Below are 213,459 nucleotides of genomic sequence, written 5' to 3' on the forward strand. Positions count from 1 at the left end.
TGGGCGGCGGGGCCGCCCCCCGGGGGGCGGGACGGGCGGGCAAGGGGGCGGCCCCCGGCGGAGCCGAACCCTCCGGCCCCGCCCGGCCCCGGCCCGCTGCTCCGTACCGGAGTGGCCGCTGCGCGGGGCCTCACCCCACCCCGCCCCTTCCCGAAACCGGGGCTCCGCCCCGGGCCCCGGGTGGCGGGCCCGCCGAGGGAGAGTGCGCACGCGCGGGAGGAGTGGGGTTGCTCGCGCAGTTCCCCGCGCCCCTGAAGGGCGCGTCACGCTCGCGCCCGCGCGGCGGCAGCCGCACATCGGCACAGTCCCGCGCCCCTGAAGGGGTACTCCTGCATCGGACCCGCGCGGCGGTAGCCGCACATAGGTGCAGCCCCGTGCCCCCGACGGAGGCTCGTCCGTTCGGACGAGTGAGCGGGGGGCGTCACTCTTCCGGGGTGTTCCGCGCATCAAGGGCTTACCGGCCCATCAGGGCGGTTCTATGCTGTCAGCCCGCAAATTTCCCCGACGTGTCGTCCGCCAAAGCGCCTGACGCGTACGGGAGTTCGCAAGAATCGAGGCCGTTCGTGGCCCATTCCGCAGTTCCCCGGCAGGAGCCGGCCCCGGAGCCGAGTGCGGCCCCGGAGCCCAGTGCGGTGTCGTCCGGTGAACGGACCCCCGTCGATCCCTCGCTGAGCGAGGCGACCCGGCTGCTGTGCACCGGCGCGTACGTCCACCACGCCTTTCGCACCAAGGTCATCGAGCAGCTGTACGTCCACGAGGAGCGCTTCGCCGCCCCGTCGTACGGCATCGACGCGGTCCGCGTCCTGGCGCACGCGCTGCGCGCCCGGCGGATCGAACTCGCCTGGGCCGTCGGGATGCTGGCGCTGTGGGTGCTGGCCACCAAGCTCACCGAGGGCATGTTCCTGATGCTGCTCGCCCCGTGCGTGCTGCTGGCCCTCGCCCCGTTCGTCCGGGGGACCGGCAAGCAGGCGAACGGGACGCGCCGCGCGCTCGCCCTGCTGGTGCGCTGGTACGGCCGGGCGGTGCTGGCCTTCCTGCTGCTGACGTTCCTCTCCCGGGGCTTCGCCGGCGGCGACCCGTACGAGGGCGAGACCAGCGGGCTGGACGAGGTGCTCGGGTGGTTCCAGCTGGTGATCGACCTGATTCTGCCCGGCGGCAGCGACAGCGGCACCTTCTCCGCGCTCGAACCCGGCCTGGCCTGGCTGACGTTGGGCGCCTTCGCGCTGAACACGGCGGCGGTCGGCGCCCAGCGCGCCCAGTTCGCCCGGATCATGGACCGCGAACTGTCCGTGCGCGGCTTCGGCGACCTGCGCGGCGACCCGGCGGAGGAGTTCGCGGGCAGCAGGTTCGAGCGGCTCGGCAAGCGGATCGCCGTCGAGCAGCAGTCACCGCTGATCATGTACGGGGCCGCCGAGCCGTTCCGGGGCGCCGGACTGCCCTTCCAGACCTGGGAACTGGCGGTCGAGCTGAAGCCGCGCGAGGACACCGACCAGGTGCCGATCGACAACCGCACCATCCTGGACCGCATCCGCCCCCTGGTGGAGGCCCTGCGCAAGCCGTCCGCGCACGACACCCCGGAGCGGTCCGGCGCGGTGCGCGACCGGCTGCGCGAACTCGTCGTCGACGAGTGCGTGTTCCTGCCGGTGGCCGGTCTCGGCGCGCGCTCCCACGCCCCGTACGGCGACGACCACTTCCGCCGGCACCTCGCGAGCGCGGTCGAGGAGGGCGGCGAGACCCGCAGGCACTTCCTGCGCATCCGGGTCGGCGGCTGGAACGAGGAGGTCGTGGTCACGGTCTTCGTACGGGTGCACACCCAGGGCGGGATGCTGATGCTGGAGATCGCCCCGCACGTGCTGCTGCCGGTACTGCCCGCCTTCGCGGAGGCGGGCAGGCAGGCGCACCGGTTCCGCCGCAACACCTGGTTCGGCAAGGCCGCCTGGGCCCTCGCGCACACCCCCGCCGTGCCGTTCCGGTCGGTGGCCGCACTGGCCGGCGGTCTGGTCGGCACCTGGCAGGTGCTCGCGGGCGGCCACCGCGGGGCGCTGCCCGAGGGGCCCGAGGAGTCGGTGCGCGAACTCGGCTCGGACACCGGCGTCTCGCTCTTCCAGGGCATGGACGCCACCCGCTATCTGAAGAGCATCCAGGACCGGGTGGCGGGCGGCGTCCGGGCGGCGCTGTACGAGGCGGGCTGGCAGACCGGCGAGTTCGAACAGAAGGTCATCAACATCGGCGAGGGCGGCGTGCTCATCGGCTCGGTGAGCAACAGCGCGGTGGGCATCGGCAAGGGCGCCAGGGCCGCCACCACCAACGCGGGACCGCTGCCCGGCGGCCCGCACACCGGAGGGCCGGCCCCGGCGGGGTCCGGCCGGGGAGGAAACAGTCATGCCAGGTCCTGAACACCCCGGGGCACCCGACCCGGGCCCGGAACCGTCCGTACGGATCGGGAACGTCGACCGCAGCGCCGTCTCGATCGGCGCCCACAGCCGGGCGCGGACGCACAACGAGGAGGCGGTCGCCCCGCGCGACCCGGCGCAGGAACGGCTGCTGGCCGAGGTCCGCAACCTGCGGGCCGACCTCGCGCGCTGCCTCCGCACCGAGACGGTCGAGGTGCTCGACGCCGAACTCGTGGGCACCGAGGCCGAGATCACCACCACCGGGGCGGCCGGACCGCCCCGGCTGGCCCGGCTGCGCGCCGCACTGACCACGGCCGAGGGCGTCACCGCCATGCTCGCCTCGGCGGCTGCCGTGGGTCAGGCGGTCGGCCTGCTGGCGGGGGGCTGAGGTGTGAACAGCGGGGGCGGGGAGGGCCCGGGGTTCTGGAACGAGGAGACGCAGAGCTGGGAGACGGAGCTGCCGGGGCGCCCGCCCGACCGCCCGCCGGAGCCCCCGGCAGCGCGCCCCGCGGGAGTTCCGCCCGGAGCGCCGCCGGTGCCGCCGCCCGGGGTGCCCGGCAGGCGCCCGCCGGAGCCGCCACCGGGCCGCCCACCCGAGCGCCCGCCCGAACACCGGTCCCCGGCCCGGGATTCGTACTCGTCCTCGTACTCGTCCTCGTCCGAAGGGCTCGGGCCGCACTGGTCGTACGAGGTCACCCGGACCGCGTTCGCCGTGCCGGGGAGCGGCGGAGCGGCCGGGACCGGGCAACCGGCCCAGGAGGAGACCCGGGGTGCGGCTCCGGGCGGGGCCGCGGGGAGAGCCCGGCTGCGGGTCACCCCGGCCGGTGCGGGGCTGGTGGCCCTCGCGCTGGTGGTCGGGGCGGGGACCGCCTGGCTGGTGCAGCGGACCGTCTTCGAGGAGCGGGCGACCGGCCCGGCGGGCGTGGTGGCCACGGACAGCAGGTCCCGGGGCGCGGGGGAGCAGGGGAAGCCGGGACCGTCCGGTCCGGCGTCGGACGGCTCGTCGCCGGGTGCGTCGCCGAGCGCGTCGCCACCGGGTGAATCGGACCAGGGCGAGGGACCGTCCGCTTCCGCCTCCGTCGTGGCCTCGCCCGAGGTCCCCGACGGGTACGTGGTCACCCGGGACGGGGCCGGGATCGAACTGGCCGTACCGCGGGGATGGCGGCGGGAGCAGGGCAACGGGGACAGCGTCTTCTACCGGCACCCGGTGTCGGGGCGCGCGCAGTACCTCCAGTTCTGGGCGATCAGCGAGGTGGGGCTCACCTCGCGGGACCTGCTCGACATCACCGTGCGCAACCGCTCCACGAGTCCCGGGTACCAACTGGTCTCGCTCGGCGCGGTGCCGGGAGCCCGCCACCCGGAGACCGAGGAACTGGTCTTCGAGTACGAGAGCGGGGAGGCCGGGCGGCGGCTGCGCCTGGTGGAGTGGGTGTTCCGGGCCCGGGACGGGCAGCAGTACGCGTTCCTGGCGGCGGCGGAACCCGGGGCGTGGCCGCAGCAACGGCTCATGCTGGGCCACGTGGTGGACTTCTTCGCCCTGCCGGGGGCAGACGCCCAGTGAGGGGCGGTCGCCGGTGACCTCCGGGGACGGGCCCGCCCGCCCGTACCCCGGAAGCTCAGAAGTTGATCAAATGGTGGCCGTCCGGGCGGAAATTTCCGCACGCTGGGATTTCGCGTACGCGAATTTCCGCCTCCGTACGCGCGGGACGATCCACGTACCCGTACGCACCACGTTTGGAGCCCCCCACATGGCAGGTCTTTTCAGCAGCAGGCCCGACACCCCGCTCGTCCCGCTGAGCGACCGCGAGGTCTTCGTCGAGGCACTCCGCGCCGCCCTGGCGAGCACCGACGACACCGAGCGCCCCGGCCTGGAGCGTGCGCTGGCGATCGTCGAGGCCACCGCGAGCCCGGACCCCGCGGTGCTGCGCGGACGCTGGGCGCTGGAGCGCATCGAGGCCGCCGGGTTCGGGAGCGACCCCCAGTCCGTCTCGGCGGTGAAGGCGCTGCGTGAGGCGGAGCCGAGCCTCAGCCTCCGCCAGGCGGTCGCCCTCTCCAAGGAGGCGGTGGCCGTCTCGGCGCGCTGATCCGGCCACACGGCGTCCGCCCGCCGTTACCGCCCGCCACCCCCGCCGCCACGTCGATATCGGGCCCGATCAGGCCTTTTGTCCTTGCTGTAAGTGACTCATGGCACTTTCGGTTACCTAATCGGCATGGTTTTCGAGCCGCGGGGGAGGGGTCCTGCCGCCAGTTCCACTGGCAGGGAACAAATCGGTAACGGAAGGCGAAAACGACGTGTCGGCTGAAAAGACCATCCATGTGGGCGGGGTGTGGCAGGCAGCCATGTCCGGCGCCACGCGCGACATCCTCGACCCGGCGGACGCCAAGGCGTTCGCCGCGGTCGCCGAGGGTGGAGCCGAAGACGTCGACGCCGCCGTGGCCGCCGCGCACCGCGCGTTCGACGGCGGCCGGGGCGCCTGGCCGCAGACCCCCACGGCGGACCGCGCCGACCTGCTGCGCCGGGTCGCCGACCTCCTCCAGCGCGACCGCGAGGACCTGGGCCGGCTGGAGGCGCGGGACGCGGGCAAGACCGTGGAGGAGGGCCGCGTCGACATCGACTGCGTCACCAGCGCCTTCCGGTACTTCGCCGATCTGGTGATGAACGAGAGCGGCGGCCGGGTCGTGGACGCGGGCTCGCCCGAGATCCACAGCGTGATCGTGCACGAGCCGGTCGGCGTCTGCGCCCTGATCACCCCCTGGAACTACCCGCTCCTCCAGGCCAGTTGGAAGATCGCCCCGGCCCTCGCCGCGGGCAACACCTTCGTGATCAAGCCCAGCGAGATCACCCCCATGACGACCGTCGCGCTGATCGCCCTGCTCGTCGAGGCCGGGCTGCCCGAAGGCGTCGCCAACGTTGTCACCGGCCCCGGCGCCACCGTGGGCGCCCGGATGTCCGAGCACCCCGACGTCGACCTGGTCTCCTTCACCGGCGGCCTGCTCAGCGGTACGAAGGTGATGCAGGCGGCGGCCGAGACGGTCAAGAAGGTGGCGCTGGAGCTCGGCGGCAAGAACCCCAACGTGGTGTTCGCCGACGCCTGCGCCACCGAGGAGGGCTTCGACACCGCCGTCGACCAGGCGCTGAACGCCGCCTTCATCCACAGCGGCCAGGTCTGCTCGGCGGGCTCGCGCCTGATCGTCGAGGAGTCCGTCCGCGAGCGGTTCGTCGCCGAACTCGCCCGCCGCGCCGACCGGATCAGGATCGGACGCGGCACGGACAAGGACGTGGAGTGCGGTCCGCTGGTCTCCGCCCAGCAGCTGGAGAAGACCGAGTACTACGTCGCCGCCGCCCTGGAGGAGGGTGCCGTGCTGCGCGCGGGCGGCGAACGGCCCACTGGCTCCGGGTACGAGGGCTACTTCTACCGCCCCACCGTCCTCGACCAGTGCCACCGCGAGATGCGCGTCGTGCGCGAGGAGACCTTCGGGCCGATCCTCACCGTCGAGACGTTCACCACCGAGGACGAGGCCGTCGCCCTCGCCAACGACACCGAGTACGGCCTGGCCGGCGGGGTCTGGTCGGCGGACGCGGGCCGCGCCCGCCGGGTCGCGGCCAAGCTGCGGCACGGCACGGTCTGGATCAACGACTTCCACCCGTACCTGCCGCAGGCGGAGTGGGGCGGCTTCGGCAAGTCGGGCATCGGCCGCGAACTGGGCCCCACGGGCCTCGCCGAGTACCGCGAGTCCAAGCACATCTACCAGAACCTCAACCCCCAACCCGTCCGCTGGTTCCAAAACTGACCCCCCGTCAGTCACCCTGACACCAGCCCCCCTCGGGCGGCGGGCCCGCCCTTTCCCACTCCACCCCACCCCCGCCCGCCCCCTTGGGCGGCGGGGCCGCCCCCGGGGGCGGAACGGGCGGGCAAGGGGGCGGCCCCCGGCGGAGCCGCACCCCCGCTCCCGGACGCCCCCGCCCCCGTACCCCCCCCAACGCGACCCGCCCCGCACGGCCCCGCGCAACCCACACCCCCCACCCATTACGCGCCAGCACCTTCCCGTTCACGAACAGGAGCAGCACCCCATGCCCGACCACGTACACGAGCACGAGTACGAGTACGACTACGTAGTAGTCGGCGGCGGAACCGCCGGTTCCGTCATCGCCTCCCGCCTCACCGAGGACCCCACCCTCCGCGTGGCCGTCATCGAGGGCGGCCCCTCCGACGTGGACCGCCCCGAAGTCCTCACCCTGCGCCGCTGGATGGGCCTCCTCGGCGGCGAGCTGGACTACGACTACCCCACCACCGAGCAGCCCCGCGGCAACTCCCACATCCGCCACAGCCGCGCCCGCGTGCTCGGCGGCTGCTCCTCGCACAACACCCTCATCGCCTTCAAGCCGCTCCCGTCCGACTGGGACGAGTGGGAGGCGGGCGGCGCCGAGGGCTGGGGCGCGTCGGCCATGGACCCGTACTTCGCCAAGCTCCGCAACAACATCGTCCCGGTCGACGAGAAGGACCGGAACGCCATCGCCCGCGACTTCGTCGACGCCGCGCAGTCGGCCCTGGGCGTCCCGCGCGTCGAGGGCTTCAACAAGAAGCCCTTCGAGGACGGCGTCGGCTTCTTCGACCTCGCCTACCACCCGGAGAACAACAAGCGTTCCTCCGCCTCGGTGGCGTACCTGCACCCGTTCCTCGACCGCCCCAACCTGCACATCATGCTGGAGACCTGGGCGCACAGGCTCGACCTCGAAGGCACCCGCGCCCGCGGCGTCCACGTCCGTACGAAGGACGGCGAAGAGATCCTGGTCCGCGCCACCCGCGAAGTCCTGGTCTGCGCGGGCGCGGTGGACACCCCCCGCCTCCTCATGCACTCCGGCATAGGCCCCGCCGCCGACCTCGAAGCGCTCGGCATACCCGTCGCCGTCGACCTGCCCGGCGTCGGCGAGAACCTGCTCGACCACCCCGAGTCGGTCATCGTCTGGGAGACGAACGGACCGATCCCCGAGAACTCGGCGATGGACTCCGACGCGGGCCTGTTCGTGAAGCGGGACCCCGGGCACGCGGGCCCCGACCTGATGTTCCACTTCTACCAAATCCCGTTCACCGACAACCCGGAGCGGCTCGGCTACCGGCGCCCCGAGCACGGCGTGTCGATGACCCCGAACATCCCCAAGCCGCGCAGCCGCGGCCGGCTCTACCTCACCAGCGCCGACCCGGCGGTCAAGCCCGCCCTCGACTTCCGGTACTTCACCGACGAGGACGACCACGACGGCCGCACCCTCGTCGACGGCATCCGGATCGCCCGCGAGATCGCCAAGGCGGAGCCGCTGGCCGGCTGGCTCAAGCGCGAGGTCTGCCCCGGCCCGGAGGTCACCTCCGACGAGGACATCAGCGAGTACGCCCGCAAGGTGGCGCACACCGTGTACCACCCGGCCGGCACCTGCAAGATGGGCGCCGCGAGCGACGAACTGGCCGTCGTCACACCGGACTTGAAGATCAAGGGACTGGACGGCATCCGCATCGCGGACGCCTCCGTCTTCCCCACGATGCCTGCCGTCAACCCGATGATCGGGGTTCTGATGGTCGGAGAGAAGTGCGCAGAGCTGCTCGCCACGACGACGGGCAGCCAACCGACCGTCCCCGGAGGTGCCGCGTAATGAGTACGTCGACCGTTGTGAATCCCGATTCCGAGCCGAGCGAGCCGCCGACGCCGTCCGAGCCGGTGTTCTCCGTCAAGAACCTGTGGAAGGTCTTCGGCCCCAAGGCCGAGCGGATCCCCGCGGGCGTCGCCGCCGACAAGGAACTCGCCGGGCTGTCCGTCGCCGAGCTGCGCGAGCGCACCGGCTGCACCGCCGCCGTCCGTGACGTCTCCTTCGACGTCCGCAAGGGCGAGGTCTTCGTCGTCATGGGCCTCTCCGGCTCCGGCAAGTCCACTCTGGTCCGCTGTCTGACCCGGCTGATCGAGCCGACCTCCGGCACCCTGGCCATCGACGGCGAGGACGTCCTGGCCATGGACAAGTCCCGGCTGCGCGAACTGCGCAGGCACCGCGCCGCGATGGTCTTCCAGCACTTCGGGCTGCTCCCGCACCGCAGCGTCCTCGACAACGTCGCGTACGGCCTGGAAGTGCAGGGCATGGGCAGGGCGGAGCGCCGCGCGAAGGCCGCCGAGGTCGTCGCCAAGGTGGGCCTCGACGGACTGGAGGACCGCCGCCCCGGCCAGCTCTCCGGCGGCCAGCAGCAGCGCGTCGGTCTCGCCCGCGCACTCGCCGTGGACCCCGAGGTCCTGCTGTTCGACGAGCCGTTCAGCGCGCTGGACCCGCTCATCCGCCGCGACATGCAGGAGGAAGTGATCCGCCTGCACCGCGAGGAGGGCCGCACGATGGTCTTCATCACCCACGACCTCAGTGAGGCGCTGCGCCTCGGCGACCGCATCGCGCTGATGCGCGACGGCGAGATCGTCCAGCTGGGCACCCCCGAGGAGATCGTGGGCTCGCCGGCCAACGAGTACGTCCGTGACTTCGTCCGCGACGTGCCGCGCGAGCAGGTCCTCACGGTCGCCTCGGCGATGCGTGCCCCCGAGGCGGGCGACGCGGAGTCCGGTCCCGCGGTCGCGCCGGACGCGGTCGTCTCCGAGGCCATCGAGGCCCTGGTGCGCACCGGCGAGCCGAAGGCCCGCGTGATGCGCGGCGGCAAGCTCCTCGGCATAGTCGACCGGGCCTGCCTCCTCAACGTGGTGGCCGGCACGGCCCCCGCCCCGGCGGTGACCGCCTGATGAGGTACGCCAGTACACGCCCCACCCCCACCCCCCACCCCCGTACGCCCCGCGTCGCGCACGCCGGCGAGGTGGTGCCCGCATGAGCACCGCAACGGCAACCACCACCGCCCCCAGCTCCCGTGCGAGCGACGCGAGTTGGCGCACCCGGCTGACCGCCCGCCCCGCGCTCCTCAAACTCGCCGCCCTCCTCGTCCTCGCCGCCGTCCTGATCCCGGTCGCCCACTCCCGCTGGGCGTCCGGCACCTGGCCCGCGGCCCTGACCGTCGACCTCTCCGAGCCGCTGGCCAAGGTCAGCGACTGGATCATCGACAACCGCGACGGCCACCCCCTCTTCCTCTACTTCTTCGGCCACGTCTCCAACGCCGTGGTCCTCGCCGTCCGCGCCGTCTACCTGGTCCTGCTGGCCCTCGGCTGGGCCGGCACCACCGCCCTGGCCGCCCTCGTGGCCTGGCGCGCGGCCGGCGTGAAGCTCGCCGCCGGCACCGTCGCCGCCCTCGCCACCTGCGGACTCCTCGGCATGTGGGTGCCGACCATGCAGACGCTGGCCCTGATGGTGGTGGCCGTCGGCGCGTCCGTGGTGCTCGGTGCCCTGCTCGGCCTCGCCGCCGGTCTCTCCGACCGCACCTTCCGCATCCTGCGCCCGGTGCTCGACACCATGCAGGTGCTCCCGGCGTTCGCGTACCTGCTGCCCGTCGTGCTGGTCTTCGGCATCGGCGTCCCGGCCGCGGTCCTGGCGACCGTCGTGTACGCGGCCCCGCCCATGGCCCGCCTCACGGCACTCGGCCTGCGGGGCGCAGACAAGGGCGTACTGGAGGCCGTGGAGTCCCTCGGCGCGACCGCACCCCAGCGTCTGCTGACGGCGCGCCTGCCGCTCGCCCGCAAGCAGCTCCTGCTCGGCCTCAACCAGACGATCATGATGGCGCTCTCGATGGCCGTCATCGCCTCCGTGATCGGCGCGGCCGGCCTCGGCGACCGCGTCTACCAGGCCCTCGCCTCGGTCGACGTCGGCCAGGCGCTCGCGGCCGGACTCCCCATCGTGCTGATGGCGATCGTGCTCGACCGGGTGACCGCCGCCGCGGGCGCGGGCGACCGCGAGCCGGGCCGCTCCTGGCTCCCGGCGGCGCTCGGCGCACTCGCCGTCGCGGCCGTCGCCGTCGCCACCCGCCTCTCCGACAGCCTCCTCTGGCCGTCCTCCTGGTCGATCGAGATCGCCCCGACGGTCAACAAGGCCGTCGCCTGGATGACCGACCACCTCTACTCCGGCGTCCCGGTGGTCGGCGGCACCGCCGACTGGGCGGCCCGCTTCACCACCTGGATCCTGGACCCGGTCCGCTCGGGCCTCCAGTCCCTGCCCTGGTACGCGGTCCTCCTCCTGGTCGCCGCGCTCGCCTGGCTGATCGGCACCTGGAAGTCCGCCCTGACGGCAGTCCTGGCGATGGCCGCGATCGGCGTCCTCGGCGTCTGGAAGCCGTCCATGGACACGCTCTCCCAGGTGCTCGCGGCCGTCGCGGTCACCCTGCTGCTCGGCTTCGCGGTCGGCATCGCCGCCGCCCGCAGCACCCGGCTGGAGCGGATCCTGCGGCCCGTCCTGGACGTCATGCAGACGATGCCGCAGTTCGTCTACCTGATCCCCGTCGTCGCCCTCTTCGGCGTCGGCCGGGCCCCGGCAGCGGCGGCGGCCGTCGTCTACGCGCTGCCCGCCGTCGTACGCATCACCACCCAGGGCCTCCAGCAGGTCAGCCCCGCCGCCCTGGAATCGGCCCGCTCGCTCGGCGCCACCAGCGGCCAGCAGCTCCGCCAGGTGCAACTCCCGCTCGCCCGTCCCTCGTTGCTGCTCGCGGTCAACCAGGGCGTCGTCCTGGTGCTCGCCGTGGTCATCATCGGCGGCCTGGTGGGCGGTGGCGCCCTCGGCTACGACGTCGTCTTCGGCCTCGCCCAGGGCGACCTGGCGACAGGTCTGGTGGCCGGTGCGGCGATCGTCTGCCTCGGCCTGATGCTCGACCGCGTGACGCAACCGTCCCGCGCGGCCCGGAAGGAGGACGCGTGAATCCTCACCGTCGTACCACGCTCAAGGCAGCCACGGCACTCGGCGCGGCAGCCCTCCTCCTCACCGGCTGCGGTGCGGCCGACATGACGCAGCAGGCGTCCCCGTACGCGGACGCGGCCGGCGCGAAGACGGTCACGCTCTCCGTCCAGTCGTGGGTCGGCGCCCAGGCCGACGTCGCCGTCGCCAAGCTCATCCTGGAACGCGAACTCGGCTACCGGGTGGACACCGTCCAGGTCGACGAGGTCCCCGCCTGGGACGCCCTCAGCCAGGGCCGGGTCGACATGATCATGGAGGACTGGGGTCACCCGGACCAGGAGGCCCGTTACGTCAAGGACAAGAAGACCATCGTCCCGGCGGGCGAGGTCGGCGTCATCGGCCACATCGGCTGGTGGGTCCCGAAGTACTTCGCGGACAAGCACCCCGACGTCACGGACTGGAAGAACCTCAACAAGTACGCCGACGAGTTCAAGACGGCCGAGAGCGGCGGCAAGGGCCAACTCCTCGACGGCTCCCCGTCGTACGTCACCAACGACAAGGCCCTGGTCAACAACCTCAAGCTGAACTACCAGGTCGTCTTCTCCGGCTCCGAGGCCGCGCAGATCACCCAGATCCAGCGCTTCGCCAAGGAGAAGAAGCCCTTCCTCACCTACTGGTACAAGCCGCAGTGGCTGTTCGAGCAGGTGCCGATGGTCGAGGTGAAGCTGCCCAAGTACACGGACGAGTGCGCGGCGAAGGCCCCCGAGGCCATCGACTGCGAGTACCCGACCACCCCGCTGATGAAGTTCATGAACGCCAGGTTCGCCAAGAAGGGCGGCAAGGCGGCGGATTTCCTCAAGAACTTCAAGTGGGACGCGAAGCAGCAGAACGCGGTGTCACTGATGATCGCCGACCAGAAGATGTCGCCGGAGGCGGCGGCGGAGAAGTGGGTCGCCGACAACGAGTCCGTGTGGAAGGGCTGGCTGCCGAAGTAACCCTCCGGCCGCCGTCCGGTACCTGAGAGGCAGGAGACGTTCTCGCACGAGAGCGCCTCCTGCCTTTCGGTGTCCCGGGGGCAGGCCCGCAGACCTCGGCGGCAGCCGGTCACTCCTCCGAGGCAGCTTCCACGGCCCAGAGATCGGCCACGTCGGTGACGGTCACGGACAGATCCACCCACTGGTTGAGCACCGCGAGATCCGTGCAGGCAGTGACGCGGGCACGGTCGTCATCGGTGAGGGGCACCTGACGGAGGTCGAGGATCCGAAGGACGCTCTCGGCCTTGCCGACGGCTTCCCCGACGGCCTTTCCTTCGGCTTTTCCCTCGGCCTTTCCTTCGGCCTTCCCCTCCAGGTACGCCGTCTCGCGGTACGTGCCACGCCCGGGGAAGTAGGTGACCACGCTCATCATTTTCCTCCACGTAGCTCTGGCCGGGCTGTCACCGAGGCCGATCTCCAGCAGTTCCGAGTAGTACTCGGCGGACTCGCTGTCCGCCGAGCCGAGGGCGATAGCCAGCGCTTCCAGTATGGGCGTAGGGTCGGCTGCTTTGCCATGTGTCATTGCCGCGAAGGTGGCCAGGGCAAGATCCTGTGCAGCTTCGTCACTGTCCGTGATTGTCGGAACGTTGTCCGGGCCGAGGACGAGGGGGTGTGTGGTCTGGGCCGTCCACCCTTCGATACCCATCCGGAACGGCTCGCCGGCCCATTTCGAGGTAGCCGAATCCTGGCAGACGACCAGGAGGAGGGCCGGACAGCCGTACTTGGCGTTGAGGTAGGCCAGGTAGTAGGCCCAGCTGGATGCTTTCTCGGGCTTCTTCCCGCCTTGTGCCTCGATGGCGAGCAGGAATGTCGGACCACTACAGGACGTGATCCTCAGCACGCTGTCCACGCGTCTTTCCAGCGGCCGAATCTCGGTGGCGTCGGCCGACAGAACTTCGATGGACGCCTGCTCCGGCAGAGGTACGCCGAGCAGGCTGAAGACCGGCGTCAGCAGCTCCGGCCGCTCCTGGAAGATCCGGTGCGATGCCTCGTGGGGTGAGGAAACCATGGTCGGAACCTAGGGGTGCGGGGCCGGGGCGTCCGGCCGATGGCGGAAGGGCACTCGTTCGGGCGACCTGGTCACGCGGCAGCGGCCAGTTCGCACCACACGTACTTGCCGCCGCCCCGCTCCTCACCCGTCCGTCGGGGCTCCGGTGACGTCCAGGACCGTGCCGTACAGGCGGGACACCTTCAGGCGCAGGACGACGCGCCGCTCGGCGACCACCTCGGTGAAGAAGGCGGCCTCGTCGTCCACCGGTACGCCGCCCGCCGCCGCCATGGCGAGCAGTTCGCGCCCCACGGCGTCGCCCGGTTCGGTGGTGGGCTCGGACACCTCCACCTCGCCCTCGGCCACCGCGTAGGCCCATACGTCGCGGGCTACGTGCAGGGCTGCGTGCGGGTCGGCGCGCAGGTGGCGGGGCTTGAGGCGGTCGCGGGTGCTGGATATCCGGATCATGCGCTCCGCCGGGTCCCAGTGGTAGAGCACGGTGGCGAGGTGCGGGTGTCCGGTGCGGCGGACGCTCGCGAGGACGGCGAACTGCTGCTCGCGGAGGATGGTGTCGAGTTCGGCGTCGGTGAGGGGGCGGGGTGCGGGGCCGGGCATGGTGGACTCCTTCGGGTGGGGAGGTGCGTGATTCCCGGGCAGGTGAGGGGAGTTGAGGTCAGGCGGCCGGTGTCATGGCGTGTGCGGCGGGCGGCTCGGGGACGGGTGCGGGCGTCGTTGCCGGGGTGGGGCGGCGCAGCAGGACGGCCGCCGTCAGCAGCGCCAGCACCAGCAGGCCCGCCCCGGTGGCGAAGGCGAGGTGGTATCCGCCGGTGAGGGCCTCGGCCCTGGTGGCGCCGTGGCGGGCGAGGGAGTCGGTGCGGGCTGCCGCGAGGGTGGACAGTACGGCGACGCCCAGCGCCGCGCCGACCTGCTGGGTCGTGTTGAACAGGCCGGACGCCAGCCCCGCGTCCCGCTCGCCGGCAGCGGACATGGCGAGCTGGGTGAGCGCGGGAAGCACGAGGCCGAATCCGGCGGCGAGCAGCATCACCGGCAGCAGGTCCCGTACGTAGTCGGGGTGCGCGGGCACCCGGGACAGCAGGGCCAGCATGGCGAGCAGCAGCACCAGTCCGGCGCGCAGCACGGCCCGCTCGCCGAACCGGCCGATCAGGCGGGGTGAGACCAGGAGCGAGACGGCGCCGATGGCTACGGCGGCGGGCAGCATCGCCAGGCCGGTGCGGGCGGCACCGTAGCCGGCGACGTTCTGGAGATGCAGCGCGACGAGCACCTGGAAGGCGAACAGGGCGGCGACCGCGAGGAGTTGTACGAGATTGGCGCCGGCCACCGCGCGCACCTTCAGCAGGGCGGGCGGCAGCAGCGGGGTGCGGGCGCGGGGCTGGCGCAGGAAGAAGGCGGTGAGGAGTGCGGCGCCGGTCAGTGCCGGGGCCAGGGTGAGCGGTGAGGACCAGCCGTGCTCGGGCACTCCGACGATGCCGTAGAGGCCGGCCATCAGGCCGCTGGTGATCAGCACGGCGCTCCAGGCGTCTGCCCCTGCGCGCAGGCCGATTCCGCGGTCGGCGGGGAGCGCGGGGCCCGCCAGCGCGAGGACCGCCACGCCGACGGGCAGGTTGATCAGGAAGGTCCAGCGCCAGTCGAGGGCGTCGGTGAGCACTCCGCCGAGCACCTGGCCGAGGGAGGCTCCGGCCGCGCCGGTGAAGCTGAACACGGCGATGGCGCGGGCCCGTTCGCGGCCGGCGGGGAAGAGCGAGACGAGGATGCCGAGGCCCACGGCCGCCGTCATGGCGCTGCCGACGCCCTGGAGGAAGCGGGCGGCCAGCAGGGCGGCGGGTGAGGTGGCGAGACCGGCGAGGAGCGAGGCGGCGGTGAAGACCGCGGTGCCGGCGGCGAACATCCGCTTGCGGCCGAGGAGGTCGCCGAGCCGCCCGGCGAGGAGCAGGAGGCTGCCGAAGGCGACGAGGTAGGCGTTGACGACCCAACTCAGCCCGCCGGGGCCGAAGTCGAGGTCGCGCTGGATGGCCGGCATGGCCACGGTGACGACGGAACCGTCCAGGACGATCATGAGCGTGCTCGCGGCGATGGTGGCCAGGGCGACGCGGGGAGTCGAAGGCATGGTTGGGACCGTAGCAGATAGTTTCGTTGCAGACTATCTATTACGGCAGGACCTTGGCGTACCCTGAGGCCATGACCGCGATGTCCCCGCCCCCGCGCCGCACCCAGCCGGACCTCTCCTATCTCCTGGACCACACCGGTCACGTCCTGCGTGCCCGGATGGCGTCCGCCCTGGCGGAGATCGGGCTCACCGCCCGTATGCACTGCGTGCTCGTGCACGCCCTGGAGGAGGAGCGCACGCAGGCCCGGCTCGCGGAGATCGGGGACATGGACAAGACCACGATGGTGGTCACCGTCGACGCCCTGGAACAGGCCGGCCTCGCCGAACGCCGCCCGTCCAGCACCGACCGCAGGGCCCGCATCATCGCCGTCACGGAGAAGGGCGCCCGGGTCGCCGAGGAGAGCCGGCGCATCGTGGACGGCGTGCACGAGAGTGCCCTCGCCTCCTTCCCGGAGGGTGACCGCGAGACCTTCCTGGCTCTCCTCACCCACCTCGCCGAGGGGGACCTGAACGCGCCACCGGCCACAACGGCCCCCTCGGCCCGCCGTGCCCGGCAGCGCAACTAGGTCCGTGCCCAGGGGCCGGGTGGCGCAAGTCCCCGTCTAGCGGCGCGCGTTGAGGCAGAAGCCGGGGCGCGGCGAGCCGACCGTGTACTCCGCCTGCAGCAGATAGTCCGTGGGGCCGCAGGACGGCCGGTCCGTCACCCGGTACTCCGCCTGCGCGGAACCGCAGTCCACCTTCTCCAGCTGCTGCTCCGGCCACTTCGCCTCGTTGCGCACGCAGTCGCCCACCGACAGCGTCACCGGCCCGTCGTCCTTCGCCAGCAGGCCCACCACCATCAGCGTCGGAATCGCCAGTGCCACCAGGGCGAACGGGGTGAGGATCAGCATCGCGGGCGCCCGGTGCAGCACCCTGCGGCCCGGGTCGAGCGGGGGCCGCACCGCTCCGTGCGGTTCGGGCAGCCGTAGCAGGGCGGCGCGGGCGCCGAGGACGTTCAGCAGGACGACGAACGGCGTCACGAACAGCGACAGCAGCCCCCACCACCCGGTCACCAGCGTGCTGGAGGTCAGCTGCCGGTACACGGCGAGGCCGCAGGTGCGGCAGTAGACGCCCCGGCGCGTCACCGTCCGCATGATCACGACCATGCCCTGGTGGGAGCGGACGGTCACCGGCGTCGCCGGCTGCGCCCCGCAGACCTCGCACCCGGGCCGCGGAACGGTCCCGCCCGGGTGCCCGTAGGGGCCGGGCTGTCCGTACGGTGCGGGCTGTGCGTACGGCCCCGGCCCGCCCGGCTGTCCGTACGGCGGCGATCCGTACGGGCCCTGCTGCTGCGGGGCGTTCGGGTGCGGGTACGGCTGCGGATGCGTCATGGCGTGGTTCCCCCGTGCTTCGACGAAACCAGCACCCTAACCGGAGCCTGCGACACCGTATTGCCCCGCCCGTCGCCGCCTTCCCGGGCGGGGGGAAACGGCGGGCGATAGCCTGCCAAGCCGTTCCCCGTACAGGCCGTCTGCCCCCGCCCGCCCCCCGAAGGAGCGCCCGTGTCCCGCCACCGCGAGTGGAAGTTCCGTGCCGTCACCACGCTCCAGCGGCGGGTGGTCAACCCGCTCGCCCGCGCCAACCCCCGGCAGACCCTGCTGGAGACCACCGGCCGCACCAGCGGCCTGCCCCGGCGGACCCCCCTCGGGGGCCGCCTGGTCGGAGGGGACTTCTGGTTCGTCTCCGAGTACGGCGAGAAGGCGCAGTACATCCGCAACATCCTCGCCGACCCGCGCGTCCGCGTCCGGCTGAAGGGTCGCTGGTACGAGGGCGTCGCCCACCTCGTCCGGGACGACGACCCGCGTGCCCGTCTCAGGCTGCTCCCCCGTTCCAACAGCACCGTCGTGCGGGCCGTCGGCACCAACCTGCTCACCGTGCGGGTGGAACTGAAGAAGGGGGCTTAACTCCCCTGTGAGCAGAGGGGATTGACGGGTCCGGTCAGTGCTTGACCGAGCCCGCCGTGTAGTGGCCCGGCACCATCCGGGTCGAGACCGCGAAGCGGTTCCACACGTTGATCGTGTTGATCGCGGCGATCAGGTGCGCCAGCTCCACCTCGTCGAAGTGCTTCGCGGCCTTCCCGTACACCTCGTCCGGCACGAAGCCGTCGGTGAGGACCGTGATCGCCTCGGTCAGCTCGATCGCGGCGATCTCCTTCGCCGTGTAGAAGTGCTGCGACTCCTCCCACGCGGAGAGCTGGATGATCCGCTCCACGCTCTCGCCCGCCGCCAGCGCGTCCTTGGTGTGCATGTCCAGGCAGAACGCGCAGTGGTTGAGCTGCGAGGCGCGGATCTTCACCAGTTCCGCCACCACCGGGTCCAGGTGCTTACGGGTGGCCTTCTCCAGCTGGAGCATCGCCTTGAAGACCTCGGGCGCGTGCTCGGACCAGTTCATGCGGGGGGTGTGCTCGGGGACGGTGGTCCTGGTGGTGTTCTCGTTCGTCGTCATGCCTCCACGTTAGATCCGGTGCGGCCCGCCGGTATGGTCCATTCCCGTGACGGATTCCTGGGCCAATTTCAGAGCCGAAGTGGGCGCCGACCTGCATCTCGACCTCGCCGCGGCCCGGGGCGGCGGCACCGGGGCCGGGCTGCGCACCGGGCTGCGGGACGCGCTGCGCGAAGCCGCCCGTACCGGCCGTCTCGCCCCCGGCACCCGGTTGCCCTCCTCCCGCACCCTCGCCGCCGACCTCGGCATCGCCCGCAACACCGTCGCCGACGCCTACGCGGAACTCGTCGCCGAGGGCTGGCTCACCGCCCGCCAGGGCTCCGGCACCCGGATCGCCGAGCGGGCCACCGCGCCCGGCCGCAGGCCCGCACCCCCGCAGGGCCCCCGCAGGCCCGCCGCCCGACCCGCCGCCCGACCCGTCCTCAGCCTGTTCCCCGGCGCCCCCGAGCTGTCCTCCTTCCCGCGCGCCGAATGGCTCAAGGCGTACCGCAAGGCACTCAACGCCGCCCCGTACGAGGCCTTCGGGTACAGCGACCCGCGCGGCCGGCCCGAGCTGCGCACCGTCCTCGCCGAGTACCTCGCCCGCGCCCGCGGCGTGCACGCCGACCCCGAGCGCATCGTGGTCCGCTCCGGCTACGTGCACGCGCTGGGCTTCCTCGCCGGGGCGCTGCGCCGCCGCGCCCCGGCCACCAGGGCCGTCGCCGTCGAGTCGTACGGACTGAGCTTCCACCGGGACTGCTTCCGCGCGGCCGGACTGCGCACCCCGCCCCTCGGACTCGACGAACTCGGCTCCCGGACCGATGAGCTGAACGGCATGGGCGGGGTCGGGGCGGTGCTGCTGACCGCCGCCCACCAGTTCCCGACCGGCGTCGTGCTGCACCCCGAGCGGCGGGCCGCGGCCGTCGACTGGGCGCGGCGCACCGGCGCGCTGGTCCTGGAGGACGACTACGACGGCGAGTTCCGCTACGACCGCCAGCCGGTCGGCGCGCTCCAGGGCCTCGACCCCGACCGGGTCGTCTACCTCGGCACCGCCAGCAAGAGCCTCGCGCCGGGGCTGCGGATGTCCTGGGCGGTGCTGCCCGCCGAACTGGTCGACCTGCTGTCCCCGTTCGACAACACCACCAGCACGCTCGAACAGCTCGCCCTCGCCGAGTTCATCGCCTCGGGGGCGTACGACCGCCATGTGCGGGCCATGCGGCTGCGCTACCGGCGCCGCCGCGACGAACTGGTGGCCGCGCTCGCCGAGCGCGCCCCGGACGTACGGGTCTCCGGCATCGCCGCGGGCCTGCACGTCATCCTCGAACTCCCGCCCGGCACCGAGCAGTCGGTGATCCGGGCCGCGCACTGGCAGGGTCTCGCCCTGGAGGGCCTGTCCGCGTACCGGCACCCGGAGGCGCCCGGCGAGGGCAGGGACGGACTGATGGTCGGCTACGCGCGGCCGACGGACAGCGCGTGGGCGCCGACGCTGGAGGCGCTGCTCAGGTCGCTGCCCTGACGGGCGGAGGGGCGGGTGCGCCCGCGGGCATGGGACTGCCCCGGTCCCGTACGGCGCCGTACGGGACCGGGGCAGCGGAGGTGCGGTCCGGCCGGACCGCGCTCCGTCAGTGGTGGCTCGGTGTGCCGGGCCGGCGCGGGCTCACCAGCGCGCCTCCTCGGTCAGCAGCCTGCCGCTCCGGGTGGCGGCCAGCAGGCGCCGTACGGCGGAGGACGCGGCGGCCAGGATCAGCCGTCGGCCGCCCCGCCGCCACGCCAGCAGCGCGTTGAGGAAGCCGGAGTCGCAGAACGTCACCCGCGAGGCGTCGACCACCAGCCTGGTGTGGCCGAAGGAGGCCGCCGAGGCGAGCAGAGCGCCCAGCGGGGCGGCCGAGAAGTAGTCGATCTCCCCCTGGACGGAGACCTGGAGCGTGGCGCCCTCGGCGCGACAGGAGGCGATCACCGGTGGTGACTGCGGACGTGGGGTGCCGCGGCCCACGGGGCCGCGCCGGGTGCGGAACGGGTTCGAGGTCGACGTCGGCAGTATGTGAGAGGGGCTTGCAGTGGTGTTCACGCCGTCTGCAACGAGCCCGCGCCCCCTCGGGCACTGCCGCCGCCCGTTGATCACCCGGCCGCGCGAACCTCGGCGAACCCACGAGGTGACCCGGGCGGAACCGGGGAGAAGCAGGCGCCCCGGCCGGACGGGGGAGACCGGCCGGGGCAGTTTGGGGAGGCGGAGTGAAAATTCCGCGCATATATGAATGATAAACCATCCGCGGGGCAGTCGCGTCCACCGGGCAAACCACCCCACTTGGTGCACCGGCCCGCCGCCCGCCCGCTCCGGAGTTCCTCTGCGCCGGACGGCCCTCTATGGTGACGACGGTCCAGAGCACGACGAAGAGCGACGCGGGGGAGAGGCCGGGCATGGCACGGCGCAAACTGAGGTCCAGCACGGTGGTGCTCGGCGGCATGGGAATGCTCGCCCTGTCCCTGTCCGCCTGTGGTTCCGAACCGGACAGGCGGTGCGTGGACCCGGTCACCCAGGAAGAGCTGCCCAGCTACGAGTGCGAGGACGACGACGATGACGGCGGCGGCAGCAGCGGAAGCAGCGCCAGCCACAGCGGCGTCTACTACTACGGCGGCTCCGTGAGCAACCGCCGCGTCTCCGGCGGCAGCTTCGACAAGCAGGCCGTCGACCGCGGCGGCTTCGGCTGCTCGGGCTCCGGCGGCGGCTGAGCCGGCCTCCGGTGCGCGCGCACCGACTCGTACGCGTCACGGCCTCGTACGCGTAAAGGCAGAGCAGTGAAGCAGTACGGACGAACGGTGCCCGACGGATCATGAAGCGCCACACCATCGACCCCCGCCCCGACTGGCAGCGGATCGTCGAGGAACAGGGGGTCATCTACCCGCTGACCCGCTACCCCGACGACTCCCTGCGCCCGTACTGGGACGAGAGCGCGTACTACTCCTTCACCCTGCCCGAGGTCGAGGCGCTCGAAGAGGTCGTCGAGGAACTGCACGGGATGTGCCTGGCCGCCGCCGAGCACATCGTGGCCCACGACCGCTTCGCCGACCTCGGCATCACCGACCCCAAGCTGGCCCGGCTGATCGGCGAGTCGTGGCGGCGCCGGGCCGAACTCCCCTCCCTGTACGGGCGGTTCGACCTGCGCTACGACGGCAGCGGCCCGGCCAAGATGCTGGAGTACAACGCGGACACCCCGACCTCCCTGGTGGAGGCGGCCAGCCCGCAGTGGTTCTGGATGGAGGAGCTGTTCCCCGGCGCCGACCAGTGGAACTCGCTCCACGAGCGTCTCGTCGACGCCTGGAAGCGGCAGGCCGCCCTGCTGCCGCCGGGCCCGCTGCACTTCGCGCACTCCGAGGGCGACGAACTCGGCGAGGACCTCATGACGGTCGCCTACCTGCGCGAGACCGCCGAACAGGCCGGTATCCGCACCGAGGCGATCTCCGTCGAGCAGATCGGCTGGGACCGGCTCTCGCGCCGCTTCGTCGACGAGAAGCTCCGCTTCATCCGCAGCTGCTTCAAGCTCTACCCGTGGGAGTGGCTGGCCACCGACCGGTTCGGCCCGCACGTGCTGTCCACCCTCGACAACGGCGGCGGCACCGGCACCACCTGCTGGATCGAGCCCGCCTGGAAGATGCTCCTGTCCAACAAGGCGCTCCTGGCCATCCTCTGGGAGCTCTACCCCGGCCACCCCAACCTGCTCGCCGCCTACCTCGACGGCCCCCGAGAACTCGCCGAGGAGAAGGGGTACGTGGCGAAGCCGCTGCTGGGGAGGGAAGGCGCCGGGGTCACCGTCCACGAGCCCGGCACCCCGCCGCCCGCCCCCGCCGAGGAGGCCGTCTGCTACCAGGAGCTGGCCCCGCTGCCCGACTTCGACGGCAACCGCACCGTGCTCGGCGCCTGGGTCGTCGAGGACGAGGCGGCCGGGCTCGGCATCAGGGAGTCGTCCGGCCTGGTCACCGACGAGTACGCGCGCTTCCTGCCGCACGTCATCCGGTGAGACGCAGCTGAGACGCAGCGTCCGGTGAGGCGCCGCCCACCGGCCCGGTTGCCGGTGGGCGGCCCCCGCCGCTAGCTGCCCAGCACGGCCCTCAGCTGGTCCAGGCCCCAGTCCAGGTCCTCCTTGCCGATCACCAGCGGCGGCGCGATCCGGATCGTCGAACCGTGGGTGTCCTTGACCAGGACGCCCCGCTCCATCAGCTGCTCCGAGATCTGCCGGCCGGTGCCGATCGACGGGTCGATGTCGATCCCGGCCCACAGGCCGCGCCCGCGCACCGCCTGCACCGCACCCTCACCGACCAGCAGGTTCAGCTCCCGGTGCAGATGCTCGCCCAGCTCGGTGGCCCGCTGCTGGAACTCGCCGCCGCGCAGCATCGCGATCACTTCGAGCGCGACCGCGCAGGCCAGCGGGTTCCCGCCGAAGGTGGACCCGTGCTCGCCCGGCCGGAAGACGCCCAGCACGTCCGTGGAGGCGACCACCGCGGACACCGGCACCACCCCGCCGCCGAGCGCCTTGCCGAGCACGTACACATCGGGGACGACGTCCTCGTGCTCGCACGCGAAGGTCTTTCCGGTGCGGCCCAGCCCGGACTGGATCTCGTCCGCGACGAACAGCACGTTCCGCTCGCGGGTCAGCTCCCGCACGCCCGCCAGATAGCCGGGCGGCGGGACCAGCACACCCGCCTCGCCCTGGATGGGCTCCAGCAGCACGGCGACGGTCTCGTCCGTCATGGCCCGCTCCAGGGCGGCCAGGTCGCCGTACGGGACGATGTCGAACCCGGGGGTGTAGGGGCCGAAGTCGGCACGCGCCTCCGGGTCCGTGGAGAAGCTGACGATGGTCGTCGTACGCCCGTGGAAGTTGTCGGACGCGACGATGACGCGGGCCCGCCCGTCCGGCACCCCCTTCACCCGGTAGCCCCACTTGCGGGCGGTCTTCACCGCGGTCTCCACCGCCTCCGCACCGGTGTTCATCGGCAGCACCATCTCCTTGCCGCACAGCTCGGCGAGCTGGGCGCAGAAGTCGGCGAACCGGTCGTGGTGGAAGGCCCGGGAGGTGAGCGTCACCCGCTCCAGCTGCGCCTTGGCGGCGTCGATCAGGCGCCGGTTGCCATGGCCGAAATTGAGCGCCGAGTAACCGGCGAGCATGTCCAGATAGCGGCGACCCTCCACGTCGGTCATCCAGGCGCCCTCGGCCTCGGCGACGACGACCGGCAGGGGGTGGTAGTTGTGCGCGCTGTGCGCCTCGGCCGAGGCGAGGGCGGCAGCGGTGTCCGTGGTGATCTCCGAGGTGGTGGCATCCGTTGTCGACACGGGAACTCCGATCGTCGGTACAAGGCGTCCGGTGAGAGGCGCGGACGGCGCCCCTTTCTATCGTCGGTCACGCGGACGGCGCGGAAACCTTGCCGCCGAAGGTACGGATCCGGCCGACCGGCCGGGGGTGCCCGCGATCCGCCGTGGGTTCCCGGGGCGCGGCGAGGAGGAGGCCGGGTACCTGAGAGAATGGGGGCATGGCCTCTCGACCCCGTGTGCTTTCCGGTATCCAGCCCACCGCAGGCTCGTTCCACCTCGGCAACTACCTCGGCGCCGTGCGCCAGTGGGTGGCCCTCCAGGAGACGCACGACGCCTTCTACATGGTCGTGGACCTGCACGCCATCACCGTGCCGCAGGACCCCGCCGCGCTGCGTGCCAACACCCGCATCGCCGCCGCCCAGCTGCTGGCCGCCGGGCTCGACCCGGACCGCTGCACCCTGTTCGTGCAGAGCCACGTGCCCGAGCACGCCCAGCTCGCCTGGGTGATGAACTGCCTCACCGGCTTCGGCGAGGCGTCCCGGATGACCCAGTTCAAGGACAAGTCCGCCAAGCAGGGCTCCGACCGCACCACCGTCGGCCTCTTCACGTACCCCGTCCTCCAGGTCGCCGACATCCTGCTCTACCAGGCGAACCAGGTCCCGGTCGGCGAGGACCAGCGCCAGCACGTCGAGCTGACCCGCGACCTCGCGGAGCGCTTCAACGGCCGCCTCGGCCAGACCTTCACCGTCCCGGAGCCGTACATCCTCAAGGAGACGGCGAAGATCTACGACCTCCAGGACCCCACGGTCAAGATGAGCAAGTCGGCGTCCACGCCGAAGGGTCTGGTCAACCTGCTCGACGACCCCAAGGCCACCGCCAAGAAGATCAAGAGCGCGGTCACCGACACCGACACCGTGATCCGGTTCGACATGGAGCACAAGCCCGGCGTCTCCAACCTCCTCACGATCGCCTCGACCCTCACCGGCAGGAGCATCGCCGAGCTGGAGACCGCGTACGAGGGCAAGATGTACGGCGCGCTCAAGACCGACCTCGCCGAGATCGTGGTCGACTTCGTCACGCCGTTCCGTACCCGCTTCCAGGAATACCTGGACGACCCGGAGACGCTGGACCAGATCCTCGCCAAGGGCGCCGAGAAGGCCTGTGCGGTCGCCGCCGAGACCCTCGCCCAGGCCTACGACCGGATCGGCTTCCTGCCCGCGAAGCACTGACCCGGCCCGCCCGCGGAGGTGGTGGGCGCGGTCACACGGGCCCCGGACCTTGGACTCTGGCCCCGGGGGCCCTGCGCCCGCCACACTGCACCTGGACAGCATCACTCACCGACCCGTACCGACGACGGAGGAGAACGACGTGGGGACCGTAACGCTCGGCGTTTCGATCGCGGTCCCGGAGCCGTACGGCAGCCTGCTCCAGGAGCGGCGCGCGGCCTTCGGGGACCCTGCCGCACACGGCATCCCCACCCATGTCACCCTGCTGCCGCCGACCGAGATCGACGCGGCGGCGCTGCCCGCGGTGGAGGCCCACCTCGCCGCGCTCGCCGACTCGGTGCGGCCCTTCCCGATGCGGCTCTCCGGCACCGGCACCTTCCGCCCGCTGTCGCCGGTCGTCTTCGTGAAGGTCGTCGAGGGCGCCTCGGCCTGCGCCTGGCTCCAGAAGCGGGTCCGCGACGCCTCAGGACCGCTGGTGCGCGAGCTCCAGTTCCCGTACCACCCGCACGTCACCGTCGCGCACGGGATCAGCGAGGAGGGCATGGACCGGGCGTACGAGGAACTGTCCTCGTACGCCGCCGAGTGGTCCTGCGTCTCCTTCGCCCTGTACGAGCAGGGCGCCGACGGGGTGTGGCGCAAGCTGTGCGACTACGTCTTCGGCGGCGGCACCGAGGGCGACGTACCGCCCCAGGGCCTGCCCCAGGGCACCCCCGCCCTCAACTAGCGCCGCCGCCCGGCGGACACCCCGCCGGGGACTACACCGGCAGCCGCCGGAACAGCGGGCGCGGCACGTGCCGCAGGGCCGACATGACCGCCCGCAGCGCCCCCGGCACCCACACCACCTCCGACCGGCGGCGCAGCCCCGTCTCGATGGCCAGGGCCACCGCCTCCGGCGTCGTCGCGAGCGGAGCCTCCGCCATCCCCTGAGTCATCCGCGTCCGTACGAAGCCCGGCCTGACCACCATCACGTGCACCCCCGTGCCGTGCAGCGCGTCGCCCAGACCCTGGGTGAACGCGTCCAGGCCCGCCTTGCTGGACCCGTAGATGAAGTTCGCCCGGCGGGCCCGCTCGCCCGCCACCGACGACAGCACCACCAACGAGCCGTGGCCCTGGCTCTGGAGGGCGTTCGCGCAGACCAGGCCCGCCGAGACGGCCCCCGTGTAGTTCGTCTGGGCGACCCGCACCGCCGCCATCGGCTCCGCCTCGTCACGGGCCTGGTCGCCGAGCAGCCCGAACGCCACCAGCACCATGTCGATGTCGCCCTCGGTGAACACCTTGCCGAGCACCTCCTCGTGCGAGGCGCTGTCCAGGGCGTCGAAGGCGACCGTGCGCACGTCCGCGCCCAGCTCCCGCAGCTGCCCGGCCGCCGTGTCCAGCGCGGGCGACGGGCGGCCGGCCAGCCACACCGTACGGGTGCGGCGGGCGATCAGCCGGCGGGCGGTCGCCAGGGCGATCTCGGACGTACCGCCGAGGACGAGCAGGGACTGCGGGGCGCCGAAGGCATCCTTCACGGGGGGCTCCTCTGATCCTTTAGTTGATCCGGTGGGCAGGCCCGGGGCGGGCCGGCCCCGGGGAGGGGGAACGACTACAGGCCGAGACGGCGCGACAGGTCCGAGGTGAAGACCCCGCGCGGGTCCAGCTCGGCCCGCAGGGCACGGAACCGGTCCAGCCGCGGGTACATCGCGGCGAGCACCGCCGGGCGCACCCGGGAGTCCTTGGCCAGGTAGATCCGGCCCGCCGCGCCCGCCACCTCCTCGTCCAGCTCGTCGAGGAAGGGGCCCAGCCGCGGCATCCGCGCCGGGATGTCCAGCGCCAGCGTCCAGCCCGCCACCGGGAAGGACAGCCAGCCCGGGTCGCCCTCGCCGAACCGCTTCAGCACCGCCAGGAAGGACGGGCAGCCGCGCCGCGAGATCCGGCCCACGATCCGCCGCAGCGCCTCCTCCTGCCCGTACGGCACGACGAACTGGTACTGCACGAAACCGCTGCGGCCGTAGATCCGGTTCCAGTGCGGAACGCCGTCCAGCGGGTGGAAGAAGGTGGAGATCCGCTGCAGCTCGCCGACCCGCGAGCGCGGCGCCCGCCGGAACCACAGCTCGTTGAACAGCCCCACCGACCGCCTGCCGAGCAGCCCCTCGGGAACGAAGGCGGGCGCGGCGGGCAGCTGCGAGGGCCGGAAGACGAGGGGGTGCCTGCGGGCCCGCGGCGGCAGCACGTCCAGCGGGGCGTGGTCGCCCCGGGTGAGCACGGAACGGCCCAGCGCACGGCCCTTGGCCAGCAGATCGATCCAGGCCACCGAGTAGCGGTAGAGGTGGTCGGTCCCGGTCAGCCGGTCCATCAGGTCGTCGAGGTCGGCGGCCCGCTCGGTGTCGACGGACATCAGCGAGGTCTCCACCGGCAGCAGCCGCACCGTCGCCGACAGGATCACCCCCGTCAGCCCCATCCCGCCGGCCGTCGCGTCGAACAGGTCGGTGCCCGGCAGCACCGTCCGCACCTCCCCGTCCGCGCCCAGCAGTTCCAGCGAGGTCACGTGCCGGGAGAAGCCGCCCGAACCGTGGTGGTTCTTGCCGTGGATGTCCGCACCGATCGCGCCGCCCACCGTCACGTACCGGGTGCCGGGCGTCACCGGCACGAACCAGCCCAGCGGCAACAGCACCTCCATCAGCCGGTGCAGGCTCACCCCCGCGTCGCACACCACCACGCCCGCGTCCGCGTCGACCGACCGGATCCGGTCCAGGCCCGTCATGTCGAGGACCGCGCCCCCGGCGTTCTGCGCCGCGTCGCCGTACGCCCGGCCCAGACCGCGGGCGATTCCGCCGCGCGCCCCGCAGCCGCGCACCGCCGCGGCGGCCTGCTCGTAGGTACGGGGACGGACCACCAGGGCGGTCGTCGGGGCGGTGCGGCCCCAGCCGGTGACGGAACGGAAGGGATCGTCGAGGAGCTCGGCGCTCCCGGGTGCGGAGGTCTCAGACATGGGCGCGACGGTATCGCCCAAAGCGCACACCTATGCCCAACTAAGCGCCGTTTCGGCGGAACGGGTGGTTAATCGAGTGTCAAGGTGAAATGTCATGCATATTTGCTTCCCGCAGACACAAGGTCACCCCTGAAGTGCGCCCGGCCGGGCCACCGAAGTGCGCCCCGCCGGGCCACGCCCACCGAATCCAAGGGGTGACGGATGCGAGAAGTGGACACACGCCTGCTGGCCGCGATGCGCGACTGCGGCACGGACCCCCGGGTGGCCGCCGCCGCCCGCACGCTTTCCCGCACCGGCGAGCACGGCGCCCTGTGGCTGGCGGCCGGGCTCCTGGGCGCGGCCACCGACCGCGACCGCCGCGCCGCCTGGCTGCGCGGCACCGCACTGATCGCCACCGCCCACGCGGTCAGCCTGGGCATCAAGTACACCGTCCGCCGCCCCCGCCCCCGGCTCACCGGCCACCGCCCCCTGGTGACCACCACCGGCCGCCACTCCTTCCCCAGCTCCCACGCCACCTCGGCCGCCGCCGCCGTGGTCGCCCTCGGCGCACTGGGCCCCGCGGGCCGCCGGGTGCTGCCGCCACTGGCCGCCGCGATGTGCGTCTCGCGCCTGGTCGTCGGCGTGCACTACCCGAGCGACGTCGCCGCCGGCGCCCTGCTCGGCGGACTCACCGCACGACTCGGCACCAAGTGGCTGACCTCCGCGACCGGGCCCGCCGGCCCCCGCCGCACCCCGGCACCGGCCGCGAAGGGAGCATGAGGTGTCGGACCGCACCGTCATCCCCCTGCTGGAGAAACAGCAGGACCGCCGTGCCGCCGCCCTCCCGCCGCAGCGCCGCGCCCTGCGCCCGCTCGGCCTGCCGCTCCGCCTCCCGCTGGGCCTGCTGCGCACCGCCCGCCCCCGGCAGTGGATCAAGAACAGCCTCGTGGTGGCCGCGCCCGCCGCCGCCGGCGAACTCCTCTCCCGCCAGGCCGCCCTCCAACTGCTCCTGGTCTTCGCCCTGTTCACCGCCGCCGCGTCCGCCGTCTACCTGATCAACGACGCCCTGGACGCCGAGGCCGACCGCGCCCACCCCGTCAAGTGCCGCCGCCCGGTCGCCGCCGGACAGGTCCCGGTCCCCGTCGCACACGCCGCCGGCGCCCTCCTCGCCGTACTCGCACCGGCCCTCGCCGCCCTCCTGTGCAACCCGCTCACCGCCGCCCTGCTCACCGGGTACGTCGTCATGCAACTGGCGTACTGCCTGCGCCTCAAGCACGTGCTCGTGCTCGACCTGGTCGTCGTCACCGCCGGCTTCCTGATGCGGGCGATGATCGGCGGAGTGGCCCTGGACATCCCGCTCTCCCGCTGGTTCCTGATCACCACCGGCTTCGGCGCCCTGTTCATGGTCGGCGCCAAGCGCTACTCCGAAGCCGTACAACTGGCCGACAGCCCGCACCGCGGCGAGACCCGCGCCCTGCTCAGCCACTACACGACCGGCTATCTGCGCTTCGTCTGGCAACTGGCCGCCGGCGGCGCCGTACTCGGCTACTGCCTCTGGGCCCTGGAACACGGCGGCCCCCACACCGCCCTGCTGCCCTGGCGCGAACTCTCCATGGTCGCCTTCGTCGTCGGAGTCCTGCGCTACGCGGTCTTCGCCGACCGGGGCATCGCGGGCGCCCCCGAGGACGTCGTCCTGCGCGACCGCGGCCTGCTGCTCATCGCGGTGGTGTGGACGGCGCTGTACGGACTGTCGGTCGCCGGAGTCTGAGACGAGCGACCCGCCGGATCCGGGGTACCCGCACGACGTCTTTCCGTACACACCGGCAGGCAGCTTTCGTACACACCGGCAGGCAGGTAGACAAAAAGCATGGACTGGCTGAAAAACCTCCCGCTCATCGGGCCGCTGTTCACCCGCCTGACGCACACCCACGCCTGGCGCACGTACGAGACCCTCGACCGGGTGCACTGGAGCAGGCTCGCCGCGGCCATCACGTTCATCAGCTTCCTGGCGCTCTTCCCGCTGATCACGGTGGCCGCCGCGGTCGGCGCCGCCTTCCTCGACCAGCAGCAGATCGACGACCTCAAGGGAAAGATCGCCGAGCAGGTCCCCGGCATCTCCGACCAGCTCGACATCGACGCACTGATCGCCAACGCGGGCACCGTCGGCCTCGTCGCCGGCGCCCTGCTGCTGTTCACCGGCATCGGCTGGGTCGGCTCCATGCGCGAATGCCTGCGCGCCGTCTGGGAACTGGACGACGTCGACGAGGGCAACCCGATCCTGCGCAAGGCCAAGGACGGAGTCGTCCTGCTCGGCCTCGGCGGCGCCTCCCTCGGCTCCATGCTCGCCTCGACCGTCGGCTCCACCGCGGTCGGCTGGAGCGCCCGCGCCCTCGACATCCCGGAGTCCGGCGCGGGCGGCGTCCTGCTGCGCGCTGCCGCCCTGCTGGTCGCCGTCGGCGCCGACTTCCTGCTCCTGCTGTACGTCCTGACGCTGCTGCCGGGCGTCCAGCCCGAGCGGCGCCGGCTGATCACCGCGGCCCTCATCGGCGCGGTCGGCTTCGAACTGCTGAAGCTGCTGCTCGGCGGCTACATGAGCGGCGTCGCCTCCAAGAGCATGTACGGGGCGTTCGGCGTCCCCGTCGCCCTGCTCCTGTGGATCAACTTCACGGCCAAACTCACGCTGTGCTGCGCCGCCTGGACGGCGGCGCCGCACGCGTCCGACACCCCCGCCGACGAGGGCACCGACCCCGCGGGGGTCAGCGGCGGGGCAGCCGACGGGCCAGGGCCGGCAGCGGCCACCTCCGGTTGACCAGGAACACCGCACCGGCCAGCAGCACCAGCGCCCCGCCCGCCACCGCGAGCGCGATCCCGGCCCCGCTCGACCCCTCCTCCACGGCGGCCGTCCGCACCGGTACCGCGCTCTTCTTCGCGGCCGGCGGGGCGTTCTTGCCGGAGCTGGTGTCCACCGAACGCGGCGCGACCAGCTCACCGACCGGCTTCACCTTCCCCGACGCCTGGAACCCCCAGTCCAGCAGCTGGGCGGTCTCCTTGTAGACGGCCTGGGACTCGCCGGACTGCGGGTTCATCACGGTGACCAGCAGCACCCGGTCACCGCGCTGGGCGACCCCGGTGAAGGTGGCCCCGGCGTGCGTGGTGTTGCCGTTCTTCACCCCCGCGATGCCCGGGTAGGGGGTCACCCCGTTCTCACCCGTCATCAGCCGGTTGGTGCTCTGGATCTCGAAGGTCTCCCGCTTGCCGCCGGGCCCCACCTCGCCCGGGAACTGGGCGCGCGCCGTCGACGCGTACTCCCGGAAGTCCTTCTTCTGCATCCCGGAGCGGGCGATCAGAGTGAGGTCGTACGCGCTGGAGACCTGGCGCGGGGCGTCGTAGCCGTCCGGCGAGACGACGAAGGTGTCCACGGCCTGCAGCTCGCGGGCGTGCGCGTTCATGTCGGCGACCGTCTTGGCCAGGCCGCCGTTCATCGCGGTCAGCACGTGCACGGCGTCGTTGCCCGACTTCAGGAACACCCCGAGCCACAGATCGTGCACCTTGTACGTCAGGTTCTCCTTGACGCCCACCTCACTGCTGCCCGCGCCCATGCCCTCCAGGTCCTTCGGCTTCACCTTGTAGACCTGGTCCTTGGGCAGCCGGGGCAGCACGGTGTCGGCGAACAGCATTTTCAGCGTGGACGCGGGCGCGAGCCGCCAGTGCGCGTTGTGCGCGGCCAGCACCTCACCGCTCTCCGCGTCCGCCACGATCCACGACCGGGCCGACAACTCCTTGGGCAGCACCGGCACCCCGGGGGCGAGACGCACCTGCGTCCCCGCCTTGCCGAGAAGCTCCCCGCCGACCGACGACATGGCGGCGGGCGGCTTGGGCTTGTCGTCCGACTTGGGGTCCTTGTCGGCGGCACCGGCGGCCGGAGCGACGAGCAGCGCGGGCAGCAGGGCGGCTGAGACGACCGCGAGCGCGGTCCTTTTCACGGCAGACACGGACGTGAACGTACAGTGCCCCGCCGCACTTGCGGCCACCGCGTGCCTGACCCGCCGTGACAGCCGCCGGGACAGCCCAAGGCCGGCGGTCCCCGCAGGTCCGGCCTGTGCCGCTCGTCGGGTCGGCGTCGGCGCCGGACCCGGCACCTGGAGCTGGTTCATCTGCAACCCATTTCGCACGAAGACAACCATGTGAGTGAAGGCCCGGCGGAAGACGGCCGGGCCGCTGTGGGAGACCCGAGGGTCGGGGTATGAGCCCTCTTCTCTCTCCCGTGGAAAAAACCAAGTGGGACACCGTGCGGGCGGCTGTCTACGCCAGACAGTCCAAGGCGCGGTCCGACTCCTCCGAGACGTCCTCGGAGGCACAGATCTCGGCAGGCGAAGCGCTGGCCGCTTCCCGGCAGTGGGAGGTCACGCACCGGTTCCGGGACGTCGGCCGCTCCGGCTGGGACCCCGGGGCCGCCCGTCCCGGGCTGGAGGGGCTCATGGACGCGGTGCGGGCCGGAGAAGTGGACGTCGTGGTGGCCAACGAGCTGTCCCGGCTGACCCGGCAGGGCGCCCACGACGCGCTCCTGATCGACCAGGAACTGCGAAAGCACGGCGTCCGGTTCGTCTCCGTGCTCGAACCGTTCCTCGACACGAGCACCCCCACCGGAACGGCGGTCTTCTCGCTGATCGCCGCACTCGCCCAACAGGAGTCGGACATCAAGGCCGAACGGCTCAAGGGCGCGAAAGACGTGATCAGGGCCGTGGGCGGCCGTCACTCCAGCGCTCCGCCCTACGGAATGCGCGGACGGCGCGAGCGGATCGGCGACCTCGTCGTCACGGTCCTCGAACCGGACGGGGACCGCCCCGCCCACGTGGCGGCAGTGGAACGCATGGTCGCCGAAGCGTTCGCCGGCCGCTCGGACAACTCCATCGCCGCGGCTCTGGAAGCGGACGGCGTACCTGCCCCCGGAGCCGCGTCGAAGCGGACCGCCGAGCGGCGCGCGGTAGGGGCGGACGAGAACGGCGGTACCCCGGTGGGAACTCCCGTCCGGTGGCGCGCCCAGACGGTCCGCGGGATCCTCGGTCACCCCGCCATCGGCGGCTTCGCGGTCGAGCGGGTACCTCGCGGCCCCCGGGGAACCCTGGTCCATGCGATCGCCAGGGACGGAGCCGGTGCACCGCTCGCACCGCACACCGGCATCATCACGGGCGGCCAGTGGCTGGAACTCCAGGAGCGGCGCAGGGAACGGGCCAGGCCGGAGCGCGGGGCGGGCGGGAGCACCGTTCCCCAACTGCTCAGCGGCTGGCGGTTCTTCCGCTGCGGCGTCTGCGGCGGGCCCGTGGGACAGACCCCGGGCGCGTACATGTGCGCCAACCCCAGGGGACACGGCGGACTGGCCATCAAGCGCGCCACCGCGGACGACCACGTGGCGCGGCAGGTCTGGGCCCGGCTGTCCGCGGCCGGCGCGGGTGGCGAAGCGGACCGGGAATGGCTCGCCGCTGCCGCCGCGCGCCACTCCGAGCGGCACGGCCCGGCCGGGACCGAGGAGGCCCGGCACGAGGCGCGGGCGCAGTGGGAGCACGTGCGTGCGTCGATCGGGGGACTCCAGGAGGACCGCAGGACGGGGCTCTACCGGGGCGGCGAGGAACTGGCCGTGTGGCGCACGACCATGGAGCGGTACCGGGAGTTCGAGAACAGGTGCCGGGCCACCCTCGCGGAGCTGGAAAGCCGTGCTGCCGCCGGTGTCCGGCTTCCCGGTGCCTGGCTCACCCCGCTGCGGGGGAGCGTGGACCCGCTCGGCCCGGACACTCCCTGGGCCGGGTGGGACGTGTACGAGCGGCGCCGTTTCCTCGGCCTCTTCCTGGACGGCGTGACGGTAGGTCCGGGCCGGGACCGCCGGACGCACGCGTACATTCCCGTCCAGGAGCGGATCACCCTGGAATGGTGCGGGCCCGCCTCGGGGACCGAGGGGACGTACCGGACTCCGGAGCGCGGGGCCACGCGGTGACAGCGAGGAGTGCGCCCGGGACCGGTGCCGGTACGCGGACCCGAACCCCGGCACGGAGCCACGTCGGCCCCGGTCACATACTGGTAGGAAATCCCCCGCCGGCTCCGAAGGACGACCGATGAAACTCACGCGCCGCACCTCCTGGTTCCTCACAGCGTTCGGGGTGTGGTCCTGGGTGATCTGGATCACTTTCGTCAAGAACCTCATCAAGGACGGGAGCGGACTCGCCTTCGACGACGCCGGGGACCCGACCGGCTACTTCTGGGTCCATCTGCTGCTCGCCGTGACGTCCTTTCTCCTGGGGACGGGCATCGGCCTCATCGGGTTCCGCTCGGTGCGCGCGCTCAAGCGCGAACAGGCGTGAGGGTCCGGGGGTTTCGCGCCGCCGGAGGGCTGACCGCCGGGGCGGGGTTCGCGCTGCTGGCGGGGTGTTCGTCGTACGGCGAGATGGACTACGTGAACGACTACGCGTCGCACGAGCCACTGCGGGCCGTCGGATATCCGAGTACGGGAAGTCTGGAAATGGTCCAGCGGGTGGTCTGGCGGCTCGCCGACGGTGACGTCGAGGGGCTGGCCGCGCTCGCCGCCGAGGACCTGCCCGTGGAGGGCGGGAGCACGGACTTCGCGGACATGGCCAGGAAGACCGCCCGCAACTGGGTCGACACCTTCGGCGAGGCCGCCCGGGGCGACGTCACGGCGGACTTCTACGGCGAGGGGTCGGTGCGCCAGAGCGTGATCCTCTACTTCGGGAAGAGCGGCCGGACCAAGGAGATCAGCGTCCGGATCGGCTCCGCCCAGAAGTGGGGCGTGAACCTGACCGAGCCCGACCCCGAGGAGGCCGCGGCGGCCCCGACCGGTGCGCCGCGCGTGCCGGGCGGCTCCGGCTCGGGCAAGGGGGAGGAGGGCGGCTGACCGCCCGGCCCGCGCGGCGCGCCCCGTCCCGCCGTGCGCCACGTTTCGCCCGTTTCCACCCTGGTCACGGCCCGGCCGTCCCGCCTCGGTACGTTGAGGCATCCGCCCGGCCGGGGCGGCCGAAGGGGGTTTCGTGGTGGCCTTGTTCGTGCTGGTGGTCCTCGGTGTGCTCGGCCTCCTCGGGGCCGTCCACCGGTACGTGTGGAAACGACTGGTGCGGGACACCACGGCCCCCGGCCCCCGTGGCCGCCGGCTGCGCAGGATCGGCGCGGCGGCGGCGGTCGTGCTGCCGCTGCTCTCCCTGGGGGCGGTGACCTCCGGGCGGCTCGGCGCCCCCTTCTGGCTCCAGCAGGTGCTGGCCTGGCCGGGTTTCCTCTGGCTGGCCGTCCTCCTCTATCTGACCCTGGCCCTCTTCGTGGGCGAGGCGGTACGGCCGCTGCTCCTGCGCCGCCGCCGGGCTGCCCCGGGGGCGGCGGCGGTGGTGGTGGCGGCGGAGCCGGGTTCCGGCCCGGGGGCCAGTACGAGTCCCAGTCCGAGTCCCAGTCCGAGTCCGAGTCCCCGTCCCGTGCTCGTGTCCGGGGGCGATGGGAGCGATGGGGGAGACGGGGGAGTTGGGAGCGACGGGGGCGTGGAGACCGCGGAGGGGGGAGGGGGCGGGGCGGCGGCCGTGCGGGTTTCGGGGCCGGTCGGGGACAGGCCCGTCCCGGCCGTCTCCCGGCGGCTCTTCGTCTCCCGGATCGTCGGTGCCACCGCCACCGCCGCCGCCCTGGGCACCGTCGCGTACGGCGCGCACAACGTCCTCTCCGGGCCCCGGCTCCAGCGCGTCACCGTCCCGCTCGCCCGGCTCCCGCGCTCCGCCCACGGCTTCCGCATCGCCGTGGTCAGCGACATCCACCTCGGGCCGATCCTCGGCCGCGCCCACACCCAGCGCATCGTCGACACCATCAACGCCGCCCAGCCCGACCTGATCGCCGTCGTCGGCGACCTGGTCGACGGGAGCGTGGCGGACCTCGGGCGGGCCGCCGAGCCGCTGGCCGGGCTGCGTTCCCCGCACGGCACCTTCTTCGTGACCGGCAACCACGAGTACTACGCGGGCGCCGCCCCCTGGCTCGCCCACATCCGTGAGCTGGGCCTGCACCCGCTGGAGAACGCCCGGGTGGAGATCCCCGGCTTCGACCTGGCCGGGGTCAACGACGTCGGCGGCGAGGCCTTCGGGCACGGCCCGGACTTCGCCGCCGCCCTGGGCGACCGCGACCGCTCCCGCGCCTCCGTGCTGCTCGCCCACCAGCCGGTGCAGATCCACGAGGCGGTGCGGCACGGCGTCGGGCTCCAGCTCTCCGGCCACACCCACGGCGGCCAGCTCTGGCCCGGCAACCTGATCGCCGGGCTGGCGAACCCGACGGTGGCGGGTCTGGAGCGCTACGGCGACACCCAGCTGTACGTCTCCCGCGGCGCCGGTGCCTGGGGTCCGCCGGTACGGGTCGGGGCCCCGTCCGACATCACCCTCGTGCAGCTCGCGTCGCGGAACGCTTGACTCCGGCAAAGCGGGGCACTGCCACTTCTTTCACACGGGCCACTTCGGAAATTTGGCCCTTCCTCAGCCACAATTCGTGTGATTAGGTAAATGAATCGTGGGGTGGGCGTGTAGGTCTTCCGCTGTGCCCCTGGGTGGGGTAGCGCGAGGAGATCAACTCACATGCGGTCGATGGGATCCGTCCGTCTGCGCATCGTCGTCTCGGTGGCCGTCGTGGCAGCAGCGGCAGTCGGGGGGTGGCAGCTGCTGCCCTCGGGGGACGACGAGGTCACGGCCATCAGCGTCGGTACGACGGACAAGGTGACCTCGCTCGATCCGGCCTGGGCGTACGACGCGGGCTCCTGGGCGCTGTACAGCAACCTCTACCAGTCGCTGCTGTCCTTCAAGCCGGGCTCGCCCGAGGTCAGCCCGGACGCGGCCAAGAGCTGCGGGTTCGTGGGCCACAAGCTGACCACGTACCAGTGCGAGCTGCGCGACGACCTGACCTTCTCGAACGGGAACAGGATCACCGCCGAGGACGTCAAGTTCAGCTTCGACCGCATCCTGCGCAACAAGCCGGAGGAGGGCCCCCGTTCGCTCTTCGCCTCGCTGAAGTCGGTCACCGTCGACGGCCACAAGATCACCTTCAACCTGCGCAGCGGCGACGCCACCTTCCCCTTCAAGATCGCCTCCGGCGCGGGCGCCATCGTCGACCGCACGAAGTACCCGGCGCAGGGCGAGCGCCAGGACACCGGGGTGGACGGCTCGGGGCCGTACCTCATGGGCTCGTACGAGAAGGACAAGGTCGCGCACCTCGTCCCCAACCCCCGCTACAAGGGCACCGTGGCGAAGGCCGGCAAGCCGGTCGACGTGCGGTACTACGAGGTGTCCGAGGACCTCCAGAAGGCGTGGGAGGCCAAGGAGGTCGACGTCACGCACCGGAAGCTGCCGCCCAAGATGCTCTCCAAGCTCGCGGTCGGCGACCCGAACGTCCGGGTCAGCGAGGTCGAGGCGTCCGCCACCCGCAACATGGTCTTCAACGTCCGCAAGAACTCGCCGTTCGCGTCGGCGTCGGTCCGCCGGGCCGCCTCGTACCTGGTCAACCGGCCGCAGCTGGTCCGCGACGTGTACTTCAACACCGTCGAGCCGCTCTACGACGCCATCCCCAAGGGCATCACCGGCCACAGCACCCCCTTCTTCGACGCCAACGCCAAGCCCGATCCGCAGCGGGCGAAGGCCGAGCTGCTGAACGCGGGCGTCGAGCTCCCGGTGAAGTTCACGCTCGCGTACGCCAACAACGGCGCGACGAAGCCGGAGGCGGAGACCCTGAAGGCGCAGCTGGAGAAGGACGGGCTGTTCTCCGTCCAGCTGATCAAGAAGGACGTCTGGCAGGAGTTCCAGAAGGGGTACAAGGCCGGCGAGTACGACGCGTACAACGTCGGCTGGGTGGCCGACTTCCCGGACCCGGACAACTACAGCCAGCCCCTCGTCGGCAAGGACAACTCCAACGCCAACGCATACGTCAACCCGCGGATCGAAGCCCTGATCGTGCGCACCCAGGGCGCCTCCGAGCGCACCGACGCGGTGGAGGACTTCAAGCAGATGCAGAAGATCGTCGCCGAGGACGTACCGCTGGTGCCGCTGTGGCAGAGCAAGGACTACGTGCTCAGCAACGGCCGGATCAGCGGGGTCGAGTACCTCTCGGACGGCACCGGCATCTGGCGGCTGTGGGAGCTGGGCCGCCTGTAGCCGTGCGGGGCATGGGAGCCGCGATGGGCGGGTACGACCCCTCCCGTACGGAAGCGGGGGGAGAGTGCCCACGAGCGAGGAGTTGCGGAAGTGATTCGAAAGCTGCAGGCCGTCGCGCTGGACTGTGCCGATGCGGTACGGCTCGCGGAGTTCTACGCGGAGCTGCTCGGCGGCCGTGTCGTGCAGGACCCCGGGGAGCCGGACTGGGTCGAGGTGCACGGGTTCGAGGGGACGCCGCTGGCCTGCCAGCGGGTGGACGGCTACCAGCCGCCCGAGTGGCCGGGGCAGGGCCGCCCGCAGCAGCTGCACCTCGACTTCGACGTGGACGACCTCGAAGGCGAGGAGAAGCGGGCGCTCGCGCTCGGGGCGACCGTGCTGGAGCGCACGGACCAGGTGCGGCCGGAAGCCAACTGGCGGGTCTACGCGGACCCGGCCGGGCACCCGTTCTGCCTCTGCCTGCACTGACCGGCCCCGGCCCGCACCCGGACGTACGCGCCGGGGCCGTCCGGCCGGACCCCTCGGTTGCCGCGTCCCGGCCGGTCGGATAGGAAGCCTGCATGCTCAAAGGCAACAAGGTCGGGCTGCGGGCCCGCCACCAGGAAGACATACCGGTCCTGCACTCCGAGCTGTACGACGACGTGGTCAACGGGTCGCGGGCCGAGTCCGCGCCCTGGCGCCCGCTCACGCCCGGCACGAAGGACCCGCGCCTCGCGGTGGACGACTCCCGGGAGGGACTGGTCCAGTTCTCCGTGGTGGAGCTGGAGGGCAACACGCTGGTCGGCATGGCGACGCTGTGGGGCATCGACACCCACAGCCGCTCCGCGCACATCGGCATGGGCCTGCGGCCCGCCGCGCGCGGCAAGGGGTACGGGACGGACGTGGTCGGCGTGCTGTGCCACTACGGGTTCGTGGCGCGCGGGATGCACCGGCTCCAGATCGAGACGCTGGCGGACAACGCGGCGATGCTGGCGGCGGCCGAGCGCAACGGGTTCGTCCGGGAGGGCGTGCTGCGGTCCTCGGCCTGGGTGATGGGCGAGTTCCTGGACGAGGTGCTGCTCGGGCTGCTGGCGGAGGAGTGGAAGCCGACCCTGAAGTGGTGACCGGCGCCCGGTGACGACGGGACGCGCGGCGGCGGGGGCTCGGGCGGGTGCCGCGGAGGTGTCCGCGGGTTCGGGCGGGTGGCGCGAAGGCGGCGGCGGGTTCGGGCGGGTGCCGTGGAAGTCCCAGGGGCTCGGGCCGGGTGTTCCGGGGGGCGTCGGCCGGGCCCGGTGGGGGCTTTGGGAAGAGTCCAAGGGTCCGCGTGGGAGTGTCCCTTGACCCCCTCGGGGCGTGCTGGTTCCTTCGGGAGACCGTCCAGCCGTCCCGGAGGAATCATGCGTCTCTCCCGTCGCACGCTGCTGACCGCCGCCCCCGCCGCCGCGGGCATCGCCGCCCTGGGGGCCACCCCCGCCGGGGCCGCTCCCGGCGCCGTACCCGCCGCCCCCGCCGCCCGTGCCGGGGCCGCCGCCGAGGCCCTGGCACGGCTGCTGCCCCGGCACCACCGCCAGGTCACCTTCCGCACCGTCCCCCGCAAGGACGGTGCGGACGTCTTCCGGGTGACCGGCCGCACCGGCCGCATCCTCGTCGAGGGCAGCACCCCGGCCGTTCAGCTCACCGGGTTCCACACCTACCTGCGCACGGTCGCGCACGCGCACCTGTCCTGGAACGGCGAGCAGACCGCGCTGCTGCCCGCCCGGCTGCCCGCCGTACCCGCCCCGCTCACCAGAGCGGCGAACGTCGCCCACCGGTTCGCACTCAACGACACCAACGACGGCTACACCGGCCCGTACCACGACTGGGACTACTGGGAGCGCGAGCTGGACCTGCTCGCCCTGCACGGCTACAACGAGGTCCTCGTCTACCTCGGCGCGGACTCCGTCTACCAGCGGACGTTCCGTCAGCACGGCTACACCGAGGCGGAGCTGGCCGAGTGGATCCCGGGCCCCGCCCACCAGCCCTGGTGGCTGCTGCAGAACATGTCCGGCTTCGGCGGCCCGGTCTCCGCCCGTCTCCTGGCCGCCCGTGCCCGGCTCGGCCGGCGGATCGCGGACCGGCTGCGCGAGCTGGGCATGACCCCGGTGTTCCCCGGCTACTTCGGCACCGTCCCGCCCGGGTTCGCCGACCGCCACCCCGGTGCCCACCTGGTCCCGCAGGGCGACTGGGTGGGGTTCGCGCGGCCGGACTGGCTGGACCCGCGCGGGAAGGAGTTCCGGGCGGTCGCGGCGACCTTCTACCGGGTGCAGGAGGAGCTGTTCGGCGCCAGCACCATGTACAAGATCGACCTGTTGCACGAGGGCGGCCGGCCGGGCGACGTCCCCGTCGGCGAGGCCGCCAGGGCGGTCGAGACGGCCCTGCGCACCGCCCACCCGGGCGCGATCTGGAACATCCTCGGCTGGCAGACCAACCCGCGCCGGGAGATCGTCGACGCCGTCGACCGCAGCCGGATGCTCATCGTCGACGGCCTCTCCGACCGCTTCCCGAACGTCACCGACCGCGAGCAGTCCTGGGGCTCCACCCCGTACGCCTTCGGCTCCATCTGGAACTTCGGCGGCCATACGACGATGGGCGCCAACACCCCCGACTGGGCGCGCCTCTACGACCAGTGGCGCACCAGGCCCGGCAGCGCGCTGGCCGGCATCGCGCTGATGCCGGAGGCCGCCGACAACAACCCGGCCGCCTTCGCCCTCTTCTCCGACCTGGCCTGGACCGAGGGCCCGCTCTCCCTGGAGAAGTGGTTCCGCGACTGGTCCGTGCAGCGGTACGGAGCCCCGGACGCGCACGCCGCCGAAGCCTGGGACGTACTGCGCCGCACCGCTTATGGCACCACCCGCGCCGACTCCTGGGCGGAGGGCCACGACGGGCTGTTCGGCGCCCGCCCCTCCCTCACCGCGACCTCCGCCGCCTCCTGGTCGCCCGGCGGGTTCCGCTACGACCCCGAGGAGTTCGCCCTCGCGCTGCCCGCGCTGCTGGCCGTACCGCACCGGCTGCGGCAGTCCTCCGCGTACCGCTACGACCTGATGGACGTCACCCGGCAGACCCTCTCGCACCGCTCGCGGGTGCTGCTGCCCCGCATCAGGGCGGCGTACGAGGCCGGGGACCGGGTGCTGTTCGGACGGCTCACCGGCGAGTGGGCCGAGGCGATGCGGCTGCTGGAGCGGACGGTGTCCACCGACCCCCGCCATCTGGTCGGCCGGTGGATCGCCGACGCCCGCTCGTGGGGCGCCGACCGGGCGGAGAAGGACCGGCTGGCCCGGGACGCGCTGTCGCTGCTCACCGTCTGGGGCCACCGCTCCGGCGCCGACGAGGGCGGGCTGCGCGACTACGCCAACCGCGAGTGGGCGGGGCTGGTCGGCGGCCTCTACGCGCTGCGCTGGCAGACCTACTTCGCCGAGCTGGCGGCGGCCCTCGCCGAGGGGAGGGACCCGCGGGCCGTCGACTGGTACGCGCTGGAGGAGCGCTGGGTGCGGACGCATCCGCCGTACCGCACGACCCCCACCGGTGACATCGTCGCCATCGCCCGGGAGGTCCACCGCACCCGGTGACGGGACATGCCGAGGGCCCGCCCCCGTACACGGAGTACGGGGGCGGGCCCTCGGCGGCGGACCGGGAAGGTCAGTAGCGACGCGTGATCAGCGCGCGCTTCACTTCCTGGATCGCCTTGGTGACCTCGATGCCGCGCGGACAGGCGTCCGTGCAGTTGAACGTGGTGCGGCAGCGCCACACACCGTCCTTGTCGTTGAGGATTTCGAGCCGCTGCTCGCCGCCCTCGTCACGGCTGTCGAAGATGAAGCGGTGCGCGTTGACGATCGCCGCCGGGCCGAAGTACTGGCCGTCGTTCCAGAACACCGGGCACGAGGACGTGCACGCGGCGCACAGGATGCACTTGGTGGTGTCGTCGAAGCGCTCGCGGTCCTCGGGGGACTGCAGGCGCTCGCGGGTCGGCTCGTTGCCCTTGGTGATCAGGAAGGGCATCACGTCGCGGTAGGCCTGGAAGAACGGGTCCATGTCCACGACCAGGTCCTTGAGGACCGTCAGGCCCTTGATGGCCTCGACCGTGATCGGCTTCTGCGGGTTGATGTCCTTGATCAGCGTCTTGCAGGCGAGCCTGTTCTTGCCGTTGATCCGCATGGCGTCCGAACCGCAGATGCCGTGCGCGCAGGAGCGGCGGAACGTCAGCGTGCCGTCCTGGTCCCACTTGATCTTGTGAAGGGCGTCGAGCACGCGCTCCTTCGGGTCGATCTCCACCTCGAAGTCCTGCCACTGGGCGTCCTCGGACACCTCGGGGTTGAAGCGGCGGATCCGGAAGGTGACCGTGATGTACGGAGAGTCGGCGAAGCCCGCCTCGGGCTTGCCCGCGGCCTCCGCCTTGTCCATCGTCGGGGTAGCCATCAGTACTTACGCTCCATCGGCTGGTAGCGGGTCTGGACGACCGGCTTGTAGTCGAGCCGGATCGACTCGGTGCCGTCGGCCGCGACCTCGCGGTACGCCATGGTGTGGCGCATGAAGTTGACGTCGTCGCGGGTCGGGAAGTCCTCGCGGTAGTGACCGCCGCGGGACTCCTTGCGCGCCAGCGCGGACACCGCCATGACCTCGGCCAGGTCGAGCAGGTTGCCCAGCTCGATGGCCTCCAGCAGGTCGGTGTTGAAGCGCTTGCCCTTGTCCTGGACGGACACGTTCTTGTAGCGCTCGCGCAGCTCGGCGACCTTCTCGACCGCCGTCTTGATCGTCTGCTCGGTGCGGAACACCATCACGTTGGCGTCCATCGTCTCCTGGAGCTCCTGGCGGAGCGCGGCCACGCGCTCGGTGCCGGTGGAGTTCCGCAGCCGCTCGACCTGCTCCACGACCTGCGAGGCGGGGTCCTCGGGCAGCTCGACGAAGTCGCTCTTGTGGCTGTACTCGGCAGCCGCGATGCCCGCACGACGTCCGAAGACGTTGATGTCGAGCAGCGAGTTGGTGCCGAGGCGGTTGGCGCCGTGCACGGAGACGCAGGCGACCTCACCGGCGGCGTACAGGCCCGGGACGACGGTGGTGTTGTCCGAGAGGACCTCGCCCGCGACGTTCGTCGGGATGCCGCCCATGGCGTAGTGCGCGGTCGGCTGGATCGGGATCGGGTCCGTGTAGGGCTCGATGCCGAGGTACGTGCGCGCGAACTCGGTGATGTCCGGGAGCTTGGCGTCGAGCTGCTCCGGCGGGAGGTGCGTGAGGTCGAGGTAGACGTGGTCGCCCTCGGGACCGCAGCCGCGGCCCTCACGGATCTCGGTGTAGATGGAGCGGGAGACGACGTCACGGGACGCGAGGTCCTTCATGACCGGCGCGTACTTCTCCATGAAGCGCTCGCCGTCCTTGTTGCGGAGGATGCCGCCCTCACCGCGGGCGCCCTCCGTCAGCAGGATGCCCATGCGCCAGATGCCCGTCGGGTGGAACTGGAAGAACTCCATGTCCTCCAGCGGCAGCCCGCGGCGGTAGCACGCGGCCTGGCCGTCACCGGTCAGGGTGTGCGCGTTGGAGGTCACCTTGAAGAACTTGCCGGTGCCGCCCGAGGCGTAGATGACCGACTTGGCCTGGAAGACGTGGATCTCGCCGGTGGCCAGCTCGTACGCGACGACGCCCGCGGACTTCTTTACGCCGTCCTCCTCCACGATGAGCTGATCGAGGACGTAGAACTCGTTGAAGAACTCCACGCCCTCCTTGATGCAGTTCTGGTAGAGGGTCTGGAGGATCATGTGGCCGGTGCGGTCGCCCGAGTAGCAGGCGCGGCGGACGGGGGCCTCGCCGTGGTTGCGGGAGTGACCGCCGAAACGGCGCTGGTCGATCTCACCCTTGGGCGTGCGGCCGAACGGCAGGCCCATCTTCTCCAGGTCGAGGACCGCGTCGATGGCCTCCTTCGCCAGGATCTCGGCGGCGTCCTGGTCGACCAGGTAGTCGCCGCCCTTGATCGTGTCGAAGGTGTGCCACTCCCAGTTGTCCTCCTCCACGTTCGCCAGCGCGGCGGCCATGCCGCCCTGCGCGGCGCCCGTGTGGGACCGGGTGGGGTACAGCTTCGTCAGCACGGCGGTGCGGCTGCGCTTGGTCGACTCGATGGCCGCGCGCATGCCCGCGCCACCGGCGCCGACGATGACGGTGTCGTACTTGTGAATCTTCATCTTGGTTGCCTCAGCCCCGGGCCTAGCGGATGTTCGGGTCGAAGGTGAAGATCACCAGCGTGCCCAGAAGGACGGTGAACACCGTGGCGGTGTACAGCAGGTTCTTCAGCCAGAAGCGCGTGCCCGGCTTCTCCGCGTAGTCGTTGATGACGGTACGCAGGCCGTTGGCGCCGTGCAGCATGGCCAGCCACAGCATGATCAGGTCCCAGGCCTGCCAGAACGGCGAGGCCCAGCGGCCGGCCACGAAGGCGAAGCCGATCTTGCTGACGCCGCCGTCGAGCACCAGCTGGATCAGCAGGTGGCCGATGACCAGGACGACGAGCACGACGCCGGACAGGCGCATGAACAGCCAGCCGTACAGCTCGAAGTTCGTGCGGGTCGAGCGGGGCGTCTTCGAGGTGCGCTTGCGCGGCGGCTCGATGACCGGCGCCGGGTTGTCGACGTCGTAGAGCGACACGCCCTCGACGGGGCCGACGCCTGCGGAAGAGGTCTCAGTGGACATGGTCTTGACTCAGCTCCCGAAGACTTCGCGTACGGCGTGACCGAGCACGGGGTACAGGGCGCCCACCATCAGCACGATCCAGATGCCCAGCACGGTCCAGAGCATCTGCTTCTGGTAGCGGGGGCCCTTGGACCAGAAGTCCACGGCGATGACCCGAAGGCCGTTCAGCGCGTGGAACAGGATGGCGGCGACAAGGCCGTACTCGAGGCAGGCCACGAGCGGGGTCTTGTAGGTGGCCACGACATCGTCGTACGCCTCGGGAGAGACGCGGACGAGAGCGGTGTCGAGGACGTGTACGAACAGGAAGAAGAAGATGAGGACGCCGGTGACTCGATGAGCCACCCAGGACCACATGCCTTCCCGGCCGCGATACAGCGTTCCAGCCGGCACGGAAATACCCTCCGGGAGCGGGGATTGGGGTCGGCCGGCTCGGTATGTCGGTCTGACCCGGCCGGGTACGGTCCACCGGCCCCGGTCATCGTAGCGACGACTTGTCGGTTCCCTCGCGCGGGGGCCTCCGGTGTGATCAAACAGGCAATCAAACAGCCACGGACGGGCTACTGGAAGCCCGCCCCGGGTCCGGCCGCCGCGCCCACCGCCCTGCCGAGCCGGCCCCGGGCGAGTCCGCGCAGCTCATCGGCGGCGACCGCGCGCTCCTCGTCGGGCTCGTTGCCCAGCCGGTGGCGGATTCCGGCGAGGATCTGGTCCAGCCGCTCGGACTCCGCGAAGGCGTCCAGACAGATCACGAAAGCGTGACCAAAACGACTCTCGTACGCGGCGTGGGCGGCCCGCAGCGCGGTGAGTGCGGCCTGCGGCGTGTCCGCGCGCGGTCCGGGCGAGTCCTCGGCGGCCAGCGCGGCGGCGACCTCGGCGACGGAGAGGTCGTACGAGGCCTCGTCGGCGGCGGCGAGCAGGGCCTCCGGGTCCGGGTAGGGGCGGTGCGCGGCGAGCCGCTCGGCCCAGCGGCGGCTGTGGCAGCAGGTGAGCAGGGCGGCCTCGACCAGGTGCGCCGGGGCCGCGTTGAACCGGTCCAGGGCGGTCGGGGGCGACAGATGACCGGAAGGTGACGGCAGGCGATCGGAAGGTGACGCCGGGCTGCCGGTCCGGGGCGACTGTCGGTCACGGCCGCTCGTTGTCAGGGAGGCGGAGGGGTGCAGCGTGCTTCCTTTGTTTGAGTGGAGGACCGGGTGGGGCCGGACGGCAGGCCCGTAAACGCTATCGAGCGGAGGATGGAAGTGTCCGACGGATGCACGAATTTCATCCGAACGGGAGGGTTTATGCGCGAGTGGTAGACGGCTTTTTGACTAAGAACTCGTACTTTCGGGCTAGTTGAGTGCAGTTTGCGAGATACGCGAAAGTTGGGCACGGATGAGTAATTCCCGAGGGACGCAGGGGCCGGGGAAACGGCGGGCCCCCAGGCAGCGGCCGGCGGTGTCGCGCGGCGTGCTGGTGACCGGCGCGGTCGTCGCCCTCGCCGCCGCGACCACCGTGACGGTCGCCGCCTGGCCGGACTCCGGGGACCGGCCGCAGGCCGCGCCGTCCGTCACCGCACCGACCGCCGCCACCCGCTCCGGCGGCGACCCGCACGCCGACGGCGACTCCAAGCCGCCCGCCGTCACGCCCAGCGCCGCGCCGACCCGCCCGGTGACCGGGCCGCCGCGCACCATCCCGTTCGTCCGCGAGGTGAGCGCCCCCGCCCGCGGCGCGGGCACCGGCTGGCGGCCCGCCGCCGGCACCCGGGTCGTCGTCGCCGCGGGCAGCGAGGCCGCCCTCGCCGACGAGGGCCGGCTGCTCGCGGGCGAGCTGAAGAAGGAGTACGCGCAGGGCGTGCCGGCCGGGGCCGGTGACGTGGAGCTGGCGATGGGCCCGGCCGGGAAGCCCGAGTCGTACACCGTGACCGTCCGCGACGGCCGGGTGCGGATCACCGGCGGCGACGAGGCCGGGGTCTTCTACGGCACCCGCACCCTCAAGCAGGCGGTCCGCTCCGGCGGCGGCCTCGCGGACGGGGTGCTCCGGGACGCGCCCGCCAAGCCGCGCCGCGGGTTCGCCCTCGACACCGCCCGCAAGCACTTCGACGCCGCCTGGATCGAGGACCGCATCCGCGAGATGGGCGACCTCAAGCTGAACGAGTTCGGCCTGCACTTCTCCGACGACCAGGGCTTCCGGATCGCCTCCGCCTCGCACCCCGAGGTCGTCTCCAAGGACCACCTCACCCAGGCCGAGGTCCGCCGGATCGTCGCCCTCGCCGCCTCCCGGCACATCCGCGTGGTCCCCGAGATCGACTCGCCGGGACACCTGGGCTCGGTCATCGCCGCCCACCCCGGCCTCCAGCTGCGCAGCGTCTCGGGCAGGGCCTCGCGCGGCGCCGTGGACATCGCGAACCCGAAGTCCGCGCGGATCGTGGACGAGCTGCTCACCGAGTACGCGAAGCTCTTCCCCGGCTCGTACTGGCACCTGGGCGGCGACGAGTACCGGGCCCTGACGGTGAGCGACCCGGAGGCCACCTACCCCCGGCTGGCCGCCGAGGCCAAGCGGAAGTACGGGCCCCGGGCCCGGGTGCAGGACCTGGCCACCGGCTGGCTGAACGACCGGGCCAGGACGGTGGCGGCACACGGCAAGACCGACGTCCGGGCCTGGAACGACGGGTACTTCCGGGGCGGCGTGGTGGACGCGCCCAAGACCCGCGAGGTCGCCTACTGGACGGGCAAGGAGATCGGCGCCCGCACCCCCGAGGAGTACCTGCGCGAGGGCCGCAAGGTGCTCAACGTGAACGACGAGTACCTCTACTACGTGCTCGGCGAGCCCAACACCTTCCAGTACCCGACCGGACGGCGCATCTACGACGAGTGGACGCCGCGGGTGCTGCGGCACAGCGAGACCGTCCCGGCGCGCTACGACGCGCAGATCACCGGCGGCCAGCTCGCGGTGTGGTGCGACTACCACGACGCGCAGAGCCGGGCGCAGGTCGCCGCGGGGGTGCGGCTGCCGCTGCGCGCGGTGGCGCAGAAGCTGTGGGACCCGCGCAAGCCGGCCATGAAGTGGGAGGGCTTCCGGAAGCTGGCCGACGACGTGGAGTGACGAACCCGGAACTCTGCGGACCGGCCGACCGGTATGTACCCGGAACGGATCGGGACGGATCGGGGCGGAGTGCGATTCGGGCCGGGGGTGGGGTGTGATTCGGACCGCATCCCCGGCCTGGGCACCATGACTCCCCGTCATGTGGGCACAATGTGCCAGGACTGTGGTGGATACGTGCGCAACTGGCTGATCGGGCTCGGTCCGGGTGAGGCTTGAGCCTCTTGAGGTCAACGCGTGGGGGGAGTGGAGCAAATGGGTTTCTGGGGTTACTTCGTCGTGGGGAAGAACACCGGGCCGCTCTCGGAGTTGGAAGCATTGGCCGAGGTCAGGGACGACCTCGCGCTCTACGACGAGCGTGCGGGTGGCTGGCAGGTGTGGGAGCGGCCGAGCGAGCCGGAGGTCGGTGACATGGGTGCGCTGGCGCGCGGCGTGTGCCGGGACACCGGGGCGCCCGCGCTGTTCGCGTTCGTGATGGGCAGTGACTGCGTGGTCGTGGAGGCCGCGGCTCCGGAGGGCGGTTCGTGGTTCGCCTGCCTCGGACGCGAGGCGATGGCCGGATACCTCCAGGCGGACGGGCTGCTGCTGGAGGACCTGTTCCTGTCGGCCCGGGACGCGGCGGACAAGGCCGTGTCGTGGGCCGCCGAGACGGGCCGGGAGGTGGCGCCCGGACCGCTCGTCGACGTGCTGCAGGCCGAGGCCGACCCGGTCGCCGAGGAACTCTTCGGCCAGTTCCTGGACGCGCTGGGACTGGCGCGGCAGTGACGTTTTGGCGGGGGCGGGGTGCCGGCAGGGGCCCCGCCCCCGCGTGTGCCGCCACGCACCCCCTGTGACGTAATCCGGCCCCGGTACGCAGACGGAGGAAGAGGTCCGCACCGGGCGGGCCGTCCTGTCGTACGTGCCGTGGTGTCGAGGAGAACGCGTGAGTCTGACGCTGGGGGAACTGACGGAGCGGATCGGCCGCGCGGACGAGCGCGGTCTCGCGGTGAGCGCGCTGGCCTGCCTGGACCGCTGCATCCCGCTGCTGGAGTACGTCCCCGGAAGGCCCGCGGGCGCCGAGGACACGGACACCGCGCTGCGCCCGCTGTGGGAGGCCGCCGAGGGCGGCGAGGCCTGGCTCGGCACGCTGCGCGCGGCGGCGGCCCGGGTGGTCGCGTCCGTCGGCGACACGGACTTCGCTCCGGCCGAGGCGCTGCGCAGGGCCGCCGACGTACCGCGCAGGTACCAGGCGGCGGAACTGCGCGACTGGGCCCAGGAGTGCTCCCGGGCGGCCCTGGCCGTCCACCGCCACCTGGACGGCGACCGCGACGGCGGCCCGCTCGCCACCGGCGAACTGCGCCGCCAGGAACGCCTGCTCGACCTGCTCGCGGGCGAGGGCGACGGACTGCGGGCCGTGCTGGCCCAGTCGGACGAGGGGAAGCGGGTACTGAGGGCGGCGGCGGCCCGCAGGGCCCGCAGGAGCTGACCGGGCGCGCGGGGCCGGCGGGGGACGCGGGGCCGACAGGAGCCGCAAGCACTGCGGGCGGAAGCGTGTCCGGGGGCCGGCCGGGAAGGGGCGGTAGGACGGCCGGGGCCGCCACCCCCCACAGGAGTGACCCCGGCCGTCTGTCCGCACGGGCTGTGCGACGAGCCCGTACTCCCCTCAGCGCCGCGAGTGCGTTTTCTGTCACACCTCGGTGGGTCAGCAGCTCGTTGCACGTTGTACAAGTCATGGACGAATCGCCCTTCGACGTCGTAGCGTGCACATTCGCGCTGGGGTGGTGCGCCATGAGAGACCAGCATCGACTGGGGACAGGTTGAGATGGTGCTGGGCGACGACGCGGAGTTGACCGCCGCCGTACTCGCGGCGCAGGGCGGCGACGAGCAGGCCTTTAGAACCGTGTACCGGGCCGTGCAGCCACGGCTGCTCGGCTACGTACGCACACTGGTCGGCGAGCTGGAGGCGGAGGACGTCGCCTCCGAGGCCTGGTTGCAGATCGCCCGCGACCTGCACCGGTTCAGCGGCGACGCGGACCGGTTCCGGGGCTGGGCGGCACGGATCGGCCGCAACCGGGCGCTCGACCACATCCGGATGCGCGGCCGGCGCCCCGCCGTCGGCGGCGACGACACCGAGCTCACCGAGAAGCCCGCCGAGTCGGACACCGCGGGCGAGGCACTGGAGTCCCTGGCGACCGGCCGCACCATGGCCCTCATCGCCCAGCTCCCGCAGGACCAGGCCGAGGCCGTGGTGCTGCGCGTCGTCGTCGGGCTGGACGCGAAGAGCGCGGCGCAGACCCTCGGCAAGCGGCCCGGCGCGGTGCGCACGGCCGCCCACCGGGGCCTCAAGCGGCTCGCCGAACTGCTCGGCAGCCAGCCCGACCCGCCGGACGGACCCGCCCCCTCGGGCCGGGCGCAGGGCCGGCCGACGGAGCTGGACGGAGTGCCGCCGCAGCGGGACCGGCGCCCCGCCGCGGCGGCCGGAGCCCCCCGTACGACCCATCGGACGAACGGACACGAGCAGACCTACGACCACGGGCACGGCTATGCGCCGCACGGGATGAACGGCGCGAACGGTGTGACGCAATCGTGCGCGCGGACGCAGAAGGACATGTGATGGCCGACGAGCGCTACGAGTGGCTTGACGAGGACGCCGCGGAGCGGCTGCTGCGCGGCGACGCGGAAGCCGACGCCGCCGCGGGCCCGGCCGACGGCACGTCCGGTGCGGGCCGCGCGATCCCGGCGGGCGGCCCCGGCGCCGAACGGCTCGCCGACGCCCTCGACGCACTGCGCGCGGGTGAGGGCCTCGGCCCCGCGGCCTCCTCCGGTCCCTTCGCGGGTACGGGCGAACTCCCCGGCGAGGCCGCCGCACTGGCCGCCTTCCGGCAGTCCCGCTCCGGCACCGTGCGGGCCCGGCGGCACTCCCGCTGGGGCCGTCCGGTGCGCCTCGGCCTGGTCACCGCGCTCGCGGCCGGTGCGCTCGGCGGGGTGGCGGTGGCGGCCGGCGCGGGGGTGCTGCCCACCCCGTTCGGCAAGTCCTCGCCCGAGCCCGCGGTCTCCGTCTCGGCGGCGGCCAGCCCGGACGGCCAGGACATGGCCGAGGCCGACCCCGACGTACAGGCGGACTCCGATCCGGAACGCGGCGAGCACGTCGGCGACCCGTCCGCGGACAGCTCGCCGGGCACCGCCGCCCAGGACCCGTCGACCGCCCCCGAGGCGACCGGCGGCGCCACCGGCGAGGACCGCGGCGAGGACGCGGCGAACGGTTCCGCCGACGGCTCGGGCGACACCTCCGACGCCGGTTCGTCGAGCCCCTCCGACCACGCGTCCGCGGCGGGCGGCTCCGGCAACGACAAGGCCGAGGGCTCCGGTACGCAGGGCAGACTCCCGGGCGACTGGCGCCAGCGCACCGTCAAGGCCTGCCGGGACCACCGGGCCGGACGGCTGCCCGACCACCTCAAGCGATACCTGGAGACCCAGGCCAAGGGCGCCGCGGAGATCACCGCCTTCTGCGACCGGCTGCTGGGCGGCGCGGGCGGCACCCGCCCCGGCCCGGCCCCCTCCGACGGCAACGGCGGCGACCACGGCGGCAACGGTTCCGGGGACGGAAACGGAAGCGGATCCGGAGGCGGCGACAACGCCCCCGGCAACGGGAACGGCAACGGCAACGGAAACGGCGGCGAAGGCGTCGCCGACGGCGCGGGCGGCAACCAGCTGCGCAGCGGCCGGGGCACCCCGCAGCGCGCCCCCGTCGGCCCCCGCGCCACCGCACACCGGGCCCTGCTGACCACCCCGGCCGCCCCCGCCCTCCCCGCCGCCCCGCCGGCCCGGCCCGCGTACGTCTGAGCCACCGGCCGGTCCGGGCCGCCCGCACCACGTGTGACGTGCAAGACAATGCGTCCGGGCGGGCCCGCTGGGTGTGACGCTTTTCGAGGCAGTGGCGCTGTAGAGAGTGAGCCGACTGGTCATCGGCTGCGCACGAGCCGGGGTTCCCCCCGTACCTACGGCTCTGCGCACCTGGCGCGGGCGGGATTCGTTCCCCCGGTCCTGCCCGCGCCTCCCTTTCTCCCCTTCCCTCCGCCCCGCCGGGGCCCCGCGCCCTGCCCCGTTTCGTCTTGACGGGTGTCCGCGGGCGTGGTTCTAATGGCGGCGTGCAGCGGGACGCCGGCCACTGAGCAGTGGGCCGGCCGGCAGTTCAGCCAGCACCTTCACCGCGGGACCTCGGTTCTCCCGCGCCGTGGCGCATCCGCCACCCACCTTCCTCAAGCATTTCCGCCACGCCTGTCGTCGCGCCCACCGATGCCCCGTGTCCTGTTCCCGGCGGCCCGCCGGTGCGCGCGCCGTCCGGCGGCACGTCCGTACGGGAGTCACACCCAGCATGAGCAGCACCAGCAGCACCAGCAGCACCACTGACACCAGCAGCACCCACCCCAACCCCTTCAACCAGTCCGTCATCGAGGAGTTCCGCGCCAACGAGGGACGCGTCGGCGGCCCCTTCGAAGGGGGTGACCTGCTCCTCCTCACCACCACCGGCGCGAAGTCCGGCAAGCGCACCACCAACCCGCTCGGGTACGTCCGCCACGGCGAGCACCTGATGGTCGTCGCCTCCGCCGCGGGCGCCGACCGGCACCCCGCCTGGTACCACAACCTCCTCGCCCGACCCACCGTCACCGTCGAGATCGGCACCGAGGAGTACGAGGCGGTGGCCGTCCCCGCCGAGGGGGCGCGGCGCGACGAACTCTTCGCGCACATCGTCGCGGCGGAGCCCGGCTACGGCGACTACCAGCGCGGCACCAGCCGAATCCTGCCCGTCGTCCTGCTCGAACGCGCCGACCACTTCCCGGAGTCCGGGCCGGTCGAGGTCCGGACGCTGGCCGACAAGATCGTGGAGATCCACACCTGGCTGCGCGGCCAGCTCGCACACGTGACGAAGGAGGCGGCGGCCCACTTCGCGGCCCGGCAGGAGCCGGGGGCGCCGACGCTGCCCGGTCTGGGCCTCCAGATCCGGCAGCACTGCCTCGCCTTCTGCGAGACGCTCGACTTCCACCACCGGAGCGAGGACGCGGGCGTCTTCCCCGGCATCCTGCGTCACCACCCCGAACTCGCCGACGTGCTGGCCCGGATGAGCGAGGAACACCGGGAGATGGCACGCCTCAAGGGCGAACTGGTCGCACTGCTGGCCGACCACACCAACGCGGACCCGGTGCGGTTCATGGCGGAACTCGACCGGATGTCACGGGAGTTGACCGCCCATCTCGACCACGAGGAGAAGTGGCTGCTGCCGATCCTCGCGGACGTCCCGATGCCGGGCCGCTAGCCGGCGGGGGCGGGGGAGCGGTACGGGCGCCCGGGGCCGGGGCGAGGAACCCCGGGGCCGGGCGCCCGTCGCTCAGTGGTGCCACGCGTCGCCCTTCACGTTGTAGATCATGCGCTGGAGGACCTTGAGCGCGCGGGCGTACTCCTCGTCCTCGATGCCCTCGTGGGTCTGCCGGCGCAGCTCCACCTGCCGGGCCGCCGCGCGGGAGTACAGCTCCGCGCCCGAGTCGGTGCGCAGCAGGTGGCCCCCCGCGTCCTGGGCGACCAGACCCCGTGCGACGAGGCTGTCGATGTCGCCGGGCAGGTCGTCGCCGGGGCCCGGGTAGTAGCGGAGGAACTCGGTCAGCTCGGTGCGCCCCCAGCCCTCGGGCCGCTCGCTGAGGTGGTGCAGCACCCACCACGCGGGCTGGGTCAGACCCAGGGGCGCGAGGGCGGAGCGGATGTTGCGGACGACCGCCTCACCTGCCGCGTTCGCCCAGTAGCCGATGGGCTGGGCGGCGAGGCCGGCGTCGTCGTGGGAGGGGGCGAAGGGCGTCGGGGTGTTGCTCGAAGTGGTCATGCGAAGAACGTAGAAGCTCAACTCCGCTTGAGGTCAAGCACCTTGTGCGCCCGCCCGTACGTCCCTCCCGGCGCCGACTCCGTGCAGCCATTCCGCCAGCCCGGCGGGGTCGCCGTCCGAGGCCCACCCCACGTACCCGTCGGGGCGGACCAGGAACAGTCCGGTGCCGTACGGCTCGTACGCGGGCAGCGCGTGCACCGCGACGGGCAGCCCGCCCGGGGCCGGCACCCCCACCGCGAGCAGGGCGAAGTCCGGTCCGCGCAGGGCGTCGAAGAGGCGGCGGCCGTCGGGGAGCGGACCGTCCGGGGCGCGGTCACCGGCGTGCAGGGCGCCCGCCGCGCCCTGGGACAGCGGGCTCTCGCGGTAGTTGAGGCCCAGCTGCTGGGTGGCCCGGCCGCGCCGCTGCTCGCCGCGGTGGACCCGGGTGGAGAGGCCGAGCACGGCGGCGGCGACGGGGCGGCGCTCCTGCGCGTAGGTGTCGAGGAGGGCGGGGCCGGCGCCGTGCGTCAGTACCCGGCCGAGTTTCCAGCCGAGGTTGTAGGCGTCCTGGACGCCGGTGTTGAGTCCCTGGCCGCCCGCCGGGGAGTGGACGTGCGCGGCGTCGCCCGCCAGCAGGACCCTGCCCTCGCGGAAGCTGTCGGCGAGGGCGGCGCGCGGCCGGTAGGCGGAGGCCCACGGCACGTCGAGCACGTCGTCGGGGGTGAGGTGGGTGCGGGCGGCGATCAGCTTGCGCAGCCCGTCGGGGGTGGGGTCGGGGACCGCCTCCTCGTCCGCGTACCGGGCGACGAGCTGGAAGTCCTCGACGCCGGGCAGCGGGCACATCGCGAGCAGACCGCCCGCCGCCTCGGGGAAGGAGTGCCAGCTCAGCCGGTCCAGCGCGGCGGGCCGCAGCCGGACGTCGGCCACCAGGAAGGGGGCCGGGTCGACGGTCTCGCCCGTCATCGCCACCCCCAGCAGGCGGCGCACGGTGCTCCGGCCCCCGTCGGCGGCCACGGCGTACGCGGCACGGACGGCGGTGGGCACGGGCGCGGTCGTGGTGGTGGACGCGGTCGAGGGGGCGGGGGCGATCGTCACGGTCACACCGGTGTCGTCCTGGTGCAGCCCGGTGACCTCCGCGCCGAGGACGACCTCCCCGCCCAGCTCGCGCAGCCGTGCGTACAGGATCTCCTGGGTCCGCCACTGCGGGAGGAGGCGCGGGCGGCCCGAGTACGGCTCGGCCGCGCCGGGTTCCGTGCTGTCGCCGAACAAGTCGTACGCCCCGAGGCGTGTGCCGTCGGTCCGCCAGGCCATGCCCAGCGGGGCCGGTGCGGACGCGGCCAGTACGGCGTCGATCACGCCGAGGTCGTCGAACACCTCCAGGGTGCGCGGCTGGAGCCCCTTGCCGCGCGAACCGGGGAAGAGGTGGCCGGAGCGCTCCAGGACGAGTGCGCGGACACCGCGCCGGGCCAGGTCGACGGCGAGGGCGAGACCGGTGGGACCGGCGCCGACGACGACCACCGACGTCTCGCGCACCGAGTCCTTAACGTTGTTAAGTTCCATGGCTCCAGGATTCGCTTAACGCTGTTAAGTTGTCAAGGGCGTGCAGGTTAGGTTGTCCCTGTGGCTACGACGAAACTCGACCGGAAACTCCTCGCCGAGACCGCCCTGCGCCTCCTCAACGAGGTGGGCCTGGAGGGTCTGACGCTGCGCGCCATCGCCGACGAACTGGGGGTCAAGGCCCCCGCCCTCTACTGGCACTTCAAGAACAAGCAGGCGCTGCTCGACGAGATGGCCACCGAGATGATGCGCCGGATGACCGCCGAGTTCCTGGGCCACACGGACGGCCTGAGCTGGCACGACGCCCTGAGCGGCGCGATGCGCGGAATGCGCGGGCACCTGCTGCGCTACCGCGACGGCGCGAAGGTCTACAGCGGCACGCACTTCACCGACCTGACGTACGCGGCCCCGATGGAGGCCCACCTCCGCGCCCTGGTGGACGACGGCTTCACCCCGGAAGGCGCGTCCCGGGCCTGGTTCACGGCGTACGGCTACACGATCGGGTACGTCATCGAGGAGCAGTCGGTGGTGCCGTTCACGAGCGGTGGGGAGGCGGACGCGCCCGGGGGAGCGGGCACGACCGGAGGGCCCGGGGGAACCGGGGGAACCGGTGGATCGGGCGGCACCGGGGGGTACGACCTCGCGGCCCGTGCCGAGCGGCTGGCCGCGTACCCGTTGGCGGCCGGGTCGGGCCCCGCGCTCTTCGCCGCCGGCGACGAGGGCTTCGAACTGGGGCTGACGGCCGTGGTGGCGGGGATCGGGGCGGTGCTGCGCACCGGTGGCGGCGACCGCCCCGGCCCCCGCTAGCGGCAGGCCGGCCGGGGGCCGGCCGCGGTGGCCGGGCCCCGGGCGCTCAGACCTTGGTCCTGCGCAGCCGGACCACCGGGATGTCCCGGTCGGTCTTCTGCTGGTACTCGGCGTACGGGGCGAACAGCTCGACCAGCGCGGGCCACACCCGCGCCTTCTCCCGCGGCGACAGCACCTCGGCGTGGGCCGGGAACCTCTCCGTCTCCACCCGCAGCCGCACCTCGGGGTTGTCCCGGAGATTCAGGAACCACAGCGGGTGCGAGTCCGAGCCGCCCTTCGAGGCGACGATCAGGTAGTCGTCGCCGTCCCTGCCGTAGATCAGCACCGTCCGGCGCACGGTGCCGGTGCGCCGCCCCGTGTAGTCGAGCAGCAGGCACGGCGCGCCGTGGATGGTGGTGCCCTCCGTGCCGCCCGACGACTCGTAGAGCTCGGCCTGTTCGGCGACCCAGCCGGTCGGGCTGATGCGGACCTGCTCGCTCGTGCCGCTCATGGGAGTCTCCGCTTCCGCTGATGCCTGCGTGTCCTGGTCCTGCCGGTCCCCGGTCGGGGGCCACTGCCACTGTGGCACCTCGCGCAGCGGATGCAGGTCCTCGTCCGTCCGGGCGTGCGAGTTCTGCTGGGCGACCCGGGCCCCGAATTCGAGGTGGTTGCGGAACGCGGTCCGGAAGGGGACGTCGTCCGGCAGCCCCGCCTCGTCCAGCGACTCCAGGTACAGCGCGACGAACCGGTCCCGCTGCACGTCGGTGATCCGTAGGTCCCGGTGCGCGTCGATGAGATGACCGAAGCCCAGGGAGTCGGAGAACCGGGCGGGCCCGCCGAAGGACTCCGCGGTGAACCAGGTCAGATGCTCCACGTGGTGCGGCTTCCGTTCCCGGAAGAGGGTGCGCAGTACGGGGTCGGCGAGCACCTTCGTGTAGAAGATCTCCTCGACCCGGTGGATCGCCTCGTCGCCACCGGCGTGCTCGTACAGGCTCTTGCGCTGCTGCGTCACGGTCGGCCCCTTTCCCACCGGCCCCGGCGGACCGGTCAGGCTCTCATCGTCCGACCGTCGCCGCGGGAGGGGAAGGCGGCGGCTCGGGCCCCGCCGAGGACAGCGCGTGCAGCAGGGCGAACTGGAGGAGCAGGGCGACGACAGCGAGGACGACGAGACGGCGGGGCAGTGGTGCGGACATGACGGGCTCCCCTCACCGGTGGGGCGGACGGGCGGACGGTGGCGGACACTTCGGGCTCGTGGGGGAAGGTACGGCCGTGAAGGGGTCCCCGGCGTCACACCACGGGCCGAACTCCCGTGTCGTACTGGGGTATCGGCCGACCGGGCGCGTGTGCGGCGGGGCGCCCTTTCCCACCCCACTCTCGCCGCCGCCTCCTTGGGCGGCGGCGCCGCGCCGCTCCCACCCCCGCCCTTGGGCGGCGGCGCCGCGCCGTTTCCCCCCCCCCACCCTCCCGCCCCCTTGGGCGGCGGGGCCGCCCCCCGGGGGCGGGACGGGCGGGCAAGGGGGCGGCCCCCGGCGGAGCCGAACCCTCCGGCCCCGTCCACCCCGGCGGAGCCGAACCCCCACCGCCGGACGCCCCGCACCCATGGCGCGTCCGGCGCACGCTTTCCGGGGCGGGCCGGGAGCGGAGAGGGTGGGCCGGGGTCGGGGGCCGCCCCCCGTGCCCACCCGTTCCGCCCCAGGGGGGCGGCCCCTGTGCCCACGGAGGGCGGGGCGGGGTGGGGCAAGGCGGCCCCTGTGCCCACGGAGGGCGGGCGGGGCGGGGCAAAGGTGGCCCCTGGGCCCACGGGGGAGCGGGGGTTAGTGGAGGACTTTGCGGGCGTGGCGGGCTAGCCTCCGCACCGTCGGATTCCTCGGCACGAACGCCAGCCTCCGCGGCAGCCCCCCCGGCAGCCCCAGCGCCGTCAACCGCCTCCGCTTGAAGTACCGCCGGGCGAACCGCTCCCGCAGGTACCGTTCGCGCAGGTACTCCTCCGCGTCCGCCCGGCGCGACGCCAGGATCTGCGGCTGCATCGCGTACCCGACCGCCGCGACCAGCGGCGCGGGGTCGGTCTCCGGGAGGACGCCGTCCCCCGCCCCCTCCAGGTCCGGCAGCAGCGCGTCCGCCAGCGTCACCGGAATGCGGTTGCTGTTCTCGTACGGGGTGAGGCGTTCCAGCAGCACCTCCGTACCCACCCGGGCCACCGGGATCCCGTACAGCGCGTGTGCCGTGAACAGGGCCGTCGAGAAGCAGCCGACCACCAGCGCCGGCCGCAGCCGCCGGAACAGCACCTCCGCCAGCAACGGCGCGTCGAACACGGTCAGCTGGGCACCGAGCGCCTCCGCCTCCCGCTCCAGCAGGTGCGACCAGCGGGCCGGCGCGGAGGGGTGCGGCTTGAACACCACCCGCCGGTGCCCGCGCGCCACCGCGCCCCGCAGCATCCGCACATGCAGTTCCTCCTCCTCCTCGGGGGTGAGGATCGACAGCGCGGAGAGGTACTGGCCGAGCAGCAGGGCCGGCTGCTCGGACGGCTCGGCCAGGTCGCCCGCGTCGCCCGCATCCTCGGTCAGTTCGGCAAGCACCTTCAGGAACGACTCCGTCGGCACGAGCTCCGGCTCGACCCCGAACTCGCGCAGCAGCAGCGGACGCAGCCCCGGCACCAGGTCCAGGTGGAGGAGCCTGCGCACCCGCCCGCCGACCAGCGGGTCCAGCTTGTTGCGGGTCGGGCCGTAGCTCATCAGGCCGTCCGCGTAGACGTCGATGGGGGCGTCCGGGAAGAGCTGGGCGACGGCCTGCGCGGGGGCGACCTGGAGCGACTCCAGGACCAGGGAGAGCCGCTCGTCGGCGGCGATCCCCCACTCGCGCCTCAACTGCCGTTCCCACAGGGGGACATCGTCCGCGCGCGGGGTCCAGCCGCCCGGGTGCATCGGGGCGATCGTCGCGTTCCAGTCCAGTACGTCGTCGAAGCGCGTGCGCAGCCGGTCGAGCACGGGGGACTCGGTCAGGGCCGGGGTGGTCTCGGGGGTGGTCGCGTTGTTGCTGGCCAGCAGGATGCGGCGGTCGGCGGGCGGGAAGCTGCCGCTGTCGATGGCGGCGGCGAGGGTGGCCGTGCCGTACGGGGTCGAGGCCAGGAAGATCTGCGTGGTCGTCGCCCCGCCCGCGCTCCCGGCCGTCGCCCCGCTCCCGGCCGTCGCGCCGCTCGTGGTCGCGGCCGTCCGGCCGTTCGCGGTCCCGGCCGTCGCGCCGCTCGTGGTCGTCCCTGTCATCAGGCCGCCGCCCCCGTACCGGTCCGGCGGTTCGGGGCCGTGCTCAGTCCCCGCCGCAGTTTCCGCAGCCGGCCCGCCCGGTCCGCGTCCATCGAGTTCAGTGCCTCGGCCAGGATTCCCTGCGGCATTCGCCGCAGTGCCGCCGAGCTCATCGAACGCAATTTCCTGGCCACCGCCGGTTCGAATCGTTTCGAATCCTCCGCGCCGGCCACATGGTGGGAAATAATCGCGCAGTAGGTGCGTACCGCCTTCGGAAGAAGGGAACGCGCGTCCGCATCCCGGGCCGTTTCCTCCAGTACCTGATCGAAAGCGCGGATGAAATCCAGTTGTCGTACGTCCCCGATCTGGGTGAGCGAGGAGGAAATTCCCCGGCGGTAGAAAACACCCAGCAGACCGACCACTCCGAACGATTCCGCCTCCCGGTGCAGCCGCCAGATCCACGGCCGGTCCTCCGCCGTGCGCAGCCCGTCCGTGAAGTGCAGCAGGCCCCGGTCCAGCAGGCGGCGGTGGTAGATCCCGGCCCAGGCGTACGCGTAGTCCACCGAGGTGGACCGGTCGGCGGGCAGGATCGCCTCGCGCGGCGACATCGCCTCGCCGCGCCTGCCGTGCGGCACCCGCTGCACCGAACGGCTGCGCCCGGTGCACACGACGTGGTCCGTGCGCACGAAGTCGCACCCCAACTTCTCAATGGTGTCGACGAGTTGGGAGTAGTAGCCGGGGGCGAGCCAGTCGTCCCCGTCCAGGAAGGCCAGGTACTCGCCGCGCGCCGCGTCGAGCCCCGTGTTGCGCGCCGTCGCCAGCCCGCCGTTGCGCTCGTTTCTCAGCAGTACCGCCCCCGGGAGTTCACGTTCCGCACGGCGCAGGAGCTCCGGGGTCTCGTCCGTCGAACAGTCGTCGACGAGTAGGAATTCGAAGTCGTCGCGCGCGTTGGCACGCAGACTTCGCAGGGCATCTGGGGCGTATGTCTGCACGTTGTAGAACGGCACGACGACGGAGAGCTTGACCACGCGGCGGACATTAGGGCGCGGGGACGGATGGGGGGTGAACTGCTCATGGATCAAAGGTGAATCACCTCGTGCAAAGCCCGCCGAATCCGGCTGTCGATTGCTGTTAACCGGCTGTTGCTGCCGAGTTGGGCCGCGCACCGGAACCGTTCTCTAGTTTTCTCGTCGTGCCAGCCAGAACAAGAAGCGGTAATTCTCTGCGAGTGGCCGTACTCGCGGATTCGGACACCCGTTGGAAATGGGGTGCGCTCACCGCACGCCGGACAGTTGGCGACGACTCCGGTGCGGACATCACCGGATTTCTGCTGCGGGGGCGTGCCACGCCCACCTCGCGCCAGCTCACCGAAGTGGCCAGCTCCGTGGCCGCGCCGCGCGAGGTGACCGGTACCGAATTCATCGACCTCGTGCGCACCGGGCCCTACGACGTGATCGTCCTCGCCCTGGTCGGCGGTTCCGTCCAGGCCATGCTGCACGGTCTCGCCCACCTCTGGCCGCACCCCGCCCGGCGCCCGGTCCTGGTCACCGGCTACGTCGGAGTCGTCTACGAGAAGCTCGCCGACGGCCTCCTGCTGCGCCACGGCGCCGACCTGGTGCTCGCCAACTCCCCGTACGACGCGGAGCGGTTCCGGGAGGTGTACGAGGGCGTGGGCGCCGACGCCGGTGCGGTGACCGAGGCCGCCCTGCCCTTCCTGGGCGGCGCCCCGTACGACGGCAGGGCCGACGCGCTCGTCTTCGCGGCACAGCCCTCCGTGCCCGAGAAGCGGTCCGACCGCGCCTATCTGCTGCGCCGGCTGGTCGGCCACGCCCGGCTGCACCCCGCCCGCGACGTCGTCCTCAAGCTCCGCAGCAGGCCCGGCGAGCACACCACCCACATCGAGGAACTGCCCTACCAGAGGCTCGTCCGCGACCTCGCCCCGCCGCCCAACTTCCGTCTCGCCTACGGCCACATGGGCGAGGTGCTCGACCGGACCGGGCTGCTGGCGACCGTCAGCTCCACCGCCGCCCTGGAGTCCCTGCACCGGGGCATCCCGACGGCCGTCCTGACCGACCTCGGCGTCCGGGAGCCGCTCGGCAACCACTACTTCCTCGGCTCCGGCTGCCTCACCTCCTTCGACCGCCTCGACCAGGGCCACCGCCCGGCAGCCGACCCCGGCTGGCTGGCCCGGCACGGGGTGGCGCCCCGGCCCGACCCGTACCACTCCGTACGCACGAAGATCGCCGAATTGCTCGACCGGCCCCAACTCCCGCCCCCGGCCCCCTACTACACCTCCGCCACCGCCACCGGCTACCTCCCCGGCATCCTCGCCCGCCACCGCCTCGACGAGGCCCCGCCGGAGCGCCTGACCGGCGTGCGCCGGGTCGTCCGCGACGCGATGCGGGACGCGGCCCGGGGCGCCTACCGGCACGGAGTGCAGCGGGTGGCTCCCGTAATCCGACGCATGGGAGAGCTGTGACCCCGCCCCCGAACACCACCCGCCGCGTCCTCGCCGTGATCCCCGCCAGGGGCGGCTCCAAGGGCGTCCCCGGCAAGAACCTCGCCGCCGTCGGGGGAGTGCCCCTGCTGGTCCGCGCGGTCCGGGCCTGTCTGGCGGCCCGCCAGGTCACCGAGGTGGTGGTCTCCACCGACGACGAGACGATCGCGGCGACGGCCCGCGCCGCGGGCGCCGAGGTCGTCGTACGCCCCCGCGAACTGGCCCACGACACCGCCACCAGCGAAGCGGCCCTGCTGCACGCGCTGGACACCTGCCTCACCCCGCCGGACGTGGTCCTGCTCGTGCAGTGCACCAGCCCCTTCGTCACCCGCGAGGACGTCGAGGGCGTGGCCGCGGCCGTACTGGACGGCGCGGACACGGCGGTGACGGTGGCCCCCTTCCACGGCTTCGTATGGCGGCAGGACACGGCGGCACCGGCCCCGGGCATCGCGGCGGACGCCCCGGGGGCGTACGGCAGCACGGCGTACGGCAGCACGGCGGACGCCACCGCGGGGCACGCCACCACGGCGGACGCCACCGCCGCGGCCGGCGCCGCCCCGCACGCCCTCGGCGTCAACCACGACCCCGCCACCCGGCCCCGCCGGCAGGACCGCCCCCAGGACCTCCTGGAGACCGGCGCCGCCTACGCCATGGCGGTCCCCGGCTTCCGTACCCACCGGCACCGGTTCTTCGGCCGTACCGCCCTGGTGCGTACCGACCCCGCGCGCGTCCTGGAGATCGACGACCCGCACGACCTCGACCGGGCCCGCGCGCTCGCCCCGCTCCTCGACCCGGCGGCCCACCCCACTCGGGACGACGTGGACGCGGTCGTCATGGACTTCGACGGCACCCAGACCGACGACCGGGTACTGGTCGACGCCGAGGGGCACGAGACCGTCGCGGTGCACCGGGGCGACGGCCTGGGCATCGCCGCCCTGCGCAGGGCCGGGATGCCGCTGCTGACCCTGTCCACCGAGCAGAACCCGGTGGTCGCCGCCCGCGCCCGCAAGCTCCGCATCCCGGTCCTGCACGGCATCGACCGCAAGGACCTGGCACTCAAGCAGTGGTGCGAGGAGCAGGGCATCGACCCCTCACGGGTGCTCTACGTCGGCAACGACGTCAACGACCTGGCCTGCTTCGCCCTCGCGGGCTGGCCGGTGGCCGTCGCGAACGCCCACGACGGCGTGCGGGCCGCCGCCCGCGCCGTGACCACCGTCCCGGGCGGCAGCGGAGCCATCCGCGAGATCGCCGGCTGGCTCCTCGGCCCGGACCTCCGGACCCCGGCTCCCCGAACACCCCCGCCCTCCTAGCCCCGGACCACCCGGCTCCCCTCCGGACGCCCCGGACCCCGGCGCCCCGGACCCGCTCACCGGCCCCGGCCCGACCACTCCACGCTCCCGCCCCGACACCCCGCCCCGACCCGGCTCCACACCCCGCACCACCCCACTCGTCCCCGCACCCCCCAACTCGCCCTAAGGACGCACCACATGAGCAACACCGGCAACGCCACCACCCGCCAGCGCACCCTCGGCAGCAAGACCGCGGGCCCCGGCCACCCCGTCTACATCACCGGTGAGATCGGCATCAACCACAACGGCGACCTCGACAAGGCCCTCGCCCTGGTCGACGCCGCCGCCGAGGCCGGCTGCGACGCGGTGAAGTTCCAGAAGCGCACCCCGGAGATCTGCACCCCGCGCGACCAGTGGGACATCGAGCGCGACACCCCCTGGGGCCGCATGACGTACATCGACTACCGCCACCGCGTCGAGTTCGGCGAGGACGAGTACCGGGCCATCGACGCCCACTGCCGCAAGCGCGGCATCGACTGGTTCGCCTCCCCGTGGGACACCGAGGCCGTCGCCTTCCTGGAGAAGTTCGACGTCCCCGCCCACAAGGTCGCCTCCGCCTCGCTCACCGACGACGAGCTGCTGCGCGAGCTGCGCGCCACCGGCCGCACGGTCATCCTCTCCACCGGCATGTCCACCCCGGCGCAGATCCGGCACGCGGTCGAGGTGCTCGGCAGCGCCAACATCCTGCTCTGCCACGCCACCTCCACCTACCCGGCGGTCGCCGACGAGCTGAACCTGCGGGTCATCAACACCCTCCAGGCCGAGTACCCCAACGTCCCGATCGGCTACAGCGGCCACGAGACCGGCCTGCAGACCACCCTGGCCGCCGTCGCCCTCGGCGCCGCCTTCGTCGAGCGCCACATCACCCTCGACCGCGCCATGTGGGGCTCCGACCAGGCAGCCTCCGTCGAGCCCGGCGGCCTCACCCGCCTGGTGCGCGACATCCGCACCATCGAGGCGTCCCTCGGCGACGGCGTGAAGAAGGTCTACGAGTCCGAGCTGGCGCCGATGCGCAAGCTGCGCCGCGTCCCGGGCGTGGTGGCCCAGACGGCCGACGCGGCACCCGCAGGGGTCTGACGGCCATGACCACACGCAGCGGAGCCCCCCGCCCCCCACGCGCCTCCCGCTCCACCGGCACCCTCGCCTTCGTCGAAAGCCCCGTCCAGCTCCTCAACGTGCTGGAGTGGGCGCACACCGCGACGTACGACATGTCCGACGTGACCGTCGTCGTGCTCTCGCCCGTCGACCCCATGTCGCGCGGCCAGCTCCGCCGGATGGCCGAGCTGGCCCGCGACGAGGGGTGCGCGGTGCGCTGGGAGGACGCCAGGGACGGGGCGGGGGCGCCGCTGCGCACCGTCGGCGGACTGGCCGGTGCCCTGCGCAGGGCCGAACGGGTCGTCATCGGCGACCCCTTCTCCCGCTACGTACAGCTGCTGCTCACCCTGGTGCGGGCACCCTCGCTGGTGGTCGTCGACGACGGCACGGCCACCATGGAGTTCGCCGGGCAGCTCGCGCGCGGCGAGCGGCTGGTGCGCTGGCACCGGCGCGGCGGCCGGCCCGGGGCGCGGGAGCTGCTGCTGGCCCCGGTCACCACCTCCGCGCGCCGCAGGCTGGCCCCCAGCGCCCGGCGCACCGTGGAGCTGTTCACGGCGATGCCGGTCACCGAGTCCCTGCCCGGCATCACGGTCACCCCCAACGACCTCGCCTGGACCCGCGCCAGGTTCGGCCCGCCCCGGCTCACCCGCACCGCCGACCTGGTCGGCACCTCGCTGGTGGAGACCGGTGTCGTCGACCTCGACCCCTATCTGCGCGCGGTCCGCTCGCTCACCCGCAGTCACGGCGCCACCCGCTACTTCGCGCACCGCCGCGAGAGCGCGGACAAACTGCACCGGCTGGCCGTCGACACCGGGCTCGAAGTGGTCCGGCCCGACCTGCCGCTGGAACTCATCGCACGCCGGGGTCCGATCGGGCGTACGATCCTGAGCTTCCCCTCCACGGTCGTACACACGCTCCCCAGGGCACTCGTCGGAACCGACGTGAAGGTCGCCGTCTGCGACATCGATCCCGAGTGGCTTTCGGCCAATGCCTCGCCGAGGGCCCGCGGATTCCTGTCCGGCGTCGCGGAAACCGCGCGTGACGTGCGGAAACTCCGGGTGCTGCCGGTGACGTAGGGGGCAGGGCAACCAACCTTGATACCCGTCTCACATCGTGAGCACACCTCCTTCCGCTGATTTTCTTACGCCTATCGGGCTGAAGTTTTGTTGATGGGTAGGCAGTTGGGGGTGGAGTGGGCCTACCGTTGACGGGGTGAACCAGTTGATCTCCCCCGTGTCCGAAGCCGGTCCCGACGCCGGAGACGATCTCCCCGGCACGCTGCCCGAGGCGCTGCGTGCCGAACTGATCGCATTCCGGCGGGACTTGCACATGCACCCCGAGCTGGGCAACCAGGAGTTCCGCACCACGGCCGCGATCAAGGCCCGCCTGGAGCAGGCGGGTCTGGCGCCGCGCGTGCTGGGCTCCGGCACCGGGCTCGTCTGCGACATCGGCGAGTGGGACGGCGGGACGCCGATGCTCGCCCTGCGGGCCGACATCGACGCGCTGCCCATTCCGGACGCCAAGGTCGGCGTCCCGTACCGCTCGACCGTCCCGGACCGGGCGCACGCCTGCGGGCACGATGTGCACACCACCGTCGTGCTCGGTGCCGGGCTGGTCCTCGCCGAGCTGCACCGCAAGGGACAACTGCCGCGCGCGGTACGCCTGTTGTTTCAGCCCGCCGAGGAGGTGCTGCCGGGCGGCGCCGCGGACGCGATCAAGTGCGGGGTGCTCGACGGGGTGGGCCGGATCATCGCGGTGCACTGCGACCCGAGGGTCGACGCGGGGCGTATCGGCCTCCGTACCGGGCCGATCACCTCTGCCTGCGACCGGCTGGAAATCGCTCTTGACGGTCCCGGCGGCCACACCGCCCGCCCGCACCTGACCACGGACCTCGTGACGGCGGTGGCGAAGGTGGCCACCGAGGTGCCCGCGGTGATCTCCCGCCGGGTGGACGCCCGTTCCGGGCTCTCCGTGACCTGGGGCCGCATCGAGTCCGGCCACGCGTGCAACGTCATCCCGATGCACGCCGAGCTGGCCGGCACCGTCCGCTGCCTGGACCTGGAGACCTGGCGCGACGCCCCCGACCTGATCCACGCGGCCGTCGCCGGCATCGCGGACCTGCACGGGGCGAAGTCGCAGATCAACTACATCCGCGGCGTCCCGCCGGTGGTCAACGACGGCGTCGTCGTCGACCTGCTGACCTCCGCCATGGCCGCCCGCCGCGGCCCGTACTCCGTCGAGGACACCGAACAGAGCCTCGGCGGCGAGGACTTCTCCTGGTACCTCGAACACGTCCCCGGCGCGATGGCCCGGCTCGGCGTCCGCACCCCCGGCGACACGGTCAAGCGCGATCTGCACCGGGGCGACTTCGACGCCGACGAGAGCGCGATCACGGTGGGGGTGGAGCTGTTCACGGCCGCCGCACTGCTTGACACGCGCAGCTAGCTTGAGCTGCGGAGACGTACGACACAGCGGCGGAGAGCGGCGCGCGTCGGGAGGCGCCCCCGGTGACCGGAAGGTACCGAGGGGCGCCTCTTTGTATGTTCCTCCAGGGGTGTTCGCTATGTCGCTTGTGAGTATGTACATTGCTTATGTACGTCACCCCTGGTGATTCGAACGCGCGTCGATCCGGTAACGACTGATGAACGGGTCTTTACGTGACATCTACGCGCGTTACGATCGCCGCGAAACCAGCGCCGGACAGAGGCGCTTCGGTCAGGTTGAAGGAGCGTCCCGTGCGCCGGGTATCCAAGATCGCTGCTGCGAGCGTCGCCACCGCGGCCCTCGCGTTCACCGCCACCGCCTGTGGCGAGTCCTCCACCGGGAGCAGCAGCTCCAGTGAGGGCGGCAAGCTGAAGGTCGGCATGGCCTACGACGTCGGTGGCCGTGGTGACAACTCGTTCAACGACTCCGCCGCGCGCGGCCTGGACAAGGCGAAGAAGGAGCTCGGCGCCGAGACCAAGGAGCTCACCGCCAAGGCGAGCGAGACCCCGGCCGACCGCGAGGCCCGCCTCGCGTCCCTCGCGGAGGGCGGCTACAACCCGGTCGTCGCCGTCGGCTTCGCGTACAAGGACGCCGTCGACAAGGTCGCCAAGAAGCACCCCAAGGTGACCTTCGGCCTGGTCGACTCGATCTCCGACGCGAAGAACGTCAACAACATCGTCTTCACCGAGGAGCAGGGCTCCTACCTCGCGGGTGTCGCCGCGGCGCTGAAGTCGAAGAGCGGCGAGGTCGGCTTCATCGGTGCGGTGGACACCCCGCTGATCAAGAAGTTCGCGGCCGGCTTCCAGCAGGGCGTCATGGAGACGAAGCCCTCGGCGAAGGTGCAGATCCAGTACCTGGGCACCGGCTCCGACATCACCGGCTTCGGCAGCCCCGACAAGGGCAAGCAGGCGGCCAAGGGCATGCTCGACAAGGGCATGGACGTCATCTACACGGCCGCGGGCGGCTCCGGCGCCGGCGCCATCGAGGCCGTCTCGGGCAAGAAGGGCGCCTGGGCGATCGGCGTCGACTCCGACCAGGCCCTCGACCCGTCGCTGTCGAAGTACAAGGCGTCGATCCTCACCTCCGTCGTGAAGAACGTCGACACCGGTGTCTTCGAGCTCGCCAAGTCCGTCAAGGACGGCAAGCCGCGCACCGGCACCAAGACCTTCTCCCTCGCCGAGAACGGCGTCACCCTGACCACCACGGGTGACCACATCAAGGACATCCAGGCGAAGCTGGACGAGGCGAAGGCGAAGATCGTCGCCGGCACCATCAAGGTCAAGTCCACGCTCTGACCCACTCCTTGCAAGGAACGGGGCCCGTAGAGAAGCTTCGGCTGCTCTCCGGGCCCCGCTTCTGCTCCCCCCATCACTTCACTTTTGGGCCAGGCTGTTCCACAATTTGGCGGAGCTACGCGCGTAGCTCTCGCGGTACGCGGTAACTTTCCGCCACACGCCGCAAGATGACGTTTCCGTACGCACGGCCGATACTTGTCGGTCGTACGTCGCCCAAGGACCGGCCCGCCAGCCCGGAACCGCACCGGCACCCCGCCAGGCCCAGCCCCTCGCCTTCCGCTCTTCCGCCTCCTGCCTAGGAGAGTGCGCCATCAAAGCGTCCAGCAGTCCCCGAGCCGCAGACAGCAGCCCCGCTGTAGAACTGCACGGCATCACCAAGAGATTCCCCGGCGTCGTGGCCAACCACGACATCGCCATCACCGTGCGCCGCGGCACCGTGCACGCCCTCGTCGGCGAGAACGGCGCGGGCAAGTCGACCCTGATGAAGATCCTCTACGGCATGCAGAAGCCGGACGAGGGCACCATCGCCATCGACGGTGAACAGGTCACCTTCAACAGCCCCGGCGACGCCATCGCACGCGGCATCGGCATGGTGCACCAGCACTTCATGCTCGCCGAGTACCTCACGGTCCTCGAAAACGTCGTGCTCGGCTCGGAGAAGCTCTACGGCATCGGCGACAGGGCACGGGCGAAGATCAAGGAGATCTCCGACGCGTACGGGCTGAACGTGCGCCCGGACGCCGTCGTCGAGGACCTCGGCGTGGCCGACCGCCAGCGCATCGAGATCCTCAAGGTGCTCTACCGCGGCGCCCGCACCCTCATCCTCGACGAGCCGACCGCCGTGCTCGTGCCGCAGGAGGTGGACGCGCTCTTCGCGAACCTGCGCGAGCTCAAGGCCGAGGGTCTGACCGTCATCTTCATCTCGCACAAGCTGGGCGAGGTCCTCTCCGTCGCCGACGACATCACCGTCATCCGGCGCGGCACCACGGTCGGCACCGCCGACCCGGCGACCACCACGCCCAAGCAGCTCGCCGAGCTGATGGTCGGCAGCGAGCTGCCCTCCCCGGAGACCCGCGAGTCGACCGTCACCGACGTACCGATGCTGACGGTCTCCGAGCTGAAGCTCAGTGCCGTCGACCCGGACGGCGTGGTCCGCTCCGTGCTCGACGACATCGGCTTCACCATCCACAAGGGCGAGGTCCTGGGCATCGCCGGCGTCGAGGGCAACGGCCAGGCCGAGCTCGTCGAGGCCATCATGGGCATGCGCGTCCCGGACACCGGCGCCGTCACCCTCGACGGCACCGACATCTCCGCCGCGCCGACCCGCAAGCGGCGCGAGGACGGCATCGGGTACATCCCCGAGGACCGCCACAAGCACGGCCTCCTGCTGGAGTCCCCGCTGTGGGAGAACCGCATCCTGGGCCACGTCACCGAGAAGCCCAACAGCAACAAGGGCCTCCTCGACCTCAAGGCCGCCCGCGCCGACACCCAGCGGATCGTGCGCGAGTACGACGTGCGCACCCCCGGCATCGACGTCACCGCGGCCTCCCTTTCCGGCGGCAACCAGCAGAAGCTGATCGTCGGCCGCGAGATGAGCCACGCGCCCAAGCTGCTCATCGCCGCCCACCCCACCCGCGGTGTGGACGTCGGCGCGCAGGCCCAGATCTGGGACCAGATCCGCGAGGCCCGCCGCGAGGGTCTCGCCGTGCTCCTGATCTCGGCCGACCTGGACGAGCTGATCGGGCTCTCCGACACCCTGCGGGTCATGTACCGCGGCCGGCTGGTCGCCGACGCGGACCCCGCCACCATCACCCCGGAGGAGCTGGGCTCGGCCATGACCGGCGCGGCCACCGGCCACCTGGAGGCCACCCCCGAGGAACTGGCGCAGGCCCAGGCCGACGCCGCGGCGGGCACCACCGCCGACTCCGCCGCCGGACGCCGGAACGTCCCCGGCGCCCCGGCCGACACCCACCCCCGGAACGGGGGAGAGGACCGATGAAGAAGTTCGACAAGGAGCGGTTGCTCCTGGGCATCGCGGCCCCGCTGCTCGCGATCGTGGCCGCCTTCCTGGTCACCGCCGTGGTGCTGGTCGCCACCGGCAAGGAACCGTTCAGCGCCTTCGGCATCATGTTCGACTACGGCACCAAGTCGGACAGCCAGGTCTACATCCTGAACAAGGCGACCACGTACTACCTGGCAGGTCTGGCGGTGGCCATCGGCTTCCGCATGAACCTCTTCAACATCGGCGTCGACGGCCAGTACCGCCTGGCGGCCTTCTTCGCCGCCGCACTCGGCGGCGCGCTGACCCTGCCCGGCTTCCTGCAGATCCCGCTGATCATCCTCACCGCGATGATCGTCGGCGCCATGTGGGCCGGCATCGCCGGTGTCCTCAAGGTCACCCGCGGCGTCTCCGAGGTCGTCTCCACGATCATGCTCAACATGATCGCCACCGCGATCATCGGCTACCTCCTCCAGCAGGGCCGCCTCGGCCACCTGGACAGCGCGGGCACCAAGGTGGCCACCAAGCCGCTGCCGGAGTCCTCGCACTTCTTCTCGATCCCCACCCAGCCCGACGCCGACCCCATCTGGGGCTTCATCGTGGTCGCCGCCATCGCGGGCGTCGCGTACTGGTACATCCTGTCGCGCACCCGCTTCGGCTTCGACCTGCGCACCGTGGGGCAGTCCGAGTCGGCGGCCGACGCCAGCGGCGTCAACGTCAAGAAGATGGTCGTCACCTCGATGGTCATCTCGGGCCTCGTCGCGGGCCTGGTCGGTATGCCGACCCTGCTCAACGACTCCTACGAGTACGGCGGCGACTTCCCCACCGGCATCGGCTTCACCGGCATCGCCATCGCCCTCCTCGGCCGCAACCACCCGGTCGGCATCGCCCTCGGTGCCCTCCTGTGGGGCTTCCTCGAGCGGGGCAGCGGCAAGCTGGAGTTCGAGGGCTACGACAAGGAGATCGTCGGCGTCATCCAGGGCGTCATCGTGCTGTGCGTCGTCATCGCCTACGAAGTCGTCCGCCGCTACGGACTCAAGCGCCAGCAGCGCCAGGTGGGCGAGAAGCTCGCCGCCCAGGCCAACAACTCCCAGAAGCAGGAGGTGTCGGCGTGAGTACGGCGACTTCCACTCCGGCGGCCCCCAAGGCCTCCGGGGGCAAGAAGGCGGGCAAGTCCCGCCTCTCGTTCCCCGTCGTCCTGCTGATCATCGCGGGCGGGCTCGTCGCCCTCTCCGCGGTACGCGCCATCACCGGCGCCCAGGACATCACCGCGGCCGGCCAGATCGGTGCCGCGCTCTCCATGGCGGTGCCGATCGGCCTCGCCGGACTCGGCGGCCTGTGGGCCGAGCGCGCGGGCGTCGTCAACATCGGCCTCGAAGGCATGATGATCCTCGGCACCTTCTTCGGTGCCTGGGCGGGCTGGCAGACCAACCCCTGGATCGGTGTCCTCGCGGGTGTGCTGGGCGGCATGTTCGGCGGCCTGCTGCACGCCGTCGCCACCGTCACCTTCGGCGTCGACCACATCATCTCCGGCATCGCGATCAACATCCTCGCGCTGGGCATCACCACGTACTTCGCGAAGCTCTGGTTCAACAGCGGCGAGGCCGCGGCCAAGGGCGGCAGCCCCAAGCAGTCCCCGCCGGCCGAGGACATCGGCACGGTGACCCTCCCCGGGGTCTCCGACTGGCTCTCCTCCATCGAGAAGCACCACTGGTTCCTGGTCTCCGACGTCGCGGGCATCCTCGGCGGTCTGGTCAGCAACGTCTCCCTGCTGACGGTCGTCGCCGTGCTGCTGTTCGTACTGACCTTCTGGGTGCTCTGGAAGTCCTCGTTCGGCCTGCGCCTGCGTTCCTGCGGCGAGAACCCGATCGCCGCCGAGTCCCTCGGCGTCAACGTCTACAAGTACAAGTACATCGCCGTCATCGTCTCCGGCGGCATGGCCGGACTCGGCGGCGCCTTCCTCTCCCTGGTCACCTCGCACATCTACAACGAGGGCCAGACCGGCGGACGCGGTTACATCGGCCTCGCGGCGATGATCTTCGGCAACTGGCGCCCCGGCGGCCTCGCCATGGGCGCGGGCCTGTTCGGCTTCGCCGACGCGCTCCAGCTCCGCAACGGCGGCTCCTCCGTCCACGCGCTGCTCCTGCTGCTCGTGGTGCTGCTGGCGGGTCTGGCGCTGTGGAAGGCGTACAAGAAGGCCTACATCGCGGCGGCGATCTCCGCGGTCATCGCCGTGGGCGTGCTGATCTGGTACCTCGGCACGGACTCCGTCCCGAACGAGTTCGTCAGCGCCACCCCGTACGTGGTGACCCTCCTCGTCCTCTCCCTCTCCGCGCAGCGCCTGCGGATGCCCAAGGCGGACGGCATGCGCTACCGAAAGGGCCAGGGCAAGTGAGCACCGCCCCCGAAGCCGTCGACTGGGAAGCGCTGCGGGTGGCCGCGCGGGACGCGATGTCCCGTGCGTACGTCCCCTACTCGCGCTACCCGGTCGGGGCCGCGGCCCTCGCCGACGACGGCAACGGCAGCGTCCGCACGGTCGTCGGCTGCAACGTCGAGAACGCCTCCTACGGCCTCTCGCTGTGCGCCGAGTGCGGCCTGGTGTCCGCGCTCCAGGCCAGCGGCGGCGGGCGCCTGACGCACTTCACCTGCGTCGACGGCAAGGGCGAGAACCTGATGCCGTGCGGCCGGTGCCGCCAGCTGCTGTACGAGTTCGGCGGCCCCGAGCTCCTGCTGGAGACCACCACGGGGGTCCGCACCCTCGGCGAGATGCTGCCGGACGCCTTTGGTCCGCAGCACCTGAAGTAGTACCTTCGCGGCCCTGTCACCGGTGTGGCGGGGCCGCGGTCCATTTGGAAAGCAACGCGCGTAGATGCGTACGACGAGGTGCGCATCCGTACGACCGGAAGGAACACTGACCCCATGGACGTCATCTCCGTCATCCGTACCAAGCGGGACCGCGGCGAACTGAGCCCCGAGCAGATCGACTGGGTCATCGACGCGTACACGCGCGGTGCGGTCGCCGACGAGCAGATGTCCGCGCTGGCCATGGCGATCCTGCTGAACGGCATGAACCGCGCCGAGATCGCCCGCTGGACCGCCGCCATGATCGCTTCCGGCGAGCGCATGAACTTCGACCAGCTCTCCCGCCCGACCGCCGACAAGCACTCCACCGGCGGCGTCGGCGACAAGATCACCCTTCCGCTGGCCCCGCTGGTGGCCGCCTGCGGCGCGGCCGTGCCGCAGCTCTCCGGCCGGGGTCTGGGCCACACCGGCGGCACCCTCGACAAGCTGGAGTCCATCCCGGGCTGGCGGGCGCTGCTCTCCAACGCCGAGATGCTGGACGTCCTGGAGTCCACCGGCGCGGTCATCTGCGCGGCCGGCGACGGCCTCGCCCCCGCCGACAAGAAGCTCTACGCGCTGCGCGACGTGACCGGCACCGTCGAGGCCATCCCGCTGATCGCCTCCTCGATCATGTCCAAGAAGATCGCCGAGGGCACCGGCTCCCTGGTGCTCGACGTGAAGGTCGGCTCCGGCGCCTTCATGAAGAACATCGACGACGCCCGCGAACTGGCCTCCACCATGGTCGGCCTCGGCACCGACCACGGGGTGAGGACGGTCGCGCTGCTCACCGACATGGCGACCCCGCTCGGCCTGACCGCGGGCAACGCCCTGGAGGTGCGCGAGTCCGTCGAGGTGCTGGCCGGCGGCGGCCCCGCCGACGTGGTCGAGCTGACCCTCGCGCTCGCCCGCGAGATGCTCGACGCGGCAGGTCTGCCGGACGCCGACCCGGAGAAGGCGCTGCGGGACGGCTCCGCGATGGACGTGTGGCGGCGCATGATCCAGGCCCAGGGCGGCGACCCGGACGCGGCCCTTCCGGTCGCCCGCGAGCAGCATGTGATCAACGCCTCGTCGACCGGCGTGCTGACCCAGTTGGACGCGTACGCGGTGGGCGTCGCCGCCTGGCGCCTCGGCGCCGGCCGGGCCCGCAAGGAGGACGCCGTACAGGCGGGCGCGGGCATCCAGCTGCACGCCAAGCCCGGTGACCGCGTCGTCGCGGGCCAGCCGCTGATGACGCTGCACACCGACACCCCGGAGAAGTTCGCGTACGCCCTGGAGGCGCTGGACGGCGGTGTGCTCACCGCCGACGAGGGCAGCGAGGCCGCCCGCGACTTCGTCCCGGCACCGATCGTGCTGGACCGGATCGCCTGATCCGGGGCACTCTGGGAGTGCCCAACTCTGTGACGCGAGGGACCGGTGGGGTACGAACCCCCACCGGTCCCTCGCGACGTGCGGGGGCGGGTGCGGGGAGGTCCGGCAGGTCGAGTGGCCCGGAGTCCGGGGCGCCCGGTGTGCCGGGAGTTCGGCGGGCAGCGGGAACGGTTCGCCGAGTTCCTGCCGTCTTCCGTACGAGGCCCGCGTCGCGTACGCATGTACGACGGGGCGGCGCCCCGGCACACTCGCCCGCAGACCGCAGACCGCAGACCGCAGACCGCAGACCGCAGACCGCAGACCGCAGCCCCCCAAGCCACAGCCCGACAGACCCACGGATCCACTGACCCGCGGATCCGCCCGCGGACCCACGGGTCCGCGGACACGCCCGCAGCCCCGTAGGGCCGCGCCCCGGCCCCCGGCGCGCCCGCAGCTCCACCGCACGCCCCTCGAAACGCCCAGGAGAGCCGGACCATGACCGTCGTGCCACCGCCGCAGCGGACCGGGCAGCAACAGCCGGTGCCCGGCACCGGCCGCAAGCCCGCCGCGCCCGACGCACGAACCTCCGGCAACGGACGCGCCGCGCGCCTCCTGGGCCGGTTCCGCCCGCACCTGACCGGCGCGGACCGCGACATCCTGTGGCTCTACCTGCTCACCCGGGTCGGCCTGTGGGTCACCTCGTACAGCGTGGCCTGGGTCTTCCCCGCCGACGGCGAGGCCAAGAACGCCCCCTCGGCCCTGTCCCGCTGGGCCCAGTGGGACTGGACCCACTTCCTGCACATCGCGCAGGAGGGCTACTTCCCGCCCGGCTCGGGCCCCGGCACGGAGGGCTGGGACAACCGGGAGGCGTTCTTCCCGGGCTTCCCGCTGCTGCTGCGCGTCGTCCATGTGGTCGTACCCAACTGGACCCTGGCCGGGCTGCTGATTTCGTTCGTGGCGGGCGCGGTGGCCGTGCTCGCCCTGGCCCGAATAGCCAGGCTGCACCTGCCCGGAGAGAGCACTGCTCCGGGTTCGGTGCGGCGCTCTGGAAGGGGGAGCGGTGCTCGCGGGGGCGGGCGGGGGCCCGGCGGTGCTCGGGGTGCTGCGGGCGAGAGCGGTGCTCTCGGTTCGGTGCGGGGCTCGCACGGTGAGAGCGGTGCTCGCAGGGGTGAGCGGGGCGCCAGGGAGGAGAGTGCTGCTCGCGTCCCGGATCAGCGCTACGAAGGCGGGAGTGTCGCTCTCGACGCGGTGCAGCGCTCCGCCCGGGGGAGCGGTGCTCACGCCTCGGAGCAGGTGACCTCAGGGGAGAGCGGCGCTCACGCCGCAGGTCACGCGACCTCGTACGAGAGCACCGCTCACGCCACAACCCACGCGACCTCGCACGAGAGCACCGCTCCGAAGGCGGGCCACCGGGCCGTTCTGTTCCTGCTGCTCTCGCCCTGCGCGATATTCCTCGCCGCCGGTTACACCGAGACGCTCTTCCTCGCCTTCGCGCTCCCCGCCTGGCTCGCGGCGCAGCGGCACCAGTGGGCGGCGGCCGGAATCCTCACGGCGCTCGCCACCACGGTCCGCATCAGCGGGCTCTTCGTCGCCGCCGCGATCGGCGTGCACTTCCTGATCACGGCTTGGCGGGCGCGTTCGGCCAGGGCCTGGCGCCCGCTGGGCTGGACGCTGGTGCCGGCGCTGCCCGCGCTCGCGTACAGCGCCTATCTGCACAGCCGTACCGGTGACTGGATGGCCTGGAAGCACGCTCAGGAGCGGGGCTGGTACCGGGAGTTCCACGCGCCGTGGGAGGCATGGCGGACCACCTGGCAGGCGGCGTTCGACGGCGGGTACAGCACCGGGTACGCCTACATGTGGCAGGCGGAGCTGGCCGCGATGGTGGTGGGGCTGGTGCTGCTGGGCGTGCTCGTGTGGCTGCGGCGCTGGCCGGAGGCGGTCTACATCGGGCTGAGCCTGTGGGCGCTGGGCACCTCGTACTGGTTCACGTCCGTACCGAGGGCGACGCTGCTGTGGTGGCCGCTGTGGACGCTCCTCGCGGCCTGGAGCCTGCGCCGCCCCCGGGTGAAGGTGGCCTATCTGGCGGTGGTGGCGCCGCTCATGGTGCTCTTCGCCGTCTCCTACCTCTCCGGCCGCTGGACGGGCTGACCGCACGGACCCGGACCCACCGGACCTGCCGGGTCCACCGAACCCATCGGACCCACCAGGCCCACCGAACCGATCGGCCCCACCGAACCCATCAGACGCACCAGGTCCACCGAACCCATCAGAGCAGAGCCGCCCCGGGCCCCCTACGGCCTCCAGCGCGGGTCGCGGCCCGTCGTAGCCAGCACCACGTCGAAGTCGGGCGCGTCCTCGGGCACCTCGACCGGGGCGCCGTAGACACCGGCCTCCCGGGCTCCGGGGGCGATGGCCGCCACGGCGGGGGCCAGATCGGCGACGACCGCCTCGTCCGGGGCGTACGGGAGGCCGGTGGCCCTGGCGAGGTCCCAGGCGTGCAGGGTGAGGTCGCCGAGGACCATCTGGCCGACCGTACGGGCCGGGAAGCCCATCTGGCCGGTGGTGCCCTCCTCGGCGCCGGGCGCCGCCCAGGCGTCGACCAGCAGCCGGACCTCCGCCGCGAACCGCTCCCGCCAGTCGGAGCCCGCGCCGAAGAGGTCGACGGACCCGGAGAAGTCCGCGTCCTTCTTCGCGGCGAGGGCCTGGAACTGGACGACCACCTGGAAGAGGTGGTTCACCAGGGCGCGCACGTCGTACTCGGTGCAGGGCGTGCGGCGGTCGAGCTGTTCGTCCCCGATGCCGTCGAGGACGGCGACGGCACGGGCGCCGGACGCTTCGAGGAGTTCGCTGATCTTCTGAGTCTTCTCGGCCTTCTGGTTCATGGGGCGACGGTACGCAGCCGGAGCGGCCCGTTTCTTGTAAAAACGCGCCAACCCGGCAAGGTCGCGGGACCCCGGGGATTCTAGGATTCCGTACATGGCAGCGCCCCGCAGGGACACCCGAGGCATCGTCGACGCGGCGGGACTCATGGCCCGGGTGCGGTTCAGGCGCCACGAGCCGGCCCCGCCGCTGCGCCCCTTCCTGGAGCACTACTGGTTCATCGACTGGGACCTCACCGAGCCGTACGCCTCCCACGTGGTGCCGCACCCGTCGGTGAACATCGTGTTCCAGTGCCGGGCGGGCGAGCCGGGCAGCGGTGTGGTCGCCGGGGTCGGCCGGGGACTGTTCACCCGGAAGCTGGAGGGCGCGGGCCGGGTCTGCGGGGTGCAGTTCAGGCCGGGCGGCTTCGGGCCCTTCCGGCCGGACCGCCCGGTGTCGGAGTGGACCGGGCGGCAACTCCCCCTGGCCGAGGTGTTCCCGGCTCCGGCGGCCGGTTCCGGCGGTGCGGCGGCGGGTGCCGGTGACCCCTCCGACGCCGTACTCGGACCGCCCGACGACCCGGCCCGGGTGGCGGCGCTGGACGCCTTCCTGCTCTCCCTCGGTCCGCAGCCCGGCCCCGGTGCCGATCTCGCCATGGAACTCGCCGACCGCGTCCGCCGAGACCGGGGCATCCGCCGGTCCGGTGACCTCGCCCGTGCCGCCGGGCTCTCGCCGCGCACCCTGCAACGCCTCTTCGCCCGCCAGGTGGGTGTCGGCCCCAAGTGGGTGATCCTGCGCTACCGCATACACGAGGCGCTGGAGCACGCGGAGTCCGAGGCCGCCGTGGACTGGGCCGGGCTCGCCGCCGACCTCGGGTACACCGATCAGGCGCATCTGGTACGGGACTTCACGGCGACCGTCGGAGTGCCGCCGACGGCGTACGCATCCGGCCACTGAGCCACGCCCCACCGCCCCCGGCCCTCGCGTGCCGGCCCGCCCCGCCCTCCCGGTTTCGCGCACACCGATGAGTTCCGGCCGCCCGGCCAGTCCTAGTCCCCGTGGAACACTCTGCGACGAACCACCCCATGGCGATCGTCGGCCCCGTGAGCAGGGCCGACGTACCGCACCTGTGCGCACGGCTGCACGCACTCCTGCTCAGCGCACCTCACCTCGGCGCGACCGAACTGGTCTGTGACGTGTCCGCGCTGACCGACCCCGGGCTCGCCGCCGTCGAGGCGCTGGCCCGGATGCGGCTCACCGCCCGCAGGCTGGGATGCCGGCTCCTGCTCGGGCACCCCAGCCGCGAATTGACCGGCCTACTCGACCTGGTCGGCCTGTCCTTCGCCCCCCACGGCAGCGGCGGCGGCAGCTGCGGCGGCGGCTTCGAATCCGGAGATCCCCCCGGGCTCGGCGACGGGACCGGGAGTGCCGTCCGCCTCGATCCTGGCCGGGACGCCGAACAGCGGGAACCACCGCTTGGTGTCCAGGAACGAGTTGATGTGCGAGATCCGGCCGTCTGAGATCTCGATGACCTGGAGCGCCCACGGCTCGAAGTGGCCCTCGGGCGTCGGGTGGTACTGGGCGAAGGCCGGGGTGCCGTTGGCCACCGTGGCCAGCATCCGCGAGCCCTCGCAGGCCGCACCGTGCGTGCGCATGAAGCCGGTGATGTCCTGCGCGCCGACCAGCCACAGGTCGAACGGGGGCATGGACATGACCGCGTCCTCGTGGAGCAGCGCCGTCAGCGCCTTCATGTCGTAGCCCTCGAAGGCGGCGACGTAACGCTCCAGGAGTTTCTGCTGGTCCTCGTCCATCGGCTTGACGGTGTCCGACCCGGCGGTCTTCGTCTCGGCCAGCGTGGCCCGTGCGCGCTGCAGGGCGGAGTTGACCGACGGCACGGTCGTCTCCAGGAGTTCGGCGACCTCGCTCGCCTTCCACGCGAGCACCTCGCGCAGGATCAGCACCGCCCGCTGCTTCGGCGGCAGGTGCTGGAGGGCGGCCACGAAGGCGAGCCGCACCGACTCGCGGGCGACGGCGGTCTCCGCCGGGTCGGCCACGACGGTGAGCACCCGGCCGTCCGGGACCGGCTCCAGCCAGGCCGCCTCCGGCTGCGGGTTCAACTGGGCCTGGGCGAGCGGGCGGGAGTCGGTGAAGTCCATCGGCCGGGCGCGCTTCTTGCTGCTGCCCAGCATGTCCAGGCACACGTTGGTCGCGATCCGGTACAGCCAGGACCGCAGCGAGGAGCGTCCCTCGAACCGGTCCTGGCTGCGCCACGCGCGCACCATCGTGTCCTGCACGGCGTCCTCCGCCTCGAAGGCGGAGCCGAGCATCCGGTAACAGAAACCGGTCAACTCGGTCCGGTAGTCCTCCAGTTGCGCATCCACGCCTGGCGTCGTTACATCACTCACAGGGTCCACCCCGCCCGCTCATCCACCCACTGCTGCTGTGCTGTGGAACTCTACGGGAGGGGTCTGACAGTGGGGGTCGCAATGCCGCTAACCGCCGTGCCCGGCCCCGCGGACCACCGGTTCGGGCCGTGTGGGGCCCGGCGGTCCGCCCTGTCCGGCCGCGGGGTCCGTCAGGTGCCCGGCTTGCGCCCGTACACGAAGACGTTGCTGCCCTTCTTCAGCAGCCCCCAGTAGTTCTTCGCGTCCGCCTTGCGCATGTTCACGCAGCCGTGCGAGCCGGGCGGGGCCGACATCGGCAGGTCGACCGAGTGGAAGGCGATGCCGCCGTCGAAGAACTGCGAGTACGGCATCCGCACGTGGTAGAGCGTCGAGTAGTGGTTGATGCTGCGGTAGTAGACCTTCTTCAGGCCGGTCCGCGTCTCGTAGCCGTCACGTCCCGAACGGATCGGCACCGGGCCGTACTTGACCGTCTTCCCGTCCTGGATCCAGCTGAGCTGCCTGGTCAGGTCGACACAGGCGATCCGGCCCTTGTTCACCGGGCACTTGCCCGCCGCGTTCGGATTGCGCGCGGCGGCCCTCTGCTTGTTGATCTGGTCCATCGCCCGCCAGGTCACCGGTCCCGCGTAGCCGATGGTGGGGGTGATGCCGTGCTGCGCCTGGAAGCCGCGTATCGCCTTGCAGTCGGCGGCCGACTGCCTGCCGTCCACCTTCAGGCCCAGGAACTTCTCCGCCTGCTTCTGGTACGGGCCCGTGCTGGTCGTGCACGAAGCCGCCTGCGCGGGGGCCGCCGCCCCCACCGTCAGTACCGCCGGGACCACCATCGCGGTGATCCCGGCGGCTATGCCGGTACGGCTGCGCAGGGCCCTGCGCAGCGATCCCGTACGCACTCTGTTCTTGTCCCCCGTGGACACCACGGATCCCATGGGTGTTCCCCTTCCCCAGCCGTGCGGTACGCGCCTGGCGTGGCGTACTGCACGTTTGTCCAGCTAGACGGCTGGGGGCGGGAACCGGTTGTACGGACAAGGCAGTTCACGTGTCATGAATTCGCAACAACGAGGGAGCCGCGCCGTTGTGCCCGCGCGCACCGCGTCCCGTACAGCGTGATCCCGGCGACGCCGGCCACGGCCAGCAGGCCGAGCGTCACCGTGGCGCTCCAGCCGCCCGCGTGGAACGCCATCGCGCCGAGCGTGCCGCCCGCGCTGGAGCCGAGGTAGTACGCCGACTGGTAGAGCGCGGACGCCTGGGCGCGGCCCGACTTCGCGGTGTGGCTGACCGAGGAGGAGGCGACCGCGTGCCCGGCGAAGAAACCGGCGGTGATCAGCACCAGGCCGGCCAGTACTCCGGCCAGCGAGTCGGACAGCGAGAGCAGCAGTCCGGCGGCCGTGGTGGAACCGGCCAGGTAGAGCGCGCCGCGCCGTCCGGTACGGGCCACCAGCCGGCCCGCGCCCGCCGAGGAGAGCGTGCCCACCAGGTAGACCAGGAAGATCGAGCCGACGACACCCTGCGGGAGGTTGAACGGCGCCTCGACGAGCCGGTAGCCGATCACCGTGTAGACCGCGCCGAAGACGGTCATGAAGAGCGCGCCGATCGCGTACAGCCGCCGCAGCAGCGGGTCGGACAGGTGCCCGCCCACGGTCTTCGCCAGCACCCGCGGGTTCAGCGTCCCGGGGCGGAAGTTGCGCGCCCTCGGCAGCAGCAGCCGGAAGAGCACCGCGCACACCAGCGCCATCAGGGCCACGGAGGCCAGCGCGGCGCGCCAGCCCCACAGCTGGGCGACCCAGCCGGTGACGATCCGGCCGCTCATGCCGCCGATGGAGTTGCCCGCCACGAACAGCCCGATCGCCGCGATCAGCGCCTTGGGGCGCACCTCCTCCGCCAGGTACGCCATCGCCGAGGCCGGCAGCCCGGCCAGTGCCGCGCCCTGCACCGCGCGCAGCGCGATCAGCCAGCCCACGTTCGGCGCGAGCGGCACCAGCAGCGCGACGCCGACCGCGACCACCAGGGAGTACGTCATCAGGGTGCGCCGCCCGAACCGCTCGGACAGTGCGCTGAGCGGCAGTACGAACAGGGCGAGCGCGCCGGTCGCCGCCGACACCGTCCAGCTCGCCTGCGCGGCGCTGACGCCGAGGTCGGCGGAGATCGCGGGCAGCAGGGCCTGGGTGGAGTAGAGGAGGGCGAAGGCCGCCATGCCCGCCGCGAAGAGCGCGAGGCTCATCCGCCGGAAGGCGGGGGAGGAGGGGCTGAGGCGCGTATCGGCGGGCGCAGCGGCAGCAGAAGCACCACTGGACCCAGCGGAAACAGAGGAATCGAAGGAATCAGAAGGCTCGGCGCCCACAACTACAGGCATGGACGCCGTGGTACTGGCGGAAGGCATGCTCAGAACCTAGGCCCGGCCTTCTCATGCGTCCAATGCACAAACCCTCGATAATTCATCCCATGCAGCATCAGCACAGCTCACAGCGTCGCCTGTCACCGAGTAGTTACGAAGAAGACATTTCTCAGGTGCTCGCGCCGAGGCTCGCCCAGTTCGCGGCGGTGGCCCGGCACGAGCACGTCACCCGGGCCGCCCACGAGCTGGGCGTACCGCAGTCGACGCTGTCGCGGGCCATGGTCCGTCTCGAACAGGACCTGGACGTGGCCCTGTTCGCCCGCAAGGGCCGCACCCTCGCCCTCACCCCGGCCGGCCGCACCTTCCTGACCACCGTCGAACGGGCCCTCGCCGAGGTGGAGAAGGCCGCCGAGTCGGTCCGCGCGGACGCCGACCCCACCTCGGGCAAGGTCGCCTTCGGCTTCCTGCACACCATGGGCTCGGAGACCGTGCCCGCGCTGATCCGCGCCTTCCGCGCCGACCACCCGCACATCCGCTTCCAGCTCGTCCAGAACTACGGCGAGGCCATGCTGGAGCGGCTGCGCGCCGGCGACCTGGACCTCTGCCTCACCTCGCCGGTGCCCGAGGCCCCCGACCTGGTGGCCCGACGGCTCGACGAGCAGCGGCTGCGGCTGGTGGTCCCCGACGACCACCGGCTGGCCGGCCGCAAGCGGATCCGGCTGGCCGAGGCCGCCGACGAGGCCTTCGTCACCCTGGAGCCGGGCTACGGCCTGCGCCGGATCACCGACGACCTGTGCGCCGAGGCGGGCTTCCGCCCCAAGGTCGCCTTCGAGGGGGAGGAGGCGGAGACCCTGCGCGGGCTGGTCGCGGCCGGGCTCGGAGTGGCCCTGCTGCCGCCGCCCGCGGTGGCCCGTCCCGGCGTCGTGGAACTGACGGTGACCGCGCCCCGCGCGGCCCGCGAGATCGGTGTCGCCTGGCTGGACGGCCACCCGGACACACCCCCGGTGGCCGCCTTCAAACGCTTCCTGCTCTCCCGGCGCGGCCACATCCTCCCGCAGACGGCCCTGCTGGAGGTCACGGACCGCACCGCCGCCCCGGACTGACCGCGCCCGCCGCCCCGGGCCACGGCCCCGCCCCGCTACGGACTGACCGCCAGCACCAGGTACGCCGCGAACAGCGACAGGTGCACGCCGCCCTGCAGCGGCGTCGCCCGGCCCGGTACGAAGGTCAGCGTGCCCACCGCGACCGTCAGCGCCAGCAGCACCATGTGGGTGGCCCCGAGGCCGAGCAGCAGCGGGCCGTCCATCCAGATCGACGCGATGGCGACGGCCGGGATGGTGAGGCCGATGCTGGCCATGGCCGACCCGAGCCCGAGGTTGAGGCTGGTCTGCACCCGGTCCCGCTTGGCGGCCCGTACGGCGGCGATGCTCTCCGGCAGGAGCACCAGCAGCGCGATCACCACACCCACCACGGACGCGGGCAGCCCGGCCGCCTCCACACCGCTCTCGATGGTCGGTGAGACGCCCTTCGCGAGCCCGACCACCGCGACCAGCGAGACGGCCAGCAGCCCGAGGCTGATCAGCGCGACCCGGGCGGGCGGCGGATCGGCGTGGTCGTCCTCGTCGATGACCTTGCCCTCCTGGGTCACGGGAAGGAAGTAGTCCCGGTGCCGCACGGTCTGCGTCAGGACGAACAGGCCGTAGATGAGCACGGCGGCGATGGCCGCGAAGATGAGCTGCGTCGGGGTGAACTCCGGGCCCGGCGTGCTCGTCGTGAACGTCGGCAGCGCGAGGCTGAGCCCGGCCAGCGTGGCCACCGCGCCGAACGCGGCCACCGACCCCTCCGGGTTGAACACGGCGACCCGCCGCTTGAGCGCCCCCACCAGCAGCGAGATGCCGACGATGCCGTTCAGCGTGATCATGACGGCGGCGAAGACGGTGTCCCGGGCCAGTGAGGCGCTCTTGTCGCCGCCGTCGGCCATGAGGGTGACGATGAGGGCGACCTCGATGATCGTCACGGCCACGGCGAGCACCAGCGACCCGAAGGGCTCGCCCACCCGGTGGGCCACGACCTCCGCGTGGTGCACGGCGGCGAGGACGGCCCCGCCGAGGAACACCGCAAGCAGCGCCACCACCGGCCCCGGCATCTCGCGCCCCCAGGAGAACGCGAGCAGGACGAGTGCGAGTACGGGCACGAAGGAGGCCCAGTGGGTGGGTCTGATGCGGTCCACGCTGCTGCTCATGGTGTCGAGGGTGTCAGAGGGACTAAAGTCCCGCGCGCGGTGACCCCTGGAGGGGGTACGGCCTCGCGGCCCCGGCCCGCCCCCGTGTCAGCTCCGGCCCCCCGCACCGAAGCCGGAGGCCAGAGGCATCCGCAGGCCCAACGGGGGCGGCGCCGCGAGCGCGTCGGCGACCGCCCTCGCGTACGGGCGCCCGAACAGGGAGCCGAGGACGAAGTCGGCGACCAGCGCCCGGACCTCCCCGCGGTGCTGCCGCATCCCGTGCCCGTCCGAGTGCACCTCGAACCGGCAGGTGTCCCGGTTCGCCTTCTTCACCCGCTCCGCCAGCCGGAACGACAGCTCCGGATCGGCCCGCCCGTCGTCGGTGCCGTGCACGATCAGCACCTGCCGGCCCACCAGTTGCCGTACGGGCTCCTCGTCGGCCGCCCCGCCGGGCAGCCAGGGCGCCAGCGCCACCACCGGGCCGACCGCCTCGTGCCCGGCCGCCCGCAGCGCCGCCCGGCCGCCCATGTCGAGCCCGGCCAGACACACCGGCACGTCCCCGTACCGCCGTACGACCTCCTCCACGGCCCACTGCGCGTCCGCGGCCAGCCGGGCCGCGCCCCCGTTCCAGCCGCGCCCCCGGTAGCGCACCAGGTGCACCGCCAGGCCCTCGCTCCCGCCCGCGGCGGCGAGTTCGCGGGCCAGCGGCCGGGCCGCCGCGTACGCCCAGGGAGAGGGGCCCCTGGCGGACTCCGGTTCGCCGCCCGGTAAGACGAGCACCACGCCGTTCACGGTGGCCGGAGCACCAACGGCCCGCCCCAGCCGGGCGGTCGGGCCCGGCTCGACTTGCTGTGTCATGGCAGAACAGTCTCAGAAGTCGAGATGGACTCCACCCGTACGCACGGTCACTGTTACGTATCGACCGGGCACGATCTACGCGCGTAGGGGCTAGAGTGCCCAGATGACGAGCCAGACCACGCGCCCGACCACGGGTCCGAACCCCAACACGCCCACCGTGGACCAGATTCGCCGCGCACCGAAGGTGCTGCTGCACGACCACCTCGACGGCGGGCTGCGCCCCGGCACCATCGTCGACCTCGCCCGCGAGAGCGGTTACGCGAACCTCCCCGAGACCGACGCCGACAAGCTCGGCATCTGGTTCCGCGAGGCCGCCGACTCCGGCTCGCTGGAGCGCTACCTGGAGACGTTCGCGCACACCTGCGCCGTCATGCAGACCCGCGAGGCGCTGTTCCGGGTGGCCGCCGAGTGCGCCGAGGACCTCGCCGAGGACGGCGTCGTCTACGCCGAGATCCGGTACGCGCCCGAGCAGCACCTGGAGAAGGGCCTCACCCTCGAAGAGGTCGTCGAAGCGGTCAACGACGGCTTCCGCGAGGGCGAGCGCCGGGCCAGGGAGAACGGCCACCGCATCCGCGTCGGCGCCCTCCTCACGGCGATGCGGCACGCCGCCCGCGCCCTGGAGATCGCCGAACTCGCCAACCGCTACCGCGACTCGGGCGTGGTCGGCTTCGACATCGCGGGCGCCGAGGCGGGCTTCCCTCCCACCCGCCACCTCGACGCCTTCGAGTACCTCAAGCGCGAGAACAACCACTTCACCATCCACGCCGGTGAGGCGTTCGGGCTCCCCTCCATCTGGCAGGCCCTCCAGTGGTGCGGCGCCGACCGCCTGGGCCACGGCGTGCGCATCATCGACGACATCGAGGTCGCCGAGGACGGCGGCGTGAAGCTGGGCCGGCTGGCCGCGTACGTACGGGACAAGCGCATCCCGCTGGAGATGTGCCCCACCTCCAACCTGCAGACCGGAGCGGCCACCTCGTACGCCGACCACCCCTTCGGCCTGCTGCGCAAGCTTCAGTTCCGGGTCACCGTGAACACCGACAACCGGCTGATGTCCGGCACCAGCATGAGCCGCGAGTTCGAGCACCTGATCGGCGCTTTCGGCTACACGCTCGACGACATGCTGTGGACCACGGTCAATGCGATGAAGAGCGCTTTCATTCCTTTCGATGAACGACTCGCCATGATCAGCGACGTCATCAAGCCCGGTTACGCCGAGCTGAAGTCGGAGTGGCTCTTCCAGTAAATCGCCCTGACCAGCGGTTTCCCTTAATGGAAGCAGTTGATCCCAGGGAGAGCACAGGCGGCCGGGAAGATCAAGTCCCGGCCGCGGGGTGGTGTTTGCGGGGGTCGAGGGGCTCTGACTAGCTTGCAGAGCCGCTCACTTCCCCCCATCTCTGAGGACGTTGTTTTCATGAAGCAGTCTGCTGGCAAGACCCTCGGTGTCGCCGCTCTCGGCGCGGCCTTCGTCGCCGCTGCCGCCGGTTCCGCCGCCGCGGCCCCCGGCCTCCCGGACGCGGCCGGTGCGCTCGGCGCCGTCACGGCCGCCGTGCCGGTCGACCAGGTCGCCACCGCCCTCCCCGCCGGCGCCCCGGAGGCGCTGAAGGGCGGCCAGGAAGCCCTCGGCAGGAGCACCCAGAACGCCGCCATGCCCGCCGGTGACAGCGCGGACCCCGTCAAGGGCCTCCTCGGCGGCCTGCCGACCCAGGGCCTCCCCACCCAGGGTCTGCCCACCGGTGCGCTCCCGGGCGTCGGCGCCTGACCCGCGGCCGACCGCGTACACGAAAGGGGCGCTCCACCCGGCATCCGGGTGGAGCGCCCCTTTCGCTTACTTCGTCGTCGGTGGTCGTTACCAGGCGGTCTTCGACGTCTTCTCGCCCGGCAGGAAGATCCACAGACCCAGGTAGATCAGGAACTGCGGACCCGGCAGCAGGCACGACGCCAGGAAGATCACGCGCATCGTGGTCGCGGAGGTGCCGAAGCGCCGTGCCAGCGCTGCGCACACTCCGCCGATCACACGGCCGTCGCGGGGGCGGACAAGTGCGGTCATGGCGGGCTCCTTCGCGAGCATCAGAGGCTCAGTGGGGGAACCTCCGTAGTGGGCTCCCGATGTATCCATGGTCCCCGGGAACCGGCCCCTCCCGCATCGCTCTACGGGGCGACGCCGACCCTGGTAATCCTCGGGGTACCCCCGGTCCGGGCCTCCTCTTTAGTAAGGGGAGCACCCCCTACCCGAGTACGAGCCGCCGTCCACCTGCGACGCAGCCGCGCCCGCGTCAGCGGTACGACGGCGAGGTGGGCCAGTGCGATCCCCACGGTGTTCAGCAGCAGCGAGTCCACGTCCACCACCTGACCGGGCACCCCCGTCTGCCACAGCTCGATGCCCAGCGACAGCATCGCCCCGGCCGCCACCGTACGGAGCAGGGAGACGAACGGCGACGCGAACAGCCGCCCGCCCGCCATCGGCAGCAGCACCCCGAGCGGCGCGAGCAGCAGCAGCCCCTCACCGATCCGGCGGGCCGCCTCCACGGGGCCGAGCGCCAGGTCGGCCCGGATGCCGGCCAGCGGCTGGAGATTGGGTGCGGTCACCCAGAGCACGTCGTCGAGGGGACGCAGGGTCACCCAAGCCACGAGCAGGAGATGCGTGAGGAGGAGGAGACTCCCCGCCACGCGGAAGCGGATGACGGCACTGCCGCTCAGACCTGGACGCACGCCCCCCAAGACGCGGGGCGTGCGCGGATCGGTTCCGCGCGGACCGAAGAGGACCCGGAAGGTTCGCCCCACGGCCGCCCGCAGGTTTATTGACACGCTTGTCCGTGTACACCCAGGTCGGCGGCCCGCCCGGCGGGAGCAGGACGCCCCGCCGGACGCGTCACGGCAGCTGCGGAGCCGACCCCGAGGGCGCCGCCGGGGCCGACGGCGAGGGCCGCAGGTCGCCCAGGGCCGGCACGCCCTCGGGCCGCGCCTTCAGCGCCGCCGTGCACTGGTACTTCCGCGGCGGATCCTCGGACGGACCGCCCAGCTCCACCGAACCGCCGCCGTCGTCCGCCGCGCTCCCCGAGTACGTACAGACGATCTGGGCCAGCGCGTGCGGCGGCAGGTCGTCGGGCTGGCGGCTGAGCCGCAGCGTCTCGGCCGGATCGCCGGACCGGGGCCCCGACACCGTCAGCGAACCGCGCACGTCCGTGCTGAATCCGGCCTGCTGCTCCTCCTCCGAGGGCTCCTCCTGCAACTCGTCGAGGAGCGCCTGCGCGGCCCGCATCCGGTCCGCCGCCATCTTCTCCGAGGACACGTTCACCACCCGCTGCACGGAGACCAGCCCCGCCCCGCACACCAGGAAGACCCGGACCGTACTGCCCGCCTCCGACCGGTCGGCCTCCTTCACCCCGGGGACGTCGCAGGACACCCGGGACGGTGCGGGCCCCGCGTCCACCGGCACCTGGGTGCTGCGGATACCGCACCCGGCCGTACCGGCGAGCGTGGCGAGCACGGCGACGGCGAGGGCCGCCCGCGCCCCCCGGCGGCGCGCCGAAGAGGGCTTCGTACCCGGTGCCATCAGTTCTCCTCCCGGCCCGGACCCCGGCCGTCCGCGTCCTCGCCGCCGCCGTCGGCGCTCTCCTCGGGCGACCCGTCGCGCGGCAGCCGCAGGGTGAACACCGCACCCCCTTCGAGCGAGTTGGCCGCGGTGATGGTTCCGCCGTGGATCAGCGCGTTCTCCATCGCGATCGACAGGCCGAGGCCGCTGCCCTCGGAACGGGGGCGCGAGGCGCTCGCCTTGTAGAAGCGGTCGAAGACGTGCGGCAGCACATCGGCGGGGATGCCGGGCCCGTGGTCCCGCACCTCGATGACCAGCTCCTCGTCCACGGCCCGCACCGACACGCCCACCGGCGAGCCGCCGTGCTTGAGCGCGTTGCCCACCAGGTTCGCCAGGATGACGTCGAGCCGGCGCGGGTCGAGCCGTGCCATCAGCCCGCGCTCCGCGTCCAGCTCGACGGCGTCCAGCCAGGCCCGCGCGTCCAGACAGGCCGTCAGCTGGTCGACCACGTCCACGTCGTCCAGCACCAGCCGGGCGGTCCCCGCGTCGAAGCGGGTGACCTCCATCAGGTTCTCCACCAGGTCGTTCAGCCGCCGGGTCTCGCTGACCACCAGGTGCACGGCGGGCGCGATCATCGGGTCGAGGCTGTCCGCCTCGTCCTCCAGCACCTCGGCGACCGCCGTGATCGCGGTCAGCGGGGTGCGCAGTTCGTGCGACATGTCGGCGACGAACCTGCGGCTCGCCTCCTCGCGCGCACTCATGTCGGCGACCTTCTTCTCCAGCTGCGCGGCGGTCCGGTTGAACGTCCGGGACAGATCCGCCAGTTCGTCGGTGCCCGACACCCGAAGCCGGGTGTCCAGCTTCCCCTCGCCCAGCCTGCGGGCCGCGTCCCCCAGCCGCTGCACCGGCTTGAGCACGGTCGTCGCCGCGGCCTGCGCGAGCAGCGCGGACCCCAGCAGCGCGAGCCCCGTCGCGATCCCCAGCGACCAGGCCAGCGAATTCAGGTCGTCCCGCTCCTGCTTGAGCGAGGTCAGCATGTAACCGGTCGGCCCGCCGCCGATCACCTTGGCCCCGCCCACCAGGTACGGAGTCCCGCCGTGCAGCTTCGTACGCACCCAGAACAGGTGGTACGGGTAGGCGTTGCCCGCGCTGACCGGCTGCGCCCGGTTCACCTGCTCCTGGAGCTTGGCCGGCACGTCGTCCAGGGTGAAGGCGTCCAGGTCGGAGTAGCCCACCGCCGGCTTGCCGCCGTCCGTGCGGCCGACGAGCAGCACGCTGTAACCGGGGCTGCTGCTCATCGCCGCCATCTGCTCGGCGGCCGTCTGCAGTTCGGACTGGGTGGGCTGCAGCGGCAGGGTGGCGACCCGGCTCTGCATGGACTGCCGGAAGTCGTTGAGGGCGCTGTCCTGGGTACGGGTCAGCACGGCTTCCCGGTTGAGCCAGTACGCGATCCCCGCCACCGACACCGCGGCGGTCAGGGCCACCAGCGCGAACACCACGACGAGCCGCAGCCGCAGGCTGGTCCAGCGCAGCCCGGCCAGCAGGGCGCGCTTCAAGCGTTTCTTCACGAAGGCGAGTCCAGCCGGTAGCCGACACCACGGACGGTACGGATCAGGGTCGGCGAGGACGGCACGTCCTCGACCTTCGCCCGCAGCCGCTGCACGCACGCGTCGACCAGCCGCGAGTCACCGAGGTAGTCGTGCTCCCACACCAGCCGCAGCAACTGCTGCCGGGACAGCGCCTGTCCGGGCCGCCGGCTCAGCTCCAGGAGCAGCCGCAGCTCGGTGGGGGTGAGCTGGAGGTCCTCGCCGTTCTTCGTCACGGTCATCGCGGACCGGTCGATCACCAGCGAGCCGAACGACGCCGCGTCGTTGGCCTCGCGCTCGCCGCGCCGCAGCACGGCCCGGATGCGCGCGTCGAGCACCCGGCCCTGCACCGGCTTCACGACGTAGTCGTCCGCGCCCGACTCCAGACCGACCACGACGTCGATGTCGTCACTGCGCGCGGTCAGCAGGATGATCGGCAACTGGTCCGTCCGTCTGATCCGGCGGCACACCTCGAAACCGTCGATTCCGGGCAGCATCACGTCCAGCACGATCAGATCGGGCCGTTGTTCGCGCAGCAGTTTCAAACCGTCCTCACCGGTTGCCGCCGTGGCAACACGGTGTCCCTGGCGCGTGAGCGACAGCTCAAGCGCCGTACGGATGGCGTCGTCGTCCTCGATCAGCAACAGGAAGGGCACCCGCTCATTCTGGCCCATGGGGGCGTACGAGTTCGACAGTTGGAGCGCTCCCATCGCTCAAGCCCCATGTCGCAGGGGGTGCGAACGGCCCGTTCCGCTTGGACTTGAGGCTTTTCCGACCCCTGTGACGCGCCTGTGACAGTCGCCGGACAGCCCCATGAAACTGCGCGGGCAAAGTCTTCTGCACACGGACCGATACGGACTCCACCGACGGGGGGCGCGAGATGAACGCACTGCACAGCACCAACTCAAGCGCAGTTGTCACGCGTCTCCACGACGTCGTACGGAGCATCGAGAAGTCCGGTGCTGTGACCGGGCGGGGGTGCGGTCGCGGCGCCGGGCGTCAGCGGTCGTCCATGTACAGCCAGTACATGACGATCGTGGACGTGCCGGGGGGGAACACCGGGGGGGCCACGGGGGGGAACACCGGGGGGACCGGGGAAGCTGCCGGGGGGACGCTCGGGGGAGCGTCGGCAGCACGGGCGACGTACGGGGAGGGCTCGGGGGAGCGGGCGCACGCGACGGCGGCGGAGGCGGAGTTCACCGCCTACGTCCAGGAGCGCCGCGCCTCCCTGTACGCGACCGCCTACCACCTGACCGGCGACCGCTTCGAGGCCGAGGACCTGCTGCAGAGCGCCCTCTTCTCGACGTACCGCGCCTGGGACAGGATCAGCGACAAGGCGGCGGTCGGGGGTTACCTCCGCCGCACCATGACCAACCTGCACATCAGCCAGTGGCGCCGCCGCAAGCTGAACGAGTACCCGACGGAGGAGCTGCCGGAGACGGTCGGCGACACGGACGCGATGCGCGGCACCGAACTGCGCGCGGTCCTGTGGCAGGCCCTGGCACGCCTCCCCGAACTCCAGCGCACGATGCTCGTCCTGCGCTACTACGAGGGCCGCACCGATCCGGAGATCGCGGACATCCTCGACATCAGTGTCGGCACGGTGAAGTCCAGCATCTGGCGGTCGCTCCGCCGGCTGCGCGAGGACGAGGTCCTCAGCTTCGGCCGTGACGAGGAGGAGTCCTTCGGCGAGCTGGTCGCCTGAAGGGCGTGTGGTGCCCGGGGACGTCGGCTGGTCGTCCAAGGGCCACGGGGGAACCGCCGTGTCGGGGGAGACGGCGGAAGCACGGGGGATGCGGAGCGGGATCACGTCGGCCGGGGGGTCTGACGAGGTCCCGCTTTTCGCGTGTGTGGGGGTGAAGTCCCGCTTTCCGCGTGTGTGGGGGTGAATCCGTGGGTGTACGGGTGTCCGTTGGGCGTACCGGGTTCGGTGGACGTGCGGGTGTCCGTGGGCGTACGGGGTCGGCGGATGTACGGGTGTCCGTGGGCGTGCGTGTTCCGCCGCGCGTGCGGGTTTCGGTGCGTGTACGGGGCGGTCCGGGGGCCCTGTTGCGCTAGGCCGCGTGTTCGGCGGTCGCGGATTCGGGGCGGGTGGCCCGGGGGACGGCGCCGGGGCAGCGTCCCGCGGCTGCCGCGGCGAGCCGGCCCAGGGCCTCGTCCTTGCCGCAGGGGTGCGCGCCCAGCGCCACCTGACGGGCCACGATGCCCCGCTCCAGCCGCATCAGCCGCCAGCCGCGGCGCAGCAGCACCGGCACCGACTTGCGGCCCTCGCGCAGATCGCGGGCCAGCCGGCGTCGGAACGTGGTCGACGGCCGGCCGCGCAGGCACAGCGCGTCCGCCAGCAGTCCCAGTTCCCGGCAGCGGGACACGATGTCCGCCGCGAAGATGCCCTCCGCGATGAACAGGGGCGTGCGCTCGATGTCGAGCGCCTCCTCGTCCACCCGTGAGCTGGTGGAGATGTCGTACACCGGAACGGTGGTGCGCCCGGTCCGGCAGAGCCGCTCGATCGCGGCGACCGCCACGTCCGCGTCCCACGACAGCGGGGAGTCCCAGTCGGTGTCCCCGGCCCCCGTCAGCTGCGGCAGCGTCGGGTCACCGGCCTCCTTGTAGAAGTCGTCCAGCCGCAGCACGGGCAGGCCCGCACGGGCGGCGAGGGACGACTTTCCGGAGCCGGAAGGGCCTGCGAGGAGGACGACGCGGGCGGATATGGGAGAAGAGCTCACGGGAGACAAGTGTGCGGCATCGACCCCCGGCGGGTCTCCCCGGGCGACGGTGCGGGCTTCGGATGCGCGACTCAACTACTCTGCGTGTGCGCACGATCACGCGCTTCGTTCGCTCGCGTCGTGCGCCGCACCGTCACGCCGATACGCAGATGGGTAGTTCACCTCATGGCACGTCACGCACATCCCAGCCCCCAGCGCCGCGCCCTGCTCCAGGCCGGTCTCGCGGTGACCGCGGTCGGAGCGGCCCTCGCGGCGGGAGCCGGAGCGGCCCAGGCGGCCCCGGCCGTTCCGCCGCCGGCCGCGCCCACGGCCCCGGACCAGGTGCTGCTGGGGGCGCTCCAGCAGTCCGCTTCGTCGGGGCTGGGTCCGGTGACGCACATGCGGCTGGACCCGCTGGCGGGGACCGAGGCGGACCCGCTGAACAATGCGGTGGGGACGCAGGTGGCGGACTTCAAGCCGGTGTCGACGGAGGTGGTGACGGGGGCGATCTCGCAGGGCGGGGCGCTCAAGGACCTCCCCCTGGCGGGCCCCGCCACCCAACTCCTCCCCCACTAACCCCCTTGCGGACCCAGGGTCCGCCTTTGCCCCGCTCCCCCGTGGGCCCAGGGGCCACCTTTGCCCCGCCCCGCCCTCCGTGGGCACAGGGGCCGCCCCCCTGGGGCGGAACGGGTGGGCACGGGGGGCGGCCCCCGACCCCGGCCCGCCCTCTCCGCTCCCGGCCCGCCCCGGTGAGCCCGTACCGGACGCGCCTTACGAGTGCGGCGGCACAGCGGTGTGCGGTGCGGACGCGTGGCCGGGCGGGGCCCGGTGTGCGGCTCCGCCGGGGGCCGCCCCCTTGCCCGCCCGTTCCGCCCCCGGGGGCGGCCCCGCCGCCCAAGGGGACGGGGCGAGCGAGAGGTGCGGCGCCGCCGCCCAAGGGGTTACGTGGCGAGGAGGGTGATGAGGGCGAGGAGGCCGATGACGCACGGGACGATCACCTCGTACGCCCACCGCACCACCACCTCCCCCCGCGCCTCTTCCCGCCCCGCGTTGACCTCCGCCATCTCCTGAAGGTCCTGCACGGTCTGGTCGCTCGCCGCGACCAGCCTGGCCCCGCTGCGGCCCGCCGGGGAGGTCCTGCCGAAGGACGTGCGGCTCGCGCGCGGGTCGTCGGCCGCCGCCGCCCTCGCCTGGTTGCGCACCGCCTTCTTGCGCTGGCGCAGCGAGACCGGGATGGCCCACAGCTGGTACTTCGAGCCGTCCGCCAGGACCTCGCTGGAGTACCCCGTACGGACCGCGTCGACCTTCGCCCAGGGCAGCACGATCGACCGGAACGGGTTGCGGATGCGCAGCCGGTTGTCGTTCACGTACACGGCGGGCCGCAGCAGGAACGCCACCACCAGCGGCACCGCGAACACCAGCCCCGCCAGTACCGTCCACACCGTGCGCGCCTCGCTCTTGAGCATCGCGTCCACGGCGAGCCAGGCGGCGACCGCCAGCAGCAGGCAGCCCCACACGACATTGCCGTTGGAGCGGAAGACCCGGTCGGCGTAGACCGTGGCCGAGTCCGCGGCCGGGCCCGTGGCCGAGTCCGCGGCGGAGCCCGCCGCGCCGTCCGCCGGTGCGTCCTTCGCTGCGTCCGTCGGCCGGTCGGTGCCTTCGGTGCCTTCGGTGCCTTCGGGACCGCCGGTGCCTTCGGGGCCGTCGGGGGCGGGGGAGGAGGGGCCGGTGCTTGTCATGGGCCCGATTCTGCCCGACGCCGGTTCGGATGCCAGTGCGGGACCGGGCCGGGCGGGGGCGGAGCGCCGGCCGGGGGCGAGGGAGAGGGGAGAGGGTGGTGATTTGGGGGTGAGTGTCCGTCCGTGTGCCCTTGGGGTGCGGAGTGTGTTCCTTCCCTTCCGTCCACAGGCTGTACAGGCCGCTACGCGCGTAGATATGCTCCAGTGGTGACCATGTCCCACTCCGCATCCGCTCCCGCATCCGCATTTGTCGACGCGACCGCGTCCGACAGCGCACTGCGCCGCTTCCTGCACGGGCTGCCCGGCGTCGACGCCGTCGGCCTGGAGGCGCGCGCCGCCGCGCTCGGCACGCGGTCGATCAAGACCACGGCCAAGGCGTACGCCATCGACCTGGCCATCTCGATGATCGACCTGACCACGCTCGAAGGCGCGGACACCCCGGGCAAGGTCCGGGCGCTGTGCGCCAAGGGCGCCCACCCGGACCCCACCGACCGCACGACCCCCACGGTCGCCGCGATCTGCGTGTATCCCGACATGGCGGCCACCGCCAAGGAGGCCCTGGCCGGTACCGGCATCAAGGTGGCCTCCGTCGCGACCGCCTTCCCGGCGGGCCGCGCGGCCCTGCCCGTCAAGCTGGCCGACGTGCGCGACGCCGTCGAGGCGGGTGCGGACGAGATCGACATGGTGATCGACCGGGGTGCCTTCCTGGCCGGGCACTACCTCAAGGTCTACGAGGAGATCGTGGCCGTGAAGGCCGAGTGCGGCGACCGGGCCCGCCTCAAGGTGATCTTCGAGACCGGTGAGCTGTCCACGTACGACAACATCCGCCGCGCCTCCTGGATCGGCATGATGGCCGGCGCCGACTTCATCAAGACGTCGACGGGCAAGGTGGCCGTGAACGCCACCCCCGCCAACACCCTCCTCATGCTGGAAGCCGTCCGGGACTACCGCGCGCAGACCGGCATCCAGATCGGTGTGAAGCCGGCCGGCGGCATCCGCTCCACCAAGGACGCGCTCAAGTTCCTGGTGCTGGTGAACGAGACCGTGGGCGCGGACTGGCTGGACAACCAGTGGTTCCGCTTCGGCGCCTCCAGCCTCCTCAACGACCTGCTGATGCAGCGTCAGAAGCTCAGCACGGGCCGCTACTCCGGCCCCGACTACGTGACGGTGGACTGATCCGCATGACCTTTGAGTACGCACCCGCGCCGGAGTCGCGCGCAGTCGTCGACATCGCGCCGAGCTACGGCCTGTTCATCGACGGCGAGTTCGCCGAGGCGGCCGACGGCAAGGTCTTCAAGACCGTCTCGCCGTCCACCGAGGAGGTCCTGTCCGAGGTGGCCCTCGCGGGCCAGGACGACGTGGACCGCGCCGTGAAGGCCGCCCGCAAGGCCTTCGAGAAGTGGTCCGCGCTGCCCGGCTCCGAGCGCGCGAAGTACCTCTTCCGCATCGCCCGCATCATCCAGGAGCGCAGCCGTGAGCTGGCCGTCCTGGAGACGCTGGACAACGGCAAGCCGATCAAGGAGACCCGCGACGCGGACCTCCCGCTGGTCGCCGCGCACTTCTTCTACTACGCGGGCTGGGCCGACAAGCTCGACCACGCGGGCTACGGCGCCAACCCCCGCCCGCTGGGCGTCGCGGGCCAGGTCATCCCCTGGAACTTCCCGCTGCTGATGCTGGCCTGGAAGATCGCCCCGGCGCTCGCCACCGGCAACACCGTCGTCCTGAAGCCCGCCGAGACCACCCCGCTCTCCGCGCTCTTCTTCGCTGACATCTGCCGCCAGGCGGGTCTGCCGCGCGGCGTCGTCAACATCCTGCCCGGGTACGGCGAGACGGGTGCCGCCCTGGTCGCCCACCCCGACGTCAACAAGGTCGCCTTCACCGGCTCGACCGGCGTCGGCAAGGCCATCGCCCGTACGGTCGCGGGCTCGCGGAAGAAGGTCACCCTCGAACTGGGCGGCAAGGGCGCCAACATCGTCTTCGACGACGCGCCCATCGACCAGGCCGTCGAGGGCATCGTCACCGGCATCTTCTTCAACCAGGGCCAGGTCTGCTGCGCGGGCTCCCGCCTGCTGGTCCAGGAGTCGATCCAGGACGAGCTGCTGGACGCCCTCAAGCGCCGCCTCTCGACCCTCCGCCTGGGCGACCCGCTCGACAAGAACACCGACATCGGCGCGATCAACTCCGCCGAGCAGCTCGCCCGGATCACCGCGCTCGCCGAGACCGGCGAGGCCGAGGGCGCCGAGCGCTGGTCCGCCCCGTGCGAGCTGCCGTCCTCCGGCTACTGGTTCGCCCCGACGCTCTTCACGAACGTCACCCAGGCGCACACCGTCGCCCGCGACGAGATCTTCGGCCCGGTGCTGTCGGTGCTCTCCTTCCGCACGCCGGACGAGGCCGTCGCCAAGGCCAACAACACGCAGTACGGCCTCTCCGCCGGCATCTGGACGGAGAAGGGCTCGCGCATCCTCGCGGTCGCGAACAAGCTCCGGGCGGGCGTCGTCTGGGCCAACACATTCAACAAGTTCGACCCCACCTCGCCGTTCGGCGGCTACAAGGAGTCGGGTTACGGCCGCGAGGGCGGTCGCCACGGCCTGGAGGCGTACCTCGATGTCTGAGTCGACCGACGTGAAGCAGTCCGACGTGAAGCGCCTGGGCGTCTTCAAGACCTACAAGCTGTACGTCGGGGGCAAGTTCCCCCGCTCCGAGAGCGGCCGGGTGTACGAAGTGCAGGACAGCAAGGGCAACTGGCTCGCCAACGCGCCCCTGGCCTCCCGCAAGGACGCCCGGGACGCGGTCGTCGCGGCCCGCAAGGCCTTCGGCGGCTGGTCCGGCGCGACCGCGTACAACCGGGGCCAGATCCTCTACCGCATCGCCGAGATGCTGGAGGGCCGCCGCGAGCAGTTCGTCCGGGAGATCGGCGAGGCCGAGGGCCTGTCGAAGTCCAAGGCGGGCGCGGTCGTCGACGCGGCGATCGACCGCTGGGTCTGGTACGCGGGCTGGACCGACAAGATCGCCCAGATCGCGGGCGGCGGCAACCCGGTCGCGGGCCCGTTCTTCAACCTCTCCACCCCGGAGCCGACCGGCGTGGTGGCGGTCCTCGCCCCGCAGGAGTCGTCCTTCCTCGGTCTGGTCTCGGTGATCGCCCCGGTGATCGCGGCCGGCAACACGGTCGTCGTGGTCGCCTCCGAGAGGTCCCCGCTCCCCGCCCTGTCCCTGGGCGAGGTCCTGGCGACCTCCGACCTGCCCGGCGGCGTCGTCAACCTGCTGACCGGCAGGGCCTCGGAGATCGCTCCGTCCCTCGCCGCGCACCAGGACGTCAACGCGATCGACCTCACGGGCGCGGGCGCGGGCAGCGACCTGGCCCGCGACCTGGAGATCGCGGCGGCGGACAACCTGAAGCGCGTCCTGCGCCCGACGGCCGCACCGGACTGGACGGCCCCCCAGGGCACGGAACGCCTGACGGCCTTCCTGGAGACCAAGACGGTCTGGCACCCGACGGGTTCGCTGGGCGCCTCGGGCTCGGCGTACTGACGACCCACGCGCGCCCGCCCCGGCCCCCGTACCTCCGCGGTACGGGGGCCTCGTCGTACCCGGGCCGGGGTACGAGGGCCCGCGCTCCCGGTCCCGCGGCCCCTGCCCGGGGCTACGTCCGGAAGCGCTGCCGGTACTCCGTCGGGGTGGTGTCCAGTTTGCGGCGGAAGGCGCGGATCAGGGTGTCCGTGGTGCCGAAGCCGCAGGTGGTGGCGATGCGTTCGAGGGTGGCGTCGGTGGATTCCAGCTGGTTGCGGGCGCGTTCGACCCGGACCGACTCGACGTAGGCGCTCGGCGTCATGCCCAGTTCGGTCTTGAAGATGCGGGTGAGCTGGCGTTCGCCGACGTGGGCGTGGGTGGCGAGGTCGGGGACCGTGAGCGGGCGGGTGATGTTGTCCATGATGTGCAGCCGCAGGTCCTCGATGCGGCGGGTGGTGGAGACCGGTTCGAGGGGGACGCTGAACTGGCTCTGCCCGCTGGGGCGTTTGAGGTACATCACCAGCTGGCGGGCGACGCGCAGCGCGGTCGTCTCGCCGTGGTCGTCGGCGACCAGGGCGAGCGAGAGGTCCAGGCAGGCGCTGATGCCCGCCCCCGTCCACACGTCTCCCTGGCGGATGAAGATCGGGTCGGCGTCGACCTCGACCTCCGGGTGCTCGGTGGCGAGCTGCCGGGCCGTCGACCAGTGCGTGGTGGCGCGCTTGCCGTCGAGCAGGCCCGCCGCGGCGAGCAGGTGCGCGCCCACGCACACCGAGGTCACCCGCCGGGAGCGCGCGGCGAGCGTGCGCACGCGGGCGACCACCGCCGGGTCGGTGAGGGCGTGTACGCGGCCGTGGGCGTCCACCTCCACCGAGCCCGGCACGAGGAGCGTGTCGATGGGGCGTGCGGCGGCCTCCTCGAAGGTGGCGTCGGGCAGGAGGCGCACCCCCGCGGAGGTGGTGACGGGGTCCGGGGTCTCGGCGGCCAGTACGACGTCGTAGCCGGACGTGTCGTCCGGGCCCAGCTCCCGGCGCAGCAGCGCGAACACCTCGGGCGGGCCCGTCACGTCGAGCAGGTCGACCCCCTCGAAGAGGACGATCACGACGGTGCGCTTCACAGGGGCTCCTCGGGCCGGGCTTCGATGTCGGTATCTGCATGTTAGATGGCATTGCCGACATGCGTGCTCGCTTCTAGCGTTGTTCTCGCAGCTCACCGGAGTCGGTGGGCCACCTCAACCCCGTACGACACCCGAGGCGGTACAGCCATGTCCACGACCACCCTGCGCGCGCTCAACGGCTTCGACGAGACGCCCGCGACGCTGGCGGACTCGACCCTGATCCTGGTCGACTACCAGAACACCTACACCCGCGGCGTGATGGAGCTGGACGGCTGGCGGGCGGCGCTCGACGCGGCGGCCGAGCTGCTGGGCCGGGCCCGTGCGGCCGGGGCGAAGGTCGTCCACGTCATCAACGACGGCGGCGAGGGCACCCCGTACGACATCCGCGCGGAGATCGGGCGGATCCACCCGGCCGTGGCCCCCGTGGAGGGCGAGCCAGTGGTCGTCAAGACGGTCCCCAACGGGTTCGTCGACACCGAACTCGGCGACCGGGTCGACGAGGCCGGGAACCAGGACGTGGTCATCGCCGGATTTATGACGCACATGTGCGTCCAGTTCACCGCCCAGGGCGCCTTCCTGCGCGGCAACCGCCCCACCGTGGTCGCCGACGCGTCGGCCACCCGCCCGCTGCCGGTGGCCACCCTGGCCGGCGAACTGCCCGCCGAGCAGGTGCACCACGCCGCGCTGGCGACCGTCGCCGACCTCTACGGAGTCGTCGTCCCGCACGGCAAGTCGCTGGTGTGAGGCCCCGCGGCAGCGGTCCGGAGAACACCTCAAAAACCTTATCGAGTAAGAGAGTTGGGATTTTCGTGAGTCGTAGGACCTTCGCCCGCACCGCCTCGGCCGCCCTCGCGGCCACCGTCGGCGTCACCCTGCTCTCCGCCTGCGGCGGCGCCGCCTCCGCCAAGGAGCAGCAGGGGGCCGCCGGGGGTACGCAGAGCGCGCAGACGGCCGCGAAGGGCTCGTCCGGCCGAGACCACGACCGCCGCACCCCCTTCACCGCCACCCACGTCGGCGGGCCCACCACCATCCTGGAGATCGGCGGCGCCCGCCTGCTGCTCGACCCCACCTTCGACCGGCCGAAGAAGTACCCGAGCGGCCTGGAGAAGATCAAGGCGCCCGCCTTCGGCGTGGACCGGATCGGGAAGATCGACGCGGTGCTGCTCTCGCACGACCAGCACGACGACAACCTCGACGACTCCGGCCGCGCGCTGCTGAAGGACATCCCGGCCGTGTACTCCACGCCCGGCGCGCACCAGCGCCTCGGCGCGCACGTCACCGGCCTGCGGAACTGGGAGTCGCGCGACATCAGGACCAGGTCCGGCAGCACCGTCAAGGTCACCGCCGTGCCCGCCCTGCACGGCCCCGACCGGGTGGACCGGGGCGCGGACGGCGAGGTCACCGGCTTCGTCCTGAGCGGCCGGGGCGTGCCGACGACGTACATCTCCGGCGACAACGCCTCGGTGAAGGTGGCCGCGGAGGTCGGCAAGCGGATCAGGAAGCAGTTCGGCCGGATCGACACGGCCGTCCTCTTCGCGGGCGCCGCCCGCACCCCCGCGATCCTCGACAACGCCCCGCTGACGCTCACCTCGCAGAACGCGGCGCGGGTCGCCGCGGACCTCGACCCGCGCAAGGTGGTCGCGGTGCACACCGACAGCTGGAACATCTACTCCGAGGACATGAAGTCCCTGGTCAAGGCGTTCCGGGAGCGGGGCGTCGCGGACAAGCTGGTCAACCTCAGGCCGGACGGCTCCACCAAGTGGCTGAACCGGTAGGAGCGGCGTACGGGGGAGGCGAAGGAGCGCGGTACCGGTCGCTTCCGGTGCCGCGCTCCTTCGTGATGCCGTACGGGCGTGTCGCGTGCCCGCGTACCGCCCCGGGCGGGCGTGCGGTGACCGCGGGTCAGATGCCCGCGGCCGCCGACAGGTCGCGCTTGACGGCCGCCAGCGTCTCGGCCGCCCGCGCGCGGGCCGCCGGGAGTCCGGCGGTGTCCGCGACCGGGACCACGACCTCCAGGTAGCACTTCAGCTTGGGCTCGGTGCCGGACGGGCGGACGATCACCCGGGCGCCGGTCAGCTGGTAGCGCAGACCGTCCGTCGGCGGCAGCGACTCGGTGCCCTGCGTGAGGTCCTCCGCCGAGATCACCGCGAGGCCGGCGAGGTGGGTCGGGGGAGCGGAGCGCAGCCGGGCCATGGCGTTCGCGATGACGGACAGGTCCTCGACGCGCACCGAGAGCTGGTCGGTGGCGTGCAGACCGTGGGTGACGGCCAGCTCGTCGAGGAGGTCCAGGAGGGTGCGGCCCTCCTCCTTCAGCTCGGAGGCGAGTTCGGTGATGGCCAGGGCGGCGGTGATGCCGTCCTTGTCCCGTACGCCCTCGGGGTCCACGCAGTAGCCGAGCGCCTCCTCGTAGCCGTAGCGGAGGTTGTCGACGCGGGCGATCCACTTGAAGCCGGTCAGGGTCTCCTGGTAGCCGATGCCCGCCTTCTCGGCGATCCGGCCCAGCAGCGAGGAGGAGACGATCGACTCGGCGAACACGCCCTCCGTGCCGCCCTTGCGGACGATGCGGGCGGCCAGCAGCGAGCCCACCTCGTCGCCGCGCAGCATCCGCCAGCCGCCCTCGGCCGCGGCGTCCGGCACGGCCACGGCGCAGCGGTCGGCGTCCGGGTCGTTGGCGACGATCAGGTCCGGGGCGGGCTCGGTGCGGCGGGCCGTCGCGAAGGCGAGGTCCATCGCGCCCGGCTCCTCCGGGTTGGGGAAGGCGACGGTGGGGAAGTCCGGGTCGGGCTCGGCCTGCTCGGCGACCAGCACCGGGGCGGGGAAGCCGGCGCGGGCGAAGGCGGCCGTCAGGACGTCCTTGCCGACGCCGTGCATCGCCGTGTAGACGGTGCGGGCGGTGCGCGGCGAGCCGGGGGTCAGGACGGCGTCCGTACGCGCCAGGTAGGCCTCCAGGACCTCCTCGTCGAGGGTGAACCAGCCGTCGTCGGGACGCGGTACGTCGGCGAGCGCCTCGACGGCGTCGATCTCGGCGGCGATCTCCGCGTCGGCCGGCGGCACGATCTGCGAGCCGTCGCCCAGGTAGACCTTGTAGCCGTTGTCGCGGGGCGGGTTGTGGCTCGCCGTGACCTCGACGCCGGCCACCGCGCCCAGGTGCCTTATGGCGAAGGCCAGTACGGGGGTGGGCAGCGGGCGGGAGAGCACCGCCGCGCGCAGTCCGGCACCGGTCATCACGGCCGCCGTGTCGCGGGCGAAGTCGGCGGACTTGTGGCGGGCGTCGTACCCGATGACGACCAGGTCGTCGGTGGAGCGGGGGCGGCCGGGCTGCTTGACGAGGTACGAGGCGAGACCGGCGGCGGCGCGGATCACGACGGCGCGGTTCATCCGCATGGGGCCGGCGCCGAGTTCGCCGCGCAGGCCGGCGGTGCCGAACTGGAGGGTGCCGGCGAAGCGCTCGGCGAGGGAGGCGGTGTCCTGGGCCTCGATGAGCTTGGCCAGCTCCTCGCGGGTCTCGGGGTCGGGGTCCTCGGCGAGCCAGGTGCGGGCGCGGGCGAGGAGGTCCGAGGTCGGGTCCTGGGTCACGGGGGCGCCTTTCGGGGTGGGTGGGGTGGGTGCGCCCCGCCAGGGGCGCGGGGAAGTGCGCGACCAGACACCCGTCTACCCGCGTGGGGACCGTTTTGTGCGGGGGGTGGGCGCATGGGGTGACGGGGGTACGGGGCCGGGGGCGGGCGGGGGCGGGGTTGTTCGGCTCCGCCGGGGGCCGCCCCCTTGCCCGCCCTCCCCCAAGCTCTCGACTTCGTTCGAGCAGGGGGGACCCCCGCGCCCGGGGGCGGCCCCGCCGCCCGAGGCGGCGGGCGGCGTAGTGCCGTTGCCCGAGGGGGCGGGGGTGGGGGTTAGATGCGGTCCAGGACGCGGGCCAGGAGGCTGCCCATGCGGGCGGCGCTGTCGCGGCCGGCCTGGAGGACTTCCTCGTGGTTCAGCGGCTCGCCGGACAGACCGGCGGCGAGGTTGGTGACGAGGGAGATGCCGAGCACCTCGGCGCCCGCCTCGCGGGCCGCGATGGCTTCGAGCACGGTGGACATGCCGACCAGGTCGCCGCCCATCACGCGGACCATGTTGATCTCGGCCGGGGTCTCGTAGTGCGGGCCGGGGAACTGGACGTACACGCCCTCCTCCAGCGTCTCGTCCACCTCCTTGCACAGCGCGCGCAGGCGCGGCGAGTAGAGGTCGGTGAGGTCGACGAAGTTGGCGCCGATGATGGGGGAGGCGGCCGTCAGGTTCAGGTGGTCGCTGATGAGGACCGGCTGGCCGGGGCGCATGCCCTCGCGCAGACCGCCGCAGCCGTTGGTCAGGACGACGGTCTTGCAGCCGGCCGCGACGGCGGTGCGGACGCCGTGCGCGACGGCGGCGACACCGCGGCCCTCGTAGAAGTGCGTACGCCCGAGGAAGACCAGGGCGCGCTTGTCGCCGATCTTGTACGAGCGGATCTTGCCGCCGTGTCCTTCGACGGCCGGAGGCGGGAAGCCGGGCAGCTCGGTGACCGGGAACTCGGCCTCGGGCTCGCCGAGGGCATCCACGGCGGGCGCCCAGCCGGAGCCCATCACGAGGGCGACGTCATGGGTCTCGGCGCCGGTGAGCTCACGCAGGCGCGTGGCCGCGGCGTCGGCGGCGGCTTGGGGGTCCGGGATTACAGATGCGTTCACGCGGAAGAGGGTAGCCGGTCCGGCCCTACGCGCGTAGATGTCACGGCGGACGGCAACGGGATTGTTGCGTTGGAGGATGTGACGAAGGGGGGTGTGGGGGTGTCCGGGGGGCGGGGCGTCCGGGGTGGGGGTGCGGCTCTGCCGGGGTGGGCGGGGGTGAATGTGCGGCTCCGCCGGGGGCCGCCCCCTTGCCCGCCCGTTCCGCCCCCGGGGGGCGGCCCCGCCGCCCAAGGGGGCGGGGGAGCGAGCGGGCGGGCCCGCCGCCCAAGGGGGCTCGGGTGGGGTCAGCAGGGGCGTTTGCGGAGTTCCATGACGTAGTCGTGGGGGGCGCCGGCGGATTCGGCGGCGTCGGCGATCTCGCCCAGGTAGCGGGCGGAGGGCAGGCCGCCCTCGTAGCCGTTGAGCACGTACATCCAGGTGGGTTCCTCGCCGTCCAGGGTGTGCACGCGCACCCGCATCCGGCGGTAGATGTCCAGGCCGACGCCCTCCCACCGGTCCATGGAGTCCTCGTCCATGGGAGCGATGTCGTAGAGCGCCACGAAGACCTGGGAGCGCGGGGCCTCGACCACCGTGGCGAGCGAGCCCTCCCAGCCCATCTGCTCGCCGCCGAAGGTCAGCCTCCAGTCGTTGAGCCATCCCGTGCCGCGCAGCGGCGAGTGCGGGGCGCGGCGGGACATCAGCCGCGCGTCGAGGTTGCCGGCGTACGCGGCGTAGAGCGACATGCGTCCGAGGGTACGGGAGGGGCGCCGCTCCCGGAGGAACGCCGGTGATCCCGTACCCGTGGGGGCAGGAACAACGACCGCGGCCCCGCCCGAGTTCCCCCGTGCGGGGCCCCGGGGCGAAGCCCGTGCCCGCGTGCGGGACAATGAAGTACGTACTGCACTCCTCCGGGGCGATCCCCCGGTACCCCGGCCGGGGCGGCAGGCGGCCGGGCGGGCGTTGCGGCGCAGCGGAATCAAGCGAACTCAGCACTAAGCGAACGCGAGGCGGACTTTTCGTGACCCGGATCGTGATCATCGGCGGCGGACCCGGCGGGTACGAGGCGGCCCTGGTGGGCGCCCAGCTCGGCGCGGAGGTGACCGTCGTCGACTGCGACGGCCTCGGCGGGGCTTCGGTTCTCACCGACTGCGTACCGTCCAAGACCCTGATCGCCACGGCCGAGGTGATGACGACCTTCGACTCCTCGTACGAGGAACTCGGCATCCTCGTGGCCGACGACACCCCGCCCGAGGAGCAGTCCGCGCGTGTCGTCGGCGTGGACCTCGGCAAGGTCAACCGACGGGTCAAGCGCCTCGCGCTCGCCCAGTCGCACGACATCACCGCCTCCGTGACGCGGGCCGGCGCCCGGGTCGTGCGGGGCCGGGGCCGGCTGGAGGGCCAGCAGGCCATGGACGGCTCGCGGACCGTGGTGGTCACCGCGGCCGACGGCACCGAGGAGCGGCTCACCGCCGACGCCGTGCTGATCGCCACCGGCGGCCACCCGCGGGAGATCCCGGACGCCCAGCCGGACGGCGAGCGCATCCTGAACTGGACGCAGGTCTACGACCTCGACGAGCTCCCGGAAGAGCTGATCGTGGTCGGTTCCGGTGTCACCGGTGCCGAGTTCGCGGGCGCCTACCAGGCGCTCGGCTCGCGGGTCACCCTCGTCTCCTCGCGCGACCGCGTGCTGCCGGGCGAGGACCCGGACGCCGCCGCCGTCCTGGAGGACGTCTTCCGCCGCCGCGGCATGAACGTCATGGCCCGCTCCCGCGCCCAGTCCGCCAAGCGCGTCGGCGACCGGGTCGAGGTCACCCTCGCGGACGGCCGCGTCATCTCCGGCACGCACTGCCTGATGGCCGTCGGCGCCATCCCCAACTCCGCGGGCATGGGCCTGGAGGAGGCCGGGGTCAGGGTCAAGGACAGCGGGCACATCTGGACCGACCGGGTCTCCCGCACCTCCGCGCCCGGCGTGTACGCGGCCGGTGACGTGACGGGCGTCTTCGCCCTGGCGTCCGTCGCCGCCATGCAGGGACGTATCGCCATGTACCACTTCCTCGGCGACGCGGTGGCCCCGCTGGACCTGAAGACGGTCTCCTCGAACGTCTTCACCGACCCCGAGATCGCCACTGTCGGTTACACCCAGGCCGACGTGGACGCGGGCCGGATCGACGCGCGCGGCGTCAAGCTGCCGCTGCTGCGCAACCCGCGCGCCAAGATGCAGGGCATCCGGGACGGCTTCGTGAAGCTGTTCTGCCGTCCGGGCACCGGGATCGTGGTCGGCGGCGTGGTCGTGGCCCCCCGGGCGAGCGAACTCATCCACCCGATCTCGATCGCGGTCGACAACAGCCTGACCGTGGAGCAGATCGCGAAGGCGTTCACCGTGTACCCGTCCCTGTCGGGATCGATCGCCGAGGTGGCACGGCAGTTGCACACCCGTAAGGCAACGGGCGAGAACTGACCTTCCGCGGTGCCGGGTTGACCGGCCGGGGCTTGAACTCGCCCCGGCCGACGGCCATATACCACTCCGGAGCGCTGTTTGCGACCAACTTCTGTTATTCGGCGCAAACTGCTGAAAACTATCGGCCGCTCAGGTTACTGTCAGTTTCGTGTTCGCTGCAGAACGTCGCCAATTGATCCTCGAAATGGTGCGGGCCAACGGGGCTGTTTCGCTCCGTGAGCTCGCCCGCGTCGTCCAGACCTCCGAAGTGACCGTACGGCGGGACGTGCGTGCGCTGGAGGCAGAAGGACTCCTCGACCGCCGGCACGGCGGTGCGGTACTGCCGGGCGGGTTCACCCGCGAGTCCGGCTTTCCGCAGAAATCCCATCTCGCGACCGCGGAGAAGACGGCCATCGCCGACCTCGCCGCCGGGCTCGTGGAGGAGGGGGAGGCCGTCGTCGTCGGCGCCGGTACGACCACCCAGGAGCTGGCGAGACGGCTGGCCCGGATCCCCGGGCTGACCGTCGTGACCAACTCCCTTCTGGTCGCGCAGGCGTTGGCCCACGCCAACCGTGTCGAAGTCGTCATGACGGGTGGAACCCTGCGCGGTTCCAACTACGCCCTGGTCGGAAGCGGCGCCGAGCAGTCCCTCCAGGGGCTGCGGGTGTCCCGTGCCTTCCTCTCCGGCAGCGGGCTGACCGCCGAGCGCGGGCTCTCCACGTCCAACATGCTCTCCGCGAGCGTGGACCGGGCGCTGGTGCAGGCGGCGGCGGAGGTGGTGGTCCTCGCGGACCACACCAAGCTGGGCACCGACACCATGTTCCAGACCGTGCCCACCGACGTCATCACCCGGCTCGTCACCGACGAGCCGCCGGGACACGACGAACGGGCGGCCACGGAACTGCAGGCGCTCGCCGACCAGGGAGTGCAGATCGCGGTGGCGGGGCCGGGGCCCGGAGCTTCGGGGGCCGGGCCCGCGGGTGACGGCGTCCCGGCGCGACAGCCGCAGCGTCGGGACATGCCCCTGCCGGGCCAGCGCCGTACCCATCCGGGCGGGCCGGGGGCGCAGCTGCGCAGTGCGGCGGCCCTGGCCGAGCAGGGGCTGCCGGCCGACCGGGCCAGAGTGGCCGATATGCGGCGCCGCTAGCCGGTGCTACCGGGCGGCCTCCTCGCCCCCCTGGCGGGGGCGGAGGCCGCGCACCGCCAGGGACAGCAGCCGGTCGGCCAACTCCGGGTCGTCCGGCGACTGTTCGGCGGCCAGCGCGATGGCGTTGGTCAGCTGCATGAGGTCCCGGATCGGCACGTCCGGACGTACCGCCCCCGCCTCCTGGGCGCGCAGCAGCAGGGTCGTGCCCGCCTCGCGCATCGGGATGCTGCACGCGGTCATCGCCGCGCCCTCCCCGGTGCCGTCCGTGCACGCGGAGGCCGCCATCAGTGCCCGTGCCAGTCCCCGGTACTCACTCGCATGAGTGATGATGGCGCGCAGCCAGCGCACCAGCGCCTCGCACGGCGCGGGGTCCTGGGCCAACTCCTCGGCGCGGGAGAGAAGTTCGTCGACGGCTTCCTGGAACACGGCGCTCAGCAGGGCGTGCCGGGTCGGGAAGTGGCGGTACAGCGTGCCGATGCCGACCCCGGCACGGCGGGCGACCTCCTCCAGGGAGGCGTCGGTGCCGTTCTCGGCGAACGCGGTGCGGGCCTCGGTCAGGAGCTTCTCGTAGTTGCGCCGGGCGTCCGCGCGCATGGGGCGAGGGGTGGGGACGGCGGGGTGGGTGGGGGGACTGGTGGTCGCCATGCGCCCAGCATGCCATTGGCCCGGAACGGCGGAAGGCCCGCACTCCCGAGGAGGCGGGCCTTCGGTGCTTCGTGGGAGCCGGATCAGTCCTTGATCTCGCAGATCAGGGCGCCGGACGTGACCGACCCTCCGACCTCGGCCGTCAGGCCCTTCACGGTGCCCGAGCGGTGCGCGTTCAGCGGCTGCTCCATCTTCATCGCTTCGAGTACGACGATCAGGTCGCCCTCGTTGACCTGCTGGCCCTCCTCGACCGCGACCTTGACGATCGTGCCCTGCATGGGCGAGGCCAGGTTGTCGCCGGACGCCGCGGAACCGGCCTTCTTCGCCGCGCGGCGCTTGGGCTTGGCACCGGCCGCGAGACCGGTCCTGGCGAGCGTCATGCCGAGCGAGGAGGGCAGCGAGACCTCCAGGCGCTTGCCGCCGACCTCGACGACGATCGTCTCGCGCCCGGCCTCGTCCTCGTCGCCCTCGGCGCCGGGAACGGTGAACGGCGGGATCTCGTTGACGAACTCGGTCTCGATCCACCGGGTGTGCACCCGGAAGGGCGAAGCGGTGAAGGCCGGGTCCGCGACCACCGCGCGGTGGAAGGGGATCGCCGTCGCCATGCCCTCGACGTGGAACTCGGCGAGCGCGCGGGCGGCCCGCTGGAGGGCCTGCTCGCGGGTGGCGCCGGTGATGACCAGCTTGGCCAGCAGGGAGTCCCAGGCCGGGCCGATGACCGAGCCCGACTCGACGCCCGCGTCCAGCCGGACACCGGGGCCGGTCGGCGGGGCGAAGCGGGTGACGGTGCCCGGGGCGGGCAGGAAGCCGCGGCCCGGGTCCTCGCCGTTGATGCGGAACTCGAAGCTGTGGCCGCGCACCGCCGGGTCGTCGTAACCCAGCTCCTCGCCGTCCGCGATGCGGAACATCTCGCGGACCAGGTCGATGCCGGTGACCTCCTCGGTGACCGGGTGCTCCACCTGGAGACGGGTGTTGACCTCCAGGAAGGAGATCGTGCCGTCCGCGCCGACCAGGAACTCGACCGTGCCGGCGCCGACGTAGCCGGCCTCCTTCAGGATCGCCTTCGAGGACGCGTACAGCTCCGCGTTCTGCTCGTCGGTCAGGAAGGGGGCCGGGGCCTCCTCGACCAGCTTCTGGTGGCGGCGCTGGAGCGAGCAGTCACGGGTCGAGACGACGACCACGTTGCCGTGCTGGTCGGCCAGGCACTGGGTCTCCACGTGCCGCGGCTTGTCCAGGTAGCGCTCGACGAAGCACTCGCCGCGGCCGAAGGCGGCGACGGCCTCGCGGACCGCGGAGTCGTACAGCTCCGGGACCTCTTCGAGGGTGCGGGCGACCTTCAGGCCACGGCCGCCACCGCCGAAGGCGGCCTTGATCGCGATGGGCAGGCCGTGCTCCCGGGCGAAGGCCACGACCTCGTCGGAGCCCGAGACCGGGTCCGGGGTGCCCGCGACGAGCGGGGCGCCGGCGCGCTGCGCGATGTGCCGGGCCGCCACCTTGTCGCCGAGGTCGCGGATGGCCTGCGGCGGCGGGCCGATCCAGGTCAGCCCCGCGTCGAGCACCGCCTGCGCGAACTCGGCGTTCTCGGACAGGAATCCGTAGCCCGGGTGGATGGCGTCCGCGCCCGAGTCCTTCGCGGCCTGGAGCACCTTGGCCATGTCCAGGTAACTGGCGGCCGGGGTGTCACCGCCCAGGGCGAACGCCTCGTCGGCCACGCGGACGTGCAGAGCGTCCCGGTCCGGATCGGCGTACACGGCGACGCTCGCGATACCGGCGTCGCTGCAGGCGCGGGCGACGCGGACAGCGATCTCGCCCCGGTTGGCGATGAGCACCTTGCGCACGATGGCTCCCTCCATGCTGTGTCTGTGTCCCGGGGGTTGAACCCCGGGCCCCCGGCCGGATTCACCCGAGCCAGGGAGCTCGGCGGATCATCGTGCCGAAAGGCTTCGCTGAAACATGCTGAGTTTAGGGACTGCCGACACGACCGCACGAGCAGCCCCCAAGGGTGAGCTTGCCCACACACAGGGTGATCCGAGGACCGCTCCGGTCGTGAAAACCCTTGTCGTACCACGGTACGACGGGTTGCCACATCGCACAGTAGTGCCGTGATGTGGTCAAGGTCTCTGTCCTGGCGACCAGCGGGGCGGGGGGAAACTTTGTGGGATCCCTACGAGAGGCCAAGGCTTTCTTTGCCCGGCCTTCAGCACGTCACGAGCTGTGCGCAACCCCTTGTTGAACGCATTACCCGTTAGTAGCCTGCGCGGTGCACCCGTACGTAACGAGGGGTAACACCGGAAAGCAGGTGGGGCCGGATGGTCCGCAGGCCGACAGCCGTGGTGACCGGGGCCGTACTGATCGTGGAGGCGGTCGGGGTCGTCTTCGTCAACATCGTGCTCGGCAAGGTCGTCGCGAACCAGTCCATGTCCCTGGCGGGCTCCGACCCCGACACGGTCTCCGGCGCCACCTTCGCCCTCGGCGCCGTCTTCGGCCTCTATCTCGCCGCCTGCGCGTTCTTCCTGATCAGAGCCGCGATCACGGACCGCGCCCCCGGCCGTCTCGGCCGCATCCTGCTGGTGGTGGCGGCCGTGGTGCACGGGGTGCTGGGCGCGCTCGCGGTCGGTCTGGTGAGCTGGTGGGCCTTCGCGTACCTGATGGTCGTCCTGGGCCTGCTCGTCCTGACCCTGATGCTCTACGGCGGCAAGGACGACCGGCTGCACGACCCGGCCGCCGACGGCCCGCCGGCCCCGCCCGAGCGGCCCGCCGCCCCGCCGGGGAACGGATCGCCCGCCGCCGCCTGAGAGTTGCGGCCGGGGCCCCGGGGCCGCCGGGGAGCCGCTGCGGGGCTCAGGCCCACAGGTCGGTGATCGCCACGTCCAGTTCCGCGAGCAGGGTGCGCAGCAGCGGCAGGGACAGGCCGATCACGTTGCCCGGGTCGCCCTCGATGCCCCGCACGAAGGGCGCGGAGCGGCCGTCCAGGGTGAACGCCCCCGCCACGTACAGGGGTTCGCCGCTCGCCACGTACGCGGCGATCTCGGCGTCCGAGGGCTCTGCGAAGTGCACGGTGGTCGACGCGGTCGCCGAGGCGCGGCGGCCCGTCGCCGTGTCGATGACGCAGTGGCCGGTCCGCAGCACGCCCGAGCGGCCGCGCATGGACTTCCAGCGGGCCGTCGCGTCCTCGGCGTCGTCCGGCTTGCCCAGCGCCCGCCCGTCCAGCTCCAGCACGGAGTCGCAGCCGATCACCAGGGCACCGGCCGCCTCCGGGAGCGCGGCCACCACGTCCGCCTTCGCCGTCGCCAGTACGAGGGCCAGCTCGCCGGGGGTCGGGGCGCTCAGCGCGTCCTCGTCGACCCCGCTGACGATCACCTCGGGCGCCAGCCCCGCCTGCCGCAGCAGGCCCAGCCGGGCGGGGGAGGCGGAACCGAGCACGAGGCGGCGCGAAGAAGTCATGTCACCAGGCTAGCCAGTGCGCAGGGGTGCCACACCGGCGCAGGGGTGCGACGGCGGCACAGAGGTACGGCGACGGCGCGGGGGTACCGCGACGGCACGGGGGCACGGCGACGGTACGGGGGCACGCCGACGGCGCGGGAGCACGCCGCCCGTGCGGGGCGGCGACGTCAGCGCACGCCCGCCACGAACATCGCCACCACCATCGCCAGCGCCAGCAGCAGCCCCGCGCGGCGCAGCATCGCCTGCATGTCGCGGAGCTCCTTGGGCGGCTCGTTCTTCGGGTCGGACCACAGCATGCCTTCGATAGTGCTGCCGGGAACGCCGTGGCGCCTGAGTACATGTACTCAGGCGCCACGGTGCGGAAGGACTCATTCAAGCCTGCGCTAGGAAGGCCAGTAGGTGCGGCCCCAGCTGCTGGGCCCCGGCCGGGGCAGCCGGTGGGCGGCCACCCGGGACGGGTCGGACCAGGCGGACCGCGGGGCGTCCTCTCCCGGCGCCGCGGTGCCCGGGGCCGCGGCGCGGGCCTGGACCACCGCCAGTGCGGCGGCCAGCTCCTCCGGGGTCGGGTTGCCCCGTACGACCTTGATCATGTCGCTCATTGGGTCCAACTCCCTTTCTAGAGAGGGATGTTGCCGTGCTTCTTCGGCGGCAGGGACTCGCGCTTGGTGCGCAGCTGGCGCAGGCCGCGGACGATGTGCGCCCGGGTGTCCGAGGGCATGATCACCGCGTCGACGTAGCCGCGCTCGGCCGCCACGTACGGGTTGAGCAGGGTGTCCTCGTAGTCCGCGATCAGCTCGGCGCGGGTCGCCTCCGGGTCCTCGGCCGCGGCGATGGTGCGCCGGTGCAGGATGTTCACCGCGCCCTGCGCGCCCATGACGGCGATCTGCGCGGTCGGCCACGCCAGGTTGAGGTCCGCGCCCAGGTGCTTGGAGCCCATCACGTCGTACGCGCCGCCGAACGCCTTGCGGGTGATGACGGTGATCAGCGGGACGGTCGCCTCGGCGTACGCGTAGATCAGCTTGGCGCCGCGCCGGATGATGCCGTTGTACTCCTGCTCCACGCCGGGCAGGAAGCCGGGCACGTCCACGAAGGTCAGCACCGGCACGTTGAAGGCGTCGCAGGTGCGGACGAAGCGGGCGGCCTTCTCGCTCGCGTTGATGTCCAGACAGCCCGCGAACTGCATCGGCTGGTTGGCGACGATGCCCACCGGGTGGCCCTCGACACGGCCGAAGCCGGTGATGATGTTCGGCGCGAACAGCGCCTGCGTCTCCAGGAACTCGCCCTCGTCCAGCACGTGCTCGATCGCCGTGTGCATGTCGTACGGCTGGTTGGCGCTGTCCGGGATGAGGGTGTCGAGCGCGCGGTCCTCGTCCGTGGTCTCCAGGTCCGCCTCCTCGGGGAAGGCGGGGGCCTCGCTGAGGTTGTTCGAAGGCAGGTAGGAGAGCAGCGACTTGACGTACTCGATGGCGTCCTTCTCGTCGCCCGCCATGTGGTGCGCCACCCCGGAGGTGGTGTTGTGGGTGCGCGCGCCGCCCAGGTCCTCGAAGCCGACGTCCTCGCCCGTCACCGTCTTGATGACGTCGGGACCCGTGATGAACATGTGCGAGGTCTGGTCCACCATCACCGTGAAGTCGGTGATCGCGGGGGAGTACACCGCGCCGCCCGCGCACGGGCCGACGATCAGCGAGATCTGCGGCACGACGCCCGAGGCGTGCACGTTGCGCCGGAAGATCTCCGCGAACAGGCCGAGCGCGACGACACCCTCCTGGATGCGGGCGCCACCGCCGTCGTTGATGCCGACGACCGGGCAGCCGGTCTTCAGCGCGAAGTCCATGACCTTGACGATCTTCTCGCCGTACACCTCGCCGAGCGAGCCGCCGAAGATGGTGAAGTCCTGCGAGTACACGCAGACCGGGCGGCCGTCGACGGTGCCGTAACCGGTCACGACGCCGTCGCCGTACGGGCGGTTCTTCTCGATGCCGAAGTTGGTGGAGCGGTGCCTGGCGAACTCGTCCAGCTCCACGAACGAACCCTCGTCCATGAGGAGTTCGATCCGCTCGCGGGCCGTCAGCTTGCCCTTGGCGTGCTGCTTCTCGACCGCACGCTCGGATCCCGCGTGCGTCGCCTCTTCGATGCGGCGACTGAGATCCGCGATCTTCCCTGCGGTGGTGTGGATGTCGATCTCTGCGGGCTCTGCGGCTTCGGACACGAGGGTGCGGCTCCCTGCTTCGGCTGCGTACGCGTTCGTCGGTGTCAACTGCACGGTGCCGACAGCGAGACGGTACGGACGGCTACTGGTCCGTAGCGTAATGGCGGGACTGCCGGTCGGCAGTGCGTCGTTTGCCACACCTAGGCTGGGTTGCATGACGCCTCCCCCTGATGCTTCGGACAGCTCGCCCGACCGTGCCCCGGACGCGATTCCCGGCGGCGGGGCCCGCCCCGGACGCTGGAGCGACCTCGACCGGCCGCCGCTCAACGCCTCCGGCCTGCGCAGGGCGCTGGTGCGGGACGGCTCGCTGTGGACCTCGCTCGACGTCGTACCGTCGACCGGCTCCACCAACAGCGACCTGGCGGGCCGCGCCGAAGGCCTGACCGAGGGGGCCGTGCTGGTCGCCGAGGAACAGACCAGCGGGCGCGGCCGGCTGGACCGCGCGTGGTCGGCGCCGGCCAGGTCCGGGCTGTTCCTCTCGGTGTACCTGGAGCCCGGGGACGGGGTGCCCGTCGAACGCTGGGGCTGGCTGCCGCTGCTCACCGGGGTGGCCGTGGCCACCGCCCTGTCGCGGGCCGCCGGGGTGGACACCGCCCTCAAGTGGCCCAACGACCTGCTGGTCACCGTGGACGGCGAGGAGCGCAAGGCGGGCGGCATCCTCGCCGAGCGGGCGGGCCGGGGAGTCGTCGTCGGCATCGGCCTCAACGTGTCGCTGCGCGCCGAGGAACTGCCGGTCTCCCGGGCCGGGTCGCTGCTGCTCGCGGGCGCGGCCACGGTGGACCGCGACCCGCTGCTGCGGGCCGTGCTGCGCTCCCTCGAACAGTGGTACGGCGACTGGCGCGGGGCCGGCGGCGACCCGGCCGGGAGCAGGCTCCAGGAGGCGTACGCGGCCGGCTGCTCGACGCTGGGGCGGATGGTGCGGGCGGAACTGCCCGGCGGACACGCCCTGACCGGTGAGGCGGTGGCGGTCGACGGGGACGGGCGGCTGGTGCTGGGCACCGCGGACGGTGTGCAGCAGCCGGTGGGCGCGGGCGACATCGTCCACCTGCGCCCACAGGCGTAGGGACACGCCGGGACCGGGCGGCGGTGCGGGCACGGCGCCGGGCGGGACCTCTCGACCGGGCGCGGACGCGGGTGTGCGGGTCGGGTGCCGGTCGGGTGCGGGCCCGGTGCGGAGGCCGGGAGGCGCGCGGGGGGACGCGCGGGCGCCCGGCGGGGCGGGGCGGTGTCACAGGTCCCATCCGCCACCAGGAGTGAGCCACGGCACATCTGCCGTATCGTTGACCCGACCCGCCACAGCGGGTCGGGCGACAGATCGACAGGCGGCGGCAGGGCAGTGCGCAGGGAACGGGCAGGAGGCGGCAGGTGACCGTCGAGGACACCACGTCCGACGGGGACTCGGACCCCCACCCCACTACTCCGGCGACCCCTCAGCAGGGGAATCCGCAGCCGGCCGCCCCCGTGTTCCACGAGGTCGACCACACCGCCGAGCCCTCCGACGACCCCCTCGCCATCCGCCTCGAACAGCTCATCCTCGGGGCCGAGCGCCGCTACACCGCCTTCCAGGCGGCCCGCACCGCGGGCGTCTCCATGGACCTCGCGTCCCGCTTCTGGCGGGCCATGGGCTTCCCCGACATCGGGCAGGCCAAGGCCCTCACCGAGGCCGACGTGCTGGCCCTGCGCCGGCTGGCCGGTCTCGTCGAGGCGGGTCTGCTGAGCGAGCCGATGGCGGTCCAGGTGGCGCGGTCCACCGGGCAGACCACCGCCCGACTGGCCGAGTGGCAGATCGACAGTTTCCTCGAAGGGCTGACCGAGCCCCCCGAGCCCGGCATGACCCGTACCGAGGTCACCTACCCGCTCGTCGAGCTCCTCCTCCCCGAGCTGGAGGAGTTCCTCGTCTACGTGTGGCGGCGCCAGCTCGCCGCCGCGACCGGCCGGGTCGTCCAGGCCGCCGACGACGACGAGATGGTGGACCGTCGGCTCGCCGTCGGCTTCGCGGACCTGGTCGGCTTCACCCGGCTCACCCGCCGCCTGGAGGAGGAGGAACTGGGCGAGCTGGTCGAGGCGTTCGAGACCACCTGCGCCGATCTCGTCGCCGCGCACGGCGGCCGGCTCATCAAGACCCTCGGCGACGAGGTCCTCTACTGCGCCGACGACGCGGGGACCGCGGCCGAGATCGCGCTCCGTCTCATCGAGACGCTCTCCCACGACCAGACCATGCCCGCACTGCGCGTCGGCATCGCCTTCGGCACCGTCACGACCCGCATGGGCGACGTCTTCGGCACGACGGTGAACCTGGCCAGCCGTCTCACCTCCATAGCGCCCAAGGACACCGTCCTGGTCGACGGCGCGCTCGCCGAGGAGCTCTCCCGCACCGGGGAGGCCCCCGTCTCCGAGGCGGAGGCCGCCACCGAGGCGGAGAAGGCGGCCCAGGAGGGCACCGAGGCGCCGACGTACCGCTTCGGGCTCCAGCCGATGTGGCAGCGGCCGGTGCGCGGGCTCGGCATAGTCGAGCCGTGGATGCTGGCGCGGCGCGCCAAGCCGGACCCGGACGCCTCCTGACCCTCCCGGGTCCCGCCCCCTCCAGCCCTCCCGGCCCTTCCTGCATGTGCCCGCCCCTGCCTAAGATCGCCCGGATATCGAAAACGAACGATCGTTAACCGGCGACAGGGGTACGGGCATGGGCGACGAGCAGCGGGAGACGGCGCGGGGCGAGCGGCGCTTCGGCGAATTCGTGGCGGTACGGCGGCACGGCGACGGCGGCCACGTCGCCGAACTGGTCCTCGACCGCCCCAAGGCGATGAACGCGGTCTCCAGCGCGATGGCCGCGTCCATCGCGGCGGCCTGCGACGCGCTGGCCGCCGACCCCTCCGTCCGCACCACCGTCCTCACCTCCTCGAACGACCGCGCCTTCTGCGTCGGCGCCGACCTCAAGGAGCGCAACTCCTTCACCGACGCCGAACTGGTCCGCCAGCGGCCGACCGCCCGCGCCGCCTACACCGGGGTGCTCGACCTCCCCATGCCGACCGTCGCCGCCGTCCACGGCTTCGCCCTCGGCGGCGGCTACGAACTCGCCCTCGCCTGCGACGTGATCGTGGCCGACACCAGCGCCGTGGTCGGCCTGCCCGAGGTGTCCGTCGGCGTCATCCCCGGCGGCGGCGGTACGCAGCTGCTGCCGCGCCGGGTCGGTGCGGCGCGCGCCGCGGAACTGGTCTTCACCGCCCGCCGGGTGGAGGCGGCGGAGGCGGCGCGGCTCGGCCTGGTCGACGTGCTCGCGGAGTCGGACGACGCCCGCGCCGAGGCGCTCGCGCTGGCCGCCCGGATGGCGGCGAACTCCCCGGTCGGCCTGCGTGCCGCGAAGCGGGCCCTGCGGCTCGGCCAGGGGCTCGACCTGCGGGCCGGCCTGGAGGTGGAGGACGCGGCGTGGCGTTCGGTGGCGTTCTCGGGGGACCGGGCCGAGGGTGTGGCCGCCTTCAACGAGAAGCGGAAGCCCGCCTGGCCCGGCGAGTGACGGACGCCTTCGGGGGGCGGTGGCCGCCGCCCCAGGAGGGCCACCGTACAAAACCTCTCCAACCTGCCTAACCTGTACGAATGGGTGAGGATGTACGGGTGCGGGCCGTGGTCGCGCTGGCACAGGCGATGGCGGCGGCGCACACCCCGCGCGAGAGCTGGCGGGCCGCGGCGCTGGGCGCACGGGACGCACTGGGCGGCAGCTTCGCGGCGCTCTCGGTCTGGGAGCGGGAGGCCGGCCGGCTCAGGGTCCTGGTGAACGAGGGCGAGCGGGCGCCGGGCGAGGCGGAGTTCCCGGACGACGAGACCTACCCCGTGCACCAGTTCCCCGAGATCACCGAGTTCCTGCACGAGCAGTGGGCGGGCGGCGGGGAGCCGAACGCGTGGGTGGAGACCGCGGAGGGCCTGCCGGGACCGGCGGACTCCTGCGCGTCGGTGACGGGCGGTGGCGGCGCCACCGGGTCCGGCTACTGCCACCAGCGGGTGGCCGCACTGCGGCGGCGCGGGCGGGGCTGCTGCGTGGTGGCGCCGATCGTGCTGCACGGCAGGGCGTGGGGCGAGCTGTACGTGGCCCGGCGGCCCGGGGAGCCGGTGTTCGGCCGGGCGGACGCGGACTTCGCGACCGTACTGGCGTCGGTGATCGCGGCCGGGATCGTGCAGACGGAGCGGCTGGAGGAGGTCCGCAAACTGGCCTTCACCGACCCGCTGACCGGCCTCGCCAACCGGCGCGCCGTCGACATACGCCTCGACGAGGCGCTGGAGGCGCACCGTTCGACGGGCGAGGTGCTCAGTCTGGTCGTCTGCGACGTCAACGGCCTCAAGCAGGTCAACGACACCCTCGGACACGCCACCGGCGACCGGCTGCTGGAACGGTTCGGCAGTCTGCTGTCGCTGTGCGGGGCGATGCTCCCCGGCACCCTGGCCGCCCGGCTCGGCGGCGACGAGTTCTGCCTGCTGTCGGCCGGCCCCGGGGCGGACGAGGTGGTGGCGGTCGCGGACGAACTGTGCGTACGGGCGACGGAGTTGGAGTACGGCGACGGAGTGGCGTGCGGTGTCGCCTCGACCGGCGACCCGATCGGCGAGGTCACCTCGGCCCGCCGCCTCTTCCGCCTCGCGGACGCCGCCCAGTACCGCGCCAAGGCGGCCCGCTCCCGCAAACCGGTGGTCGCGGGCCGCGACGGCGAGGTGCTGCCACTGGCGGAATCGGCCCGCCGCGGCACACCGGCCCCGGGAACCGACCGCCGCCGCTTCCGCGGGACGGGACCGTCGGGCGAACGGGGGAGGCCCGGCGGGGAGGGGTGAGGGGCGGGGCGCGGGGTGCGGGGTGTGCGGGGCGGGCCCGTCCCGCGGCCGTGCGGGGCCGTGTCGTGCGGGCGCGGGAAGCGGGAGCGGGAAAAGGGGGCTTTCCGCGATGCCCCCGGAAGCCCCCTGGCGGCCCTGTGCGGGGTCGGGCGCCGGAGTTCCGGGCCGACGGGACCACCCGGGTCCCGGCCCCCGCAAGCTCCTCCCAGGAGCCCGCACAGCGCCTCGTACGCGACCCCGCGAACAGGCTCTGACCTGGCCTTTTCTCGCCCTCCTCCATAAAATTCGGGTATCACCGCAACGTGCATCCGGGGGGCTTCGATGACGCACCACGACACCCGTGGCATCCGTACCGTCGACGACGTGTTCGGTCTGCTGGACGGCCTGTTCGCCAAGGAGGCCGACCGCTGGACGGAAGACGCGTCCGGCTGGTGGGACGGCTTCTACACCGACCGGGACAGACCCGTTCCGTTCTTCGCCGCGAAGCCGGACGAGAACCTCGTCTCCTACCTGGACCGCGGGCTGCTCGCCCCGCGCGGCCGGGCCCTCGACCTGGGCTGCGGACCCGGTCGCAACGCCCTGCACCTGGCCGCCGCCGGGTACGAGGTGGACGCCGTCGACCTCTCGCCGACGGCCATCGACTGGGCCGAGGACCGGGCCCGCGGGGAGGACCCCGAGGTCCGTGCCCGCCTGCGCTTCCACCGCGGCGACGCGTTCGCCCTCGTACCGGGCGACACCGCCGCGACGGGCCTCTTCGGCGGCCCGTACGACCTGATCCACGACTCCGGCTGCTTCCACCACCTGCCGCCGCACCGCCGCATCGGCCATCTCGCCCTGCTGGAGCGGATGCTGGCACCCGGCGGGCACTTCTCCCTCGCCTGCTTCGCCGCGGGCGAGGGCGGCATGGGCTGCGAACTCCCCGACACCGAGCTGTACGGCCAGGCCGCGCCCCGGCTGCACGGCGGCCTCGCGTACACCCCTGAAGAACTCCGCCGGATCTTCACCTCCCTCCCCGGCCTGACGGAGGTCGAACTGCGCCGGATGACCGACGAACCCGCCGACTCGGACGCCTTCGGGGAGAGCTTCCTCTGGACGGCCCTCTTCCGCCGTGCCTGACGCCGACGGCCGCACGCCGGACTTCACGTACGCGTGGACCGGCGCCACCCGCACCGGGGACGGCCGCTGCCCCGCCGGGTTCCGGCCGCTGCTCGTGCGGGTCCGGATCGGGGAGGGGCCCGCCGTCCAGCGGGCCGCCGGAGCAGCCGTGCTGGAGTGGCGGATGCACCGGGCGGTCGGGGTGACCGTCGACGCGGAGGCCGACCGGGCGGCGCCCGGTGTCGGGGTGGTCGTCGGGCTCGGTGCGGGCCGCCACCGGATCGAGGCCCCGTGCCGGGTGGTGTGGACGGTGGACGAGGAACGCCGGGCCGGGTTCGCGTACGGGACGCTCACCGGGCACCCCGAGTGCGGCGAGGAGGCGTTCCTGGTGGAGATGGCGGACGACGGCGGCGTCTGGTTCACGGTGCGCGCCTTCAGCAGGCCCGCCGCCTGGTACGCCCGCGCGGGCGGACCGGTGACACGGCTGCTCCAGCGGGCCTACGCCCGGCGGTGCGGGCGGGTGCTGCGGCGGATCGGGCGGGGCGGTCAGGCCGGTGGGGTGCGGCGCAGGACCAGGTAGGGGCCCGCCGCGTACACCTCGTGGAAGCCGTTCTGGGTGCGGGACGGGGGGTCCGCCGAGAACGTGGTGTCCGTCGTGTCCAGGACCAGCCAGTCCACCCGTGCGTCCCGGCGTCCGGGGACGTGCAGGAAGACCGTGGTGCGGTCGGTGAGGTGCGGGGCCAGGCGGTTGGTGGCCGCGACCCGGGCGCCGTCCGGGACCACCGCCAGGGCCCGCCGGGCCGCGGCGGCCGTCGGCGCGTCCTGCCAGAAGGACGGGCGCACCGCCTCCGCCAGGGGCAGCGCGGTGGCGAGCAGGACGGCGACGGCCACCACCGCCGTGCGCAGGTGGGGGAGCGTGCGCGGCAGCCGGTCGAGCCCGTCGATCAGGGCGAGGAAGACGATCGGCATCAGCACCGCCGAGTAGTGGAAGTCGGTGCCCCAGTAGGCCGGGTTCGACGACGCGAACCGCCAGATCAAGGTGGGCAGTACGAGCAGCACCAGCGGGCTGGCCAGCGCGCCGAAGAGGGTGGGCAGCAGCAGGCACAGCAGGGTGGTGGCCCTGGTGTCCAGGCCGGCGGGGAGCTCGGGCGTGCCGGACCCGGCCGCCGTCGCCAGATAGCCGTAGGTGCCGCTCGGATTGAAGTGCGGGAGCACCACCAGCGTCGCGAGCGCCGCCGCTGCCGGGCCCAGCACGCACAGCGCCAGGCCCGCCCCGCGGTCGCGGCGCAGCAGGAGCAGCCCCAGGACGAACACGGTGGCGCCCAGGTCCTCCTTGACCAGCACCAGCCCGGCACCCCACGCCGCGCACGCCCGCCACCTGCCGTCCCGGAACGCGGCCAGCGACAGCGCGAGGAGCGGCAGCGCGAAGGCGACCTCGTGGAAGTCGAAGCCGATCATCCGCTGCACGCCCCAGCACAGCGCGTACGCCGCCCCGATCCGCCGCCCGCCGGCCCGCGCGACCACGTACACCGACCAGGCCGCCAGCGCCGCCTGCGCCAGCAGCAGGGTCTCCACGTGCGGGGCGAGGCGGTAGAGCGGCGCGAGGACGGCCAGGACCGGGTGGAAGTGGTCGCCGAGCAGCGGGAAGGGCACGTCCGGGTCGGGTCCCGAGGCCGACCTGATCGCTGACGACGGAGGCGCGAAATCCGCGTAGGCGCGCACCGCCTGGCCGAAGATGCCCAGGTCGTAGCCGGTCGTCCGGAACCGGGCGTGGAGCTGGAGCGCGTACGCCGCGTACACGGCGAAGGCGAGCACGGCCATGACGGCGCACGGCACGCGGGAGGTACGACGGGCGCGCGCGACGGTGGCGGCGGCCGGGCGGCGGGCGGGGCGGGACAGGGTGGCGGACATCGCAGGAGAGTGGCCGCCACCTGCTGAGACGACGCTGAAGCTCCCTGAAGATTCCTTCAGGGACGATGCGCCGCCGTGTGAATACTGGGCCCATGAGACTGCTGGTGGTGGAGGACGAGGAGCGGCTCGCCGCGTCCCTCAAGAGGGGCCTGGGCGCGGCCGGTTACGCCGTGGACGTCGTGCACGACGGCCTCGACGGGCTGTGGCACGCGACCGAGCACCCGTACAGCGCGATCATCCTCGACATCATGCTGCCCGGCCTCAACGGCTACCGGGTCTGCGAACGGCTGCGGCGGGCCGGGATCGACACCCCGATCCTCATGCTGACCGCGAAGAACGGCGAGTACGACGAGGCGGAGGCGCTCGACACGGGCGCCGACGACTACCTGGCGAAGCCGTTCTCGTACGTGGTGCTGGAAGCCAGGCTGCGCGCCCTGCTGCGCCGGGGCGGCGCCCGCACCCGGACCGTGGTGCGCCTGGGCGACCTCTGGCTGGACCCGGCGGCCCGCGAGTGCGGGCGCGGCGAGACCCGGATACCCCTGACGGGCAAGGAGTTCGCGGTACTGGAGTGCCTGGTGCGGCGCTCGGGGGAGGTGGTGCCGAAGGTGGACGTGGTCGACGAGGTGTGGGACGCGTCGTACGACGGCGACCTCAACATCGTCGAGGTGTACGTCAGCGCCCTCCGCAAGAAGATCGACGTGCCGTTCGGCCGTGCGGCGATCGAGACGGTGCGGGGCGGGGGGTACCGGGTGGGGAGTGACGGTGGCTGAGGTGGGGGGTGGGGACGGGGCCGGTTCCGTCCGGGCGGGGGGTCGTGCGGGCCGGCTCCGGCTGCGGGCCACGTGGGTCGCCGCGTTGGCCGCCGCGCTGGTCGCGGGGCTGATGGTGGGCGTCTGGCTGTTCGCCGACAAGGTGGTGCCGAGGGGGCGGGCGGGGCCCTACGACTCCGGTCGGCTGCGGCCGGTCATCGACGTGCTGCTGGCCTTCGGTGTGCCCCTCGGCGCTCTGCTCGTCGCCGCCGCCATGTGGCTCCTGGTCCGCCGCTGGCTGGTGGTGCTGGTGACGGCCGGTGTGACCGCAGCGCTGCTGTGGGCGCACGAGATCTGGGCGCAGCACCTGAACCACGTGGACCCCTCGGAGACCAGCAGTGCGGCGCTGCGGGCCGGGTACGGGTTCGCCGTGCCCGTGACGGGGCTGGTCGTCGGGTTCGCCGTCTGGGTGGCCGTCGAGCCGCTGGGCCGCCTCGTGCCCTGGCGGGCCGGGTCCCGACGTGTCCCGGCCGCCCTCGGTTCCGTGCTCGCCGTGCTCGGGCTCGCATGGGGTCTGGTACGCCCGTGGGACCGGCTTCCGGGCTACGACGACGGCGGATTCCTGTGGCTGCTCGTCGTCGGCATCACCCTTCTCGTTGTCGTCACGGGCTGGATCGCCGCCCGCCTCACCCTGCGCCCGGTGGAGGCGATGCGCGCCGAACTCGCCGACATCACCGCCAGTTCCCTGGACCGCCGAGTCCCGGTGCCCGCGTTCGGCGGGGTGCTGCACCAGCTCGCCCGCACCCTCAACGCCACCCTCGACCGGCTCCAGTCCGCCGCCGACCGGCAGGCCCGTTTCGTCGCGGACGCCTCCCACGAACTGCGCAGCCCCATCGCCAGCCTGCGCACCTCGCTGGAGTCGTCACTCACCCACCCCGAGGGCGTGGACTGGCCGCACACCGTGCGCGGCACGCTCACCGACATCGAGCGCATCCAGCACCTCACGGACGACCTCCTGCTCCTGACCCGGATCGACGGGCCCGCCCCGAACGCCGACGAGAGCGTCCAACTGGCCGACCTGGCGAGCGACCTGGTGGAGGAGCTGCGCCACCTGCGCCGCAACAGCGCCCTGCAGGTCGTCCGCACCGCCCCGGCAGACCTGCCCCCGCTCACCGGCAGCCCGCTCCGGATGGAACGGCTGCTGCGCAACCTCCTGGAGAACGCGTGCCGCCACGCGCGTACGGAGGTGGAGGTCGTCCTGAGCACGGACGCCGCGCGCGAGACCGTCCGCGTCGAGGTGCGGGACGACGGCCCCGGCATCCCGCCCGCCGACCGCGAGCGCGTCTTCGAACGCTTCACCCGGCTCGACGACTCCCGCACCCGGGCCGACGGCGGCGCCGGCCTCGGGCTCGCCATCGCCCGCGAGATCGCCGTACGGCAGGGCGGAACGCTGCACGTGGCGGACGGGGAGGGGCCTGGTGCGGTGCTGGTGGCGGAGTTCCCGGTCGTACGAGGAGAGCACGACCACGAGGAGGACGTCCCGGGCGGCGAAGTGCCCTCCGGCCGCAGCCCTCGTACCGTGCACTGGCTGGTGGGGGCGTTGGTCGCGTTGACGGTGCCGCTGCTCGCGGTGACGTTCGTGCTGTCGGTACGGGGGTCCTGGCCGCCGGACGCGGTCGGTCCCTCGGCGGCTCCCGCCCCGGTCGAGGATGCCGCTCCGCGTGCCCCGGTCGACCCCTTGCGCCCGGTCGCCACCCTCCTGTGGGCAGGAGCGGCGTCAGTGAACGTCCACCTCTACGCCCCGGCCCGTACCGAGGCAGAGGCGTGGGCGCAGGCCGCTGCCATCCGGCGGGACTGGCCCGCCGCTCTGCCCGGCGGTGCGGTCCGCACGCCCGGGGCGAAGCCCCCGTTCGGAGTGGGCAACACCGTCTTCGTGGCAGGTATGCGCCCGGAGAACGGATCCGGAGTGCTCGCCTACGGAGCCCTGCCCGCTGCGGGCAGGGGCGGCCCCCGCACGGCCGCCGTCCTGGTGGCGGATCCCGAAGGAATCTCCGGCCGCCAGGTCGAACTCGTCCTCGGCTGGGTCCCGCCCACCACCGGTGCCGTGAGCTACCGGTGGGACGACGGGACCGCCAAGTGGCCGCAGTTGCAGACGGTGCTGGGATCCGACCGCCGCTGGTTCATCACGCTGGGCCCGCCCGGCGCGAAGTCCCAGGGGTACGACACCTACGACCTCGCCGACCGCCGCACCGTCGGCACCCGCTGAACCGGCAACCCGGTAAGGGGCCGACCCCGCGTCCACTAGTGACAGCCAGGCATTCAAAACGTACGCTCCTGAATATGGATATGCACACCCTCGCCGCTCCCGGAACCTCCGCCACGGTCGTGCTCGGCACTTCCGGTACCACCGTCGACGACGTCATCGCCGTGGCCCGGGGCAACGCCCGTATCGAAATCTCCGCCGAGGCCCTCGAAGCGCTCGCCGCCGCGCGCGAGATCGTGGACGCGCTGGCCGCCAAGCCCGAGCCGGTCTACGGCGTCTCGACCGGCTTCGGCGCGCTGGCCACCCGGCACATCGGGCACGAGCTCCGGGCCCAGCTCCAGCGCAACATCGTGCGTTCGCACGCGGCCGGCATGGGACCGCGCGTCGAGCGCGAGGTGGTGCGGGCGCTGATGTTCCTGCGGCTGAAGACCGTGGCGTCCGGGCACACGGGGGTGCGCCCCGAGGTCGCGCAGACCATGGCGGACGTGCTCAACGCGGGCATCACGCCGGTGGTGCACGAGTACGGCTCGCTGGGCTGTTCCGGCGACCTCGCGCCGCTGTCGCACTGCGCCCTGGCGCTGATGGGCGAGGGTGACGCGGAGGGCCCCGACGGCGTCGTACGCCCGGCCGGCGAGCTGCTCGCCGAGCACGGCATCGTGCCCGTCGAACTGAAGGAGAAGGAGGGCCTCGCCCTCCTCAACGGCACCGACGGCATGCTCGGCATGCTGATCATGGCCATCGCCGACCTGAAGCGGCTGTACACCTCCGCCGACATCACCGCCGCGCTCAGCCTGGAAGCGCTCCTGGGCACGGACAAGGTGCTCGCGCCCGAGCTGCACGTCATCCGGCCGCACCCCGGCCAGGGCGCCTCGGCGGACAACATGCTGCGGGTGCTGGCCGGTTCGGAGCTGACCGGGCACCACCAGGACGACGCGCCGCGCGTCCAGGACGCCTACTCGGTGCGCTGCGCCCCGCAGGTCGCGGGCGCCGGCCGGGACACCGTCGCGTACGCGGTCACCGTCGCCGAGCGCGAGCTGGCGGCTGCCGTCGACAACCCGGTGGTGCTGCCCGACGGCCGCGTGGAGTCCAACGGCAACTTCCACGGCGCACCGGTCGCCTACGTCCTGGACTTCCTCGCCATCGCCGCCGCCGACCTCGGCTCGATCGCCGAGCGCCGCACCGACCGCCTCCTCGACAAGAACCGCAGCCACGGCCTCCCGGCCTTCCTCGCGGACGACGCCGGTGTCGACTCCGGCCTCATGATCGCCCAGTACACCCAGGCCGCCCTGGTCAGCGAGATGAAGCGGCTCGCCAACCCGGCCTCGGTCGACTCCATCCCGTCCTCCGCCATGCAGGAGGACCACGTCTCGATGGGCTGGTCGGCGGCGCGCAAGCTGCGCACCACCATCGACAACCTCACCCGGATCGTGGCCGTCGAGCTGTACGCGGCGACGCGCGGCATCGAGCTGCGGGCCGGTCTGACCCCGGCCCCGGCGTCACAGGCGGTCATCGCGGCCGTGCGCGCGGCCGGAGTGCGAGGACCGGGCCCGGACCGCTTCCTGGCCCCGGACCTGGCGGCGGCGGACGCGTTCGTCCGCAGCGGGGCGCTGGTCGCGTCGGTGGAGCCGGTGACGGGCCCGCTGGCGTAACGCCCGAGGCAGTACGCGAAGGGGCGCCCGGCCGTGTGCCGGGCGCCCCTTCGCGTACTGCGGGAGCGGAGGCCGGCCGGCAGCGGGAGCGGGCCGGAAACGGCGCCGAGAAACGTAAGCGGAACCGGAACATGGGCCACCGGAAGGCGGCCCCGGCCGTCAGGCCAGTGCCCCGCCGGCCCCGTCGCCCGACGCGCCCCTGCGGCGCACCGAGTACGTCACGAAGCCCGCGCCGATGCCCAGGAACGCCGTACCGCCGATGAGGTACGGGGTGGTGTCCACGCTGCCGGTGTCGGCGAGGGCGAGGTGGGCGTCGCTCTGCGCGGAGGCCCCGGCGGTACCGGCGGCGGGGCCGGTGCCGGCCGTCCGCGCGGTCGGCCCGTTCGGCGCGGAGGCCGCTGCCTGCTGGGCCTTCCGTGCCTGTTCGGGGGTCTCGCCCGTCGCGTTCGCCGACGGTACGAACCACAGGGCTGCCAGCAGCCCACCGGCGGCGGTGGCGGTCAGCAGCGGTCGGAGTGCGGCCACGGTATCGATCCCCCTTGAGGCACCCGCGAATTGGTCGTGCGCGCCGATGCTAATGAAAGCAGCGGGTCGGAGGAAAGCCGTGAGGGGATGGAACTCTTGATTCCGCCATGACGAGGCAGGGCAAAAGGCCCGATAAGTCACTTCACTGTTCCGGCGGTCCCGCACCCCGCCGCCCGCACCCCGTGCATGACCCCGCCCGAGCAGGGGCAAAAGGGGCGGCGTAGCGTCGCAAGGGAGCGTGGCGCAAGGTGAGCGCTCCCGGCAGTGGCGTTGCCCACACTTTCGCGGAAAGTGGAACGGAGGCGCCCCGTCAGGGGTTGTAACTGCATTGACAGGGGAAGTGCTGCCCGTCAGGGGCTCGGCGGCCGGCCGCCGCAGACCTGGTCAGCAGCCCCGGGGAGATCGTGGGGTTTCGGCAACTATGGAGAAGCGTGTGATCACGAACAGCAAGCGGCGCAGGGGTCTGATTGCCGCGTCCGCGCTGCTCGGCGGCGTACTGGTGCTCTCGGGCTGCAGCGACGACGGCAAGAGCGACGGCGGCGGCAACGCGGCCGACGGTTCGAAGAAGTCGCAGGAGCAGGCCGACGAGGCAGCCGCCAAGGACACCTCCAAGGCCCGAATAGAGATCACCCCCAAGTCCGGTGCGACCAACGTCGGCATCAACAACGACGCCAAGGTCACCGTCGCCGACGGCAAGCTGACCGAGGTCAAGCTCACCGACGCGGCCGGCAAGGAGGTCAAGGGCACCATCTCCGCCGACGGCACCAGCTGGAAGCCGGACGGCCGTCTTCAGCGCGCCACCGTCTACAAGCTGAGCGCGACCGCCGTGGACGCGGACAAGCGCTCCGCGCACGAGAACCGGTCCTTCACCACCGTTTCGCAGAAGAACAGCTTCATCGGCAACTTCACGCCCGAGGACGGCTCCAAGGTCGGCGTCGGCATGCCGGTCTCGATCCGCTTCGACAAGCCGATCACCCACAAGAAGGCCGTGCAGCAGGGCATCACCGTCACCTCCAGCAGCGGCCAGCAGGTCGTCGGCCACTGGTTCGACTCCCAGCGCCTCGACTTCCGCCCCCAGGACTACTGGAAGGGGGGCTCCGAGGTCACCATGAAGCTCGCCCTGGACGGCGTCGAGGGCGCCGACGGCATCACCGGCGTCCAGGACAAGACGGTGAAGTTCACCGTGGGCCGCAACCAGGTCTCCACGGTCGACGCCAAGACCAAGCAGATGACCGTCACGCAGGACGGCAAGGTCATCAAGACCATCCCGATCTCCGCCGGTTCGCCCGACAACCCGACGTACAACGGCAAGATGGTGATCTCCGAGAAGTTCAAGGAGACCCGTATGGACGGTGCGACGGTCGGCTTCACGGACGACGACGGCAAGGGCGAGTACGACATCAAGGACGTCCCGCACGCCATGCGGCTGTCCACGTCGGGCACCTTCATCCACGGCAACTACTGGGGCAAGGGCATCTTCGGCAGCGCCAACACCAGCCACGGCTGCGTCGGCCTCCAGGACACCCAGGGCGCCAACGACCCGAACACCCCCGGCTCGTGGTTCTTCAACAACTCGATCGTCGGTGACGTCGTCATCGTGAAGAACTCCCCGGACAAGACCATCAAGCCGGACAACGGCCTCAACGGCTGGAACCTGGACTGGGCCGCCTGGACGGCGGGCTCCGCGGCCTGACCCGACGCCGCCCCGGTCCCGCGGACCGAGACGAGGGCGGGTGCCACCCCATTTCAGGGGGCGGCACCCGCCCTCGCCGTTTCCCGGGGCTTCCGACGATCAGCCGTGGGCCTGTTGCCGCCGCGTGGCGGCGCCGGGTGCCGCTACGGCCGCCAGACGAAGCGGACGTCCGGCTCCCGCTCCTCGTTGCGCGTGCCGTCCGTGCGCTCGGCCTCGGTGAAGCCGTGCCTGCGGTAGAAGCGGTGGGCGCTCTCGTTGACCTGGAAGGTCCACAGCTCCAGACCGCCGGGGCGCAGCTCCTTGGCCTTCGCCACGAAGAGGTCGCCCAGGCCGAGCCCGCGCCGCTCCGGCGCCAGGTAGAGCTGGTCGATCCCCGCCTCGTCCAGGACCATCACCCCGGCGAGCGCACCGTCCCCGCTCTCCTCGTCCGCCGCCACCCAGGTCTCGCAGTCCGGCACCACCACGTGCCGGAACCAGGCCCGCACCCCGTCGTCGTCGTGCGCCCGCCGCACGCTCGGCAGCGCGGCGTCGTACGACCGCAGCCACACCTCCGCAGCCGCCCGCGCGTCCCCGTCCACCGCCCGCCGCAGCAGGAACCGTGCCCCGGCGCCCGCACCCCTCGCAAGATCCATCCGGCCAACCTACCTCCGGGGTAATCGACCGGGCGGGCCCCCCGGCGGCAGTCTTGGACCCACCACGAACGCCGGGGCGTTCACCGGGGCCGGGAGAAGCCCCGGGACACCCCGCACAGCCCGAGGGAAGAGGACGCCATGACCGCGTACGCCATCGCTCACATCGGCCCCGGCAACGGCCCGCTGCACGAGGACGTGCTCCAGTACATCGAGCGCATCCAGGGCACCCTCACCCCCTACGGCGGACGCTTCCTCGTCCACTTCGAGGAGCACGAGCTGCTGGAGGGCGAGTGGCACGGCGCCCCCGTCCTGATCTCCTTCCCGGACATGGCCGAGGCCCGCGACTGGTACGCCTCCGCCGCCTACCAGGAGATCGTCCCGCTGCGCACCCGCCACCTGCCCGGCGACATCATCCTGGTGGACGGGGTCCCCGAGGGCTACGACCCGGCCGGCACGGCGGCACACGTACGGGCCGCGCAGGCGTAGACGCAGGCGTGCGGGCGACGGCGCCGGAGCGGGCGGTGCGGGTGGTCAACGCGCCTTCGCCCTGCGGGAGATGAGCACCTGCACCCCGTCCAGGATGCGTTCCACCCCGAAGGAGAACAGGGTGTCCAGATCCAGTTCGAACTCGTCCCGCTCGAAGAGCCGGCCGAGTACCGGATAGCCCGCCGCCACCTCGACGGCGTCCGCCCGCTGGTCGTGCGACGCCATCCACTGCTCCGGGGTCATCCCGGTGTCCTGCCGGGCCCGGTTCTCCAGCTCCATCGCCGCCGCCAGCCCCTGGACGTGCCCGAACAGGGTGAGATGGGCGTGCAGCATCTCGTGCGGGCCGAGGCCCTGCCCGTCCAGCGCCCGCAGCACCCACTCCGTGTACCGCATCGCCTCCGGGGCGGCGGTCGGCCGGGTCAGCGACGCCATGGCCTGCGCCATCCACGGGTGACGCACGTACACGTCCCACAACCAGTGTGCGGCGCAGGAGAGTTGGGTCCGCCAGCCGGGTTCGCCGTCCCGGGCGCGCGGGCTCTCCATCGGCCGCTCCGCGAAGACCGCCTCCGACATGAGGTGCACCAGCTCCGCCTTGCCCGGGACGTGCCGGTACAGGGCCATGGTGGACACCCCGAGTTCGGTGGCGACCCGCCGCATGGTGAGCGTGGCCAGCCCCTCCGCGTCCGCGACGGCGAGCGCGGTGCGCACCACCCCGGCCCGGCTCAGCCCGCCGGAAGTCCGGGCGTACCGCGCGGCGGGCGCCGACCGGGCGTCCACGACGACCGTGCCGACCCCCGGCACCGCCCGCACCAGCCCCTCCTGCGCGAGCGAGGCCAGCGCCCTGCTCGCGGTGGCCATGGCGACGCCCCACTCCTCGGTGATGCGCCGGGTGGAGGGCACCTTGTCGCCGCAGGAGAGGTCGCCCCGGGCGATCCGCCGCCGGATGTCGTCGGCGATCCGTACGGAGGGGCCCGGCGTCCGGGGTGAGGGGGTCGTCATCAGGGCAGTGTACTCGGCGAGTGCACTAGTGCACTACGTGGCTGCGAAGTGCACCAACAGGCCCCGATTTTCGGTGCACTAGGTCACTCGTTGCCGTGCCGCACCAGGGCTGTTTATCTCGTACGCAGACAGCGGCGTACGCCGTACAGACACCCTTCCCCCGGAGCCCACCGTGACCACTGCACCGCCCCGGCAGCCCCGATCCCACCCGCCGCAGCCGCCCCTCGCCGGACGCAGGGAGTGGACCGCGCTCGGCGTCCTGATGCTGCCCCTGCTCCTCGTCTCCATGGACGTCTCCGTCCTCTACTTCGCGATCCCCTTCATCAGCCAGGACCTCGCGCCCAGCGCCACCCAGCAGCTTTGGATCCTGGACGTGTACGGCTTCGTCCTGTCCGGCCTGCTCATCACCATGGGCGCGCTCGGCGACCGCATCGGCCGCCGCAGGCTGCTGCTGTCCGGGGCGGTCGCCTTCGGGGCCGCCTCGGTGACGGCCGCGTACGCCACGACACCCGAGATGCTCGTCGCGGCCCGGGTGCTGCTCGGCATCGGTGGCGCCACGCTCATGCCCTCCACCCTCGCCCTCATCCGCAACCTGTTCCGCGACCCCGGCCAGCGCGCCAAGGCCGTCACCCTGTGGACGTCGGTCATGGCGGCGGGCATCTCCCTCGGCCCGGTCCTCAGCGGCGTACTCCTCGAACACTTCTGGTGGGGCTCGGTCTTCCTGATCAACCTGCCCGCGATGCTGCTGCTCCTGGTCCTCGCGCCGTTCCTGCTCCCGGAGTTCCGCAGCCCGTCCCGCCCCGCCTTCGACGTGCCGAGCGCACTGCTCTCCCTGGCCGCCGTGCTGCCGGTCGTCTACGGCATCAAGGAACTGGCGAAGGACGGACTCCACCCGATGCCCCTGGTGCACGTCGCCGCGGGCGCGGCCGTCGCCCTCGTCTTCGTCCGCAGGCAGCGCACCCTCGCCCAGCCGATGATCGACCTCGCGATGATCCGCGGGCGGCACTTCGGCGGGGCGGTCGTCACGAACGTCCTCGCCATGTTCGCCACGATCGGCTTCTCCGTCTTCTTCAACCAGTACCTCCAGTCCGTGCTGGGAATGCGGCCGTTGGAGGCGGCGCTGTGGAGCCTGGTGCCGTCGGGCGCGGCGTTCGTCTTCGCCCCCGCGGGTGCGGCGCTGGCCGGGCGGATCGACCGGGCGTACGTCATGACCGGCGGATTCGTCCTCGCGGCGGCCGGCTTCGGCTGGCTCACCCAGGTCCGTACGGACTCGCCCCTGTGGTTCGTGCTCACCGGCAGCGCGATCTACGTGGCCGGCATCATCACCGCGATGACCCTCGCCAACGAAATGGCCCTCGGCGCGGCCCCGCCCGAGCGGGCGGGCGCGGCGGCGGCGGTCGTCGAGTCGGGCACGGAGTTCGGCGGGGCGCTGGGTATGGCGATCCTGGGCAGCATCGGGGCGGCGGTGTACACCCGGGAGATGGCGGGCGAGGGCCCGGCGGCCGTGCCCGAGGCGGTACGGGAGACGCTGGGCGGCGCGGTCGCCGCCGCGCACCGGCTGCCCACCGCACAGGCCGAGTCCCTGCTCGCCTCCGCCCGCGAGGCCTTCACGCACGGCCTCAACTACGCGGCGCTGGGGGCGGGGGTGTTCATGCTGATGGCGGCCGGATTCGCGGTCACGGTCCTGCGCCGAAGGACGGAACCGGGCGAACCGGCTCAACCTTCCATGACCGCCGGGCCGTCTGGTGGGGCATGACGCAGAAGAAGCGAAAGGCCCGGAACGGGCTTGTGGGGAACGGGAGTTGGCGGGACGGGGTCGACCGGCCGGGCGGGCTCGATCAGCCGGACGGGATCGACCGGCCGGACGCGCTCATTCGGTCGGACGCGTTCGACCGGTCGGCCCGGTCGGCCAGGTCGGGCAGGTCGCTCGGGCCGCCCCGGTCGATCCGGTCGGTCCGGTCGGTGCGTCCGGTCCGTCCTGCCCGCCCGGTGCGGACGGTCGCTGCGGGGGGCCCGGTCACGCTCTGCAGCGCGTCGGGCGACCCCGAGGTGCCGATCGCCAACACCCTCGGCTGCGCGCGGCAATTGGCGCAGCGCGGAGTGCGGGTGGAGGTCGTCGACCACGGCCCGGACGCGGACCACTTCGGTGTGGTCCAGCACTCGGTGCTCGACGTGGCACGGGCGTTCCCGTCGGCCGGGTGACGGCATGAACCGGGCGCCGGCGGGCCAGGTATCCCAGGTGTCAGGGCATCCCCTTCGCGACCGCAGGGAGCAAGCAGTGCACGGAACCGGCCGAACCGGCCACGCCCCCTCCCGGGTCTCCCCGGCCGGCATCCAGGACCTCCACCTCATGCACGCCTGGGCCAGGGAGGAGGGCTGGAACCCCGGACTCGCCGACGTCCAGCCCTTCTTCGCCGCCGACCCCACCGGCTTCCTGGTGGCCCGCCGCGAGGGCGACGACACCCCCGTCTCCTGCGTCTCGGTGATCCGCTACGGCACCGACTTCGGCTTCCTCGGCCTCTATCTGGCCCGCCCCGACGTGCGCGGCCAGGGGTACGGCATCCAGGTGTGGAACGCGGGCATGGCCCGGCTGGCCGGGCGGACCGTGGGGCTCGACGGAGTGGTGGCGCAGCAGCCCAACTACCGCAAGTCCGGCTTCGTTTCGGCCTGGACCAACACCCGCTACGAGGGCGTCCCCTCGGGCACGGCCACACCCCCGCCCGGCGTCGCCCTCGTCGACGCGGGCACCCTCTCCTTCGCCGAACTGGCGGCGTACGACCGCGACTTCTTCCCGGCGCCCCGCGAGACCTTCCTCGGCGCCTGGCTGGCCGCCCCCGGCCGGCACTCGATCGCCGCCGTCGAGGACGGCCGCATCGTCGGCCTCGGTACGATCCGCGGCTGCGTCGCCGCCTCCCGCATCGGCCCCTTCCACGCGGCAGGCCCGGACATCGCCGCCGCCCTCCTGACCGCACTGGCGGCGACGTCCCCGGGGACCCCGGTCGCCCTGGACGTGCCCGACATCAACCCGGCCGCCGTCCGCCTCGCGGAACAGTTCGGCCTGACCCCGGGCTTCGAGACCTCCCGCATGTACACGACCCCCCAGCCGCCGGAGTTCGACCGTACGGGCGTGTACGCGATCACCACACTGGAACTGGGCTGATCCGCCCGGCTCCCGCCGCTCTCCGGGAGGTCAGTGGTCGACGATCGCGTCGACCTCCACCTCGACCAGCCACTCCGGGTCGATGAAGCGCGACACCTCGACGAACGTGCAGGCGGGCAGCACCGCGGCGAACCGCTCGCCGTGCGCCCGCGCCGCGTCCTGCCAGCGGGTCACGTCGGTGAGCATGATCCGCGTACGCACCACGTCGCCGACCGAGGCCCCGGCCTCCCGGAGCGCGGCCTCCGCCACGTCCAGGCAGCGCACCGTCTGGGCGTAGACGTCCCCACGCCCCACGGTCGTACCGTCGTCCCCGATCGGCGCGGTACCGGCGACGGCGACGTACGCGCCCTTGCGGACCGCACGCGAGAACCCGATCCGCGGCTCCAGCGGAGATCCCGAGCGAACCGTCGACCGCGCACTCCCGCCCGTCACGACGCCTCCCCGTCGTTCACCACGGCCCACGCCTCGACCTCCACGCGGAACTCCGGCCGCACCAGCCCCGCCACCCGCACCAGCGAACACGCCGGCGGGCGCGCCGGGTCCTGGTGCTCGTCGCGCACACGGCGGAAGGCGGGCAGGTCGTCGAGGTCGGTCAGGAACACGGTCAGCTTGACCACGTCCCGCAGCCCGGAACCGGCCGCTTCGAGCGCGGTCGCCAGATTCGCGTACACCTGCCTGACCTGCGCCTCCGCGTCCCCCTCACCGACCGGCCGCCCCTCCCCGTCCACCGGGACCTGCCCGGAGACCACCACCATCGGCCCGCCGAACGCCACCGCGTGGCTGTATCCGTTGGTCGGCGGTGCCCCTTCGGGGCGTATGTGGTGCTGCACGACACGTCTCCTCGCATCGACCGACCTGCCGGGACCGGCAGTCCCGCCATGATCCCCGCCCCACCCCGAAGAACCGCACCGGCCTCCCCGGGCGGCCTCCCCGGGCACGTGCCGCACCTGCGAGCGGCGTCCTGCCGCCTACTTCTCGGCGCCCTCCGCCGCTGCGGCCTCGGGGGCCGGTGCGATGCCCGTCGGGCAGGCGGCGCCCCAGTTGGTCTCGAAGGGGGCGGCGAGGGTGACGCCCGTGCCGCCGATGCCGCAGTAGCCGTCGGGGTTCTTGTCCAGGTACTGCTGGTGGTAAGGCTCGGCCGGGTAGAAGGGGTTGTCGGCGGCCGGGAGGATCTCGGTGGTGATGGTCTTGAAGCCGGCGCCGGTCAGGACCTCCTGGTAGGCCTGGCGGGAGGCTTCGGCGACGGCGGTCTGGTCCGGGGTGTGCGGGTAGATCGCGGAGCGGTACTGGGTGCCCACGTCGTTGCCCTGGCGGAAGCCCTGGGTGGGGTTGTGGGACTCCCAGAAGACCTTCAGGAGGGCGGCGTAGGAGACCACGGCGGGGTCGAAGACCACGCGGACGACCTCGGTGTGGCCGGTCAGGCCGGAGCAGACCTCCTCGTACGCCGGGTTGACGGTGGAGCCGCCCTGGTAGCCGACCAGCGTCGTCCACACGCCCTTGGTCTGCCAGAACTTCCGCTCGGCGCCCCAGAAACAGCCCAGCCCGAAGTCCGCGACCTCAAGGTGGGAGGGGTACGGGCCGACGAGCGGGTTGCCGAGGACCGTGTGCCGGGAGGGGACCTCGAATTCGGGGGTCGCGCGGCCCTTGAGGGCCTGCTCGGGGGTGGGGAGCTGTGGCGTACGGCCGAAGAGCATGGTTCCTCCAGGGACAACGGGCGGATCGGTCCGTACAACGCGGGAGGGGCCGCGGGGATTCCCCGCGGCCCCTCCCGGCGGACCGGTCCGCCCGGCAGGTACCGGACGGGCAGGCGCTAGCCGCGCAGGGTCGCCGGGCTGCCGCCGTTCGCCTCGTACCCGGCCACCGCGAGGTTCCGGTGCAGGGTGTAGTCGGCCGCCGGGTCCGGGTTGTGGGTCCAGGGCAGGGCGCCCACGTAGCCGTCCACCGCGGCGATCTGCTGGACCGCCTCCGCCCAGCGCTCCGACCGGACCAGGAAGAGGATCAGCATGTGGCGGACGTGCGCCAGCATCGGGTCGTCCGGGCGGGCCGCGTGCACCGCGAACAGCGCGCCCTCCACCGCCCGGGTGAGGACCGCGCTCCGGTAGAAGCTGTTGACCAGGATCACGTCGGGCAGGTGGTCGTAGACCGAGAACAGCGGGAGCGCGGCGAGCAGGGAGCCCTGCGGGGCGCGCGACGCGGCGTGGGTGGCGAAGGTGTCCGCCTCGGCGCGCGAGCCGTGCCACTTCTCGGAGAGGTAGTGCAGGGCGACCAGGTGCGCCCCCAGGTGCGTCGGCGCGCGGTCGATGACCTTCGCCCACAGCTGGTCGAACTCGGCCCGCGAGTAGCCGAGTCCGCGCGCGACGGACAGTTCGACGATGTACGGGACCGGGTCGCCCGGGGCCAGCAGCGCGGCCTGCCCGCAGAGTTCCTTGGCCTCCTCCAGGATGATCCGGAAGTCGTCCTTGTCCGACGACGAGGACCGCCAGGCCTGCTGCACCAAGAATTCTGCGTGAACTTCCGCGCCGCCCGCGTCCTTCGGCGACTCCGAGCGCCAGTCGCGCAGCCACCGGCCGCCCTCGCCCGGCCGCTGGGCCAGTTCCAGCGAGGCCGCGCCCGCGAACGACTGCACCCGCTGCCAGCGGACCTCGCCCTCCTTGGGGGTGCCCGCGAGGAGCTGGGAGGCCGCCCGCCAGTCCTGGGTGCGCTGCACGACGTCCAGTACGTCGAGGAGGTCCTGGTCCGGGCCCGGCAGCCGGACGTCCAGGGCCTCCTGCCGTACGAACCCGTAGTCCTCCGGGTCGGCGGCGTCGGGCGACCCGGGTGCGGCCAGCCGGATGCCGCCCCGCCTGCGCAGCAGGAAAGGACCGAGGGCGGCGCCCAGCAGGAGCACCGCGATCAGGAACCAGAGAATCTCCATGCGCCCATTGTCCCGGACCGGCGGCCGAAGTCCCGGACGGTACCCGGGGGACCGGACGCCGGAGCGGGCGGAGGGCCGGGCGGAGGCGCGTGCGGCCGGACACCGGGGCGGGCGGAGGGCCGGGCGGAGGCGCGTGCGGAGGGTCAAATGTCCCGGACAACGGATGTGGCACGCCGGACAGCGAACTACCCTCGGGCGCATGAGCCACGACAGCGGCGCCGACCGCGCCTTCGAAACCCTCGCCATCCACGCCGGAAACACCGCCGACCCGCTGACCGGCGCCGTGGTACCGCCGATCTACCAGGTGTCGACGTACAAGCAGGACGGAGTGGGCGGCCTGCGCGGCGGTTACGAGTACAGCCGCAGCGCCAACCCCACCCGCACCGCCCTGGAGGAGAACCTCGCCGCGCTGGAGGGCGGCCGTCGCGGCCTCGCCTTCGCCTCCGGTCTGGCCGCCGAGGACTGCCTGCTGCGCACGCTGCTCTCGCCCGGCGACCACGTGGTCATCCCCAACGACGCCTACGGCGGCACCTTCCGGCTGTTCGCGAAGGTCGTCTCCCGGTGGGGCGTGGAGTGGTCGGTGGCCGACACCTCCGACCCGGCCTCGGTGCGGGCCGCGCTGACCCCCCGTACCAAGGTCGTGTGGGTGGAGACCCCGTCCAACCCGCTGCTGGGCATCACGGACATCGCCGCCGTCGCGGAGATCGCGCGGACCGCCGGGGCCCGGCTGGTCGTCGACAACACCTTCGCCAGCCCCTACCTCCAGCAGCCGCTGGCCCTCGGTGCCGATGTCGTCGTGCACTCGACGACGAAGTACATGGGCGGCCACTCGGACGTCGTCGGCGGCGCGCTCGTCACCGGTGACGAGGGCATCGGCGAGGAGCTTGCGTTCCACCAGAACGCGATGGGCGCGGTGGCCGGGCCGTTCGACGCCTGGCTGGTGCTGCGCGGCATCAAGACCCTCGCCGTGCGCATGGACCGGCACACCGAGAACGCGACCCGGATCGCGGACATGCTGACCGCCCACCCCAAGGTCTCCCAGGTCCTCTACCCGGGGCTGCCCGAGCACGCCGGGCACGAGGTCGCGGCCAAGCAGATGAAGTCCTTCGGCGGCATGGTGTCCTTCCGCGTCGCGGGCGGCGAGGAGGCGGCGGTCGAGGTGTGCAACCGGACCGGGCTCTTCACCCTCGGTGAGTCCCTGGGCGGCGTGGAGTCCCTGATCGAGCACCCGGGGCGGATGACGCACGCCTCGGTGGCCGGTTCGGCGCTGGAGGTGCCGTCCGACCTGGTGCGGCTCTCGGTCGGCATCGAGTCCGGCGACGACCTGCTGGCCGACCTGAAGCAGGCGCTGGGCTGACGGTCGGTACGGTCCCGGCGCCCGGCCCCCCCCGGGTCCGGCGCCGGGACCCCGTGCCCCGCGCGGAAGTTTCCCGCGCGGGAAACTTCCGCGCGGCCGCCCTCCGCCCGGACGTCCCGCCCGCTCAGAAGCCCTCCACCGGCGGGGTGCTGTCCGACGGCGGGGCCAGCCACGGCTGTGCGACCGCCGCCCACACCAGGAACGCCAGGAACGCCAGAGCCGCCAGCACCCACAGCACCTGCCGCACCGTGCGGCGCCGCCGCTGCCGGCGCACGCCGCGCTCGGTCGCCCGTACCAGCAGGTCGGTGGGTACGGGCGGGTGCGGCGCGCGCTCCAGGAGCAGCCGCACCTCGTCCTCCTTCCGCTTGCGCACGCTCATGGCGCGGTCGCCGTCCGGTCCGTGCCGTGCGCCTCGTACACCTGGGCCACCGCTCGGGCGCACAGGGCGCGCACCCGCTGGGCCGGCAGGCCCAGCAGTGCGGCGGTCTGTTCCTCGGGGACGCCCTCGTACAGCCGCAGCACCACCACCAGGCGCTCCTGCGGGGTGAGCAGCTCCAGCAGTCCGCCGCGGCGCCGGCGGCGGTGCCAGGCCCGGTGGTGCCAGGCGCTGCGGGCGAAGCGGGTGGCGAGTTCCTGCCGGGTGCGGTCGTAGGGGTCCTCGCCGCGCAGCCCCGCCCAGTGGGCGTACGTGCTGGCCAGTGCGGCGGCGAGCAGCTGCTGGGCGCGCGGGTTGGCGTCCGCGGGCTCGGCGGTCAGCAGGGTCGCGGCATGCAGCAGCCGGCCCGTCGCTCCGGCGACGAACGACTCGAACTCCTTGGCGTGGCGCCGCTGTTGGACCGCCTCGCGCTCGCTCACCGTGACTCCTTCTCCGCCCGCTGTCCTCATATGAGGACAGCGGTCAGGTCAGGTCAAGGGGTTGGCGGCGGGAGCCTGCGCGAAGCCGTGGTCAGGAGGCGGGCGGGGCTTCGGTGCTCGCCGTCTGGCGGGCGGAGAGGGCGGAGTTGAAGCGGGTCAGCAGGGTGGTGAACTCGGCCCGTTCGTCCTCGCTCCAGCCGTCCGTCACCTGGGCCATCAGCTCGCGCCGGGAGGAGCGCACCTCGTCGAGCCTGGCCTGTCCGCGGGGCGACAGCTGGAGCACCACCGCGCGTCCGTCCTCCGGGTGCGAAGTGCGCTTGACCAGGCCGGAGTCGACGAGCGGGGCGACCTGCCTGGTCACGGTGGAGGAGTCGATGCCCATCCCGGCGGCGAGCGCCTTGACGCCCATCGGGCCTTCCTGGTCGAGGCGGTTGAGCAGCAGGTAGGCCGCGCGGTCCATGGAGTTGCGGACCTGGCCGACGCCACCGAGGCGGGTCTGTTCCGCACGCCGGGCGAAGACGGCCACCTGGTGCTGAAGGGCATCGAGGAGACCGGCGGCGGGGTCGGTCGTCATGTCCTGGGTGGGGGGCATGGCTCGGGCTCTCTTCGTGCGGTGGTCGGTTGGTGCGCCAAGGGTACGCGGATGGCGCCTGGCCCGTACCGGCGCTGCACAAACCTGTGGATAACTTCGGTGCGCGGGATTCCGGCCGTGCGCCGCGCGGGCCCCCCGAGGGGGCGTGCGGCGGTGTCTGACGTGCGGCTTCGGGGGGCGGGCGGGGCGGGTCCGCGGGGCCGTTCGGACAGGTGATCACCCCCTCGGTGCTGCCAGACTGGCCGCCATGAACTACCGCACGCCCGCTCTCGCCCCGATCCTGGACGACGTACGGGGAGCCCAGAAGATGCTGTCCGGGGTGGCCAGGTGCACGCCCATGGAGGGCAGCCGCCACCTGACCCGCCTGGTCGGCGCCCCCGTCCACCTCAAGTGCGAGAACCTCCAGCGCACCGGGTCCTTCAAGCTGCGCGGCGCGTACATCCGGATCGCGGGTCTCTCGCCGGAGGAGCGGGCGGCGGGGGTGGTGGCGGCCAGCGCGGGCAACCACGCGCAGGGCGTCGCCCTCGCGTCCTCGCTGCTGGGGGTGCGCTCCACGGTGTTCATGCCGGTGGGCGCACCGCTGCCGAAGGTGGCGGCCACCCGGGAGTACGGCGCCGAGGTGAGGCTGCACGGGCAGGTCGTCGACGAGACGCTGGCCGCGGCGCAGCAGTACGCACGGGAGACGGGCGCGGTCTTCATCCACCCCTTCGACCACCCGGACATCATCGCCGGGCAGGGCACGGTCGGTCTTGAGGTCCTGGAGCAGTGCCCGGAGGTGCGGACGATCCTGGTCGGGGTCGGCGGCGGCGGGCTCGCGGCGGGCATCGCGGTCGCGGTGAAGGCGCTGCGGCCGGACGTGCGGATCGTCGGGGTCCAGGCGGAGGGCGCGGCGGCGTACCCGCCGTCGCTGGCGGCCGGGCGTCCCACCACGCTGGACTCGCCGCAGACGATGGCCGACGGCATCAAGGTGGGCCGTCCCGGTGACGTGCCGTTCGCCCTGGTCGCCGAACTGGTCGACGAGGTGCGGACGGTGAGCGAGGACGAGCTGTCGTCCGCGCTGCTGCTGTGCCTGGAGCGGGCCAAGCTGGTGGTCGAGCCGGCCGGGGCGAGTCCGGTGGCGGCGCTGCTGAGCCGGCCGGAGTCCTTCGAAGGTCCGGTGGTGGCGGTGCTGTCGGGCGGGAACGTCGATCCGTTGCTGATGCAGCGCACGCTGCGGCACGGAATGGCCGCCGCCGGTCGTTATCTGTCGCTCAGGTTGCGCTTGACGGACCGTCCAGGGGCCCTCGCGAATCTTCTCGGGGTGTTGTCAGTGGCGGACGCTAACGTCGTCGACGTGAGCCATGCGCGGACCGATCCGCGGCTCGGACTCACCGAAGTGGAGGTCGAGTTGCAGTTGGAGACCAAGGGGCCCAAGCACTGCACGGAGGTGCGGGAGGCGCTGCGGGACGCCGGTTACCAGGTGGTCGCCTAGCGGCCGGCGCACGGCGGAGAGCTGCCCGGCACCGGTGCCGGGCAAGGTTTTCGGCAACCCCTCCACAACCCCTTCTCCAGACGCGATGTATCGCGTTATGGTGTGTCTCGCGCATCCCTTCGCCGGGCGGCATCCGCCCCGCAAATCTAAAATTCGCGTAGGAACCCACCCACCAACTGGGGGAACCCTTATGCCAGGCGCCATCTACGCCGAGGGTCTGGTCAAGACCTTCGGCAACGTAAAGGCTCTGGACGGCGTCGATCTCGATGTCCCGGAGGGCACCGTCCTCGGCCTGCTCGGGCCGAACGGGGCGGGCAAGACGACCACCGTCCGTGTGCTCACCACACTGCTCCAGCCCGACAGCGGCAAAGCCGTCGTCGCGGGGATCGACGTGCTGAAGCATCCCAACGAGGTCCGGCGCTCGATCGGCCTCTCCGGCCAGTTCGCCGCCGTCGACGAGTACCTGACCGGCCGCGAGAACCTCCACATGGTCGGCAGGCTCTACCAGATGCCCGCCAGGGCGGCCAAGGAGCGCGCGGCCGAACTCCTGGAGCGCTTCAACCTCGCCGACGCCGCCGACCGCCCCGCCAAGACCTACTCCGGCGGCATGCGCCGCCGCCTCGACCTCGCGGCCGCCCTGGTGGTCTCCCCGCCGGTCATGTTCATGGACGAGCCGACCACCGGCCTCGACCCCCGCAACCGGCAGCAGCTCTGGGAGGTCATCCAGGACCTCGTGGCGGGCGGCACCACCCTCCTGCTCACCACCCAGTACCTGGAGGAGGCCGACCACCTCGCCCACGACATCTGCGTCATCGACCACGGCAAGGTCATCGCACGCGGTACGTCGGACCAGCTCAAGGCCCGCACCGGCGGCGAGCGCATCGAGGTCGTCGTCCACGAGCGCGAGCACATCGCCGTCGCCGACGAGGTGCTGCGCGGCTTCGGCAAGGGCGAGTCCAAGGTCGAGGAGCACACCCGCAAGCTGACCGTCCCGGTCACCGGCGGCGCCAAGCTGCTCGCCGAGGTCATCCGCGAACTCGACGCCCGCGGCGTGGAGATCGACGACATCGGCCTGCGCCGCCCCACTCTCGACGACGTGTTCATCTCCCTGACGGGACACGCCGCCGAGACCGACGAGACGGAGTCCGGGGACGCGCCCGCGGACGCGACACCGCGAGAGGCGGCGAAGAAGTGAGCATCGTTGCTGACCGCATACCGGCCCCGCCGGCCAAGAGCGCCTTCGTGCAGTCGATCACCGACTCGCTGGTGGTCGCCAAGCGCAACCTGATCAGGATGCTGCGCATCCCCGAGATGATCATCTTCGGGCTGATCCAGCCGATCATGTTCGTGGTCCTCTTCACCTACGTGTTCGGCGGCTCGATCAACATCCCCGGAGCCCCGGAAGGCAGCGCCCAGGCCTACAAGGACTTCCTGATGGCGGGCATCTTCGCGCAGACCGTCACCTTCGCCACGGCGGGTGCGGGCGCGGGCATCGCCGACGACATGCACAAGGGCCTCATCGACCGCTTCCGGTCGCTGCCCATGGCCCGCGGCGCGGTCCTCACCGGCCGCACCCTCGCCGACCTCGTGCAGACCGCCCTCACCCTGGTCGTCCTGGCCGTGGTGGCCCTGCTGATCGGCTGGCGCGCCCACGAGGCGTTCCCCAAGGTGCTGGCGGGCTTCGCCCTGCTGCTCCTGCTCGGGTACGCCTTCTCCTGGATCGGCGCCCTGATCGGCCTCTCCGTCCGCACCCCGGAGGCGGCCACCTCCGGCGGCCTGATCTGGCTCTTCCCGCTGACGTTCATCTCGAACGCCTTCGTGCCGGTCAACGGAATGCCCGCCTTCCTGCAGCACGTCGCGGAGTGGAACCCGTTCAGCGCCACCGTCCAGGCGGCCCGCGAGCTCTTCGGCAACACCATCGAGGGGCGGCCCGTGTCGGTCACCGGCGCCTGGCCGATGGAGCACGCGATCTGGGCGTCGCTCATCTGGTCGGTGCTGATCATCGTGGTCTTCCGGACCCTCGCCGTCCGCAAGTACCGCTCGGCGACCGTCTGACCCCACGCGCAGACGGGAGTGCCCCCGGCCGCCACTGGCGGCCGGGGGCACTCCCGTACGGAAAAGGGACCCGCTGCGGGGCTCAGCCCTGGTAGGGCGTGGCCGCCAGGATGCGGACCATGGCCTTCTTGCCGTTCGGCAGCTCGTACTCGGCGTCCTCGCCGACCTTCTTGCCGATCACGCCGGTACCCAGCGGGGACTGCGGCGAGTACGTCTCGATGTCCGCGCTCGGGTACTCGCGGGAGGCGAGCAGGAACGTCATCGTGTCGTCCTCGTCGCCGTCGAAGGCGATCTTCACGACCATGCCGGGAGCCGCTTCACCGCTCGTGGTGGGGGCCTCGCCGACCTTGGCACGCTCCAGGAGCTGCTTCAGCTGGCGGATGCGGAGCTCCTGCTTGCCCTGCTCCTCCTTGGCCGCGTGGTACCCGCCGTTCTCACGGAGGTCGCCCTCCTCACGGGCCGCCGCGATCTTCGCAGTGATCTCACCGCGCGCCGGACCCGACAGGTACTCCAGCTCTTCCACGAGCTTGTTGTACGACTCCTGGGTCAGCCAGGTGACGTCGTCGCTGGTCTGGGTCACAGGTGCTCCTCGAAGTTACGGGATAACAAAGCATCGCCCTACCCCAGAAGGATGTGCCTCCACGGGCGGGCGAAACCACGAGCCTAACAATTAGGTGCCCCGAGGGGGAGAAGTAAAACGGTCAGAGCTGCATCAATGCAGGTCAGCGCGGGAAACGGAGACCGGGACCGAGGGCGTCCCGGCCCCTTCGCGGACCGCTACCGGCGATCGGCGGCGCAGTTCAGCAGTTCCGCGCTGGTCGCCTCCGCCGTCGTACGGATCGCGTAGATCTCGTCGATCCGGCTCGTCCCCTTCTGGGTGATCCGCACGTCCTTGCGCCCGACCTCGGCACCGCTCTCGGCGATCGCGCGCACCGTGCACGTACCGGTGGCGTCCGAGCCCTTGCGGATCTCCAGGTGGACCCGCACCTCGGTGTTCGAGGAGTTCAGGTCGAACTTGATCAACTCGGCGCTGATCTGCTGCTTCGTGATGTAGCCGTAGCCGATCCAGGCGACCAGCGCGAGCAGCAGCACCCCGAGCACCGCGCCCAGGATCTTCAGCTTCCGGTCCGCCCGCGCGTCCGCCGAGCGGCCGTAGCGACCCTCGGGAACACCGCCGCCACCGGCGGTGCCGCCCGTCGCTTCGTCACGTACCGCGTTCATTCGGTGATCCTCCGGACGACCACAGGGCCAGCACGGGGCCCAGGAATAATTTCCGCCCCCGGTTCGGTCACTATAGAAGCCGCATTATCGCGCCGGATCACCGAGGGCGCCCGGATCACCGAGGATCGAGATCTTGTCTGAGCAGCTGCGCTTGATGGCCGTGCACGCCCACCCCGACGACGAGTCGAGCAAGGGTGCGGCCACCATGGCGAAGTACGTGTCCGAGGGGGTGGACGTCCATGTCGTGACCTGCACGGGCGGGGAACGCGGCTCCATCCTCAATCCGAAGCTCCAGGGCGACAAGTACATCGAGGAGCACATCCACGAGGTACGCGCGAAGGAGATGGCCGAGGCCCGGGAGATCCTCGGCGTCAAGCAGGAGTGGCTCGGCTTCGTCGACTCCGGGCTGCCCGAGGGCGACCCGCTGCCGCCGCTGCCCGAGGGCTGCTTCGCGCTGGAGGACGTCACCGAGGCGGCCGGCCGCCTGGTGCGGTCCATCCGCGCCTTCCGCCCCCAGGTCGTCACCACGTACGACGAGAACGGCGGCTACCCGCACCCCGACCACATCATGACCCACAAGATCTCGGTCGTGGCCTTCGACGGCGCGGGCGACCCGGAGGCCTTCCCGGAGGAGGAGTTCGGCCCGGTCTGGCAGCCGCTGAAGCTCTACTACAACCAGGGCTTCAACAAGCCGCGCACGGTCGCCCTGCACGAGGCGCTCCTCGCGCGCGGCATGGAGTCGCCGTACGGGGACTGGCTGAAGCGGTGGGACGAGTTCGGCATGGAGGAGCGCACGCTGACCACGTACGTGCCCTGCGGCGAATTCTTCGAGATCCGAGACAAGGCGCTGATCGCGCACGCCACGCAGATCGACCCCGACGGCGGCTGGTTCAAGATCCCGCTGGAGATCCAGAAGGAGGTCTGGCCGACCGAGGAGTACGAGCTCGCGAAGGCTCTCGTACCGACCTCCCTCCCCGAGAGCGACCTCTTCGCGGGCATCCGCGACAATGCCTAGTGTGAACGTTTCCCTGGCAATGACTCAGTTCGTCCCGCTTGCGGCCGACGACACCTTCGACAAGAACAAGGTGACCCCGGGCATCCTCGGGTTCCTCGTGTTCGCGGCGTTGGCGGTCGGGGTGTGGGCGCTGATGAAGTCGATGAACCGGCACATGGGCAGGGTCTCCTTCGAGGAGGCACCGGACCCGGACGCGCCGGCGGACGGGGCCGAGGGCGGGAAGCCCAAGGCCGCGGCCGGGGCCAAGGCCTCCGCGAAGCCCGGCTCCGGGACCGGCCCGGAGCCGGGCTCGGGGGCCAAGGGCAAGGGTTCCGGCCGGAGCGAGTAGCCGGCCGGCCACAGCGGCGGGTGCGCGGCCTCCGGCCCCTGACGGCCGGAGCCGGCGCCCGCGGACCCGCGCCCGCCCCGGCGCCTGCCCGGCCCGCCTCCCGCGCCCGCCCGGCTCGCCTCCCGCGCCTGCCCGGCCCGCTGAACCGTGCCCGTCGGCCCGTGCCCGTCGGCCCGTGCCCGCGCGGCCCGCGCCCCGTTCAGGGCAGCTTCACCGCCCCGACCGGGACGCCCATCACCTCCCGCGAGTGCCGGTTAGGCACCATGCCCAGGCGCCAGGCCTGCCAGCCCGCCGTCGGGTCGGGGCCGCGGGCCAGCACCGTGCGGTAGGACTCCGCGCAGTCCGTCAGACGTTCGTCGCGGGTCGGGTGCGGTTCAGCGAGCAGGGCGGCGAGCTCGTCCAGGGCGCGGTCGGTACCCGCCTCCGGACCCGCCGGGTCCGCGTACGGCAGCAGCGTGCAGCGCAGGAAGCGGGCCCAGTCGCCGCCCCGGCGGTCGTCGTACGACGCGAACAGGGCCAGGGCCTCGTCGCACAGGGAGAGGGCCTGGCCGGGGCGGCTGTTGCCCGCGTCGATCACCACCAGCTCCAGCACCGTCCACGCCTCGCCGTGCGCGACCCCGATCCGGCCGAAGTCCTGGCGGGCGTCGGTCAGCAGCTGCCGGGCGAACCCCGAATTGCGCAGGTTGCCGGTCTGCACGGCGCGCTGGTCGCGGGTGACCCGCCCCGAGTGGTGCCGGGCGCAGGCCAGCCCGTACACGTCCCGCATCCGCGAGAACATCGTGCGGGCGCGTTCCAGCTCCCGGACCGCCCGGTCGTGCTCGCCGCGCTCCTCCAGCGCCTGGCCCAGGTAGTACCGGGTCCACGCCTCGCCCCGCGCGTCCTCGTTGTCGCGGTGCCGGGACAGGGCCTGGCGCAGCCCGTCCACCGCCGGATCCGGGTCGCCGTCCACCAGCCGGGCCCTGGCCAGCTGGGTGAGCGCCCAGGCCTCGCCGCGCTCGTCGCGGGTACGGCCGTACAGGTCGAGGCCCGCGTGTAGCTCGGTCTCCGCGTGCGCCACCTCCCCCATCCGCAGGTACACCTGGCCCAGCTGGAAGTGCGCCCACGCCTGCCCGTGCAGCGACTCGCTCTCGCGGTGCAGGCACTGCGCCTCGGTGAGCAGCTCCAGCGCCGCCGCGAGATTGGCCCGGTCCCGTTCCACGGCGGCCAGCGCGTGCAGGTTCCAGGCGCGGTCGCCCGCCAGCGCCGGCGCGGTCTGGAGGTCCAGTGCCTCGCGCAGCTTGGCCGCCGCCTCCGGCAGGTTGCCCTGGTGGTGCAGGGTGATGCCGAGCGAGCCCAGCGCCCGCGCCGCGCCCGCCTCGTGCTGCGCCTCGAAGTACAGGTCCACCACCGACGCCAGCGTGGTCCGCGCCTTGTCCAGCTCACCGAGCTGGCGGGCCGCGATGCCGGTGCGCCACTGCACCGAGCGGACCAGGAGGCCCTGGTCGACGGCCTGGGTCAGCTCGCTGATCTCGCCCAGCCGGTACAGGTCGCCGCGCAGCAGGCAGTAGTCGCACAGCGCGCCCAGGAGGTTGAGCACGAGCTGCTGGTCGACGCCCTCCGCGTGCCGCAGCGCCGCCGTGATGAACGACGACTCGTCGTCCAGCCAGCGCAGCGCCGCGTCCAGCGAGGTGAAGCCGTGCGGGCCGAAGTGGTCGGCGCGGGTGGAGTTCTTCCCGTCGACGAGCCGGATCACGGAGTCGGCCAGCTCGCCGTAGTTCTGGATGAGCCGCTCCTGCGCCGCGGTCCGCTCGGCCGGCTCCTCCTCGTCGACCAGGCGTGAGTACGCGAAGGAGCGCACCAGGTCGTGCAGCCGGTAGCGGCTGCCCCGCACGTGGTCGATGAGGCCGGCCCCGGCCAGGTCCGACAGCAGCCGCCTGGCCTCCTGCTCGTCGGTGGCCAGCAGCGCTGCCGCCGCCGCCCCGCCGAGGCTGGCCCGGCCGGCCAGCGACAGCCGTCGCAGCAGCCGCCGGGCCTGCTCGCCCTGGTCGGCGTACCGCAGGAACAGCGCCCGCTCCACGGGGCCGAGCGCGCCGGGCGGCCCGTACGCCGCGAGGTCGGCGGCCAGGGTGCGGGCGCTGCGCTCCTCGCCGAGCGAGGACGCCGCGATCCGCAGCGCGAGCGGCAGCCCGCCGCACAACTCCCTCACGCGGTCGGCCGATTCGCCGTCGTACGGTCCGTACCGCCCGTCCGGCTCGATGGCCTCCACCCGCATCAGTTCCTCGGCGCCCGCCTCGTCCAGCGGCTCCACCGCCAGCTGGTGCACCCACGCCGGGGTGTCGTCGGGCAGGGCGAGCGGGGCGCGCGCGGTCACCAGGACCAGGCTGTCCGAGCGCTCGGGGACCAGGGTGCGCACCTGCTCGGGGTCGCTCGCGTCCTCCAGTACGACGGTGACCGGCAGGCCGGTCAGATGCTGGTGGTACAGCTCGGTCAGCCGCTTCAACTGCTGTTCCCTGGTGGACCTTTCGGACCTTCCGTCGCGGAACAGGAGCTGCTCGCGCGGGGCGCCGAGCCGGTTGAGGAGGTGCAGCAGCGCGTCCCGGGTCGGCCGCGGCGTCTCGGTGCGGCCCGGCGCCCCGCTGCGCAGGTCGACCACGCAGGCGCCCCGGAACTGGTCCCGCAGTTCGTGCGCGGCCCGCACCGCGAGGGTGGAGCGCCCCGAACCCGGTTCCCCGTACAGCACCACCACCGTCGGCCGGGTCTCCGTGCTCGCCCGCGCCGCGTGCACCCAGCGGGCGATCTGCGCCATCTCGGCCCGGCGCCCCGCGAACGGCCCGTCCGCCTGCGGCAGATGCCCGAACGACTGCTCCAGTACGGACCTGCGCCGGGCGGCGGCGCTGCGGTTGGCGCCCTTGGTGACGCCGAGCTGCCCCGGCACCGTCTTCTTCGACGCGGCGGGCACCCGTGACGCGGCGGCCATCATCCGCTGCTGGTCGAGGTACGGGCGCACCCCGCGCACCTCCAGCGCCGTCAGCCACTGGAGCTTCAGCTGCTCGGGCCCGCCGGGCTGCCCGAACGCCCCGGCCCGCCGGTGTGCGGCGGGCCAGTGCGAGGCGGTCACCTTCGCGACGGTGGCCCCGGCCCCGGCGACGGCCACCACGGCTCCGGCGGCGAGTGCGGTCCCGGTGGCGGTCCCCAGCGCCAGGTCGGCGACCGCGGCGGCGACCGCGGCGACTCCCGTGACCAGCACGGGGGTTCCGACGCTGGCCCGGCTGAACCGGTCCGACAGCGGCGGCTGCCCGGCGCCCGCCGCGTCCAGTGCCCGTACGTAGGCGGCGTACTCCTCGGCCGCGGGCGCGGCCAGTTCGTCCAGCATCCCCCGTGTCCTGAGCAGCAGTGCCCGGCCGTCGGTCCGGCCGCCGGAGCGCCGCACCTCCTCCTCGACGGCCCGTACCAACAACCGCTCAGCCTCCAGCCGATGGCTTTCCCGCATGTTGCGTCCCCCTCAGAAGCGCCTGCCCGGATGTGTCAAGTGTCCTGCCGTACAGGCGTCTGCGCGAGTGAGCGTGAGGAGGCGGTGCGGTGTACGGCGTGCGGCGGCGGTCGCGAGATTTCCTCGGAAAACACTTCCCTGCATACCCCCAGGGGGTATATGTTTCTGATCGTCGCCCGGCACCGGGGGACACCGCAGACACCGCACACCCAGGAGCTGTCATGAACAACCACGCCCACACCGGCCACACCGCCCACGGCCACTCGGACCACTCCGGCCACGCCGCCCACGGTGGCGGCCGGCCCGGCGGGCTGTCGGTCTCCGAGGACGGCTACACCCTCGAACTCGACTCGACGGCCCTCACCGCGGGAGTCCGGCGGATCGACTTCCGGGTGACCGGCCCCGACGGCCGGGCGGTCACCGAGTTCGTGACCGAGCACGAGAAGGAGCTGCACTTCATAGCTGTCCGGCGCGACACCTCCGGGTTCCAGCACGTGCACCCGGTGCGCGACGAGAAGGGCACCTGGAGCGTCGAACTCGCCCTGGAACCGGGGGACTGGAGGTTCTTCGCCGACATCCACCCGGCCGGCCACGACGGAACCCTCACGCTGGGCATCGACGCCGCGGTCGCCGGGGCGTACGACCCCCGGCCGCTCCCCGAGCCCACCGGCAGCGCCCGGACCGGCGAGTACACCGTCGCGCTGGACGGCGCGCTGCTGCCCGGCGAGGCGAGCGAGCTGACGCTGACGGTGCGCAGGAACGGCAGCCCCGTCACCGACCTCCAGCCCTACCTGGCCGCGTACGGACACCTGGTGGCGCTGCGGGTCGGTGACCTCGGCTACCTCCACGTCCACCCGGAGGGCGAGCCCGGCGACGGCGTCACCGCACCGGGCCCCGAGATCGCCTTCATGGCGGTCGCGCCGACGGCCGGCACCTACCGCCTGTTCCTGGACTTCCAGCACGAAGGCGTCGTCCGGACGGCCGAGTTCACGGTACGGACCACCACGGCCGGCCCCGGCCCGGACGCGGCGACCCGGACGGCGCCCGCGCACACCGGCCACGACCACGGCGCCCACCACCACGGCGCCCACGCGCACCACTGACCGCAGGGGCGCCCCGCACCGGAGCCCCGGGCGCGCCGGTACTCCGTACGGGACGCGATCCGCCCGTACCGGCTCCACCGACCCGCATCAGGAAGGAGCGTCATGCCACGCCTGGCCGGACTCACCCCCGAGACGGCGGTCGGCGCCTCGCGCGACCTGCTCGCCGACCTGGTCGCCCGGCACGGCGAGATCGGCGCCATGGTCTCCACGATGGCGCACTCGCCGGCCGTACTGGGCGGCTACCTCCAGCTCAGCCGCGCCATGGGGCGCGCCAAGCTCGACCGCAGGACCAGCGAACGCATCTCGATCGCCGTCCAGGCACTCCAGGGCTGCGGCCTGTGCCTCGAAGCGCACGTCACCGCCGCCCGCGCCCTGGGCGTGGACGAGGAGGAGATCGAGCGGGCCCACCGGGGCACCTCCGCCGACCCCGCCGTCGCGGCGCTGATCACCCTGGGCCTCCAGGTGTACCGCGAGCCCACGTCGATCACCGACGGACAGCTGGCCGCACTGCGCGAGCACGGCCACAGCGACCGCGCCATCGCCGATGTCGTCGGCGTCGTCGCCCTCAACGTCCTCACCGGCGCGTTCAACCTGCTGGCCGGCCTCACCCCGGAGAGGGACCCCGATGCCTGAAGAAACCCCCGACTGCGCCGACTGTCCCGCCTGTCCCGCCCGTACCTCCCGCCCCCCTCCCACCGCCGCCCGCATCCGCGGGGCGCGGCCCCCGCCCGGGGCCCCGCGCCCCGCGGACGCGGAAACCGAAGGAACCCGCCATGCGACTGTTCGCCAACCGCGACTACCGCCTCCTGTTCGGCGCCCAGGTCATCGCCCTGTTCGGCACCGGACTGACCACAGTTGCCCTCGGCCTGCTCGCCTACGACCTCGCGGGCCCGAACGCCGGGACGGTCCTCGGCACCGCCCTGGCCGTCAAGATGGTCATGTACGTGGTCATCGCGCCGCTGGCCGCCGCGTACGTCGACCGGCTCCCCCGAAGAACGCTCCTCGTCACCCTCGACGTGATCCGCGGCGCGGTCGTCCTCGCACTGCCGCTGGTCAGCGAGGTGTGGCACATCTACGTACTGATCGGCCTGCTCCAGGCGGGCTCCGCGGCGTTCACCCCGACGTTCCAGGCGGTCATCCCCGACATCGTCACCGACGAGTCCCACTACACACGGGCCCTGTCCGCCTCCCAGGTCGCCTCCACCATGGAGAGCCTGCTCAGCCCGGTACTGGCCGCGGTCGCCCTGACCTTCCTCAGCTTCGACCGCCTCTTCCTCGGCACCTCCGCCGGCTTCCTCCTCTCCGCCCTGCTCGTCCTGTCGGCACGCGTGCCAAACGCCCGGCCGAGCGCCCACACCAAGGCGTGGGACAAGGCGGCGTCGGGGATCAGGACCTTCCTGCGCACACCACGGCTGCGCGGCGTCATGGCGCTCAACCTGGTGGTCGCCGCGGCCGGTTCGATCGTCGTCGTCAACACCGTCAACCTCGTCCGCGACGAACTCGGCGGCTCGCAGTCCGACGTCGCCCGGATGCTCGCCGCCTCCGGCGCCGGCACCCTGGTGGCCGCGCTCGTCCTGCCCCGGCTGCTCGACCGCGTCCCCGCCCGTACGGTGATGACGACCGGCGCCGGAGTCCTGGTCGCCGCCACGGCCGCCGCGGTGACACTGAGCGCGGCCGGCCTGGCCACCTGGACCGGTACGGCGGTCATCTGGGCGGTGATCGGCATCGGCATGGCGCTGATCATCACGCCGACCGGCAAGGTCCTGCGGGCCTCCGTGGGCCGCGACGAGATCCCCGGGGCGTTCGCGGCCCAGTTCTCCCTGTCGCACCTGGCCTGGCTGCTCACCTACCCGGTCGCCGGCCGGCTCGGCACCCAGGCCGGCCTCACCGCCGCCTGGACGGTCCTGGCGGCCCTCGCAGCGACGGGAGCGGCAGCCGCCCTGCTGCTGTGGCCGCGCCACGAGGAAGCCGCCACGAAGACCCGGAGCACCGTCGTCGCGAGCAGTTCCGCGACCGGCCCCGCGAGCGCCCCGCCCTCCGGCCCCGGGCCCACGACCCCCGCCCGCCCCGTCGGCGACGCACCCGCCACGGACAGGTCGGGCCTCACCAGGGCGGCGTGAGGCACCCCCGTACGACACGCCCCTCCCGCCACCGGCCGCACCGCGCACCGCCGGTCCGGGCCCGTGCGGCCCCGGTGGCGGGACCGCACCTTGTGAGAGGCTGGCCCCATGAACCGGCTGGCTGGTGTGACCTCGCCTTATCTGCTTCAGCACGCTGAGAACCCGGTCGACTGGTGGCCCTGGTCGGACGAGGCGTTCGAGGAGGCGCGGCGGCGGAACGTGCCGGTGCTCCTCAGCGTCGGGTATTCGAGCTGTCACTGGTGCTAATGGTTGGCGTTGGGGAAGTCGGAAGCTGCTTCCCACTCGGGGAATCGGCGGCCTGGGGGAGGTCTCCTGGGAGCCGTTCATGGAGTGGATCCGGGAGATCTTGTTCGTCACGACAAAAACACGGTCGGGATTAGGAAGAAGCTACCAGAGGCCGGTGGTGAGAGGCGTCATGTCGAACTGCCCGGCATTGCGCCGGACCGGACGGTGACCGGACCTCTCATCAGCGTCTCTGACGAATACCCCCGGACCCGGTGACACCACCCCCTCCAGGTCATGCTCTCGACAAGGGGAGACAGCCATGCCGGGCCCGGAGGCCAGCGGCTCCAGAGCGGAATCGCGAAAAACATAACGGGGGAAGGAAGCCGCCCACGAGCTGGACGTTGTTCCCTGCCAGCCGAGTGAGGGCGGGGATGGGGCCAACGACGATTCCCCGCTATCGGACAGCGCCGCACGCCCTTTCCGTCCACGCAGCCGAGGCCGACGCGGCGGGCTGGCGGCGGGACAGCAAAAGGCCGACACGTCACGGCTCGCGGCCTGCCCGCCCAGTGGTCAAGCAGTCACGGGCCGCCGCCCAGATCGCGGGCGACGGACACGCCCGGTGGGACGGCGGCGTGCTCGCCTCCATCGAACTGGTGGACTGACCCGCCGCCCCAGACGCTCCGGGTGGCCGCCGGTAATCGAACCTGACGCCCGACGCTCCGACCGCGGCGTTGGCGCGATGGGCGAGGATGCGCCAACGCATCGCACGCGACCACCGCGCACTCAAGCTCAGCCTCGGAGCAGAGTATGTCGAAGACCGCCCCCGGAACCGGCTGAATAATCATGAACATGAGCGCCAACACCACCAGCAGGCGGAACCGTGATGGCGGGGCTTCGTGGGCGTCGTCTGCTGGCACTCGGTCCAGCATGCAGGCGAACAAAGGCCGTGACACCAAGCCCGAGTTGGCGTTGCGCAGCGCCGTTCACGCGCTCGGGTTGCGCTTCCGGGTTTCGACCCGCCCGTTGCCGAAGGTCAGGCGCACGGCAGACCTCGTGTTCACTCGCGTCCGCCTGGCGGTCTTCCTGGACGGCTGCTTCTGGCACGGATGCCCACAACACCACCAGCTTTCGGCGACCAACACCCAGTACTGGACGGAGAAGCTCGAGACGAACCGCCGCCGGGACCGACAGACCGATCAGTGGCTACACGATGCGGGATGGGAATTGCTGCGCGTGTGGGAGCACGAAGATCCGGTGGCGGCGGCATTGCGTGTGCAGGAGGCTTACGAGCAGCGGAGCAAAGCGATCGAATCGGGCGCCGTCGAGCGCGCAAGCGTCCATCGTCGCGCCTGATCGCCCCAAACCTGACCGGATGCCTCATCCGCCGAACGAATCTGCGAGACTTGCCGCGTGATTCGGGAACCGGCGGAGACCAAGATCGATACGGAAGGTCGCGTCGCCCTGCCCCTCGGACTGCTCGCAGAGGCGGGCCTGTTTCCCGGGAGCGACGTGATCGCAGTGAGTCATGGGGACGGGCGCATCGTACTGCGGCGGGCAGCGGACGCTGTGTGCGACCTGATCGAGAAGGGGACACCGGTGTGACGGTCATCGATGCCGCCTCTGAGGATCCGAGGCTTCTTGTCCTGTCCTAGCCCGGGCTTCGCGATTCCTGCTGAAGGTGCTCATTCGCGACGGAGGGTCTGTCCGGCAGTTCGTCGGTGTCGCCCACGAGCCAGTGAAGAAAAGCGATGATGTGGGCGTTGATATCCGAGTCAACCTCCGCCACCGCGATCTTCGCGCGCCTGTGCAGTTCCGGGCTTGGTCGGCAGACGACCGCCGGGTTCTTGTGTCGACTTGGCATGACACTAGCGTGCTCACGGTGGCTAGCCACCGTGAGCAGGCGTTACCCTGTCAGATCGAAGATGGCTGACCTTGGAGGCAATGCAAGGCGATCGCCTTCGCGTCATTCCTGCGGCCGCCTCCGGTGGGCCGCCCACCGCCTGGAGACTACGTGCACGACGGCCACATTGTGGATCTCTTCGCCGGCCCCGGCGGGCTGGACGTGGCCGCCGGCTGGCTGGGAATCGCCGCAGTCGGTGTCGAGCTCGATGAAGAGGCCTGCGCTACTCGAGTCGCCGCCGGATTGGCTACGAGGCCCGGAGACGTGAAGGGCTTCCGTCCATCCGACTTCCCGGCGGCCACGGTCCTGACCGGTGGACCACCGTGCCAGACGTACACGGTCGCCGGCGGCACCGCTGGAGGGGCTGGACGCAGGGCACTGGCGCAGGTCCTCGCACTCGCCGAGCTCCTCGCGAGAGGCAGGGAGTCGAAGGTCGACAAGGAGCTCGCCAAGCTCGCCGAGGCCCCTGGGGACCTAGGGCGGAGCGGCTTGGTGTTGGAGCCTCTGCGGTGGGCGCTGACCGCGATGAAACAAGGGAATCCGTACGAAGCCATCGTGCTGGAGCAGGTCACCACCGTGCGCCCCGTCTGGGAAGCCTTCGCCAAGATCCTCGAACGCTCGGGGTATACGACCGCCACCGGTGTGCTGCACGCAGAAGAGTACGGGGTGCCGCAGACCCGGAAGCGCGCGGTGTTGATCGCCCGGCTCAGGGGCACCGGCCCCGCGATGCTGCCCGAGCCGACACATCGCTCGTTCCGGAGAAAGCCGCGGCCGGCGGAGCCGCCGAAGCTTCCATGCGTGACGATGGGCGACCTGCTCGATCTACAGCAGCCGTATGAAGTGATCTCCAACTACGGCACCGGTGGAGACCCGCGGGCACGTGGTAGGCGACGTCATGATGAGCCCGCCTTCACCGTAACCAGCAAGATCCGCAGGAACAAGGTGGTGCCTCCCGGCAGTGAGGGCCCCGACGTCCGCTTCAGCTTTGCGCAGGCAGGCCAACTGCAGTCTTTCCCGCGAGGCTTCCCCTGGCAGGGCGCCGACCCGTCGCAGCAGATCGGCAACGCGGTCCCGCCTCTGCTCGGCGTCCATCTCCTCGCGGCCGCCCTGTATCTGGGTGACGAGGCGCGCGACGCCGCCGTGAAGAAGGCCATCGAGTGCCAGGCGGCTGCTCCGCAGGCGGCGTCGTCACCGGGTGAGGAGCAGAGCCGACCGCTGGCGAGTCAAGGCATGATCCCGTTCCAAGAGGCGATCACGGTGGGGACGGGGCGTAAGCGGCGTTCGGCGGCTTCGGTGGGCGTTCCGAAGCGGTGACGGTGGGCGCCGCAGGACGCTGAGCAGGTGCCCGCTGCCTTCGTGCGGATGTGGATCCAGGCGATGCAACCGCCATTGTCAGTGGTGATCGGTAGCGTGAGGCTCGTAAGGACTTCACGTCGGTCTGCGGAAGATGTCGGCAGGCCGCGATCACTTGCGAGGGACGATGGGCAATCCGCAGATGGACGCGGCGTGGAAGACCTTCCAAGGCATGCTCGACAGGGCACTTCCGCATGAGGCCGTGCAGGAACTGCGCAGCCTCATGGTGTCTGAGGAGGTGATCGAGGAACTGCTGCGGCGTCATGATTCGGCCACGACGGAGATCGTCAGTCTCCGTGAGCCTCTGGCGTTGGGGAGGGAGAACGACCTTCCGTGGTACGGGGGCCCGCGGAGAGAGGACGCGAACTGGCCAGCCTACGAGAAGCGCCTGCGGCGACAGCTCGACGAGGACGAGGTCAGGAAGATCGACGAGGCCTCCAGTCGGATCGTCGGGATGCTCGATCATCCCAAGAAGCCAGGGTTCCGGTCTCGGGGTCTGGTCATCGGGCACGTGCAGTCCGGCAAGACGAGCAATTTCACGGCCGTGGTGAACAAGGCCGCGGATCGTGGCTACCGCATGTTCATCGTCCTCTCGGGCATCCACAACTCGCTGCGACGACAGACTCAGACGCGTCTCATCCGAGACCTCGTGGATCTGAATCCGAGCCTGTGGCACCAGATCACCAAACCGGAGCACGATTTCGTGCCGCCGCCGAATGCCCAATCGTTCCTCGCTTCCAAGGGGCAGCACCTGCTCTTGGTCGTCAAGAAGAACTCCCAGGTGCTCAAGAAGTTGCGAGATTGGCTCGAGGAAGCACGAGAGCAGCTCGACAACTGTCCGACGCTGATCATCGATGACGAAGCCGATCAAGCGACGCTGGCGACGCGGAAGATCAACCCTCTGATCCGGGATGTCATGGGCCGGATTCCGAAGGTCTGCTACATCGGCTACACCGCGACACCGTTCGCCAATCTTCTCGTCGACCCGGTGGACGAGGAGGACTTCTATCCTCGCGACTTCATTCTCAGTCTGCCTCGCGGGGAGCGGTACCAGGGGCCGGAAACCCTTTTCGGCCGAAGCCCATTGGACCACGAGGACCCGTCCGAGGCGCCGGGCGGGCGCGACATGATCCGCAGTATCCCCGTCGACGAACTCGACAGTCTACGTCCGAGCAAGAGGGCCGATGTGGCCGATTTCGTCCCCGCGGAGACCCCTTCACTGCGCCACGCCGTCCTGTGGTTTTGGCTGGCCACGGCCGCGCGACATGCCCGGGGGCAGGACGACCAGCACTCTTCGATGCTGATCCACGCCCACTCCGCCACCCCGGTCCACGACGCCTACGAGCCGGTGCTCCGAGAACTGCGTGATGAGGTCGTCACCGGACTCGAGGATCGGAATGGCGTGATTGACGAGCTAAGGGTGCTGTGGCGCGACGAGTCCGCGCGGGTCGACCCTGAGGACGGGGGTGCACGTCTCGAGTTCGAAGACCTGCTCCCCATGCTGGGACCCGTTGTCTCCACGACGCGAATCGTCATGGACCACTACCGCAGCACCAATCGCCTCGACTATGACTCGGGTCCGGTCAATGTGATCGCGGTCGGCGGCAACACCCTCTCGCGTGGACTGACGCTGGAGGGTTTGGTGGTCAGCTTCTTCGTCCGCTCGTCCAATGTGTACGACACCTTGCTTCAGATGGGACGCTGGTTCGGATACCGTCCCGGTTACGAAGATCTTCCCCGTATCTTCATGCCCGACGAGACCCGCCGCTGGTTCGCCCATCTGGCCACGGTCGAGGCAGAGATGCGCGTCGAGATCGACCGGTACCTGACAGAACACCTTACCCCCCTGGAGTTGGCGCCCAGAATCCGGTGTCACCCAAAGATGAAGGTGACCGCACCGTCGAAGTCCAAAGGCGCTGTCCGGGCCGCCGCTTCGTACGGAGGTCAGCTTGTCGAGACGCGGTATTTCCCCTGCGGAAAGAATGAAGTGGACGAGCAATGGCACGCAGACAACGCGACCGCGGTCTGGAAGCTGTTGGAAGCCGCTCACAGCACGGGTGAATCCGGAGACGTGCACGGTGCTCGCGCTCTGTGGCGCAGCGTTCCGATGGAACACGTGTTGAGTTTCATCGACGAATACGAGTTCCACCCCAAGGCGCTGGACGCCGCGCGCGACTTGATGCGGGATTACATCGTCAAGAGGTACAAGAACTCGGGTGCGATGGCCTCGTGGAACATCGGTGTCATCGGAAAGGCGCCGGACGGCGTTCGGGGGCTGATCGACCTGCCGAACGGCACCGCCGTGGCCCCGGTGGTGCGTAGCCGTCTCATCGGCCCCGACGAGTCCGTCGCCGACATCAAGACCCTCTCCGGTTCTCGAGACGAAGCCCTGGACCTCACCATCCCGACCGGCGAGAAGCAGATCAACCGCAAGGTGCTCCAGCGTCTGCGGGTACGACAGCAACCCGAGCGCGGCCTTGTGCTGTTGTATCCCATCGATGCCAAGGCTCCTGTGTCGATCGTCCGCCGAAACGGGGTGGAGCAGCCCGTGGAGGGTCGTGCTCCGCTGGACGCCCCCGGGGAGATTGTGTGGGGGGTGTCGCTCATCTTCCCCGAGCCGACGAGCGGTGAAGACCTCGCTGTCGAATACGACTATGTGCAGGCCGACCTGTCGCGAGTGTTCCCGGCTTCCGGCGAAGACGGCGAAGACGAGATCGAGGATGTCTCCGTGCTCGACCAGGATCTCGACGGCGGAAACGAGGGCGATGCATGACCGAGCATCCTTGGTCGTCTGCCTCCCTGCGACTTCGAGAGCTTCTCGAAGGACTTTGGCGGGAGCTCGACCGGCAGGCGGGCGTGACAGCCGATGGTGCGATGTCCACGGTCGGGCTCCAGGTGAGCACGCCGGCCGGGGTACTGAGGCTCGCGCGGGACCCGGACGGACTGCGGCACCTGCTCGTGCCCTTGGGTGCCGGTGACCGCGTGGACGACGACAACCGCAGCGCTGGCGTGCATCTCACCACGCGCACCTTCACCAGCGATGATGCGCTTCCCATTCGGTACGCCGACATCGCCTGTCGCCGGCAGGATGTGACGGCGCCCTTCACAGGGCTCGTCGCCGACCTGGTCGGCTTGATCGCCGCCAAGCCGGATCAGGCCCCCTCGTTGATCGTCCGGACACTGCAGGCATGGCGCCTCATGCTAGGCGGAACCGCCCAGCGGTGGACCGTCCCCCGCCTTGCCGGACTGTTCGCCGAACTCATCGTGCTCGAGGCGCTTTTGGTCGTCGACCGCCGTGCCGCGCGCACGTGGCTCGGCCCTCTCGGTTGCCCTCAAGACTTCCGCAGCGACCACCATGCCCTCGAGGTCAAGGGGACCGTGGCCTCAGAGGGGCGTGTCGTCCACATCCATGGTGCAGACCAACTGGAAGCCCCCCAGCAGGGCACGCTCGCCCTCGCTTGGCTCCGCATCGCGGAATCCACGGCACCCGCGGCCAGGTCGGTCCCCGATCTCATCTCCCGTTGCCGGGAGGGGACCGACGACCTTATCGCGTTGGACACCCGGCTTGCGGCGCTGGGGCTTCCCCAGGGCGATGACGGGCCCATGGCCACAACTCGTTTCCTCGTGCCCGAACAACGCTGGTATGAGGTGGCAGAGGACTTTCCTCGAATCGTTCCCAGGAGTTTCGGCGCCGGGGCCGTTCCGACGGGAGTGCACGACCTGGAATACCGTATAGACCTCGACGCTGTCCCGCACATCATCGAGCGAGACGCCGTCCTCGAACGTCTGGGCACCGATCTGTGAGCGATCCGACCTGGTACGCCCAGCCCTTTCGCGCCGACGGCGGGATCACCGCCAACGGGCTGCTGAATCAGCTTGGGAATCCAAGCCTGTCCTGGCTGACACTGCTCGTGCGGGAAGCAGCTCAGAACTCCTGGGACGCCCGTCTCCCCAGTAGTGCCGAGGTGAGATTTCGGCTCGACTTGAGCACCGTGGGCGCAGGCCACTCTGCGGCCTGGCGGCGGTTGTTCGCCCCCCAAGCCTCGGGTGCGGACCATCAAGGCGGCGTGTTCCGAACACTCGCACAGGCACGCTCCATCCGTTACCTCGCCGTCTCCGACCGCGGCACCTCCGGTCTGGCAGGCCCGACCCGCTCCGATGTGGGCAGGACCGAGCGCAGGGAGTGGGCCCGGTTCGTGCTGAACAGCGGCGATCGCGACGGGTCGTCCAGCGCATCCAGCGGGGGCACGTACGGATACGGCAAGAGCGCGCTCTATCAACTCTCGAAGGTGGGTTGCGTCCTCGTCTACACACGCTTCACCGATGACGACGGGCACCTTCGCTCACGCTTCATGGGCGTCGCCATCCAGGAGTCGTTCTGGGTCGGCGATGCGCACTACACAGGACGGCATTGGTGGGGGCTGCCGGAGGATGACCACTGCGAGCCCCTGTGTGACGCGCAAGCGGACGCCACCGCTCGGGAACTGGGGATACCGGGCTTCTCCGCGGAGGAGACCGGCACCACCCTCGTCGTCGTCGAGCCCGACCTGACGGATCCGACGCTGCCGGACTCGGACACGACTCCCGAACTTTCGGTCGCTGGGGCCGGCGCCTATTTGGCCGACGCCGCGGCGTGGAACCTGTGGCCCATCATGCTTCCGGAGCGCCCAACCCGCATGACGGTGTCGGTCACTGCGAACGGCGTTGAGATGGTCGTGCCGGATGCCGAATCCGACGCCGTGCTCGCCTACTTCGCGTCTGCCCATCGGACGATCGGCGAAGGCGGCGGGGAGTGGCTGACCTGCCAGCGTCCCAAGAAGGATCTCGGGCGGTTCGCCCACGCATTCACCTTCGGTGCGACCGTCTCCTCGCCGGCCGCCCGCGAGCTCGGGCTGGAGGGAGCCCCCCACCACGTTTGTCTGATGCGTGGCCCCGAGCTCGTGGTGCGCTACCACTCCGGCCCGGAGCGATCCAATCGGTCCGCGGGATACGTGGGCGTGTTCAGAGGCGCCGACGAGCTCGATCCCCTCTTCGCCCGCTCTGAGCCTCCGACCCACGATGCGTGGGAGCCACAGCAGCTCCAGGGCCGCCAAGCCACATTCGTCCGCACCACGGTTCGACGGGTCAAGGAACGCTGTGATGTCCTGAGCGGTATGCAGGCGCGGCCTTCTGTTGATGTCGGCACCTACGCGATGGGATCGGTCGCGCATCGATTGGGACACCTGCTTGCCGGTCCTGGGGGGACGGGTGCAGCTGTGATCGTCTCCGACTCTCGTCCCGGGGGTTCGAGCTCGCAGCCGACGAACAGCGTGGGGGCGGCCGATTCGCCACTCGGCGGCTTGGATCTGAACGGTGACAACGGTGGAGCCCAGGGCACCCACAGCCCGTATCCCTCACGCGGATCGAAGCACCGAAGGCCGACCCTCCTCGGTGAGCCGAGATTCGAGGTCATCGATGAGCGTCCGGTCGTCGTTCAACGCGTACGAGTACATGGGCCCGACCGGGTGGAGGGCATGGTCCGTGTCCTCACCGGGGACGGCGGCGCGGAGAACGCCTCGCCACTGGGAGCTGAACATCCCGAGGTCTACGGATGGCGCGTGCCTCACAAGGATGGTCACATCCCAGGCGAGGTGCTTTTCCACGCGGGTGAGGCATGTGAAGTCGAGCTCATCGTCACCGCCGTGGCGGACGTGCTCATGGACATCAAGGTGGTGGGGCGCACATGAGCGTGCAGGTCTGGCCGTACCGCAGACCGATCGACAGGGTGCGAGCAGAGGCGTGGCGATCCGGCGACGCCTCCGGATCCCCCATGCCGGCTGCATTGACCTCGTGGGACTATGCCACCGACGTCGAGATGGCACGAGTGGTGGACATCGACCTCTTGGGCTTCCGGAAGGACTGCGGACTCACGTCGGACGCGCCCCTGCGTCTGTGTGTCCGCTACTGGCCGTCGACGTCCCTGATCAGGCGCACGGCATTCAGTGAGATGCTCCCCGGCCACGTCGATCGTGCGGCCCTCGAAGTGCAGATCGTCACCGACAGTTCGGTGCTGGGGGGCCACCTCACCGTGGAGACCCTCATCGAGCTGGCTGTGGATCGACCTCCGGGCGAGCCATTCGTCGCCACGAGGGCGGGATCGATTCTCTGGATGGACCAGACACGGGTCCACTTGGAAGGCGGCGCCGGTCTACTACCCATCGCACCTGTGTCGTTTGTCAAGGCAGGACTGCCGGAAGGGGCAACCTGGTACGTCAACTTGGACGGCACCGACTGGCACCAGGCCGCCATGGGCAGCCTGCTGGTCCTCCTCAACGAAGACCATCCGGCGATCAAGCAGGCGTTGGAGTCCACGAAAGACGACGCCTCAGGGATGCTGTGGAGCCTGCTCGAGGTCGACATCGTCACTGACCTCATCGGGCGGGCCGTGGACGACGAGGCGTTCTTCGAGGAGACGCCGCCAGAAGACCTCGACGCAGATCTGACGATGGCGGGTCTGGTCCGCGCCTTGATCCGGACCTACATGGTCAGACCCGCCGAGTCGGTCGATCAGGCCGCCAAGCGCTTGCGCGACGAAAGACGTAGAGATCCCTCCCGTTTTCGGACCCAAGTCCAAGCCGGACTGCGTTTTCTCAAGGAAGTGCCGCGATGAGCGTGCTGTACCCGCGTCTGCTCCCCGGTGAGACGGATCGACGCTTCCGGATGCTCGCCGGAGCGTCCGTCGGCGATCACGAGTCGATGGTGGCGGATCACTCACCTCGCGCCGTCTACGCGGCCACGGGGGGACGCCGAGTCACCCGCGTGGAGCTCGGCCGGCTTCGGGGAGCTCTCGTCCATGCAGCGCGAGAGCAGGGTTTCCCCAGCTCTCCATCGAGCGTGCAACGTGCTCTGTTCGACCGCACGGCATCCCAGATCCTCCACGAGGAGTCATTGATGGCCCCGGGGGAAGCCGCCCAGCGGCAGGTCTGGGCCTTCATCGCGCTGGTGCTTCTGCCGGACGTCTGTGCCTGGCGATGGCCGGCGGGCACAGACGGTCGTTTCGTCGCGGACCGTTTCAAGGGGACAGACCTGACCCGGCATGCCCTCGCACGCCTGTGGACTCGCGCGCACATACTCCATGATCCTGAGGCGGACGATCCTTATCACCTGCTGAATGTTCTCGGTGAGGCAGATCTCGATCAGGTCATGGCCCGCAGAGCAGCCCTGGCTTGTACACCGACTCTCGTTCGCGCGATCGTGCGAGAACATCGAGATGATCGCGCCGAAGACGGTATCCCCTCCCGGACGATTCTCCGGGACAGCCTCATGCGGCTACTCCGACTCACGGCGTTCATGGATCTCGACTCTGCCACGGACGCCGAGCTCGGACTTCTGGTACGTCGCGCCCGTTCAGAAGCCCGGACTGCGCTGGATGGCTGATCACACGCTCCCAGCGCAGCTCGCACCAGTCCTCTGAAGCGTCGTTAGAACCAGTCGAGCGACTTCAGGTCCAGCCACCGCTCGAATCCGCACCTGTCGCGGCTGAAATCACGAACGATGCGCTGCGCCAGGGCGTTCGACTCAAGGATCGACGGTGCATCGATGACGAGGAATTCACCTCTGTCGGGGTCGACGTCGAACCCGCAGCCGCTGTCGCCAACCAGCGGCTGAAGCCATTCGGTGCGCTGACGGTCAAGGGCGGCGAAGACCACTGGTCTGTCCGCCCACGACCTGCTCGAAATGTGCGCTCGACAACTCGCCACTGGGACACCGCCGATGTAGGCGAGAGCGTATGAGAGGCCCGCGACTCCAACCTCCAAGAATCCCAAATCCATGAATGGTTCGCTGTGGTGCGACTCGTCGAGAAGCCCTGGACATACTTCGAGCAGCTGTTCCGCTGTGTCACGGTCGCGCGAGCTGTCCACGTATCCACTGTCCAGGCAGGCCGCGACCCGTTCGAACTCTTCGAGCGAAGAGGCCATCTCATCGATCTTCGCGATGTACTTGAACTCCTCAGAGACCATGACATCGGCTTCGACCTTTGACACCCCCAAGATCATCCACACGTTCCTGAAGAATCCGATGCCTTCATCCGCAGGGATGTCCTCCTCGGAAGGCGTCCAGAACTCCGCCTGCGGGGGAATTTCGGCGCCGCTCGATTCGAAGCGCGGAATCATGTCAACTCCCAATGCTCGGTTCGGGGCGTGAATGGGGCCCCGACGAAGACTGATTTCGACGTTGGCCTACGCCTGATCGACGTCGGAGAACGCGGTGATCTTCAAGAAGCGCTTACCCGCCTGGCCGTCAGGCAGGTGCAGCTCCACGGGCTCCGTCTGTGCAGCGAAGCCTTCACGCTTCTTCGAGCAGATCTTCGCGAAGTCACACCCCTCGCACTTCCGCTTGGATGGGCGGCGAGGGAAGTCGCCTTCACGGATTCGGCCCACCGCCCATTCCACATTGGAGACGGCGGCATCGATGGCGTCGGGGTCTACCGGTACCTGGATGCGCTGTCCGTCCTTGAGTAGATGCACCGCGCCCGTACGCGCGTTCACCCCGTGGACTTCATCCGCCCCCCGTCCGTAGAGCTGCACTTGGAGGGACAGGTCCTCCCAATGCAGGTCGGCGTTGTTCACCGGCTCCGGACCGCCCTCCATCGTCTTGAAGTCGATCACCGCGGCATCGCGGATCTTGTCGGATCCGTCGACGTTCAGCAGCAAGTCGATCGCTCCGGAGATCACCGCACCCTTCAACGGAACCTCGAAGGGAAGTTCAACCTGCCGCTTGCGCTCGAAGTCGGTGCCGAAGTCGCGCACATAGGACGACACGATCTCGCCAGCCTTCGTCTTGGCCCTCTCGTACGCACCAGGCCGGTTCACAGGGTCCGAGCTGGGCGCGACGTGCTTGAGGTGGAACATGTCCTCCGCCACCGCCCGCGCTTGGGCTGAGTTGGGTGCGCCGCCCTTGTACACCTGGTGCACCTTGCCGACCGCCGCGTGGACGGCGCGGCCGAAGCCGAACAGTTCTGGGATCGGCGGGGAGAACCCGCTCACGACGCTCAGCTTGTAGGAATGCGGACACCGCAGATAGGAGTGGATCTGCGAGTAGGTGGTCGGCAGCACCGACTGGTCCCCACGACGCCGCGGGACTGCAGCCGGCGGGGAGACCCTCGGCGGCGCAGTCGGGTCCAACAGATCGGTACGCAGTTCCGGGTGAGCCAGGCGCGCCGCGTACCGGGAGACGCGCGAGACCCGCTTCGCTCCGGGAAGCGAGATGGCGCCGGTCACGTACAGGAACCGCTCAGCCCGTGTGATCGCCGTGTAGAACAGCCGAGCCTGGTCGGCATCGCCCGTCTGGTACGAGCCGTTGTCGAGCGCCTGCTGGATCAGTGGCTGAGGGATCCAACCGTCGTACGAGTGCCGCCGGCCGGGGAATCGCATGTGCTCCACGTCCACGACGAACACCACGGGAAACTCCAGCCCCTTGGCCTTGTGCACGGTGGAGACCGCCACCGCGTCGGGCCTGCTGAGCATCTGAGTATCGGTCTCGTAGCCGTCGCCCGCCACGTTCTGGAGGAAGTTCAACAGTTCGCCGAAGCGGCTGCTCCCGTCGATGGAGAGATAGACGCTCTCCACGTCCTGGAGAATTCGGCTGAATGTCCCCAGGTCGGCCAGGATGCCGTCGTCGAAGCCGCAGGATGCGAAGCCCATGGCCTCCAATAGATCGTGTAGGAGCTGCTGGGGGAACAGACGCTGCCTCGGTACACCCGGTGCCACCGGCGCGTGGACCCGCCGCCCCCAATCTGCGAAAACCGCGCGCACGCGAGCCAGGTCCGCAGCGGGGAACGCAGGATGGAGCTCGCTGTGGAACAGCTGATCCACCGCCGTACGATTCGGGGATGCGTTCCGAAGCAGCTCGAACGCACTGCGCACCGCCGCTGGCTGCGCGCGCTCGAAGAGCTGTCCGCCTGCATTGAGGTCATAGGTGATTCCCCGCGCCGCCAGCGCACGCACATAGGCCGTGTGCCGCTTGGTGCCGTCCTGCTCCGCGGTGTTGGTGGACCTCATGAGGATGGCGAAGTCCGCAGGCGTGAGCCCCCGGACTGTGCCGTCGCCTTCCTGGTACTCGGTCCCCATGAGTTCGCTGATGCGTTCTGCGATGAAGGTCGCCTCTGCCGCCCGATCGGGGAAGTTCAGGACTGCGAACTCCCGAGGAATGTGGTTCATGTGAGCCTTGAGCTGCTTGGGAAGCCGTGCAGCGCCCAGTTCCTGCGCGGCGAAGTCGCTCGCCGCCTGCACGATGGCCTCCGTCGAGCGAAAATTGGTCAGCAGCTTGTGGACCGATGCGGCCGGATAACGGCGTTCGAACTCCAGGATGTTCGTGACGTCGGCTCCCCGCCATCCGTAGATGGCCTGGTCGTCGTCGCCGACGACGAACAGGGTCTCGGAATGCTGATGCATCAGGGCGATCAGGCGCTCCTGCACCACGTTCACGTCCTGGTACTCGTCGACCAGCACGTGCTTCAGCGCCACGAGGGCCTGGGCCGCATCCGGCAACCGAGCCTCAAGCGCCTCGATCACGAGGCGTTGCATGAGTGAGAAGTCGATGAAGTTGTCCTGCTCCAGCTGCATGCGCAACCGTTCCAACGATTCACCCAGGGACGGATCTTCCGTAGCGACCTGTGCCGGGTCGAGCAGCTCGTCATTCATGGTGTGCCATGCGCGACTCAGCTGGCGCAACGTCTCGAAGTAGGGGCGGCGCCCGCCTCGGGCCGTCAGCCGCTCGTCGCGTAGCGGGTTGATGTTCAGCCTCGGGTACCGGGAGATCAGGTAGACGAGGAACTGCATCTCGTCCAACACATCGAACTGCCGGTAACGGGCGTCCATCTCCCCGAGCACCCGCAGGCACCAAGCGTGAATGGTGCCGATGTACATGCCTCCCACCAGGACCGGATTGAGACCACACACCTCGAGAGCCTGCGCCACCCGGGTCTTGATCTGTTCCGCGGCCTTCTCAGAGAACGTGAAGGCCACGATCGACTCGGGCGGAGAGCCCGCCGCGACCTTGTGGGCCACCCGACCAGCCAGGGTCCTCGACTTGCCCGCCCCTGCGCCGGCCAGAGCCAGCACCTCAGCCTCCGGGGCGACTGCCGCGGCATACTGCTCCGTCGTCAGCCACCCCTTCAGCACCTGCTCCGCATCCACGCGCTGTCCGCCTCCTCTGGAGTCCCGAATTTTCAGGATGGCACGAGGGTCTGACAATGCCTCGGGAATAGCGTCTGATCCGGGCTCGGCCACCGCTGCCGTACGGCAGCTCGAGACGGAGTGCTATCGAGGATGCGCGCTTGCATGGTGGCCCGGTGCGCAGGCTTCTCGGTCAGTCTCGTGGGCGCGGGCTGGAGCGTCCGTGACCGCCTTCTGCTCATGCCTCAGCCGTGCCGGCAGCACGCCCAGGCGATCGTTGCCGATCGGCTGATGTGCGCGGACGGCCGTCTTCACCGCGTCGCGACTGATTCGTCCGGCCCGCTCCGAGGCGGACCTTCCGATCGGTAACAGGTCCTCCAAACAGCCGCCTGCCCCACGGGAGCCACGGAGCTGTCCCGGACGGGGTGCTCCTCGCCGTCCGCAGATGCGCGGACCGTCGCTGGAGCGGTGGCCGCGCCCGCCGTCGGCCTCGCTGTAGCCGAGCCCCGGTCGGCGACGGAGTCGGACCGTCCAACCACGTGCATCGGCTCTGTGCGCACGCCGTCCGCATCAGCGGACGGGCCTCGCCTCAGCTTCGACCCACGATGGATCGGGGGTCTGCCAGGGGCTTCCTTCTTGCAGGTTGAGGCGCACGCCGGCGACGGCTCCCGTCGCGGGCGGACCACCCAGACACCCCGCGCGCTCGCGCTGATCGACTCCTTCAGCGGACGACGATCCATTTGCGGTGACGTGCCGTCCGGCAGCGGGGAGCCACAGCGGACCGGCCCGGAACCCTGGTCCGCCCCGTCCCGGACCGGCGCTCCGCCGTCGACGCCATCAGAATGTAGAGGTGGACGGAGCCCGCCAGGGCCAACGGCGTGAGCGTCGAGAGCGCGCCGACGACGCCGTCCGTGAGGTGCAGGGCGGACTGCCCAGTCTCGGTCCGTGCTCTACACGCGGTCTTGGTCGGCGCAGCTGACGCCGTGCCCGGGTAGCCCTCGGCGGTCTGTCCGCGCCGGACGTCGCGGAGCATCGCCTGGAACTCTGGCCTCCTGATGCCGCGCTTGGAGGGCGACAGGTCGTTGTCGGTGTAGCGGTGGACGAGCACCGCGTCGTGCCGGGCCGCGTTCTTGTCGTTGCGCCGGTGCTGGTTCACGACGCCCTTGCCGGCCGCCCACGACGAGGTGGCCGCCTTCTTCCGGTTGTGCTTGCGCCAGTCGTCGGAGATCCGGGAGTAGGCGATCAGGAAGGCTGTCCGGGTACAGCGCCGAGCTCGTCGGCTGCCGCAAGGCGGGTGGAGCTGCCGCAGAGGTCGAGGTCGCTGAGGCCCGTCTCGTCCGCCGCGGGGGAGCCGGCGACCTCGTGATTACGTGCTGTGCGCATCTTCTTGCTCCTGGATCGGCCCTCTTAGATCAGGGCCTCACACTCCGGACCGTGCAACGATGGCGGTATGAATCGACTGGTTAACTCGCAGTCGCCCTACCTACTCCAGCACGCCACCAATCCAGTCGACTGGTGGTCATGGGGAGAGGAGGCGATGGAAGAAGCTAAGCGGCGGGACGTGCCCATCCTCTTGAGTGTGGGCTATGCGTCCTGCCACTTATGCTTCTGCTAATTTACTGGTGCCACGTCATGGCGCACGAGTCCTTCGAGGACGAGGCCACCGCGGCCCTCATGAACGAGAACTTCGTGTCCGTCAAGGTCGACCGCGAGGAGCGGCCGGACGTCGACGCCGTCTACATGGAGGCCGTGCAGGCGGCCACCGGGCAGGGCGGCTGGCCGATGACCGTCTTCCTCACCCCGGACGCCGAGCCCTTCTACTTCGGTACGTACTTCCCGCCCGAGCCGAAGCACGGCATGCCGTCCTTCCCGCAGGTCCTGGAGGGTGTGCGGGCCGCCTGGGCCGACCGGCGGGAAGAGGTCGGCGAGGTCGCGGGGAAGATCGTGAAGGACCTGGGGGAGCGGTCGCTGGCCGTCGCGGACACCGGGCTGCCGGGTGACGAGGAGCTGGCGGCGGCGCTGCTCGGGCTGACCCGGGAGTACGACTCGGTGCGCGGCGGGTTCGGCGGGGCGCCGAAGTTCCCGCCGTCCATGGTGCTGGAGTTCCTGCTGCGGCACGCGGCGCGCACCGGTTCCGAGGGCGCTCTGCAGATGGCCGCGGACACCTGCGAGGCGATGGCCCGCGGTGGCATCTACGACCAGCTCGGCGGGGGTTTCGCCCGCTACTCGGTGGACCGCGCGTGGGTGGTCCCGCACTTCGAGAAGATGCTCTACGACAACGCGCTGCTGTGCCGGGTGTACGCCCACCTGTGGCGCGCCACGGGGTCCGACCTGGCCCGGCGGGTGGCCCTGGAGACCGCGGACTTCCTGGTACGCGAACTGCGCACCGGGGAGGGCGGGTTCGCCTCCGCGCTCGACGCCGACAGCGACGACGGGAGGGGCCGTCAGGTGGAGGGCGCGTACTACGTCTGGACGCCCGCGCAGCTGCGCGAGGTGCTGGGCGAGGAGGACGCGCTGCTGGCCGCCGCGTACTTCGGTGTGACCGAGGAGGGCACCTTCGAGGAGGGTGCCTCCGTCCTCCAACTTCCGCAGGGCGACGGAGTGGTGGCCGACGCGGAGCGGATCGCGAGCATCCGGGAGCGGCTCCTCGCGGCCCGCGCCGAGCGGCCCGCCCCGGGCCGCGACGACAAGGTGGTCGCCGCCTGGAACGGCCTCGCCGTCGCCGCCCTCGCCGAGACCGGCGCCTACTTCGACCGCCCCGACCTGGTGGAACGGGCGACCGAGGCGGCCGATCTGCTGGTACGGATCCACCTGGACGACCACGCCCGGCTCACCCGGACCTCCAAGGACGGCCGGGCCGGCGACAACGCGGGCGTGCTGGAGGACTACGCGGACGTCGCGGAAGGCTTCCTCGCCCTGGCCTCGGTCACCGGCGAGGGCGCCTGGCTGGAGTTCGCGGGCTTCCTCCTCGACCACGTGCTGATGCGCTTCGTCGGCGAGGGCGGGTCCCTCTTCGACACCGCCGACGACGCGGAGAAGCTGATCCGCCGCCCCCAGGACCCCACCGACAACGCCACCCCCTCGGGCTGGACGGCGGCGGCCGGAGCACTGCTCTCGTACGCCGCCCACACGGGCTCCGAGGCGCACCGCGGGGCGGCGGAGAGCGCGCTCGGCGTGGTCAAGGCGCTGGGCCCGCGTGCCCCGCGGTTCATCGGCTGGGGGCTGGCGGTCGCGGAGGCGGCCCTCGACGGTCCGCGCGAGATCGCCGTCGCCGGGACGGCCGGCGACCCGGCGGCCCGTGCGCTGCACCGTACGGCCCTGCTGGGCACGGCCCCGGGCGCGGTGGTCGCCTTCGGTGACCCGGCGGCCCGGGAGTTCCCCCTCCTGACGGACCGCCCGCCGGGCGCCTACGTCTGCCGCCACTTCGTGTGCGCGGCCCCGACGGACGACCCGGCGGTGCTGGCGGAACAGGTGGGTACCCGGGTCTAGCGGATGGGGCCGCCCTCGAAGGTGCGCAGCATCCGGTCGATCAGCTCCACCAGGTCGTCCCGCTGTCCCCGTTCGGTCCAGTACAGGGTGGTCTCCAGCACGGCGGCCAGCAGGCCGGTGGCGAAGATCCGGACCTCCAGCTGGCCCGCGTCGCGGCCGGTCCGTTCGGCGATCACCCGGCAGAGCATCCGGCTGGTGGTGCTCACGCTCTCCACCATCCGGGCCCGTACCGCGGGCACCTCCAGCATCAGCCGGGTCCGCACCAGGACCTCGTCGGGCTGCTCGTCGAGCGTCTTGCGCAGCGCGGCGGTCACCACGGCCCGTACCGACTCCAGCAGGGGTTCACCGGCGGGCCGGGTCCGCAGGGCGCTCTCCATGACCGGGTCGTAGGCGTCGGTGAGGACGATGTCCTCCTTCACCGGGAAGTACCGCAGCACGGTGCTCGGCGAGACCTCCGCCTCGGCCGCGATCTGGTCGACGGTGGTGGCGTCCCAGCCCTGGGCGGCGACCAGCCGGAACGTCGCCTGCCGGATCTCCGCGCGAGTCCTGATCTTCTTGCGTTCGCGCAGGCCGGGACGGGTGTCAGGGGCGCCGGGGGAGGCGTGGGGGGCGGGCATGGCGCCATTGTCGGCCATCTTCGCGCGCCCTTGATTGTCAGTGCCGCATGTCACGGTGTGTGGTGGGTAGGTGAACTGTCCGTCAAATTGCGACTGATGTGCGGAGTGGTGGAGGAAGGGGGAGGCATGAGAGGGATCGTGAACGTGCTGACCGGGGCGGTGGCGGTGCTGTGCGTGCTGGGCTTCCTGCTCGGCGGGGCCGGCGCGGTGCTCGCGGTGGTGCTGACCGTGGTGGCGGTGCTGGCGTGGCGGGTGGCCGCGGCGTCGAGGCCACGGCCACCGCGTCGCGCGGCCGGCCCGCGGAGCCGGTGGCGTCCGCGGCGTCCGCGAAGGGCGCAGGGTGCCGGGGGAGTGCGGGCGGCCCGGGGGTCAGGCCGAATAGGCGACCAGCGAGATGCCCACGTAGTGCGCGACGAACGCGGCCAGGGTGAAGGAGTGGAAGACCTCGTGGAAGCCGAACCAGCGCGGTGACGGGTTGGGGCGCTTGAGGCCGTAGATCACGCCGCCCGCGCTGTAGAGCAGCCCGCCGACGATCACCAGGACCAGCACCGCGATGCCGCCCGCCCGCATGAAGTCGGGCAGGAAGAAGACGGCCGCCCAGCCCATCGCGATGTAGCAGGGTGTGTAGAGCCAGCGCGGGGCGCCGACCCAGAAGACCCGGAAGGCGATGCCCGCCGCCGCTGCCAGCCAGACGGCCCACAACAGGGTGGACCCGGTGGACTCGGGGAGCAGCAGCATCGTGAGCGGCGTGTAGGTGCCCGCGATGATCAGGAAGATGTTCGCGTGGTCCAGCCGGCGCAGTACGGCTTCGCCGCGCGGACCCCAGGTGCCCCGGTGGTAGACGGCGCTCACGCCGAAGAGCAGGCACGCGGTGAGTACGTAGATCGTGCACGCGATCCGGGCTCTGGTGGACTCGGCCAGCACGATGAGCACGATCCCCGCGATCAGGGCCGCGGGAAACATGCCGGCGTGCAGCCAGCCTCGCATCTTCGGCTTGACCGGGGGCGGGTCGATCTCGGTGACCTGGGCGGGCACGGCATGCGACGTCATGACCCGAATGCTACCTACGGTTCCGTAAGTTCTGGCTGTGAGTGGCGATGGTCACGTACGCGGTACTTGTGGCGGAGTGGCGATGCTCACGTGGGCGGCCCTCTGGACAGATGGGCGGAACGCACCGATGATCAAATGAGTGCGGTCGGCACCGGATGAGCGCCAGGGAACGAAAAGTGAAGCATCCGGGTCGCAGCCCCCACGGGGCAGAAACCAACTTTTCCCTCGTTTAGGAGCAATCGTGGCGCGCGACATCGCGGCTCCCACCACCGTCCCGACCAATCACCAGGAGCTGGCCTCCTGGGTAGACGAGATCGCAGCCCTCACCGAGCCCGACCGTGTCGTGTGGTGCGACGGGTCCGAGGCCGAGTACGAGCGGCTCTGCGAGGAGCTCGTCGCCAAGGGCACGTTCAAGAAGCTCGACGAGATCAAGCGCCCCAACTCGTACTACGCCGCCTCCGACCCGTCCGACGTCGCGCGCGTCGAGGACCGGACCTTCATCTGCTCCGAGAAGGAGGAGGACGCGGGCCCGACCAACCACTGGAAGGCCCCCGCCGAGATGCGGGAGATCTTCCAGGGCAAGGACGGCAAGGAGGGCATCTTCCGCGGCTCGATGCGCGGCCGCACGATGTACGTCGTCCCGTTCTGCATGGGCCCGGTCGGCTCGCCGCTGTCCGCGATCGGCGTGGAGATCACCGACTCGGCGTACGTCGCCGTCTCTATGCGCACCATGACCCGCATGGGTCAGCACGTCCTGGACGAGCTGGGCAGCGACGGCTTCTTCGTGAAGGCCGTGCACACCCTCGGCGCCCCCCTCCAGGAGGGCGAGGCCGACGTCCCGTGGCCGTGCAACACCACCAAGTACATCTCGCACTTCCCCGAGGACCGCGAGATCTGGTCCTACGGCTCGGGCTACGGCGGCAACGCCCTGCTCGGCAAGAAGTGCTACGCGCTGCGCATCGCGTCCGTCATGGCCCGCGACGAGGGCTGGCTGGCCGAGCACATGCTCATCCTCAAGCTGACGCCCCCGCAGGGCGAGGCGAAGTACGTCGCCGCCGCCTTCCCGTCCGCCTGCGGCAAGACCAACCTGGCCATGCTGGAGCCCACGATCTCCGGCTGGAACGTCGAGACCATCGGTGACGACATCGCCTGGATGCGGTTCGGCGAGGACGGCCGCCTCTACGCGATCAACCCGGAGGCCGGTTTCTTCGGCGTCGCGCCCGGCACCGGCGAGCACACCAACGCCAACGCCATGAAGACCATGTGGGGCAACTCGGTCTTCACCAACGTCGCGCTCACCGACGACAACGACGTCTGGTGGGAGGGCATGACGGAGGAGGCCCCGGCCCACCTCACGGACTGGAAGGGCAACGACTGGACCCCCGAGTCCGGCACCCCCGCCGCCCACCCGAACGCCCGCTTCACCGTCCCAGCCGGGCAGTGCCCGATCATCGCGCCCGAGTGGGAGGACCCCAAGGGCGTGCCGATCTCGGCGATCCTCTTCGGTGGCCGCCGCGCCACCGCGGTCCCGCTGGTCACCGAGTCCTTCGACTGGCAGCACGGTGTCTTCCTCGGAGCCAACGTCGCCTCCGAGAAGACCGCCGCCGCCGAGGGCAAGGTCGGCGAGCTGCGCCGCGACCCGTTCGCCATGCTGCCGTTCTGCGGCTACAACATGGGCGACTACATGAACCACTGGGTCAAGGTCGGCGCGGACAAGGACCAGGCGAAGCTCCCGAAGATCTACTACGTGAACTGGTTCCGCAAGAACGACGCGGGCAAGTTCGTGTGGCCCGGCTTCGGCGAGAACAGCCGCGTCCTGAAGTGGATCGTCGAGCGCCTGGACGGCAAGGCCGACGGCGTCGAGACCCCCATCGGCATCCTGCCGACCAAGGAGTCCCTCGACACCGCCGGGCTCGACCTCCCCGAGGCCGACCTCGACTTCCTCCTCACGGTCGACAAGGAGGCCTGGCGCGAGGAGGCCGCCCTGGTCCCCGAGCACCTCAACACCTTCGGCGACCACGCGCCCAAGGAGCTGTGGGACGAGTACCGCGCGCTGGTCGAGCGCCTGGGCTGACCCCCTGAACCGGGGCTTCCCCGAAGCCCGCTGAACCAGGGCTTCCCCGAAGCCCGCAAGACGTGCCGGTGCCGGGCCTGTCCCCCGGTGCCGGCCACCCTCTCCCCTCCGGGTGCACGAACACCCGGAGGGGTGTGGAGAGCCGCAACTCGGAACGACACGAATCCGCCCTGACCTGTGGGATCACCGGATCGAGCAGCGGCATGGCCCCCGAAGCCCCCTCACGGCGTCGGGGGCCGCCTCCTTTTCACCGCGCCGCCGCGCTCCTCCAGGACGTAGGTGTGCGACTCCCGCTGCCGCTCCACCGCGTCCCGCAGCACCTCCGCCACGCCCGCCAACTCGTCGTACAGCAGGCCGAGTTGGTGTTCGAGCAGGCGCTCGGGCGGCTCGCTGCCGGGGGTGAAGCGGGTCCACCAGCGGGCCCGCAGATACGTGTCCACCGCCTCCGGCACGTCCTGACGCACCGCCCGCGTCAGCACGTGGAACGAGTCCGGGTCGCTCGCCCACTCCTCGTGCCCGGTCAGCGCGGCCAGCAGCCCGTCCAGTTCGGTGAGCCTCCCCGCGGCGGCCGGCGGCAGCTCCACCGACGCCAGGTACTCCCGCAGCCGCCCGAAGTCCCCGCGCAGCACGTCCAACTGCGCGGCGGCGTCCGGGAAGTGCGGTACGGGGGCCCGCTCCGGCGGGGCGAGCAGCGCGCCCGCGCCGTACAGTCCGGCGACCACCAGCGGCCAGTACGCCCCGGCCGCCCCGGTGAAGGTGAGCGCGAGCCCGGCGAGGCCGCCCGCGCACCCGGCGAGGTTCTTCCGCGACTCCACGAACCGCCACACACGCCCCCCGCCGCCACGCCCGTCGCGCCCGCCCTCACCGCCACGCCCGCCGCCGCTCCTACTGGTAGCCACGGATCTCCTCGAAGGCCTGGTCCAGCGAGCCCGACTTCGCGTCGAAGAGCTGTCCGCCGGTCACCCCGGCGATGTGCTCCAGCTCCCGCCGGTCGGAGTCCCCGAACAGGACCGGGAACACCGGGGTGCTGCGCTGCCCGGCCGGCAGTGCCGCGTAGAAGGCGTCGAAGTCGGCGGCCGAGTCGCCCGTGGTGTTCTGCCCGTCCGTCATCAGCACGATGCTGGTGAAGGTGCTGCCGCGCGGCCCCAGCCGCTCGTACGCCGCGCGCAGACTGCCGTAGACCGCGGTGCTGCCGTACGCCTCCAGCTCCTCGGTCGAGCGGCGGATCGCGTCCAGCGCGGCGGCGGGCCGCGCCGGGTCCACGGTGTGCGTCGTGACCTCCTTGATGTCCGACCCGAACGGCATCAGCGTCACCGTCTCCCGGTCGCGGAACCTGCGCCCGACGGGCGAGGCGGTGGTGCCGGTCAGCCGCCCGAGCGCCGCCTTCAGCCCGGCCAGCCGCTCGCCGTCCATGGACGCGGAGGTGTCGAGCACGTACACGGTCCGCGAGGGGCGCCGCAGGACGTTCTCGTAACTGGCGAGCAGTCCGTCGGCGACCGACCGCGACCCCGGGAACGGCAGCTCCCGGCGGGCGCTGCCGGCAGCCGCGGCCCCGCCGGTCACCGGCTGCCGGAACGTCCTGGTGGCCAGCTCCCGCTGGGCCGCCGCGGACCGCAGGTACCCGGTCAGCCTCGTCCCGTCCTCCTTCGCCCGCGCGGACGCCGAGGTCAGCAGCGAGAAGGGGTAGTCGGCGGTCACCACACCGTCCCTGGGGCGGATCACGGTCAGCCCGGTGTGCTGGTCCCGGTTCATGGTCAGCAGCACCGACTCGTAGTTGATCAGTGCGTCCAGCTCACCGCGCCGGGTGTAGGCGCGGGCCAGCCAGCCGGACGAACCGGAGGTCAGCTCCTGCCCGGCGAAGAACTTCTTCAGCCTGGGCGTCGCCGCGCTCACGTCCGCGTCCGTGAGTGCGCCCTGCGCCCGCGACAGCGCGGAGGCGACCGACACCAGTGCGGCGAACCCGGAGTGCGAGCGCACCGGGTCGGTCATCCCGTACGTCAGCCTGCCCGCGGCCACCGCCTGCTGGACGTCGCTCCAGGTCACGTCCGAGGCCGACCAGTTCAGCCGCTTCACGGCCGCGGCCCGCACCCCGATCGCGACCGGCGAGGTCATCAGCGGTGTCTCGGAGGTCACCTTCCCGGCCGCTTCCGGGCGCAGCCGCAGATAGTCGTTGGAGGACAGCCAGACCGCGTCGTACGCGCGGTCCGCCCGGCCCGAGGCGATCTGCTCGACGGCGTCCAGGGTGCCGGTCCAGGTCGGCCGCACCTCGACCCCCGTGGCCCGTCTGGCCTGTTCGAGCACGGGCGCCATGTCCGCCAGCTCGCTGGACGCGAGCACCCGCAGGGTGCCGGCCCGGGGGGAGCCGTCGGCGACGGGCCCGTCGGGGCCGCCCTGCGACGAGCACCCGGTGAGTGCCGCGCAGAGCACGGCGAGGCCGGCCACGAGCTTCCGCGCTCTCACCGCGGGACCCCCTCGGTCGGGCCCGCCGCCCGCGAGCGCTCCAAATAGCCGCTCGCCTGGGCGAGTTCGCCGGAGAGGGACTCCACGGTGGCGGCCATCGCCTCGGTCGCCTGCACCTTGTAGGTGTCGATGGCGTCCAGCGTCGTGAAGATCTCCCGGAACGCCACCCGCAGCGTCTCCGCGCCCACCGCCGGGTCGGCGGCGATCCGCTGGATCTCGCCGCTCTGGGTGGCGAGCATCGCCGCGTTGTCCTTGATCAGCCCCTCCGTCGTGCCGCGCAACGCGTTGACCTGCTCGACCACCTGCTTCTGCTTCTCCAGCGCCGCCGCCAGCACGACCGCGATGCGCAGGGCGGTCACGGTCGTGGTCGCGGCCCGGTCGACGCCCTTGATCAGCTCGTCGTTGTTGCGCCGTACGACGTCCATGGACAGGTAGCCCTGGGCGCAGACCGCGAGCTGGGTCAGCAGGTCCTGGTGCTTCTGCCGTACGGGGAAGAGCACGTCGGCCCGCAGTGCGTCCGCCTGCCCCGGGTCGGTGGCCTCCGCCTCGGCGACCCGCTGCCCGACCGCCGTGTCCAGTGCCTCGGTGAGCACCACGTACTCCTGGAGCTTGCCCATGGTGTCCCAGAGGCGGGAGCGCTCGGTGTGCAGGGCGGCGTTGTCGCGCCGCAGTTCGTCCTGGCCGCTCTTGAGCGCGCCGACGATCCGGTTCAGCGTGGACTGCGCGGAGGCGTACTTGGCGACGTGGTCGCGCAGCCGGTTGCCGCCGGGCAGCCTGGCGATCAGGCGCCGGGCGCCGCGGGCGGGGGTGTCGCGGGGGTCGAGGTCCTCGACGGTCCGGCGGAGCTCGACCAGCGAGCCGCCCACCCGGGACTGCGCGTCCTCGCCCCCGCTCGCCAGTGAGCGCAGGGTGCGGTCGAGCATCCGGTTCGACTGCTGGGAGGCGCCGCGGATCTCGCCGCCGCCGAGTGCGGCGATCTCGCCGATCCGGGCGGCGAACTCCGGTGACCTGGCGTCGAGTCCGGCCAGCGAACCGACGTACTCGGCGGCCCGCCGCGCCATGTCCTCCCGTACCGAAGCGTCCACCGGTACGAGTCCGGCCGCCTGCTCCACCGGTACCGGCGGCACCGGTTGTGGCGGTGTCAGGACCAGCGGGGGCTGGGCCCCGGGTGTCTGTGCCGTGCTCATCACGATCCCCCCTGTGCGCGCCGCGCCAGCTCGTGCAGCACCCCGGAGGTGGGCACGGGGGCCTGGCGGACGCCGGTCAAAGTGCGGTTCAGGTACGAGGCGTACGGTGCGGCGGCGGAGGCGAACTCGCCCGGCGCGCCCTGCGGCCGGAAGCCGTGCCGCACGGCCAGCTCCCGCAGCCGCGGGTCCGACACGAGCAGCTCGCCCAGCGCGCGGCCCGCAGCGGTCACCGGCACCACGGTGTGGTCACTGCTCACGGTCGTGTCCGGGTACAGCACGACCAGGTCCCCGGCCGCCTCCCCGCGCATCAGCAGCGAGGCGACCTGCGACTCGTAGACGAGCACCAGCGGATTGCCCACCCCGCTCACGAAGTCCCGGAACGGCGCGTCGCTGCTGGTCTGCTGCGCCCCCTGTACGGAGACCAGCCTGCGCAGCAGCGGCGCGGTCCGGGCCACCGCGGCGCTCCCGTCGGCGACCCGGTCGCCGTCCGCGACGTACGAGGCGGCGGCGAGGTACAGCGCGCCCGAGCTGGAGGTTCCGGGGTCGGTGGTGGAGACGAAGACCGCGCCGCCCAGCTCCCCGTACTTCTCCGCGCCCTTGAGCTGCTGCCAGGTCCGGCCCTGGCCTGCCGCGGCGAGGAACTCCTTCATCCGCAGCGTCCCCGACCCCTTGCCCCGCAGGGTCACCAGCCCGGCGTCGGCCAGCACCCGGGCCGCGCCGCCGTGCGCGACGACGACCAGCGGCGAGTAGAACGGCCGCAGCGGCCCGCCGCCGGCTCCGGTCTTCTTCCGCAGTTCGTCGGCCGGTGCCTTGCTGGCGGGGAAGACGAAGTCGTAGCCCTTGAGCGGCAGTTGCTCCATCGCCCAGGACCCGGAGGTCTCCGCCCGCACGGTGTAGCCCCGGGCAGCCAGGGCCTTCACCACTTCGGGGTCGGCGAAGAACTCCGCCTTCTCCGACCCGATCACTCCACGTACGGTCTTCGTTGCCGTACCCGGGCCTGTGCCCGTGCCCTGTACATCGCGACCCGCCACGACGGCAACTGCCACACCGCCGACCAGCAGCACCGCCAGGACGATTCCCAGGATGCGTCTCACCCCTGCACAGTGCTCCCGGAAACCCACGTTCCAGGCGGAGTCGAATGAACAGCGGGTGTACGTCCGATCCCGGAACGCAACCGGAAGCGGACCCTCCCGCGCCGCTGTGCACCGGCCGGGTGGGTGGCGCCCGGTCCGCGCGCCTCCGCGGGCGCGGACCGGGGCCGGTCAGGGGGTGGCGACCAGGTTCTCGGTCGCCGCGGAGTGGGCGTCCATGCGCTGGGCGGCGAGGATCGCGGCGGCGGTGTCCGCGCGGGAGGCGGCGACCACCAGGGCGCGTCCGGCCAGCGTGTGGGCGCGGCGGTGCAGGGACGCGGGGGACTCGCGGCGGCGGCCGGCGTGCCGGGCCGGCGGGGCGCCGCGCAGCCGGGCCACCTGTACGGCGATCCGGTCCGCCGCGCTGTCGAGGCCGAGTTCGTCGGTCACGGCGAGCAGGGCGGACAGGTGTCCGGCGAGCTGGATGTCCAGCTCCTCCTCGCGCGAGCGGTGCGGATAGCGGGTGTCGTCGTCGGCCAGGGTGTGCACGGACTTGGTGCGGATCGGTTCGTACATGACGGATGGCCTCCTGGCGTCGAGCGACAGGAGACCATCCTAGCTTAGATCGTGTCTAAAGTTGACCGGGGTAGAAGAGAATCGGCTGGGACCGGCCCGGTCGGCCGCGCGGACCCGCTCAGTGCTGGCTGTAGCCGTCCAGGAAGTTCCCGATCCGCGTCACCGCGTCCGCGAGGTCCTTGGTGTTGGGCAGGGTCACGATGCGGAAGTGGTCCGGGTCCGGCCAGTTGAAGCCGGTGCCCTGCACCACCATGATCTTCTCGGCCCGCAGCAGGTCCAGGACCATCTGCCGGTCGTCCTTGATCTTGTAGACGGTCGGGTCGAGCTTCGGGAAGAGGTACAGCGCCCCCTTCGGCTTCACGCACGTCACGCCCGGGATCCGCGTCAGCAGCTCGTACGCGGTGTTCCGCTGCTCCAGGATCCGGCCGCCCGGCAGGACGAGGTCGTCGATGGACTGCCGGCCGCCGAGCGCGGTGGCCACCGCGTGCTGGGAGGGCATGTTGGCGCACAGCCGCATGTTGGCGAGGATGGTCAGCCCCTCGATGTACGAGGAGGCGTGCGCCTTCGGCCCGCAGACCGCCAGCCAGCCGCTGCGGTACCCGGCCACCCGGTAGTTCTTGGACAGCCCGTTGAAGGTGAGGACCATCAGGTCGGGGGCGATCACGGCGGTCGGGGTGTGCGTCGCGCCGTCGTACAGGATGCGGTCGTAGATCTCGTCGGAGCAGACGATGAGGTTGTGCCGGCGGGCGATCTCGGTCAGCCCGCGCAGCATCTCGTCGTCGTACACCGCACCCGTCGGGTTGTTCGGGTTGATGATGACGAGCGCCTTGGTGCGGTCGGTGATCTTCCGCTCGATGTCCGCGAGGTCGGGCATCCAGTCCGACTGCTCGTCGCACCGGTAGTGCACCGCCGTGCCGCCCGCGAGGGAGACCGACGCGGTCCACAGCGGGTAGTCCGGGGCCGGGACGAGCACCTCGTCGCCGTCGTCGAGCAGCGCCTGCATCGACATCTGGATCAGCTCGGAGACACCGTTGCCAAGGTAAATGTCCTCGACGTCGAGGTCGATGCCCTTGGTCTGGTAGTGCTGCATCACCGCGCGCCGCGCGGACAGCAGGCCCTTCGCGTCCCCGTACCCGTGCGCGCTGCCGAGATTGCGGAGGATGTCCTCCAGGATCTCCGGCGGGCACTCGAACCCGAAGGCCGCCGGGTTGCCCGTGTTCAGCTTGAGAATGCGGTGTCCGGCCGCCTCCAGCCGCATCGCCTCCTCAAGCACCGGTCCCCGGATTTCGTAACAGACGTTTGCGAGCTTCGTCGACTGGATCACCTGCATGACGGCGAGCTTACGGCCGTGTGTCCCGCACCGCCGGGGTTTACGTGCCCGTTCCCCCCGCCGGCGCGGGAACCGCCCACTTCGCGTCTTCCATCGCAAAGCGCACCCCCGCCCCGGCCCGCCGAAACGCAAGCACCGCCCGCCGGGCGGCTACGAAACCGCCCGTACCCGCCCCGCCCGGGTGGCATTCGTCACGCCCGCCCCCGTGCCGGGCCGCAAGGACACCTGTGGCCGGGCTCGCGGGCCGGTCCTAGTCCAGGGCTTGGCCCGGCGTCAGTTCCGGTCCGCAGGCCGCGCGGCCCCGGCGCTGCCCGAGCCGGTCCAGGCGCAGCGCGTTGGCCGGCGCCCAGGCCCGTACCGCCTCGATGCGGGCCGGGTCGCGCACCGCGTCGCGGCGCACCCAGTCCCCGTTCACCCCGCGCAGGCTCAACGGCGCGTACCCGTGGGCGGTCAGCACCTCGGGCGTCAGCCCGGTCCGCCTCGCCCAGGCGCCGTGCACATGCACGAACTCCGGCCGCACCCGGCCCAGTACATGGGCGCTGACCCGGCCGGGGTCGCCGGTGGCGAGGATGTCGGCCAGGGTGCGGTCGGTGAGCCCGGCGGTGTCCAGGGCGGTCAGCCGGGTGGTGAGCAGCGTGCCGCCGAGGTCCGGCAGGGCCAGCGTGCCCCGGGCGATGCCGAGTTGGTCGGCGTAGGTGTTGAAGGTCTCGCCGTACCGCTGGGCGACGAAGCACATCGGGACCGTCGGGGTCGCCTCGAAGCGGGCGTCCGGGCGCTCCCGTCCCGCCGCAGACAGGGCCACGGAGACGACGGCGACCGCCACCAGCGCGGTGCGCCCCCGCGCCCCCGCGCCGAGCCACACCGCCACCAGGGCGAGTGCGCCGGCCAGTGCCCCGAGCGTCCACACCGGGGTGGCGAAGCGGTGCATGGTCATCCAGTCCGGGGTGAGCGCCCCGTACACCGCGAGCGCCAGCCCCAGCGGCACCAGCGCGGCGGCGAGCGCCCGCCGGGCCGGTCCCGGCCGGCCCAGCGCCAGCCCGGCGCAGGCCGCCAGGGCCAGTACGAGCAGCCAGCCCGCGTACATCAGCAGTTCGCCGGTGAGGGAGAGCTGGGCGGGTTCGGGCAGCCCCTGCGCCTTGGCCACCGCCGTGTTCGGCACCCAGCGGCCGAAGGTCGTGTGCCGCCAGGCCAGGAAGCCCGCGTACGGGACGAGGAAGGCGGCGGCCGAGACGGCGGCGGCCCGCAGTGCGTCCGCCCAGGGCCCGGACCGGGCGGCCCCGGACCGCCCGGCCTCCCGCCCGGAAGCCCACCCGGCGTCCCGCGCCGCGTCCCGGGCCCCCCGCGCGGCGGCCCCCGCGAACAGCAGCACCGTCACCGGGTGCGCCGCCGCGTACGCCGCCCCGTCCGGGCGGGTCAGTGCGGCCAGCAGGGCCAGCAGCCCGGCGGCGGTCGCGGTGCGCGGCGCGGTGAGCGTGCCGTGGGCGGCGCCCCGGACCAGCACCGCGGCGAGGGCGGTGACGGCCAGCGCGTACAGCGGGTTCTCCAGCCCGGAGAACAGCCAGACGACGAGCGAGAAGTTCCCGCCCACCGCGAGCGCGGCGAGCAGCGTCACGGCGGGGGAGGCGAGGCGGCGGCCGGGGAAGGCGGCGCGGGCGGCCGTCGCGACGGCGATCAGGACGCCCGCCGTGCAGAGCAGGGCGAGCAGCTTGGGGTACCAGGTCAGGTCGGCGACGCCCGCCAGCGACCTCCCGGAGTCGAAGAGCCCGAGCCGTCTGCCGAGCACGAGCAGCGCCAGCCAGGACGGGTTCGAGTAGCCCTCGACGGGCTCCGCGCCCGGCTGCTGGACGGGGCCGAGCCCCTCGTCGATGCTGCGGGCGTAGGCGAAGGTGATCGCCGCGTCGTCCACCAGCCAGTGCCCGAGCCGGGAGGCCTGCACCGCGGTGAGCACCGTGCCCAGCAGGACGGCGGCGGCCTCGGCGGGCAGCGAGGGGCGCGCGGCGGGGGCGGGCTCCGGGGCGGGGGAGTGGGAGTGCGGCGGGGAGTCGGGGCGCGGCAGGAGCGCCGAAGGAGTTCCGGTCATATGGGGAAATTACGTCATGTGACCACGCGCCCACGTGGAGTGCGCGGGCGCGTGGTCGTACTCAACCCCTACGCGGACCTCCGCACCGCCCGGCCGGCCAGTACGTCCGTCCGGCGGCCGTCCTGGATCACCGGCTTCCCGTCGATCAGCACATGCGGGATTCCGGTCGGCAGGGTGCGCGGCGCGTCGAAGGTCGAGCCCGCCGCGACCGTCTCCGGGTCGAAGAGCACCAGGTCGGCCCGGTACCCCTCACGGACCAGCCCCCGGTCCGGCAGCCGCAGCCGGGCCGCCGGGCGGGAGGTCAGGTGCGCGACCGTCTCCTCCAGCGAGAGGATCCCCAGTTCCCTGGCGTACCGCCCGAGGTACTGCGGGAAGGTGCCGTACGCGCGCGGGTGCGGCTTGTAGCCCTGGAGGATGCCGTCGCTGCCGCCGGTGTGCACCCGGTGGCGCATGATCGCCTGCACGTTCTCCTCGTGCCCGACGTGCTGGAGGATCGTGGAGCCCAGCCTGTCGTTGACCAGCAGCCGCCGGGCGGTGGTCCACGGGGCCTCGCCGCGCTGGGCGGCGGAGGCGGCGATCGTCTTGCCGACGCAGCCCGCCAGGCCCGGGTCGGAGACCCCGGAGATCTCGATGGTGTCCCACTCGATCGGCACCCCGTGGCAGCCGTCCGCGCCGATCTCCTCCATGTGGTGGCGGATCTTCTCGGCGGTCGCGTCGTCCCGCAGCCGGGCCATGATCGCGTCCGGGCCGCCCTCGCTCGCCCAGCTCGGCAGCATCGCGACGAGCGTCGTGCAGCCGGGCGTGTACGGGTAGGTGTCGAGGCTGATGTCCGCGCCCTCGGCGAGCGCCCCGTCGAGCAGGGCCAGCAGGTCGGGGGCCTTCCCCTTGTTCACGCCGAAGTTCATGGTGGCGTGCGCGAGGTGCAGCGCGCAGCCCGCGCTGCGGGTGAGCCGCACCATCTCCTCGTACGCCGCCAGGGCCCCGGCCCCGTAGGAGCGGTGGTGCGGGCAGTAGTAGCCGTCGTAGCGGGCGACCACCCGGCACAGCTCGGTCAGTTCCGCGTCGTCGGCGTACATCCCGGGCGTGTAGGTCAGCCCGGACGACATGCCGACCGCGCCCTGTTCCATGCCCTCGGCGACCAACTGCCGCATCCGGTCGAGCTGTTCGGGTGTCGCGGGCCGGTCGTCCCAGCCGACCGCGTACATCCGCACCGTGCCCTGCGGGATCAGGTACGCGGCGTTGACCGCGATGCCCTGCCCGCCGAAGTTGCCGTCGAGGCGGTCCAGGTAGCCGCCGACCGTGCGCCAGTCGAAGTCGATGTCGGAGCCGTCACCGTTCCAGCCGGTGATCGCCTTGCGGACTTCGCTGAGCGTGCGGTCGTCGACCGGCGCGTAGCTGAGCCCGTCCTGGCCGAGCACCTCCAGGGTGACGCCCTGGGCGGCCTTCGCGCTGTGGTCCGGGTCGCGGAGCAGGGCGAGGTCGGAGTGGGCGTGCATGTCGATGAAGCCGGGGGACAGGACGAGCCCGTCGGCCTCCAGCACCCGCCGGGCGGTCAGCCGCTCGCCGCGGGCGATGGTGACGATCCGGCCGTCGCTGACGCCGACGTCGGCGCGGTAGGACTCCCCGCCGGAACCGTCGACGACCCGTGCACCGCGTATCGCGAGATCCATGATCAACGGCCCCTTCTCAGAAGAACGTACGGACGAACTCGACGACGTGGCCGTCCGCGTCGACCACCGGGATCAGCTGCCACTTGTCGAAGATCGTGCACGGGTGGGACATCCCGAGGCCCACCCAGTCGCCGACCTCCAGCCGTGCGCTTCCGTCCGTGGACAGCCAGCCGTGCTGGTCGGAGAGGCCGGTGACGGTGATCCCGGTCGCGGGGCGCACCTTGCCGTCCCGCGCGGAGCGCACCACCTGCGCCTCGGGCAGGTGGAGGTCGTACGCGGCGTCGCGCTTGCCCGCGTTGATGAACGCCTGCGCGTCGCTCGGCCGCGACACCACCTGCGCCCACAGCCGGAAGGCGGGCTGCAACTCGCCTTCCTCCGGTACCCGGTTGAAGGGGGTCAGCTCCTTGTAGTGGCCGTCGTCGTGCGAGACGTAGGCGCCCGAGCGCAGCAGCTTCAGCACCGGCCGCGACAGCTCCGGGATCTCCGCGAAGACGTCGGCGACGGCGTCGAACCAGGCGCTGCCGCCCGCGCTCACCACGATCTCGTCGAGGTCCGCGGCGAACCGTCCGGCGGCGTCGAAACCGGCCGCCAGCGCGACGAGCCGGCGCAGCCAGGCACGCACCCGCTCGCCGTCGGCCCGCGGCACCTCGCCCTCGTATCCGGCGACGCCCACCAGCCGCAGCGTCGTGGTGGCGGCCACCGCGTCGGCGACGGCCGCGCACTGCTCCTCGGTGCGCGCACCGGTCCTCGCGCCCTCGCCCGCGCCGAGCTCCACCACCACGTCGAGCGGGCGGGTGGTACCCGCCGCGCGCAGGGCCTCGTCCATCAGCTCGACGCCGCGCACCGAGTCGACGTACACGACGAGCCGGAAGTCCGGGTCGGCGGTCAGTTCGCCCGCGATCCAGCGCAGGGCGGCGGCGTCGACGACCTCGTTGGCGAGGAAGACGCGGTTGATCCCGTGCGCCCGGTAGACCCGCACCTGGTGCGGTACCGCGGCGGTGATCCCCCAGGCGCCGCGGGCCAGTTGGCGGGCGAAGAGCTGCGGGGACATGGAGGTCTTGCCGTGCGGGGCGAACGCGAGGCGGTGCCGCTCGGCGTAGGTCTCCAGCAGGGCGAGGTTGTGCTCCAGGGACTCGGCGGAGAGGGCGAGCAGGGGGGTGGTGAAGCCGCCGTCGAACAGGTCGCGGCGCTCGGCGGCCAGCTCGCCGACGGTGCGCCCGGCCGCTTCCGCGTCCGCCGGGAGCCCCTTGAAGCGGTGGGTCACGGGCTCCTGCGAGAGCGCCCGGACGGCGGGTGACTCCCCGGCCCCCGCGGGGGCTGCTTCGGCCGCTGTTCCCTGCTCGACTCCCATGGCGGGGTCCTTTCCTCCAGCTCAAGACGTTGCAAATATTGCAACGCCCATTGCGTATATCGCTCACCGATGTCTAACATCCGAGCCGTGTCCGCACAACAGCCAGCTCCAGGTCCCGTGACCACCGCCGATGCCGCCGAGGCCGTCGCCGAGGCCGTGGACGGCGCCGCCGCCCCGGCCGGTGCCGTCGGCCCCGCCGCCGATTCTGCCGACCCCGCCGGTGCCGTCGAGCCCGTCGACGTCGTCTGTCTCGGTGAGTCCATGGTCACTTTCCTCCCCTCCCGCCCCGGGCGGCTCGCCGACGTGCCGTCCTTCGGCCGCACCATCGGCGGCGCCGAGTCCAACGTGGCCTGTGCGCTCGCCCGCGGCGGGCACACGGCGAAGTGGGTCAGCCGGGTGGGCACGGACGGCTTCGGCACCCACCTCCTGGAGGCGATCGGCTCCCACGGCGTCGACGTCGGCTCCGTCGTCCGCGACCCCGCCCGCCCCACCGGCGTCTACTTCCGCACCGCCGACGACCGCGAGGACGCCTGCCACGAGGTCGTCTACTACCGGGCCGGGTCCGCCGCCTCCGCCATGTCCCCGGACACCGTCCCGCGCGCCGCCCTGCACGCCACCCGGGTGCTCCACCTCTCCGGCATCACCGCCGCGCTCTCCGACGACTGCCTCGCCCTGATGCGCGCCCTGTGCGCACCGGCCCCCGGCCGCCCCCTGCTCTCCTTCGACGTGAACTACCGCCCCAGCCTGTGGGGCTCGGCGAGCGCCGGAGCCTCGGTGCTGCTGGACCTGGCACGCGGCGCGGACCTCGTCCTGGTCGGCGAGGACGAGGCGGCGGCCGCCTGGGGCGTACGGGGCGGGCCGCGCGCGGTCCGCGAGGCGCTGCCGGAACCGGCGGTCCTGGTGGTCAAGCAGGGCGCGGCGGGCGCGACGGCCTTCGTACGGGACGGCGCGGACGGCCGCACCGGGGCCGGGACCCACCACCCGGCCGGGGCCGGGCCCGACCGCGTCCGGCACGCCGACGCGCAGGCGGGCCACTACGTCCCCGCCCCCGTCGTGGACGTGGTCGCCCCCGTCGGCGCCGGTGACGCCTTCGCCGCCGGGTTCCTCTCCGCCACCCTGCGCGGCCTCGACGTGCCCGCCCGGCTGCGGCACGGACACCTGATGGCCGCCGCCGCGCTCACCGTGCCCGGTGACGTCGCCGTGCCCCCCGACCGCGCACTCGCGGACGAGCTGGCGGCGCTCGCCCCCGACGCCTGGGAGAGACTTCGTCTCGGCCCCGGGTGGACGGGGAGTCACCAGGAGGTACGAGCATGAGCCAGACAGTCGACCGCGCGCTGAGCATCCTTCCGCTGCTCGCCCAGGGGCCCGCCGACCTCGGGCAGGTCGCCGACCGGCTCGGCGTGCACAAGTCCACCGCGCTGCGCCTGCTGCGCACCCTGCACGAGCACGGCCTCGTGCACCGGCAGCAGGACCAGCGCTACCGGCTCGGCGCCAAGCTGTTCGCGCTCGCCCAGGAGGCGGTGGAGAACCTCGACGTACGGGACATCGCCCACCCCTACCTCCAGGAGATCAACGCCGAGTGCGGGCACACCGTCCACCTGGCGGTGCGCGAGGAGGGCGAGGTGCTCTACATCGACAAGGTGGAGAGCCGCTACCCGGTACGGATGTACTCGCGGATCGGCAAGCCCGTCGCGATCACCGTCGCGGCCGTCGCCAAGCTGCTGCTGGCCGACCTCCCCGAGCAGGAACGGCGGAACATCGCCGAGAAGCTCGAATACCCCCACTACACGTCCCGCTCCACCCCCAACTCCGGCGCGTTCCTCAAGGAGCTGGCGGTGGTGCGTGAGCAGGGCTGGGCCACCGACCTCGGCGGTCACGAGGAGTCCATCAACTGCATCGGCGCCCCCATCCGGGGCGCGGACGGCCGGCTCGTGGCCGCGATGTCCGTCTCGGCGCCCAACGTCGTCGTGACGGCCGAGGAGCTCCTCACCCTGCTGCCGCTGGTACGACGTACCGCGGACGCGATCAGCCGTGAGTACTCGGGCACCGGGGAATCCCCTTCCGGTGCCAAAACCCCACAGAAAAAGGCAAGTTCATGACCAAGCTCGAAAAGGTTGCGCTCACCCCCTCCACCCACACCGCCCCGCCGGCGAAGTTCTCGCACGGCGTGCGCAAGGGCAACATCCTCCAGGTGGCCGGTCAGGTCGGCTTCCTCCCGGCCGTCGAGGGCCAGGCCCCGACCCCGGCCGGCCCGACCCTGCGCGAGCAGACCCTCCAGACCTTCGCCAACGTCAAGGCGATCCTGGAGGAGGGCGGCGCGAGCTGGGAGGACGTGATGATGATGCGCGTCTACCTCACCGACACCGACCACTTCGCCGAGCTGAACGCGCTGTACAACGAGTACTTCGGCGACCTGAAGGAAGCCCCCTCGGCGCGCACCACGGTCTACGTGGGCCTCCCCGCCGGCCTCCTCATCGAAATCGACGCCCTCGCCGTCCTGGGCTAAATCCCCCTGGCCCCCGCCGCCCCGCCCCCCCCCGGCCCCCGCCGCCCCGCCCCCTTGGGCGGCGGGGCCGCCCCCCGGGGGCGGAACGGGCGGGCAAGGGGGCGGCCCCCGGCGGAGCCGAACACCCCCAGGCCCCGCCCCACCCCGGCCCCCCGCCCCACCACCCTCCCCGGAGCCCCCCGCTCCACCCCTTCCGCTCCACCCCCCCGAACCGCATGCCCCCGGCACCCCGCACACGCCCCGGCAGCCCCCACACCTCACCCCACCCCTCCCGGCCGTGCCCGCCGTGCCGCGCTCCACCATGCCCCGAAGTCCCCCCGGACCGACCGGAGTCGACCGCACATGCCCATCACCGCAGCATCCTTCGCCCCTCTCTCCCTCTCCCTGGCCGCCGCCGACCCACCGAAGACCCCGCACACCGGCGGTCTCCTCACGTTCATCGACGGCACTCCCGGCCTGCTGACCGTCGCCGCCCTCGGCATCGGCCTGCTCCTCTTCCTGATCATCAAGGTCAGGCTCCAGCCGTTCGTGGCCCTCCTGGCGGTGTCCATCGTCGTGGGCCTGGCCGCGGGCCTCTCCGTCACCGAACTCTTCGGCACGGTCCAGAAGTCCAACCTGACCTCGCTCATCGAGTCGGGCATGGGCGGCATCCTGGGCCACGTCGCGATCATCATCGGCCTGGGCACCATGCTCGGCGCGATACTCGAAGTCAGCGGCGGCGCCCAAGTGCTGGCGTCCCGCCTGCTCGCCCTCTTCGGCGAGAAGCGCGCCCCGCTGGCCATGGGCCTCACGGGCCTGATCTTCGGTATCCCGGTCTTCTTCGACGTCGGCATCTTCGTCCTGGCGCCCATCGTCTACGCGGCGGCCAAGCGCTCCGGCAAGTCGGTCCTCCTCTACGCGATGCCGCTGCTGGCCGGTCTCTCGATGACCCACGCGTTCCTGCCCCCGCACCCGGGCCCGGTGGCCGCGGCCGGACTCTTCAAGGTCTCGCTCGGCTGGGTCATCGTGATGGGCCTGGTCGTCGGTATCCCGGCGGTGCTCGCCGCCTGGGCGTACGCGTCCTGGATCGGCAAGCGGATCTTCGTACCCGTACCGCAGGACATGGTGGAGGCGGCGGAGGAGGCCAAGGCGGCCGTTCTCGCCGAGCAGCAGGCGGCCGGGGTCGAGCCGCAGGAGAAGCCGGTGCCGCTGGGCACGGTCCTCGCCATCATCGGCATCCCGCTGGTCCTGATCCTCGGCTCGACGTTCTCCTCGATCGCGCTGGACCCCTCCACGCTGCGCTCGGTCATCGAGTTCTTCGGCAACCCCTTCGTCGCCCTGACCATCGCGCTGTTCATGGCCTACTACCTGCTCGGCATCCGCCGCGGCTGGTCGCGCAAGTCCCTGGAGCAGGTCTCCACCTCGTCCCTCAAGCCGGTCGGCAACATCCTGCTCGTCGTCGGCGCGGGCGGCGTCTTCGGTGCCGTCCTCAAGGGCAGCGGCATCGCGGACGCCCTGGCGGACGCCTTCAACAACGTCGGCCTCCCGGTGATCCTGCTCGCCTGGCTGATCTCGGTGGTCCTGCGCGTGGCCCAGGGCTCGGCGACGGTCGCCATCGTCACGACGGCGGGCATCGTGCTCCCCCTGGTCGACGGCCAGGACCTCTCGCAGGCCCACCTGGCCCTGATCATCATGGCCATCTCGGCGGGCTCGATCTTCGCCTCGCACGTCAACGACGGCGGCTTCTGGATGGTCGCGAAGTACTTCGGCATCTCGGAGCGCGACACCCTCAAGTCCTGGACCGTTCTCGAAACGGTCCTCTCGGTCGCGGGCTTCGCGGTGGCGGCACTGCTGAGCCTGGTGATCTAGCCCTTTCCGGGCCGGAAGGTCCCGGGGGGCCGACGAACCCGCCGGTCCGGGGGAGGGGGCGGCACGCCACGAGCGGGCCGCCCCCATACTGGCCCCCATGTCCTTCCCCCCGGGCGGCTTCGGCCCGCCTCCCGCGTACGGCCCCCAGCCCGCCCCGTACGGCCACCCGCAGGCCAACCCCTACCAGGCGGCCCCGCAGCCCGGCCCGTACCAGGCGCCCCCGCAGGCACAGTTCCCGCAGGGGCCCGCCCCCGCCCCCGCCCCCGCCTCCGGGCCCGAGTTCGTGGTGGCCGACAAGCACTTCGGGGTGGCCATCGACGCGACCGGGGTCACCTTCGACGCCGGGGGACAGCTCGCCGAGTTCGGCTGGCACGAGCTGGGCACCGTCCAGTTCCGGCCCAGTCCGGCCGGGCAGCGGCTGATGGTGGCCGCGGTGCTGCCCGACGGGCGGTTCTTCGAGTGCGTGGTCAACGCCCGCAAGTCCTCCGTGCTCCAGCAGTGGCTTGCCGAGATCGGTCACGTGGTCGGCTTCTACCTCGCGGGCCGCCTGCCCCCGCGCTGATCAGCGGCACCGCGGCACGGACCAGCGGCACTGCGATACGTATTCGAGATCGGCCGCACCCTTGCGCCTCCCCGCCCCCGCCAGCTTTGGTGATCCAGATCATCAGGGGGACGAGCGGGAGGTGGACAGCATGTCCGACAGCGTGCAGGCCAGTGGCGGCAGCGGCGGGGTGACACCGGAGTTGGCCGACTCCACGATGCGCAAGGCCAGTTGGAAGTACATCGGCCCCGGCATCGTGGTCGCGGCCACCGGGGTCGGCGCCGGCGACCTGGTCGCCACCCTCATCGCGGGCAGCCAGTTCGGCTACACCCTGCTGTGGGCGGCGATCATCGGCTGCCTGGTCAAGATCTCGCTGGCGGAGGCCACCGGCCGCTGGCACCTCGCCACCGGCAAGACCCTCTTCGAGGGCTGGCGCAGCCTCGGCCAGTGGACGACGGTCTACTTCGCGGTGTACGTCGTCGTCTGGGGCTTCGTCTACGGCGCCACCGCCATGTCCTCCTCCGCGCTGCCCATCGTCGCCCTCTTCCCCGAGGGCCCCAGCCTCAAGTTCTGGGCGATCCTCTGCGGCGTCGTCGGCCTGGCCTTCGTCTGGTTCAACAGGTACGCCGTCTTCGAGAAGTTCATGACCGTCGTCATCGGGATGAAGTTCCTCGTCGTCGTGTACGTCGCCGTCCGCGTCGCCCCCGACCTGGGCAACGCCCTCAAGGGCCTGGTGCCCACCCTCCCGGACGGCTCGCTGTTCTACACCCTGGGCCTCATCGGTGGCGTCGGCGGAACCATCACCATGGCGGCGTACGGCTACTGGGTGAACTCCAAGGGCTGGACCAACGCGAGCTGGATGAAGGTGATGCGCCTGGACAACCGCGTCGCGTACATCACCACCGGCATCTTCGTCGTCGCCATGCTCATCATCGGCGCCGAGCTGCTGCACTCCTCGGGCATCGCCCTCGCCAAGGGCGACAAGGGCCTGATCGACCTGGGCACCGTGCTGGAGGACAAGTTCGGCGCGGTCACCGCCAAGCTCTTCCTGATCGGCTTCTTCGCCACGTCCTTCGGCGCCCTGGTCGGCGTCTGGCACGGGGTCAGCCTGATGTTCGCCGACTTCGTCGAGCGCCTCCAGCGCGAGCGCAGGGGCTCGGGCCAGGACGGCATGGTCGAGGAGGTCGCGGCGGGCAAGCGGGAGAAGTCACTGCCGTTCCGCGCGTACCTGCTCTGGCTGACCTTCCCGCCGATCGGGCTGCTCTTCCTGGACCAGCCGTTCGGGCTGGTCGTCGTCTACGGCGTGCTCGGCGCCTTCTTCATGCCGTTCCTCGCCCTCACCCTGATGTGGCTGCTGAACTCCGACCGCACCCCGGGCCAGTGGCGCAACGGCTGGCTGAGCAACGTGATGCTCGCGCTGGGCGGGCTGCTGTTCGTCGTGCTGTGCGTGAAGCAGGTCATCGACCTGTTCTGACGACGGGGCGGGGAGTGCGCACGGTACGCACCGTGCGCACGCCCCCGCGCCGGGGCTACGGCAGCTTCCGCACCGCCGCCCCCACCGCCGTCGACCACTCGTTGCCGTAGGTGGCGTCCCAGTTCGTCGACCAGGCCATCGCGCCCCGCAGCCCCGGGTACTTCTTCTTCGGCTTGAACTTCCCGCAGTCCGTGCCCAGGGTCAGGCAGTTCATGGCGCGGTCGACCAGCTCGGGGGAGACGTAGCCGGCGTCCTTGCTGTCCTTGTTGGTGGGCAGGCCGAGCCCCACCTGCGACGGGTCGAGGCCGCCCTCCAGCTGGATGCAGGCGAGCGAGGTCAGGAAGTCGACGGTGCCCTGCCGGTACGACTCGCCGTCACAGCCCAGCATCGAACCGCTGTTGTAGAACTGGGTGTTCACGACGGTCAGGAAGTCCTTCACGCCGAGCGCCGTCCGGAAGTACTCGTCCGTCGGCTTCTGCATGTCGACGGTCTGCGGCGCCATCGTGAGGACGAGGCGCTCGCCCGCCTTCTGCCGCAGCGACTTCAGCGCCCGGACCATGAACTCCGAGCGGAAGCCGTCGTTCTCGGTGTCGATGTCGACGCCGTCGAACCCGTACACCGTCATCAGCCGGTGCACGGACGCCGCGAACCGCTCGGCCGACGCCGCGTCCTTGACCTCGACCTTGCCGTGCTCGCCGCCGACCGAGACGATCACCATCTTCCCGGCGTCGTGCTTGGCCCTCAGGTCCGCCTTGAACTGTTCGACCGTGTACCCGCCGAGTGCCTTGGAGGCGAGCTTGAAGTCGACCTCGCCCGGCTTGTCGGTCGCGTCCGCGAAGGAGACGGCGACGATGTCGTACGCGGCGGGCACGTCGGCCAGCTTCTGGACCTTGGCGCCGTTGGTGAAGTTCTGCCAGTAGCCGGTGAGGGCGTGCGCGGGGACCTGGGGCGCCCCGGCGGGCTTGCGCGCGGCACCGGCCGGCGCCTTGGTGGCTGGGCCCGGGTCGCCGCCTCCGCCGTCCCCGCCGGAACAGCCCCCCAGCACCCCGACCGCCAGTGCCACCGCCACGGCTCCGGCCGCGAGCCGGGAACGGGGGTGGGTACGGTGGCGGGTGCTGACCACGTGCTGTCTCCAGGGGTGCGGGAAATGGGATGGGCCGGGACGGACCACCCAAATTGGTTGGGCCTCCCCCCGATGTCAAGCGGATCACCGGTCCGGACGGCCTGAAACATGGCGTGAAACCCACTCCCGAAGACTCCAACCGGAACCCATGATCACAAGCGGTAGTGCTTTCGCGACGTGGTGTCATCGTGATCGTCGGCGCGGAAGCGGAGTTGGGCCGCTCGGCCCCGGCGGCCAAATCCGGTGCACAGTGGGCGGGTTGGTGGGGCGTACGGGATCTCTGGAACCTGTTCTCTACCACGTATGACGTGGCTAAAGTGCTGATGCGCCACGTGCGAGCGGGAATGGACGGGCGACGGTCAGAAGTGGGCGTGCGACGGGGAGCGGGGACATCGACGTGCCGACAGCGATAGCCGTGACCAGTGCCGACCTCGTGCTGCCCCCGACCGACCAGCAGACCCCGACCGCCGCCGTGCTCCAGCCGCCGGACGCCCAGTCCCTGGACGCCGCGCTGGCCGAGACGAACGTACTGCTGGAGCGGCACGGGTATCTCGTCGCGCTCTACCCCGCCTCCATCCCCGCCGCCCACGAGCGCCGCCTGCACACCGTCCGCTCGGTCCTGGAGACCGACCGCATCGCCCTCCTCAAGCTGGACCTGCCGCCGCTGGGCATCGCCGTGCTCGCGCGCCAGCTCCGCCAGCTCTCGGTCTGCGACTTCAGCGCGGGCGTCGTCGCCTCGGCGGCCCGGCTGCTCTCCCACTACGTGTACGCGGGCGCCCTGCTCGGCTCCGTCGCCAAGCTGGACCGCATCCCGGTCAGCCTGAAGGCGCACGCCAAGTCGTGGATGCCGGGCGCCCAGTTCGCCGTACTGGCCAATCCCGAACCGCAGTTGATCAAACTCGGCGGCGAAGAGACGCTCACCGGACCGGAGTTCGCGACGCACATGGCCTATGCGCGGGGTCAGCTGGCGTCCGAATGGGTCACCGGGACGCTCGCCCCCGGCTGGCAGGTCCAGTCCGCGCACGAGGTCGAACTCCCGGCCGGGTCGCCCACCTGGTGGGGGACGGCCAAGATGATCGAATTCGCGGCCTTCCTGCCCGACATCTCCGTGCTCTACCAGCTGGTTTCCTCGGTCCGGCGCGAACAGTGCCACTGGTGCGGAATCCAGCTGATAGGAGATCGCTGCGGATTCTGTTCCGCCCCGGTGTCCCCGGCCGAGAACCAATTGCACGTGGCCGGTGTCCTGAACCGTGGGTCCACCTAGTGCCACGTGCAACGATCGCTCCCGGGTTCCGCAAGGCCGGCAATTCCCGCACCGTCCGCACGCGCACCACCACGCTCACAGTCCGTTGATCTGTTCCGACGTTCCTGATCGAGGTAGCACGCCCCATGAACTCACGCCAGCGCCGCGGCATCATCCTGCTGCTCCTGTCGGTCCTGTGTGCCATCGGTGCTTTCGTCGGCGTGCTCTCGGTGATCCGGGACGTGAATTCCAAGGTCGGCCCCGAGGTCACGGCCTATCGGCTCAAGGGCGACGTGGCGCCCTACAAGACCCTCAGCGAAACGCAGTTCGAAAAGATCGAAATGCCGAAGCGCTGGCTTTCGGACAACGCGATCACCGACATCTCGGAGATCCGCGGCAAGATCGCGGTCACCCAGCTGAAGGGCGGATCGCTGCTCCAGACGGACATGCTGGTGAAGAAACCGGAACTGGCCGCGGGCGAGCAGGAGATCGCCATCATGATCGACGCGGCGACCGGTGTCGCGGGCAAGATCACGCCCGGTTCGCGGGTCAACATCTACGCGACCTTCGAGGGCAAGGAGCAGAAGGACGACGACCAGTCCCGGGTCATCGTCGCGGGCGCCCGGGTGCTGGACGTCGGCAAGATCAGCGCACTGGAGCCCAAGGCGGACGACCGGACGCGCAGCGTCAAGGACGCGGTGCCGATCACCTTCGCCCTCAACACCCTGGACGCGCAGCGGGTGGCGTACGCGGAGTCGTTCGCCGAGCACGTACGCCTCGCCCGCGTCGCCGACGGCAGCGACCCCAACATCACCCCGCGCGACCGCACCTACACCCTCACCGGGGACAGGTAGTGCCCCGGGTGCCGGCGGTGCGGCCCGGTGCACGACCGGCGGCCCGGCGTGCCGCCCGGCCGGTGACGCGGCTCAATTCGGCAACACCACGGGGACAAGTAGTGAGGACGGCTGCATGACGACACGTATCCTCCCCGCCGTGGGCGACCCGGACGCCGCCCGCGCGATCATCACGCTGCTCAGCCAGCTGCCCGACGCCGAGCCCGCCAACCCGGCCGTCGACTCCACCGCCCTCCTCGACACCCTGGCGCGGCTGGCCTCCGAGTCCCTGGACGAGCTGCCCGAGGTCGTCCTCGTGCACGAACGCATCGGCCCGGTCCCGGCCCTGGAGCTGATCCGCGAGGTCGCGCTGCGCTTCCCCGCGGTCGGCGTCGTGCTGATCTCCGCCGACGCGAGCCCGCACCTCTTCACGGCCGCCATGGACTCCGGCGCCCGGGGTCTGGTCGGACTGCCGCTCAGTTACGAGGAGTTGGCGGTCCGCGTGCAGAACGCCGCCTCCTGGTCGGTGGGGGTACGCCGCCACCTGGGCGCCGGACCGGACGTCTTCGGCGGCCCCGGCGGCACCGTCGTCACCGTGACGGGCGCGAAGGGCGGCATGGGCACCACCCTGGTCTCCGTACAGCTCGCCCTGGCGGCCAAGGCGTCCGGCCGCACCGTCGCCCTGGTCGACCTCGACCTCCAGTCCGGCGACATCGCCTCCTACCTCGACGTCCAGTTCCGCCGCTCGATCGTCGACCTCGCCGGGATCTCCGACATCTCGCCCCGGGTCCTCCAGGACGCCCTCTACACCCACGCCACCGGCCTCGGCCTGCTCCTCGCCCCGGCGGAGGGCGAACGCGGCGAGGAGGTCACCGACCGGGTGGCCCGCCAGGTGGTCAGCGCCCTGCGCAACCGGTACGAGGTCGTGGTCGTCGACTGCGGCACCCAGATGAACAGCGCCAACGCGGCAGCCATCGAAATGGCGGACCAGGCCCTGCTGGTCGTCACCCCGGACGTCGTGGCGGTACGGGCGGCCAAACGCATGGTCCGCCTCTGGGACCGGCTCCAGATCCGCAAGGCGGAGGAGACCACCACCGTCGTCAACCGCCACACCCGCAACACGGAGATCCAGCCGCCCCTGGTCGAGAAGATCACCGGCACCAAGGTCGCCCGCAGCGCGGTCCCCTCGCAGTACAAGGAACTCCAGTCGGCGGCCGACGCGGGCCGCCTCCAGGACCTGGACAGCAGGAGCACGGTCAAACAAGCACTCTGGGCACTCGCGGGGGAGCTGGGACTCGTGAAGGTGACGGAAGCGACCACCGGCGGCAGAGGCAGCCGCCTGCGCGGCAACGACCGCGGCTCGATCGGCCTGCGAGGCCGCAAGGACCGCACCAAGGGCGCCCACGGCGACAAGGGAGCGGTCACCGCCGAGTTCGCGGGCATGTTCCCGCTGATCCTCATCGTGATGGTGATCATGTGGCAGGCGGCGGTGTGGGGCTACACGTTCTCCCTGGCGGGAAACGCGGCGGACGAGGGAGCACGGGCGGGGACGGCGGCGTACGGAGCGGGCGGCAGCGGAGTGCCCGAGTGCGAGGCGGCCATACGCAAGCGGCTCCCGGGCACCTGGAAGGTCAGCCAGACGGACTGCAACCCCTCGGGGAGCATCTTCAAGGCGACGGTGAAGCTGGAACCGCCCCTCCTGTTCCCCGGGGGCCCCACCTTCGAGGGCTGGACGTCCACGGGCGAGGCGGGCGCGGCCCTGGAAGGCGGCAACTGATGCGCCGCGCACCGGAATCACGCCTGCGGGCCATGAGGGGCGCCGACGCCGACAAGGGCGTCGTCGCCCTCGAATTCGCGGGCTTCCTCCCGATCCTGCTGCTGGTCGCCATGGCCGCCATCCAACTGGGCATCGTCGGCTACGCGGCGAGCCAGGCGAATTCAGCGGCCAGGGCAGCGGCTCGGGTGGGCTCCCAGGAGGACACCCGAGGGCAGTGCCAGGCGGCGGGCAAGGCGGCCATGAGCACTTGGATGGCGAGCCGCACCGAGATCAGCGGTTGCGGCGGCGGCGACATCGTCACCGTCACCGCCAAAGTCAACGTCCCCGCCCTCATCCCGGTATTCAACGTAGGCACCATCACCAAATCCGCCTCCATGCCCGCCGACGACACCCCCTAACCCCCTAACCCCCTACCCCCCAGCCCCCTTGGGCGGCGGGGCCGCCCCCCGGGGGCGGAACGGGCGGGCAAGGGGGCGGCCCCCGGCGGAGCCGCACCCCCACCCCCGGCCACCCCCGCCCCCGGCCACCCCACCCCCGGCCACCTCAACCCCGACCCACCCGTACGGCGCCGTACCACCCGATCCACCAAGGAGCCCCCATGAGCCTGCGGCAACGCATCGCCGCCCCCGAGGAATCCTCCGGGGGGCGGGAGGACGGCCACCTGGTCGCCACCTACCGGGCCAAACTCCTCGAAGAGATCGACCTCGCCGAGATGTCCTCCCTCGCGGCAGCGGAAAGGCGCGCCCGCCTGGAACGCGTCCTCGGCCACATCATCAGCCGCGAAGGCCCCGTCCTCTCCACCTCCGAACGCTCCCAGCTCATCCGCCGGGTCGTGGACGAAGCCCTCGGCCTCGGCGTCCTCGAACCCCTCCTCGAAGATGCCTCCATCACCGAGATCATGGTCAACGGCCCCGACTCGATCTTCGTCGAGCGGGCCGGCCGGGTCGAGCAGCTCCCGATGCGCTTCGCGTCCAACGAGCAACTGATGCAGACCATCGAGCGCATCGTCTCCACCGTCAACCGCCGCGTCGACGAGTCGAACCCGATGGTGGACGCCCGCCTCCCCTCCGGCGAGCGCGTCAACGTGATCATCCCGCCGCTCTCGCTCACCGGCGCGACCCTCACCATCCGCCGCTTCCCGAAGGCGTACCGCCTCGACGAGCTGATCAATCTGGGCACCCTCGACCACCAGATGCTGATGCTGCTCTCGGCGTTCGTACGGGCCCGCTTCAACGTCATCGTCTCCGGCGGTACCGGCTCCGGAAAGACGACCCTCCTCAACGCGCTCTCCGGCCTCATCCCCGACCACGAGCGCATCATCACCGTCGAGGACGCCGCCGAGCTCCAGCTCCAGCAGGCGCACGTCATCCGGCTGGAGACCAGGCCGGCCAACGTCGAGGGCAAGGGCCAGATCACCATCCGCGACCTGGTCCGCAACTCCCTGCGCATGCGCCCCGACCGCATCATCGTCGGTGAGGTCCGCGGCGGCGAGACCCTCGACATGCTCCAGGCCATGTCCACCGGCCACGACGGCTCGCTGGCAACCGTCCACTCCAACAGCGCCGAGGACGCGCTGATGCGACTCCAGACCCTCGGCTCGATGTCGGAGGTCGAGATCCCCTTCGAGGCGCTCAAGGACCAGATCAACAGCGCCGTCGACGTGATCGTCCAGCTCAGCCGGATGGCCGACGGGTCCCGGAAGATCACCGAGATCGTCATCCTCGTCTCGCACGGCCGTGAGCAGTTCCAGATCGCCACCGTCTCGCGGTTCCTCGCCCAGCCGATGAGCCCGGACCGGCTGGTGCACGGCCAGTTCGAGCACCTCCCGCTGCCCCGCCGCATCGCGGAACGCCTCTACCTCGCCAACGAGCCGATCCCGCCCGCCTTCGGCGTCGCCAACGACCCACTCCAAGATTCCCTCTACGTGCGAGAGGCCCAGTAGGTACCGGCAATGGTCACCCAATTGGTCACCCACATCACGGCAGCCGCCGCAGCCGCCGCGGCCCCGCCCGAGGCGGCTCCCGCCGAGTCCGCGGCCGAGTCCGCCGCCGGTTTCGCCGAGCTGAGCAACCCCGCCCTGCTGGCGGTCGGCGCCACCCTGCTCTGCTGCCTGCTGGCCATCATCGGCCTGCACACCTTCTCCGCGGGCCGCGCCCAGCGCGCCGCGCTGGAGGACCGGCTCGCCCTCACCGCGGGCACCGAGACCGGCCGCAGCCGCCGCTTCCAGGGCGTCGACCGCCGCCTGCGCAGGACCGCCCTCGGCAAGAAGCTCCAGCTCAGGCTCTCCGCGACCGGCCTGGACGTCACACCGGGCGAGTTCTTCGTGTACGTGGTGGTGGGCGCGGCGGCGCTCTGGCTGATCGCCACCTCGGTCCTGGCCCCGTTCTTCGGCCCGATCGCCGCCCTGGTGGCCGTCTGGGCGGCGAGCACCTTCCTCAGCTGGCAGCGCCAGAAGCGCATCGAGGCGTTCATCAACCAGCTGCCCGACCTCTCCCGCATCCTCGCCAACGCGACGGCCGCCGGCCTGGCCCTGCGCACCGCGCTGGGCATGGCGGCGGAGGAGCTGGAAGCCCCTGCCGGTGAGGAACTGGGCACGGTGGCGGCCCAGTTGGCGGTGGGCCGCTCCATCGACGACGCCCTCGGTGAACTCGCCGAACGGCTCCCGTCCCGCGAGCTGGTCGTCCTCGTGACCACCCTGGTGCTCTCCAACAAGGCGGGCGGCACCGTCGTCGGCTCGCTGCGCAACCTCACCGAGACGCTGGAGGAGCGCAAGGAGACCCGCCGCGAGGTCCGCACGATGCTCTCCGAGGTCAACGCGACCGCCTACACGGTCCCGCTGCTCGGCCTCGGCGCCATGATCATGCTCAACTCGATGACCCCCGGCTCCATGGAGAAGATGACCGGCAATCCCATCGGACAGATCGTCGTCGGCGTCTCGGTCGGGCTGTACGCACTCGGCTTCGTCGCGATGCGCCGGCTCGGCAAGATCGACGTCTGAGAGCGGGGAGAGAAGAACCGTGCCAGTACTCGACAAAGGCCTGATCGGTCTGCTGCTCGCCCTCGTCGTCGGCCTGAGCGTCGCCGGGATCGCCTACGGCATCAAGATGTACCGGGCCGAGGCCAAGGTCCCCGGCGACCTCGCGGTGGCCCTGGAAGTCGGCGCCTCGCGCGTCTCGGCCAAGGACTCCGCGATCGACCGCATCGGTATGCGGTTCGCCCCGGCGGTCCTGTCCGCGATGGGCCCGGAGCGGATCGACAAGAAGCGCCGCAAGATCGACATGGCGGGCAACCCGGGGGGCCTGACCCTGGACCGCTACGCGGCGAGGCGCGCGGCGTACGGAATGTTCGGCGGGCTGGCGGCGCTGCTCTGCTTCGTCAACGACCTGACCATCTTCGCCGTGTTCTGTCTGGCGTACGGCTGGTTCGCGGCCGACGCGCTGATCTGGCAGGCCATCCGCGCCCGCAAGGAGACCATCGAGCGCACCCTCCCCGACTTCCTCGACGTGCTCGCCGTCGTGGTCAGCGCGGGCCTCGGCTTCCGGCAGGCGCTCGACCGGGTCGCCGAGAAGTACGAGGGCCCCTGGGCCGACGAACTGCGCATCACCCTGCGGCAGATGGACATGGGTGTCAGCCGCCGTCTGGCCTTCGAGGAACTCCGCAAGCGCAACGACTCCGAACAGGTCTCCCAGTTCGTCACCGCGCTCCAGCAGGGCGAGGAACTCGGTGCGCCGATCGCCGACACGCTCATACAGATCGCCAACGACATGCGCCGCACCGACGCCCAGAACTCCCGGCGGCGCGCCGCGAAAGCCATCCCCAAGACCACGGTGGTCACTCTCGCCTTCATGGTCCCGGCCACGCTGCTGCTGATCGTGGCGAACATGTTCCTCGGCTCCGGCGCCGACTTCGGCTCCCTCTTCGACGGCTGACAACCATGCCCACACTTCGCTCCCCCCACCCCCGCCTCCGCCCCCTTGGGCGGCGGGGCCGCCCGTGGAGCCCCCTCGGGCGGCGGGGCCGCCCGCCCGAGCCCCCTTGGGCGGCGGGGCCGCCCCCGGGGGCGGCACGGGCGGGCAAGGGGGCGGCCCCCGGCGGAGCCGAACCCCTCGCTCCGCCCGGCCCCGGCCCTGCCCACCGCACCACCACCCCCACCCCAGGCACCTTCCACGCCACCCCCGACGACCGCACCCCCACCCTCGCCTCCGCCCTGGCGGAAGACGTCCCCGCCCCCAGCCTCCGCATCCAGATCAACGCACTCCAGGCCCTCTGCCGCCAGGTCTTCGCCTTCCGCCTTGTCATGATCGCGATCGGCGCCCCGCTGGCACTGAGCCGCGCACAGGGCCAGTTCGGCTCCTGGCTGGTGGGCGGCGCGGTGATCGTCACCTTCGTCGGCAGCTACGCGATGCTCCGCGACTGGGAGACCTTCGCGCCCCTCCTCATCCGCTACCGCTCCCTGATGGCGGCGGACCTGGTCTTCGGCTCCGTACTCCTCCTCACGGCCTCGCCCGACTCGGCGCTCGGGTACGCGACGGTGTGCACGCCCCTGCTGGCCGGGCTGCTGTACGGGTGGCGGGGCGCGGGCATCTTCGCCGCCGTGCAGATCCTGATCCTGGCGGCGGCGTTCGGGGCGTGGGCCCCACGCCTGTCCGGCCCGACGGGCACCATCCTGATCAGCGGGTTCTGCGTGGCGGCCGGAGTGGTCGGGGTCACCCTCCGCAACCTGATGTTCCGCTTCGGCGAGGCCACCCAGGCGCTGTCGGAGGCCAAGGCGCGTCTGGCCGTCACGGACGCGGTGGGCGACGAGCGCGCCCGGCTGGCCCGCGAGATGCACGACTCGGTGGCCAAGACCCTGCACGGGGTGGCGCTCGCCGCCGACAGCCTCGCCCAGTCCGCCGACCGCATGGACCCGCTCACGGTGAAGCACCAGGCGGGCGTGGTGGCCCGCTCGGCCCGCAAGGCGGCGGCGGAGTCCCGCGAGATCCTCTCCGACCTGCGCCGCCAGGCCGACTACGAGGGCGGGGGAGTGGACATCACCTCGGAACTGGACGCCCGGGTACGGGACTTCACGGCCCGCTCGGGCGTACGGGCCACCCTCGTCCCGGCCCAGGACGGCACCGCCGCCCCCGCCGTGCCGAACGCGGTGGCCCGCCCTCTGATCACCATCGCGAGCGAAGCGATGGAGAACAGCCACCGACACGCCCACGCCCAACGGGTGACGGTCGAACTGGGCGTGGTCGGCGGAATGCTGCGGCTGAGCGTCCTGGACGACGGCACGGGCCTGCCCCCGGGCCTGAGCCTGGAGGAACTCCGCAGGGCAGGTCACTTCGGCCTGGTCGGCATGGTGGAACGGGCGGCCGGAATAGGCGCCCGCATCCGTATCGGCAGAGGCCGCAGCGAAGACGGCACAGAAGTCCGCCTCGAACTCCCCATCTCAGCCCTACCCCCGCCGCCGCTCCCTTGGGCGGCGGGGCCGCCCCCCGGGGGCGCGGGGGTACCTCCCTGCTCGAACGAAGTTGAGAGCTTGGGGGAGGGCGGGCAAGGGGGCGGCACCCCGGCGGAGCCGCTCCCCCCGCTCCCGCCCACCCTCGACCCCGCTCACCCACCCGCACCCTGACCCCACCCCCACCCCCACCCCCACCCCCACCCCCTCCCGAGAGGAGGCCGCACAATGCCGGAAGCAAGCCACGAGCACACCTACCCCTCAGCCCCCCACGCCTCCCAGCACTCCTCGTCGCACACGGTCGTTCCCCGTTCGGAACACACCCCCCAAGGGGTACCCGTCCCCCCTCCGGCGGCGGCATTCCCCACCCACCCCGACTACGCCGACGCGTCCCAGGACCCCTTCGGCCCGCCACCCGTCCTGCGGGTGGTGATCGCGGACGACAACCCGGTCGTACGGGCCGGCCTGACCGCGCTGCTCGGCGCCCGCGAGGACATCGACGTGGTCGCCGAGGCGGCGGACGGCCGCCAGGCCCTGGCCGCCGCCCAGCACAGCCGCCCCGACGTCGTCCTGCTGGACGTACGGATGCCGGGCGTCGACGGCATCTCGGCACTCCCGCACCTGGTGCAGGTGGCTCCGGTGATGATGCTGACGTACAGCAGCGAGAGCGAGATCGTGCAGGAGGCGTTGCGGCTCGGCGCGGGCGGCTACCTGGTGCACGGCGAGTTCACCGCCGAACAACTGGTCGGCGCGGTGCGCGACCTGAAGGCGGGCCGGGCCTACTTCACCACCTCGGCGCAGAACGCCCTGCTGGCCCACGTGAGGGCCGGGACCCAGGAACCGGCGGCCGCACGGCCACCGCTGCCGGAAGGTCTGGGGTCGGCGTACGCGACGGGCGTCCCGTACGGCGGTCGCGGCACGACTGCACCGCACAGCCCACACCGCGATCCGGGGCCACCTGTCTCAAGTTCTGATCGATCCGCGCAAAGCACTTCGCAGTCGCAACCAGTTGTGGCACATTATCCGGCGAGGCAGCAGCAGCGTACGGTCAACAGGCAGGAATTCGGGCTGAGTTCGAGGGAGGTGGAGGTCATGGACCTCATTGCGGCAGGAATGAGCAACCAGCAAATCGCCGCCACCTGCTTCATCAGCGAGAAAACGGTCAAGAACCACATCAACCGAATCTTCGCAAAGCTGCACAGTGCGAGCCGGAGCGAAGCGATAGCGATGTGGATCGGCACCAGGACGGCGGCGGACGGCAACGGGCTCAACGGTTTCAACGGGGGAGGGGTGATCGGTCGTGGCTGAAGGCGTGACCGAGAGCAGGGGTGGATCCGGTACGGCGCGGAGATCGCGGCCCCGGCGGGCCCAATACGCGCTTTGGGCCCGCAGTTGGGCCCACGGGCCCTCTTCCCGAATCCCTCGTGAGGCGTACGTTTCGTGTGTCGCAAGCGGGACCGGCCGGGAGGCGGACGGATCTGCGGGTGGCGCTACTGACCTAGAGACGTTCGGACCCGGAGGAGCACCGCATGACGAAGGCGTATATCGCGATCAATATGTGGAGCAACACGATCGTGAGCAAGATGCGGGAGCGCCACGACCGGGGCGCGAGCGTGGTGGAGTACGCGGGTCTGGTGGTGATCATCGCGTTGATTGTGGTGGCGGTGAAGGGGCTGAACCTGGACACGGCCATCTCTACCGCGATCAACGGTGCGGTGCAGAGGATCACCGGCGGCGGCTGATTCGCGGTTCCTCTGAGGCTGACCGAGGGCAGGTGTTCCCCATCTACATCATGTTGGTGGGGCTCCTGCTCTTTGTCGCGTTCGCGCTCTTCGCCTTTGCCCAGGCCGCCACTGCACGCAGTGGCGGCCAGTCTGCTGCCGACGCCGCCGCGCTCGCTGCCGCGCAGGAGGCGCGTGACGAGTTAACGGACAACTTCATCCGCGACATCATGAATCCCGCCGCATGGGTCATCTGGCTGTCCGGAGAGGGGCCGGTGACCGACGGTGCGGCCGGAGCCACGGCGCTTGCCGCCCGGAACAAGTCGAATGTCATCGCCGGTCCCGAGAAGACGCTCTCGAAGGGTTTTGCTGCCCGCCGAGTACAGGTCGAGACGCAGTACACCTCTGGCAAGTCCGTCGTTCCCGGTACGGACAAGAAGGCCAAGGCGGAGGCCACTGCGGTGATCGAACCGCGTTGCGTCATCGGTCCGGAGAGCGATCCGACCAAGTTGGTGTTCGTCCACTGCAAGGACGGCAAGATTTGGGCGATCGACCCGAAGAAGGTTGCGGATCTGCCGGGTCTGTTGCCGAAGCCCAAGGATCTGTTCTCCGTTCATTTGGTCAAGTAGCGAGCGACGACAAGCAAAGGAAGCTGTTGATGAGCATGCGGCACACCATGAAGGCCCGAAGGGCACTGACCGCTGTGGCGATCACTACTGGCTTGGCTCTTGCGGTGGCCGGATGCGGTGGCAATTCCGGTGAAGACGGCCAGAAGGCGGGAACTTCGTCTGCGCCGACGGCCAAGCAGCAGCCTGAAGCGAAGCCCAAGGACTCGGTGCCGCAGACTCCGCCCGCCACGGAGACAGTCTTGGCCGAGGTGAAGGGAGAGAAGAGCATCACTCTCGTCATCAACAGTGCTGTGCGAGATGCAGGCGGATTTGTCACCGTGAACGGGAAGGTGAAGAACGGATCGGGTAGTACATGGCTTGCTCAGGGCTGGCAGGGCCAAGAACAGGAACTGGCGGCAAACTCGGCTTCTGTCGCTGGCGCTTACCTGCTCGACAAGGCAGGGAAGAAGAAGTACCTGATTCTCCGTGATACGGAAGGGCGCTGCCTGTGCACCAAGTTCAATCTCGGCTTCTCGGCCGGCGAAGAGCGAACCTTCTTTGCGCAGTTCCCTGCTCCTCCGGCTGGAACCACGAAGGTCGACTTCCAAGTCGGTGCCATGCCTCCAGCAGCCATTGAGATTTCAGAGGGTGAGTGACTCATGTTCATCACTTCTACTCGAAGTCGCCCAGTAGTCCTTGGCATGGGTACTTTCGTGTTCGCCACTGTCCTGGCATCTTTTGCTACTTCTACAGCCCAAGCGGCAGACCCTACGCCCAGTGCCCCACCTGGCAGTACAACTAGTCAAGAGCCACCAAAGGTTGACGCCAATTCCCCCAACCTGAAGATCAGCGAAGGCGGCACTCTCGCCCCGGCCCGAGTCCTCGACATCAAGTCCGTAGTCGAAGACATGGGCGGCGAGGAACGTCGCGAAGACACCAACTCCGACGTCAAGTTCGCCCTTCAGGCCGAAGTCCTCTTCCCCAAGGACAGTGCCAAGCTCCAGCCGGAGGCAACCGCCCGTATCAAGGCCATTGCGCAAGAGGCCCTGACCAACAAGGCGACCACCGTCCGCGTCTTCGGATTCACGGACAACCTCGGTTCCTACGAGCACGGCAAGACGCTCTCCAAGAAGCGCGCGGACATGGTTCAGGTCGAACTGACCAAGACCCTCGGCGCCAACGTCACGTTCGAGGTTCGCGGTTACAGCGAGGACTATCCGATCGCCGACAACGCCACCGAAGAGGGCCGCAAGAAGAACCGCCGCGTCGAAGTCACCTTCCCGCGCGGCTCGGCGCCCAATGCGAACAACACCCCGAGCACCTGATTTGCTCGGCCCCGCACGTGCCCCGGCTCCTTCGCCGAGCCGGGGCACAGGTCGTCCGTCCGCCTCAGCGCGGCAAGGTCACCCAGGACTTGACCCCACGGTGCGGCGGCAGTGCCTCGCCGACGCCCCACTCCCCGCCCCAGTCCTCCACCGCCTCGGCGAGCAGCCACAGGGCCCTGCGGCGGCGTACGAGACACAGGGACGCGGCGTCGGGTTCGGCGTGCGGCGGATGCTGGTCCCAGACGATGAGGCGCAGGGCGTCGTCCCGGTGGCGGAGTGATACGTACACGTCTCCCGCACAGGTCAATACCGATGCCACGGCGATCAGTTCGGTCACGGCGAGTGCGGTGATGGAGCCGAAGCGGTTCAGGCGGTGGGCGTGCAGGGCGCCGCTGATGGCGGTGCGTACGATGCCGGCGCTGCGGGGCCGGCCGGGGACGGTGAGGCTGAGGGCGAGTCCGTCCCGTTCCTCATAGGTGGTTCTGGCCGGGGCGGCGGTCGGGCAGAGGATCGCGGTCAACATGGCTGAACTCCCATGTTCGGAGGGTCTGTTGGCACGCCGTTGAGCAGTGGCCTGTCTCCCTGGCGCGAACCGTGCCCCTCCCAGGGAAGGAGTGTGCGGGCAGGCTCGCGCGATGCACTTCCAACTCTTTGAGTAGTCGGCGCATCACCTAATGTAGGGGGTGAGGGGTAAATTTGCCCCTGGCTATGTGTCAATGAAGCCCTTTGGTGGAGTGTTCGCACGTCTACGCGGCAGACTGCACACGATCGACTGCAGAGGGGAACGGCATGGCAGCGAGGACGTCACCGACTGAGCGGCAGAAGCGACTTGGGGTCGAACTGCGAAAGATGCGGATGTCGGCAGGGGTGTCGGCGGAGTCCGCGGCCGGGCTGCTCGGAGTTGATCGCAGCAAGATTTCCAACATCGAGTCAGGTGTGCGTGCCATCAGCCCTGAGCGGGTGCGGATTCTGGCAGAGGCTTGCGGCTGTACCGATGCGGTACATGTCGAGGCGCTTGCGGACATGGCGCAGCCACGTATTCGTGGCTGGTGGGAGCGGTACAGGGGCTCCGTGCCGCCGGGTCTGCTGGACATCGCGGAGTTGGAGGGCAGCGCGCTGCGCATGCGCGCCGCCTACTCCGTACACATTCCGGGCCTGTTGCAGACCTCGGACCATGCCCTAGCTGTCTTCCGCAGTGTGATTCCGCAACTAGCCGAGCGAGAGATCGCGTTGAGGCTTGCGCACCGCGTAGAGCGGCAGGAGGTGTTGCGCGGCGATTTTCCGACGCCGTACTTCGGCATCGTGCACGAGGCGGCCCTGCGCATGCAGTTCGGTGGACGCATGGTGGTGAGATCGCAGCTCGACCACTTGCTTGAAGAGTCGGAACGGGAGAACGTAACCCTGGTGGCACTCCCGTTCGAAGCGGGTGCCTTTCCCGGTGCTGGGCAGACCGTGCTGCATGCGGAAGGCCCGGTGAGTCAGCTCGACACGGTACAGATCGACAACTCGCACGGTCCTGATTTCCTCTACTCCGAGGACCAGTTGGAGAAGTATCGGGCGCACCTGGACCGGATGGCGGACATCGCGCTGTCGCCCACAGCGTCGCGGGATTTCATCCACGGCATCGCGAAACAACTCTGAAGGGACGCACCGTGCAAGAGGTCACTTGGGAAGAGCCCTACTGCGGCGAAGGCAACTCGTGCTTCCGGATAGGCACGGACGACAACGGCAACGGCTACATCGCCGTACTCGGCCAGGAAGACACCCCCCTCACCGATACCCGCGAAGCCCTCCGCAACCTCATCCGCGACATCAAGGCCGGCAAGGCCGACCACCTCCTCTGAGGGAGGCCGCCCCGGGCCATCCGCCACGAGGTCCGCGCCGTCATGGGGCGGCTCTCCCGGCCGGGGTGTCGGTGTGTCGGGCGCGGTGCAAGCGGGCCAACTGCCCTGTCAGTCCGCTGAAGTATCGTTCCCGCCGCCACACACCGACCGTGAGGACCGAGCGACGTGACCGACCTTTCTGCTGCCTTCCCGCTGCCCTTTGTCAGCTCCCCGAAGACCGCCTACGCCAAGCCCCGGACGCTGCGGGAACTGGAGATGATGCAGTGCAGCGCGCTGATCCGGGCCAAGCCCGAGTGGTTCGTGAAGATGAACGACCCGGAGATCGCCGCCCGGTGGACGCGGGAAGCGGTCGAGCAGGGCATGACCGAGGCGCAGGTCCGCTACGTGCTCGCCGAGCTGGCCTACTACGCCGGGCTGCGGGACGAGCGAACCGGCATCGAGGTGTCCGCCGTCGACGGGGTCTGGCACTCGGACACGCTGGTCGACGGCGCGCTCAGGGAGCGGCTGCGCGAGGCCGTGCGGGTGCTTGAGGAGGTCCCCGAGGACGAGAAGGACTGGCACCCGGGCTCCGACGGCCAGGTGCTCGACCTCGTACACCCCTCCCTGTTCTGCCTCGTGAACGGGGTCAGCGGAGGTCCCGAGCAGGCGTGGGAGCACCCGGAGGTACGGCGGGGACAGCACGAGTTCTCGGAGAAGTTCCAGTGGCTGCCCACCGACGTGGAGGTCGATGAGGACGGCACGGTCGCCTTCCGGTCGTACGTGAACAACGTCCACCCCGTGCAGCACCAGGCACTCGACGCCGTCCTGCCCGAACTCTTCGCACGGGCGCGCCCGCTGCTGGAGAACGTCCTCACCGACCTGCGCCACCCGCGCCGCGCCCGCATCCACGCCAATCCCTTCAGCTGGTACGACGACAGCGAGCCCGTCGAGCCGGAGATGGAGGAGGACGACGAGGGCTTCGAGGAGGCGTGGGAGGCGTACGAGAGAGCGCAGGACAACTGGTGGTACGAGCGTGAGCCGGAGATCCCCGACGCCCCGGAGTTCACCGCGCCCCAGCCGGCCGACGACGCCGTACGCGTGGATCTGCGCGGCAGCCGCCTCCAGGTCATCGTGAAGCTCGCCACCATCCACCTCACCCCGGAGAAGCCCGAGTACGCGGGCGGCTCCTGGCACGTCGAGGGGATGATGAACGAGCGGATCGTCTCCACCGGCATCTACTACTGGGACAACGAGAACATCACCGAGAGCAGTCTCGGCTTCCGGGCCGCACTCGACGACCCGGAGTACCAGCAGAACGACGGCACCGGGATGAACGAGGTCTACGGTCTCCGGGACGAGGACCCGCTGAACCAGGAGCTGGGTGCGGCGGCGACCCCCGGGGGCCGCTTCCTGGCCTTCCCCAACACCCTCCAGCACCGGGTCGGCTCTTTCCGCCTCGCGGACCCCACCCGGCCGGGGCACCGCAAGATCCTCGCGTTCTTCCTGATCGACCCGTCGGCGAGGATCGTCTCGACCTCCGACGTGCCGCCGCAGCAGCCGTGGGCCGAGACCTCCACGATGACGCTTGAGCAGGCGAAGGACTTCCGCGAGCAGCTCATGCAGGAGCGCAAGTTCTTCGTGAACGCGCACAACAACGAGCTGTACGAGCGCGAGTTCTCGCTGTGCGAGCACTGATGCCCGCCGTAGCCTGAAGGGGCAAATCGGCGACATCAGTGACACCGGGGAAATGACGGACAGGAGGCTGCTGTGGCGGAAGTGGCTGAGGTGATGGCCGAGCTTGCCGAGCTGGAGGACCCCAGGGCCCGCGCGGTCAACGAGAAGCACGGCGACGACCACGGCGTGAACCTCGGCAAGCTGCGCGCCGTCGCCAAGCGACTGAAGACGCAGCAGGAGCTGGCCCGGCAGCTCTGGGCCACGGACGACACCGCGGCCCGGCTGCTGGCGCTCCTGATCTGCCGCCCCAAGGCGTTCGGGCGCGACGAACTGGACACCATGCTCCGCGAGGCCCGCGCCCCCAAGGTGCACGACTGGCTCGTGAACTACGTGGTGAAGAAGAGCCCGCACGCCGAGGAGCTGCGGGTCGCCTGGACGGCGGACCGGGACCCGGCGGTCGCGAGCGCCGGGTGGGCGCTGACCGCCGAACGCGTGGTCAAGAAGCCCGAGGGGCTCGACCTCCCCGGGCTGCTCGACGTCATCGAGGAACAGCTGCGGGACGCCCCGGAGCGGCTCCAGTGGGCGATGAACACCTGCCTCGCCCAGATCGGCATCGAACACCCCGAGCACCGCGCCCGCGCACTCGCCATCGGTGAGCGCCTGGGCGTGCTCAAGGACTACCCGACACCGCGCGGCTGTACGTCGCCGTACGCGCCGACCTGGATCAACGAGATGGTCCGGCGCAGGGAGTCCACCGGCTAGGGGCGTGCGCCGGGGGACGGCCACCGCCCGGCGGGCGTGCGCCGCCGGGCAGTCGTGTGCGTACGACGGCTGCCCGGCGGCGGTCCGGTCGTCCGCTCAGCCCTCGGCGGAGGAGCGGCGCCGACGCGCCACCACGATCATGCCCGCGCCCGCCAGGACGACGGCTGCGCCGCCGGCCGCCCACGGCAGCGTGGCACCGGCACCGGTGCTGGCCAGGTCGTCGCTGCCGCCGGTGGGTGCCGGGGTGTTCCCGTCCTGGCCGGTCCCCTGGCCGCCGGCCGAGCCGGTCCCCTGGCCGCCGGCGGTTCCGGGCTTGTCCGTGCCGCCGGTCCCGCCGGTGGCGGAGCCGGTGCCGCTGCCGGTGTCCTTGGAAGCGCCCGGGGTCGGCCTGTCGCCCGTGCCGCCCGTGTCGCCCGTGCCGGAGCCGGAGTCCGTGCCGCCCGTGCCGGAGCCCGTGCCGCCGGTGGCTGCGTCGCCCGTGCCCTTCGAGGCGTCGGGGCTGGGCCGGTCCGGGTTCTTCGCGTCCGCCTCGTCCTTCTTGCGGGCCTCGTGCTGCCCCTTGTCCAGGAACGCCTGAACGTCCTCGGGCGTGCCCAGCAGGGCCTTCTTGCCCGCGGCCTTCACCGCCGGGCCGCCGGTGTTGATGATCTGGCTGACGAGCACCTGGTTGTCGATGTTGCGGGCCTCGTACTGGCCCTCGTCGAGGAACTTCTGCACGTCCTCGGGGGTGCCCAGGAGCGCCTTCTTGGCGGCCTCCTTCACCGACGGGCCGCCCTTGCTGAAGATCTGCCCCGTCAGCACCCGGTTGTCGCCGATGCGGATCTCGTGCTGGTCCACCTCAAGGAACTTGCGCATGGCGGCCGGGCCGTCCTCGATCGCCTTGGCCCCGGCCTCCTTCAGGACGCGTCCCGCGTTCTTGGCGGACATCAGCCGCAGGATCTCGGCCCGGTCGTCCGCCTCCTGCTGCCCGGCGGTCTCCGTCCCCGCGACCGGCGCGCCGAGCGCGGGCACCTGGGCGGGGGCGGCGTGCGCGGGCGAGGCGAACAGAACGGCGGGCGCGATGGCGGCGGACGCGACGAGCGTCGATATACGCGCGAACTTCATGTGTTTCCCCCACGTGCACAAATCAAGATCAGTTGCGCACATGCTACGTGGATCTTCACGCTTCCTTTACCTGGGGCGGGCGGGCCGCCTGGGCGAACGACGCCCGGTAGGCGCGCGGGCTGGTGGTCAGGCGGGAGGCGAAGTGCTGGCGCATCGTCACCTCGCTGCCGAAGCCCGCCCTGCGGGCGATCTCCGGCATCGGCAGGTCGGTGCGTTCGAGGAGCTTCTGCGCCGCCGCGATCCGCTGGTCGAGGAGCCAGCGCAGCGGGGTGGTGCCGGTGCCCGCCGTGAAGTGGCGGGCGAAGGAGCGCGGGGACATGCCCGCGCGGGCCGCGAGCGCGGGCACCGTGAGGGGCTCGCCGAGGTGCGCGAGCGCGTACGCCCGTACGTCGGCCAGCGCGTCCGCGTCGCGGTCCGCGCGCGGCGTGGGGTGCTCGATGAACTGCGCCTGCGAACCCGTCCGGAACGGGGCGGTGACCATCATGCGGGCGATCGTCGCGGCGGCCTCGGCCCCGTGCCGGCTCCGTACGAGGTGCAGGCACAGGTCGATGCCCGCGGCCGTGCCCGCCGCCGTCCACAGGTTGCCGTCCTCGACGAACAGGGCGTCCGGCTCGACCCGCACCCGGGGGTGCCGCGCGCTGAGCAGTTCGACCAGGCCCCAGTGGGTCAGGGCCCGGCGGCCGTCCAGGAGGCCCGCCTGCGCGAGGGTGAACGCGCCGCCGCACAGGGCGGCGATGGTGGTGCCCCGCGCGTGAGCCCGGCGCAGTGCCTCAAGCACCGGTGCGGGCGCGGGAGTCGCGTAGTCGTCCAGACCGGGTACGAGGATCAGCTCCGCGCGGGCCAGCCAGCGCAGGGTGCGGTCCGGGGTGAGGGTGAGGCCGCCGCGCATCGGCACCGGGGCGGGGCTCGCGGCGACCCGGCGCAGGTCGAAGGCGGGCACCTGGCGGTCCGTACGGTCCACGCCCCACACCTCCGAGATCACCGACACGTCGAACGCGCGGATACCGGGGAAGGCGAGCATGGCGATGCGGTGCGGGGACGGGGACAGGGTGGGGGGAGTGGCCGAAGTGGCCTGCGGGGGAAGGCTGTTCGCTACTGGCGGGGATGACGGCACATTGGCAGTAAACCATCGGTCGTTGACTTTCGGATGTCTGGGGGAACCCGCTTCCCGGCCCCAGCATGGACGTCATGGACACCGAAAAGGAGAAGGGCGCGGGAATGGACATCGAGCCGAACGCCGCACTGATCGTCGTCGACGTGCAGAAGGGCTTCGAGGACGAGTCGTTCTGGGGGCGGCGCAACAACCCGGACGCCGACGGGAACATCGCCGAACTCATCACCGCCTGGCAGGAGACCGGCAGGCCCGTCGTCTTCGTACGGCACGACGCGCCCGTCCCCGACACGCCCCTGCGGCCCGGCCGTCCGGGCCACGACTTCAAGGACTACGTACAGGAACGCCTGGAGCAGGGCAGCGGCCCCGACCTGCTCGTCACCAAGTCCGTGAACTCCGCCTTCTACGGGACGCCCGACCTGGACGCCTGGCTGAAGCAGGCGAACATCGGCCAGTTCGCGGTGGCCGGCATCCAGACCAACATGTGCGTGGAGGTCACCGCCCGGATGGGCGGAAACCTCGGCTACCAGGTGCTGCTCCCGCTGGACGCCACCCACACCTTCGACCTGACGGGCCCGTTCGGCTGGAAGCAGTCCGCCGACGAGCTGAGCCGGTCCACCGCGATATCCCTGCACGGCGGCCGGTTCGCGGAGATCGTGACCACGGCGGACCTGCTGGCGGCGATCCGGGACCAGAAGGACGCCTCCTAACGGGCCGGCGGGGCCTTCTCCGGGCCGGAGTCTCGCGGGTCGGTTCCCGGGGCTGCTTCCCGGTCCGGTCCCGGGTTCTGCCGGGGGTCTCGCGGCGGGCTGTCGCGCAGGAGGAAGTCGCCTGCCAGCGAGCGGGCCTCCAGACGGGTGCGGCCGGGGTGGTCGGCGGCCAGGAAGTGGTGACCGATGGCCAGACAGAAGGCGAGCAGGCTGCGGGCCTCCACCTCGTCCGGGTCGTCGCAGAAGGTGCCGATCATCTCGCGGGCGAGCTGTATGCGGCGGTTGTCGACCCGGCGCAGCCGTTCGGTGACCTTCGCGTCCCGGCGGGCCCAGTCACGGACGGCCAGCTCGACCTGCATCCGGTCGCCGGAGAAGGTCAGCTGCCCGGCGAGCCTGACCCGCTCGCGGGGGTCGCCGCCGACCTGCTCGACCCTGGCCAGCACGTCGTCGACGCTCTCCCGCTCCCAGGTGTCGAGCATCTCCTCCAGCAGCGCGTTGCGGTCGGCGAAGTAGCCGTAGAAGCCGCCCTTGGTCACGCCGAGCGCCTTGGCGAGGGTTTCGACGCGCACGGCCTCCGGCCCGCCCGAGGCCAGCGCCCGCAGCCCCTCCTCGATCCATTTCTCCCGCGGCGTGCGCAGTGCGCCCATGGGTGGTCCACCTCACTTTCGACGGCAGTTGTACGCCGCCGTACAGCTGCCCTACCCTCACCTTGTACGGCATCGTATAACTCGGGGGCCGCCGGGGGGGGGGGGGGGGGGGGGGGGGGGGGGGGGGGCCCCCCCCGGGGGGGGGGGGGGGGGGGGGGGGGGGGGGGGGGGGGGGGGGGGGGGGGTACG

At 71.8% G+C, this 213,459-nt stretch carries 195 protein-coding genes and 4 pseudogenes; 118 read left to right on the top strand and 81 right to left on the bottom strand.

All coding sequences use genetic code 11. The annotated features are described in order from the left end of the window. Positions 1-632 precede the first annotated feature (632 nt). The 9 genes from ACFYVL_RS12000 (at position 633) to ACFYVL_RS12040 (ending at position 12,173) form a co-directional block, all read left to right on the top strand. Positions 633-2,396, top strand: a complete 1,764-nt coding sequence (locus tag ACFYVL_RS12000) for a hypothetical protein (protein ID WP_389243465.1) — start codon at positions 633-635, stop codon at positions 2,394-2,396. Further along, positions 2,383-2,781 (top strand): hypothetical protein, encoded by a 399-nt coding sequence (locus ACFYVL_RS12005; RefSeq protein WP_389243467.1) that lies wholly within the window; start codon positions 2,383-2,385, stop codon positions 2,779-2,781. Before ACFYVL_RS12000 ends, ACFYVL_RS12005 begins: the two co-directional genes overlap by 14 nt. A gap of 3 nt (positions 2,782-2,784) precedes the next feature. After that, entirely contained in the window at positions 2,785-3,954 is a 1,170-nt protein-coding gene (locus ACFYVL_RS12010) for a hypothetical protein (RefSeq protein WP_389243469.1), read from the top strand. 187 nt (positions 3,955-4,141) lie between these two features. Beyond that, positions 4,142-4,477, top strand: coding sequence for a hypothetical protein (locus tag ACFYVL_RS12015; RefSeq protein ID WP_389243470.1), 336 nt, complete (start codon positions 4,142-4,144; stop codon positions 4,475-4,477). A gap of 256 nt (positions 4,478-4,733) precedes the next feature. After that, entirely contained in the window at positions 4,734-6,185 is a 1,452-nt protein-coding gene (locus ACFYVL_RS12020; protein WP_389244163.1) for an aldehyde dehydrogenase family protein, read from the top strand. Between the two features lie 280 nt (positions 6,186-6,465). Beyond that, the gene (locus tag ACFYVL_RS12025) at positions 6,466-8,037 is read left to right on the top strand and encodes a GMC family oxidoreductase (RefSeq protein ID WP_389243472.1); all 1,572 of its coding nucleotides are present in this window, start codon (positions 6,466-6,468) and stop codon (positions 8,035-8,037) included. Beyond that, complete coding sequence (locus ACFYVL_RS12030) at positions 8,037-9,152, top strand: glycine betaine/L-proline ABC transporter ATP-binding protein (protein WP_389243473.1); 1,116 nt, start codon at positions 8,037-8,039, stop codon at positions 9,150-9,152. Before ACFYVL_RS12025 ends, ACFYVL_RS12030 begins: the two co-directional genes overlap by 1 nt. 82 nt (positions 9,153-9,234) lie before the next feature. After that, a complete protein-coding gene (locus ACFYVL_RS12035) occupies positions 9,235-11,202 on the top strand; it encodes an ABC transporter permease (RefSeq protein WP_389243475.1) in 1,968 nt (655 codons plus the stop codon). After that, on the top strand, positions 11,199-12,173 hold the full coding sequence (locus ACFYVL_RS12040; protein ID WP_389243476.1) for an ABC transporter substrate-binding protein: 975 nt from the start codon (positions 11,199-11,201) through the stop codon (positions 12,171-12,173). Before ACFYVL_RS12035 ends, ACFYVL_RS12040 begins: the two co-directional genes overlap by 4 nt. Positions 12,174-12,282: 109 nt before the next feature. On the opposite strand, the gene ACFYVL_RS12045 is transcribed toward ACFYVL_RS12040, so the two are convergent. From ACFYVL_RS12045 to ACFYVL_RS12055, 3 genes are all read right to left on the bottom strand, one after another. Further along, positions 12,283-13,221, bottom strand: coding sequence for a hypothetical protein (locus ACFYVL_RS12045; RefSeq protein WP_389243478.1), 939 nt, complete (start codon positions 13,219-13,221; stop codon positions 12,283-12,285). A gap of 123 nt (positions 13,222-13,344) precedes the next feature. Beyond that, positions 13,345-13,815, bottom strand: a complete 471-nt coding sequence (locus tag ACFYVL_RS12050; RefSeq protein WP_389243480.1) for a TIGR03618 family F420-dependent PPOX class oxidoreductase — start codon at positions 13,813-13,815, stop codon at positions 13,345-13,347. A 58-nt stretch (positions 13,816-13,873) separates the two neighbouring features. Then, positions 13,874-15,325 carry an MFS transporter gene (locus ACFYVL_RS12055; RefSeq protein ID WP_389243482.1) on the bottom strand — a complete coding sequence of 484 codons (1,452 nt, stop codon included), beginning with the start codon at positions 15,323-15,325 and terminating at the stop codon, positions 13,874-13,876. A 71-nt stretch (positions 15,326-15,396) separates the two neighbouring features. Here ACFYVL_RS12055 and ACFYVL_RS12060 point away from each other — a divergent pair, with 71 nt between their 5' ends. Beyond that, positions 15,397-15,891 (top strand): MarR family winged helix-turn-helix transcriptional regulator, encoded by a 495-nt coding sequence (locus ACFYVL_RS12060; protein ID WP_389243484.1) that lies wholly within the window; start codon positions 15,397-15,399, stop codon positions 15,889-15,891. Between the two features lie 36 nt (positions 15,892-15,927). On the opposite strand, the gene ACFYVL_RS12065 is transcribed toward ACFYVL_RS12060, so the two are convergent. Beyond that, the gene (locus ACFYVL_RS12065) at positions 15,928-16,695 is read right to left on the bottom strand and encodes a hypothetical protein (protein WP_389243486.1); all 768 of its coding nucleotides are present in this window, start codon (positions 16,693-16,695) and stop codon (positions 15,928-15,930) included. Positions 16,696-16,866: 171 nt separating this feature from the next. Between ACFYVL_RS12065 and ACFYVL_RS12070 the strand changes: the two genes are divergently transcribed. Next, positions 16,867-17,268 (top strand): nitroreductase/quinone reductase family protein, encoded by a 402-nt coding sequence (locus ACFYVL_RS12070; RefSeq protein WP_389243488.1) that lies wholly within the window; start codon positions 16,867-16,869, stop codon positions 17,266-17,268. A 34-nt stretch (positions 17,269-17,302) separates the two neighbouring features. Here ACFYVL_RS12070 and ACFYVL_RS12075 read toward each other — a convergent pair whose 3' ends face one another. Further along, the gene (locus tag ACFYVL_RS12075) at positions 17,303-17,809 is read right to left on the bottom strand and encodes a carboxymuconolactone decarboxylase family protein (protein ID WP_389243490.1); all 507 of its coding nucleotides are present in this window, start codon (positions 17,807-17,809) and stop codon (positions 17,303-17,305) included. Between the two features lie 46 nt (positions 17,810-17,855). On the opposite strand from ACFYVL_RS12075, the gene ACFYVL_RS12080 reads away from it, so the two are divergent. Continuing rightward, positions 17,856-19,301, top strand: coding sequence for a PLP-dependent aminotransferase family protein (locus ACFYVL_RS12080; RefSeq protein ID WP_389243492.1), 1,446 nt, complete (start codon positions 17,856-17,858; stop codon positions 19,299-19,301). Between the two features lie 141 nt (positions 19,302-19,442). Here the strand turns inward: ACFYVL_RS12080 and ACFYVL_RS12085 are convergent, their stop codons facing one another. Next, positions 19,443-19,742 (bottom strand): STAS domain-containing protein, encoded by a 300-nt coding sequence (locus ACFYVL_RS12085; protein ID WP_389243494.1) that lies wholly within the window; start codon positions 19,740-19,742, stop codon positions 19,443-19,445. A 461-nt stretch (positions 19,743-20,203) separates the two neighbouring features. On the opposite strand from ACFYVL_RS12085, the gene ACFYVL_RS12090 reads away from it, so the two are divergent. Beyond that, on the top strand, positions 20,204-20,515 hold the full coding sequence (locus ACFYVL_RS12090; protein WP_389243495.1) for a hypothetical protein: 312 nt from the start codon (positions 20,204-20,206) through the stop codon (positions 20,513-20,515). Positions 20,516-20,616: 101 nt separating this feature from the next. Then, entirely contained in the window at positions 20,617-21,801 is a 1,185-nt protein-coding gene (locus ACFYVL_RS12095; protein WP_389243496.1) for a glutathionylspermidine synthase family protein, read from the top strand. 71 nt (positions 21,802-21,872) lie between these two features. On the opposite strand, the gene rocD is transcribed toward ACFYVL_RS12095, so the two are convergent. Then, a complete protein-coding gene (gene rocD, locus ACFYVL_RS12100; protein ID WP_389244165.1) occupies positions 21,873-23,081 on the bottom strand; it encodes an ornithine--oxo-acid transaminase in 1,209 nt (402 codons plus the stop codon). Positions 23,082-23,308: 227 nt separating this feature from the next. Here rocD and trpS point away from each other — a divergent pair, with 227 nt between their 5' ends. Beyond that, on the top strand, positions 23,309-24,319 hold the full coding sequence (trpS, locus tag ACFYVL_RS12105) for a tryptophan--tRNA ligase (protein WP_389243498.1): 1,011 nt from the start codon (positions 23,309-23,311) through the stop codon (positions 24,317-24,319). Between the two features lie 139 nt (positions 24,320-24,458). After that, positions 24,459-25,040 carry a 2'-5' RNA ligase family protein gene (locus ACFYVL_RS12110; protein WP_389243499.1) on the top strand — a complete coding sequence of 194 codons (582 nt, stop codon included), beginning with the start codon at positions 24,459-24,461 and terminating at the stop codon, positions 25,038-25,040. A 31-nt stretch (positions 25,041-25,071) separates the two neighbouring features. Here the strand turns inward: ACFYVL_RS12110 and ACFYVL_RS12115 are convergent, their stop codons facing one another. Both ACFYVL_RS12115 and ACFYVL_RS12120 read right to left on the bottom strand, forming a co-directional pair. Then, entirely contained in the window at positions 25,072-25,827 is a 756-nt protein-coding gene (locus tag ACFYVL_RS12115; protein WP_389243501.1) for a decaprenylphospho-beta-D-erythro-pentofuranosid-2-ulose 2-reductase, read from the bottom strand. 74 nt (positions 25,828-25,901) lie between these two features. Next, positions 25,902-27,287, bottom strand: a complete 1,386-nt coding sequence (locus ACFYVL_RS12120; protein WP_389243502.1) for an FAD-binding protein — start codon at positions 27,285-27,287, stop codon at positions 25,902-25,904. A 201-nt stretch (positions 27,288-27,488) separates the two neighbouring features. On the opposite strand from ACFYVL_RS12120, the gene ACFYVL_RS12125 reads away from it, so the two are divergent. From ACFYVL_RS12125 to ACFYVL_RS12135, 3 genes are all read left to right on the top strand, one after another. Then, complete coding sequence (locus ACFYVL_RS12125; protein WP_389243505.1) at positions 27,489-28,046, top strand: phosphatase PAP2 family protein; 558 nt, start codon at positions 27,489-27,491, stop codon at positions 28,044-28,046. A gap of 82 nt (positions 28,047-28,128) precedes the next feature. Then, positions 28,129-29,034 carry a decaprenyl-phosphate phosphoribosyltransferase gene (locus ACFYVL_RS12130; protein ID WP_389244167.1) on the top strand — a complete coding sequence of 302 codons (906 nt, stop codon included), beginning with the start codon at positions 28,129-28,131 and terminating at the stop codon, positions 29,032-29,034. A gap of 99 nt (positions 29,035-29,133) precedes the next feature. Next, positions 29,134-30,075 (top strand): YihY/virulence factor BrkB family protein, encoded by a 942-nt coding sequence (locus ACFYVL_RS12135; RefSeq protein WP_389243507.1) that lies wholly within the window; start codon positions 29,134-29,136, stop codon positions 30,073-30,075. On the opposite strand, the gene ACFYVL_RS12140 is transcribed toward ACFYVL_RS12135, so the two are convergent. Continuing rightward, positions 30,023-31,258: a D-alanyl-D-alanine carboxypeptidase family protein gene (locus ACFYVL_RS12140; RefSeq protein WP_389243509.1), complete on the bottom strand. Its 1,236-nt coding sequence runs from the start codon at positions 31,256-31,258 to the stop codon at positions 30,023-30,025. The genes ACFYVL_RS12135 and ACFYVL_RS12140 overlap by 53 nt on opposite strands. 272 nt (positions 31,259-31,530) lie before the next feature. Here ACFYVL_RS12140 and ACFYVL_RS12145 point away from each other — a divergent pair, with 272 nt between their 5' ends. The 8 genes from ACFYVL_RS12145 (at position 31,531) to ACFYVL_RS12180 (ending at position 41,010) form a co-directional block, all read left to right on the top strand. Next, the gene (locus ACFYVL_RS12145) at positions 31,531-33,255 is read left to right on the top strand and encodes a recombinase family protein (RefSeq protein ID WP_389243511.1); all 1,725 of its coding nucleotides are present in this window, start codon (positions 31,531-31,533) and stop codon (positions 33,253-33,255) included. A 118-nt stretch (positions 33,256-33,373) separates the two neighbouring features. Next, on the top strand, positions 33,374-33,619 hold the full coding sequence (locus ACFYVL_RS12150; RefSeq protein ID WP_389243513.1) for an SCO4848 family membrane protein: 246 nt from the start codon (positions 33,374-33,376) through the stop codon (positions 33,617-33,619). Next, positions 33,616-34,167 carry a hypothetical protein gene (locus tag ACFYVL_RS12155; protein WP_389243515.1) on the top strand — a complete coding sequence of 184 codons (552 nt, stop codon included), beginning with the start codon at positions 33,616-33,618 and terminating at the stop codon, positions 34,165-34,167. The genes ACFYVL_RS12150 and ACFYVL_RS12155 overlap by 4 nt, the downstream gene beginning before the upstream one ends. 133 nt (positions 34,168-34,300) lie before the next feature. After that, positions 34,301-35,701, top strand: coding sequence for a metallophosphoesterase (locus tag ACFYVL_RS12160; protein ID WP_389243517.1), 1,401 nt, complete (start codon positions 34,301-34,303; stop codon positions 35,699-35,701). A 171-nt stretch (positions 35,702-35,872) separates the two neighbouring features. Next, positions 35,873-37,429: an ABC transporter substrate-binding protein gene (locus ACFYVL_RS12165; RefSeq protein WP_389244169.1), complete on the top strand. Its 1,557-nt coding sequence runs from the start codon at positions 35,873-35,875 to the stop codon at positions 37,427-37,429. 90 nt (positions 37,430-37,519) lie between these two features. Next, entirely contained in the window at positions 37,520-37,894 is a 375-nt protein-coding gene (locus tag ACFYVL_RS12170) for a VOC family protein (protein WP_389243519.1), read from the top strand. A 92-nt stretch (positions 37,895-37,986) separates the two neighbouring features. Then, positions 37,987-38,529 (top strand): GNAT family N-acetyltransferase, encoded by a 543-nt coding sequence (locus tag ACFYVL_RS12175; RefSeq protein WP_389243521.1) that lies wholly within the window; start codon positions 37,987-37,989, stop codon positions 38,527-38,529. Positions 38,530-38,802: 273 nt separating this feature from the next. Continuing rightward, entirely contained in the window at positions 38,803-41,010 is a 2,208-nt protein-coding gene (locus ACFYVL_RS12180) for an alpha-N-acetylglucosaminidase (protein ID WP_389243523.1), read from the top strand. A gap of 70 nt (positions 41,011-41,080) precedes the next feature. On the opposite strand, the gene ACFYVL_RS12185 is transcribed toward ACFYVL_RS12180, so the two are convergent. The 5 genes from ACFYVL_RS12185 to ACFYVL_RS12205 form a co-directional block, all read right to left on the bottom strand. Beyond that, positions 41,081-41,857 carry a succinate dehydrogenase iron-sulfur subunit gene (locus tag ACFYVL_RS12185; RefSeq protein ID WP_389243525.1) on the bottom strand — a complete coding sequence of 259 codons (777 nt, stop codon included), beginning with the start codon at positions 41,855-41,857 and terminating at the stop codon, positions 41,081-41,083. Continuing rightward, the gene (sdhA, locus tag ACFYVL_RS12190) at positions 41,857-43,611 is read right to left on the bottom strand and encodes a succinate dehydrogenase flavoprotein subunit (RefSeq protein ID WP_389243527.1); all 1,755 of its coding nucleotides are present in this window, start codon (positions 43,609-43,611) and stop codon (positions 41,857-41,859) included. The genes ACFYVL_RS12185 and sdhA overlap by 1 nt, the downstream gene beginning before the upstream one ends. Before the next feature lie 22 nt (positions 43,612-43,633). After that, positions 43,634-44,113: a succinate dehydrogenase hydrophobic membrane anchor subunit gene (locus ACFYVL_RS12195; RefSeq protein ID WP_389243529.1), complete on the bottom strand. Its 480-nt coding sequence runs from the start codon at positions 44,111-44,113 to the stop codon at positions 43,634-43,636. Positions 44,114-44,122: 9 nt separating this feature from the next. Further along, positions 44,123-44,503 carry a succinate dehydrogenase, cytochrome b556 subunit gene (gene sdhC / locus ACFYVL_RS12200; protein ID WP_389243531.1) on the bottom strand — a complete coding sequence of 127 codons (381 nt, stop codon included), beginning with the start codon at positions 44,501-44,503 and terminating at the stop codon, positions 44,123-44,125. Between the two features lie 167 nt (positions 44,504-44,670). Further along, positions 44,671-45,186: a 2-oxo-4-hydroxy-4-carboxy-5-ureidoimidazoline decarboxylase gene (locus tag ACFYVL_RS12205; protein WP_389244171.1), complete on the bottom strand. Its 516-nt coding sequence runs from the start codon at positions 45,184-45,186 to the stop codon at positions 44,671-44,673. Positions 45,187-45,481: 295 nt separating this feature from the next. On the opposite strand from ACFYVL_RS12205, the gene ACFYVL_RS12210 reads away from it, so the two are divergent. The 6 genes from ACFYVL_RS12210 to ACFYVL_RS12235 all read left to right on the top strand — a co-directional run bounded on the left by ACFYVL_RS12210 (position 45,482) and on the right by ACFYVL_RS12235 (position 52,481). Continuing rightward, entirely contained in the window at positions 45,482-47,191 is a 1,710-nt protein-coding gene (locus tag ACFYVL_RS12210) for a family 20 glycosylhydrolase (RefSeq protein WP_389243532.1), read from the top strand. Between the two features lie 252 nt (positions 47,192-47,443). Next, positions 47,444-47,953 carry a hypothetical protein gene (locus tag ACFYVL_RS12215; RefSeq protein WP_389243533.1) on the top strand — a complete coding sequence of 170 codons (510 nt, stop codon included), beginning with the start codon at positions 47,444-47,446 and terminating at the stop codon, positions 47,951-47,953. Positions 47,954-48,110: 157 nt separating this feature from the next. Beyond that, positions 48,111-48,653, top strand: a complete 543-nt coding sequence (locus ACFYVL_RS12220) for a hypothetical protein (RefSeq protein ID WP_389243534.1) — start codon at positions 48,111-48,113, stop codon at positions 48,651-48,653. A gap of 339 nt (positions 48,654-48,992) precedes the next feature. Then, entirely contained in the window at positions 48,993-49,781 is a 789-nt protein-coding gene (locus ACFYVL_RS12225) for an RNA polymerase sigma factor (RefSeq protein ID WP_389244173.1), read from the top strand. Continuing rightward, on the top strand, positions 49,781-51,010 hold the full coding sequence (locus ACFYVL_RS12230; RefSeq protein WP_389243535.1) for a hypothetical protein: 1,230 nt from the start codon (positions 49,781-49,783) through the stop codon (positions 51,008-51,010). Before ACFYVL_RS12225 ends, ACFYVL_RS12230 begins: the two co-directional genes overlap by 1 nt. A gap of 532 nt (positions 51,011-51,542) precedes the next feature. Further along, entirely contained in the window at positions 51,543-52,481 is a 939-nt protein-coding gene (locus ACFYVL_RS12235; protein ID WP_389243536.1) for a nitroreductase/quinone reductase family protein, read from the top strand. A gap of 72 nt (positions 52,482-52,553) precedes the next feature. On the opposite strand, the gene ACFYVL_RS12240 is transcribed toward ACFYVL_RS12235, so the two are convergent. Next, the gene (locus ACFYVL_RS12240) at positions 52,554-53,039 is read right to left on the bottom strand and encodes a MarR family winged helix-turn-helix transcriptional regulator (RefSeq protein WP_389243537.1); all 486 of its coding nucleotides are present in this window, start codon (positions 53,037-53,039) and stop codon (positions 52,554-52,556) included. A 33-nt stretch (positions 53,040-53,072) separates the two neighbouring features. Beyond that, positions 53,073-54,578: an FAD-dependent monooxygenase gene (locus ACFYVL_RS12245; protein ID WP_389243538.1), complete on the bottom strand. Its 1,506-nt coding sequence runs from the start codon at positions 54,576-54,578 to the stop codon at positions 53,073-53,075. 60 nt (positions 54,579-54,638) lie between these two features. Between ACFYVL_RS12245 and ACFYVL_RS12250 the strand changes: the two genes are divergently transcribed. Then, positions 54,639-55,382, top strand: coding sequence for a TetR/AcrR family transcriptional regulator C-terminal domain-containing protein (locus tag ACFYVL_RS12250; RefSeq protein ID WP_389243539.1), 744 nt, complete (start codon positions 54,639-54,641; stop codon positions 55,380-55,382). Between the two features lie 46 nt (positions 55,383-55,428). On the opposite strand, the gene ACFYVL_RS12255 is transcribed toward ACFYVL_RS12250, so the two are convergent. The 5 genes and pseudogenes from ACFYVL_RS12255 to ACFYVL_RS12275 form a co-directional block, all read right to left on the bottom strand. After that, entirely contained in the window at positions 55,429-55,872 is a 444-nt protein-coding gene (locus tag ACFYVL_RS12255) for a nitroreductase family deazaflavin-dependent oxidoreductase (protein ID WP_389244175.1), read from the bottom strand. Between the two features lie 201 nt (positions 55,873-56,073). Continuing rightward, a pseudogene (locus tag ACFYVL_RS12260) lies at positions 56,074-56,391 on the bottom strand (hypothetical protein); the annotation flags it as partial. Positions 56,392-56,416: 25 nt separating this feature from the next. Then, a complete protein-coding gene (locus ACFYVL_RS12265) occupies positions 56,417-56,554 on the bottom strand; it encodes a hypothetical protein (protein ID WP_389243540.1) in 138 nt (45 codons plus the stop codon). A 621-nt stretch (positions 56,555-57,175) separates the two neighbouring features. Next, positions 57,176-58,621 carry an alpha-2,8-polysialyltransferase family protein gene (locus ACFYVL_RS12270; protein WP_389243542.1) on the bottom strand — a complete coding sequence of 482 codons (1,446 nt, stop codon included), beginning with the start codon at positions 58,619-58,621 and terminating at the stop codon, positions 57,176-57,178. Continuing rightward, the gene (locus tag ACFYVL_RS12275) at positions 58,621-59,628 is read right to left on the bottom strand and encodes a glycosyltransferase family 2 protein (protein WP_389243544.1); all 1,008 of its coding nucleotides are present in this window, start codon (positions 59,626-59,628) and stop codon (positions 58,621-58,623) included. The genes ACFYVL_RS12270 and ACFYVL_RS12275 overlap by 1 nt, the downstream gene beginning before the upstream one ends. 164 nt (positions 59,629-59,792) lie before the next feature. Here ACFYVL_RS12275 and ACFYVL_RS12280 point away from each other — a divergent pair, with 164 nt between their 5' ends. The 12 genes from ACFYVL_RS12280 (at position 59,793) to ACFYVL_RS12335 (ending at position 75,655) form a co-directional block, all read left to right on the top strand. Continuing rightward, a complete protein-coding gene (locus ACFYVL_RS12280) occupies positions 59,793-61,079 on the top strand; it encodes a DUF6716 putative glycosyltransferase (protein WP_389243546.1) in 1,287 nt (428 codons plus the stop codon). Next, on the top strand, positions 61,076-62,407 hold the full coding sequence (locus ACFYVL_RS12285; protein WP_389243548.1) for a cytidylyltransferase domain-containing protein: 1,332 nt from the start codon (positions 61,076-61,078) through the stop codon (positions 62,405-62,407). Before ACFYVL_RS12280 ends, ACFYVL_RS12285 begins: the two co-directional genes overlap by 4 nt. 177 nt (positions 62,408-62,584) lie before the next feature. After that, entirely contained in the window at positions 62,585-63,523 is a 939-nt protein-coding gene (locus ACFYVL_RS12290) for an N-acetylneuraminate synthase family protein (RefSeq protein ID WP_389243550.1), read from the top strand. 5 nt (positions 63,524-63,528) lie between these two features. Next, entirely contained in the window at positions 63,529-64,617 is a 1,089-nt protein-coding gene (locus tag ACFYVL_RS12295; RefSeq protein WP_389243552.1) for a hypothetical protein, read from the top strand. A 145-nt stretch (positions 64,618-64,762) separates the two neighbouring features. Continuing rightward, positions 64,763-65,986: an amidohydrolase gene (locus ACFYVL_RS12300; RefSeq protein WP_389244177.1), complete on the top strand. Its 1,224-nt coding sequence runs from the start codon at positions 64,763-64,765 to the stop codon at positions 65,984-65,986. Positions 65,987-66,276: 290 nt separating this feature from the next. Beyond that, positions 66,277-67,320 (top strand): BMP family protein, encoded by a 1,044-nt coding sequence (locus ACFYVL_RS12305; protein ID WP_389243554.1) that lies wholly within the window; start codon positions 66,277-66,279, stop codon positions 67,318-67,320. A gap of 310 nt (positions 67,321-67,630) precedes the next feature. Then, positions 67,631-69,319 (top strand): ABC transporter ATP-binding protein, encoded by a 1,689-nt coding sequence (locus ACFYVL_RS12310; protein WP_389244179.1) that lies wholly within the window; start codon positions 67,631-67,633, stop codon positions 69,317-69,319. Beyond that, positions 69,316-70,434 carry an ABC transporter permease gene (locus tag ACFYVL_RS12315; protein ID WP_389243556.1) on the top strand — a complete coding sequence of 373 codons (1,119 nt, stop codon included), beginning with the start codon at positions 69,316-69,318 and terminating at the stop codon, positions 70,432-70,434. The genes ACFYVL_RS12310 and ACFYVL_RS12315 overlap by 4 nt, the downstream gene beginning before the upstream one ends. Beyond that, positions 70,431-71,714, top strand: a complete 1,284-nt coding sequence (locus tag ACFYVL_RS12320; protein WP_389243558.1) for an ABC transporter permease — start codon at positions 70,431-70,433, stop codon at positions 71,712-71,714. The genes ACFYVL_RS12315 and ACFYVL_RS12320 overlap by 4 nt, the downstream gene beginning before the upstream one ends. Then, a complete protein-coding gene (locus ACFYVL_RS12325) occupies positions 71,711-72,124 on the top strand; it encodes a cytidine deaminase (protein ID WP_389243560.1) in 414 nt (137 codons plus the stop codon). The genes ACFYVL_RS12320 and ACFYVL_RS12325 overlap by 4 nt, the downstream gene beginning before the upstream one ends. Positions 72,125-72,238: 114 nt before the next feature. Beyond that, on the top strand, positions 72,239-73,528 hold the full coding sequence (locus ACFYVL_RS12330; RefSeq protein ID WP_389243562.1) for a thymidine phosphorylase: 1,290 nt from the start codon (positions 72,239-72,241) through the stop codon (positions 73,526-73,528). 474 nt (positions 73,529-74,002) lie between these two features. Beyond that, positions 74,003-75,655 (top strand): mannosyltransferase family protein, encoded by a 1,653-nt coding sequence (locus ACFYVL_RS12335; protein ID WP_389243564.1) that lies wholly within the window; start codon positions 74,003-74,005, stop codon positions 75,653-75,655. Between the two features lie 143 nt (positions 75,656-75,798). On the opposite strand, the gene ACFYVL_RS12340 is transcribed toward ACFYVL_RS12335, so the two are convergent. Further along, positions 75,799-76,389 carry a TIGR03086 family metal-binding protein gene (locus ACFYVL_RS12340; protein ID WP_389243566.1) on the bottom strand — a complete coding sequence of 197 codons (591 nt, stop codon included), beginning with the start codon at positions 76,387-76,389 and terminating at the stop codon, positions 75,799-75,801. Between the two features lie 94 nt (positions 76,390-76,483). On the opposite strand from ACFYVL_RS12340, the gene ACFYVL_RS12345 reads away from it, so the two are divergent. Together ACFYVL_RS12345 and ACFYVL_RS12350 are read left to right on the top strand one after the other, a co-directional pair. Next, the gene (locus ACFYVL_RS12345; RefSeq protein ID WP_389243569.1) at positions 76,484-77,323 is read left to right on the top strand and encodes a DUF6597 domain-containing transcriptional factor; all 840 of its coding nucleotides are present in this window, start codon (positions 76,484-76,486) and stop codon (positions 77,321-77,323) included. 128 nt (positions 77,324-77,451) lie between these two features. After that, a pseudogene (locus ACFYVL_RS12350) lies at positions 77,452-77,643 on the top strand (hypothetical protein); the annotation flags it as partial. A gap of 39 nt (positions 77,644-77,682) precedes the next feature. Here the strand turns inward: ACFYVL_RS12350 and ACFYVL_RS12355 are convergent. From ACFYVL_RS12355 to ACFYVL_RS12365, 3 genes are all read right to left on the bottom strand, one after another. Beyond that, positions 77,683-78,771, bottom strand: coding sequence for a sigma-70 family RNA polymerase sigma factor (locus ACFYVL_RS12355; RefSeq protein WP_389243571.1), 1,089 nt, complete (start codon positions 78,769-78,771; stop codon positions 77,683-77,685). Positions 78,772-78,941: 170 nt separating this feature from the next. Then, positions 78,942-79,592: a L,D-transpeptidase family protein gene (locus ACFYVL_RS12360; RefSeq protein ID WP_389244181.1), complete on the bottom strand. Its 651-nt coding sequence runs from the start codon at positions 79,590-79,592 to the stop codon at positions 78,942-78,944. Between the two features lie 215 nt (positions 79,593-79,807). After that, positions 79,808-81,145 (bottom strand): MFS transporter, encoded by a 1,338-nt coding sequence (locus ACFYVL_RS12365; RefSeq protein WP_389243573.1) that lies wholly within the window; start codon positions 81,143-81,145, stop codon positions 79,808-79,810. A 62-nt stretch (positions 81,146-81,207) separates the two neighbouring features. Here ACFYVL_RS12365 and ACFYVL_RS12370 point away from each other — a divergent pair, with 62 nt between their 5' ends. After that, complete coding sequence (locus ACFYVL_RS12370) at positions 81,208-82,203, top strand: LysR family transcriptional regulator (RefSeq protein WP_389243575.1); 996 nt, start codon at positions 81,208-81,210, stop codon at positions 82,201-82,203. Positions 82,204-82,238: 35 nt separating this feature from the next. Here the strand turns inward: ACFYVL_RS12370 and ACFYVL_RS12375 are convergent, their stop codons facing one another. Next, positions 82,239-83,342, bottom strand: a complete 1,104-nt coding sequence (locus tag ACFYVL_RS12375; protein WP_389243576.1) for a calcium:proton antiporter — start codon at positions 83,340-83,342, stop codon at positions 82,239-82,241. Between the two features lie 87 nt (positions 83,343-83,429). Continuing rightward, positions 83,430-84,179 carry an alpha/beta hydrolase gene (locus tag ACFYVL_RS12380; RefSeq protein ID WP_389243578.1) on the bottom strand — a complete coding sequence of 250 codons (750 nt, stop codon included), beginning with the start codon at positions 84,177-84,179 and terminating at the stop codon, positions 83,430-83,432. A gap of 103 nt (positions 84,180-84,282) precedes the next feature. Here ACFYVL_RS12380 and ACFYVL_RS12385 point away from each other — a divergent pair, with 103 nt between their 5' ends. Both ACFYVL_RS12385 and ACFYVL_RS12390 read left to right on the top strand, forming a co-directional pair. Next, on the top strand, positions 84,283-85,422 hold the full coding sequence (locus tag ACFYVL_RS12385) for an adenosine deaminase (RefSeq protein WP_389243580.1): 1,140 nt from the start codon (positions 84,283-84,285) through the stop codon (positions 85,420-85,422). A gap of 168 nt (positions 85,423-85,590) precedes the next feature. Then, on the top strand, positions 85,591-85,938 hold the full coding sequence (locus tag ACFYVL_RS12390) for an ATP-binding protein (protein ID WP_389243582.1): 348 nt from the start codon (positions 85,591-85,593) through the stop codon (positions 85,936-85,938). A gap of 87 nt (positions 85,939-86,025) precedes the next feature. On the opposite strand, the gene ACFYVL_RS12395 is transcribed toward ACFYVL_RS12390, so the two are convergent. The 5 genes from ACFYVL_RS12395 to afsQ1 form a co-directional block, all read right to left on the bottom strand. Further along, positions 86,026-86,226, bottom strand: a complete 201-nt coding sequence (locus ACFYVL_RS12395; RefSeq protein ID WP_345228776.1) for a PspC domain-containing protein — start codon at positions 86,224-86,226, stop codon at positions 86,026-86,028. A 101-nt stretch (positions 86,227-86,327) separates the two neighbouring features. Beyond that, a complete protein-coding gene (locus ACFYVL_RS12400) occupies positions 86,328-86,888 on the bottom strand; it encodes a VanZ family protein (protein ID WP_389243584.1) in 561 nt (186 codons plus the stop codon). A 160-nt stretch (positions 86,889-87,048) separates the two neighbouring features. Next, on the bottom strand, positions 87,049-87,732 hold the full coding sequence (locus ACFYVL_RS12405) for a hypothetical protein (protein WP_389243586.1): 684 nt from the start codon (positions 87,730-87,732) through the stop codon (positions 87,049-87,051). Further along, positions 87,732-89,279, bottom strand: a complete 1,548-nt coding sequence (locus ACFYVL_RS12410) for an ATP-binding protein (protein WP_389243588.1) — start codon at positions 89,277-89,279, stop codon at positions 87,732-87,734. The genes ACFYVL_RS12405 and ACFYVL_RS12410 overlap by 1 nt, the downstream gene beginning before the upstream one ends. Then, entirely contained in the window at positions 89,276-89,953 is a 678-nt protein-coding gene (gene afsQ1, locus ACFYVL_RS12415; RefSeq protein WP_185028289.1) for a two-component system response regulator AfsQ1, read from the bottom strand. Before afsQ1 ends, ACFYVL_RS12410 begins: the two co-directional genes overlap by 4 nt. A gap of 224 nt (positions 89,954-90,177) precedes the next feature. On the opposite strand from afsQ1, the gene ACFYVL_RS12420 reads away from it, so the two are divergent. Then, positions 90,178-91,002 carry a SigE family RNA polymerase sigma factor gene (locus ACFYVL_RS12420; protein ID WP_389243590.1) on the top strand — a complete coding sequence of 275 codons (825 nt, stop codon included), beginning with the start codon at positions 90,178-90,180 and terminating at the stop codon, positions 91,000-91,002. 349 nt (positions 91,003-91,351) lie between these two features. Here the strand turns inward: ACFYVL_RS12420 and ACFYVL_RS12425 are convergent, their stop codons facing one another. Then, on the bottom strand, positions 91,352-92,020 hold the full coding sequence (locus ACFYVL_RS12425; protein ID WP_389243592.1) for a uridine kinase: 669 nt from the start codon (positions 92,018-92,020) through the stop codon (positions 91,352-91,354). Between the two features lie 165 nt (positions 92,021-92,185). On the opposite strand from ACFYVL_RS12425, the gene ACFYVL_RS12430 reads away from it, so the two are divergent. Further along, positions 92,186-92,575 carry a hypothetical protein gene (locus ACFYVL_RS12430; RefSeq protein WP_389243593.1) on the top strand — a complete coding sequence of 130 codons (390 nt, stop codon included), beginning with the start codon at positions 92,186-92,188 and terminating at the stop codon, positions 92,573-92,575. Between the two features lie 365 nt (positions 92,576-92,940). On the opposite strand, the gene ACFYVL_RS12435 is transcribed toward ACFYVL_RS12430, so the two are convergent. Next, positions 92,941-93,738 carry a PH domain-containing protein gene (locus ACFYVL_RS12435; RefSeq protein WP_389243595.1) on the bottom strand — a complete coding sequence of 266 codons (798 nt, stop codon included), beginning with the start codon at positions 93,736-93,738 and terminating at the stop codon, positions 92,941-92,943. 213 nt (positions 93,739-93,951) lie between these two features. On the opposite strand from ACFYVL_RS12435, the gene deoC reads away from it, so the two are divergent. Genes deoC through ACFYVL_RS12450 form a run of 3 tightly spaced genes read left to right on the top strand, consistent with a single transcriptional unit; the run spans position 93,952 to position 97,266 of the window. Next, positions 93,952-94,914 (top strand): deoxyribose-phosphate aldolase, encoded by a 963-nt coding sequence (gene deoC, locus ACFYVL_RS12440; RefSeq protein WP_389243598.1) that lies wholly within the window; start codon positions 93,952-93,954, stop codon positions 94,912-94,914. Continuing rightward, complete coding sequence (locus ACFYVL_RS12445; protein WP_389244183.1) at positions 94,914-96,350, top strand: aldehyde dehydrogenase family protein; 1,437 nt, start codon at positions 94,914-94,916, stop codon at positions 96,348-96,350. The genes deoC and ACFYVL_RS12445 overlap by 1 nt, the downstream gene beginning before the upstream one ends. Further along, positions 96,343-97,266 carry an aldehyde dehydrogenase family protein gene (locus ACFYVL_RS12450; protein ID WP_389243600.1) on the top strand — a complete coding sequence of 308 codons (924 nt, stop codon included), beginning with the start codon at positions 96,343-96,345 and terminating at the stop codon, positions 97,264-97,266. The genes ACFYVL_RS12445 and ACFYVL_RS12450 overlap by 8 nt, the downstream gene beginning before the upstream one ends. Positions 97,267-97,378: 112 nt before the next feature. Here ACFYVL_RS12450 and ACFYVL_RS12455 read toward each other — a convergent pair whose 3' ends face one another. After that, entirely contained in the window at positions 97,379-98,359 is a 981-nt protein-coding gene (locus ACFYVL_RS12455) for a GlxA family transcriptional regulator (RefSeq protein ID WP_389243602.1), read from the bottom strand. A 147-nt stretch (positions 98,360-98,506) separates the two neighbouring features. Here ACFYVL_RS12455 and ACFYVL_RS12460 point away from each other — a divergent pair, with 147 nt between their 5' ends. Beyond that, positions 98,507-99,103: a cysteine hydrolase family protein gene (locus tag ACFYVL_RS12460; RefSeq protein ID WP_389243604.1), complete on the top strand. Its 597-nt coding sequence runs from the start codon at positions 98,507-98,509 to the stop codon at positions 99,101-99,103. Positions 99,104-99,168: 65 nt separating this feature from the next. Then, positions 99,169-100,134, top strand: a complete 966-nt coding sequence (locus ACFYVL_RS12465) for an MBL fold metallo-hydrolase (protein WP_389243606.1) — start codon at positions 99,169-99,171, stop codon at positions 100,132-100,134. A 127-nt stretch (positions 100,135-100,261) separates the two neighbouring features. Here the strand turns inward: ACFYVL_RS12465 and ACFYVL_RS12470 are convergent, their stop codons facing one another. The 3 genes from ACFYVL_RS12470 to ACFYVL_RS12480 all read right to left on the bottom strand — a co-directional run bounded on the left by ACFYVL_RS12470 (position 100,262) and on the right by ACFYVL_RS12480 (position 103,778). Next, the gene (locus ACFYVL_RS12470) at positions 100,262-101,935 is read right to left on the bottom strand and encodes a phospho-sugar mutase (RefSeq protein ID WP_389243608.1); all 1,674 of its coding nucleotides are present in this window, start codon (positions 101,933-101,935) and stop codon (positions 100,262-100,264) included. A gap of 311 nt (positions 101,936-102,246) precedes the next feature. Beyond that, positions 102,247-103,056 carry a purine-nucleoside phosphorylase gene (locus ACFYVL_RS12475; RefSeq protein ID WP_389243610.1) on the bottom strand — a complete coding sequence of 270 codons (810 nt, stop codon included), beginning with the start codon at positions 103,054-103,056 and terminating at the stop codon, positions 102,247-102,249. 284 nt (positions 103,057-103,340) lie between these two features. Next, positions 103,341-103,778: a gamma-glutamylcyclotransferase gene (locus tag ACFYVL_RS12480; RefSeq protein WP_389243612.1), complete on the bottom strand. Its 438-nt coding sequence runs from the start codon at positions 103,776-103,778 to the stop codon at positions 103,341-103,343. Positions 103,779-104,053: 275 nt separating this feature from the next. On the opposite strand from ACFYVL_RS12480, the gene ACFYVL_RS12485 reads away from it, so the two are divergent. After that, a complete protein-coding gene (locus tag ACFYVL_RS12485; RefSeq protein WP_389243614.1) occupies positions 104,054-105,493 on the top strand; it encodes an NAD(P)H-quinone dehydrogenase in 1,440 nt (479 codons plus the stop codon). A 148-nt stretch (positions 105,494-105,641) separates the two neighbouring features. Further along, on the top strand, positions 105,642-106,619 hold the full coding sequence (locus tag ACFYVL_RS12490; RefSeq protein ID WP_389243616.1) for a DeoR/GlpR family DNA-binding transcription regulator: 978 nt from the start codon (positions 105,642-105,644) through the stop codon (positions 106,617-106,619). A 6-nt stretch (positions 106,620-106,625) separates the two neighbouring features. Here the strand turns inward: ACFYVL_RS12490 and ACFYVL_RS12495 are convergent, their stop codons facing one another. After that, positions 106,626-107,264 carry a TetR/AcrR family transcriptional regulator gene (locus tag ACFYVL_RS12495; RefSeq protein WP_389243619.1) on the bottom strand — a complete coding sequence of 213 codons (639 nt, stop codon included), beginning with the start codon at positions 107,262-107,264 and terminating at the stop codon, positions 106,626-106,628. 83 nt (positions 107,265-107,347) lie between these two features. After that, a complete protein-coding gene (locus ACFYVL_RS12500; RefSeq protein WP_389244185.1) occupies positions 107,348-109,102 on the bottom strand; it encodes an acetyl/propionyl/methylcrotonyl-CoA carboxylase subunit alpha in 1,755 nt (584 codons plus the stop codon). A 471-nt stretch (positions 109,103-109,573) separates the two neighbouring features. On the opposite strand from ACFYVL_RS12500, the gene ACFYVL_RS12505 reads away from it, so the two are divergent. Then, entirely contained in the window at positions 109,574-110,059 is a 486-nt protein-coding gene (locus ACFYVL_RS12505; protein ID WP_389243621.1) for a hypothetical protein, read from the top strand. 46 nt (positions 110,060-110,105) lie between these two features. Here ACFYVL_RS12505 and ACFYVL_RS12510 read toward each other — a convergent pair whose 3' ends face one another. From ACFYVL_RS12510 to ACFYVL_RS12525, 4 genes are all read right to left on the bottom strand, one after another. Beyond that, the gene (locus ACFYVL_RS12510) at positions 110,106-110,708 is read right to left on the bottom strand and encodes a Maf family protein (protein ID WP_389243623.1); all 603 of its coding nucleotides are present in this window, start codon (positions 110,706-110,708) and stop codon (positions 110,106-110,108) included. A gap of 167 nt (positions 110,709-110,875) precedes the next feature. Then, positions 110,876-111,004 (bottom strand): morphogenic membrane protein MmpB, encoded by a 129-nt coding sequence (gene mmpB, locus ACFYVL_RS12515; protein ID WP_389243625.1) that lies wholly within the window; start codon positions 111,002-111,004, stop codon positions 110,876-110,878. 87 nt (positions 111,005-111,091) lie between these two features. Continuing rightward, entirely contained in the window at positions 111,092-111,298 is a 207-nt protein-coding gene (locus ACFYVL_RS12520) for an acyl-CoA carboxylase epsilon subunit (RefSeq protein ID WP_389244187.1), read from the bottom strand. A 26-nt stretch (positions 111,299-111,324) separates the two neighbouring features. Further along, positions 111,325-112,917, bottom strand: a complete 1,593-nt coding sequence (locus ACFYVL_RS12525) for an acyl-CoA carboxylase subunit beta (protein WP_389243627.1) — start codon at positions 112,915-112,917, stop codon at positions 111,325-111,327. A 154-nt stretch (positions 112,918-113,071) separates the two neighbouring features. On the opposite strand from ACFYVL_RS12525, the gene ACFYVL_RS12530 reads away from it, so the two are divergent. The 6 genes from ACFYVL_RS12530 (at position 113,072) to ACFYVL_RS12555 (ending at position 119,404) form a co-directional block, all read left to right on the top strand. Further along, positions 113,072-113,980 carry a biotin--[acetyl-CoA-carboxylase] ligase gene (locus ACFYVL_RS12530; RefSeq protein ID WP_389243629.1) on the top strand — a complete coding sequence of 303 codons (909 nt, stop codon included), beginning with the start codon at positions 113,072-113,074 and terminating at the stop codon, positions 113,978-113,980. Positions 113,981-114,282: 302 nt separating this feature from the next. Further along, positions 114,283-115,479: an adenylate/guanylate cyclase domain-containing protein gene (locus ACFYVL_RS12535; protein ID WP_389243631.1), complete on the top strand. Its 1,197-nt coding sequence runs from the start codon at positions 114,283-114,285 to the stop codon at positions 115,477-115,479. Positions 115,480-115,597: 118 nt separating this feature from the next. Continuing rightward, positions 115,598-116,428 carry an enoyl-CoA hydratase/isomerase family protein gene (locus tag ACFYVL_RS12540; protein ID WP_389243633.1) on the top strand — a complete coding sequence of 277 codons (831 nt, stop codon included), beginning with the start codon at positions 115,598-115,600 and terminating at the stop codon, positions 116,426-116,428. Positions 116,429-116,508: 80 nt separating this feature from the next. Continuing rightward, complete coding sequence (locus ACFYVL_RS12545) at positions 116,509-117,729, top strand: diguanylate cyclase domain-containing protein (RefSeq protein ID WP_389243634.1); 1,221 nt, start codon at positions 116,509-116,511, stop codon at positions 117,727-117,729. A 321-nt stretch (positions 117,730-118,050) separates the two neighbouring features. Next, positions 118,051-118,845, top strand: a complete 795-nt coding sequence (locus ACFYVL_RS12550) for a class I SAM-dependent methyltransferase (protein ID WP_389243636.1) — start codon at positions 118,051-118,053, stop codon at positions 118,843-118,845. Beyond that, a complete protein-coding gene (locus tag ACFYVL_RS12555) occupies positions 118,838-119,404 on the top strand; it encodes a DUF1990 family protein (protein ID WP_389243638.1) in 567 nt (188 codons plus the stop codon). The genes ACFYVL_RS12550 and ACFYVL_RS12555 overlap by 8 nt, the downstream gene beginning before the upstream one ends. Here the strand turns inward: ACFYVL_RS12555 and ACFYVL_RS12560 are convergent. After that, positions 119,371-120,735, bottom strand: a complete 1,365-nt coding sequence (locus ACFYVL_RS12560; protein WP_389243640.1) for a DUF2079 domain-containing protein — start codon at positions 120,733-120,735, stop codon at positions 119,371-119,373. The two genes, ACFYVL_RS12555 and ACFYVL_RS12560, sit on opposite strands and share 34 nt — an antisense overlap. 92 nt (positions 120,736-120,827) lie before the next feature. On the opposite strand from ACFYVL_RS12560, the gene ACFYVL_RS12565 reads away from it, so the two are divergent. The 3 genes from ACFYVL_RS12565 to hutH all read left to right on the top strand — a co-directional run bounded on the left by ACFYVL_RS12565 (position 120,828) and on the right by hutH (position 125,396). Then, a complete protein-coding gene (locus ACFYVL_RS12565) occupies positions 120,828-121,505 on the top strand; it encodes a response regulator (protein ID WP_389243642.1) in 678 nt (225 codons plus the stop codon). Next, positions 121,498-123,750, top strand: coding sequence for a sensor histidine kinase (locus ACFYVL_RS12570; RefSeq protein ID WP_389243644.1), 2,253 nt, complete (start codon positions 121,498-121,500; stop codon positions 123,748-123,750). Before ACFYVL_RS12565 ends, ACFYVL_RS12570 begins: the two co-directional genes overlap by 8 nt. Before the next feature lie 80 nt (positions 123,751-123,830). Then, positions 123,831-125,396, top strand: coding sequence for a histidine ammonia-lyase (gene hutH / locus ACFYVL_RS12575; RefSeq protein WP_389244189.1), 1,566 nt, complete (start codon positions 123,831-123,833; stop codon positions 125,394-125,396). 159 nt (positions 125,397-125,555) lie between these two features. On the opposite strand, the gene ACFYVL_RS12580 is transcribed toward hutH, so the two are convergent. Next, entirely contained in the window at positions 125,556-125,930 is a 375-nt protein-coding gene (locus tag ACFYVL_RS12580) for a hypothetical protein (RefSeq protein WP_389244191.1), read from the bottom strand. Positions 125,931-126,342: 412 nt separating this feature from the next. Between ACFYVL_RS12580 and ACFYVL_RS12585 the strand changes: the two genes are divergently transcribed. Then, positions 126,343-127,614: an Ig-like domain-containing protein gene (locus ACFYVL_RS12585; protein WP_389243646.1), complete on the top strand. Its 1,272-nt coding sequence runs from the start codon at positions 126,343-126,345 to the stop codon at positions 127,612-127,614. A 143-nt stretch (positions 127,615-127,757) separates the two neighbouring features. Here the strand turns inward: ACFYVL_RS12585 and ACFYVL_RS12590 are convergent, their stop codons facing one another. Beyond that, positions 127,758-128,246 (bottom strand): GNAT family N-acetyltransferase, encoded by a 489-nt coding sequence (locus ACFYVL_RS12590; protein WP_389243648.1) that lies wholly within the window; start codon positions 128,244-128,246, stop codon positions 127,758-127,760. Between the two features lie 138 nt (positions 128,247-128,384). Here ACFYVL_RS12590 and ACFYVL_RS12595 point away from each other — a divergent pair, with 138 nt between their 5' ends. Next, entirely contained in the window at positions 128,385-128,732 is a 348-nt protein-coding gene (locus ACFYVL_RS12595) for a DUF1330 domain-containing protein (protein WP_389243650.1), read from the top strand. Between the two features lie 45 nt (positions 128,733-128,777). Here ACFYVL_RS12595 and ACFYVL_RS12600 read toward each other — a convergent pair whose 3' ends face one another. Then, the gene (locus ACFYVL_RS12600; protein WP_389243652.1) at positions 128,778-129,731 is read right to left on the bottom strand and encodes a TetR/AcrR family transcriptional regulator C-terminal domain-containing protein; all 954 of its coding nucleotides are present in this window, start codon (positions 129,729-129,731) and stop codon (positions 128,778-128,780) included. 262 nt (positions 129,732-129,993) lie between these two features. On the opposite strand from ACFYVL_RS12600, the gene ACFYVL_RS12605 reads away from it, so the two are divergent. Continuing rightward, positions 129,994-131,487, top strand: coding sequence for an MFS transporter (locus ACFYVL_RS12605; RefSeq protein WP_389244193.1), 1,494 nt, complete (start codon positions 129,994-129,996; stop codon positions 131,485-131,487). An 82-nt stretch (positions 131,488-131,569) separates the two neighbouring features. Here ACFYVL_RS12605 and ACFYVL_RS12610 read toward each other — a convergent pair whose 3' ends face one another. Then, entirely contained in the window at positions 131,570-131,752 is a 183-nt protein-coding gene (locus ACFYVL_RS12610) for a hypothetical protein (protein WP_389243654.1), read from the bottom strand. A gap of 28 nt (positions 131,753-131,780) precedes the next feature. Here ACFYVL_RS12610 and ACFYVL_RS12615 point away from each other — a divergent pair, with 28 nt between their 5' ends. Together ACFYVL_RS12615 and ACFYVL_RS12620 are read left to right on the top strand one after the other, a co-directional pair. Further along, positions 131,781-131,933 carry a hypothetical protein gene (locus ACFYVL_RS12615; protein WP_389243656.1) on the top strand — a complete coding sequence of 51 codons (153 nt, stop codon included), beginning with the start codon at positions 131,781-131,783 and terminating at the stop codon, positions 131,931-131,933. Positions 131,934-132,081: 148 nt separating this feature from the next. Continuing rightward, on the top strand, positions 132,082-132,891 hold the full coding sequence (locus ACFYVL_RS12620; protein ID WP_389244195.1) for a GNAT family N-acetyltransferase: 810 nt from the start codon (positions 132,082-132,084) through the stop codon (positions 132,889-132,891). A 30-nt stretch (positions 132,892-132,921) separates the two neighbouring features. On the opposite strand, the gene ACFYVL_RS12625 is transcribed toward ACFYVL_RS12620, so the two are convergent. The 4 genes from ACFYVL_RS12625 to ACFYVL_RS12640 all read right to left on the bottom strand — a co-directional run bounded on the left by ACFYVL_RS12625 (position 132,922) and on the right by ACFYVL_RS12640 (position 135,805). Further along, positions 132,922-133,323, bottom strand: coding sequence for a RidA family protein (locus ACFYVL_RS12625; protein ID WP_389243658.1), 402 nt, complete (start codon positions 133,321-133,323; stop codon positions 132,922-132,924). Beyond that, positions 133,320-133,721, bottom strand: coding sequence for a RidA family protein (locus ACFYVL_RS12630; RefSeq protein ID WP_389243660.1), 402 nt, complete (start codon positions 133,719-133,721; stop codon positions 133,320-133,322). The genes ACFYVL_RS12625 and ACFYVL_RS12630 overlap by 4 nt, the downstream gene beginning before the upstream one ends. Before the next feature lie 138 nt (positions 133,722-133,859). After that, on the bottom strand, positions 133,860-134,585 hold the full coding sequence (gene msrA / locus ACFYVL_RS12635) for a peptide-methionine (S)-S-oxide reductase MsrA (protein WP_389243662.1): 726 nt from the start codon (positions 134,583-134,585) through the stop codon (positions 133,860-133,862). Positions 134,586-134,701: 116 nt separating this feature from the next. Beyond that, the gene (locus tag ACFYVL_RS12640; RefSeq protein WP_389243664.1) at positions 134,702-135,805 is read right to left on the bottom strand and encodes a hypothetical protein; all 1,104 of its coding nucleotides are present in this window, start codon (positions 135,803-135,805) and stop codon (positions 134,702-134,704) included. 199 nt (positions 135,806-136,004) lie between these two features. Here ACFYVL_RS12640 and ACFYVL_RS12645 point away from each other — a divergent pair, with 199 nt between their 5' ends. Then, entirely contained in the window at positions 136,005-137,162 is a 1,158-nt protein-coding gene (locus ACFYVL_RS12645) for a cystathionine gamma-synthase (protein ID WP_389243666.1), read from the top strand. A gap of 124 nt (positions 137,163-137,286) precedes the next feature. On the opposite strand, the gene ACFYVL_RS12650 is transcribed toward ACFYVL_RS12645, so the two are convergent. The 3 genes from ACFYVL_RS12650 to ACFYVL_RS12660 all read right to left on the bottom strand — a co-directional run bounded on the left by ACFYVL_RS12650 (position 137,287) and on the right by ACFYVL_RS12660 (position 138,609). Beyond that, entirely contained in the window at positions 137,287-137,541 is a 255-nt protein-coding gene (locus tag ACFYVL_RS12650; RefSeq protein ID WP_389243668.1) for a hypothetical protein, read from the bottom strand. After that, the gene (locus ACFYVL_RS12655; RefSeq protein WP_389243670.1) at positions 137,538-138,017 is read right to left on the bottom strand and encodes a sigma factor-like helix-turn-helix DNA-binding protein; all 480 of its coding nucleotides are present in this window, start codon (positions 138,015-138,017) and stop codon (positions 137,538-137,540) included. Before ACFYVL_RS12655 ends, ACFYVL_RS12650 begins: the two co-directional genes overlap by 4 nt. A gap of 91 nt (positions 138,018-138,108) precedes the next feature. Further along, positions 138,109-138,609, bottom strand: a complete 501-nt coding sequence (locus tag ACFYVL_RS12660; protein ID WP_389243672.1) for a MarR family winged helix-turn-helix transcriptional regulator — start codon at positions 138,607-138,609, stop codon at positions 138,109-138,111. A gap of 247 nt (positions 138,610-138,856) precedes the next feature. On the opposite strand from ACFYVL_RS12660, the gene ilvA reads away from it, so the two are divergent. The 3 genes from ilvA (at position 138,857) to ACFYVL_RS12675 (ending at position 142,135) form a co-directional block, all read left to right on the top strand. Further along, entirely contained in the window at positions 138,857-140,080 is a 1,224-nt protein-coding gene (gene ilvA, locus ACFYVL_RS12665; protein WP_389243674.1) for a threonine ammonia-lyase, read from the top strand. Positions 140,081-140,270: 190 nt separating this feature from the next. Continuing rightward, on the top strand, positions 140,271-141,275 hold the full coding sequence (locus tag ACFYVL_RS12670; protein WP_389243676.1) for an ATP-binding cassette domain-containing protein: 1,005 nt from the start codon (positions 140,271-140,273) through the stop codon (positions 141,273-141,275). Beyond that, complete coding sequence (locus tag ACFYVL_RS12675) at positions 141,272-142,135, top strand: ABC transporter permease (protein ID WP_389243678.1); 864 nt, start codon at positions 141,272-141,274, stop codon at positions 142,133-142,135. Before ACFYVL_RS12670 ends, ACFYVL_RS12675 begins: the two co-directional genes overlap by 4 nt. A gap of 82 nt (positions 142,136-142,217) precedes the next feature. Here the strand turns inward: ACFYVL_RS12675 and greA are convergent, their stop codons facing one another. Both greA and ACFYVL_RS12685 read right to left on the bottom strand, forming a co-directional pair. After that, positions 142,218-142,715: a transcription elongation factor GreA gene (greA, locus tag ACFYVL_RS12680; protein ID WP_389243680.1), complete on the bottom strand. Its 498-nt coding sequence runs from the start codon at positions 142,713-142,715 to the stop codon at positions 142,218-142,220. Between the two features lie 197 nt (positions 142,716-142,912). Further along, on the bottom strand, positions 142,913-143,356 hold the full coding sequence (locus tag ACFYVL_RS12685) for a DUF4307 domain-containing protein (protein WP_389243682.1): 444 nt from the start codon (positions 143,354-143,356) through the stop codon (positions 142,913-142,915). A 133-nt stretch (positions 143,357-143,489) separates the two neighbouring features. On the opposite strand from ACFYVL_RS12685, the gene mca reads away from it, so the two are divergent. Both mca and ACFYVL_RS12695 read left to right on the top strand, forming a co-directional pair. Next, positions 143,490-144,371 (top strand): mycothiol conjugate amidase Mca, encoded by an 882-nt coding sequence (gene mca / locus ACFYVL_RS12690; RefSeq protein WP_389243684.1) that lies wholly within the window; start codon positions 143,490-143,492, stop codon positions 144,369-144,371. Next, complete coding sequence (locus ACFYVL_RS12695; protein ID WP_389243686.1) at positions 144,364-144,699, top strand: hypothetical protein; 336 nt, start codon at positions 144,364-144,366, stop codon at positions 144,697-144,699. Before mca ends, ACFYVL_RS12695 begins: the two co-directional genes overlap by 8 nt. A gap of 199 nt (positions 144,700-144,898) precedes the next feature. Here the strand turns inward: ACFYVL_RS12695 and ACFYVL_RS12700 are convergent, their stop codons facing one another. Then, positions 144,899-148,168 carry a tetratricopeptide repeat protein gene (locus ACFYVL_RS12700; RefSeq protein ID WP_389243688.1) on the bottom strand — a complete coding sequence of 1,090 codons (3,270 nt, stop codon included), beginning with the start codon at positions 148,166-148,168 and terminating at the stop codon, positions 144,899-144,901. Positions 148,169-148,389: 221 nt separating this feature from the next. On the opposite strand from ACFYVL_RS12700, the gene ACFYVL_RS12705 reads away from it, so the two are divergent. The 5 genes and pseudogenes from ACFYVL_RS12705 (at position 148,390) to ACFYVL_RS12725 (ending at position 152,990) form a co-directional block, all read left to right on the top strand. Next, positions 148,390-149,271, top strand: a complete 882-nt coding sequence (locus ACFYVL_RS12705) for a hypothetical protein (protein ID WP_389243690.1) — start codon at positions 148,390-148,392, stop codon at positions 149,269-149,271. Positions 149,272-149,373: 102 nt separating this feature from the next. Then, on the top strand, positions 149,374-149,904 hold the full coding sequence (locus tag ACFYVL_RS12710; RefSeq protein ID WP_389243692.1) for a carboxymuconolactone decarboxylase family protein: 531 nt from the start codon (positions 149,374-149,376) through the stop codon (positions 149,902-149,904). Positions 149,905-150,044: 140 nt separating this feature from the next. Then, positions 150,045-151,391: an MFS transporter gene (locus tag ACFYVL_RS12715; protein ID WP_389243694.1), complete on the top strand. Its 1,347-nt coding sequence runs from the start codon at positions 150,045-150,047 to the stop codon at positions 151,389-151,391. Between the two features lie 108 nt (positions 151,392-151,499). Continuing rightward, positions 151,500-151,655 (top strand): annotated as a pseudogene (locus ACFYVL_RS12720) (DUF255 domain-containing protein); the annotation flags it as partial. Between the two features lie 831 nt (positions 151,656-152,486). Further along, the gene (locus tag ACFYVL_RS12725) at positions 152,487-152,990 is read left to right on the top strand and encodes a very short patch repair endonuclease (RefSeq protein ID WP_389243697.1); all 504 of its coding nucleotides are present in this window, start codon (positions 152,487-152,489) and stop codon (positions 152,988-152,990) included. 295 nt (positions 152,991-153,285) lie between these two features. Here ACFYVL_RS12725 and ACFYVL_RS12730 read toward each other — a convergent pair whose 3' ends face one another. Next, complete coding sequence (locus ACFYVL_RS12730; RefSeq protein ID WP_389243699.1) at positions 153,286-153,498, bottom strand: hypothetical protein; 213 nt, start codon at positions 153,496-153,498, stop codon at positions 153,286-153,288. A 150-nt stretch (positions 153,499-153,648) separates the two neighbouring features. Between ACFYVL_RS12730 and ACFYVL_RS12735 the strand changes: the two genes are divergently transcribed. The 6 genes from ACFYVL_RS12735 to ACFYVL_RS12760 all read left to right on the top strand — a co-directional run bounded on the left by ACFYVL_RS12735 (position 153,649) and on the right by ACFYVL_RS12760 (position 162,306). Then, entirely contained in the window at positions 153,649-154,851 is a 1,203-nt protein-coding gene (locus ACFYVL_RS12735) for a DNA cytosine methyltransferase (RefSeq protein WP_389243701.1), read from the top strand. 166 nt (positions 154,852-155,017) lie between these two features. Continuing rightward, positions 155,018-157,663, top strand: coding sequence for a Z1 domain-containing protein (locus ACFYVL_RS12740; RefSeq protein WP_389243703.1), 2,646 nt, complete (start codon positions 155,018-155,020; stop codon positions 157,661-157,663). Then, the gene (locus tag ACFYVL_RS12745) at positions 157,660-158,694 is read left to right on the top strand and encodes a PD-(D/E)XK motif protein (protein WP_381071992.1); all 1,035 of its coding nucleotides are present in this window, start codon (positions 157,660-157,662) and stop codon (positions 158,692-158,694) included. The genes ACFYVL_RS12740 and ACFYVL_RS12745 overlap by 4 nt, the downstream gene beginning before the upstream one ends. Further along, positions 158,691-160,616, top strand: coding sequence for a hypothetical protein (locus ACFYVL_RS12750; RefSeq protein ID WP_389243705.1), 1,926 nt, complete (start codon positions 158,691-158,693; stop codon positions 160,614-160,616). The genes ACFYVL_RS12745 and ACFYVL_RS12750 overlap by 4 nt, the downstream gene beginning before the upstream one ends. Next, positions 160,613-161,539 (top strand): hypothetical protein, encoded by a 927-nt coding sequence (locus tag ACFYVL_RS12755; protein WP_389243707.1) that lies wholly within the window; start codon positions 160,613-160,615, stop codon positions 161,537-161,539. The genes ACFYVL_RS12750 and ACFYVL_RS12755 overlap by 4 nt, the downstream gene beginning before the upstream one ends. After that, positions 161,536-162,306 carry a DUF6339 family protein gene (locus ACFYVL_RS12760; protein ID WP_381071997.1) on the top strand — a complete coding sequence of 257 codons (771 nt, stop codon included), beginning with the start codon at positions 161,536-161,538 and terminating at the stop codon, positions 162,304-162,306. The genes ACFYVL_RS12755 and ACFYVL_RS12760 overlap by 4 nt, the downstream gene beginning before the upstream one ends. 44 nt (positions 162,307-162,350) lie before the next feature. Here the strand turns inward: ACFYVL_RS12760 and ACFYVL_RS12765 are convergent, their stop codons facing one another. The 4 genes from ACFYVL_RS12765 to ACFYVL_RS12780 form a co-directional block, all read right to left on the bottom strand. Further along, positions 162,351-163,043, bottom strand: coding sequence for a hypothetical protein (locus ACFYVL_RS12765; RefSeq protein WP_389243709.1), 693 nt, complete (start codon positions 163,041-163,043; stop codon positions 162,351-162,353). A gap of 66 nt (positions 163,044-163,109) precedes the next feature. Continuing rightward, positions 163,110-166,067 carry an ATP-dependent helicase gene (locus ACFYVL_RS12770; RefSeq protein ID WP_389243711.1) on the bottom strand — a complete coding sequence of 986 codons (2,958 nt, stop codon included), beginning with the start codon at positions 166,065-166,067 and terminating at the stop codon, positions 163,110-163,112. 700 nt (positions 166,068-166,767) lie between these two features. After that, the gene (locus ACFYVL_RS12775; protein ID WP_389243713.1) at positions 166,768-167,202 is read right to left on the bottom strand and encodes a recombinase family protein; all 435 of its coding nucleotides are present in this window, start codon (positions 167,200-167,202) and stop codon (positions 166,768-166,770) included. An 86-nt stretch (positions 167,203-167,288) separates the two neighbouring features. Then, positions 167,289-167,429: a hypothetical protein gene (locus ACFYVL_RS12780; protein ID WP_389243715.1), complete on the bottom strand. Its 141-nt coding sequence runs from the start codon at positions 167,427-167,429 to the stop codon at positions 167,289-167,291. Positions 167,430-167,496: 67 nt separating this feature from the next. On the opposite strand from ACFYVL_RS12780, the pseudogene ACFYVL_RS12785 reads away from it, so the two are divergent. After that, a pseudogene (locus ACFYVL_RS12785) lies at positions 167,497-169,535 on the top strand (thioredoxin domain-containing protein). On the opposite strand, the gene ACFYVL_RS12790 reads toward ACFYVL_RS12785, so the two are convergent. Next, positions 169,532-170,152 (bottom strand): TetR/AcrR family transcriptional regulator, encoded by a 621-nt coding sequence (locus tag ACFYVL_RS12790; RefSeq protein WP_389243717.1) that lies wholly within the window; start codon positions 170,150-170,152, stop codon positions 169,532-169,534. The pseudogene ACFYVL_RS12785 and the gene ACFYVL_RS12790 overlap by 4 nt on opposite strands. Positions 170,153-170,521: 369 nt before the next feature. Further along, the gene (locus tag ACFYVL_RS12795; protein ID WP_389243719.1) at positions 170,522-171,202 is read right to left on the bottom strand and encodes a hemolysin III family protein; all 681 of its coding nucleotides are present in this window, start codon (positions 171,200-171,202) and stop codon (positions 170,522-170,524) included. Positions 171,203-171,443: 241 nt separating this feature from the next. Here ACFYVL_RS12795 and ACFYVL_RS12800 point away from each other — a divergent pair, with 241 nt between their 5' ends. Further along, positions 171,444-173,276 (top strand): phosphoenolpyruvate carboxykinase (GTP), encoded by a 1,833-nt coding sequence (locus ACFYVL_RS12800; RefSeq protein ID WP_389243721.1) that lies wholly within the window; start codon positions 171,444-171,446, stop codon positions 173,274-173,276. 221 nt (positions 173,277-173,497) lie between these two features. Here ACFYVL_RS12800 and ACFYVL_RS12805 read toward each other — a convergent pair whose 3' ends face one another. The 9 genes from ACFYVL_RS12805 to ACFYVL_RS12845 all read right to left on the bottom strand — a co-directional run bounded on the left by ACFYVL_RS12805 (position 173,498) and on the right by ACFYVL_RS12845 (position 185,000). Beyond that, positions 173,498-174,091: a hypothetical protein gene (locus ACFYVL_RS12805; protein WP_389244197.1), complete on the bottom strand. Its 594-nt coding sequence runs from the start codon at positions 174,089-174,091 to the stop codon at positions 173,498-173,500. Between the two features lie 70 nt (positions 174,092-174,161). Beyond that, positions 174,162-175,736: a substrate-binding domain-containing protein gene (locus tag ACFYVL_RS12810; protein WP_389243723.1), complete on the bottom strand. Its 1,575-nt coding sequence runs from the start codon at positions 175,734-175,736 to the stop codon at positions 174,162-174,164. After that, positions 175,733-176,923: a toxic anion resistance protein gene (locus tag ACFYVL_RS12815; RefSeq protein WP_389243725.1), complete on the bottom strand. Its 1,191-nt coding sequence runs from the start codon at positions 176,921-176,923 to the stop codon at positions 175,733-175,735. The genes ACFYVL_RS12810 and ACFYVL_RS12815 overlap by 4 nt, the downstream gene beginning before the upstream one ends. After that, the gene (locus ACFYVL_RS12820) at positions 176,923-178,044 is read right to left on the bottom strand and encodes a hypothetical protein (protein WP_389243727.1); all 1,122 of its coding nucleotides are present in this window, start codon (positions 178,042-178,044) and stop codon (positions 176,923-176,925) included. Before ACFYVL_RS12820 ends, ACFYVL_RS12815 begins: the two co-directional genes overlap by 1 nt. A gap of 141 nt (positions 178,045-178,185) precedes the next feature. Continuing rightward, positions 178,186-178,569 carry a hypothetical protein gene (locus tag ACFYVL_RS12825; protein WP_389243729.1) on the bottom strand — a complete coding sequence of 128 codons (384 nt, stop codon included), beginning with the start codon at positions 178,567-178,569 and terminating at the stop codon, positions 178,186-178,188. Positions 178,570-178,687: 118 nt separating this feature from the next. Continuing rightward, positions 178,688-179,899 (bottom strand): pyridoxal phosphate-dependent aminotransferase, encoded by a 1,212-nt coding sequence (locus ACFYVL_RS12830; RefSeq protein ID WP_389243731.1) that lies wholly within the window; start codon positions 179,897-179,899, stop codon positions 178,688-178,690. Between the two features lie 250 nt (positions 179,900-180,149). Beyond that, a complete protein-coding gene (locus tag ACFYVL_RS12835) occupies positions 180,150-181,979 on the bottom strand; it encodes a hypothetical protein (RefSeq protein WP_389243733.1) in 1,830 nt (609 codons plus the stop codon). Between the two features lie 68 nt (positions 181,980-182,047). Further along, positions 182,048-183,649: an amidohydrolase family protein gene (locus ACFYVL_RS12840; protein ID WP_389243735.1), complete on the bottom strand. Its 1,602-nt coding sequence runs from the start codon at positions 183,647-183,649 to the stop codon at positions 182,048-182,050. A gap of 16 nt (positions 183,650-183,665) precedes the next feature. After that, positions 183,666-185,000 carry an alanine racemase gene (locus ACFYVL_RS12845; RefSeq protein ID WP_389243737.1) on the bottom strand — a complete coding sequence of 445 codons (1,335 nt, stop codon included), beginning with the start codon at positions 184,998-185,000 and terminating at the stop codon, positions 183,666-183,668. 261 nt (positions 185,001-185,261) lie between these two features. Between ACFYVL_RS12845 and ACFYVL_RS12850 the strand changes: the two genes are divergently transcribed. From ACFYVL_RS12850 to ACFYVL_RS12875, 6 genes are all read left to right on the top strand, one after another. Then, a complete protein-coding gene (locus ACFYVL_RS12850; RefSeq protein ID WP_389244199.1) occupies positions 185,262-186,314 on the top strand; it encodes a sugar kinase in 1,053 nt (350 codons plus the stop codon). Next, on the top strand, positions 186,311-187,099 hold the full coding sequence (locus ACFYVL_RS12855) for an IclR family transcriptional regulator (protein WP_389243739.1): 789 nt from the start codon (positions 186,311-186,313) through the stop codon (positions 187,097-187,099). Before ACFYVL_RS12850 ends, ACFYVL_RS12855 begins: the two co-directional genes overlap by 4 nt. After that, entirely contained in the window at positions 187,096-187,506 is a 411-nt protein-coding gene (locus ACFYVL_RS12860; RefSeq protein WP_389243741.1) for a RidA family protein, read from the top strand. Before ACFYVL_RS12855 ends, ACFYVL_RS12860 begins: the two co-directional genes overlap by 4 nt. A 342-nt stretch (positions 187,507-187,848) precedes the next feature. Further along, on the top strand, positions 187,849-189,354 hold the full coding sequence (locus tag ACFYVL_RS12865; protein ID WP_389243743.1) for a GntP family permease: 1,506 nt from the start codon (positions 187,849-187,851) through the stop codon (positions 189,352-189,354). A gap of 97 nt (positions 189,355-189,451) precedes the next feature. Next, positions 189,452-189,916, top strand: a complete 465-nt coding sequence (locus ACFYVL_RS12870; protein ID WP_389243745.1) for a hypothetical protein — start codon at positions 189,452-189,454, stop codon at positions 189,914-189,916. Positions 189,917-190,046: 130 nt separating this feature from the next. Then, on the top strand, positions 190,047-191,369 hold the full coding sequence (locus tag ACFYVL_RS12875; RefSeq protein WP_389243747.1) for an Nramp family divalent metal transporter: 1,323 nt from the start codon (positions 190,047-190,049) through the stop codon (positions 191,367-191,369). Positions 191,370-191,424: 55 nt separating this feature from the next. Here the strand turns inward: ACFYVL_RS12875 and ACFYVL_RS12880 are convergent, their stop codons facing one another. Beyond that, positions 191,425-192,492 carry a chitinase gene (locus ACFYVL_RS12880; protein ID WP_389243749.1) on the bottom strand — a complete coding sequence of 356 codons (1,068 nt, stop codon included), beginning with the start codon at positions 192,490-192,492 and terminating at the stop codon, positions 191,425-191,427. A gap of 397 nt (positions 192,493-192,889) precedes the next feature. Between ACFYVL_RS12880 and ACFYVL_RS12885 the strand changes: the two genes are divergently transcribed. The 13 genes from ACFYVL_RS12885 to ACFYVL_RS12945 all read left to right on the top strand — a co-directional run bounded on the left by ACFYVL_RS12885 (position 192,890) and on the right by ACFYVL_RS12945 (position 205,439). Further along, the gene (locus tag ACFYVL_RS12885; RefSeq protein ID WP_389243751.1) at positions 192,890-193,756 is read left to right on the top strand and encodes a hypothetical protein; all 867 of its coding nucleotides are present in this window, start codon (positions 192,890-192,892) and stop codon (positions 193,754-193,756) included. Positions 193,757-193,881: 125 nt separating this feature from the next. Further along, positions 193,882-194,589, top strand: coding sequence for a Flp pilus assembly protein CpaB (gene cpaB / locus ACFYVL_RS12890; RefSeq protein ID WP_389243753.1), 708 nt, complete (start codon positions 193,882-193,884; stop codon positions 194,587-194,589). A gap of 115 nt (positions 194,590-194,704) precedes the next feature. Next, positions 194,705-196,345 (top strand): AAA family ATPase, encoded by a 1,641-nt coding sequence (locus ACFYVL_RS12895; protein ID WP_389243755.1) that lies wholly within the window; start codon positions 194,705-194,707, stop codon positions 196,343-196,345. Then, entirely contained in the window at positions 196,345-196,743 is a 399-nt protein-coding gene (locus tag ACFYVL_RS12900; RefSeq protein ID WP_389243757.1) for a TadE/TadG family type IV pilus assembly protein, read from the top strand. The genes ACFYVL_RS12895 and ACFYVL_RS12900 overlap by 1 nt, the downstream gene beginning before the upstream one ends. 200 nt (positions 196,744-196,943) lie before the next feature. Next, positions 196,944-198,287: a CpaF family protein gene (locus ACFYVL_RS12905; RefSeq protein WP_389243759.1), complete on the top strand. Its 1,344-nt coding sequence runs from the start codon at positions 196,944-196,946 to the stop codon at positions 198,285-198,287. Positions 198,288-198,407: 120 nt separating this feature from the next. Continuing rightward, positions 198,408-199,343: a type II secretion system F family protein gene (locus tag ACFYVL_RS12910; protein ID WP_389244201.1), complete on the top strand. Its 936-nt coding sequence runs from the start codon at positions 198,408-198,410 to the stop codon at positions 199,341-199,343. Between the two features lie 19 nt (positions 199,344-199,362). Next, entirely contained in the window at positions 199,363-200,274 is a 912-nt protein-coding gene (locus tag ACFYVL_RS12915) for a DUF5936 domain-containing protein (RefSeq protein ID WP_389243761.1), read from the top strand. Positions 200,275-200,279: 5 nt separating this feature from the next. Then, positions 200,280-201,959, top strand: coding sequence for a sensor histidine kinase (locus ACFYVL_RS12920; protein WP_389243763.1), 1,680 nt, complete (start codon positions 200,280-200,282; stop codon positions 201,957-201,959). Between the two features lie 54 nt (positions 201,960-202,013). Next, entirely contained in the window at positions 202,014-203,093 is a 1,080-nt protein-coding gene (locus ACFYVL_RS12925; protein WP_389243765.1) for a response regulator, read from the top strand. Positions 203,094-203,314: 221 nt separating this feature from the next. Beyond that, positions 203,315-203,527: a hypothetical protein gene (locus ACFYVL_RS12930; RefSeq protein ID WP_389243767.1), complete on the top strand. Its 213-nt coding sequence runs from the start codon at positions 203,315-203,317 to the stop codon at positions 203,525-203,527. A 32-nt stretch (positions 203,528-203,559) separates the two neighbouring features. Then, entirely contained in the window at positions 203,560-204,135 is a 576-nt protein-coding gene (locus ACFYVL_RS12935) for a pilus assembly protein TadG-related protein (protein WP_389243769.1), read from the top strand. 29 nt (positions 204,136-204,164) lie between these two features. Continuing rightward, a complete protein-coding gene (locus ACFYVL_RS12940; protein ID WP_389243771.1) occupies positions 204,165-204,770 on the top strand; it encodes a hypothetical protein in 606 nt (201 codons plus the stop codon). A 45-nt stretch (positions 204,771-204,815) separates the two neighbouring features. Further along, positions 204,816-205,439 carry an OmpA family protein gene (locus tag ACFYVL_RS12945; RefSeq protein ID WP_389243773.1) on the top strand — a complete coding sequence of 208 codons (624 nt, stop codon included), beginning with the start codon at positions 204,816-204,818 and terminating at the stop codon, positions 205,437-205,439. Positions 205,440-205,503: 64 nt separating this feature from the next. Here the strand turns inward: ACFYVL_RS12945 and ACFYVL_RS12950 are convergent, their stop codons facing one another. After that, positions 205,504-205,962: an ATP-binding protein gene (locus tag ACFYVL_RS12950; RefSeq protein ID WP_389243776.1), complete on the bottom strand. Its 459-nt coding sequence runs from the start codon at positions 205,960-205,962 to the stop codon at positions 205,504-205,506. A 266-nt stretch (positions 205,963-206,228) separates the two neighbouring features. Here ACFYVL_RS12950 and ACFYVL_RS12955 point away from each other — a divergent pair, with 266 nt between their 5' ends. The 4 genes from ACFYVL_RS12955 to ACFYVL_RS12970 all read left to right on the top strand — a co-directional run bounded on the left by ACFYVL_RS12955 (position 206,229) and on the right by ACFYVL_RS12970 (position 209,698). Further along, on the top strand, positions 206,229-207,080 hold the full coding sequence (locus ACFYVL_RS12955) for a helix-turn-helix domain-containing protein (protein WP_389243778.1): 852 nt from the start codon (positions 206,229-206,231) through the stop codon (positions 207,078-207,080). 11 nt (positions 207,081-207,091) lie between these two features. Then, positions 207,092-207,283 carry a hypothetical protein gene (locus ACFYVL_RS12960; RefSeq protein ID WP_389243780.1) on the top strand — a complete coding sequence of 64 codons (192 nt, stop codon included), beginning with the start codon at positions 207,092-207,094 and terminating at the stop codon, positions 207,281-207,283. A 165-nt stretch (positions 207,284-207,448) separates the two neighbouring features. After that, complete coding sequence (locus tag ACFYVL_RS12965) at positions 207,449-208,957, top strand: DUF4246 domain-containing protein (protein WP_389243782.1); 1,509 nt, start codon at positions 207,449-207,451, stop codon at positions 208,955-208,957. 93 nt (positions 208,958-209,050) lie between these two features. Then, entirely contained in the window at positions 209,051-209,698 is a 648-nt protein-coding gene (locus tag ACFYVL_RS12970; protein ID WP_389244203.1) for a DNA alkylation repair protein, read from the top strand. A gap of 96 nt (positions 209,699-209,794) precedes the next feature. Here ACFYVL_RS12970 and ACFYVL_RS12975 read toward each other — a convergent pair whose 3' ends face one another. After that, complete coding sequence (locus tag ACFYVL_RS12975) at positions 209,795-210,802, bottom strand: ALF repeat-containing protein (protein ID WP_389243784.1); 1,008 nt, start codon at positions 210,800-210,802, stop codon at positions 209,795-209,797. A 55-nt stretch (positions 210,803-210,857) separates the two neighbouring features. Beyond that, complete coding sequence (locus ACFYVL_RS12980) at positions 210,858-211,823, bottom strand: GlxA family transcriptional regulator (RefSeq protein WP_389243786.1); 966 nt, start codon at positions 211,821-211,823, stop codon at positions 210,858-210,860. 197 nt (positions 211,824-212,020) lie between these two features. On the opposite strand from ACFYVL_RS12980, the gene ACFYVL_RS12985 reads away from it, so the two are divergent. Further along, positions 212,021-212,623: a cysteine hydrolase family protein gene (locus tag ACFYVL_RS12985; RefSeq protein WP_389244205.1), complete on the top strand. Its 603-nt coding sequence runs from the start codon at positions 212,021-212,023 to the stop codon at positions 212,621-212,623. Here the strand turns inward: ACFYVL_RS12985 and ACFYVL_RS12990 are convergent. Continuing rightward, positions 212,620-213,270, bottom strand: coding sequence for a TetR/AcrR family transcriptional regulator (locus ACFYVL_RS12990; protein ID WP_389243788.1), 651 nt, complete (start codon positions 213,268-213,270; stop codon positions 212,620-212,622). The genes ACFYVL_RS12985 and ACFYVL_RS12990 overlap by 4 nt on opposite strands. Positions 213,271-213,459 lie beyond the last annotated feature (189 nt).

The sequence above is a fragment of the Streptomyces sp. NPDC004111 genome (assembly GCF_042874215.1).
In the GTDB taxonomy this organism is placed as follows: Bacteria; Actinomycetota; Actinomycetes; order Streptomycetales; family Streptomycetaceae; genus Streptomyces.

Excerpts from the sequence above, each read along its gene's own strand:
- ACFYVL_RS12005 (WP_389243467.1), top strand. The coding sequence starts at position 2,383 with ATGCCAGGTCCTGAACACCCCGGGGCACCCGACCCGGGCCCGGAACCG.
- ACFYVL_RS12015 (WP_389243470.1), top strand. The coding sequence starts at position 4,142 with ATGGCAGGTCTTTTCAGCAGCAGGCCCGACACCCCGCTCGTCCCGCTG.
- ACFYVL_RS12020 (WP_389244163.1), top strand. The coding sequence starts at position 4,734 with ATGTCCGGCGCCACGCGCGACATCCTCGACCCGGCGGACGCCAAGGCG.
- ACFYVL_RS12025 (WP_389243472.1), top strand. The coding sequence starts at position 6,466 with ATGCCCGACCACGTACACGAGCACGAGTACGAGTACGACTACGTAGTA.
- ACFYVL_RS12030 (WP_389243473.1), top strand. The coding sequence starts at position 8,037 with ATGAGTACGTCGACCGTTGTGAATCCCGATTCCGAGCCGAGCGAGCCG.
- ACFYVL_RS12035 (WP_389243475.1), top strand. The coding sequence starts at position 9,235 with ATGAGCACCGCAACGGCAACCACCACCGCCCCCAGCTCCCGTGCGAGC.
- ACFYVL_RS12045 (WP_389243478.1), bottom strand. The coding sequence starts at position 13,221 with ATGGTTTCCTCACCCCACGAGGCATCGCACCGGATCTTCCAGGAGCGG.
- ACFYVL_RS12050 (WP_389243480.1), bottom strand. The coding sequence starts at position 13,815 with ATGCCCGGCCCCGCACCCCGCCCCCTCACCGACGCCGAACTCGACACC.
- ACFYVL_RS12055 (WP_389243482.1), bottom strand. The coding sequence starts at position 15,325 with ATGCCTTCGACTCCCCGCGTCGCCCTGGCCACCATCGCCGCGAGCACG.
- ACFYVL_RS12060 (WP_389243484.1), top strand. The coding sequence starts at position 15,397 with ATGACCGCGATGTCCCCGCCCCCGCGCCGCACCCAGCCGGACCTCTCC.
- ACFYVL_RS12065 (WP_389243486.1), bottom strand. The coding sequence starts at position 16,695 with ATGACGCATCCGCAGCCGTACCCGCACCCGAACGCCCCGCAGCAGCAG.
- ACFYVL_RS12075 (WP_389243490.1), bottom strand. The coding sequence starts at position 17,809 with ATGACGACGAACGAGAACACCACCAGGACCACCGTCCCCGAGCACACC.
- ACFYVL_RS12090 (WP_389243495.1), top strand. The coding sequence starts at position 20,204 with ATGGCACGGCGCAAACTGAGGTCCAGCACGGTGGTGCTCGGCGGCATG.
- ACFYVL_RS12095 (WP_389243496.1), top strand. The coding sequence starts at position 20,617 with ATGAAGCGCCACACCATCGACCCCCGCCCCGACTGGCAGCGGATCGTC.
- trpS (WP_389243498.1), top strand. The coding sequence starts at position 23,309 with ATGGCCTCTCGACCCCGTGTGCTTTCCGGTATCCAGCCCACCGCAGGC.
- ACFYVL_RS12120 (WP_389243502.1), bottom strand. The coding sequence starts at position 27,287 with ATGTCTGAGACCTCCGCACCCGGGAGCGCCGAGCTCCTCGACGATCCC.
- ACFYVL_RS12125 (WP_389243505.1), top strand. The coding sequence starts at position 27,489 with ATGCGAGAAGTGGACACACGCCTGCTGGCCGCGATGCGCGACTGCGGC.
- ACFYVL_RS12135 (WP_389243507.1), top strand. The coding sequence starts at position 29,134 with ATGGACTGGCTGAAAAACCTCCCGCTCATCGGGCCGCTGTTCACCCGC.
- ACFYVL_RS12150 (WP_389243513.1), top strand. The coding sequence starts at position 33,374 with ATGAAACTCACGCGCCGCACCTCCTGGTTCCTCACAGCGTTCGGGGTG.
- ACFYVL_RS12165 (WP_389244169.1), top strand. The coding sequence starts at position 35,873 with ATGGGATCCGTCCGTCTGCGCATCGTCGTCTCGGTGGCCGTCGTGGCA.
- ACFYVL_RS12175 (WP_389243521.1), top strand. The coding sequence starts at position 37,987 with ATGCTCAAAGGCAACAAGGTCGGGCTGCGGGCCCGCCACCAGGAAGAC.
- ACFYVL_RS12180 (WP_389243523.1), top strand. The coding sequence starts at position 38,803 with ATGCGTCTCTCCCGTCGCACGCTGCTGACCGCCGCCCCCGCCGCCGCG.
- ACFYVL_RS12185 (WP_389243525.1), bottom strand. The coding sequence starts at position 41,857 with ATGGCTACCCCGACGATGGACAAGGCGGAGGCCGCGGGCAAGCCCGAG.
- sdhA (WP_389243527.1), bottom strand. The coding sequence starts at position 43,611 with ATGAAGATTCACAAGTACGACACCGTCATCGTCGGCGCCGGTGGCGCG.
- ACFYVL_RS12195 (WP_389243529.1), bottom strand. The coding sequence starts at position 44,113 with ATGTCCACTGAGACCTCTTCCGCAGGCGTCGGCCCCGTCGAGGGCGTG.
- ACFYVL_RS12210 (WP_389243532.1), top strand. The coding sequence starts at position 45,482 with ATGAGTAATTCCCGAGGGACGCAGGGGCCGGGGAAACGGCGGGCCCCC.
- ACFYVL_RS12215 (WP_389243533.1), top strand. The coding sequence starts at position 47,444 with ATGGGTTTCTGGGGTTACTTCGTCGTGGGGAAGAACACCGGGCCGCTC.
- ACFYVL_RS12230 (WP_389243535.1), top strand. The coding sequence starts at position 49,781 with ATGGCCGACGAGCGCTACGAGTGGCTTGACGAGGACGCCGCGGAGCGG.
- ACFYVL_RS12235 (WP_389243536.1), top strand. The coding sequence starts at position 51,543 with ATGAGCAGCACCAGCAGCACCAGCAGCACCACTGACACCAGCAGCACC.
- ACFYVL_RS12240 (WP_389243537.1), bottom strand. The coding sequence starts at position 53,039 with ATGACCACTTCGAGCAACACCCCGACGCCCTTCGCCCCCTCCCACGAC.
- ACFYVL_RS12245 (WP_389243538.1), bottom strand. The coding sequence starts at position 54,578 with ATGGAACTTAACAACGTTAAGGACTCGGTGCGCGAGACGTCGGTGGTC.
- ACFYVL_RS12255 (WP_389244175.1), bottom strand. The coding sequence starts at position 55,872 with ATGAGCGGCACGAGCGAGCAGGTCCGCATCAGCCCGACCGGCTGGGTC.
- ACFYVL_RS12265 (WP_389243540.1), bottom strand. The coding sequence starts at position 56,554 with ATGTCCGCACCACTGCCCCGCCGTCTCGTCGTCCTCGCTGTCGTCGCC.
- ACFYVL_RS12270 (WP_389243542.1), bottom strand. The coding sequence starts at position 58,621 with ATGACAGGGACGACCACGAGCGGCGCGACGGCCGGGACCGCGAACGGC.
- ACFYVL_RS12290 (WP_389243550.1), top strand. The coding sequence starts at position 62,585 with ATGAGCAACACCGGCAACGCCACCACCCGCCAGCGCACCCTCGGCAGC.
- ACFYVL_RS12295 (WP_389243552.1), top strand. The coding sequence starts at position 63,529 with ATGACCACACGCAGCGGAGCCCCCCGCCCCCCACGCGCCTCCCGCTCC.
- ACFYVL_RS12315 (WP_389243556.1), top strand. The coding sequence starts at position 69,316 with ATGAAGAAGTTCGACAAGGAGCGGTTGCTCCTGGGCATCGCGGCCCCG.
- ACFYVL_RS12330 (WP_389243562.1), top strand. The coding sequence starts at position 72,239 with ATGGACGTCATCTCCGTCATCCGTACCAAGCGGGACCGCGGCGAACTG.
- ACFYVL_RS12335 (WP_389243564.1), top strand. The coding sequence starts at position 74,003 with ATGACCGTCGTGCCACCGCCGCAGCGGACCGGGCAGCAACAGCCGGTG.
- ACFYVL_RS12340 (WP_389243566.1), bottom strand. The coding sequence starts at position 76,389 with ATGAACCAGAAGGCCGAGAAGACTCAGAAGATCAGCGAACTCCTCGAA.
- ACFYVL_RS12345 (WP_389243569.1), top strand. The coding sequence starts at position 76,484 with ATGGCAGCGCCCCGCAGGGACACCCGAGGCATCGTCGACGCGGCGGGA.
- ACFYVL_RS12360 (WP_389244181.1), bottom strand. The coding sequence starts at position 79,592 with ATGGTGGTCCCGGCGGTACTGACGGTGGGGGCGGCGGCCCCCGCGCAG.
- ACFYVL_RS12365 (WP_389243573.1), bottom strand. The coding sequence starts at position 81,145 with ATGCCTTCCGCCAGTACCACGGCGTCCATGCCTGTAGTTGTGGGCGCC.
- ACFYVL_RS12370 (WP_389243575.1), top strand. The coding sequence starts at position 81,208 with ATGCAGCATCAGCACAGCTCACAGCGTCGCCTGTCACCGAGTAGTTAC.
- ACFYVL_RS12375 (WP_389243576.1), bottom strand. The coding sequence starts at position 83,342 with ATGAGCAGCAGCGTGGACCGCATCAGACCCACCCACTGGGCCTCCTTC.
- ACFYVL_RS12380 (WP_389243578.1), bottom strand. The coding sequence starts at position 84,179 with ATGACACAGCAAGTCGAGCCGGGCCCGACCGCCCGGCTGGGGCGGGCC.
- ACFYVL_RS12385 (WP_389243580.1), top strand. The coding sequence starts at position 84,283 with ATGACGAGCCAGACCACGCGCCCGACCACGGGTCCGAACCCCAACACG.
- ACFYVL_RS12390 (WP_389243582.1), top strand. The coding sequence starts at position 85,591 with ATGAAGCAGTCTGCTGGCAAGACCCTCGGTGTCGCCGCTCTCGGCGCG.
- ACFYVL_RS12395 (WP_345228776.1), bottom strand. The coding sequence starts at position 86,226 with ATGACCGCACTTGTCCGCCCCCGCGACGGCCGTGTGATCGGCGGAGTG.
- ACFYVL_RS12405 (WP_389243586.1), bottom strand. The coding sequence starts at position 87,732 with ATGGCACCGGGTACGAAGCCCTCTTCGGCGCGCCGCCGGGGGGCGCGG.
- ACFYVL_RS12420 (WP_389243590.1), top strand. The coding sequence starts at position 90,178 with ATGAACGCACTGCACAGCACCAACTCAAGCGCAGTTGTCACGCGTCTC.
- ACFYVL_RS12430 (WP_389243593.1), top strand. The coding sequence starts at position 92,186 with ATGGCACGTCACGCACATCCCAGCCCCCAGCGCCGCGCCCTGCTCCAG.
- ACFYVL_RS12435 (WP_389243595.1), bottom strand. The coding sequence starts at position 93,738 with ATGACAAGCACCGGCCCCTCCTCCCCCGCCCCCGACGGCCCCGAAGGC.
- deoC (WP_389243598.1), top strand. The coding sequence starts at position 93,952 with ATGTCCCACTCCGCATCCGCTCCCGCATCCGCATTTGTCGACGCGACC.
- ACFYVL_RS12450 (WP_389243600.1), top strand. The coding sequence starts at position 96,343 with ATGTCTGAGTCGACCGACGTGAAGCAGTCCGACGTGAAGCGCCTGGGC.
- ACFYVL_RS12460 (WP_389243604.1), top strand. The coding sequence starts at position 98,507 with ATGTCCACGACCACCCTGCGCGCGCTCAACGGCTTCGACGAGACGCCC.
- ACFYVL_RS12480 (WP_389243612.1), bottom strand. The coding sequence starts at position 103,778 with ATGTCGCTCTACGCCGCGTACGCCGGCAACCTCGACGCGCGGCTGATG.
- ACFYVL_RS12495 (WP_389243619.1), bottom strand. The coding sequence starts at position 107,264 with ATGGCGACCACCAGTCCCCCCACCCACCCCGCCGTCCCCACCCCTCGC.
- ACFYVL_RS12505 (WP_389243621.1), top strand. The coding sequence starts at position 109,574 with ATGGTCCGCAGGCCGACAGCCGTGGTGACCGGGGCCGTACTGATCGTG.
- ACFYVL_RS12510 (WP_389243623.1), bottom strand. The coding sequence starts at position 110,708 with ATGACTTCTTCGCGCCGCCTCGTGCTCGGTTCCGCCTCCCCCGCCCGG.
- mmpB (WP_389243625.1), bottom strand. The coding sequence starts at position 111,004 with ATGCTGTGGTCCGACCCGAAGAACGAGCCGCCCAAGGAGCTCCGCGAC.
- ACFYVL_RS12520 (WP_389244187.1), bottom strand. The coding sequence starts at position 111,298 with ATGATCAAGGTCGTACGGGGCAACCCGACCCCGGAGGAGCTGGCCGCC.
- ACFYVL_RS12530 (WP_389243629.1), top strand. The coding sequence starts at position 113,072 with ATGACGCCTCCCCCTGATGCTTCGGACAGCTCGCCCGACCGTGCCCCG.
- ACFYVL_RS12540 (WP_389243633.1), top strand. The coding sequence starts at position 115,598 with ATGGGCGACGAGCAGCGGGAGACGGCGCGGGGCGAGCGGCGCTTCGGC.
- ACFYVL_RS12545 (WP_389243634.1), top strand. The coding sequence starts at position 116,509 with ATGGGTGAGGATGTACGGGTGCGGGCCGTGGTCGCGCTGGCACAGGCG.
- ACFYVL_RS12550 (WP_389243636.1), top strand. The coding sequence starts at position 118,051 with ATGACGCACCACGACACCCGTGGCATCCGTACCGTCGACGACGTGTTC.
- ACFYVL_RS12560 (WP_389243640.1), bottom strand. The coding sequence starts at position 120,735 with ATGTCCGCCACCCTGTCCCGCCCCGCCCGCCGCCCGGCCGCCGCCACC.
- ACFYVL_RS12565 (WP_389243642.1), top strand. The coding sequence starts at position 120,828 with ATGAGACTGCTGGTGGTGGAGGACGAGGAGCGGCTCGCCGCGTCCCTC.
- hutH (WP_389244189.1), top strand. The coding sequence starts at position 123,831 with ATGCACACCCTCGCCGCTCCCGGAACCTCCGCCACGGTCGTGCTCGGC.
- ACFYVL_RS12585 (WP_389243646.1), top strand. The coding sequence starts at position 126,343 with ATGGAGAAGCGTGTGATCACGAACAGCAAGCGGCGCAGGGGTCTGATT.
- ACFYVL_RS12590 (WP_389243648.1), bottom strand. The coding sequence starts at position 128,246 with ATGGATCTTGCGAGGGGTGCGGGCGCCGGGGCACGGTTCCTGCTGCGG.
- ACFYVL_RS12595 (WP_389243650.1), top strand. The coding sequence starts at position 128,385 with ATGACCGCGTACGCCATCGCTCACATCGGCCCCGGCAACGGCCCGCTG.
- ACFYVL_RS12600 (WP_389243652.1), bottom strand. The coding sequence starts at position 129,731 with ATGACGACCCCCTCACCCCGGACGCCGGGCCCCTCCGTACGGATCGCC.
- ACFYVL_RS12605 (WP_389244193.1), top strand. The coding sequence starts at position 129,994 with ATGCTGCCCCTGCTCCTCGTCTCCATGGACGTCTCCGTCCTCTACTTC.
- ACFYVL_RS12620 (WP_389244195.1), top strand. The coding sequence starts at position 132,082 with ATGCACGCCTGGGCCAGGGAGGAGGGCTGGAACCCCGGACTCGCCGAC.
- msrA (WP_389243662.1), bottom strand. The coding sequence starts at position 134,585 with ATGCTCTTCGGCCGTACGCCACAGCTCCCCACCCCCGAGCAGGCCCTC.
- ACFYVL_RS12640 (WP_389243664.1), bottom strand. The coding sequence starts at position 135,805 with ATGGAGATTCTCTGGTTCCTGATCGCGGTGCTCCTGCTGGGCGCCGCC.
- ACFYVL_RS12645 (WP_389243666.1), top strand. The coding sequence starts at position 136,005 with ATGAGCCACGACAGCGGCGCCGACCGCGCCTTCGAAACCCTCGCCATC.
- ACFYVL_RS12650 (WP_389243668.1), bottom strand. The coding sequence starts at position 137,541 with ATGAGCGTGCGCAAGCGGAAGGAGGACGAGGTGCGGCTGCTCCTGGAG.
- ACFYVL_RS12660 (WP_389243672.1), bottom strand. The coding sequence starts at position 138,609 with ATGCCCCCCACCCAGGACATGACGACCGACCCCGCCGCCGGTCTCCTC.
- ilvA (WP_389243674.1), top strand. The coding sequence starts at position 138,857 with ATGAACTACCGCACGCCCGCTCTCGCCCCGATCCTGGACGACGTACGG.
- ACFYVL_RS12670 (WP_389243676.1), top strand. The coding sequence starts at position 140,271 with ATGCCAGGCGCCATCTACGCCGAGGGTCTGGTCAAGACCTTCGGCAAC.
- ACFYVL_RS12685 (WP_389243682.1), bottom strand. The coding sequence starts at position 143,356 with ATGAACGCGGTACGTGACGAAGCGACGGGCGGCACCGCCGGTGGCGGC.
- ACFYVL_RS12695 (WP_389243686.1), top strand. The coding sequence starts at position 144,364 with ATGCCTAGTGTGAACGTTTCCCTGGCAATGACTCAGTTCGTCCCGCTT.
- ACFYVL_RS12700 (WP_389243688.1), bottom strand. The coding sequence starts at position 148,168 with ATGCGGGAAAGCCATCGGCTGGAGGCTGAGCGGTTGTTGGTACGGGCC.
- ACFYVL_RS12705 (WP_389243690.1), top strand. The coding sequence starts at position 148,390 with ATGAACAACCACGCCCACACCGGCCACACCGCCCACGGCCACTCGGAC.
- ACFYVL_RS12710 (WP_389243692.1), top strand. The coding sequence starts at position 149,374 with ATGCCACGCCTGGCCGGACTCACCCCCGAGACGGCGGTCGGCGCCTCG.
- ACFYVL_RS12715 (WP_389243694.1), top strand. The coding sequence starts at position 150,045 with ATGCGACTGTTCGCCAACCGCGACTACCGCCTCCTGTTCGGCGCCCAG.
- ACFYVL_RS12725 (WP_389243697.1), top strand. The coding sequence starts at position 152,487 with ATGAGCGCCAACACCACCAGCAGGCGGAACCGTGATGGCGGGGCTTCG.
- ACFYVL_RS12730 (WP_389243699.1), bottom strand. The coding sequence starts at position 153,498 with ATGCCAAGTCGACACAAGAACCCGGCGGTCGTCTGCCGACCAAGCCCG.
- ACFYVL_RS12740 (WP_389243703.1), top strand. The coding sequence starts at position 155,018 with ATGGGCAATCCGCAGATGGACGCGGCGTGGAAGACCTTCCAAGGCATG.
- ACFYVL_RS12745 (WP_381071992.1), top strand. The coding sequence starts at position 157,660 with ATGACCGAGCATCCTTGGTCGTCTGCCTCCCTGCGACTTCGAGAGCTT.
- ACFYVL_RS12755 (WP_389243707.1), top strand. The coding sequence starts at position 160,613 with ATGAGCGTGCAGGTCTGGCCGTACCGCAGACCGATCGACAGGGTGCGA.
- ACFYVL_RS12760 (WP_381071997.1), top strand. The coding sequence starts at position 161,536 with ATGAGCGTGCTGTACCCGCGTCTGCTCCCCGGTGAGACGGATCGACGC.
- ACFYVL_RS12765 (WP_389243709.1), bottom strand. The coding sequence starts at position 163,043 with ATGATTCCGCGCTTCGAATCGAGCGGCGCCGAAATTCCCCCGCAGGCG.
- ACFYVL_RS12780 (WP_389243715.1), bottom strand. The coding sequence starts at position 167,429 with ATGCGCACAGCACGTAATCACGAGGTCGCCGGCTCCCCCGCGGCGGAC.
- ACFYVL_RS12790 (WP_389243717.1), bottom strand. The coding sequence starts at position 170,152 with ATGCCCGCCCCCCACGCCTCCCCCGGCGCCCCTGACACCCGTCCCGGC.
- ACFYVL_RS12795 (WP_389243719.1), bottom strand. The coding sequence starts at position 171,202 with ATGACGTCGCATGCCGTGCCCGCCCAGGTCACCGAGATCGACCCGCCC.
- ACFYVL_RS12815 (WP_389243725.1), bottom strand. The coding sequence starts at position 176,923 with ATGAGCACGGCACAGACACCCGGGGCCCAGCCCCCGCTGGTCCTGACA.
- ACFYVL_RS12825 (WP_389243729.1), bottom strand. The coding sequence starts at position 178,569 with ATGTACGAACCGATCCGCACCAAGTCCGTGCACACCCTGGCCGACGAC.
- ACFYVL_RS12830 (WP_389243731.1), bottom strand. The coding sequence starts at position 179,899 with ATGCAGGTGATCCAGTCGACGAAGCTCGCAAACGTCTGTTACGAAATC.
- ACFYVL_RS12835 (WP_389243733.1), bottom strand. The coding sequence starts at position 181,979 with ATGACCGGAACTCCTTCGGCGCTCCTGCCGCGCCCCGACTCCCCGCCG.
- ACFYVL_RS12840 (WP_389243735.1), bottom strand. The coding sequence starts at position 183,649 with ATGGATCTCGCGATACGCGGTGCACGGGTCGTCGACGGTTCCGGCGGG.
- ACFYVL_RS12845 (WP_389243737.1), bottom strand. The coding sequence starts at position 185,000 with ATGGGAGTCGAGCAGGGAACAGCGGCCGAAGCAGCCCCCGCGGGGGCC.
- ACFYVL_RS12850 (WP_389244199.1), top strand. The coding sequence starts at position 185,262 with ATGGTCACTTTCCTCCCCTCCCGCCCCGGGCGGCTCGCCGACGTGCCG.
- ACFYVL_RS12855 (WP_389243739.1), top strand. The coding sequence starts at position 186,311 with ATGAGCCAGACAGTCGACCGCGCGCTGAGCATCCTTCCGCTGCTCGCC.
- ACFYVL_RS12860 (WP_389243741.1), top strand. The coding sequence starts at position 187,096 with ATGACCAAGCTCGAAAAGGTTGCGCTCACCCCCTCCACCCACACCGCC.
- ACFYVL_RS12865 (WP_389243743.1), top strand. The coding sequence starts at position 187,849 with ATGCCCATCACCGCAGCATCCTTCGCCCCTCTCTCCCTCTCCCTGGCC.
- ACFYVL_RS12870 (WP_389243745.1), top strand. The coding sequence starts at position 189,452 with ATGTCCTTCCCCCCGGGCGGCTTCGGCCCGCCTCCCGCGTACGGCCCC.
- ACFYVL_RS12875 (WP_389243747.1), top strand. The coding sequence starts at position 190,047 with ATGTCCGACAGCGTGCAGGCCAGTGGCGGCAGCGGCGGGGTGACACCG.
- cpaB (WP_389243753.1), top strand. The coding sequence starts at position 193,882 with ATGAACTCACGCCAGCGCCGCGGCATCATCCTGCTGCTCCTGTCGGTC.
- ACFYVL_RS12895 (WP_389243755.1), top strand. The coding sequence starts at position 194,705 with ATGACGACACGTATCCTCCCCGCCGTGGGCGACCCGGACGCCGCCCGC.
- ACFYVL_RS12900 (WP_389243757.1), top strand. The coding sequence starts at position 196,345 with ATGCGCCGCGCACCGGAATCACGCCTGCGGGCCATGAGGGGCGCCGAC.
- ACFYVL_RS12905 (WP_389243759.1), top strand. The coding sequence starts at position 196,944 with ATGAGCCTGCGGCAACGCATCGCCGCCCCCGAGGAATCCTCCGGGGGG.
- ACFYVL_RS12920 (WP_389243763.1), top strand. The coding sequence starts at position 200,280 with ATGCCCACACTTCGCTCCCCCCACCCCCGCCTCCGCCCCCTTGGGCGG.
- ACFYVL_RS12925 (WP_389243765.1), top strand. The coding sequence starts at position 202,014 with ATGCCGGAAGCAAGCCACGAGCACACCTACCCCTCAGCCCCCCACGCC.
- ACFYVL_RS12930 (WP_389243767.1), top strand. The coding sequence starts at position 203,315 with ATGACGAAGGCGTATATCGCGATCAATATGTGGAGCAACACGATCGTG.
- ACFYVL_RS12940 (WP_389243771.1), top strand. The coding sequence starts at position 204,165 with ATGAGCATGCGGCACACCATGAAGGCCCGAAGGGCACTGACCGCTGTG.
- ACFYVL_RS12945 (WP_389243773.1), top strand. The coding sequence starts at position 204,816 with ATGGGTACTTTCGTGTTCGCCACTGTCCTGGCATCTTTTGCTACTTCT.
- ACFYVL_RS12950 (WP_389243776.1), bottom strand. The coding sequence starts at position 205,962 with ATGTTGACCGCGATCCTCTGCCCGACCGCCGCCCCGGCCAGAACCACC.
- ACFYVL_RS12955 (WP_389243778.1), top strand. The coding sequence starts at position 206,229 with ATGGCAGCGAGGACGTCACCGACTGAGCGGCAGAAGCGACTTGGGGTC.
- ACFYVL_RS12970 (WP_389244203.1), top strand. The coding sequence starts at position 209,051 with ATGGCCGAGCTTGCCGAGCTGGAGGACCCCAGGGCCCGCGCGGTCAAC.
- ACFYVL_RS12975 (WP_389243784.1), bottom strand. The coding sequence starts at position 210,802 with ATGAAGTTCGCGCGTATATCGACGCTCGTCGCGTCCGCCGCCATCGCG.
- ACFYVL_RS12980 (WP_389243786.1), bottom strand. The coding sequence starts at position 211,823 with ATGCTCGCCTTCCCCGGTATCCGCGCGTTCGACGTGTCGGTGATCTCG.
- ACFYVL_RS12985 (WP_389244205.1), top strand. The coding sequence starts at position 212,021 with ATGGACATCGAGCCGAACGCCGCACTGATCGTCGTCGACGTGCAGAAG.
- ACFYVL_RS12990 (WP_389243788.1), bottom strand. The coding sequence starts at position 213,270 with ATGGGCGCACTGCGCACGCCGCGGGAGAAATGGATCGAGGAGGGGCTG.